The 230,686-nt window shown below is 58.1% G+C and carries 200 protein-coding genes, 3 tRNA genes and 1 pseudogene (2 of these 204 only partly in view); 81 read left to right on the plus strand and 123 right to left on the minus strand.

What is annotated here, in order from left to right; translation table 11 throughout:
• From QQF73_RS15155 to QQF73_RS15170, 4 genes are all read right to left on the minus strand, one after another.
• A protein-coding gene (locus tag QQF73_RS15155; RefSeq protein ID WP_219868196.1) for a xanthine dehydrogenase family protein molybdopterin-binding subunit crosses the window boundary here: on the minus strand, positions 1-530 show its beginning. Its footprint begins 1,801 nt before the window's first position; only the first 530 of its 2,331 coding nucleotides appear in the window; it begins with the start codon at positions 528-530; its stop codon lies beyond the left edge, outside the window.
• A complete protein-coding gene (locus QQF73_RS15160; protein ID WP_219868197.1) occupies positions 527-988 on the minus strand; it encodes a (2Fe-2S)-binding protein in 462 nt (153 codons plus the stop codon). The genes QQF73_RS15155 and QQF73_RS15160 overlap by 4 nt, the downstream gene beginning before the upstream one ends.
• 99 nt (positions 989-1,087) lie before the next feature.
• Positions 1,088-2,023, minus strand: coding sequence for an AraC family transcriptional regulator (locus tag QQF73_RS15165; RefSeq protein WP_285368706.1), 936 nt, complete (start codon positions 2,021-2,023; stop codon positions 1,088-1,090).
• A gap of 398 nt (positions 2,024-2,421) precedes the next feature.
• Positions 2,422-3,540, minus strand: a complete 1,119-nt coding sequence (locus tag QQF73_RS15170; protein WP_228743587.1) for an S-(hydroxymethyl)glutathione dehydrogenase/class III alcohol dehydrogenase — start codon at positions 3,538-3,540, stop codon at positions 2,422-2,424.
• Between the two features lie 240 nt (positions 3,541-3,780).
• Here QQF73_RS15170 and QQF73_RS15175 point away from each other — a divergent pair, with 240 nt between their 5' ends.
• From QQF73_RS15175 to QQF73_RS15185, 3 genes are all read left to right on the plus strand, one after another.
• Positions 3,781-4,650: a LysR family transcriptional regulator gene (locus QQF73_RS15175; protein WP_219868198.1), complete on the plus strand. Its 870-nt coding sequence runs from the start codon at positions 3,781-3,783 to the stop codon at positions 4,648-4,650.
• 229 nt (positions 4,651-4,879) lie between these two features.
• A complete protein-coding gene (locus tag QQF73_RS15180) occupies positions 4,880-6,064 on the plus strand; it encodes a YncE family protein (RefSeq protein ID WP_285368707.1) in 1,185 nt (394 codons plus the stop codon).
• 201 nt (positions 6,065-6,265) lie between these two features.
• A complete protein-coding gene (locus QQF73_RS15185; RefSeq protein ID WP_219868200.1) occupies positions 6,266-7,657 on the plus strand; it encodes a hypothetical protein in 1,392 nt (463 codons plus the stop codon).
• 148 nt (positions 7,658-7,805) lie between these two features.
• Here the strand turns inward: QQF73_RS15185 and QQF73_RS15190 are convergent, their stop codons facing one another.
• Positions 7,806-8,735: a hypothetical protein gene (locus QQF73_RS15190; RefSeq protein WP_285368709.1), complete on the minus strand. Its 930-nt coding sequence runs from the start codon at positions 8,733-8,735 to the stop codon at positions 7,806-7,808.
• Positions 8,736-9,024: 289 nt separating this feature from the next.
• Here QQF73_RS15190 and QQF73_RS15195 point away from each other — a divergent pair, with 289 nt between their 5' ends.
• Complete coding sequence (locus QQF73_RS15195; protein ID WP_219868202.1) at positions 9,025-9,666, plus strand: MBL fold metallo-hydrolase; 642 nt, start codon at positions 9,025-9,027, stop codon at positions 9,664-9,666.
• Here the strand turns inward: QQF73_RS15195 and QQF73_RS15200 are convergent.
• Positions 9,663-11,279 carry a methyl-accepting chemotaxis protein gene (locus tag QQF73_RS15200; protein ID WP_285368710.1) on the minus strand — a complete coding sequence of 539 codons (1,617 nt, stop codon included), beginning with the start codon at positions 11,277-11,279 and terminating at the stop codon, positions 9,663-9,665. The genes QQF73_RS15195 and QQF73_RS15200 overlap by 4 nt on opposite strands.
• A 251-nt stretch (positions 11,280-11,530) precedes the next feature.
• On the opposite strand from QQF73_RS15200, the gene QQF73_RS15205 reads away from it, so the two are divergent.
• On the plus strand, positions 11,531-12,196 hold the full coding sequence (locus QQF73_RS15205) for a hypothetical protein (RefSeq protein ID WP_219868204.1): 666 nt from the start codon (positions 11,531-11,533) through the stop codon (positions 12,194-12,196).
• A 19-nt stretch (positions 12,197-12,215) separates the two neighbouring features.
• Here the strand turns inward: QQF73_RS15205 and QQF73_RS15210 are convergent, their stop codons facing one another.
• Together QQF73_RS15210 and QQF73_RS15215 are read right to left on the minus strand one after the other, a co-directional pair.
• Complete coding sequence (locus tag QQF73_RS15210) at positions 12,216-12,839, minus strand: L-threonylcarbamoyladenylate synthase (protein ID WP_219868205.1); 624 nt, start codon at positions 12,837-12,839, stop codon at positions 12,216-12,218.
• A complete protein-coding gene (locus QQF73_RS15215) occupies positions 12,836-13,192 on the minus strand; it encodes a BolA family protein (RefSeq protein WP_219868206.1) in 357 nt (118 codons plus the stop codon). The genes QQF73_RS15210 and QQF73_RS15215 overlap by 4 nt, the downstream gene beginning before the upstream one ends.
• 125 nt (positions 13,193-13,317) lie before the next feature.
• Between QQF73_RS15215 and QQF73_RS15220 the strand changes: the two genes are divergently transcribed.
• The 4 genes from QQF73_RS15220 (at position 13,318) to QQF73_RS15235 (ending at position 20,576) form a co-directional block, all read left to right on the plus strand.
• Positions 13,318-15,492: a DNA topoisomerase III gene (locus tag QQF73_RS15220; protein ID WP_285368712.1), complete on the plus strand. Its 2,175-nt coding sequence runs from the start codon at positions 13,318-13,320 to the stop codon at positions 15,490-15,492.
• Between the two features lie 115 nt (positions 15,493-15,607).
• Positions 15,608-16,345, plus strand: a complete 738-nt coding sequence (locus QQF73_RS15225) for a response regulator transcription factor (protein WP_219868208.1) — start codon at positions 15,608-15,610, stop codon at positions 16,343-16,345.
• A complete protein-coding gene (locus tag QQF73_RS15230; protein WP_285368713.1) occupies positions 16,338-17,975 on the plus strand; it encodes a FecR family protein in 1,638 nt (545 codons plus the stop codon). Before QQF73_RS15225 ends, QQF73_RS15230 begins: the two co-directional genes overlap by 8 nt.
• A gap of 33 nt (positions 17,976-18,008) precedes the next feature.
• The gene (locus QQF73_RS15235) at positions 18,009-20,576 is read left to right on the plus strand and encodes a CHASE2 domain-containing protein (RefSeq protein WP_285368714.1); all 2,568 of its coding nucleotides are present in this window, start codon (positions 18,009-18,011) and stop codon (positions 20,574-20,576) included.
• 37 nt (positions 20,577-20,613) lie between these two features.
• Here QQF73_RS15235 and QQF73_RS15240 read toward each other — a convergent pair whose 3' ends face one another.
• The 4 genes from QQF73_RS15240 to QQF73_RS15255 form a co-directional block, all read right to left on the minus strand.
• A complete protein-coding gene (locus tag QQF73_RS15240) occupies positions 20,614-20,859 on the minus strand; it encodes a fibronectin type III domain-containing protein (protein ID WP_228743561.1) in 246 nt (81 codons plus the stop codon).
• Positions 20,860-21,397: 538 nt separating this feature from the next.
• Complete coding sequence (locus QQF73_RS15245; protein WP_285368715.1) at positions 21,398-22,237, minus strand: DODA-type extradiol aromatic ring-opening family dioxygenase; 840 nt, start codon at positions 22,235-22,237, stop codon at positions 21,398-21,400.
• 49 nt (positions 22,238-22,286) lie between these two features.
• Positions 22,287-23,234 (minus strand): glutathione S-transferase family protein, encoded by a 948-nt coding sequence (locus tag QQF73_RS15250; RefSeq protein WP_285368716.1) that lies wholly within the window; start codon positions 23,232-23,234, stop codon positions 22,287-22,289.
• A 90-nt stretch (positions 23,235-23,324) separates the two neighbouring features.
• On the minus strand, positions 23,325-23,789 hold the full coding sequence (locus QQF73_RS15255; protein WP_285369019.1) for a DoxX family protein: 465 nt from the start codon (positions 23,787-23,789) through the stop codon (positions 23,325-23,327).
• 164 nt (positions 23,790-23,953) lie between these two features.
• Between QQF73_RS15255 and QQF73_RS15260 the strand changes: the two genes are divergently transcribed.
• Entirely contained in the window at positions 23,954-24,850 is an 897-nt protein-coding gene (locus tag QQF73_RS15260; RefSeq protein ID WP_219868213.1) for a LysR family transcriptional regulator, read from the plus strand.
• 62 nt (positions 24,851-24,912) lie between these two features.
• Here QQF73_RS15260 and QQF73_RS15265 read toward each other — a convergent pair whose 3' ends face one another.
• The 19 genes from QQF73_RS15265 to rpsB all read right to left on the minus strand — a co-directional run bounded on the left by QQF73_RS15265 (position 24,913) and on the right by rpsB (position 42,326).
• Positions 24,913-25,464, minus strand: coding sequence for a hypothetical protein (locus QQF73_RS15265; RefSeq protein ID WP_219868214.1), 552 nt, complete (start codon positions 25,462-25,464; stop codon positions 24,913-24,915).
• A gap of 445 nt (positions 25,465-25,909) precedes the next feature.
• Complete coding sequence (locus QQF73_RS15270) at positions 25,910-26,416, minus strand: hypothetical protein (RefSeq protein ID WP_219868215.1); 507 nt, start codon at positions 26,414-26,416, stop codon at positions 25,910-25,912.
• Between the two features lie 79 nt (positions 26,417-26,495).
• A complete protein-coding gene (locus QQF73_RS15275; protein WP_219868216.1) occupies positions 26,496-26,777 on the minus strand; it encodes a hypothetical protein in 282 nt (93 codons plus the stop codon).
• A 748-nt stretch (positions 26,778-27,525) separates the two neighbouring features.
• Positions 27,526-27,602 (minus strand) — tRNA-Met (locus QQF73_RS15280).
• Between the two features lie 71 nt (positions 27,603-27,673).
• Entirely contained in the window at positions 27,674-28,369 is a 696-nt protein-coding gene (gene rnhB / locus QQF73_RS15285) for a ribonuclease HII (protein ID WP_219868217.1), read from the minus strand.
• Positions 28,369-29,556, minus strand: a complete 1,188-nt coding sequence (gene lpxB / locus QQF73_RS15290) for a lipid-A-disaccharide synthase (protein ID WP_285368717.1) — start codon at positions 29,554-29,556, stop codon at positions 28,369-28,371. Before lpxB ends, rnhB begins: the two co-directional genes overlap by 1 nt.
• 18 nt (positions 29,557-29,574) lie before the next feature.
• Entirely contained in the window at positions 29,575-30,366 is a 792-nt protein-coding gene (lpxA, locus tag QQF73_RS15295) for an acyl-ACP--UDP-N-acetylglucosamine O-acyltransferase (protein ID WP_219868219.1), read from the minus strand.
• Entirely contained in the window at positions 30,366-30,803 is a 438-nt protein-coding gene (fabZ, locus tag QQF73_RS15300; protein ID WP_219868220.1) for a 3-hydroxyacyl-ACP dehydratase FabZ, read from the minus strand. The genes lpxA and fabZ overlap by 1 nt, the downstream gene beginning before the upstream one ends.
• 11 nt (positions 30,804-30,814) lie before the next feature.
• Positions 30,815-31,840, minus strand: a complete 1,026-nt coding sequence (gene lpxD, locus QQF73_RS15305; RefSeq protein ID WP_285368719.1) for a UDP-3-O-(3-hydroxymyristoyl)glucosamine N-acyltransferase — start codon at positions 31,838-31,840, stop codon at positions 30,815-30,817.
• A 39-nt stretch (positions 31,841-31,879) separates the two neighbouring features.
• Positions 31,880-32,377 (minus strand): OmpH/Skp family outer membrane protein, encoded by a 498-nt coding sequence (locus QQF73_RS15310; protein WP_219868222.1) that lies wholly within the window; start codon positions 32,375-32,377, stop codon positions 31,880-31,882.
• Between the two features lie 42 nt (positions 32,378-32,419).
• Complete coding sequence (bamA, locus tag QQF73_RS15315; RefSeq protein WP_219868223.1) at positions 32,420-34,738, minus strand: outer membrane protein assembly factor BamA; 2,319 nt, start codon at positions 34,736-34,738, stop codon at positions 32,420-32,422.
• 44 nt (positions 34,739-34,782) lie between these two features.
• Positions 34,783-36,132: an RIP metalloprotease RseP gene (rseP, locus tag QQF73_RS15320; RefSeq protein ID WP_285368720.1), complete on the minus strand. Its 1,350-nt coding sequence runs from the start codon at positions 36,130-36,132 to the stop codon at positions 34,783-34,785.
• A 47-nt stretch (positions 36,133-36,179) separates the two neighbouring features.
• Positions 36,180-37,364, minus strand: a complete 1,185-nt coding sequence (gene ispC, locus QQF73_RS15325; protein ID WP_285368721.1) for a 1-deoxy-D-xylulose-5-phosphate reductoisomerase — start codon at positions 37,362-37,364, stop codon at positions 36,180-36,182.
• A gap of 2 nt (positions 37,365-37,366) precedes the next feature.
• Complete coding sequence (locus tag QQF73_RS15330) at positions 37,367-38,206, minus strand: phosphatidate cytidylyltransferase (RefSeq protein WP_219868226.1); 840 nt, start codon at positions 38,204-38,206, stop codon at positions 37,367-37,369.
• Positions 38,207-38,228: 22 nt separating this feature from the next.
• Complete coding sequence (gene uppS, locus QQF73_RS15335; RefSeq protein WP_219868227.1) at positions 38,229-38,999, minus strand: polyprenyl diphosphate synthase; 771 nt, start codon at positions 38,997-38,999, stop codon at positions 38,229-38,231.
• 66 nt (positions 39,000-39,065) lie between these two features.
• Positions 39,066-39,623 (minus strand): ribosome recycling factor, encoded by a 558-nt coding sequence (gene frr, locus QQF73_RS15340; RefSeq protein WP_285368724.1) that lies wholly within the window; start codon positions 39,621-39,623, stop codon positions 39,066-39,068.
• A 77-nt stretch (positions 39,624-39,700) separates the two neighbouring features.
• Entirely contained in the window at positions 39,701-40,429 is a 729-nt protein-coding gene (pyrH, locus tag QQF73_RS15345; protein WP_008170379.1) for a UMP kinase, read from the minus strand.
• Positions 40,430-40,612: 183 nt separating this feature from the next.
• Entirely contained in the window at positions 40,613-41,482 is an 870-nt protein-coding gene (gene tsf / locus QQF73_RS15350) for a translation elongation factor Ts (protein ID WP_219868229.1), read from the minus strand.
• Positions 41,483-41,573: 91 nt separating this feature from the next.
• Positions 41,574-42,326 carry a 30S ribosomal protein S2 gene (rpsB, locus tag QQF73_RS15355; RefSeq protein WP_219868230.1) on the minus strand — a complete coding sequence of 251 codons (753 nt, stop codon included), beginning with the start codon at positions 42,324-42,326 and terminating at the stop codon, positions 41,574-41,576.
• 252 nt (positions 42,327-42,578) lie between these two features.
• On the opposite strand from rpsB, the gene map reads away from it, so the two are divergent.
• From map to dapE, 6 genes are read left to right on the plus strand one after another with little or no spacing between them, the layout of a single operon-like run.
• On the plus strand, positions 42,579-43,349 hold the full coding sequence (map, locus tag QQF73_RS15360; protein ID WP_219868231.1) for a type I methionyl aminopeptidase: 771 nt from the start codon (positions 42,579-42,581) through the stop codon (positions 43,347-43,349).
• A complete protein-coding gene (locus QQF73_RS15365) occupies positions 43,350-45,995 on the plus strand; it encodes a [protein-PII] uridylyltransferase (protein ID WP_219868232.1) in 2,646 nt (881 codons plus the stop codon).
• The gene (gene dapC, locus QQF73_RS15370) at positions 45,992-47,194 is read left to right on the plus strand and encodes a succinyldiaminopimelate transaminase (RefSeq protein ID WP_285368730.1); all 1,203 of its coding nucleotides are present in this window, start codon (positions 45,992-45,994) and stop codon (positions 47,192-47,194) included. Before QQF73_RS15365 ends, dapC begins: the two co-directional genes overlap by 4 nt.
• Positions 47,191-47,538 (plus strand): ArsC family reductase, encoded by a 348-nt coding sequence (locus QQF73_RS15375; RefSeq protein ID WP_219868234.1) that lies wholly within the window; start codon positions 47,191-47,193, stop codon positions 47,536-47,538. Before dapC ends, QQF73_RS15375 begins: the two co-directional genes overlap by 4 nt.
• Positions 47,539-47,568: 30 nt before the next feature.
• The gene (gene dapD / locus QQF73_RS15380; protein WP_285368733.1) at positions 47,569-48,597 is read left to right on the plus strand and encodes a 2,3,4,5-tetrahydropyridine-2,6-dicarboxylate N-succinyltransferase; all 1,029 of its coding nucleotides are present in this window, start codon (positions 47,569-47,571) and stop codon (positions 48,595-48,597) included.
• Positions 48,584-49,720: a succinyl-diaminopimelate desuccinylase gene (dapE, locus tag QQF73_RS15385; protein ID WP_219868236.1), complete on the plus strand. Its 1,137-nt coding sequence runs from the start codon at positions 48,584-48,586 to the stop codon at positions 49,718-49,720. Before dapD ends, dapE begins: the two co-directional genes overlap by 14 nt.
• Positions 49,721-49,741: 21 nt before the next feature.
• On the opposite strand, the gene QQF73_RS15390 is transcribed toward dapE, so the two are convergent.
• Positions 49,742-49,960 (minus strand): SlyX family protein, encoded by a 219-nt coding sequence (locus QQF73_RS15390; protein WP_219868237.1) that lies wholly within the window; start codon positions 49,958-49,960, stop codon positions 49,742-49,744.
• A gap of 227 nt (positions 49,961-50,187) precedes the next feature.
• Between QQF73_RS15390 and QQF73_RS15395 the strand changes: the two genes are divergently transcribed.
• Positions 50,188-50,721, plus strand: coding sequence for a cold-shock protein (locus QQF73_RS15395; RefSeq protein ID WP_285368734.1), 534 nt, complete (start codon positions 50,188-50,190; stop codon positions 50,719-50,721).
• A gap of 45 nt (positions 50,722-50,766) precedes the next feature.
• Here QQF73_RS15395 and QQF73_RS15400 read toward each other — a convergent pair whose 3' ends face one another.
• The 3 genes from QQF73_RS15400 to gloA form a co-directional block, all read right to left on the minus strand.
• Positions 50,767-51,141, minus strand: coding sequence for a hypothetical protein (locus QQF73_RS15400; RefSeq protein WP_219868238.1), 375 nt, complete (start codon positions 51,139-51,141; stop codon positions 50,767-50,769).
• Entirely contained in the window at positions 51,113-52,516 is a 1,404-nt protein-coding gene (locus QQF73_RS15405) for a hypothetical protein (protein ID WP_285368737.1), read from the minus strand. The genes QQF73_RS15400 and QQF73_RS15405 overlap by 29 nt, the downstream gene beginning before the upstream one ends.
• A 95-nt stretch (positions 52,517-52,611) precedes the next feature.
• Positions 52,612-53,052, minus strand: coding sequence for a lactoylglutathione lyase (gene gloA / locus QQF73_RS15410; protein ID WP_219868240.1), 441 nt, complete (start codon positions 53,050-53,052; stop codon positions 52,612-52,614).
• Between the two features lie 80 nt (positions 53,053-53,132).
• Here gloA and QQF73_RS15415 point away from each other — a divergent pair, with 80 nt between their 5' ends.
• A complete protein-coding gene (locus QQF73_RS15415; RefSeq protein ID WP_219868241.1) occupies positions 53,133-54,032 on the plus strand; it encodes a DUF1853 family protein in 900 nt (299 codons plus the stop codon).
• Between the two features lie 165 nt (positions 54,033-54,197).
• A complete protein-coding gene (locus QQF73_RS15420) occupies positions 54,198-55,223 on the plus strand; it encodes an NADP-dependent oxidoreductase (RefSeq protein ID WP_425607963.1) in 1,026 nt (341 codons plus the stop codon).
• A gap of 30 nt (positions 55,224-55,253) precedes the next feature.
• Here the strand turns inward: QQF73_RS15420 and QQF73_RS15425 are convergent, their stop codons facing one another.
• The 6 genes from QQF73_RS15425 to QQF73_RS15450 are packed head-to-tail and all read right to left on the minus strand — an operon-like array spanning position 55,254 to position 62,110.
• Positions 55,254-56,222 (minus strand): NAD(P)H-quinone oxidoreductase, encoded by a 969-nt coding sequence (locus QQF73_RS15425; protein ID WP_219868243.1) that lies wholly within the window; start codon positions 56,220-56,222, stop codon positions 55,254-55,256.
• Between the two features lie 29 nt (positions 56,223-56,251).
• Positions 56,252-57,373, minus strand: a complete 1,122-nt coding sequence (locus tag QQF73_RS15430; protein ID WP_219868244.1) for a tRNA-queuosine alpha-mannosyltransferase domain-containing protein — start codon at positions 57,371-57,373, stop codon at positions 56,252-56,254.
• Between the two features lie 14 nt (positions 57,374-57,387).
• Positions 57,388-59,118, minus strand: coding sequence for a sugar phosphorylase (locus tag QQF73_RS15435; protein ID WP_285368741.1), 1,731 nt, complete (start codon positions 59,116-59,118; stop codon positions 57,388-57,390).
• Positions 59,115-60,338, minus strand: coding sequence for a glycosyltransferase family protein (locus tag QQF73_RS15440; RefSeq protein WP_285368743.1), 1,224 nt, complete (start codon positions 60,336-60,338; stop codon positions 59,115-59,117). The genes QQF73_RS15435 and QQF73_RS15440 overlap by 4 nt, the downstream gene beginning before the upstream one ends.
• Before the next feature lie 17 nt (positions 60,339-60,355).
• Positions 60,356-61,159: an HAD-IIB family hydrolase gene (locus QQF73_RS15445; protein WP_285368745.1), complete on the minus strand. Its 804-nt coding sequence runs from the start codon at positions 61,157-61,159 to the stop codon at positions 60,356-60,358.
• A gap of 12 nt (positions 61,160-61,171) precedes the next feature.
• Positions 61,172-62,110 (minus strand): hypothetical protein, encoded by a 939-nt coding sequence (locus QQF73_RS15450; protein WP_219868248.1) that lies wholly within the window; start codon positions 62,108-62,110, stop codon positions 61,172-61,174.
• 74 nt (positions 62,111-62,184) lie between these two features.
• On the opposite strand from QQF73_RS15450, the gene QQF73_RS15455 reads away from it, so the two are divergent.
• Complete coding sequence (locus QQF73_RS15455; RefSeq protein WP_285368746.1) at positions 62,185-63,639, plus strand: protein adenylyltransferase SelO; 1,455 nt, start codon at positions 62,185-62,187, stop codon at positions 63,637-63,639.
• Positions 63,640-63,704: 65 nt separating this feature from the next.
• On the opposite strand, the gene QQF73_RS15460 is transcribed toward QQF73_RS15455, so the two are convergent.
• Positions 63,705-65,219: a fumarate hydratase gene (locus tag QQF73_RS15460; RefSeq protein ID WP_285368747.1), complete on the minus strand. Its 1,515-nt coding sequence runs from the start codon at positions 65,217-65,219 to the stop codon at positions 63,705-63,707.
• A gap of 182 nt (positions 65,220-65,401) precedes the next feature.
• On the opposite strand from QQF73_RS15460, the gene QQF73_RS15465 reads away from it, so the two are divergent.
• Entirely contained in the window at positions 65,402-66,175 is a 774-nt protein-coding gene (locus QQF73_RS15465) for an enoyl-CoA hydratase (RefSeq protein WP_285368748.1), read from the plus strand.
• Positions 66,176-66,528: 353 nt separating this feature from the next.
• The gene (locus QQF73_RS15470) at positions 66,529-69,441 is read left to right on the plus strand and encodes an MECDP-synthase (protein ID WP_285368750.1); all 2,913 of its coding nucleotides are present in this window, start codon (positions 66,529-66,531) and stop codon (positions 69,439-69,441) included.
• Between the two features lie 599 nt (positions 69,442-70,040).
• Here the strand turns inward: QQF73_RS15470 and QQF73_RS15475 are convergent.
• Together QQF73_RS15475 and QQF73_RS15480 are read right to left on the minus strand one after the other, a co-directional pair.
• Positions 70,041-72,905, minus strand: a complete 2,865-nt coding sequence (locus tag QQF73_RS15475) for a penicillin acylase family protein (protein WP_285368752.1) — start codon at positions 72,903-72,905, stop codon at positions 70,041-70,043.
• A 6-nt stretch (positions 72,906-72,911) separates the two neighbouring features.
• On the minus strand, positions 72,912-73,982 hold the full coding sequence (locus QQF73_RS15480; RefSeq protein ID WP_285368753.1) for a CaiB/BaiF CoA transferase family protein: 1,071 nt from the start codon (positions 73,980-73,982) through the stop codon (positions 72,912-72,914).
• Between the two features lie 197 nt (positions 73,983-74,179).
• Here QQF73_RS15480 and QQF73_RS15485 point away from each other — a divergent pair, with 197 nt between their 5' ends.
• A complete protein-coding gene (locus tag QQF73_RS15485; RefSeq protein WP_219868254.1) occupies positions 74,180-75,199 on the plus strand; it encodes an AraC family transcriptional regulator in 1,020 nt (339 codons plus the stop codon).
• A 6-nt stretch (positions 75,200-75,205) separates the two neighbouring features.
• Here the strand turns inward: QQF73_RS15485 and QQF73_RS15490 are convergent, their stop codons facing one another.
• On the minus strand, positions 75,206-76,063 hold the full coding sequence (locus QQF73_RS15490; protein ID WP_219868255.1) for a hypothetical protein: 858 nt from the start codon (positions 76,061-76,063) through the stop codon (positions 75,206-75,208).
• 5 nt (positions 76,064-76,068) lie between these two features.
• The gene (locus QQF73_RS15495) at positions 76,069-77,493 is read right to left on the minus strand and encodes a DNA recombination protein RmuC (protein WP_425607965.1); all 1,425 of its coding nucleotides are present in this window, start codon (positions 77,491-77,493) and stop codon (positions 76,069-76,071) included.
• 495 nt (positions 77,494-77,988) lie between these two features.
• Between QQF73_RS15495 and QQF73_RS15500 the strand changes: the two genes are divergently transcribed.
• The 4 genes from QQF73_RS15500 to QQF73_RS15515 all read left to right on the plus strand — a co-directional run bounded on the left by QQF73_RS15500 (position 77,989) and on the right by QQF73_RS15515 (position 81,820).
• A complete protein-coding gene (locus QQF73_RS15500) occupies positions 77,989-78,381 on the plus strand; it encodes a hypothetical protein (RefSeq protein WP_219868256.1) in 393 nt (130 codons plus the stop codon).
• A 217-nt stretch (positions 78,382-78,598) separates the two neighbouring features.
• On the plus strand, positions 78,599-79,357 hold the full coding sequence (locus QQF73_RS15505; protein WP_324125545.1) for an ATP-dependent zinc protease family protein: 759 nt from the start codon (positions 78,599-78,601) through the stop codon (positions 79,355-79,357).
• The gene (locus tag QQF73_RS15510; RefSeq protein ID WP_219868258.1) at positions 79,354-80,871 is read left to right on the plus strand and encodes an inactive transglutaminase family protein; all 1,518 of its coding nucleotides are present in this window, start codon (positions 79,354-79,356) and stop codon (positions 80,869-80,871) included. Before QQF73_RS15505 ends, QQF73_RS15510 begins: the two co-directional genes overlap by 4 nt.
• A 1-nt stretch (position 80,872) precedes the next feature.
• Positions 80,873-81,820 carry an alpha-L-glutamate ligase-like protein gene (locus tag QQF73_RS15515; RefSeq protein ID WP_219868259.1) on the plus strand — a complete coding sequence of 316 codons (948 nt, stop codon included), beginning with the start codon at positions 80,873-80,875 and terminating at the stop codon, positions 81,818-81,820.
• A 66-nt stretch (positions 81,821-81,886) separates the two neighbouring features.
• Here QQF73_RS15515 and QQF73_RS15520 read toward each other — a convergent pair whose 3' ends face one another.
• Positions 81,887-83,476: a BCCT family transporter gene (locus tag QQF73_RS15520; RefSeq protein WP_219868260.1), complete on the minus strand. Its 1,590-nt coding sequence runs from the start codon at positions 83,474-83,476 to the stop codon at positions 81,887-81,889.
• A gap of 257 nt (positions 83,477-83,733) precedes the next feature.
• Here QQF73_RS15520 and QQF73_RS15525 point away from each other — a divergent pair, with 257 nt between their 5' ends.
• The 3 genes from QQF73_RS15525 to QQF73_RS15535 all read left to right on the plus strand — a co-directional run bounded on the left by QQF73_RS15525 (position 83,734) and on the right by QQF73_RS15535 (position 86,207).
• Positions 83,734-85,377 carry an FMN-binding glutamate synthase family protein gene (locus QQF73_RS15525; protein WP_285368755.1) on the plus strand — a complete coding sequence of 548 codons (1,644 nt, stop codon included), beginning with the start codon at positions 83,734-83,736 and terminating at the stop codon, positions 85,375-85,377.
• 115 nt (positions 85,378-85,492) lie between these two features.
• Positions 85,493-85,569, plus strand: a tRNA-Pro gene (locus QQF73_RS15530).
• A 185-nt stretch (positions 85,570-85,754) separates the two neighbouring features.
• Positions 85,755-86,207 carry a tetratricopeptide repeat protein gene (locus tag QQF73_RS15535; protein WP_219868262.1) on the plus strand — a complete coding sequence of 151 codons (453 nt, stop codon included), beginning with the start codon at positions 85,755-85,757 and terminating at the stop codon, positions 86,205-86,207.
• Between the two features lie 99 nt (positions 86,208-86,306).
• Here the strand turns inward: QQF73_RS15535 and QQF73_RS15540 are convergent, their stop codons facing one another.
• From QQF73_RS15540 to QQF73_RS15640, 21 genes are all read right to left on the minus strand, one after another.
• Positions 86,307-86,672 (minus strand): MerR family transcriptional regulator, encoded by a 366-nt coding sequence (locus QQF73_RS15540; RefSeq protein WP_219868263.1) that lies wholly within the window; start codon positions 86,670-86,672, stop codon positions 86,307-86,309.
• Positions 86,653-86,955 (minus strand): integration host factor subunit alpha, encoded by a 303-nt coding sequence (ihfA, locus tag QQF73_RS15545; RefSeq protein ID WP_007151838.1) that lies wholly within the window; start codon positions 86,953-86,955, stop codon positions 86,653-86,655. The genes QQF73_RS15540 and ihfA overlap by 20 nt, the downstream gene beginning before the upstream one ends.
• Positions 86,956-86,958: 3 nt before the next feature.
• Positions 86,959-89,331, minus strand: coding sequence for a phenylalanine--tRNA ligase subunit beta (gene pheT, locus QQF73_RS15550; protein WP_219868264.1), 2,373 nt, complete (start codon positions 89,329-89,331; stop codon positions 86,959-86,961).
• 63 nt (positions 89,332-89,394) lie between these two features.
• On the minus strand, positions 89,395-90,393 hold the full coding sequence (gene pheS / locus QQF73_RS15555; protein WP_219868265.1) for a phenylalanine--tRNA ligase subunit alpha: 999 nt from the start codon (positions 90,391-90,393) through the stop codon (positions 89,395-89,397).
• A gap of 149 nt (positions 90,394-90,542) precedes the next feature.
• Positions 90,543-90,896 (minus strand): 50S ribosomal protein L20, encoded by a 354-nt coding sequence (gene rplT, locus QQF73_RS15560; RefSeq protein ID WP_285368756.1) that lies wholly within the window; start codon positions 90,894-90,896, stop codon positions 90,543-90,545.
• Positions 90,897-90,948: 52 nt separating this feature from the next.
• On the minus strand, positions 90,949-91,140 hold the full coding sequence (gene rpmI / locus QQF73_RS15565; protein WP_088828864.1) for a 50S ribosomal protein L35: 192 nt from the start codon (positions 91,138-91,140) through the stop codon (positions 90,949-90,951).
• 94 nt (positions 91,141-91,234) lie between these two features.
• The gene (gene infC, locus QQF73_RS15570; RefSeq protein ID WP_218637411.1) at positions 91,235-91,774 is read right to left on the minus strand and encodes a translation initiation factor IF-3; all 540 of its coding nucleotides are present in this window, start codon (positions 91,772-91,774) and stop codon (positions 91,235-91,237) included.
• Between the two features lie 2 nt (positions 91,775-91,776).
• Entirely contained in the window at positions 91,777-93,702 is a 1,926-nt protein-coding gene (thrS, locus tag QQF73_RS15575) for a threonine--tRNA ligase (RefSeq protein ID WP_219868266.1), read from the minus strand.
• Positions 93,703-93,864: 162 nt separating this feature from the next.
• Entirely contained in the window at positions 93,865-96,465 is a 2,601-nt protein-coding gene (locus QQF73_RS15580; RefSeq protein ID WP_285368759.1) for a TRAP transporter permease, read from the minus strand.
• 85 nt (positions 96,466-96,550) lie between these two features.
• Positions 96,551-97,534, minus strand: coding sequence for a TAXI family TRAP transporter solute-binding subunit (locus QQF73_RS15585; RefSeq protein WP_219868268.1), 984 nt, complete (start codon positions 97,532-97,534; stop codon positions 96,551-96,553).
• A gap of 185 nt (positions 97,535-97,719) precedes the next feature.
• Entirely contained in the window at positions 97,720-100,104 is a 2,385-nt protein-coding gene (locus tag QQF73_RS15590) for an efflux RND transporter permease subunit (protein WP_219868269.1), read from the minus strand.
• Between the two features lie 47 nt (positions 100,105-100,151).
• Positions 100,152-101,297: a WD40/YVTN/BNR-like repeat-containing protein gene (locus tag QQF73_RS15595; RefSeq protein WP_285368760.1), complete on the minus strand. Its 1,146-nt coding sequence runs from the start codon at positions 101,295-101,297 to the stop codon at positions 100,152-100,154.
• Positions 101,298-101,440: 143 nt separating this feature from the next.
• Positions 101,441-102,829, minus strand: coding sequence for a DUF1329 domain-containing protein (locus QQF73_RS15600; RefSeq protein WP_219868270.1), 1,389 nt, complete (start codon positions 102,827-102,829; stop codon positions 101,441-101,443).
• A 176-nt stretch (positions 102,830-103,005) separates the two neighbouring features.
• Positions 103,006-105,648, minus strand: coding sequence for an aminopeptidase N (gene pepN / locus QQF73_RS15605; RefSeq protein ID WP_285368762.1), 2,643 nt, complete (start codon positions 105,646-105,648; stop codon positions 103,006-103,008).
• An 81-nt stretch (positions 105,649-105,729) separates the two neighbouring features.
• Positions 105,730-106,569, minus strand: coding sequence for a DUF2797 domain-containing protein (locus tag QQF73_RS15610; protein WP_219868272.1), 840 nt, complete (start codon positions 106,567-106,569; stop codon positions 105,730-105,732).
• Positions 106,566-106,859 (minus strand): YeaC family protein, encoded by a 294-nt coding sequence (locus QQF73_RS15615; RefSeq protein WP_219868273.1) that lies wholly within the window; start codon positions 106,857-106,859, stop codon positions 106,566-106,568. Before QQF73_RS15615 ends, QQF73_RS15610 begins: the two co-directional genes overlap by 4 nt.
• Before the next feature lie 173 nt (positions 106,860-107,032).
• Entirely contained in the window at positions 107,033-107,887 is an 855-nt protein-coding gene (locus QQF73_RS15620; RefSeq protein ID WP_285368763.1) for a rhomboid family intramembrane serine protease, read from the minus strand.
• A gap of 48 nt (positions 107,888-107,935) precedes the next feature.
• Positions 107,936-108,949, minus strand: coding sequence for a metallophosphoesterase (locus tag QQF73_RS15625; RefSeq protein ID WP_285368764.1), 1,014 nt, complete (start codon positions 108,947-108,949; stop codon positions 107,936-107,938).
• 2 nt (positions 108,950-108,951) lie between these two features.
• Positions 108,952-109,836, minus strand: a complete 885-nt coding sequence (locus QQF73_RS15630) for an NAD(+) kinase (RefSeq protein WP_219477721.1) — start codon at positions 109,834-109,836, stop codon at positions 108,952-108,954.
• A gap of 113 nt (positions 109,837-109,949) precedes the next feature.
• A complete protein-coding gene (locus QQF73_RS15635; protein ID WP_219868275.1) occupies positions 109,950-111,206 on the minus strand; it encodes a DNA repair protein in 1,257 nt (418 codons plus the stop codon).
• A 194-nt stretch (positions 111,207-111,400) separates the two neighbouring features.
• Positions 111,401-113,470, minus strand: coding sequence for an NADPH-dependent 2,4-dienoyl-CoA reductase (locus QQF73_RS15640; protein ID WP_285368766.1), 2,070 nt, complete (start codon positions 113,468-113,470; stop codon positions 111,401-111,403).
• Positions 113,471-113,616: 146 nt separating this feature from the next.
• On the opposite strand from QQF73_RS15640, the gene QQF73_RS15645 reads away from it, so the two are divergent.
• The gene (locus tag QQF73_RS15645) at positions 113,617-114,669 is read left to right on the plus strand and encodes an AraC family transcriptional regulator (protein ID WP_219868277.1); all 1,053 of its coding nucleotides are present in this window, start codon (positions 113,617-113,619) and stop codon (positions 114,667-114,669) included.
• Between the two features lie 183 nt (positions 114,670-114,852).
• On the opposite strand, the gene QQF73_RS15650 is transcribed toward QQF73_RS15645, so the two are convergent.
• Positions 114,853-114,929 (minus strand) — tRNA-Asp (locus QQF73_RS15650).
• Between the two features lie 138 nt (positions 114,930-115,067).
• Positions 115,068-116,099 carry an AraC family transcriptional regulator gene (locus QQF73_RS15655; protein WP_219868278.1) on the minus strand — a complete coding sequence of 344 codons (1,032 nt, stop codon included), beginning with the start codon at positions 116,097-116,099 and terminating at the stop codon, positions 115,068-115,070.
• Positions 116,100-116,359: 260 nt separating this feature from the next.
• Here QQF73_RS15655 and QQF73_RS15660 point away from each other — a divergent pair, with 260 nt between their 5' ends.
• Positions 116,360-117,235: a MaoC family dehydratase gene (locus tag QQF73_RS15660; RefSeq protein WP_285368768.1), complete on the plus strand. Its 876-nt coding sequence runs from the start codon at positions 116,360-116,362 to the stop codon at positions 117,233-117,235.
• A 19-nt stretch (positions 117,236-117,254) separates the two neighbouring features.
• Here QQF73_RS15660 and QQF73_RS15665 read toward each other — a convergent pair whose 3' ends face one another.
• The 3 genes from QQF73_RS15665 to QQF73_RS15675 are packed head-to-tail and all read right to left on the minus strand — an operon-like array spanning position 117,255 to position 121,964.
• A complete protein-coding gene (locus QQF73_RS15665; protein WP_285368770.1) occupies positions 117,255-118,844 on the minus strand; it encodes an ATP-binding response regulator in 1,590 nt (529 codons plus the stop codon).
• Between the two features lie 45 nt (positions 118,845-118,889).
• Complete coding sequence (gene fixJ, locus QQF73_RS15670; protein ID WP_285368772.1) at positions 118,890-119,516, minus strand: response regulator FixJ; 627 nt, start codon at positions 119,514-119,516, stop codon at positions 118,890-118,892.
• Positions 119,517-119,555: 39 nt separating this feature from the next.
• A complete protein-coding gene (locus QQF73_RS15675) occupies positions 119,556-121,964 on the minus strand; it encodes a Lon protease family protein (RefSeq protein ID WP_219868282.1) in 2,409 nt (802 codons plus the stop codon).
• A gap of 247 nt (positions 121,965-122,211) precedes the next feature.
• On the opposite strand from QQF73_RS15675, the gene QQF73_RS15680 reads away from it, so the two are divergent.
• Positions 122,212-122,589: a PilZ domain-containing protein gene (locus QQF73_RS15680; RefSeq protein ID WP_219868283.1), complete on the plus strand. Its 378-nt coding sequence runs from the start codon at positions 122,212-122,214 to the stop codon at positions 122,587-122,589.
• Between the two features lie 26 nt (positions 122,590-122,615).
• On the opposite strand, the gene QQF73_RS15685 is transcribed toward QQF73_RS15680, so the two are convergent.
• The 5 genes from QQF73_RS15685 to QQF73_RS15705 form a co-directional block, all read right to left on the minus strand.
• Positions 122,616-123,113, minus strand: a complete 498-nt coding sequence (locus QQF73_RS15685; RefSeq protein WP_285368774.1) for a flavodoxin family protein — start codon at positions 123,111-123,113, stop codon at positions 122,616-122,618.
• A 58-nt stretch (positions 123,114-123,171) separates the two neighbouring features.
• A complete protein-coding gene (locus QQF73_RS15690) occupies positions 123,172-124,902 on the minus strand; it encodes an alkaline phosphatase family protein (RefSeq protein WP_219868285.1) in 1,731 nt (576 codons plus the stop codon).
• Positions 124,903-124,967: 65 nt separating this feature from the next.
• Positions 124,968-126,512, minus strand: a complete 1,545-nt coding sequence (locus QQF73_RS15695) for an arylsulfatase (RefSeq protein WP_219868286.1) — start codon at positions 126,510-126,512, stop codon at positions 124,968-124,970.
• Positions 126,513-126,769: 257 nt separating this feature from the next.
• Positions 126,770-127,816, minus strand: coding sequence for a recombinase RecA (gene recA / locus QQF73_RS15700; protein WP_219868287.1), 1,047 nt, complete (start codon positions 127,814-127,816; stop codon positions 126,770-126,772).
• Positions 127,817-128,013: 197 nt separating this feature from the next.
• Positions 128,014-128,514, minus strand: coding sequence for a nicotinamide-nucleotide amidohydrolase family protein (locus QQF73_RS15705; RefSeq protein WP_219868288.1), 501 nt, complete (start codon positions 128,512-128,514; stop codon positions 128,014-128,016).
• Positions 128,515-128,595: 81 nt separating this feature from the next.
• On the opposite strand from QQF73_RS15705, the gene mutS reads away from it, so the two are divergent.
• The gene (gene mutS / locus QQF73_RS15710; protein WP_285368775.1) at positions 128,596-131,229 is read left to right on the plus strand and encodes a DNA mismatch repair protein MutS; all 2,634 of its coding nucleotides are present in this window, start codon (positions 128,596-128,598) and stop codon (positions 131,227-131,229) included.
• 159 nt (positions 131,230-131,388) lie between these two features.
• Positions 131,389-131,712, plus strand: coding sequence for a ferredoxin FdxA (gene fdxA, locus QQF73_RS15715; RefSeq protein WP_219868290.1), 324 nt, complete (start codon positions 131,389-131,391; stop codon positions 131,710-131,712).
• An 83-nt stretch (positions 131,713-131,795) separates the two neighbouring features.
• On the opposite strand, the gene QQF73_RS15720 is transcribed toward fdxA, so the two are convergent.
• From QQF73_RS15720 to QQF73_RS15740, 5 genes are all read right to left on the minus strand, one after another.
• Positions 131,796-132,428: a LysE family translocator gene (locus QQF73_RS15720; protein ID WP_219868291.1), complete on the minus strand. Its 633-nt coding sequence runs from the start codon at positions 132,426-132,428 to the stop codon at positions 131,796-131,798.
• Between the two features lie 36 nt (positions 132,429-132,464).
• Complete coding sequence (locus QQF73_RS15725; RefSeq protein ID WP_285368777.1) at positions 132,465-133,499, minus strand: hypothetical protein; 1,035 nt, start codon at positions 133,497-133,499, stop codon at positions 132,465-132,467.
• Between the two features lie 147 nt (positions 133,500-133,646).
• Positions 133,647-134,597, minus strand: coding sequence for a DegV family protein (locus tag QQF73_RS15730; RefSeq protein ID WP_285368778.1), 951 nt, complete (start codon positions 134,595-134,597; stop codon positions 133,647-133,649).
• A 110-nt stretch (positions 134,598-134,707) separates the two neighbouring features.
• Entirely contained in the window at positions 134,708-135,541 is an 834-nt protein-coding gene (locus QQF73_RS15735) for a metal-dependent hydrolase (protein ID WP_285368779.1), read from the minus strand.
• Between the two features lie 260 nt (positions 135,542-135,801).
• The gene (locus QQF73_RS15740) at positions 135,802-137,430 is read right to left on the minus strand and encodes an acyl-CoA synthetase (protein WP_219868295.1); all 1,629 of its coding nucleotides are present in this window, start codon (positions 137,428-137,430) and stop codon (positions 135,802-135,804) included.
• 152 nt (positions 137,431-137,582) lie between these two features.
• On the opposite strand from QQF73_RS15740, the gene QQF73_RS15745 reads away from it, so the two are divergent.
• Together QQF73_RS15745 and QQF73_RS15750 are read left to right on the plus strand one after the other, a co-directional pair.
• Positions 137,583-139,088 (plus strand): PAS domain-containing sensor histidine kinase, encoded by a 1,506-nt coding sequence (locus QQF73_RS15745; RefSeq protein ID WP_219868296.1) that lies wholly within the window; start codon positions 137,583-137,585, stop codon positions 139,086-139,088.
• Positions 139,081-139,734 carry a response regulator transcription factor gene (locus QQF73_RS15750; protein ID WP_219868297.1) on the plus strand — a complete coding sequence of 218 codons (654 nt, stop codon included), beginning with the start codon at positions 139,081-139,083 and terminating at the stop codon, positions 139,732-139,734. The genes QQF73_RS15745 and QQF73_RS15750 overlap by 8 nt, the downstream gene beginning before the upstream one ends.
• On the opposite strand, the gene QQF73_RS15755 is transcribed toward QQF73_RS15750, so the two are convergent.
• Complete coding sequence (locus QQF73_RS15755; RefSeq protein ID WP_219868298.1) at positions 139,731-141,146, minus strand: aminotransferase-like domain-containing protein; 1,416 nt, start codon at positions 141,144-141,146, stop codon at positions 139,731-139,733. The genes QQF73_RS15750 and QQF73_RS15755 overlap by 4 nt on opposite strands.
• Before the next feature lie 232 nt (positions 141,147-141,378).
• Between QQF73_RS15755 and QQF73_RS15760 the strand changes: the two genes are divergently transcribed.
• The 6 genes from QQF73_RS15760 to QQF73_RS15785 all read left to right on the plus strand — a co-directional run bounded on the left by QQF73_RS15760 (position 141,379) and on the right by QQF73_RS15785 (position 146,534).
• Positions 141,379-142,182, plus strand: coding sequence for a PhzF family phenazine biosynthesis protein (locus QQF73_RS15760; RefSeq protein WP_285368781.1), 804 nt, complete (start codon positions 141,379-141,381; stop codon positions 142,180-142,182).
• 99 nt (positions 142,183-142,281) lie between these two features.
• Positions 142,282-143,337 carry an NAD(P)-dependent alcohol dehydrogenase gene (locus QQF73_RS15765; protein WP_285368782.1) on the plus strand — a complete coding sequence of 352 codons (1,056 nt, stop codon included), beginning with the start codon at positions 142,282-142,284 and terminating at the stop codon, positions 143,335-143,337.
• Positions 143,338-143,383: 46 nt separating this feature from the next.
• A complete protein-coding gene (locus QQF73_RS15770; RefSeq protein ID WP_219868301.1) occupies positions 143,384-144,565 on the plus strand; it encodes a BaiN/RdsA family NAD(P)/FAD-dependent oxidoreductase in 1,182 nt (393 codons plus the stop codon).
• Positions 144,566-144,686: 121 nt separating this feature from the next.
• On the plus strand, positions 144,687-145,061 hold the full coding sequence (locus tag QQF73_RS15775; protein WP_219868302.1) for a hypothetical protein: 375 nt from the start codon (positions 144,687-144,689) through the stop codon (positions 145,059-145,061).
• A gap of 48 nt (positions 145,062-145,109) precedes the next feature.
• Complete coding sequence (locus QQF73_RS15780; RefSeq protein WP_285368783.1) at positions 145,110-145,844, plus strand: HupE/UreJ family protein; 735 nt, start codon at positions 145,110-145,112, stop codon at positions 145,842-145,844.
• A gap of 15 nt (positions 145,845-145,859) precedes the next feature.
• Positions 145,860-146,534: a hypothetical protein gene (locus QQF73_RS15785; protein WP_219868304.1), complete on the plus strand. Its 675-nt coding sequence runs from the start codon at positions 145,860-145,862 to the stop codon at positions 146,532-146,534.
• 127 nt (positions 146,535-146,661) lie between these two features.
• On the opposite strand, the gene QQF73_RS15790 is transcribed toward QQF73_RS15785, so the two are convergent.
• Genes QQF73_RS15790 through QQF73_RS15800 form a run of 3 tightly spaced genes read right to left on the minus strand, consistent with a single transcriptional unit; the run spans position 146,662 to position 150,073 of the window.
• Complete coding sequence (locus tag QQF73_RS15790) at positions 146,662-147,618, minus strand: hypothetical protein (RefSeq protein WP_285368785.1); 957 nt, start codon at positions 147,616-147,618, stop codon at positions 146,662-146,664.
• Between the two features lie 38 nt (positions 147,619-147,656).
• A complete protein-coding gene (locus QQF73_RS15795) occupies positions 147,657-148,583 on the minus strand; it encodes a universal stress protein (protein ID WP_219868306.1) in 927 nt (308 codons plus the stop codon).
• Between the two features lie 2 nt (positions 148,584-148,585).
• A complete protein-coding gene (locus QQF73_RS15800; protein WP_285368786.1) occupies positions 148,586-150,073 on the minus strand; it encodes a SulP family inorganic anion transporter in 1,488 nt (495 codons plus the stop codon).
• Positions 150,074-150,363: 290 nt separating this feature from the next.
• Here QQF73_RS15800 and QQF73_RS15805 point away from each other — a divergent pair, with 290 nt between their 5' ends.
• A complete protein-coding gene (locus tag QQF73_RS15805) occupies positions 150,364-151,644 on the plus strand; it encodes an MgtC/SapB family protein (protein ID WP_285368787.1) in 1,281 nt (426 codons plus the stop codon).
• Here the strand turns inward: QQF73_RS15805 and alkB are convergent, their stop codons facing one another.
• The gene (alkB, locus tag QQF73_RS15810; RefSeq protein ID WP_285368788.1) at positions 151,645-152,295 is read right to left on the minus strand and encodes a DNA oxidative demethylase AlkB; all 651 of its coding nucleotides are present in this window, start codon (positions 152,293-152,295) and stop codon (positions 151,645-151,647) included.
• Positions 152,296-152,512: 217 nt separating this feature from the next.
• On the opposite strand from alkB, the gene djlA reads away from it, so the two are divergent.
• The gene (gene djlA / locus QQF73_RS15815; RefSeq protein ID WP_219868310.1) at positions 152,513-153,298 is read left to right on the plus strand and encodes a co-chaperone DjlA; all 786 of its coding nucleotides are present in this window, start codon (positions 152,513-152,515) and stop codon (positions 153,296-153,298) included.
• Between the two features lie 6 nt (positions 153,299-153,304).
• On the opposite strand, the gene QQF73_RS15820 is transcribed toward djlA, so the two are convergent.
• Complete coding sequence (locus QQF73_RS15820; protein ID WP_219868311.1) at positions 153,305-153,913, minus strand: methyltransferase family protein; 609 nt, start codon at positions 153,911-153,913, stop codon at positions 153,305-153,307.
• Positions 153,914-154,071: 158 nt separating this feature from the next.
• A complete protein-coding gene (cls, locus tag QQF73_RS15825) occupies positions 154,072-155,511 on the minus strand; it encodes a cardiolipin synthase (protein WP_285368789.1) in 1,440 nt (479 codons plus the stop codon).
• A gap of 180 nt (positions 155,512-155,691) precedes the next feature.
• Here cls and QQF73_RS15830 point away from each other — a divergent pair, with 180 nt between their 5' ends.
• The gene (locus QQF73_RS15830) at positions 155,692-157,179 is read left to right on the plus strand and encodes an amidase (protein ID WP_285368790.1); all 1,488 of its coding nucleotides are present in this window, start codon (positions 155,692-155,694) and stop codon (positions 157,177-157,179) included.
• Here QQF73_RS15830 and QQF73_RS15835 read toward each other — a convergent pair.
• Positions 157,146-159,032, minus strand: coding sequence for a sensor domain-containing diguanylate cyclase (locus QQF73_RS15835; RefSeq protein ID WP_285368791.1), 1,887 nt, complete (start codon positions 159,030-159,032; stop codon positions 157,146-157,148). The two genes, QQF73_RS15830 and QQF73_RS15835, sit on opposite strands and share 34 nt — an antisense overlap.
• Positions 159,033-159,316: 284 nt before the next feature.
• Here QQF73_RS15835 and QQF73_RS15840 point away from each other — a divergent pair, with 284 nt between their 5' ends.
• The gene (locus QQF73_RS15840; RefSeq protein ID WP_219868314.1) at positions 159,317-161,197 is read left to right on the plus strand and encodes a sensor domain-containing phosphodiesterase; all 1,881 of its coding nucleotides are present in this window, start codon (positions 159,317-159,319) and stop codon (positions 161,195-161,197) included.
• On the opposite strand, the gene QQF73_RS15845 is transcribed toward QQF73_RS15840, so the two are convergent.
• The 3 genes from QQF73_RS15845 to QQF73_RS15855 are packed head-to-tail and all read right to left on the minus strand — an operon-like array spanning position 161,182 to position 166,087.
• Positions 161,182-161,901 (minus strand): pseudouridine synthase, encoded by a 720-nt coding sequence (locus QQF73_RS15845; RefSeq protein ID WP_219868315.1) that lies wholly within the window; start codon positions 161,899-161,901, stop codon positions 161,182-161,184. The genes QQF73_RS15840 and QQF73_RS15845 overlap by 16 nt on opposite strands.
• A complete protein-coding gene (locus QQF73_RS15850) occupies positions 161,898-164,999 on the minus strand; it encodes an efflux RND transporter permease subunit (protein ID WP_285368792.1) in 3,102 nt (1,033 codons plus the stop codon). Before QQF73_RS15850 ends, QQF73_RS15845 begins: the two co-directional genes overlap by 4 nt.
• A gap of 5 nt (positions 165,000-165,004) precedes the next feature.
• Complete coding sequence (locus QQF73_RS15855) at positions 165,005-166,087, minus strand: efflux RND transporter periplasmic adaptor subunit (protein WP_285368793.1); 1,083 nt, start codon at positions 166,085-166,087, stop codon at positions 165,005-165,007.
• A gap of 330 nt (positions 166,088-166,417) precedes the next feature.
• Here QQF73_RS15855 and ilvG point away from each other — a divergent pair, with 330 nt between their 5' ends.
• Positions 166,418-168,118, plus strand: coding sequence for an acetolactate synthase 2 catalytic subunit (gene ilvG / locus QQF73_RS15860; protein ID WP_285368794.1), 1,701 nt, complete (start codon positions 166,418-166,420; stop codon positions 168,116-168,118).
• Positions 168,115-168,393 carry an ACT domain-containing protein gene (locus tag QQF73_RS15865; protein WP_285368795.1) on the plus strand — a complete coding sequence of 93 codons (279 nt, stop codon included), beginning with the start codon at positions 168,115-168,117 and terminating at the stop codon, positions 168,391-168,393. Before ilvG ends, QQF73_RS15865 begins: the two co-directional genes overlap by 4 nt.
• 120 nt (positions 168,394-168,513) lie before the next feature.
• On the opposite strand, the gene cynS is transcribed toward QQF73_RS15865, so the two are convergent.
• Positions 168,514-168,957 carry a cyanase gene (gene cynS / locus QQF73_RS15870; RefSeq protein ID WP_219868320.1) on the minus strand — a complete coding sequence of 148 codons (444 nt, stop codon included), beginning with the start codon at positions 168,955-168,957 and terminating at the stop codon, positions 168,514-168,516.
• Positions 168,958-169,250: 293 nt separating this feature from the next.
• Between cynS and QQF73_RS15875 the strand changes: the two genes are divergently transcribed.
• Complete coding sequence (locus tag QQF73_RS15875) at positions 169,251-171,203, plus strand: sigma 54-interacting transcriptional regulator (protein ID WP_285368797.1); 1,953 nt, start codon at positions 169,251-169,253, stop codon at positions 171,201-171,203.
• A gap of 163 nt (positions 171,204-171,366) precedes the next feature.
• Here QQF73_RS15875 and QQF73_RS15880 read toward each other — a convergent pair whose 3' ends face one another.
• Genes QQF73_RS15880 through QQF73_RS15890 form a run of 3 tightly spaced genes read right to left on the minus strand, consistent with a single transcriptional unit; the run spans position 171,367 to position 174,507 of the window.
• The gene (locus QQF73_RS15880; protein WP_219868322.1) at positions 171,367-172,548 is read right to left on the minus strand and encodes an acetyl-CoA C-acyltransferase; all 1,182 of its coding nucleotides are present in this window, start codon (positions 172,546-172,548) and stop codon (positions 171,367-171,369) included.
• A gap of 21 nt (positions 172,549-172,569) precedes the next feature.
• Positions 172,570-173,721 (minus strand): acyl-CoA dehydrogenase family protein, encoded by a 1,152-nt coding sequence (locus tag QQF73_RS15885; protein WP_219868323.1) that lies wholly within the window; start codon positions 173,719-173,721, stop codon positions 172,570-172,572.
• A gap of 24 nt (positions 173,722-173,745) precedes the next feature.
• The gene (locus tag QQF73_RS15890) at positions 173,746-174,507 is read right to left on the minus strand and encodes an SDR family NAD(P)-dependent oxidoreductase (protein ID WP_219868324.1); all 762 of its coding nucleotides are present in this window, start codon (positions 174,505-174,507) and stop codon (positions 173,746-173,748) included.
• A 104-nt stretch (positions 174,508-174,611) separates the two neighbouring features.
• On the opposite strand from QQF73_RS15890, the gene QQF73_RS15895 reads away from it, so the two are divergent.
• The 12 genes and pseudogenes from QQF73_RS15895 to QQF73_RS15945 all read left to right on the plus strand — a co-directional run bounded on the left by QQF73_RS15895 (position 174,612) and on the right by QQF73_RS15945 (position 188,770).
• Positions 174,612-175,061, plus strand: coding sequence for a MerR family transcriptional regulator (locus tag QQF73_RS15895; RefSeq protein ID WP_219868325.1), 450 nt, complete (start codon positions 174,612-174,614; stop codon positions 175,059-175,061).
• A gap of 88 nt (positions 175,062-175,149) precedes the next feature.
• Positions 175,150-176,316 (plus strand): isovaleryl-CoA dehydrogenase, encoded by a 1,167-nt coding sequence (locus QQF73_RS15900; protein WP_219868326.1) that lies wholly within the window; start codon positions 175,150-175,152, stop codon positions 176,314-176,316.
• Between the two features lie 167 nt (positions 176,317-176,483).
• Complete coding sequence (locus tag QQF73_RS15905; protein ID WP_219868327.1) at positions 176,484-178,091, plus strand: carboxyl transferase domain-containing protein; 1,608 nt, start codon at positions 176,484-176,486, stop codon at positions 178,089-178,091.
• A gap of 15 nt (positions 178,092-178,106) precedes the next feature.
• Positions 178,107-178,913, plus strand: a complete 807-nt coding sequence (locus tag QQF73_RS15910; RefSeq protein WP_219868328.1) for an enoyl-CoA hydratase-related protein — start codon at positions 178,107-178,109, stop codon at positions 178,911-178,913.
• A 1-nt stretch (position 178,914) separates the two neighbouring features.
• Positions 178,915-180,909 (plus strand): acetyl/propionyl/methylcrotonyl-CoA carboxylase subunit alpha, encoded by a 1,995-nt coding sequence (locus QQF73_RS15915; protein WP_285368802.1) that lies wholly within the window; start codon positions 178,915-178,917, stop codon positions 180,907-180,909.
• The gene (locus QQF73_RS15920) at positions 180,909-181,814 is read left to right on the plus strand and encodes a hydroxymethylglutaryl-CoA lyase (RefSeq protein WP_285368804.1); all 906 of its coding nucleotides are present in this window, start codon (positions 180,909-180,911) and stop codon (positions 181,812-181,814) included. Before QQF73_RS15915 ends, QQF73_RS15920 begins: the two co-directional genes overlap by 1 nt.
• Before the next feature lie 17 nt (positions 181,815-181,831).
• The gene (locus QQF73_RS15925) at positions 181,832-182,410 is read left to right on the plus strand and encodes a peroxidase-related enzyme (protein ID WP_219868331.1); all 579 of its coding nucleotides are present in this window, start codon (positions 181,832-181,834) and stop codon (positions 182,408-182,410) included.
• 57 nt (positions 182,411-182,467) lie between these two features.
• A complete protein-coding gene (locus QQF73_RS15930; RefSeq protein ID WP_285369022.1) occupies positions 182,468-184,150 on the plus strand; it encodes an AMP-binding protein in 1,683 nt (560 codons plus the stop codon).
• Positions 184,151-184,308: 158 nt separating this feature from the next.
• Positions 184,309-184,455: a hypothetical protein gene (locus QQF73_RS15935; RefSeq protein ID WP_285368806.1), complete on the plus strand. Its 147-nt coding sequence runs from the start codon at positions 184,309-184,311 to the stop codon at positions 184,453-184,455.
• Positions 184,456-184,593: 138 nt separating this feature from the next.
• Positions 184,594-186,588 (plus strand): hypothetical protein, encoded by a 1,995-nt coding sequence (locus QQF73_RS15940; RefSeq protein ID WP_219868333.1) that lies wholly within the window; start codon positions 184,594-184,596, stop codon positions 186,586-186,588.
• Between the two features lie 24 nt (positions 186,589-186,612).
• Positions 186,613-186,693: pseudogene (locus QQF73_RS19285) on the plus strand (AMP-binding protein); the annotation flags it as partial.
• 181 nt (positions 186,694-186,874) lie between these two features.
• Complete coding sequence (locus QQF73_RS15945; protein ID WP_285368807.1) at positions 186,875-188,770, plus strand: DUF3604 domain-containing protein; 1,896 nt, start codon at positions 186,875-186,877, stop codon at positions 188,768-188,770.
• 1 nt (position 188,771) lies between these two features.
• On the opposite strand, the gene QQF73_RS15950 is transcribed toward QQF73_RS15945, so the two are convergent.
• The 3 genes from QQF73_RS15950 to QQF73_RS15960 are packed head-to-tail and all read right to left on the minus strand — an operon-like array spanning position 188,772 to position 190,768.
• A complete protein-coding gene (locus QQF73_RS15950) occupies positions 188,772-189,389 on the minus strand; it encodes a TPM domain-containing protein (protein ID WP_285368809.1) in 618 nt (205 codons plus the stop codon).
• Positions 189,390-189,449: 60 nt separating this feature from the next.
• On the minus strand, positions 189,450-190,208 hold the full coding sequence (locus QQF73_RS15955; RefSeq protein ID WP_285368811.1) for a TPM domain-containing protein: 759 nt from the start codon (positions 190,206-190,208) through the stop codon (positions 189,450-189,452).
• Positions 190,208-190,768: a LemA family protein gene (locus QQF73_RS15960; RefSeq protein ID WP_285369024.1), complete on the minus strand. Its 561-nt coding sequence runs from the start codon at positions 190,766-190,768 to the stop codon at positions 190,208-190,210. The genes QQF73_RS15955 and QQF73_RS15960 overlap by 1 nt, the downstream gene beginning before the upstream one ends.
• A 561-nt stretch (positions 190,769-191,329) precedes the next feature.
• On the opposite strand from QQF73_RS15960, the gene QQF73_RS15965 reads away from it, so the two are divergent.
• From QQF73_RS15965 to QQF73_RS16005, 9 genes are all read left to right on the plus strand, one after another.
• Positions 191,330-192,211: a DUF6414 family protein gene (locus QQF73_RS15965; protein WP_285368813.1), complete on the plus strand. Its 882-nt coding sequence runs from the start codon at positions 191,330-191,332 to the stop codon at positions 192,209-192,211.
• A 125-nt stretch (positions 192,212-192,336) separates the two neighbouring features.
• On the plus strand, positions 192,337-192,684 hold the full coding sequence (locus QQF73_RS15970) for a hypothetical protein (protein WP_285368814.1): 348 nt from the start codon (positions 192,337-192,339) through the stop codon (positions 192,682-192,684).
• Positions 192,684-193,208 (plus strand): hypothetical protein, encoded by a 525-nt coding sequence (locus QQF73_RS15975; RefSeq protein ID WP_285368815.1) that lies wholly within the window; start codon positions 192,684-192,686, stop codon positions 193,206-193,208. The genes QQF73_RS15970 and QQF73_RS15975 overlap by 1 nt, the downstream gene beginning before the upstream one ends.
• 97 nt (positions 193,209-193,305) lie before the next feature.
• A complete protein-coding gene (locus tag QQF73_RS15980; RefSeq protein WP_285368817.1) occupies positions 193,306-194,169 on the plus strand; it encodes a CHAT domain-containing protein in 864 nt (287 codons plus the stop codon).
• Between the two features lie 83 nt (positions 194,170-194,252).
• The gene (locus QQF73_RS15985; RefSeq protein WP_285368819.1) at positions 194,253-194,726 is read left to right on the plus strand and encodes a DUF6998 domain-containing protein; all 474 of its coding nucleotides are present in this window, start codon (positions 194,253-194,255) and stop codon (positions 194,724-194,726) included.
• 109 nt (positions 194,727-194,835) lie between these two features.
• Positions 194,836-195,162 carry a hypothetical protein gene (locus QQF73_RS15990; protein ID WP_285368821.1) on the plus strand — a complete coding sequence of 109 codons (327 nt, stop codon included), beginning with the start codon at positions 194,836-194,838 and terminating at the stop codon, positions 195,160-195,162.
• Positions 195,163-195,258: 96 nt separating this feature from the next.
• On the plus strand, positions 195,259-195,591 hold the full coding sequence (locus QQF73_RS15995) for a YnfA family protein (protein WP_285368822.1): 333 nt from the start codon (positions 195,259-195,261) through the stop codon (positions 195,589-195,591).
• A 348-nt stretch (positions 195,592-195,939) separates the two neighbouring features.
• Entirely contained in the window at positions 195,940-196,722 is a 783-nt protein-coding gene (locus QQF73_RS16000; RefSeq protein WP_285368823.1) for a DUF5602 domain-containing protein, read from the plus strand.
• 269 nt (positions 196,723-196,991) lie between these two features.
• Positions 196,992-197,294 (plus strand): hypothetical protein, encoded by a 303-nt coding sequence (locus QQF73_RS16005; protein WP_219868344.1) that lies wholly within the window; start codon positions 196,992-196,994, stop codon positions 197,292-197,294.
• A 170-nt stretch (positions 197,295-197,464) separates the two neighbouring features.
• Here QQF73_RS16005 and QQF73_RS16010 read toward each other — a convergent pair whose 3' ends face one another.
• Complete coding sequence (locus tag QQF73_RS16010; protein ID WP_285368826.1) at positions 197,465-199,735, minus strand: choice-of-anchor Q domain-containing protein; 2,271 nt, start codon at positions 199,733-199,735, stop codon at positions 197,465-197,467.
• Positions 199,736-199,905: 170 nt separating this feature from the next.
• Between QQF73_RS16010 and QQF73_RS16015 the strand changes: the two genes are divergently transcribed.
• Entirely contained in the window at positions 199,906-200,529 is a 624-nt protein-coding gene (locus QQF73_RS16015; RefSeq protein ID WP_285368827.1) for a TIGR02466 family protein, read from the plus strand.
• On the opposite strand, the gene rrtA is transcribed toward QQF73_RS16015, so the two are convergent.
• Both rrtA and QQF73_RS16025 read right to left on the minus strand, forming a co-directional pair.
• Entirely contained in the window at positions 200,486-201,106 is a 621-nt protein-coding gene (gene rrtA, locus QQF73_RS16020; protein ID WP_285368828.1) for a rhombosortase, read from the minus strand. The two genes, QQF73_RS16015 and rrtA, sit on opposite strands and share 44 nt — an antisense overlap.
• A gap of 57 nt (positions 201,107-201,163) precedes the next feature.
• The gene (locus QQF73_RS16025) at positions 201,164-202,120 is read right to left on the minus strand and encodes an adenosine deaminase (protein WP_285368829.1); all 957 of its coding nucleotides are present in this window, start codon (positions 202,118-202,120) and stop codon (positions 201,164-201,166) included.
• A gap of 150 nt (positions 202,121-202,270) precedes the next feature.
• Between QQF73_RS16025 and QQF73_RS16030 the strand changes: the two genes are divergently transcribed.
• Entirely contained in the window at positions 202,271-202,888 is a 618-nt protein-coding gene (locus tag QQF73_RS16030; RefSeq protein WP_285368830.1) for a TetR/AcrR family transcriptional regulator, read from the plus strand.
• Between the two features lie 19 nt (positions 202,889-202,907).
• The gene (locus QQF73_RS16035; protein ID WP_285368831.1) at positions 202,908-204,533 is read left to right on the plus strand and encodes a phytoene desaturase family protein; all 1,626 of its coding nucleotides are present in this window, start codon (positions 202,908-202,910) and stop codon (positions 204,531-204,533) included.
• Here QQF73_RS16035 and QQF73_RS16040 read toward each other — a convergent pair.
• The 3 genes from QQF73_RS16040 to QQF73_RS16050 form a co-directional block, all read right to left on the minus strand.
• Positions 204,530-207,631, minus strand: a complete 3,102-nt coding sequence (locus tag QQF73_RS16040) for an efflux RND transporter permease subunit (protein ID WP_285368832.1) — start codon at positions 207,629-207,631, stop codon at positions 204,530-204,532. The genes QQF73_RS16035 and QQF73_RS16040 overlap by 4 nt on opposite strands.
• Positions 207,628-208,533 carry an efflux RND transporter periplasmic adaptor subunit gene (locus QQF73_RS16045; RefSeq protein ID WP_285368833.1) on the minus strand — a complete coding sequence of 302 codons (906 nt, stop codon included), beginning with the start codon at positions 208,531-208,533 and terminating at the stop codon, positions 207,628-207,630. The genes QQF73_RS16040 and QQF73_RS16045 overlap by 4 nt, the downstream gene beginning before the upstream one ends.
• Before the next feature lie 405 nt (positions 208,534-208,938).
• A complete protein-coding gene (locus QQF73_RS16050) occupies positions 208,939-209,835 on the minus strand; it encodes a hypothetical protein (RefSeq protein ID WP_285368834.1) in 897 nt (298 codons plus the stop codon).
• A 156-nt stretch (positions 209,836-209,991) separates the two neighbouring features.
• Here QQF73_RS16050 and QQF73_RS16055 point away from each other — a divergent pair, with 156 nt between their 5' ends.
• Positions 209,992-210,801: a bestrophin-like domain gene (locus QQF73_RS16055; RefSeq protein ID WP_219868354.1), complete on the plus strand. Its 810-nt coding sequence runs from the start codon at positions 209,992-209,994 to the stop codon at positions 210,799-210,801.
• A gap of 69 nt (positions 210,802-210,870) precedes the next feature.
• On the opposite strand, the gene QQF73_RS16060 is transcribed toward QQF73_RS16055, so the two are convergent.
• The 11 genes from QQF73_RS16060 to QQF73_RS16110 form a co-directional block, all read right to left on the minus strand.
• Entirely contained in the window at positions 210,871-211,866 is a 996-nt protein-coding gene (locus tag QQF73_RS16060; RefSeq protein ID WP_218637394.1) for a branched-chain amino acid ABC transporter permease, read from the minus strand.
• A gap of 2 nt (positions 211,867-211,868) precedes the next feature.
• The gene (locus tag QQF73_RS16065; protein WP_219868355.1) at positions 211,869-212,756 is read right to left on the minus strand and encodes a branched-chain amino acid ABC transporter permease; all 888 of its coding nucleotides are present in this window, start codon (positions 212,754-212,756) and stop codon (positions 211,869-211,871) included.
• 106 nt (positions 212,757-212,862) lie between these two features.
• Positions 212,863-214,077 carry an ABC transporter substrate-binding protein gene (locus QQF73_RS16070; RefSeq protein WP_219868356.1) on the minus strand — a complete coding sequence of 405 codons (1,215 nt, stop codon included), beginning with the start codon at positions 214,075-214,077 and terminating at the stop codon, positions 212,863-212,865.
• Positions 214,078-214,155: 78 nt separating this feature from the next.
• Positions 214,156-214,878, minus strand: coding sequence for an ABC transporter ATP-binding protein (locus QQF73_RS16075; RefSeq protein ID WP_219868357.1), 723 nt, complete (start codon positions 214,876-214,878; stop codon positions 214,156-214,158).
• Entirely contained in the window at positions 214,875-215,678 is an 804-nt protein-coding gene (locus tag QQF73_RS16080) for an ABC transporter ATP-binding protein (protein ID WP_219868358.1), read from the minus strand. The genes QQF73_RS16075 and QQF73_RS16080 overlap by 4 nt, the downstream gene beginning before the upstream one ends.
• A gap of 92 nt (positions 215,679-215,770) precedes the next feature.
• Positions 215,771-216,568: an alpha/beta fold hydrolase gene (locus QQF73_RS16085; RefSeq protein WP_219868359.1), complete on the minus strand. Its 798-nt coding sequence runs from the start codon at positions 216,566-216,568 to the stop codon at positions 215,771-215,773.
• A 4-nt stretch (positions 216,569-216,572) separates the two neighbouring features.
• Positions 216,573-216,989: a PaaI family thioesterase gene (locus tag QQF73_RS16090; RefSeq protein ID WP_219868360.1), complete on the minus strand. Its 417-nt coding sequence runs from the start codon at positions 216,987-216,989 to the stop codon at positions 216,573-216,575.
• On the minus strand, positions 216,986-218,635 hold the full coding sequence (locus QQF73_RS16095; RefSeq protein ID WP_219868361.1) for an AMP-binding protein: 1,650 nt from the start codon (positions 218,633-218,635) through the stop codon (positions 216,986-216,988). Before QQF73_RS16095 ends, QQF73_RS16090 begins: the two co-directional genes overlap by 4 nt.
• Before the next feature lie 192 nt (positions 218,636-218,827).
• Positions 218,828-219,871, minus strand: coding sequence for a proline racemase family protein (locus tag QQF73_RS16100; RefSeq protein WP_285368836.1), 1,044 nt, complete (start codon positions 219,869-219,871; stop codon positions 218,828-218,830).
• Entirely contained in the window at positions 219,871-221,013 is a 1,143-nt protein-coding gene (locus QQF73_RS16105; protein WP_285368837.1) for a zinc-binding dehydrogenase, read from the minus strand. The genes QQF73_RS16100 and QQF73_RS16105 overlap by 1 nt, the downstream gene beginning before the upstream one ends.
• Positions 221,014-221,118: 105 nt before the next feature.
• Positions 221,119-222,258 carry an AI-2E family transporter gene (locus QQF73_RS16110; RefSeq protein ID WP_285368839.1) on the minus strand — a complete coding sequence of 380 codons (1,140 nt, stop codon included), beginning with the start codon at positions 222,256-222,258 and terminating at the stop codon, positions 221,119-221,121.
• 329 nt (positions 222,259-222,587) lie between these two features.
• Here QQF73_RS16110 and QQF73_RS16115 point away from each other — a divergent pair, with 329 nt between their 5' ends.
• Complete coding sequence (locus QQF73_RS16115) at positions 222,588-223,007, plus strand: YybH family protein (protein WP_219868364.1); 420 nt, start codon at positions 222,588-222,590, stop codon at positions 223,005-223,007.
• Between the two features lie 182 nt (positions 223,008-223,189).
• On the opposite strand, the gene QQF73_RS16120 is transcribed toward QQF73_RS16115, so the two are convergent.
• Complete coding sequence (locus tag QQF73_RS16120; protein WP_228743569.1) at positions 223,190-223,411, minus strand: hypothetical protein; 222 nt, start codon at positions 223,409-223,411, stop codon at positions 223,190-223,192.
• On the opposite strand from QQF73_RS16120, the gene QQF73_RS19290 reads away from it, so the two are divergent.
• Complete coding sequence (locus QQF73_RS19290) at positions 223,322-223,516, plus strand: cupin domain-containing protein (protein ID WP_416383218.1); 195 nt, start codon at positions 223,322-223,324, stop codon at positions 223,514-223,516. The genes QQF73_RS16120 and QQF73_RS19290 overlap by 90 nt on opposite strands.
• A 113-nt stretch (positions 223,517-223,629) precedes the next feature.
• Positions 223,630-225,489, plus strand: a complete 1,860-nt coding sequence (locus QQF73_RS16125; protein WP_285368842.1) for an amidohydrolase — start codon at positions 223,630-223,632, stop codon at positions 225,487-225,489.
• A gap of 126 nt (positions 225,490-225,615) precedes the next feature.
• Here QQF73_RS16125 and QQF73_RS16130 read toward each other — a convergent pair whose 3' ends face one another.
• Positions 225,616-226,182, minus strand: coding sequence for an OsmC family protein (locus tag QQF73_RS16130; RefSeq protein WP_219868367.1), 567 nt, complete (start codon positions 226,180-226,182; stop codon positions 225,616-225,618).
• A gap of 156 nt (positions 226,183-226,338) precedes the next feature.
• Here QQF73_RS16130 and QQF73_RS16135 point away from each other — a divergent pair, with 156 nt between their 5' ends.
• From QQF73_RS16135 to QQF73_RS16145, 3 genes are all read left to right on the plus strand, one after another.
• Positions 226,339-227,370, plus strand: coding sequence for a GlxA family transcriptional regulator (locus tag QQF73_RS16135; protein WP_285368844.1), 1,032 nt, complete (start codon positions 226,339-226,341; stop codon positions 227,368-227,370).
• Between the two features lie 119 nt (positions 227,371-227,489).
• A complete protein-coding gene (locus QQF73_RS16140; RefSeq protein WP_285368846.1) occupies positions 227,490-227,819 on the plus strand; it encodes a hypothetical protein in 330 nt (109 codons plus the stop codon).
• Positions 227,819-228,121, plus strand: coding sequence for a DUF3175 domain-containing protein (locus QQF73_RS16145; protein WP_228743570.1), 303 nt, complete (start codon positions 227,819-227,821; stop codon positions 228,119-228,121). Before QQF73_RS16140 ends, QQF73_RS16145 begins: the two co-directional genes overlap by 1 nt.
• Before the next feature lie 198 nt (positions 228,122-228,319).
• Here QQF73_RS16145 and mmsB read toward each other — a convergent pair whose 3' ends face one another.
• The 3 genes in view from mmsB to QQF73_RS16160 are tightly spaced (at most 60 nt apart) and all read right to left on the minus strand, a layout consistent with a single transcriptional unit that may run on beyond the window.
• On the minus strand, positions 228,320-229,207 hold the full coding sequence (gene mmsB / locus QQF73_RS16150; protein ID WP_219868370.1) for a 3-hydroxyisobutyrate dehydrogenase: 888 nt from the start codon (positions 229,205-229,207) through the stop codon (positions 228,320-228,322).
• 60 nt (positions 229,208-229,267) lie between these two features.
• Positions 229,268-230,341: an enoyl-CoA hydratase/isomerase family protein gene (locus QQF73_RS16155; RefSeq protein ID WP_219868371.1), complete on the minus strand. Its 1,074-nt coding sequence runs from the start codon at positions 230,339-230,341 to the stop codon at positions 229,268-229,270.
• 34 nt (positions 230,342-230,375) lie between these two features.
• A protein-coding gene (locus QQF73_RS16160) for an enoyl-CoA hydratase (RefSeq protein ID WP_219868372.1) crosses the window boundary here: on the minus strand, positions 230,376-230,686 show its 3' end. Its footprint extends 469 nt past the window's final position; 311 of the gene's 780 nt are visible here — the last part of the coding sequence; its start codon lies off the right edge, out of view; its stop codon occupies positions 230,376-230,378.

Consider the following 230,686-nt stretch of genomic DNA (forward strand, 5'->3'; position numbering starts at 1 on the left):
TCTCCAAAACCCAGTTCCCGGCCCGTGGCCGAATGAACCACCTTGTGAACATCGGTGCGGACTTCCAACACCGGCACGCCCCACTGATCGGCCGCCGCTCGCTCCAGCATGAGCCTGGCGGCAGCGCCAGAACGTCGAATGGGTTCATACCAGTGGCGCATACTGCGGGAACCATCTGTGTTCTGGTTGCCATACTTGTCTTGATCTGCAGGCGCCTGCTCAACGCGAACATGGCCCCAATCCGCACCCAGTTCGTCGGCAGCTACCATGGCCAGACTAGTGCGAATGCCCTGACCCATTTCAGCGCGGTTGTTGATGAAGGTGACGATGCCGTCGGCGTCGATTTGGATAAACACATTGGGATTGTCGATCCACCCACCGGGCATAGCGCCCGCGCCGAACTGAGCCTGTTCATTGGCAAAGCCGGTATCCCATCGAGCCGCGAGCAGAAGTGCGGAGGCTCCGGCCATACCCCTCAAAAGCCCCCGACGGCTGACATTGGCAAGCATCAATCTATCTGAGCGGCTCATGAGTTCACCTCCGTACCAGCAGCGCGCTCAATGGCGGCAAGAATGCGGTTGTAGGTCCCACAGCGACACAGGTTACCGGCCATGGCGTCTATAATTTCCTGAGTATTCGGCTCCGGATTGTTTTTTAGCAGCCCGGTCGCATTCATGATCTGACCACCCTGACAATAGCCACATTGGGCCACGCCGAGGTCCAACCAGGCTTGCTGTACTTTTTTACCGACCGGATCGTCGGCCATGGCCTCAATGGTTTTGACTTCCCCCGTCACGGCGGACACGGGGGTCACGCATGAACGTGTTGCGACGCCGTCGATGTGGACTGTGCAGGCCCCGCACTGAGCCATACCACAACCGAACTTGGTACCCTTCATCCCGACAACATCGCGAATGACCCAAAGCAGGGGCATGTTGTCAGGAACGTCCAGCTCATGCTGGCGTCCATTGATCGTCAGACTAGCCATTGTTCTCTCCTTAATGATTTTTTGCGGGTTGCCGACCCATGCACGCAATTTGCAAACCCATCAGCGCGCTATTCCTACTAACCTTTTACGTGAATTCGACTAGGCAGATTGCTGCACCAGTCTCCGGATGTCTTGCATCGGTGGGGCACCAAACATTCGACTGTATTCGCGGCTGAACTGTGACGGACTCTCGTAACCGACCTCGAATGCCGCTCTTGAAGCGTCCAGGTGTTCTGTCAGCATCAGTCGCCGAGCCTCACTCAGGCGCATCCGCTTCTGAAACTGCAGGGGCGTCATGGAAGTCATCGCCCGGAAGTGGTGATGAAAGGCGGAGACACTCAACCCCGCCCTGCTTGCCATGTCCTCGATTTTCATAGCTTTACTGTAGTGTTGTTTCAACCACTCTATGGTGCGAACAACCCGATAGCCGTGTTGACCGGAAGCTGCTATCTGGCGAAGCCTGGGGCCCTGTTCACCCATCAGTAAACGGTAGAAAATTTCACGCTGGATCAATGGCGCCAAAGCACCAATATCTTCGGGATGACTGAGCAGATCGAGCAATCGATTAAAGGCGTCAAACAGGTGCCCGGTGACGCCACTGACGGCAATACCGAGAGAATTTGCGCTGGAGCGCCCCACGGGTGCGGGGTGTTCCAACACAAGCTGGGAGAGTGTTCGCAGGTCGATCTCCATTGTCAGCCCCAGGTATGGACTCTCGGGGCTTGCTTCCAGAATTCGCGATACGACCGGAAGGTCAATTGAAGTGATCAGGCAATGGCTGGCGTCATAGACGAACGCATCTTCGCCCACAACCACTTGCTTCCGACCCTGCCCGATCAGACAAATGCTTGGCGCAAGCATGTAACTGGTAGGCTCGGTGGGGTGTTCCCAACGATGGAGGCTCAGCCCCTGCACTTCCGTATCGAGTCGGTTACTGTCGGCCGTTAAAAGGTCAATCTTCCTGGCCAGTCCGATCACCCCCCTGTCCTCTCCGCGAACCATTTTTGAGGCTTCAGACGGTTTTATGCTGCCCATTTGTTTCTGACCTCCAACTCTGACAGTTGCACCCCGGTCGTGCATTAGCTCAACATACTGTGGGGTATCCTGATTCAACCTCATTACCATACCCGCTTTCACCTGTTTTCCGTTTAGCGCGGAGAATCAGGCAAGAATTCAATAGGATCGAGACAGCCCCCGAGAACGGTTTGCCTCAATGAGGATCCGGTTGGCGCAAAACCTCAGCTCATTGCCACCAGCTGCTGAATCGCCCGTAATCTTTATCATCTAACTGAACGATACTGCTCCGGGTTACGCAAGGCGACCCGCAGCGCACCAGCTTTCTGCATGAAGTTTTCATCGGTACAGGTCAGCTCTGAAAGCCATTTCTCACAGCCCCAAATGCTGCCAGCAAGCACGTAGGGCTGTGATGGTGATTATTTATCGAAGTGGATGACGCTGCGGATGCTCTTGCCTTCGTGCATCAGTTCGAACGCCTCATTGATATCGTCCAGGCCCATGGTATGGGTGATGAAGTCGTTGAGCTTGAACTCACCCTGCAGATAACGTTCGACAATACCTGGAAGCTCGGAACGACCCTTGACACCGCCAAAGGCGGAGCCTTTCCAGACCCGACCGGTCACAAGCTGGAACGGGCGTGTAGAGATTTCCTGACCGGCGCCGGCAACACCGATGATGACGGACTCACCCCAGCCCTTATGGCAGCACTCGAGGGCGGAACGCATGACATCCACGTTGCCGATGCACTCGAAGGAATAGTCCACACCACCGTCGGTCAGCTCGACAATCACTTCCTGAATCGGTTTGTCGTAGTCTTTCGGATTGATGCAATCGGTTGCTCCCAACTGGCGGGCGAGCTCGAACTTGCTCTCGTTGATGTCGATGCCGATGATGCGGCTGGCCTTGGCCATGGTCGCACCAATGATGGCAGACAGGCCGATACCGCCCAGGCCAAAGATGGCCACGGTGGCGCCCTTCTCGACCTTGGCGGTGTTCATCACAGCACCCATGCCAGTGGTGACACCACAGCCCAGCAGGCAGACTTCTTCCAGCGGTGCTTCCTTATTGACCTTGGCGAGGGAAATCTCAGGCAGCACGGTGTATTCGGAGAAGGTTGAGCATCCCATGTAGTGATGGATGGGCTTACCGTCTTTGTAAAAGCGGGTGGTGCCGTCCGGCATCAGTCCCTTACCCTGAGTTTCACGTACCGCCTGACACAGGTTGGTCTTACCGGAGGTACAGAACTTACACTCGCCGCACTCGGCGGTGTACAGAGGAATCACATGATCACCCACCTGCACGCTGGTGACACCTTCACCCACCTGCTCGACGATGCCACCGCCTTCATGGCCCAGAATGGCAGGAAAGATGCCTTCGGGATCATCACCGGAAAGAGTGAAGGCGTCAGTGTGACAGACACCGGTAGCCACGATGCGGACCAGCACTTCACCGGCCTTCGGCGGCATCACGTCCACTTCTTCGATGGACAGGGGCTGGCCGGGGCCCCAGGCTACGGCGGCTCTGGATTTGATCATCTCGGTCATGAAGATTTTTCCTACCTTTGTCAGTGAGTTCGTGCAGCGCTCGTGCCGCCATTTGGTCGGAAACCATAGTATCCATGCCCACAGAAATGATAATCCGTTAGAATATAAAATGACTTTTGCCATGTGGTAATAATGCAGCCCCGGCACAGTCGCCTGGCGCACGGCGGGCGTTGCCTATTTTATCGGAAGATATGCCGTGCCTATCTCTAGCTCCGGTGTGTGGTGGTAGAAATGTTCAATTGGGAAGGCGTCAGTGAATTTGTTGCGGTCGCAGAGGCGGAAAGCTTTACTGCAGCAGGCAAACGGCTGGGCATATCAACTGCCCAGGTTAGTAGACAGGTCAGCGCACTGGAGAACCGGCTTTCGGCCAAGTTGTTCTATCGCACCACACGCAGGGTGTCGGTGACGGAGGTGGGCAATATCTACTACCAACACTGCCGGCAGGTATTGGACGGGTTGGAGGAGGCCGAGCGCGCCATCACCAATCTGCAGAGCACGCCGACCGGAAAACTGAAAATTACTGCGCCGGTCACTTACGGTGAGAGCACAATCTCCCCTTTGATAAACAACTTCGCGGCGAAATACCCGGAACTGGATGTCAGGTTGCACCTCACCAACCAGACACTGGATCTCGTCGACGAGGGCTATGATCTGGCCATCCGCCTGGGCAAGCTGAATGACTCGACGATGATGGCGAGGCGACTCGCTTTACGCACCCAGTATGTCTGCGCATCACCCGACTACCTCTCGGCCCACGGAGTGCCCCATTCGCTGTCAGAGCTGACGCAGCATAACTGCCTGCAAGGAACTCTGGGCTATTGGCGTTTTCAGGAACAGGGTAAAGAGCGCAACATCAAGGTTAAGGGCAACCTCGGTTGTAACAGTGGGCGCGCGCTTGTCGATGCTGCACTGAAAGGCATCGGGATCGTCCAACTGCCGGATTACTATGTTTTGCGCTATATCGAAACCGGTCAACTGGTCTCGCTGTTGGACCACCTCCGCGAACCGGATGACGGCATCTGGGCCCTATATCCGCATAACAGACACCTGTCTCCCAAGGTGCGCATGTTGCTTGATTACCTTGGTGAAGAGCTGAGATGACTACCTTTGGTTAGCCGGTAGAAGAGCCTGCGTTTGAATTGACATCGCCGTCAAACCCCTCAGTTTTCCAGTATCTCCGTAAATGACAAAAGACCGGGCCGGCTCTGTTTTTCCGTGATCAAAGAGCGCTTGAAAGCTGTGCGTTCTCGGCCAACGGGTGCTATACCTTTATCTAAGACTGCCTAAGGTTATGCCAAGGCTCGTCGCGCCCCACTGAGGAGGGCATCCCATGAAAAATGCAATTCCCTGGACGTTCGCTGCCGTGGCAGCATTCCTTTCCATCGGCCCGGCCACCGCTGAAATCCTGGCCATAATGAATTACGAGAGCAAGCCGGCCGACCAACTCAAGAATCTCAAGTTATCGGGTGACATTCCTAGGCGCGAAGGCCTGGCGATCATCGATGTTGATCCGGAAAGCCCAAATTTCGGTAACATCCTGTCCGACATCCCGATCGACCCGGCGACGGTAGCGCACCACATTTTCTACGACCGCACCATGACCAAAGCCTACATCACCGGCCTGCAACAGCCGGCGCTTCAGGTTCTCGATCTCACGAAGAACCCCTACCGCCTCTCCACGATCGAAACGCCACCCTGCAACGTTGCGGAGGACGTCATCCTGGACGAAGCGAATGAGCGCTGGTATCTGACCTGCATGGGCTCCGGCAAGGTAATTGTCGGTGAGGTCGCAAGCGACGAAGTAGTGGGCGAGATCGAGTTGACGGACACCTACCCGCACGGCCTCGCCGTCAACAGCGCAATTGACCGCATCCTGGTAACCTCGACCATCACGCCGGACCTGACCGCCCCGGACGAGTTCATCTCAGTGGTGCGTGCCTCCGACCTGGTACCGCTCGGCAAGATCAAGATGTCGAACGCCGAATCGCCCTCCAAGGTCGCGCCTGTCGAGGTGTTCTTCGTGCCCGGTGCCGAGCCGGCGACTGCGATTGTGACCAATATGTTCGGGCATACGCTGGAAGCGCTGGTCTGGAATGCGGACGCACAGAACTTTGATCGCGAGACGATCTTCAACTTCGCGGAGCATGGCGCCAGTGTGCCGCTCGAAATCTACTTCAACGATGGCAGCGATCCGGATCGCATGTACGTTACGACGGCGATGAAGCCCGGTCACCTGCATATCTTCGACATTTCGGAAGGCCCGACGAAGCCTAAGCTCCTGCAGCAGATCGTCACAGCCGACGGCGCGCACCACGTCGGATTCACGTCTGACTTCAGGTACGGGTTCGTCCAGAACTCGTTCATCAATCTGCCGGACATGAGCGACGGCTCGGTCTCGGTGGTGGATCTGGAGAGCGGCAAGGTGGTCGCTTCAATGGACACCCTCAAGAATGCCGGGTTCAACCCGAACTCACTCACGCTCCTGCCTGAGTGGAACCACCTAGCCGGACACTAGGCGGTTGGCGCGGCGCCGGACCGACGGCGCTGCGCCAAACCTCCCGGAGGTGGCGATGCGTTCGAAGAAACTCCAGGTGACGATAACAAGCGCCAAACTGCATTTGCACGGATACGATCTGTCCGGAATGACCAACGACAGGGCACTCGCCTACATTGAAGTTCGGCCTGAATGACGCGATGGCGGCCTGCGGTAGCGGCGGTGACGTTTCTTGCTGCGTCGCGGACCCTGGCCCATGCATTTGGCGCGCGCTACGACCTGCCGCTGCCGCTCGGCCTGTATCTTGCCGCTGCGGGGATGGCGGTGGCAGCTTCGTTTCTCGGCGCACTGTTCTTCCTGCGCGCCGGGCGGGCACGTCCTGTACATCTGGACATCCCGATACCCGCCAGAGTTGGCCATGTGCTTTCGACGGTTCTCGGCATTTTCGGCGTGCTTGGGCTTGCCATCCTCCTAGGTGCAGCCTTCTCCGGCCCACAGGAGGCCGTCCGCAACCTCGCTACCGTCGGGGTGTGGGTGATCTGGTGGGTAGGATTTGTGCTTTTTTCGGCCTTGGTGGTCTGCCTCTGGCCGCAGGTCGACCCATTCCGCAGGCTGGCGGCGCTCCTGGCGAGGGTGGCCGGACGGCCATGGGGAAGCAGTTCGGCCAAACCGCCGTCGGCTGCCGGCTTGCTTGCACCGACAGGACTGCTGGCACTTGCCTGGATTGAGCTGGTATCAGACTGGTCAGAAGAGCCGTATGCGGTGGGCCTGCTGGTGATTGCCTATATCTTGGTCGCGCTCCTCGGCGGACTCGCCTACGGAAAAGAGTGGTTCTGTGTGGTCGACCCACTGAGCCGCATTTTCGCGGTGCTCGCCCGACTTGCACCTATCTGTGTGGCCAGCCGCACAGCCTTGCGCTTGCGTCCGCCGGGCGAGGGCCTCCTGCAGAGGACCGAGCCTGTACGTGGCGAGGTGGCGCTGATCACCGCGCTCATCGGGATTGTACTCTTTGACGGCTTGTCCGAGACGCCCGTCTGGGCCGCAGTGCTGGATTTCGTGAGCGGCTCGCAATCGCTGCGCCCGCAGCTACTCTGGCTGCGTGCCCAGGGCGCCGATTTGATCCAGGTGATACGCACCATCGGCCTCTTCACCACCATAGCCGGTTTCTACGGAGCCTACTGGCTTTTGATTGTGCTGATGCAGGCGTTGGCCGGTGGCGGGCTCACGATCAGTCAACTCGCGCGCGAGTTCGTCGGAACCCTCCTTCCTATCGCGGTCGCCTACCACCTGTCGCACTACATCTCGTACCTCCTGATCGCGGGACAGCTGATCTTTCCCGCCGCGTCCGACCCGTTCGGCCTGGGATGGGACGTATTCGGCACGCGGAACTGGTCCATCGACATCAGCATCATCGGGGCCAAGCAGGTCTGGTGGATAGCCTTCACGGCACTGATCGCGGGGCACGCGCTTTCGGTCCTGGTCGCCCACCGGCGGGCAATCCTGCTGTTCAAAGACAAGCGGCGCGCGGCCCTCTCGCAGATCCCAATGACAATTGCCATGGTCGGCCTGACCGTACTGAGCCTGTGGATTCTCTCGCAGCCGCTCACGGAGTAAGTAGACGCTACCTCGTTTCGCACCCGAGCGAACTGCGCAGGTTTCGCAACTTCAGGATACACACCGAACGACGGGTTCTGAGGATTCGTCACCTTGTGCACCATGATGCCCCTGCCCGTTAACCTTCCCTACTGTGAGCGCTTCCGGTTCAGAGCGGCAGCGCCGTGCCGCAAGTGTCCTGGTAGGAAACTTCACTGCCATTGACCAGCACTTCCAGCCCGAAGCCCCGGGCGGTGCTCTGCCCGTAGCGCGCTTCAACGGTGCCATCCCCTTCCAGAAGAATGTGTCCCCGGGTAGGGCAATCTTCCGTCAACACCACCTCTAAGGGGATCGGTGTGGAGTACGAGACATAGCCCGCAAGGGCAGAGCTCACCAGATCGGCTGTCATGGAAAGTGTGATGACGTCACCGGACTGGACTACCTTGAATTCGGAATCCCGCGTTGCGACGTATTCGCTGCCCAGCCGGTACTCCATCGATGGCGATACCGTGGTTACGGTGTAATCGGACTCATTGGTAACGCTAATTGTCGACGTCTGGCTGCCGAGGATCGCAAGCGCCTCACCGGAATCCAGCTTCTGCCCGGAAATGTCGATCCGCTCCACAACGGTAGCTGAGGAACCGCTGCTGGAAGCCGTCACATCGGTACGGTATTCGCCATTCAGCAGAAGCAAGCCATGGCTGAACGTCTGCACCTGGCAGTTACTGAACGTAAACACATAGCTTTCACTGGTCGAACCCACTGTCTGCTGAACATTCACCACGCCATCCGCGTTTGCGCAGCTGTACTCCGGCTCAGCAGCCGCCGTAGCGACCGCCGTGCCACCGGAAGGTGCCTGGAGGGAAACCTCAACATCCTCGACAAGCGAAACCACGCCATTGATGTCCGAGTAGGCCGCCGTTGCGTCCTGGAAATCACCCTGAACCCGCAACGAAGCCTTTTTATCGCCGTAACCCTGAGTGTCGAGGGACAGTTGGGTTGGCGAACTCGCCGATCCACCACCACCTCCTCCGCCACAGCCCGTGATAAGAACCGTTGCCACTGCCATTGAGAAGTACTTCACGCCTGCCATGTCCATTTTTTACTGCTCCTTTTCGGGATACACCTTGATCGCATCCGGACCATGCGACCACCCGGCATTACCGCCCCGGAAAATATTCCCGGGGCGAATGATTTATGTACCTATAAGCTACCGTCTAATCGAACAATTGCCAGTCCAGGACCTCACTATCTACCCGTGATGGCGTTAAAATTGAGGGCTGTGTCACATCCTGTCTATGCCTCGGATAGCCGTCATCCGGGTTTCAGCTATGACGAATTATCGTAGACTACTGCGCCAAATTGATCTGACAGAGGTAACGCCTGCCATGAAATACCGCATCATCCCGGTTACTCCGTTTCAGCAGAACTGCTCGCTGATCTGGTGCGAAACAACCCGGAAAGCCGCGGTGGTCGATCCCGGCGGGGATCTGGACCGGATTCGCGCTGCCGTGAGCGAGGAAGCCGTTACCGTCGAAAAGATCCTGCTCACCCATGCCCACATTGACCACGCCGGGGGCACTGCGGAACTGGCGCGGGAGCTGGCTGTTCCGATCGAGGGTCCTCAGCGGGAGGACCAGTTCTGGATTGCAGGTCTACCCCAGCAGGCTCAGATGTTCGGTTTCCCGACCCCGGAGACCTTCACCCCTGATCGCTGGCTGAACGATGGTGAGGAGGTAACCGTCGGAGAACAAACCCTGCAAGTACTGCATTGCCCCGGACACACCCCGGGGCATGTGGTGTTTTTCCACCAGTCGTCGAGGTTGGCCCTGGTTGGCGATGTCCTTTTCCATGGCTCCATTGGCCGGACCGATTTCCCGAAGGGCGACCACGCCACTCTGATACGGTCGATTCGGGAAAAGCTGTTCCCTTTGGGCGACGATGTCGCCTTTATCCCCGGGCACGGCCCCATGTCCACGTTTGGAAAGGAGCGGGCCACCAACCCGTTTGTCTCGGACCACCGAGGCTAACCCTGCGCTAACCGGAACTGCGCGATGGTCGCACGGAGGGTCTCCGCCATACCTAGCAGATCCCCGGCGATGCGAGAGGTTTCCTGGGCATCCCGGGAGGTTTGCTCGGCAGAGCGGCTTATCTCAATCACGTTGTGATTGATCGACTCGGAAACGTCGCTCTGCTCGTCGGCTGCGCTCTCCATTTCCTGGTTCAGATCGGTTATCTGGCGCACCGCCAGGGCGATGGTCTGCAGCTCGGACTCCACCCTGAGAATGGCCTGCACCTGATGCTCCGCCATCTCCGAGGCGTGGCTCATGGTGGCCACACAGTCCACCACCTCACTTTTCAGGCCGGTGATGGTGTTGCGGATTTCCTCGGTGGAATCCTGGGTGCGGGATGCCAGTGCCCGAACCTCATCGGCAACTACCGAGAATCCGCGCCCCTGTTCACCTGCACGTGCTGCCTCAATGGCAGCGTTCAGAGCGAGCAGATTGGTCTGGTCGGCAATATTGGAAATCACCTCCAGCATGTCCGACATCTGACTGGTGCGTTGGTCCAGTTGCTCGATTCGCCTGGCCCCTGCCTGAACCTCGTTGTTCAGTACCTCAATGCCCTCAACCGCATTGCGCGCCAGTTGTTCGCCGGCACTGGCGGAAGCAGCGGTGTCGGCCGATTTCCGGGTAGTGTGAATGGCATTTTCACGGACCTGAACCGCGGATGCAGCCATTTCGGTGGTGGCACTGGCAACCTGGTCGGTGTTATCCCGCTGTGCGAGCACTTCCCGTTCTGTGGTTCCGGATTTTTCCGCTATGCCGCGAGCCGCCCGCTCCACCTGCTCGGCATTGTCCATTACCGTGTTCATACTCTCGCGGATTTTCGCCATCATCCGGTTAAAGGCGCGGGACACCGACCCGATCTCATCGTTTCGGCCGACCTCAAGTTCGACGGTCAGGTCAGAATTGCGGGATATCTCGTCCATCCGGTCATGAAGCCGTCGCAAACGTGAAAACACCAATCGGCCGAGGACGAACGCGGTCAGGAAAAACACCGCTGCAAAAATCACGGCCTGGATACCACCGCTGGCCAACAGCTGCTGGTGCAGACGGGCATCGGTTGCCGCCAGTGAATAATCCACCCGGATGGCCCCAAGCACCTGCCCTTCCTCAGCCTGATGGCATCCGAGGCAATTCACGCCCTGGTAATTCTCACTGGCAACCACCGGCTCAACCAGCGTGTAGACACGGCCATCTGCGTTGCTGGAATAGGATTCCACCCGCTCACCAGCCAGCGCCTGCCGGTCCAGCGCATCGCGCTTCTGCTCGGCGGCGGTTCCTTTGCCGAACATCCGGTTTAAATGGTCACTGCGAACAACCCGGATATCCAGGACTTCGTCGGGCGCCATCACCTTCTCGCGCAACAAATCCCGGTTGGCGATAGTGCCCGTTACCATCATGGTATTGAGACCATCGAAATAGGATTTGGCGAGGCCATCCACGTACTGGTGGCTGAATTCCTCCATATGCTCGCGTTGGGCCTGAGCGTTGTAGAGAACCGTCAGCACCAGAACCAGGGAGAAGGCCGCCGCCAACGCGGCGAGTAACAGAAAACGGATGGAGTGTTGTTTTGTCATGGCAGTCCGGCAGAAAGGCACACAAAGATCGAGTTAACTGTCGCGTTTGACGTCGGTCGACGACAGCGAATCGACACCGGACTCTATAGAAACGCGCCATTTTTTTACTGACGCAGATCAGATCTGAGGTAACTCCCGGCACATACCGCCCGGCCTGCTGCCCCTATGGGAATGGCCCGAAACGTGCATAGCACAAGGCAGACGATGATTTTCCGGCAAACGCACCCGTTGCCAAGAGAGGACACAGAGCCATGTCACTACTGACATCCCTGATTCGGGCAAGCAGCCAGTTTCAACAGGCGATGGAAAAACGCCCGACATCCGACAGTGCTGCGCAGGGCGGGCCCGCCAAGGCTGACAGCCCGGCCCCGCAACCTGTCGGCGGGCCGGGTGATGACCGTTTCACACCCTCCGGCGACGACGGGAAAGACCTGGCCAACCTGAAGTCCCGCAAACTTGCGATGGCGGACTACAAGCAGTCAGTGGGGCAGGATCTTGCCTTTGTGCGGGAAACACTGCGGCACAAGCTTGCCGAGTACAGCCTCGCGCCTAACACCGCACTCAACGTGAACCGGGGTGAAAGTGGAAAAATCCAGGTAAGCGGCCAGATCACCGAGGAGTCGAAGACGCTCATCGAGAATGACCTGAACATTAACAGGAACTTCAAGGACGCCTTCAGCCGACTGAGCGTCAATGAGCCGACGCTGCATTTCATGGACAACGCCTTGAAGCTTAATCAGGCCTACGGGGTAAACAATCCGCTACTGGACACACTCATAAGCGAGAACCAGCAGTTCAACGGCCTTCAGGACCTGGTTCATCGATACGACACCCTGCGCCGCTCCGCCAGTGCCGAGAAAATGGAAGCGGCAGGTAATAGCCGGGGCTATGCGTTCAACCTGAACGCCAGGGCCTGAACCTTACCCGCCTTTCCCATCACACATTGAAGGGTGCGGGATCGCCCTTGCCGACCCGTGTCACCACCGGGGCCTCGCCGGTGAAATCCACAACCGTCGTCGCCTCCATTCCACAGAAGCCACCATCGATGATCAGATCCAGTTCGTGTTCCAGGGTTTCCCGGATTTCGTAGGGATCGGTCATCGGTTCGGTTTCACCGGGCAGGATCAGCGTACTGCTCATGATCGGCTCCCCCAGCTCACCCAGCAGCTCCTGAACGATGGCGTTGTCCGGAACACGGACGCCCACCGAGCGCCGCTTGGGGTGCAGCAGCCGGCGTGGCACTTCGCTGGTGGCGTCCAGAATGAACGTGTAAGGCCCGGGGGTGAAGTTCTTCAGCAACCGGTACTGGGTGTTATCCACCTTGGCGTATACGCCGATATCGGAAAGGTCCCGGCATACGAGGGTAAAGTTGTGTTTGTCGTCCAGGCGCCGTATTCGCTTGATGCGATCCGCCGCCTGCTTGTCCCCCAGATGGCAGCCAATGGCATACGCCGAATCCGTGGGATACACAATCACGCCGCCGCGCCGGAGAATATCCACCGCCTGGTTGATCAGTCTCTTCTGCGGCGTTTCCGGGTGAATCTGAAAAAACTGGCTCATGAGCCCTCTCCCCGACTCACAGACCCAGCCATGGCCGGGTCGTTCTTCGAGCCACCCATGCAGTTCGGTGACTCGGGGGCGGCCTGACCCGTTGCCTCCCATTCCTTCGGCGAGTACAGGTGCAGGGCCAGAGCATGGACCTCGCCCGCGAGCTCATCGGCCAGGACACTGTAAATGGCCTGATGCCGCCTGACTTTCATCTGGCCCTCAAAATCCGGGGACACCAGGGTGACCTTGAAGTGCGTCTCCGAATTCGGCGGCACGCTGTGTTTGTGGCTCTCGTTCTCGACCTGCAAAAAACGGACGTCAAAAGCCCCGTTGAGCTTCGTCTCGATGGTGTTCTGGACCTTCATTACTCAATCCTTCTGCGAATGCTTTCTTTCCTGCAGTCTACTACACAAACCGCCAGCCGCCCGAACCTTGACAGCAAAGAACCAAACAGCCACATTCCCATCCCGACCCAATCGCGCCCAGAACCATGCACCTCTATATTGCCGAAAAACCAAGCCTCGGCCGCGCCATTGCCGCCGCCCTGCCCGGCCCCTATCAGAAAGGCCAGGGCTGGATCCGTTGCGGCAAAGGCGACGACGCTGCCACCGTCAGTTGGTGTATTGGCCACTTGCTGGAGCCCGCCGAACCGGCTCGCTACAACCCCGCCTGGAAGAAATGGCGCCAGGAACATTTACCCATGTTCCCGGAGCAATGGCAGGTAATGCCCAAGGACAGCGTGCGCCAGCAACTGAAGGTGCTTGAGTCCCTGATACGTCAGGCCGAAACCATTGTCCACGCAGGGGATCCCGACCGGGAGGGGCAACTGCTGGTGGACGAGGTACTCAGGTACTTCGGCGCAAAAGCGCCGGTTCAGCGAATACTGATCAACGATCTGACACCTGCCGCAGTGGCGAAGGCCGTTCAGACCCCGAAGGACAACCGTGAATTCCGCCGGCTGTCCCACTCGGCTCTCGCTCGCCAACGCGCCGACTGGCTGTACGGCATTAACCTGACACGCTTCTATACCCTGACCTACCAGCAGCAGGGCGAACAGGGCGTCTATTCCGTCGGCCGGGTGCAGACGCCGGTTCTGGGTCTCGTGGTGGAGCGTGACAACACCATCGCGAACTTTGACCCCAGGCCCTTTTTTCGCATTGAGGCGCGCTTCACAGCACAGGAAGAGGAAGCGGACCAAACCCCGTTCACCGCGCGCTGGCTGCCAGACGAACAGTTCCGCGATCACCTTGATGAGGAAAACCGCTTGCTCGACAGGGCAACGGCAGAGCAGATCGCCGCCGACACCAACGGACGCCCCGGAACGATCGTCGAGTCCCGGTTTCGCGACCGCCCGGAACCACCGCCTTTACCTTTGTCACTCTCGGTGCTTCAGATTGAGGCCGGGCGGCTATTTCGCATGGGCGCCAAAGAGGTTCTGGATACGGCGCAGAATCTGTACGAACGGCACCAACTGATCACCTACCCACGTTCAGACTGCCGGTACCTTCCGGAAGGCCACTACGGTCAGCGGGAACAGGTGGTACGGGCGATTGCCCGGGTTGCGCCAAACCTCGCTGACGCCTGCAGCGCGGCAGATCTTGAGCGTCGAACCGCCGCCTGGAACGACAAACGGGTAGACGCCCACCACGCCATCATTCCAACCAGCCGGCCGGCTCCGAATGGCAAGCTGACACCGGCCGAAGAGAAAATCTACGACCTGATCAGCCGTCACTACCTGATGCAGTTCGCGGCCGATGCCGTGCACCGGGAAGGCCGCCTTACGGTGCGAGTGGCGGAACACAAGTTCCGGGCCACCGAGACCGCCATCCTGACGCCTGGCTGGAAGGCCCTGGAACTGAAGCTGCGGGAAGGCAGAAGCGATCCCCAGAAAGCGCCGCTCCCAAGACTGGAACGGGGCGAACCGGTGCTGTGCGACGACTGCTCTATTGCTGAACGGAAAACCCAGCCGCCGCAGCACTTCACCGACGCCACCCTGCTCTCGGCGATGACCAACATTGCCCGCTTCGTCAGCGATCCCGAGTTGCGCAAGACGCTTCGGGAGACCGACGGGCTCGGCACCGAAGCCACCCGCGCCGCGATTATCGACACGCTGTTCAAAAGGGAATACCTGTACCGGGACAGCCGGCACATCCGGGCCACTGACAAGGGAAAGGCGCTGATCAGCGCCCTGCCCGAATCCGTCAGCAAACCGGACCGTACCGCGGTCTGGGAGGCAACACTGGAAAGCATCCGGCGCGGCGAGGGCGACCCCCGCGCCTTCCTGGACACGCTGAAACAGGAAGTCCGGGATTTCATTAATCGCCCTCAGGGCGACCGTGTCGCCGATGAACCGGGAGACGCTCAGCCGGGGCAGGTGCATTGCCCGAAATGCCGGGCGCCCATGACCGAAAGGGACGGCAAGTTCGGACGCTTCCACGCCTGCACCCGGTACCCGGATTGCACAGGCACGAGACCCATCGAGGATACGGCTCCGGCGGATGGCACCGGCCAGAAACCGATCCCCTGCCCCCACTGTTTTTCACCGCTGGTCCGAAGAAAAGGAAAAAAAGGCTGGTTCTGGGGCTGCAGTAATTTCCCTGCCTGCCGACAAACGCTTGATGACGAGGATGGAAAACCCGCCATCCGTTTACGCAAGTCTACATAACGATACTGAATACATTGTCACATTTTGTGATAATCCGGCGATATGGCTGATCAGTCCGTCTGATCATTAGCCTATCGGCAAGATGAAAACAGCGAGCAACCCCGGGAGAGGCTTCATGCGAATCGCTCTGCTTGAAGACGAATACGAACAGGCACAGCACGTACAGTCGATGTTGTCCGAGCACGGGCACCACTGTGACAGCTTCCCCGCTGGCCAGTCGTTCCTCAGTGCTGTCCTGCATCGCAGTTACGATCTCCTTATCCTGGACTGGCAGATACCAGACATGACCGGCATTGAAGTGCTGGAAAATGTCCGGGCCCAGCTCGACTGGTCCATTCCAGTCGTCTTCCTCACCCAGCGAGACAGCGAAGCGGATATCGTCAGGGCCCTGGATGCCGGTGCCGACGACTACCTGGCCAAGCCGGCCCGGGAAGCTGAGCTGGTAGCGCGGATTAACGCCCTCGCCCGCCGAATCAACCCGGACAGCGAGAAGGAATTGCTGAGATACGGTCCGTTTGAGGTCAACACCAAGCGCCGCATCATCACTCTGCACGGGGAAGAGCTGACCCTGACCGATAAAGATTTTGACCTGACCCTGTTCCTGTTCCAGAACCAGGGCCGGCTGCTAACAAGAGAAATGCTCCTGGAGCGGGTATGGGGCCTGGCACGTGACATCAACACCCGTACCGTAGACACCCACATGAGCCGCCTGCGGCGCCGACTCGGCCTGAACCCCGAGAACGGTTTCCGGATCAAGACCATCTACCAGCGCGGCTACCGGCTCGAGTCGATGCAGACGCCGGAAGCAGAGACCACTGACATCGTCGAGACTGATCGGGCCGCGAATGAGTAAAACGGGAGTGCAACGACTTTTCCGGCTGCTGTGGGCGCCGGCCATCCTGTTGACCGCATTCACCACTCAGGCCGAACTGTCCATCACCCAGGGTTCTGCCTCCTCGGTCGCTGATTCTCAAAAAGCGACGACGCCCGAGTGGATATACACGTTGCGGCCCGGTGAGAGTTACGGCCAGGTGGCAGGCGAACTACTGGCGCCAGGCTATTCGGCAGCGCGCCTGCTTCAGTACAACAACATTGAAAAAAGTTCGGCAATAGCCGAAGGCGACAGCATCCGCATTCCCCTGTCCTGGCTGAAGCGCCAACCCGACCCGGCCCGTGTTACGACCGTTTCCGGATCGGTTCAGCTGATCTCCAGCGCAGACGGTCGAAAGCTACCCCTGACGTCCTACACCCTGATTCGCGTGGGCGACGAAATCCTCTCCGGTTCCGGCTCTGCAACCATCGCACTGGCGGACGGATCGGAGGTGCGAATTTCGCCGGACTCCCGACTGATTTTTAACCGCCTGACCCAGTACGGAAAATCCGGGATGGTGGATACACGCCTGCGCCTGCACAAAGGTGAGGTCCATACCCGGGTGAAACCGGTGATAGAGGGTGGTGCACGGTTCGAAATCGAAACCCCATCGGCCGTTGCTGCGGTTCGCGGAACCGTATTTGCCCTGCAGACCTCCGTCAACGGCACCAGCCTCCAGGTCACCGAGGGCGTGGTTGATTTCGGCTCGCCCGGCAAGACTCGCCGAATCCCGGCGGGATACAGTGCCTCGGTTTCGACCACGTCCAATACCGGCCTCAGCATCCGCCGCCTGCCGCCGGCACCGGAGGTCAATCCAATCCCGGCCACTCTGACCAAGCTTCCGGCACCGGTAAGCTGGGCGCCAAGCCAGGCGCCACGACACCGCCTCGATATTTTCGAGTCTGACAGCGGGCGCTGGGTGGAAAGCCGAAAGCTCGACGGCAGCGAGTTCAAACTAAGCATGCTCGACAATGGCGATTACGAAATTCACCTGGCGGCGTTGGACAGTCGCGGAACAGCGGGCATGCCAGCGGTAATCCCCTTCGAGATTGACTTGCAGGCGCAATCCGCAAGCCTGGTTGCCCCTGCTGCCGGTGGCGTAGCCAACGATGATATGCCGGAATTCCGCTGGAGCCTGAACGGCCAGAACGAAGTCGCGCGGGTGGAAATCGCCGAAGACGACAGCTTCCGGGAATTGGTTACCACGAGCGAATGGGCCCCTGAAACATCGGCGCTGCCGTTGCGTCCCCTCGGGCCCGGCCAATACTACTGGCGGGTAGTTACCGAAGCCGGTGGCAACTCGGTGGCGATCAGCGAAACCAGAACACTGGTGGTAAACGGAAGTCTTCCGCCGGTGCGCATCATCAGCGTCAATTACGTGGATAGCCAGGTTCGGGTGTTCTGGGAGAAGGTCAGGACCGCGAGGGAATATCGCCTCCAGCTTTCCGAGGAGCCCGAGTTCCAGAACATTATAAAGGAGGCTAAGCTTGCCGATACCACGGCAGCCTTGCGCCTGATTCCCGGAAGACGGTATTTTGTGCGGCTTAAAGCTCTTTCTGACGGCCCCTTGACCAGTCGCTGGGGACCCGGGAGGGAACTGTACCTGGAATAATCCATTGAACAACCGAACGACACAGCAGGGCTCATGAACCGGGAATGGCTGCCAATAAAAACGACTCCCTGGACAATGGGCCTGATACTGCTGGCACTGCTTATCCTGATCCAGTCATCCGAACTTCCCCAACGGCTGGATTACTGGCTGTTCGATAAAGCCACTACCGCCGCACCAGCCCCACTTTCGAGCCAGGTTGCCATTGTGGCTATTGACGAGTTCAGCCTCGACCGGCTTGGGCGATGGCCCTGGCAACGCACGATCCACGCCGAACTCATCGAGAAACTGACGTCCGCCGGTGCGAAGACCATTGTCTTCGACGTGCTGTTTCCCGAACCGTCTGCAGAGGACACCGTTCTTGCCGGTGCAATGCGCAGGCATGGCAATGTCGTACTGCCCATTCATCTTTCTCCACCGACAGCCCATCAACTGCTGAGCGAAGAACTTCCCGCACCTGAACTCACAGCTGCGGCCTCCAGTCTCGGCCACGCCCATGTTGAACTTGATGAGGACGGGGTCGCCCGGGGGCTCTATCTTTTCAATGGCCTGGGCAACCAACTCTGGCCCAGCCTCTCCCTGGCCGCCTCGAGCTTCCCCGGGAATGGATCCGACACTCATCCGGCTCCGCCATTCATGAATGTCCGGGATGAATATCGGGCGGTGCCGCTTGTAGGCGGAGCCGGCACCCTGCCCACGTACTCGTATATCGAGGTACTTAATCAACCTCCGGCACCGGAAGTTTTCGAGGGCAAAACCGTATTTGTCGGTGCAACGGCAGTGGGTTTCGGCGACATACTGCCCACACCCTTTTCAGGGCTGAGCCGGCCAATGTCGGGCGTGGAGTTCCATGCCAACACCTTTTCGGCCCTCAACCAGGACCTTCTGATTCGTCGGGCTCCGGTCTGGGTTTCACCGACACTTACCCTGGCAATTGTGCTCGCGCTCTCTCTCCTACTGCCGAGAATGCGGCCGACTCGCACCATTGCCGCCTGCCTGATGACCGTGGCAGTGCTGCTTGTCGCCCATTTCTCTGGGCTGTTTGTCGCGAACCTGTGGATTCCCGTCGCGAATGCACTGCTGGTCCCATTGCTGGCACTGCCGATATCCAGCGGCTTTCGCCTCGCCATGACCAATCGCTTCCTGAACCGGCAACTGGACGACCTCGCCCGCAGCCCACACATCTCGGTTCCGGAACCCTCGCGACGGCACCCTGCCCAGCTCCTCGAACATTTCCAGGCACTGCTTCAACCTGAGGGATGGCTGCTCTGTGAAGGGCCGAACACCCTATCACGTCGCGGCCTGACCACCGCCGACATCCCCGGAAACCTCGAAGCCGGCCACTGGGTCCATGACAGCAACCGAAGCTGGATAGAACTGCTGCGCGGAAACACCACCTACACCCTAGGCCTGATCCTGCCGAATGACCTGAGCCGCGAGGCCATCCAGCGCTACCTTCGCCGCCTCCACCTGAAAGCCAGCGAGGGACACCCCAAAAAGGAAAAGCCGCGGGAGAACATCTCCGCGAGAATCGAGCGGGTGCGCCTCGCCACCGAACGGCTCAATCACATGCAGCAGTTTATCCGGCGCAGCTTCGAACGCATGCCCGACGGCATCATCGTGACGGACGAACTGGCCGTGATCCGTTTTGCCAATGGTCACATCGAGGAGTGGTTCCAGGAACCGATGCCAAGCCTTGCCGGCCTCCCCCTGGCCCGGCTTCTGGAGGGGCATGACCCCCGGGAGACGCCCCCCTGGCACGAAACCGTTTCGGAAACCCTGACGCTAAGGCAAAGCCGCACAGTCGACCTGCGCATTCGCAACAAAGACTTCCTGATTCACTTTGCGCCATTCGCCCTGCCGGACAGCGATCAGCACGGCATCATCGCTAACATCTCCGACATTTCCGAACTTCGGGAACAACAGCGCCAGCACCGAGAAGCCATCGACTTCATCTCCCACGATGTCCGGTCGCCCCTGGTGTCACAGTTGGCATTGATCGAGCAGCTCAAACGGGATCCGAGCCACATTGAGAAGGCACAGCTTGACCAGCTTGGCCGACTTGCCAGGCGGAGCTATCACCTTGCGGAAGAGTTTGTTCAGCTGGCACGCGCCGAACAGCTGACGGAAACCCGTTTCTATGAGTGCGAGTTCCTGGCCATCGTCGAAAACGCCCGTGACAGTGTCAGTGAGCAGGCGGCGGAAAAGAATATCCAGCTGCAACTGCAGGGCACCGAGGATCTCTGGCTGAAAGGCAATGCGGAATTGCTCGAGCGAGCGGTCATCAATCTGCTGACCAATGCCGTCCAGTACAGTCCGGCGGATTCGGCCATCGACATCCAGGTATACCGGGCTGGCCATCAGGCCTGCCTCACCGTCGGCGACGAGGGCAGCGGTATTGATGCGGACGAGCTACCCCACCTGTTTGATCGTTACCGTCGCCAGAAGAGAAGCGAGCTGGCCGGTGTGCATGGCACAGGTCTGGGCTTGTCGTTTGTAAAGATTGTGGTGGAGAAACACCGAGGGGAAATTTCGGTGGCTTCGACGCCTGGTGAAGGCTCTACCTTTACCCTGAAGCTCCCGATTGCCGACCCCCTTGCCTGAGACTTCGTTACTTCAGGCATACAAGGGGCATCACGGATCAAGACTGAATAGACTTGCTAACTACATCTGACGGTGCACTCATCACACCACTGGTGTCCTGCACCTGAATTGTAAAGTACCAGGTACCATTTTCCAGCCCGTTGATCGCGTAGGACATTTCAGCTTCGGACTGAGCGTTGCTGATAACCACTTCCTCGCCCAGGTCTTCCGCATCCTTTCCATACCGAATCACGTACTTCTCGAGCTCGCCCATCTGGATGCTGTCGCCATTTTCCCGAGTCATGGGTGCGCTCCAGCTCAGTACCGCAGTGCGCTCATCGACGTACCCGCCAGTGCCTGCAGTAGATCCAGTGCCGGAACCTGACCCGCCTCCGCCACAGCCTGTGAGAAGAGTCCCGATTACAAACGCGGCCATCCCTGCCATTGACATTTTGTTGACGCGTTTCATATCTATATTCACCATTTAATCGTCGTTACAGAGGAGTTGTTCAATTCGTGGGCAATTATGAATGAGGCAAACGTCAATTTACTAATTACAAATTGGTCAATTTTCCGTCAGATATCGGTAATAAAATATTCCATTGCGCTGTTTTTTGGGTAATTTTTAACCTGGAATGGGATTGAGGTAAGGGTTTGTACCTAGAGGAAAGTCATAAAACAGGCAGGAAAAAGTGTCCCCTTAAACAGGAGTTCATGGAGAGCACGCCGATCAGCGCCGTGGATATGACATTTTTTGAACTTGGATGGGCCGAGAATTCGTCAATTTAGTGTTGACGCTGGCAGATGTATACCAACAGCACGAACAGAAGCAGTTCAGATGGCTATGAGAGGGCGTCCTGGAGGGAGTAGAGGGGCGATTCGCTGGACCAGTGAAACATCCCTGATTTCTTGCCGAGGATGGTTGCCGGGATATGGGCGTCGCTGGCCCTGCCCGCCAACCCGTAACACACGTGCAAGGGCAAGAGATGCTCTTCCCGGGGATGGCAGAATCGGGCGTGGGGAGCCTGATCCCAGTGGATCAGGCGCTCGGCGCGCCGTGATTCCGGCATGGTGGAGTCGGAGCAAGTCTCGTCCAGCCAGTCTTCGAAAGCCTGGTTGCGGGCCTGAATCTCCGGCGTATTGGGGGTGAAGAACGCTCGCATGTTGTGAAACGAGAAGCCGGACCCGATCACCAGCAGGTTGTCGTAGTCCAGCGCCTGCAACGCCTTGCCGATCGCCAGATGCACGCCGGCATCCAGACTGCCTACCAGCGACAGCTGAACGCAGGGAATATCGGCCTCTGGGTACATCAGCTTCAGCGGCACGAACAGGCCATGATCGAAGCCGCGCTTATCATCAAGCCTTGCCGGAATTCCCGCCTTATCCAACGCCTGGTAAACCTGGCGGGCAAGCACGGGCTCACCCGGGCAGGGATACTGAATGTCGTAGGCCTCTGGAGGAAAGCCATAATAGTCGTAGATCAACGGCGGGTTGGCACCGGCGGTGATTGTCGGTACCGCCTCCTCCCAATGGGCGCTGATAACCAGTATCGCCGAGGGCTTTTTCAGCGCACCGCCCATTTCGGAGAGCCGTTCCACCAGCTCCCGATGCCCGGGATCGCCCAGCAACGGCATTGGCCCGCCGCCATGTGAGATGAACAGTACATCATTATCTGTGGTCATGGTCGCCCCCTCCAGCAAACGGTCGCATGCGGGTTACCGGCAATACCGTTCAGAGTTCGCCCGGCCCTGCCGGTACAATACCGGTCGGGTTCAGCGCCCTGATGGAGTAATACCCGGCCTTGATGTGATCAAGGTTTACCGTGCTTGCCACCCCGTCCAGCTTCAGAATCCGATGCATGTAGGCATGCAGGCGTGGCATGGCTCGCAGGGTATTACGGTTGCACTTGAACAACCCATGGTAGGCCGCATCGAAGCGCACCAGGGTGACGAACAGACGGACATCGGTTTCCGTCAGGCGATCACCAAACAGATAGGTGCGCCCGTCCGCCAGACGCGCCTCAAGCTCATCCAGGGCCGAAAAGACCTTGGCATAGGCTTCATCATAGGCTTCCTGACTAGAGGCAAAGCCGGCCTGATAGACACCGTTATTCAGATCCGTATAAAGATAAGCATTGAGGCTGTCGATCTCGGCCGCGAGATCTTCCGGGTACAGATCCGGGCCCTGGTCCACAATGCCTGCAAAGGCGCTGTTCAGCATTCGAACCACATCCGCAGACTCATTGTTCACGATTGTCCCGGTCTGTTTGTCCCATAACACCGGCACGGTAGCCCGACCAGAGATCTCCGGATCCGAACGGGTGTACAGCTCGTGCATGTAGCGCGCACCGTTGATCGTGTCCTCGTCCGCTCCGGGATAACCACCAAACTGCCAGCCCTGATCGGTCAACCGGGGATTGACCACCGTAACCCCGATCAGATCCTTCAGCCCTTTCAGTTCCCGAACCATCAACGCTCTCGACGCCCAGGGACAGATGTACGCTACGTAGAGGTGATAACGTCCCTTTTCCGCCCTGAATCCGCCAGCCCCGGTGGGACCGGCCGAGCCATCGGGCGTAATCCAGTTTCGGAACGGGGAAACCTGGCGGATAAAACGCCCCTGCTCGTCCTTTGCCTGCACGGGTTGCCAATTCTCTTGCCAGACACCATTCACCAGCATGATTCAGTCCTCCGGTCAGCAAGGCACTCCCCGCGTCGGAGGAGTGCCCATTTCAGTCTTGAATTCGTACTGTGACAAAAACCCAGCCCATCAAATGGCAGCCCGCTGGCCATGGCCGCGCTCAAGCAGCACGTTGTCCAGAGCAAGGCGTCCGCCACCCTGGATGGCCAGGGCCACGCTCACAACGAACAGAGTCAGGGCGTATTCGTAACCATTGTTGGACATGAACAGGCCATTGCCGATGTGAACCGCGAAGATCGCCACCAGCATGGCAACGGCGTTGACCAGTGCCGCCGGTCGGGTCAGCAGGCCAAGGGCCAGCGCCAGGCCGCCAAAGAATTCGGCACTGCCGGCGAGTAGCGCCATCAGGTAGCCTGGCTCCAGCCCAATGCTCGCCATCCACTGGCCTGTCCCCTCAAGACCGTAACCACCAAACCACCCGAAGAGTTTCTGGGCGCCGTGGGCGGCGAGAACCAGCCCAACCGGAACCCGAAGTACCAGGGCAGCGAAACCAGCGCTGGATTGGAGCAGTGTCTGTGCGAATTGATTGTTCATGATGGTCACCTCGAATCTTGCTTTCATTGATTTGTCCCGAAGCCCCCGCTTCAGGTGATGAACCCACTCTACTATCGCCAAACCAAAAGACTAAGATGACCAATGTTGCTTTATTATCAACCAAACATTGATAATTGTGGGAGCACCAGCGAGGGGATGAGTTTATGGACCGTATCGATGCCATGCGGGCCTTTGTCACGGTAGTGAACGAAGGCACCTTCACACGCGCTGCTGACCGGATGGAGATGTCCCCGCAGCTGGTCAGCAAATACGTTTCCCAGCTGGAGCAACACCTTGGTGTACGCCTGCTGAACCGCACTACCCGCAAGATCCACCTGACGGAGGCGGGCGCAAGCTACCACCAGCGCGCGCAGCAGGTTCTCAACGACATCGACGACATGGAAAACCAGCTGGGCGACCTGCAGACCCAGGCGCGCGGCCTGCTGCGCATCAGTGCCCCGGTCTCCTTTGCCATCCGCCATATGGCGCCAATGTTGACGGCCTTCCAGAAAGCCCACCCCGCCGTCGACATCGACCTGCAGCTGAACGACCGCAAGGTCGATATTGTCGAGGAAGGCTTCGATATCGCGCTGCGTATCGGCCACCTGAAAAGCTCCTCCCTGATCGCCAAGCGCATAGCGCCGGTGCGCCTGGTCATGTGCGCCTCCCCGGACTACCTGGAACAACGGGGCACACCCGAACGACCGGAGGAACTCCGGGACCATCGTTACCTGCGCTACAGCTACATGGATGTGGATGCCAACGAGGCGGTGCACCGCGAGTTGCGGAGTGCGGGAAGCGGCATGGTCAGCAATAACGGCGATGTGCTGGTGGAGGCCGCTGTTGCTGGGGCCGGGATTGCCCTACAGCCCACTTTCATTGCAGGTTCGGCAATCCGGGAGGGGAAACTTCAGGTAATCCTGCCAGAGTGCGAGCCAGAACCCATGGCACTCTACGCCGTGTACGCCCACCGGCAGTTGCTGGCAAGCAAGGTTCGCAGCTTCGTGGACTTCATGGACGGGTATTTCGGGGAACCGCCCTATTGGGATCGGTTTGAATAACCAGATTCGGGGCGCCTGACGCCGCGCTTTGAGACGGTTTCGAAAGCATTAAGCGACGCCCCTCATGCCTTTTTGTGAAGACCCAACCTTTCGTTTTCACGTTGGAAAACTTCACGGATCTTGGCGCCATCAGAAGGCTCTTCCTCAAGTGTCTCCGGGTTCCATTGGCTCCGCCGGGTATCGAAGAAATCACCACCATAGATGTGGATTCCCCCCGTGAAACGCTGCAATGGATTGGTAACCGAATGCACTGCGTCTTCAGGCAGCATTACCGTGTCCTTTACGAACAGCGCATTTGCGCCGGACGCCTTGATTCCCTGAGACGTCCTTTTCCAGAATATGTTGTCCTCGCGACCTGTGTAAATTCCGATATTGGCCCACATCCGGTGATTGTGAGGCATGAGGTTCATCTGGGGCGTCCACGTGGCTGAAAATATCGTCAGCGTGGGAGAACTCAGAAGAACGTTCAATCCTGCCTTGTCAGGCTCGCCTAGAGCCGCCAACACGGCACCGGGTGTTGAAACCGCTCGGGCAAGTACTTCATTGACGGCGGCTTGAGCATCGGTCTCTTCGTTAGCAGCGATGCAGTCAGCAATAAAGCGTTCAATGTCCATGCTCACATTCCCCATTGATACCTGTGGTTTATGACTCCCACAGGCGGCAAGTGGCAAGAGTTCTCTCAGATGCGCCTCCGCAGTGAATCGACTGAGGCGATTAGTCATTCAATTTCATCATAGCTGGAAACCTACTCCGGGCTAAAGAAAGCGTTCACGCACTCAGGTTGGCGGCTGGCTTGGCCCAAAAATTGATGATTGCCTGATGTTTCCGGGAAAACTGTCCGGCGTAGCCTCGCGAGGCCGGAACAAACGGTCTCGCATTGGCATGCATTTCAGCTAAGGCTGGACAGGGTGCCCTTCAAATTGCCTAGCCGAATCGCCTTTCGACAATACCTCTGCTAGTTCTGATCCGCAGACTGAGCAAAAACACCGATCATATTTATAGTTCGCACTCAAGGCGAGGCCATTTCCTGACTCTCTGAATGACGCCCTCGTGAGGGAGTTATCGGGTTAGATTGAGCATCAAGCCCGATACGGTTCTGGCTCGTGCCACAAGCAACACAGCCAATAATAGCTCTACTACAGTGGTAACCATGGCGGCCTTGCTTTCTCCCCCTAAATAAAGAGTGGATTCGGAGTATTTGTCACCACTCATTTGCCAGAGAGTCAGCCAGTACACAGTGTCAGAAATAGCGAAGTAGAGAACGTACAAGCCGATTGCCAGCACTAAAACTGTGAGAATGCTTGGTGCGCTCATCGGTTCAATAGGTTGATCCAGCTCAGGTCGAATGATCGAGGCAGAAACCGTCATGGGAAAAAACCACAGCAATAGGGCCACAACCAAAGGGCACAGAACCGACACCCACGCAAAGCCTGCTGGCACTCCATAGTCTTGAATACCGCCGCTAGTCAGTACCTCGACAAGAACTGAGGACTGCCTGACGGTATAGATAACCAGAGCTATCGCAAATAGCCGAATCAAAATGGCGAAGTAGTGGGTAGGTTTCATCGTTTACCTTTAGCGCCCGGCACATGCGCCGGTTTGGAGCCTTAAAGCGGCGGAAACGCAGTCGCTGTTCTGCCGCTTGTTAATCACTGTACTTTTGGACAAGCGACTCAATTTCGTCGACTTTTTCGACTTTCCCGTTACCCAGGTATTTGAAGAACCGACCTTCACCATCCCTAAAGACTTCTCCGGCATTGATGACAGCCTGCTTCGGAGAAATTACTTTCAGTTCCCCAGTACTCTGGTTGAGTAAATAGACAACACCTGCCGAGGTTTCAAAGAGCGAAAAGTTGGGAGAGGCTGAAAACGTAGTGTTGTCACACCCCGTGAGAACCAGAGCTGCCAGAAGAACCCACAATCTCATGCGAGAGACCCCCACAGGATTAACAGCAATTAGGCAGCGCGCTTCGCGATTGCAAAAACTTGACCGCTTCATTATTACGGCCTTTGAATCCCTATTTGCGCTGCCCATAAATACAGAAAACAAAAGCTTAGCTCACTGTTAATCCCCTTGCCACGGAATCATTTGACGTCTGTGATCGGCGCCAACAATAACGCTGTATGCAAGTAAAGTATCTGGCAAGGAGCCGCAAAAATGCAGGGACAGCTTTTTCACCTGAGCTATCAGGTTCACTCAGTAGTTCGGCCGAACCGTTACAGCAACCGCACTGAGAAAACCTATTGGTATTGGATCCGGCGACCTTTCATTCGCTTTCAGCAAATAAAGCACTCTCATGATCCGGGGGCAAAAGGGGGTGGGGAGATAATTTGGACAAGCAGTTCGAAGATATTGACGAAGTTACTCGCTCGAAAAACCCTCGGAAAGGACCTGCAGTGGTAACCGATGACCAAGCTATGAGCATCATCAATAGGCTCAACGAGCCTGATAGATTGATAGCCTATTTACTCTAGGTCGCAGGATGAAGGGCCGTGCGTCCGCCGGCGAGAGGGACCAGAATGCACAAACCGGCAGACTGCCAGCATTTCGCCATATCTATGTAACGCGACCCCAAGAGAGAGGTAACGACATTCGTACCGGTTCTGGAAGGACTGCCTCTTCCCCAAACGAAAAAAGGCAGGTCAGTGAATCACTGATCTGCCTTTCTCTTATATGGTAGCGGGGGCTGGATTCGAACCAACGACCTTCGGGTTATGAGCCCGACGAGCTACCAGACTGCTCCACCCCGCATCAAAACTGGTTGTTTACCGGGGTGACCCCCGATCAACGTGCGCGTATCTTAAGGACTGAAAACCACCCTGTCAATTGCTATTTTCAAACAAATCGACGGGGAAATGAAGGTCCCCTGCATCAGCGGTTTCTCGCACCTCCGACTGCTTCCAGAAACCAGCCTCCTCGATCGCCTCCTGAACCGGACGGAAGGATCGACGATGCTCGGGCGTGACGCCCAGGCGAAACAGGGCTTCGAGGTGAACCGGTGTCGGGTATCCCTTGTGCTTCGCCAGTCCATAGCCTGGATAGGTCTGTTCCAGCACCTCCATCTCCCGATCACGGGTAACCTTTGCGAGGATGGAGGCAGCACTGATCGCCTCAACCCGGCTGTCGCCCTTTACCACCGGTTCGGATGCCCAGCGCCACTTCGGGCACCGATTGCCGTCGACCAGCACGTACTCAGGCTCAATGCAGAGCCCGGCGATTGCCCGTTCCATCGCGACCATCGTGGCCTGGTAGATGTTCAGTTGATCAATTTCATGGGCCTCACAACGTCCAATGCACCAGGCGGTGGCCTTTTCGACAATCTCGTCATACAGTGCGTTACGCTTTTTTTCCGTCAACTTCTTGGAATCGGCCAGTCCCGCAATCGGCCTCTCCGGATTGAGGATCACCGCGGCGGTCACAACCGCGCCAATGAGTGGCCCTCGCCCCACCTCATCCACACCGGCCAGCAATGGGCCCTGGTAGGAACATTCGAATGGCGGCAACTCAACGCGTGCCATCAGGCTCGCCTCCCTTCTAAAAGGTCGGAAATGGACTGCGCGGCTTTTTCATCGGCGTCCTGCTTCAGCGTCTGATGCAACTCGGTAAAAGCATCTACCAGCCGTTGGCGCTCCTGCTGATTCTCCAACCGCTCCAGTACCGCAGACCCCAGCGCCTCGGCAGTTGCCTCGTCCTGCAACAGTTCAGGAACCAGAGCCTCCCGGGCCAGTAAATTGGGCAGTGCCACATGGGGCACCTTGACCAGACGCGACAACAGCGCGTAGCTGAAATCACTCAACCGGTACCCCACCACCATGGGCTTTTTCAGTAACATGGCTTCCAGCGTCGCTGTGCCGGAGGCGAGAAGCACGACATCCGAGGCGGCCATGACCTCCCGGGACCTCCCACGAACGATGGTAACTGGCAACTTCACTTCCAGGGCATCAACCAGGTCCCGTACCTGTTTTTCCCGCTCCCGATTGACACAGGGAATCACCAACTGCAAATCCGGGCGTTTCTCCTGAATCCAGCGAGCGGCTTCCAGAAACAGGGTTCCCAGGCGCTCTACCTCACCAGCCCGGCTTCCCGGCAGTACCGCCAGCAACGGAGCCTGATCGGCAAGCCCCAGCTCCTGACGCGCCTTGCCTGTTTCAGGGACCATGGGAATACGATCAGCCAGCGGGTGCCCCACAAAGGCCACCGGAACCTGATGATCCTCGTAAAAACGGGCCTCGAAGGGGAACAGCGTGAGCATCAGGTTCACGGACTTGGCAATCTTGAAAATCCGTTTCTGTCGCCAGGCCCAGACCGACGGGCTGACGTAGTGAACCGTCGGAATCCCGGCCTCGCGGCAACGCCGTTCAATGGTCAGGGTGAAATCGGGGGAATCAATGCCGATGACGACATCCGGCGGGGTCGTAAAAAAATACTCAAGAAGGCGGGCTCGAATCTGGAACAACTCTCGGATCCGGCCCAGAACTTCTATCAGCCCCATCACGGAAAGCCGTTCCATGGGGACCAGAGAGTGAAACCCTTCGGCGATCATGTCGTCACCGCCAATACCCACAAATCTGGCATTGGGATACCGGCTACGAAGAGACCGGATAAGGCCGGCACCGAGAATGTCTCCCGATGCCTCACCGGCAATGATTCCGAAGGTAATTCGGCGGTTGCTGACAACCGCACGGTTCAAAGGATGGTCCGTCACCTTCAGGCTCCCGCCAGATTAGCGGATGATGCCGCGGTGGGCTCCACGCAGGGAGTCGATGAGAGGGTTAATTTCGGGGACATCCCGATAAGCACTGGTCAGTTCTTCCACCGCCTGTTCAGTCGTCAGGCCCTGGCGATAGATCACTTTGTACGCTCTGCGTAAGCTGAGCAGGACTTCCTTGCTGAAACCTCGGCGCTTCAGACCCTCGACGTTCATGCCGTGAGGCTGAGCTGACTGGCCGCTCGCCATGACATAGGCGGGAATATCCTTGAGTACAATGCTGCCACCGGCCGCCATGCTGTGGGGACCGATGTTACAGAACTGGTGCACCATGGTGCCGCCACCCAGAATGGCAAAATCACCCACGTTGACGTGGCCGGCCAGGGTCGCACAGTTGGCAAGAATGGTGTTGTCGCCAACGACGCAGTCGTGGGCCACATGCACGTATGCCATCAGGAGATTACCACTGCCGATACGGGTTTCTCCACGGTCCTGGATAGTGCCCCGGTGGATAGTGCAGTTCTCGCGGATAACGTTGTTGTCGCCGATCGTCAGAGTCGTCGGCTCACCAGCGTATTTCTTGTCCTGACATTCCTCTCCAATACTGGAGAACTGGAAAATCCGGTTGTTCCGACCGATTACGGTCGGCCCTTTCACAACCACGTGGGACAGGATCTCGGTGCCATCCCCTATTTCAACGCCAGGGCCAATGTAACTCCAGGGACCAACGGTCACGTTGTCACCGAGTTTGGCTGATGGGTCTACAATCGCTTGAGGATGAATACCCGACCAGTCACTTGTCGCCATCAAACTTCTCTCTCAGCGGTCAGTATCTCTGCCACGCACACGACTTCACCGTCGACCAGTGCCCGACAATCGAATTTCCAGATGCCACGCTTGCCTGAAATCAGTTCCGACTCCATACAGAGCTGATCTCCCGGCAGCACAGGACGCTTGAAGCGGGCCTTACTGGAACCAGCGAGGTATTGTACCACGCCGTCTGCCGGTTTCCGTTCTACGGTCACAAAACCGAGAATGCCAGAAAGCTGCGCCATGGCCTCGATGATCAGCACACCCGGCATGATCGGATTATTCGGGAAATGGCCCTGGAAGAATGACTCGTTGAACGAGATATTCTTGTACCCCTTGATCAATTTTCCCTTTTCAACCTCCGTTACCCGGTCCACCAGCAGGAACGGATAACGATGCGGCAGGTATTCCATGATTTCGTCAATTCGCATCATCTTGATCGGCCTCAGCCCTCTAATTTCTTTTCCAGTTCTTTGATCCGTCGTGCCAGGTCATCCAGCTGCCTGAAGCGCACCGCATTCTTTCGCCATTTGCGGTTGGTATCCGCACTGGTGCCGGAGGAATAGACTCCCGGTTCCCGGATATCGCCGGTTACCAGGGTCATACCGGTCAGATGCACCTGGTCTGCAATTTCGAGATGCCCCGCTACCCCGGACGCTCCCCCGAAGACACAATGTCGCCCTATGCGGGTGCTACCGGCGATACCTACCATGGCCGCCATGGCACTGTGGTCACCAATCTGCACGTTGTGAGCGATCTGTATCAGATTGTCGAGCTTCACCCCGTCGCCGATAATCGTGTCATCGAGTGCGCCCCGATCTATGGTCGTATTGGCGCCGACTTCGACGTCATCACCCAGCACCACTCGGCCCAGTTGGGCAATTCTCTGCCAAACACCTTTCTCGTTGGCAAAACCAAAACCATCAGAACCGACCACGGCGCCACTCAGGATATGGCAGCGCTGCCCCACGACCACATCGTGGGCAAGCGTTACCCGGGGACGAATAACTGTCCCTGCACCCACACGGGTGCGGGCGCCGATCACGGAACCGGCGCCAACCACCACCTTTTCGCCGATTTCCACGTCGGCTTCAATAACGGCATTGGGACCGATTGATGCGCTGCCCGCCACTCGGGCACTGGCGTCCACGACGGCTGACGGATGAATGCCAGCTTCCGATACGGGTTCAGGGTCGAACCAGTGGCTCAGGCGAGCGTAGCCCAGGTAAGGATTGTCCAATAACAGGACATTGGTCGTGGCGTTTCCGGCGGAAGCCGGCGACATGATGACTGCGGAAGCCTGGGTGTCTGCCAGATATTTGGCATAGGAAGGGTTAGCCAGAAAGCTGATCTCGCCCGGCTTCGCGGCCTGCAGGGTTGCGAGCCCAGTCACATGAACATCGGGGTCTCCCCGGAGTTCGGCTCCCAGCGCTGCAGCAATTTCTTCGAGCCGAAAGGACCTCTCTGTCATTACTTGCTCCATTACGTTCCGGGGACTACCCCACCAGGGTTAACGGTTCAGCTTTTCGAGCAGCTGCGGGGTGAGGTTCATTTCCGGCTTCACGTAGACCACGGCTTCGCTGGGTAGAATCAGATCAAGGTCGTGTTCTTCGAGCAATTCTTCGACGGCGGCGTCAACCTCGGGACGGGCCTGCTCCAGGAACGCCTGCTTTCGCTGCGCCACGGTGCTGTCCAGACGCTGTTTCAGGAAATTGAACTCCTTGACCTTTTCCTGGAACTCGCCGGCCAGCTTGTTGCGCTCGCTCTCGTTCATCATCGCGCCGTCTTTTTCCAGACGCTCCTTCAACTGACGAGCTTCCTCCTGCACTTCCCGCACTTTGGCTTCGTCACCGGCGAAATCCTTCTGAAGGGTCTCGCTGAAACTCTTGGCATCGTTTGATGAGAACAGCGCCTGGCGCAGATCAACGACACCGATACGGGTTTCGGCCATTGCCGGGAACGAGAGTGCCATCAAGGCAGCCGCAACCATTATTAGAATTCGAGACATCGGTATTCTCCTTGTTTCATCCATTATTTTTTTCGTCATTCGTCAGAACGTCTGGCCCAGGGAGAACTGGAACACCTGGGTATCATCACCAGTCTTGTCGTTCAGAGGTTGCGCAAGACTGAAGGCCAGCGGACCAACTGCAGTAATCCACTGGAAGCCGACACCGGCGGACAATCTCACCTCATCCAGGGTCGGATCAAAGCCACGGTCGGTGTCGAAGACCTGGCCGGCATCAACGAAGAACGCTGTGCGCATGGAGCGGCTGTCGCCGGCAAACGGCGTCGGGAAAATCAGCTCCAGACTGCCCTCTGTGAGCAGGTTACCACCGAAGGGATCCGGCTCAGACAGATCATTCGGGCTGTTGGTTGCCCTCAGACCCAGTGAGTTCGCCTCATAACCACGAACGGAACCATACCCACCGGCATAGAAATGCTCGTAGAACGGCATCTGAGTGCGATCCTTGTAGCCATCACCATAGCCGATATCGGTTCGGGCGCGCACTATCCAGCGGCCCGAATCGGTCAGCGGCTGATAGAAATCGGTCTTGTGGCTCAATTTATAGAAGGTCAGATCACTGCCGGGCACCGCGACATCCAGCGACACGGAATGACTGTAACCGTCGCTCGGCAACACACCCCGGTTCAGGGTGCTGCGCCGCCAGCTTCCGAACAGGAAGTAGTTGTCGAAGGAATCGCCCTCTTCATCAATAAATTCCAGAACTTCCTGGGAGGTAAACGCCCCTTCCTTGATGTTGGACCGAGTATAACCAAGACCAAAATTCAGACGCGTGATGTTATCCGTTGGATAGCCGAAGGTCACCCGGCCGCCATACTCGTCCAACAGGTATGACGAAATGTCTTCTTCCTCGTAATCGGTCTCGCGCGCAAACAGGCTGAAACCGCGACTCACACCGTCCACCGTGTAGTAAGGGTCCAGGTAGGAAACGTTGGCGCTCTTGACGGAATCACTGACGTTGACCCCAAACGACACGCGCTTGCCGGTTCCGAAGAAGTTGTTCTCCGACACGTTCGCGCCGAGGATCACCCCGGAGTCCTGGGAGAAGCCGACAGAGGCAGACAGGCTGCCGGTGGGCTGCTCTTCAACGCTGTAGTTCACGTCCACCAGATCATCGGTACCCGGCACCGGAACCGTCTCTACGTTCACCGTCTTGAAGAAGCCGAGGCGCTCAAGTCGGGTCTTGGAGAATTCAATGCGGTCAGACGATGCAATGCCGCCTTCCATCTGGGTCATTTCCTGACGCAGGACATCATCACGGGTGGATACGTTGCCGTCGAAATTCACCCGGCGCACATAGGCGCGCTTACCAGGCTCAACAAAGAAGGTGACCTCAGCCGTGTTGTCTTCTCCGGGCTCGGGGACCGCATTCACATTGGCAAACGCGTAACCCTCACGCCCCAACCGGAATGCCAGCGCCTCGGAAATCGCGGTCATGCGCGCCCGGGAGAACACATCCCCCTCTTCCACCGGAATCAGTTTTCGCAGCTCCTCCTCACCGACAATCAGGTCGCCGCGCAGATTGATTTCAGAGATGGTGTACTGCGGCCCCTCATTCAGGGCAATGGCAATAAAGACCTGCTGTTTGTCCGGAGAGATCGATACCTGGCTGGACTCCACGTTGAAATCCAGATAGCCGCGGTCAAGGTAGAAGGATCGCAGGGATTCAAGGTCACCGCTCAGCCGTTCACGGGCATACTTGTCCGCGTTGGTGATGGAATTCCACCAGCTGCTGGTCTGGAGTTCGAACAGGTCAAGCAGTTGTTCGTCCTCAAAATCCTCATTGCCTACTATGTTGATGTGATGAATGGCCGCAACGGTACCTTCGTTGATTTCCAGACGAATCGAGACCCGATTCCTTGGCAATTCTTCAGCTGTTGCCTTGACCCGCGCGTTGTAACGACCCTGAGCAATGTAGGAGCGAAGAATTTCCAGCTCCAGCCGCTCAAGTGTGGCGCGCCGGAACACCTGCCCTTCCTGAAGACCGGCTCCGGACAATGCGTCCATGAGCATTTCGGTCTCGATGTTCTTGTTACCCTCGATCTCGATGTCGCTGATGGAAGGCCGCTCACGGACCGTCAGAATCAGAACGCCGGCATCTCGGCTGGCTTCAATATCGGTAAAGAGACCGGTTCCAAACAGGGATTTGATTGCATCGGCGAGTTCGGCAGGATCAACCTGCTCGCCGATGTTGACGGGAAAGGCAGAAAAAACGGTACCTGCAGATACCCGTTGCAGGCCTTCAACCTCAATGTCCGCAACCGTGAATTCATCTGCAAGAGCTGGCTTCATGCCGGTCGTGGCTAAAGCGAGGCCAATGGCTACACCTAGAAGAGAACGTCTCATTCAAATATTTCGCCTGGTTAATGCGCGTAAGGAGCTCGCAATTCTCACAACCGCATCAGGTCGTTGTAAAGAGCAAACACCATTAATGTGAGAATCAGTGTCATACCAATTCGTAACCCGAGCGCCTGGGCCTCCTCGGAAAGAGGCTTCCCGCGAATGGCTTCAATGGTGTAGTAGACAATATGGCCACCATCGAGAACCGGAATTGGCAACAGGTTAAGGACACCCAGACTGATACTGAGATAGGCCAGGAACCGGACAAAATCCTCGAATCCGGAACTGACGCTGGCCTCGGCAACCCTGGCAATGGTAATGGGCCCGCTGAGGTTCGTCGGTGACAGCAGTCCCGTAACCATCTTCTTGATCGCAACGAGCGTCAGGCGGGTATCCGCCCAGGTTTCGCTGACCGCGTTGGGAATGGCGGCCAGCGGCCCGTAGCTCACATCCCGCAACACCTCGTCGGGCCAGGTAACCGGTTGCACGCCAGCGCCCAGGAAACCAATGGTTTCGCCTTCTTCCGCGACTTTCGCTTCGGGCGTTACCTCGATCGTGCGCTCAGCACCCTCCCGCTCAATCGTCAATGCCAGCGTCTGCTGCGGGGAACTCCGGATAAGGTCCACCAGTTCGAACCAGTTACCGATCGGTTCACCATCAACCGCCAACACCTGATCACCCGGACGCAGACCTGCCTGCTCGGCCCGACCGCCATCGGAAATCTGCCCGAGAACCGGAGGAACGTCCGGGCGCCAGGGCGTAATACCAAACTGCCCCAGCGGGTTTGGCGATTCATTGCTCAGACGCCAGCCCCCGAGCTCACCGGAAATGGTTCCACGGGCTCCGCTATCGGACACCTCGATAGCGATTTCACCGCGCTCACCCGCGCGCTCCAACAAGCGCATGTTAACGTCCCGCCAGGACGTGACCCGGTGCCCGTCGACCGCATGCAGTTCCATGCCTTCCCGAAGCCCCATGCGCTCCGCCACGGTATCCGGGGCGACATCACCAACAATCGGCGCGACCGCCGTTACGCCGACAATGCCCAGCAGCCAATAGGCGAAGAGTGCGAACATGAAATTGGCCACAGGCCCTGCCGCCGCAATGGCAATGCGCTTGGACGGCGGTTTGGACGTGAACGCCTGGTCCTCCAGTTCCTCTGGAACCGGCCCTTCCCGGGCATCCAGCATTTTGACATAGCCACCCAGCGGTATCGCAGCGACGGCAAATTCCGTCCCATGGCGGTCGTACCAGGAGAACAGCGGCTTGCCGAAACCCACTGAGAATCGGAGCACCTTCACGCCACAGCGACGGGCGACCCAGAAATGGCCATACTCATGAAGCGTGACGAGGATCCCGAGCGTCAGCGCAAGTGCCAGAATGGTTTCGATTATCTGCATAGCATTCCCGGTTGATGGCTAGAGCGAGACAGAAACTGCGATGAATTTCAGACAGTTAACAAACCGATCTGTTCCCGCGCCCGCTGCCTGGCCTCGGTGTCCTTGGCGAAAATGGTTTCAAAACTGTCCGCGGGAGCCACCGCGGTGGCGGCCAGCGTCCGCTCTATAATAACGGGGATATCGGCAAAACACAGGTTACCTGCCAGAAAGGCTGACACCGCCTCCTCGTTCGCGGCATTCAGGACAGCGGGCGCAGTACCGCCGGCGTCAAACGCCTCGGCCGCGAGCCTCAGGCACGGAAAGCGAACCAGGTCCGGACGCTCAAAATGAAAACGGCCAATGGAAAACAGATCCAGCGGCGCTACACCGGCGTCAATGCGCTCGGGCCAGGCCAGACCGTTGGCAATCGGCGTTCTCATATCCGGACTGCCCAACTGGGCAAGAACGGAGCCGTCCACATACTCCACCATAGAATGGATAATACTCTCGGGATGGACGTGCACTTCGATTCGTTCCGGCGTGGTATTGAACAGCCAGCAGGCCTCAATCAGCTCCAACCCCTTGTTCATCAGGGTGGCGGAATCCACGGAGATTTTCTGCCCCATTGACCAGTTGGGATGGGCGCAGGCCTGCTCGGGAGAAACCGCCCGCAATGCCTCGGCACTGTGCTCCCGAAAGGGACCGCCCGATGCCGTCAACAGGATTCGCGAAATACCGGCACCCTCGGGATCCCGAATCCGATCGGAGGGCATACACTGGAAAATCGCGTTGTGCTCCGAATCAATTGGCAGCAACTCCGCACCGGATTCAGCCACGGCATCCATGAACAGCTTACCCGACATCACCAGCGCTTCCTTGTTCGCCAGCAACACCCGCTTGCCAGCGCGCGCGGCGGACAGCGTCGGAGGCAGGCCAGCCGCCCCCACAATGGCTGCCATTACGGTGTCAACCTGAGCCGAGGAGGCCACCTCGCACAGCCCCTCGGAACCGGAGAGCACCCGAATTGCAGGAAGGTCGGACAGCAGCTCGGCAAGCTCGTCCGCCGCCTTGGGATCGGCCATCACCGCCACTTCGGGGCGGAATTCACGACACAGGGTAGCCAACTCGCGAGCGCGGGTGCCGGCAGTCAGTGCGTAGACCGAGAAACGGTCGGGATGACGCCGGATAACATCCAGCGTACTCAGACCAATGGAGCCCGTGGCTCCCAGAATTGTCAGGCGGCGCGTGACCATGGTTACCATTGCCCGGCGGTGAGCCAGCCAAGTTGGGTGATGATCAGGGCAAACACCGGTATGGCAACCGTCAGGCTGTCGATTCGATCCATGATCCCCCCGTGACCCGGCAGCAGCTGGCTGCTGTCCTTGATTCCCCGAAAACGCTTCAGCATGCTTTCCAGCAAGTCTCCCAGGACGGAAACAAGGCCTGTCGCCAGACTGGCAAGAACCAGAAACACGGTCTCAGATCCGCCAGCAGAGGCCAACAGACTGACAAGGATGGCGAAGACGCCAACCGCGACCAGACCACCCCAGACCCCAGCCCAGGATTTACCGGGGCTGACCCGGGGCGCCAGTTTGGCCTTTCCGAAGGCTCGCCCGGCGAAATAGGCGCCGATATCGGCGACCCAGACGACACAGAAGACGTAGAGGATGGCCCACAAGCTGTTGGTGACGGCGCCAAAGTCGAGTCCTCCGGTTCGGAGGTGATTGAGTCCCACCCAGGCCGGGACAAGCACCAACAGCCCCATGACCGCCCGCACCGGCACACTACCCCATCGAGAGGACCCGGCAGGATAACTGCGGACCATCAGGAAGCAGGCAGCCCACCACAGCACCGCCAGCCACAGAACAGCCACCGCCGGCACATTAAGCAGGCCAAACAGAACCACCGCCGTCACGGCGGCATAAACCACCCGGCCGACCTGCCCTTCAATGCCGGACATATTGGCCCACTCCCAGGCTCCCAGCGTGATGATTGCACCGGTAAAAAGGGCAAAACCCAGCGGTGGCAGAAAAAAGATGCCGCCGATGGCAATCGGAGCCAGTATCAGCGCTGTAATAATTCGGGTTTTTAACACAGTGATGGTCGCTATGGGTTCATTATTGTTGTGATGCCTTGGCAGCGATCTGGTCGTCGGTCTGGCCGAAACGGCGTTGACGTCCAGCGTATGCCTCAAGTGCCTTACGCATCTCATCAGCTTTGAAGTCCGGCCAGTAAACCGGCGAGAAATACAGTTCGGTGTAGGCAAGATGCCAGAGCATGAAATTACTGATTCGCTGCTCACCGGCCGTCCGGATCATCAAGTCCGGCATGGGCAGGTCGCCAATGCTCAGATGCTGTTGTATGAGGTCATCGGTGATGTCCGAAGGCTCGATCTGCCCTGCCCGCACCTTGGTGGCAACCTGCCGGGTTGCCTGAGCGATATCCCAGTGCCCACCGTAATTTGCCGCGATCACCAGCGTCATGCGGGTATTGTGCTGGGTAAGCTCTTCCGCCTCTTTCATGTGCTGCTGCAACAGGGAACTGAACGCCGTGCGATCCCCGATGATCCGGAGGCGGATATTGTTGCGGTGCAGCTTGCGGACTTCCCGCTCAAGCGCAAAGAGGAACAGCTTCATCAACGCTGACACTTCGTCCTGCGGTCGACGCCAGTTTTCACTGGAGAACGCGAACAGGGTAAGCACCTCAACCCCTTCACGACCGCAGGTTTCCACCACAGCCTTGACCGCATCGACGCCCGCCTTATGTCCGGCCACCCCGGTCAGGCGGTGCTGTTTCGCCCACCGATTGTTACCGTCCATGATAATCGCCACGTGCCGGGGGCTACTGTCCGCCGACACCGGAATCTCTGCGGATACCGTTCCCGTCATGAAATCCTCTGCTTGGCCGGGAGGCATTGCCCCGGCCATCGTTCGCTTACAGATCAACCCAGGCGGTCAAACCGCCATCAGGTCCTCTTCTTTTGTCTTCAGGGCTTTCTCGACTTCCGCGATATATCGGTCAGTCAGCTTCTGGATCTCGTCCTCACCCTTGCGCTCATCGTCTTCGGTGATTTCCTTTTCCTTTAGCAGTTCCTTGATCATGCTGTTGGCATCCCGGCGAGCATTGCGGATGGAAACCCGGCCATGCTCGGCGTCGGCTTTCGCCTGCTTGACCATATCTTTCCGGGTTTCTTCCGTCAGCATCGGCATCGGTATACGAATCAGGTCACCGCTGGTGGCGGGATTCAGCCCCAGGTCAGAACTCATGATCGCTTTCTCGATGGTCGGAACCAGGTTCTTCTCCCAGGGGGACACCGCCAGCGTCCGATTATCCTCAACGTTAATGCTTGCGACCTGCTTCAGCGGCGTTTCCTGGCCGTAGTAATTGACCATTACGCCGTCCAGAATGGAAGGGTGAGCCCGGCCCGTGCGGATCTTGTTGAACGCCGCGTGGAGAGCGTCCAGGCTCTTTGTCATTTTCTTCTCGGCTTCTGCTTTGATGTCATTAATCACTTCAGCATCCTCAATTCGTTCGTCAAATCAATTCGTGCCATATGGTCTCAGCGCTGCTTCAGCCCCGAAACGCCTGCTTATTCGATCAGTGTACCTTCTTTTTCGCCAGTCACGATGCGGGTCAGGGCGCCGGCGCGGTTCATATCGAACACTCGCAGCGGCATGCCGTGATCGCGCGCCAGACAGATGGCGGTCAGATCCATGACACCCAGCTTCTTGTCCAGGACTTCGTCATAGGTCAGGTAGTCGTATTTTTCCGCGGAGCTGTCCAGATGCGGATCAGCGGAGTAGACGCCATCGACTTTGGTCGCCTTGAGCACGGCATCCGCTTCGATTTCAATGCCACGGAGGCAGGCTGCGGAATCAGTTGTGAAAAACGGGTTGCCGGTGCCGGCACAGAAGATCACCACGTCGCCGTCTTTCAGGTCTCGAACCGCACGGCGCCGGTCATAATGCTCGACGATGCCGCTCATGGGAATGGCCGACATGACCCGGGTACGGATGTTCGAGCGCTCCAGGGCATCGCGCATGGCCAGACCGTTCATCACGGTCGCAAGCATTCCCATGTGATCACCGGTCACGCGGTCCATGCCGGCCGCATTCAGGGCGGCGCCGCGAAACAGGTTACCGCCACCGATAACGAGGCCAACCTGAACGCCGATGCCGATCAGGGCGCCAATCTCAAGGGCCATACGATCAAGAACTTTGGGATCAATGCCGAAATCGTGCTCCCCCATCAGGGCCTCGCCACTGAGCTTGAGCAGAACACGCTTGTATCTGGGCTGGGTTTTCGATGATGTCGGCATGGTGATCCCCTTTTCGTCTGTTGGCTGCTGTCCGGCGTAAAACGCGTCGCAGGCTTGTATCTGACATACTCCTCAAAAAAAGGGGTATCTCAGATACAAGCCCGCCACGAAAGCCAGGCATTCCTGACTAACGTGGCAGACTCAGATGACACTGGGGCCGACGCCACAGTGCCGAAAGAAAGATCAGGCCTTGCCTGTGCCAGCTGCAGCAGCAACTTCGGCGGCAAAGTCCACTTCTTCTTTCTCGATGCCTTCACCCACTTCCAGGCGAACAAAACCGACCAGCTCGCCACCGGCAGACTTGATCAGTTCGCCCACGGTCTGGTCCGGGTTCTTGACGAAAGGCTGTTCAACAAGGCTGTTTTCCTTGAGGAACTTCTTGATGCGGCCGCCCATCATCTTCTCGACGATTTCGGCAGGCTTGCCTTCCATATCCGGCTGGGCCTTGATGACGGCTTCCTCTTTCTCCAGCTCTTCAGCAGGCATATCTTCCGGCTTGCCAACGCGCGGGTTAACAGCGGCCACGTGCATGGCGATGTCGCGGGCCACTTCTGAATCACCGGCAGTCAGGGCAACAACAGAAGCGATCTTGTTGGTGCTGTGGACGTATCCACCAACAACCGGACCTTCAACCTTCACGATGCGACGAACTGTGATGTTCTCGCCGATCTTCTGAACCAGCGCCTCGCGCTTGGCTTCCAGATCACCGTCCATCAGCTTGGCAACGTCGGTTTCGCCTTTCTCGAACGCAACGTTCAGAACGTCGTTAGCAAAGTTCAGGAAGTTATCGTCACGCGCGACGAAGTCGGTTTCTGAGTTCACTTCCAGAATGTAGGCAACGGTGTTGTCGTCGGAGATCTTAATCAGAGACACACCTTCAGCGGCGGTACGGCCAGCCTTCTTGGCGGCTTTCAGGCCGGAAGACTTGCGCAGCTCTTCAATCGCGGCGTCTACACTGCCCTCAGCCTCAACCAGAGCTTTCTTGCACTCCATCATGCCAAGGCCGGTACGCTCACGCAGCTCTTTGACCATTGCAGCGGTAATTGCAGCCATGTTCAATCCTCTCAACTGTTCCGAATTCGGTAGGACGTGTGCCCGAAGCACGTTCGGGCACACATTACATCTCAAACGTGAAGCTGACGCGTTACTCGGCGGCCGGAGCAGCGCCTTCCGCGTCTTCGCTGACTTCAACAAACTCGTCAGCGCCCGCGCCGGCAGACTGAGCCGCTTCGACACAGGTATCAGCAACGGCCTTCACGTAGATCTGGATCGCACGGATGGCATCATCGTTGCCCGGAATCACGTAATCAACGCCGTCCGGATCGCTGTTGGTATCAACAACGCCAATGACAGGAATGCCCAGCTTGTTGGCTTCCTTGATGGCGATACGCTCGTGATCAACGTCGATCACGAACAGCGCGTCCGGCAGACCGCCCATGTCCTTGATGCCGCCGATAGAACGCTCGAGCTTATCCATCTCACGGGTACGCTCAAGGGCTTCTTTCTTGGTCAGCTTGTCAAAGGTGCCGTCTTTGCTCTGGGCTTCCAGATCGCGGTAACGACGGATGGACTGACGGATGGTCTTGTAGTTGGTCAGCATGCCACCGAGCCAGCGGTGGTTAACGAACGGCTGGCCAGCGCGCTCTGCTTCTTCCTTGACGATCTTGGCCGCTGCACGCTTGGTGCCAACGAACAGGATCTTGTTCTTGTTCTCTGCCAACTGCTGAATGAAGTTCAGCGCGTCGTTCATGGCAGGAACAGTCTGCTCAAGGTTGATGATATGAATCTTGTTACGGGCGCCGAAGATGAACTTCGACATTTTCGGGTTCCAGTAGCGGGTCTGGTGACCGAAGTGAGCACCTGCCTTCAGCAGGTCACGCATATTTACCTGAGCCATGATATTTACCTTTTAGCTTCGGGTTAGTCCTCCACGCGTCCGATTGACCCAACCCGCCTTCATCTAAGCTGAAGGGAGGCACCCTGGGACAACGTGCCGACACGTGTGCGAATTTGCCGGATTCGTTTCCGGCGGGCGCGTTTATACCATAAATCGCTCCGAAAACGCCATTATTTTTACGCCCACCCTTCCTTGTACCCAGCCACTCAGCCCCTTAAAATGCCGGTTTGATACAAATCAATGGGAAGCCCGATGCAAGTATCGATCAAGACCCCGGAAGAAATCGAAAAAATGCGCGTCGCCGGCCGCCTGGCTGCCGAAGTGCTCGAGATGATTGGCGAACATATCAAGCCCGGTATCAGCACCGAGGAGATCGACCGCATCTGCCACGATTACATCGTGAACGAGCAGAAAGCCATTCCTGCTCCCCTGAATTACAAGGGTTTCCCGAAGTCGGTCTGCACCTCGGTCAACCATGTTATCTGCCATGGCATCCCGTCGGAGAAGAAAATCCTGAAGGACGGAGACATCCTCAACATTGATGTCACTGTCATCAAGGATGAATACCACGGCGACACCAGCAAGATGTGGATCGTGGGCAAACCGAAGCCAGGTACAGAGCGGCTGATCGACATCACTCAGCAGTGTCTATATAAAGGTATTGAGCTGGTCAAGCCGGGCACCCGCCTCGGCGACATTGGCCACGTTATCCAGCAACACGCCGAAAAGCATCGCTATTCGGTGGTCCGAGACTACTGCGGCCATGGTATCGGCAAGGTATTCCACGAAGAGCCTCAGGTGATGCACTACGGAAAACCCGGAACCGGTTTGGAATTGCAGGAAGGCATGACCTTCACCATCGAGCCCATGATCAACCAGGGCAAGTACCAGACCAAACTGTTACCGGACGGCTGGACCGTTGTCACCAAGGACCACAAGTTGTCCGCCCAGTGGGAGCACACCATTCTCGTCACGGCAGACGGGCACGAGGTTCTGACCAAACGAACGGAAGAGTCCTTCTAAGTGGACCTGAGCGAACTGGAATCCCGCATCAGCAACGATACCTCACCGGTTCGGGCGGCAAGAGAGCTTTTGCGGGAGCGGTACAATGCCGACGCAGAGGCTTTTCGCCAGGGCGCCGATGTCCGCGCCCTGGTGCATTCCCGAGCCAACACCGTGGACACGGTTCTCAGGCTCATCTGGAATCGGTACCCCTTCGCCAGTTCGCCCGATATTGCCCTGATTGCCGTCGGGGGCTATGGACGGGGGGAGCTGCACCCCCACTCAGACATTGATCTGCTGATCCTGACCCGATCGGGTATTGACGACAGTTGGCATGAGGACCTGGGCGCCTTCGTCACCCTCCTCTGGGATCTGAAGCTGGACATAGGTCACAGCGTTCGCAGCATTGATGAAAGCCTGGCAGCGGCCCGGGACGACATCACCATTCTCACCAACCTCCTGGAGACCCGCACCATTGCCGGTCCCGACGAACTCCGGGAAGTGCTCAGCGAACAGGTTTATTCCGACAACGTCAGCAGCGACCGGGACTACTTCATCGCCAAGCGGGAAGAGCAAAAGGACCGCCATCACAAGTATGGCGATACCGAGTACAACCTAGAACCGAACGTCAAAGGTTCACCCGGTGCCCTCAGGGACATCCAGACCATTGGCTGGATCACCAAGCGGCATTTCGGCCTGCAGAACATCGCCGACCTGACGCGGTTCAGTATTCTGACCGAAGAAGAGCATCAGATTCTGTTCCAGGGAGAGACATTTCTCTGGCAACTCCGTTACGGACTGCAACTGCTTGCCGATCGCAACGAGAACCGCCTGCTGTTTGACCATCAACGCGCCCTCGCCCAGATGCTGGGCTACAAGGATGAAGGCAAACGCCTCGGCGTGGAACTGATGATGCAGTCCTACTACCGAACTGTACTGGCCCTGGCCGAGCTCACGGACGTGATTCTGCAGTACTACGATGAGGCCATTCTGGGCTCCGGCACCGAAGATGACATTCAGCCACTGAACAAACGGTTCCAGATTCGCAACCGCTATATTGAGGCGGTGAACAATCAGGTGTTTGCCTACGCCCCCTACGCCATTATGGAAATCTTTGTCCTGATGGCGCAGCACCCGGACATCAAAGGCATCCGCGCGACGACGATCCGATCCCTGCGGGCCCACCGGCACCTGGTTGACGATGCGTTTCGGTCTGACCTGGCAGTCACCACCCTGTTCATGGAACTGCTTCGAACCCCCCACGCCCTCGACCAGACCCTGTCGTCGATGAAGAAGTACAACGTGCTGGGTCGCTACCTGCCGGAATTCGGGCAGATCATCGGCCAGATGCAGCACGATCTGTTCCACATTTATACCGTGGACGCCCACACCATGCGGGTGATCCGCAACATGGTCAGGCTCAACAGCACCGAGGCCCGCACCGAATACCCGCTGGCATCGCGACTGATCCATCGGCTGCCCAAGCTGGAAACCCTGTTCATCGCCGGCCTGTATCACGACGTGGCCAAGGGCCGCGGCGGCGACCATTCCGAGCTGGGCGCGATTGATGCCGAAGCCTTCTGCCAACGGCACCATTTGAGCGAACGGGACACCAAACTGGTGTCCTGGCTGGTGGAAAATCACCTGCTGATGTCCATGACGGCACAGCGAAAGGATATTTCAGACCCCGACATCATCCACAATTTCGCCCAGGCCATACCCAGCCAGGCACACCTCGATTATCTGTATGTGCTGACGGTCTGCGACATCAGTGCCACCAACCCCAGGCTCTGGAACACCTGGCGCGCGTCTTTGCTGCGCCAGCTCTACATTGAGGCGAAACGTGCCCTCCGGCGCGGCACAGAAACACCGGTCAACCGCAGTGAGTGGGTAAGCGCCACCCAATCGGAAGCCCGGGAAATCCTGCACGCCCAGAACATGACCGATGAACAGATCGATCGCGTCTGGGATACGGTGGACGAGGATTACTTCCTGCAGGATTCCACGGTCGATATTGCCTGGCAAACCGCTGCCATTATCCGGCACGGGGACAACCCTGACCCCCTGGTGCTGATTCGTGATACCCGTGGCGGTCCGACGGACGGCTACTCCCAGATCATCATCTACATGAGAGACCGGGTAGCGCTGTTCGCTGCCACAACAGCGGTGCTGGAACAACTGAATCTCAACATCGTGGATGCCCGGATCAGTTCCAGCGAAGGCCCCTATTCCGTCAGCTCCTACGTTGTTCTTGATGAAAAGGGACAACCGCTCGGCATTGATCCGGCCCGGAAGGAACGCGTGCGCAAGCGCCTGATCGAGGAACTGGATGACCCGGACGATTACCCGGACATCATCCACCGCCGCACCCCAAGGCAGTTAAAGCACTTTGCCTTCCCGACGGAAGTCACCTTCTCCAACGACACCGTAAACCAACGCACGGTCATGGAGGTCATCACACCTGACCGTCCCGGTCTGCTCGCGAGAATCGGGCAGGTCCTGCTTGACCATCGGGTACGCCTGACCACCGCCAAGATCGCCACCCTCGGCGAACGGGTTGAGGACGTTTTCTTCGTGACCGACGAACACGGCGAACCCCTGCGTGATCCGGCCGTGTGCCAGGAACTGCAGCAAGATCTCTGTAAAATGCTGGACGACATTCAATGAATCCAAACCTGGACAGGCTCCACCCCTACCCCTTTGAAAAACTGGCCAAGCTGAAAGCCGACATCAAGACGCCGGACCATCTGAGGCCTATTTCACTGGGTATCGGGGAGCCCAAACACCCCTCCCCGGAATTCGTGAAGCGGGTCATCGCGGACAACCTGGACAGACTCGCCAACTACCCGACCACCAGGGGCACGGATGAGCTGCGCGAGGCCATCAGCGACTGGGCCACCCGTCGATTCGGACTTGCACCGGGATCGCTCAGCGCCGCTGACAGTGTCGTTCCGGTAAACGGGACCCGGGAGGCCATATTCTCACTGGTCCAGGCGGTCGTAGCCGGCAGCGATTCGGCAACCGTGGTGAGCCCGAATCCGTTCTATCAGGTTTACGAGGGCGCGGCCTTTCTTGCCGGAGCGACACCGGTCTACCTGCCCTGCGACGGGGCCAACGGATTTATTCCTGATTTTGACGCCGTCCCTGACTCGGTCTGGCAGGATTGCCAGATCCTGTTCCTGTGCTCCCCGGGCAATCCAAGTGGCGCGGTCATTCCACGGGAAACGCTGGTCAAGATCATCGAGCTGGCCGACCGGCATGACTTCATCGTCGCATCCGACGAATGTTACTCGGAGCTCTATCCGGATGAGGCCAATCCGCCGGAAGGTTTGCTTCAGACCTGTGCCGCTATCGGGCGCGACGATTTTGCGCGCTGCATCGTCTTCCATAGCCTGTCCAAGCGCAGCAATCTGCCCGGACTGCGTTCCGGCTTCGTCGCCGGGGATGCGAGCGTTCTCCGAGGTTATCTGAAATACCGGACCTATCACGGATGTGCCATGCCGATTCACAACCAGCTGGCCAGCATTGCGGCCTGGCAGGACGAAGATCACGTGAAGGAAAACCGGGCGGCCTATCGCGCCAAATTCGAGACCGTTGTACCCATACTCAGGGAAGTCATGGACGTCGATTACCCGGACGCCGGCTTCTATCTCTGGCCAGTCACGCCAATGGACGACGAAACCTTCGCCCGCGAACTGTCAGCGCAGCAAAATGTACACGTTCTGCCAGGCCGGTATCTGTCCCGCACCGTTGACGGACACAACCCCGGGGAGAATCGGGTTCGCATGGCCCTCGTTGCCCCTCTGGAGGAATGTGTGGAGGCGGCAGAGCGTATCGTTGAATTTGTCAGGGCTAACAAGGCATGAAGATTTACGGCATCAGGAACTGCGACACCGTCAAAAAGGCCCGCAAGTGGCTTGACGAACAGGGCATTGCCTACGAATTTCACGACTTCAAGAAAGACGGTCTGGATGAGGACCGTTTAAGCCGATGGGAACAGGCGGTCGGCTGGGAAACCCTGCTGAACCGCCGTGGCACCACCTGGCGCCAACTTCCCGATGAGGTTCGTGATACCATTAGCGCCCAATCCGCCCGTGACATCATGTTGGAAAATCCGTCGATCATAAAACGACCGGTGGTAGAGCATGACGGCACCGTTTCCGTTGGCTTCAAAGCCGACGACTGGGCCAAACAGTTTTCAAACGCTTAAGTCTGACGAATATAAAGGAGCAACCACCTGATGAGTTTCGCATTCGGTATCGGTATCGGCACCCAGAACAAACAGGGCCAATGGCTGGAAGTGTTTTACCAGCAGCCGGTGATGACACCCGATAACACCCTGATGGAAGTTGTCCAGAACGCGCTCGACTACAAAGGTGGCAACCAGGCCATCGGTGCAACGGCGGAGCAACTGAGCCAGCTCTCCAAGGCACTGCGTCAGGCAGGTCAGACTGAACAGGCAGTACTGGCGGAAAAAGCATCCACCAGCACCCGTCCGGTCGTGGTAACCATTCTGGAGACAGACGACACCGCCTCCAGCACGCCCGAGGTCTACCTCAAACTGCACCTGATCTCCCATCGCATGGCCAAGCCCCATGGCCTGAAACTGGACGGTATCTTCGGCCTGCTGCCGAACCTTGCCTGGACCAGTGAAGGCGCGATCGATCTGGGCGAACTCCCGGACCGTCAGCTGCAGGCGCGAATCGAGGGTCGTACCCTGGAAGTGAAGTCAGTGGACAAGTTCCCGCAAATGACTGACTACGTGGTTCCCAATGGTGTTCGAATTGCCGATACCGCCCGGGTTCGTCTGGGCGCCTATGTCGGCGAAGGTACCACCGTGATGCACGAAGGCTTTATCAACTTCAATGCCGGCACCGAAGGCACCAGCATGATTGAAGGCCGTATTTCCGCCGGAGTAATGGTAGGCAAAGGCTCTGACCTGGGCGGCGGCTGCTCCACCATGGGTACCCTGTCCGGTGGCGGCAACATCATTATCGCTGTGGGCGAGAACTGCCTGATCGGCGCCAACGCCGGCATCGGCATTCCGCTGGGAGACCGCTGCAAGGTTGAGGCGGGCCTGTACATCACCGCCGGAACCAAGGTCGCCCTGCTCGATGACAACAACGAGCTGGTGGAAGTCATCAAGGCCCGTGATCTCGCCAATAAGCCGGACCTGCTGTTCCGTCGCAACAGCCAGACCGGTGCGGTGGAGTGCAAAACCAACAAGTCTGCCATCGAGCTGAACGAAGAGCTGCATGCAAACAACTGAGTCAAAAACCCTTGAACTGGCCGTCGACCTGATTCGCCGGCAATCCGTAACGCCAGAGGATGCCGGCTGCCAGGAACTGATGATGTCCCGGCTGGCCCCCCTGGGGTTTAACGGCGAAAACCTGCGCTTCGGTGATACCGACAACCTCTGGGCCCGCAAGGGATCGGAGGGGCCGGTACTGGCCTTTGCGGGCCACACCGACGTGGTACCGACCGGGCCCGAAAAGAACTGGGCCCACCCCCCGTTCAATCCGGTCATCAAGGACGGCTATCTCTACGGTCGCGGCGCGGCGGACATGAAAGGCAGCCTCGCTGCCTTCGTCACCGCGTGCGAACGATTCGTCCAGGCTTACCCGAACCATCGGGGTTCGATCGCCCTGTTGATCACCAGCGACGAGGAAGGCCCGGCGCAGGACGGCACCGTTAAGGTCGTCGAAACCCTGGAAGCCCGAAACGAGAAAATCGACTGGTGCCTGATCGGCGAACCGTCCAGTACTCATGAGGTCGGCGATGTCATCAAGAATGGTCGGCGGGGTTCCCTGCACGGTTACCTGACGGTCCACGGCATCCAGGGGCATGTGGCCTATCCGCACCTGGCGGAGAACCCGGTTCATGCCGCAGCGCCGGCACTGGATGATCTGGCCAGGGAGTTCTGGGATAGCGGCAATGACTTTTTCCCGCCCACCACGTTCCAGATCACTAAGGTGGAGGCCGGCACCGGCAGCAACATCATTCCCGGGGAGTGCCTGGTGCACTTCAACTTCCGGTACTGCACCGAAAACACTGCAGAAAGTCTCGAGGAAAGGGTCGTCGCCATCCTGGACCGGCACGGTCTGAAATATGACCTGCAATGGCACCTTAGTGGTCGTCCCTTCCTGACCGACCGGGGCGCGCTGGTTTCCGCCAGCCAGGACGCCATCCGGACCGTTACGGGTCGCGAGACAGAACTCTCGACATCCGGTGGCACCTCGGACGGGCGGTTCATCGCACCGACCGGTGCTCAGGTCTTGGAGCTTGGCCCTACCAATGCCACCATCCACAAAGTGGACGAGTGTGTTAAGGCCGAGGATCTGGATACGCTCTCGGAGATCTACGAGCAGATCCTCATTGAGCTGTTGGCCTAGCCCGACCAAGCCCGATCAACGTCAATAGTGCGGAGGCGGTGTTTCGTCTTCCTCACTTTTGATGTTGGAGGGAGACACTTCTTTCAGCTGTTTGTGCAGCAGCTGTTTGGCCTCCCAAAGTTCCCGAAGCTCCAACTCCTGTTTCGCCACCTGCTCACTCAGGGTGTTAATGATGTCATCCTGAAACGCCAGCCGCGTTTCCAGTTCATCGAGTCGTGCTTCCAGATCTTTCTGGCTCATGTCGCTACTGAAACTCCCATGCATGGATCCCTTGAGATTGTGACTGTCGGCAACTCGCTAGTCCCTTCCCTTGGTCAGCGATTGGGATAATCTGATATCATGCCGCTTTTGCCCGCCGACACTCCTAAAATCAGGAAGTTTGGCGGTTTTCATCGACCGGGTGTGCGATTTTACCCGATATCCGGTTTTTTATCGTTAGCGTTACAAGAATGGAGAAACCTTAGTCAATGCGTAATCCAGCCAAAGCGATCCTTGTTGCTATCCTGATCGCCATTCCCGCACCACTGGTACTGGCCCTTCTGCTCTCTTTTACCCCGGAACCACTTCGTCTGATCGCCGCAGGTGAGCTAGTCGAAGCACTCGGAAGCAATCGGGGCATTGCAGCGTACATCATTGCCTTCGTTATTTTCGGTTTTGCGGGCTTCCTGACCATCGCCATCGCTGGCAAACAGCAGGCCACCAATCGCAGTGCGTCTCGCGGTAACCGCGCTCAGCAAAGCCAGGGCTATCAAAATGATGACGATGACAACTACGACGAGAGCAGCCCGGAAGGCGACGAGGAAGGCACCGTAAAGTGGTTTAACGTCAAGAAAGGCTTTGGCTTCATCGTCCGCGACAGCGGCGACGAAGTATTCGTGCATTTCCGCGCCATTCGCGGCCGTGGTCGTCGGGTTCTCCGACAGGGCCAACTGGTACGTTTCAATGTGGTGGAAGCCGACAAGGGACTGCAGGCAGACAACGTGTCTATCCTGAGCGACTGATCCTGACCAGACCCCATGAAGAAGGCAGCCCTCAGGCTGCCTTTTTTAGTTCCAGACGACCTGCTGCTCGCCCCGGTGATCCAGTCGCCACCACTTCTCATCCTCGACCGGCTCGCCTTCTTTCCAGTCACCGGGACTGCACCGAATCTCGGTATCCATGGCCCGCCAGGCGCTTCGGGCACACTCGAGATCGGTATTCCAGGGCAGGTTTTCGCCTTCGATCACCAGACAGGTAAAGCGCTTTCCGAACGCTCCCGGGTAGAGCGATATTTTCAGTCTCTGGCCCTCAAACGTGGCATCACCCTTCAACACCGATGAGACCTGGCTGTCGTCAAGCCTCAAATTATCCAGATGACTTTCCAGCCATCCTGAAACCGCGCCCTCGGCGAGGTCACGAATGTAAATTTCCAGATCCTGCACCCGCTGAATCTCCATCCTGATGATCACAATGCAGCACATATTGGACCGGCCCGCTGCTAGCTGCAACCCAACGTTCGAGTTCGCATCGCAGATCCGCAACCGAAAGCCGCCTTAACGTGCCTGCGGCCCGGCGTTCGTGCCACGAGACTTCAACCGCCGCCTTCTGCAGCTTCAGTTCAGCCAGGGCATCGGCCATGCCATCCTGGGGCTCTGAACGTGCCAGTGCCACGAGTTTTTGACGGTGCAATGTTTCGGTCCGGCCGGAAATCGACACTGCCGCCAACGGACCGCGCCGGGCAAACAGATCCAGCCGGGCCGCTGCACGCTCAACCCATTGGAGCATTTCACCGGGAGTGCTGACGCATTCGCTCCGGCGCGTTGCGGCGAAGTGAATGACCGATAACGGAAGCTCGATGTTCCACCGTTTCTCGATGGCCGCCTGGTGGGCCGTGAGAATTGCTTCGCGCTGCCCCTCACTGGAACCCGGCATATCACATACTTCCAGAACACGGCCGAGCCGCTGGTCGAGGCGCTGGTTCCCGTGGGTTGTGGTCTCGGGCCCGAGCAACACGATTGGGCCATTCCAGGCAGTGACCATTTCAGCAGCAAGACTCTTGGGTTGGCCCATGAGGAGTTCGAGGTCCGACGGCGGCATATTATCCAGCACCAATACAGGCCAGGCATGGCGCTCTCCAGGCTCGACACCCGGCAGCACCCACAGGTCACTTGCCAGAACCTCCGCCTCGCGGCGTAAATCGAGTTCCAGATAGTCCCTTTCAAGGGCCGACAACATCACCTGAAGCCAGCAGGATTTTCCCGCCCCCCGTTTTCCCCGTACCCAGAGGAGAGCGTTTTGGGAAGCGGCAACCGAGATGGCGACGTCCTCGGCCAACGTCATCCAGTCCGGGTCTGTTACCACAAGCGGGGAACTGGTGTGGTTCTCTATGCCACTCGGTAAGCCGTCTGTGGCGACACCGGGCCAATGGGGGACCAGCTCCAGTACCGCAACGTAGGCTTTGTTGCCCAACCGTTCCACACCCGTTGAGAGTACCTTCAACAGCACGCTCCAGCTCAGCCAGGGCGCCTCACTAATCTCTCTGGAACGCGCAAACCACTCAATCAACTGAGACGACAGCAAATCTTCGCCGCCGACCTCCGTAACAATGGGTTGCTCGCACTGGATCGTGCGCACAAGCTCATCGATATCCACCCCACAGCTGCGAAGAAACTGTGGGATATCCGGACAGGCGTCCAGAAGGGCAAGCAGGAAGTCCTCAACCGTGATCACGGTACCCCCGCGATCACTGACACTGTCTTTCGCCTGCACCAACGCAGCTTGGCACTCAGGCGCCAGGCATCCTTGCCAATCGTCCATAACATTCTCCATGTCTGTAAGCGCATCGTCCTGATGCTGGGACCTTCACTACAATCATCTGGCCCCTTGTGAGCACTCGCTAACGCCTCACAGGGTTACCAGGTGCCAGTGTTTTCCATACTCGCCCAGGGTTCCCTGGGAGGAAGCGACTCACCTTTTTGCAGAAGTTCGATAGAAATATTATCCGGCGTTCGGATAAAGGCCATGTGTCCGTCCCTGGGCGGCCGATTAATGGTGACTCCGTTGGCCTGCAGGCGCTCACACAGAGCGTAGATATCGTCCACGCGATAGGCCAGGTGCCCAAAATTACGCCCACCATCGTACTCTTCCGGGTCCCAGTTGTAGGTAAGCTCTATCATGGGTGTTTTGTCTTCACGGGCACGATGCTCGTCCTCTGGAGTGGCCAGAAAGACCAGCGTGAACCGGCCCTTCTCGCTGCTCTTTCTGCTGATTTCTTTCATGCCCAGAAGGTCGCAGAAAAAATGCAGGGTCTCGTCAAGGTTGCTCACTCGAATCATCGTATGCAGGTATTGCATAAAAAATCCTCATTGAAGGCGATTGGTGACGGGTGATGAATCACCCTTACCTTGCGGGTAGTTTACGGTATTCTGGATCTATGGATGTATGTAACCCCAACAATACCCTGCTTGAATTCCGGCACGCTGCCATACGGCACCTTGCGTGGTTGTGCTCAGCGCCCCAGCTAATCAATGCGCCGTCTGTATTCGAGCCCAACCGCTACCTTGCTTCCAACTATTTTGAAAGGCTCAGGGAATGGGATCGGTTACCCGATACGGCACCAGCCCTGTTGGGGCAACCACCCCAGCGGCGCCTTGGGTTCTATTTCGAACGGCTCTACGAAGTACTGCTCTCAGACCTTCTGGGCTGGAAGATCCTTCTAAAAAATGCCCAGATCCAATCCAACGGGCACACCCTCGGGGAGCTCGATTTTATTGTTCACAACACGACGGATGACCGGATCGAACACCACGAAGTTGCCATCAAGTATTACCTTGGCGTTCCCAGCCCTGGCGGCGACGCGCTGTGGTACGGACCTAACGCCCGGGATCGTCTGGATATCAAGAGCGACAGACTGATCAACCATCAAAGCCAACGTACGCATCAACCCGAGACACTCGAATTGCTGTCGAGCCATGGCATCTCCGGGCCGCTCACCGCGAGAATATTCATGCCCGGGTACCTGTTTTATCCCCTGAACCGCCCCCTGGCCGCACCAGACATGGCGCCTGCAAATCACCTTCGCGGTTGGTGGGCCTACACCGATGAGCTGGAGCAAGCCGACACCTCCTCCTGGGTGCAGCTGCGCAAACCCCACTGGGTCGGCCCCTGGTGCCAGGCTCAACGCCCGGCGACGGAAGAGACCGCGCAAACGTTAGCGATGATCAACGAGGACAGAATTCCACGCCTTTTTTCGGAGCTCGGGTATGATCGCAGCACCAAGACCTGGATTGAATGCCGGAGGGTGTTCGTGGTCCCGCCCTCCTGGCCAAGCTAGATTCTGCGGCCGACGCTGACCGCGCCCTGAGCATGAGGGCGAGTATAGCCGCCGTTAAAATGAATGTAACCCCACGGACTTTATAGATACTTCGGGATGAGAGGTTGACCACGGGTAGTTTGTACTGCACCCTAATCTGGTTTCATTACGCAACCGGAGATGACTGTGAGCGAATACAAAAACCGAGCCGTCGTGCTCAAGCAGCGCCCCCAGGGCGAAATCCAGGACGGCGACCTGGTGCTGGAACAACGCCCTGTGCGAGCCCCCAACAATGGTGAAGTCGTCGCGCAAATTCTCTGGCTTTCACTGGATCCATACATGCGCCCGCGCATGAACGATGCCAAGGGCTACATGGATCCCATTGGAATTGATGAGCCCATCGTCGGTGAGAGCGTGGCCCGTATCGTCGAGTCACGCTCGGACAAGCTGAAAGAAGGTGACCTGGTGACCTGTTATTCGGGCTGGCAGGAATACGTCACTTTCCCTGCCGACGCGCCCATGGTCTACAAAATCCATCAGAAAGAGAACGTGCCTCTGCAGACCTACCTCGGTGTCGCGGGCATGCCCGGACGCACTGGATACTGCGGCCTGACGTATGTGGGCAAGCCACAAAAGGGTGAAACCGTGGTTGTCTCTGCGGCGTCGGGCCCGGTGGGTACCGTCGCCGGGCAAACTGCCAAGACCGAGGGCTGCCGGGTCGTCGGCGTGGCCGGTGGACCGGAAAAGTGCAACTTTGTGATCAACGAGCTTGGATTTGATGCCTGTGTGGATTACAAGGCCGGCAATCTTGAAGAAGACCTCAAGGCCGCCTGCCCGAATGGCATCGATATCTACTTCGAAAACGTGGGAGGCGCCGTAACGCGCGCGGTCGCGCCGTTGTTGAACGATGGCGCCAGGGTCCCCATCTGCGGTTATGTCTCAGCCTACAACGCGACCGACATGGCCAGCGTTGAAACCCCCTTTGACGTGCTCAAAGCGTTGGATCCGGTTCCGGAACACCGCTTTTTCCTCGTGACGGAATGGCAGGACAAACACCAGGAAATCACCGATATCCTGACTTCCCGGATTGCAGCCGGTGAACTCAAGTACCGGGAGACCGTAGCAGAAGGACTGGAAAACGCCGTTGATGCGTTCAAGGGCATGCTCAAGGGCAGGAATTTCGGCAAGCAATTGGTCCATATCGCCGACTGACCAAACCCTCAGCACAAGGAACCGGGATGGTTACTCCGCGACTTGAAGCAAAACCTTCCCGGTATTCCTGTTTTCTGCGACGTGTGCCATGGCTTCATCGACCCTGGTGATCGGCCAATCGCTATCAATCAGGGGCTCAATCTGGCCGGCGCCAAGCAACGGCCAGACGTGACGATGCAGCGCCTGCATCACCCGGCCCTTGTCTTCTACCGTCCGTGAACGAAGCGTGGAGCCGATCAGGCGATGACGCTTCACCAGCATGACACCAAGATCTACCTCGGCTGACCGCCCGCCAAGGAGGCCAATGAGTACGATGCGTCCATCAACGTTCAGGACTTTCTGGTCTTCAGCAATGTAGCTGCCTCCGACGGGATCGAGCACCATATCGACGCCGCCCCACGTCTTCACCGCATCGACGAATGAACCGTCCTTGCGATTCCAAACCCCGCTAGCACCCAGTTGCTGACAGATCTCCAGTTTGTGGGCGTCTCCGGCAGTTGCAAATACCGGGTTGCCAAAGGCTGTCGCCAACTGAATGACCGCGGTTCCCAAACCGCTGGCCGCAGCGTGCAATAAAACCCTTTCCCCCGGCTTCAGGTCAGCTTCCTCGTAAAGGTTCAGCCAGGCGGTAGCGAACACTTCCGGAATCGCTGCGGCTTTTCGAAGCGAATATCCCTTCGGAACCGGCAACACTTGCACCGCGGGCACAGCAACCGAGGTGGCGTAACCTCCGCCGGTGAGCAGCGCACACACTTCCTGCCCGATTTCGAAGCCCGTTACCGACTTACCCAGGGCTGCAATCCGGCCGCTGACTTCCAGGCCCAGGATGTCGGAAGCGCCTGGTGGTGGTGGATAAACGCCAGCGCGCTGCATCAGATCGGCACGGTTGATGGCAGTCCAGACAACGTCGATTTCAACATGGTCAGCCGGCAGCTCACTGTTTTTCTCGCACTCTTCCCATACAAGGGCGCCACCGGTTACGTTGATTGCTTTCATCATGTCTGCTATCTCGGCATTAAACGATAAGGTCAGGATAACCGATGTCTTTCCACGGTTGTAATGAGCATATTTTCATAGGCGCCCGCCAGGCTGCCGAGACTCCAGCGTATTGGAGAGTATGGCTCGGTGCCCTGATTCAGTAACGCCAGCAAACAATCTGCTGCACCGTTCGCCTCCTCGGAGGCGTTGTCGATTACACTCGGGTAAAGCTGAATCTGAGGTACGTATTCGGGGTATGCGAGGCGGTCTGGAGCCAGGGCAACGCACCCCGACGCCATCGCCTCCAACATCGAGAGTCCCTGGAAGTCGTGTAGTGCCGTAGAGACGACAACATCAGCCGTTGTCAGGAGCCGGTCATACTCATCCCGGTCGGCCAGGAAGCCCCAATAGACGATTCGCTCACCATGGCGCTCAAGGATGTCGTCGAACACCGCAGGCTGTTGCCGGAACTGCTCCCCCACCACGCTTAACCGGAACTCCTGGCCGCGCTCCACCAACGCATCAAGCAGCAAGAGAAGTCGTTCCGGCCCTTTGTCATACTCCCAGCGGTGATTCCACAACAGGTGCGGGCAGAGCCGGTCCAATGGCTTGGCGCGGTGAACAAACAGCCGGTCCTCGATCGGTACCGGCAACACCCGGGATTTATCCGCCAGCTTTTCCAGTGAGCCCTCGGGAACACCATCCGGCAGCCTCTGATACAGACGATCCACCCCATCCAGAAAACTCCGACGGTTCCACGCACTGTTGAACAGCACAGCCGTCGCCGCTGTCGCACTGAACAGGTTTACCATCTGCGGATCAACACTCGCGTGCTGGCCCTCCGATTCCGGGTAGGCAAACTGGTTTTCATGCATGTAGAGCAACGCCGGCGTATTCGCCAGATGTGGGTGAAACCCCTTGATGGAGGCCAGGTCCACCATGGAGGTGGCCAACAACAGATCCCAGCGTTGCTGCAACAGGGGTTCATTTAACCAGGTGAGCGCGTTACCGCGAATCCGCCAGCGGAAGAACCGCGGCGCCAGAGCCAGGGTCTGCCACTCGAATCCACTCTGGCTGGCAACGAGCTGCTCCCGCCAACGCCGGTGACTGCCGGCGTCGTAGGCAGAGAGCAGGAGGATCCGCGGTTTGCGTGTTTCGGTCGTATCGGGCATGGAGGCATTTTGCCCTACTCCCGATTGGACAACCAGACGCTTTGATAGGGTTTAAGGGTAATGCTGCCGGAGAGATCATCAATGGTCATGCCGGAGATCAGATCCAGCCAGTGATCGGTGCCAATCAGGTTGATGTCGCTCAGTGCAATCTGCTGGACCTCGTCACTGATGTTATGAATACAGAAGATCGACTGGTCACGGCGCATACTCTGGCGCCAGAAACCGAACACCTGCAAGCCAAGGTGCAAGGTGAACTGGGTGGCGTTGGGATGGAATGCCGGCTGTTTTCGACGAATAGCGATCAGTCGTTTCAATTCATGGTAGGCCTTACTGTGATGGCTCAACGGATTCTCAAGCTCCTGTTCAAGCTCATCCAGCTGCCACTGGCTGCGGTTAATGGATCTCAGCCGGCCGGTATTTTCCACCCGCTCCAGGTCGTTTTCGGTGGCCAGAAGGCTGTGGATGTAGAACGCCGGAATCCCCTCCAACGCCAGCATGACCGTATGCGCGCAAAGGAACCTTGGTAACTGCCAGTGGTCCGCGCCGGTCTCTGCCGTACCCTTCAGGGCATCGTAGAGCGCAATGTTGACTTCGTAGGGCTGGTCCCGCCCATCCGCGGTCCGGCGGTAGGAGACCTTGCCGCCGAAAGAATCCAGGGTGTTGATCAGCCGCTGCTTCTCTTCCTCGGTCAGCAGACCATCGGTGGGGCGCATGCCGATGCCATCGTGGGACGCAATGAAATTCAGGTAGGTGGTTCCCATCTGCGCCGGCGGCATGCTCATCAGCCAGGTTTTCAGGTGCTTGCAGTCCCCGGTTACCAGGGTATTGATCAGCAACGGTGGCAACGAGAAATTATAGATAACATGGGCCTCGTTGGCGTTGCCGAAGTAGGTCAGGTTCTCGCGGTTGGGGACATTGGTTTCGGTGATCACCACCGCGTCCGGGCTGTGGTGCTCAATCAGCAACCGCATGATCTTGATGAGCTCATGGGTCTCCTGCAGATGAATACAAGGCGTCCCCGGTTCTTTCCAGAGAAAGGCCACGGCGTCGAGCCGGAACAGGATTACACCGCGCTCCAGGTAATGACGAATAATGCCGGCAAACTCGATCAGAACCTTCGGATTGGCAAAATTCAGGTCCACCTGGTCTTCACTGAAGGTGCACCAGACGTAGCGCTCGCCGTCATCCGTCTGCACCGGATTCAGCAACGGCGAGGTACGGGGACGAACCACAGCACTCAGGTCGTCCCTGGGGTTACCTTCAAAGAAATAGTCCTTGCCCGGGTCCACACGTTTCCGGAAATTCTCGAACCAGCGGCTGCGGGCCGACATGTGATTGACCACGAGATCAGCCATCAGCTTGTAGTCTTCGGAAATCGCCTCGATGTCTTCCCAGTCTCCGTGGGATTCGTTCACCGCGAGATAGTCCATCACCGAAAAGCCATCGTCCGAGCTGTACGGAAAAAACGGCAGGATGTGGACCGCTGACACGGTATCCGCCAGACAGTCATTCAGGAACTGACGCAGCGTAACCAGAGGTTTCTGATCCGCCTTCTGCACGGTATCCGCGTAGGTGATCAGAAGTATGTCGGATTCATCCCAGTTGTTCTGATGGGCAGGAGGTGGTGCCTGATTCGGCGCCAACCCCATGGTCTGTAGCAGTTGCTCGGCCAGAAAATCACAATCCAGTGCCGGATAAACCACTTCCAGCATTGCAACCAGCTTTGCCTTGAGCGGCTGGTTCATGGGCGAAACTCCTGGTTATCCAGTTCAACGGCTTCAAACAACTGCTCCTTGATGTCCGGGATGGCACTGGTAACCCGGTTCCAGCTGGGAATGAAGGGCGTGTCCATGGGGTTATCCAGAAAGTAAGCGCCTGCTCGCATCACGTTCTGGGCGAAGAGCTCAACCGCCTTCTCTTCCTTGTGACGGTCGAACGTCAGACCATTGATGATGGCGTCGTTCTGGTAGGTTTCAACAAAATCGAGCGCAATCCGGAAATACGAGGCCTTGATGGTCCGGAACTTTTCGCTTGAGAAGATCTCGCCGTTGGTCGCCAGCTTACGGAACAGCGCCTTGGAAATATCCATGCTCATTTTCGAGAGGCCTCGACTGGCATCTTCGGGAGAGAGCTCCTGATGCTTGTGGTCGTAGACGTCAGCAATGTCGACCTGGCAAAGACGGTTGGTGGCGTAGTTCCGTTTCATTTCAGACAGCACCCCAATCTCGAGCCCCCAGTCACTGGGTATTCTCAGGTCGTTGATCACGTCTGTCCGGAACGAAAATTCACCGGCCAACGGATAGCGGTAACTGTCGAGATAATCCAGGAAATCGCTGGGGCCACACACCTTCTTGAGGGCGCGAATGAGTGGAGTAACCAGCAGGCGGCTGACACGACCGTTCATCTTGCTGTCGGCCACGCGGGCGTAGTAGCCCTTACAAAACATGTAGTTGAAACCTGGATTGGCAACGGGATAGATCAAGCGGGCCACCAGGTCCCGGGAGTAGGTCAGGATGTCGCAATCGTGCAGCGCCACGGATTTTCCGACACCGGAGGCCAGTACGTAGCCAAAGCAGTACCAGACGTTACGTCCCTTCCCCATCTCCGTTGGCGCCAGATTCTGCTCGCGCAGCTTCAGATCAATACCGCGCATGCGCGGGCCGTCGTTCCAGAGAACCCTGAAGTTCTGCGGCAGGTCGGAAAAGTAATCCAGCGCATGACGATACTGCGCTTCGTTGGCTCGATCGAGACCGATGACGATCTGCTCCAGATACGGCACTTTGGTGAGTTCGTGAACAATATTCTTCAGTGCCGGGCCTTCCAGCTCCGAGTAGAGCGACGGCAGGACCAGGGACATGGGGCGGGCCTTGCGGAACTCCATCAAATCCGCTTCAAGGTCCTCCACTGGCCGGCGAACAAGGTTATGCAGGGTGGTGATAATGCCGTTCTGGTAAAAGTCGCCCATGGCGCCTCTCCTTTTTATTAGTATCCGTACTCAAAAAGGAGATTGAGTACGCACTCATTCCAGCCCTCGGGGCCGGGTTTGATGGAGCGCATGGCGTGTTTGGCCGATGGCAACTGCACCTCGTCGCTGTGAATTCCACGAATGACAACCGGGATATCCGCCGACTCCAGCATTTGCTGATCATTGGGGCTGTCTCCGAGGGCAATGGCAATCACCGGTTCATCGCCATACTGCTCCCGGTATTTATCCAGCAAAAAGCGGGCCCCATCCGCCTTATCAAAGATTCCCATCGCGTGATAAAACCGCCCGCCCTGCACCAGGCGGAGGTTTTCGGCCATTAACGCCGTCTTGAACTCTGCCAGTTCGTCCTCTGAGCCCTCCCATAGAAGAGGCTCGGTACCGAGGCGGTCCTTGGCCATGTCGGCGGACTCCTCATCCAGGCCGGTCACCTCGGCCAACTCCTCCGCCGACATATCCTCGAAGCCCCGAAACCGGGCGCCCGCCTGCCTTTGTGTTGCAAGCACACCGAGAACCTCAGACCGGGATGCCCCAAAATTCACCACTTCCTCCCCGGGATTGCCAAATGTGTGACCCGGAATCACCACCGCTGCACCGTTTTCGACGATAAAGGGAGCACTGTTCCCCAGCTCCTGCCGCAAGCGTCTGACTTCCGGCGCGGTCTTGCTCGAGTTGAGAATGAGGGGTATGCCACCCACTTCGAGCTTTTTGAGCGCGGGAAGCGCCGCCTCCCAGCGATAGTTGTCGTGATTCAGCAACGTGCCATCCAAATCCGAAATAATAAGCAGCCTTGGCTTTGTCATGGGAATTCTCCGTCAGGTTAATCGGAACCGCGGCAAACCAAGGGAATGATCCTCAGCCACCTCAATCAACACGTCGGCCCGGTCCGGCATTTCCTTCAGACAGGAACGGGTAACGCGCTCGTAGTGCATGATGAAGCGACGAACCTCTTCGTCGCTCATTATGCACAGGCCTTGTGCAACACTTATCGCAGCGCTCTTTTTTGGTGCCCCCTGAATTCGGGCAGCAAGCTTGTGTTCCTGAAGGGTGCGCCACTCCTGAACGCTTTCCATTGATGGCGCTTTCAACATCACCAGACTGTCGATCTGCTCAAACAGCTGGCGATAGCTTCCTTTGAGGCAGTCATTTACATAGGTGCGCCACACCCCCTGGGCGTCCTCATCCGCTTCAAGGCGGTTAATGGGCCGCTCAAGGGCCTCCTCCGGCTCGGGGCTGGCTCCAAGGCACCACCCCTCCAGCAGAATGACACTCGCAGGGCCCTGAAAAACCGGCCAGTCGTTGGGTGGAACCCGGTCGTCGATCGACTTGTCAAAAGCCGGGATCGGAGTCCGGTCGTTTACGCCGACAGACCGGAGCGTTTCAATGACCTCTCGCCCCAGCTCTACATCATGAGTGCCGGGCACACCGCGGGTGATAAAAAGGGGGTGAACGGTGTCTGCGAGTTCACGACGCTCTGCTCTGGTAAGGTAGATGTCATCAAGCGAAAAGTTGGCCGTAGGGCAGAGGCGATGGGTACTGAGTATTTCCTTCAAAAACAGGGTCAACGTGGACTTGCCGGTACCCTGGGCGCCGTGGATACCCACGACAACTGTATCCCCCGCCTGGCGACGAAGGTCGACAATGTGGTCGACCAACGGGAGGATGGTCTGTTCGACAGTCCTTGCGTAATCCTTCGGAAGCGCTTCCTGCTTAATCAGTGCATCAACGGTTTTTTTCAGCTCACGTTCAGACACGTTTTGGTTCCTGACATTTATGTATCAATCAAAGGGATCAGCAGAATTCGTACCAATGGGAGTATAGGCATTTTATGAGCAACAACGATTTTCGTGTTGAACATCGCTACTTGGAACTCCCGGACAGTTTCTACACTCGGGTTCGGCCAAGCCCGCTGCGAGCGCCCCGGATGGTCTGTTTCAACGAGGGGCTTGCCGACCAAATGGGATTCCACACCGACAACCCGGAGGAATGGACTCGGGTAGGTGCCGGCGCAGAACTCCTCGAGGGCATGGATCCCGTTGCCATGAAATACACCGGCCACCAATTCGGTATGTACAACCCGGAGCTGGGTGATGGCCGGGGCCTGCTGCTCTGGGAAACCGTGGGGCCGGATGGTCGGCGTTGGGACTGGCATCTCAAGGGCGCGGGCACGACACCTTACTCCCGCTTTGGCGATGGCCGGGCCGTGCTTCGTTCCACCGTGCGCGAGTATTTATGCAGCGAGGCCATGGAAGGCCTCGGGATCCCGACCACCCGCGCGTTGTTTATAATCAGCGCCAAGGACCCGGTGCGTCGCGAATCCATCGAAACTGCGGCCGCCCTGGTCAGGGTCGCCCAGAGCCACATCCGCTTCGGACACTTTGAGTTTGCCGCCCATCATGAGGGCCCGGAGACTGTGAAAACCCTGATGGAACATGTGATCGCACTGCATTTCCCCCAACTGATTGAACTGCCGGAAGAGGAGAGACACCGGCGCTGGTTCGAAGAGGTGGTGGAGCGCACTGCCCGGCTGATTGCCGACTGGCAGGCGGTGGGCTTCTGCCACGGGGTGATGAACAGCGACAACATGTCCATTATCGGCGACACCTTTGATTACGGCCCTTACGCCTTCCTCGACGATTTTGACGCGGGCCACATCTGTAACCACACCGATCAGGGAGGCCGCTACGCCTATAACCGTCAGCCCCAGGTTGGCTTCACCAACTGCCAGTACCTGGCTAACGCGCTGTTACCGGTGATGGATGAAGATGATGTACGGCGGGGCCTTCGCTGTTACGAGGTCGCCTATAATGCCCGTTTCCTGCAAAACATGCGGAACAAACTGGGCCTACTGGCTGAGCAGGAATCGGATCTGGGCCTGATCATGGACACCTTCAGCATGCTCCATGAGCACCGCGTGGACTACACGTTGTTCTTCCGGGCGCTGTCGAATCTTCGCGCCCACGGCAATGCCCCCATCCGCGACCTGTTCGTGGACCGCAGCGTTGCGGATGAGTGGCTGAGGCGTTACGAGGAGCGGCTGGACAATGAGACCCGCCCCGATGACGAGCGCGAAAGCGCCATGCGTTCGGTAAACCCCAAGTACGTTTTGCGCAACTACTTGGCACAGCAGGTTATTCAGGAGGCCCAGAACGCGGACTACGAACCGATGAAGGCATTGCTCAAGGTTCTTGAACGTCCCTTCGACGAACAGCCCGAAAACGAGCAATACGCTGCTCCGCCACCGGACTGGGGCAAGCACCTCAATATCAGCTGTTCCTCCTGACCACGCAGCCACAAAAAAGGGCGAAGCCTAAGCTTCACCCTTTTTTGACTTTCAAAGCCAGAAGATCACACGGCCTTGGCTGCAATGATCTTCTCATGCCATTCAGCGGGGCCGGTCTGGTGAACGGAGGAGCCTCGGGAATCCACCGCAACGGTGACCGGCATATCCTCAACTTCGAACTCGTAAATGGCTTCCATCCCAAGTTCCGGGAAGGCAACCACCTCGGCATTCTTTATGGCCTTGGACACCAGGTAGGCGGACCCACCCACGGCCATGAGGTAAACCGCACCAAACTCGCGAATGGCGTCGATAGCCACCTGGCCACGCTCGGCCTTGCCGATCATGCCTGTCAGGCCGGTCTTCTCCAGCATGGTGTGGGTGAACTTGTCCATGCGCGTCGCGGTGGTAGGACCGGCGGGGCCGACCACTTCTTCGCGCACCGGATCAACCGGGCCCACGTAATAAATGAAGCGACCTTTCAGATCGACCGGCAGTTCCTCGCCCTTCTCGATCATGTCGACCATCTTCTTGTGGGCCGCATCTCGGCCGGTCAGCATCTTGCCGGAGAGCAGGATGGTCTCGCCGGGCTGCCAGTCCTTCACATCCTCCGGAGTGACTGTATCCAGATTCACGCGACGCACGTTTTCACCCACTTCCCAGGTGATTTCCGGCCAGTCTTCGAGGCTCGGTGGCGTCTGCAAGGCCGGCCCAGTGCCATCCAGCGTGAAGTGCGCATGGCGGGTCGCGGCACAGTTCGGGATGATCGCCACCGGCTTGTTGGCCGCGTGGGTCGGGTAATCCTTGACCTTGACGTCCAGAACGGTGGTCAGGCCGCCGAGCCCCTGGGCGCCGATACCCAGGTCGTTGACCTTGTCGAACAGCTCAAGGCGCAGCTCCTCGGCCCGGTTCGATGCGCCGCGCTCTTTCAGATCATGGATGTCGATCGGATCCAGCAGGGATTCCTTGGCCATTTCCATTGCCTTCTCGGCGGTACCGCCGATGCCGATGCCCAGCATGCCCGGCGGACACCAGCCCGCCCCCATCTGCGGAACCATCTTCAGAACCCAATCCACAACCGAATCGGACGGGTTCAGCATGGCGAATTTGGATTTGGCTTCGGAACCACCGCCTTTGGCCGCCACGTGTACTTCAACCGTGTCACCCGGAACCATTTTGTAATGGATAATGGCCGGGGTGTTGTCACCGGTGTTCTTACGCTTGCCGTCCGGATCGTCCAGGATAGAGGCGCGCAGCACGTTATCCGGATGGGTATAGGCGCGGCGCACGCCCTCGTTGATCACGTCATCCAGCGGCATTTGGCAATCCCACTGGACGTTCATGCCGATGTTGACGAATACCGTCACGATGCCAGTGTCCTGACACAGGGGCCGGTGCCCTTCGGCGCACATGCGCGAGTTGATCAGGATCTGGGCCATGGCGTCCTTGGCCGCCTGAGACTCTTCCTTCTGGTAGGCCTCATACACACCCTGAATGAAATCCTTCGGGTGGTAATAGGAAATGAACTGCAGCGCGTCCGCTACGCTTTCAATCAGGTCGTCCTGGCGGATTACGGTGGTCATAGGCGCCTCATCAGCTTGATATCGTTATTTCGTGTCATCGAAAAATGGGGAACAGAGTTTACCAGAAAATCCCGTAAGCGAGGGATTCGACAGACGGCCTAGCCGGTTTGAAAGACTGTAATAGCTGGCCGGAAAAAAGCTATCATGCTAATCAAATCACAACAATGATCCCTGGAGGCGCCGTGACAGACCTCGTACTCATCGAAAAATCCGACCGCATTCTCACCGTTCGCATCAACCGCCTCGATCGAAAGAATGCGCTCACCCACGCAATGTACACCGCTCTGGGGGACGCTCTGGCAGCGGCGGAAAACGACGCAGACATTCGCTGCGTCCTGTTCACGGGTAGCGAGGATTGCTTTACGGCCGGCAATGACCTGGGCGAATTCGCCACCGGCTTGCCTGGCGCGTTCGAGGAAACGCCGGTCGGTCGGTTTCTGCTCTTGCTGGCAACAGCCTCAAAACCCGTGGTCGCCTCGGTCAATGGCCCCGCGGTCGGCATCGGCACAACCATGCTGCTGCACTGTGACCTGGTTTTTGCCGGCACCAACACCCGGTTCCAGATGCCATTCGCGAACCTCGGACTTTGCCCGGAAGGTGGCTCCAGCCTCCTTCTGCCTTCCTGGATTGGCAGGCCCCGAGCCGCGGAACTGCTTATGCTGGGCGGCGCCTTTACCGCAGACGATGCAGCCCGCCTGGGCCTGATCAACCGGGTCTGCGAGCCCGCTGAAACCGAGGCACGGGCCCTCGACGCCTGCAAACAGCTGGCAAACCAGGCGCCAGCAGCCATCCGTGCCACCAAAGAGCTACTGAATCGCCCCACCCTGAACCAGCTGAAGGAAACCATGCTCGCAGAGGGTGAACTCTTTGCTGAGCGACTGAAGTCACCCGAAGCCTCCGAGGCCTTCCGGGCCTTTGTGGAGAAACGACAGCCGGATTTTTCTTCCTTTGAATAGACCCTCACGCCCGCCGGAATTCTGTCTGGCGGGCACAGCGCTCAATCCTTAAAAATCCTCACAAAGCAGACACTGCCCCGGCTCGACAAACCGTTCAGTGCCAACTATTTTGCACAATGACCAATCTCCAACCGTGCGGGGAGGTTTCAAAGAGTCAGAATCACACTTTCGGCTGATCAACACTTGCCACACTGTCGCTATAGTCAAAGCTACAGAAATTGGCTCAAAGCGCTGGCTACAATTTCAGACAACAGTTTCAAGCAGAACAGGCCACTGACAACGGGCTTACCGGATCAGACCGGCCCCGTCAGCTGCCGAACATAACGACACAACAACAGGAAAAGGTTCCACCCATGTTCAAGAAAACTCTAATAAGTGTTGCCGTGGCGTCTTCCCTTGGACTTTCAGGCTGCTTTGATAGCGGCGATTCTGGGGCGAATGCTAATCCGGATTACAGGATCAATGACACAACGATCGACAGATCCATCGTGCGACCTATTTACGATCCGAACCCAATCGCGGAAGAACCAGCATTCCCGATCAACGCGGACCTGCTTTTGTTGCTGGGTGCAACCCAAAGCGCAAACTTTGATTTTACCGGCTTATCCACGGGCACTTCGCCGGCTGACGACGCCCTCAACCGTCTCTCCGGTTTCTCCACTTCCGGTGCTTTCACCCTGAAATTCGACGGTTCACTTAACCCTGCATCGGTTCAGGCGGGCGCTACCGTTTTCCTGTTGCCGCTTAATGTTGCTCCGGCAATTGATTCAGCGCCGGAAGCCTTGCCTAACACCAACCCTAGCGGCATTGATCAGACAAATCCTTTCGACCTGAGTGCATTACCGAAATTCAGAGCTGATGTAGTAAGTGTCGACGGCAGCAGCAACAACGCGATCCGTGTTGTTCCCCTTGAGCCTCTAAAGACAGGCCAGAAATATCTCGTAGTTGCTACCAATGACATCGTTGGTGCGAATGGAAAGCCTATCGCGCGATCTGTTCAGGACGTCGCACTGGCTGATGGAGTTCTGGGCAACTCAGCTCTTGGCAACGTCAAGAGTCTGCTCCAAGCTTCCGATGCACTTGCCAATGGATTCCTGGCCCAGGCCATCCCTTCGAACACACCCGAATCAGCACTGGCCTACACGTTCACCACGAATGCTGACACTGAAGTACTCGAAGCCATGATGGCGCCTGCAGCCTTTGGCTCTGCACTGGGTCAGAAAATAGGCTTTACGGCGCAACTAAAGGCTGTCCGCGACAACTTCCCTACGCTGAACTTCTCTCAGCTGACCGAAAAGCTGGCCGACATTGGAGAAAAAGCAGCACTGCTCGGTGCCGGAGAGCTTGATCCGGCAACGCTGACTGCTCAAGAACTTGCTGCAATTACTGCGCTTGTCAACGTCGAGGAAAAAGTAACGCCTGCAACAATTGGCGCAGCAATTCAAGCCGAAGTTGGCGATACTATCCATGTACCGCAGCCACGCCCGTCCTTCTTCTACGACACTAAATCCGCGACCGAACTGACCACCATCCAAGGACTGCCGGGAGACAACACCATTGCCCTGGCCGCTCAGCAAGTTCTGGTTTCTCAGGGTGCAATCACTCTGCCCTACTTCCAGTCTCTGCCGGGTGAAACCGGTGCGGGCATTGTAAACGGGAGCTGGACGGGCAGCACCAGTCTTGAGGCAGGTCTGAATGAGACGCTGTCGCCGGGTGAGGAGATCTTCCAATTCCTACGTGACATTGATGGCCAACTCAATGTGAATGGTTACTTTCCGTTCCCAGAGCAACAGGCGACCACTACGGTACCGGTTGTGATTTTCCACCCTGTTCTCGGCACTGCTGCCGAACCGACATCGTGTGGAAGTACGGGCGCGGTGCAAGGCGCGACTATATTCCAACATGGCGTCACCGTGGATCGAAGCGTATCAATGCTTCCGGCCATCCTCCTTGCACAAAGCACCTGTCAGGCCGTAATTGCAATTGACCAGCCACTCCACGGCCTCGCGGGTGAAACAATTGGCACCGTTCCAGGTCTTGAGGCACTTGATCCTGCAGCATTGACTGCAACGGTACAGGCAGTCATCAATACTCTGGATCCGACAGCTGATGCCCAGACCATCGGCGCACTGACAGCTCTGATCAACGCTGACTACATTGGTGAACGTCACTTCGGCTATACCGCAAACGAATCGCTGCAACCCGTTGCTGCGGATCTAGCCAACGTCTCCTCGGGCAGCCTGTTTATCAACCCGCTGAACATGTTGAACAGTCGCGACAACGTGCGCCAAGGCGTGGTTGACCTTCTGAATGTTGCTGCCTCTCTCCAGACCTTTAACTTGTCATCCGCGTTCCAATTGTCGGAAGAGGGCAGCACGCCTCCCGTTCTCGCAGGGGCAGATTTTTCTGTGAACTTTGTCGGGCACTCCCTGGGTGGCATCTCTGGCACAACGTTCTCATCACTGGTGAATGGCGAGGACACTTACACAGTAGTAGTGGATCCGGCAACCGGCACGACAGCAGACTTGACACGTAACGCTCTGGCTAACCAGGCGTTGGCAGGCGCTGGCTTCACTTATCCGCAGCTGAATTCAGTGGTTCTCCACAATACCGGTGGGCAGGGCACGCGTCTCATAGAGAACTCGCCCACCATCTCCGGGCGGATTCTCAATGGTCTGGCAGCTGCAGGCGTGACACAGGGCAGCTCGGCCTTCGAGAACTTCTTCTATATCTTCCAGTCCGCGGTGGATGCCACCGATCCGGTCAACTTTGCCGTTGAACTGGGCGCATCAACATCAACCAGCAGCCTGCTCATAACCGAGGTTGTGGGTGACAGCACTGTTCCTAATGAAGCAAACGTCAACCCGCTTGGCAGCGCATTCTCGGCGCCTCTGGCGGGTACAGAGCCTCTGATGGCGCTCTTGGACATTGGCCTCGGCGGAACAAGCTTGGCTGATGGTTCGGAAGGTCTGGGCATTATAGATTCAAGTGCAACAAGCGGCTTGCCCGCCCCGGTTGCTTCCTTCTTTAATGGCGCCAATCCTTGTTCAGATGCCAATCATGGAACCTTCGTTGCCCCGGTTGCACCCAATGAGCAGTGCCCGGGCGGCGTTGCCAACACAAGTGGTGCGTTTGCCGCCATGGTAACGCAAACAGCTGCAGCAATTTCCGGCGCGCCCGGAATCCCAGCTGATGCGACCATCCTACCGTTCCTCGGCGATAGTCCGACGCTCGAAAACGCACTGGATCAGGATCAGGCCCAGTAAGATAGAGAGACGGTGTTAGAAAAAAGCCCCTGAATAATCCGGGGCACAAAGACCAATGAACCCCGGATTTCCGGGGTTCATTGCATTTGGGCATCTGGTAAACACGCAGTGATAGAGGTTGAATCGAGCTCCTAACAGCTGGCTGTAATTTCGACGCTGTCGTTCCTGAGCGAGCATAAATAATGACACGCCTGGACAATAACCCTTCGACGTGCCGAGTCAGAATTTATAGCTGATGTTGGGGACGGCACCTCTGGCCCTGGTATCTTTATTTTTGCTGACCTTTCAGACAGTTAACTTTTCAGGGAAATTTACCTTGTGATTGCCCATCAGCATTGATCACACTTCTCAAGGCGCCATCCCGTAAACAGCGCCGTTAACGTTGCCGCAGAGACTTTTCCATAGTGAAATATCTTCTCCCCTGAGCACAAAATCTCCACATCTAAAGTCAGTACTGGCGACTGAGTGACAGGCCCGGTACTAGTTAGTCAAGTCGGAGCCAGACAAGAATATACCGCTTCAAATCTGGCAGCTCGGCCAAGACAAACAAAAAAGCGCCGCACTCTTATGAGCGCAGCGCTTTCATCGTCACTGGGCATTTAGTCCGACGAGATAACGGTCTCCCCTTGGGGTAACAGATTCGCCTGAATTTCTTCCTCAGTAAATAGCAACTGCCGGTAGTCCTTGTTGGAATACCGCAAGCTCTGATCACTGAAGAACGGCGAATCCGAATCCGTGGACTGAGAGTAACTCACCAGGCCATAGGCCTCGGGACCAGTATCGGTAAACTCGAGACCAAAGTGCCAACTTGTCCCTCTAGCCATCAGCCAGCCGTCAATGCCAGCTTCAGCGCCTTCAATCACGGCAGAACTATCAGAGAGTCCCGCAGTATTTGGGATGGTTGTCGGCGCAATACGTGGAAAGCGGGTATCTTCCGCGAAGGCATCTGTCACGACGCCAATGGCATTGAAGGCACCATCGATGTTTCCATCACCACCATGCCATGGGATCGGATCCGTCTGAAATGACGGTATACCGCCACTGCCGGGCACAACTCCACCCGAGGCACGGTAGTACTGAATGTCGCCTAGAGCATCTGTCGGCAAGATCCCTTCGGCCTGCAGGGCACTAACACCATCGGCGAGGGCCAGCAGCATGGTATCGGAGGCAGTGCCCGCGTTATCTTGGGTCGGATCAGCGGGGGTGCCCACCGGATCGGCGGGACTGAACGGCGTTGTTAAATCGGTGCTCAGATCGTCACGATAGTTCGCCATGAACACCCTGAAGATATGCGCACCAACGCTATCCCGATTGTAGAGCCCGTCCCAGCTATTCAGTGCGGAACACCATGATGAAAGATCGACTCCGTTAACCGCGTTACTGCCAATTGCATCACACCGCTGCTGGAGTTCAGGCAGGAACTGCTCCGCATACCAGGCCCTGTTATTCCAGATCACCCCGATCAACTCCTCTGCACTGAATTTCCCGTCCTGACCCGCTGGTAGCGGTGCACTCGGAAAGCCAGCATCTATTGGGTTCTGAAGCATTTTGATACCCAGGCGGGTACGAGGGTTGATCGGCGCTTTCTCATCACCGAAAAGGGGCGAGAAGCCGGTCAGGAACTCATCCGGATTCGTAGACCAATAACTGCTGTTCGAGTTTTGGACCCAATCTGAGCGCACCAGCATTGGCTTCTGATCATAGGGAACCAGCGGACCACATTCCGTTTCAACCCAGTCTTCCTGAGACAACCTGCCATCAAGGAGTGTTACGCCTTGATCAAAAAGACCAGCATAAGCTGCACTACCCGCCCGTCTGAAATTAACCAGCGCAATTGCCTTTTCTGAGAGGTTAGGCACGGAGCTGCTATCTATATAGAAGGCGTTACCCTGATCATCAGCGTAAGTTGTATTGGTCCAAAGAGTAGAGCCACAGTTCTGGAACACACTCTGGAACTCGTCAAGATTGCTTGCACGACTCATCTTTAGCCAGGTATCGAGAAGACCGCCGGTGTTCGCATTTGCGTCTCGATAGGTGTGCGCGACTAAGGAAGAGTTATTCAAGGCACCGTTGTCGCCCCATCCCGGCAATTGATTGCTAACAGCATTCGCTGCAATCATTGGCCCATACTCTGAGAAGTAGAAGGTCCTTTCCAGAACCAGAGGTTCTGGCATGCCATCCATGCTTACTTCAATTTGGAACGTCTCGGTGGTAATCGGCTTCTCAACTCCATCCTTTACGTAGGTCAGGCTATCCCCTTCTTTGAGAACCAATTCGTACCATGTGAAACGACGACTGGTGGTCACAGTGTGGGACCAGGCCAGATTCTCGTTGAAGTTGATCAATGGGATTGCGGTTCCCAACAGGCCGGCACCGTGAACGTTCAAATAACCCGGCACGGTCATCTGGACCTCATAAAGACGCCGGTGACCGGTGTACGGGAAATGGGGGTTCGCTAAAAGAGCACCACGCCCTTGCTCGGTCATGGTTTTCCCGATTCCCCACGCGTTACTGGCCAGCCCCATGTCAGAGAAGTTCGTATTGGACTTTGCTCCGGTTTGAGCGGTTGCAACGACATTTTTGAGGAGCGCCTCCACTTCTTCCGCATCGGTAACCGAACTTACAGGGCTTGGCGCGGGACTTTCTCCAGGGGGAACCGCCAGGAAAACAGCACCGGTGGCAAATAACGCCCCACTGGCATACTGACCAACGATACGATAATGGGCAAGTAGGTCCACTGGCGTAATAGGTTTAACCCACTCCTGACCCGCACATTCCGCTGGCAGGTCAGCCGGATCGGTTTCATTTACGTACCGGTTATATCCTTCAGTGAAGCCGTCAACCAGAGCGCGACTCTCGTCACTGAGCTCGGCGTATTCGGCTTCAGCCCCACTGTATATTTTCTGAGCTTTGTAGCTGAAATCATTAATAATGTTCAGACCCACACCAATCTGGGTATCGGGTCCGGGCCCGAAGTACTTGGCCCGCTCACTACGAGCCTTAACGATAGCCTCCGCCAGGACACAGATATTGTCCTGCGTTTGCGCGTAGCCATGTCCAAACGCAGCTGACTTCAGGTTGTCAGCGGTGACATGAGGCACCCCACCTGTCGTGCGGCGAATAGTAGCCTCAAGCTTACCATCCGCGGGAAAAAGGTTGGTGTCGAGACTGGCCTCGACCGAAGAAGAATCATCGTCATCATCATGAAAACACCCTGTCAGCACCGCGCTTCCTGCGAGCAAAACAGCGAGACCAACGGTCCGGCGCAAGCCAAACTGGCCGTGCCCTTTGTACCTGAGTTTCATAGTGTCATCCTTATACTTGTTCACTACGGATTCACCGTTTCCGGCGACACTAATAAAACTAGCAGAGCCCACGAGTTCGACCAGAAAATAACGGAACAGGAATTCACATGATGATTTGAAGGAGGCGGCGCCTTCATCCTTTGTCGCCGCCCGATTCAAGTAGATTTAGGAGGATGCTTTCTCAAACTTGATGGGGGACCCAAGTTGCCGTTGTTGCGCACCATCCCCCCGGTCAACCTCAATCACCATACCCCGTGCCTTCAATTGCGGATGCTCAGCCGCCTCCGAAATAGTCAGCACCGGTTCCACACACGCATCCTGGTCCGCGAAAATTTCCTGCCATTCGGCGAGTGTCTTTTCCGAAACCTTTTCCTTTAGCGCCGCTTTTAACGTCTGCTGATCTTCCGGGTTCTGGCTCAGGGCAAGGCTCTTCATCTCGCTCAGGCCAAGGGTCTCACAGAGACGCGCGGAGAACTGGGGTTCGAGGCTGCCGATGGACAGCCAACGGTTGTCCCGGGTTCGGTAATAATCGTAGAACGAACCACCATTAAGAAGGGCGGTTTCAGGCGCCTGTTCCTGCCCACCAGCGAGGCAGGCGGCACCGGACATGGCATTCAGCGCAAAGGCGGCATCGGTCATACTGATGTCGACAAACTGCCCTTCCCCGGTCTGCTGGCGCTCGATGACGGCAGCGAGAATGCCCATGACGGCGTGGTGCGAGCCACCGGCCACATCGGCCACCTGGATACCCATGGGAGGGGGGCCGCTATCGGCGCGGCCACAGTGGCTGCTGACCCCGGCCAGCGACAGGTAGTTGATGTCGTGGCCGGCACGGTTCCGGTAGGGGCCCGTCTGGCCGTATCCGGTGATGGCGCAGTAGATGAGTTGGGGATTGATCGCCTTGAGCGTGTCATACCCGATACCCAGGCGGTCCATAACACCCGGCCGAAACTGCTCGACCACGATGTCGTAGTCCCGAACCAACTCCTTCACTTTCTCAACGGCCTCGGTCTGTTTGAGATTCAGCTGGAGGGTTTCCTTACCCCGTGTCAGATAGGAAAACGCGGTGCTGATTTTCCCGTCAAACGGCGGCATCACCTTGGTCAGGTCCACCCTTTCCGGTGCCTCAATTCGCAGCACCTCCGCGCCCATGTCTGCCAGCATCATGGTCGCATAGGGGCCAGGCAAAAGGGTGCTGAAGTCCAGGACTTTCAGTGAGGTCAAGGGTCCTGCCATGCTGTTCTCCTTACGTGGTCGGTTTCTTTTTGTCAGAGTAATCAGAGTTTCTCATGCTGCACGGTTTTGCCAACCGGGCCAACCGCCGGTTCCGTCATTCCAATTGGCCAATTCTTCCAGCTTACTGATATGCCCTTGGTTGCATTGTTCTACTGGGGTTTTATGATGGGTCTCGTTTACATGGAATGGCGAGTAAAATGTCCAACCTGACGGTTTCAAAGCACTTCGTTCAGGCCGCACTGGCTGGGGCCGAGCGTCTTGGCTTCGATACTAACGAGATGCTGCGGGAAGCCGACATCTCCCCGGACCTGCTGCGCATCGAGATGGCCCGGGTCAGCAGCGATCAATTCAGCCAGCTGATGCAGGTGTTGTGGCACCGGCTTGATGACGAATTCATGGGGCTGGGCCCTCGACGCGCGCGCAGCGGCACCTTCGCGACCATGTGCGCCCTGGTTATCGACTGCCCCAATCTCGAGGCGGTCTACCGGCAGGCCTTCCAGTTCTCAAGGTTGTTCGAGCCCATGGTAACCATGGAACTGGTCACGGAAGGCCCGTCTGCCCAACTGGAAACCCGGATTGAAGGCGACATTCACGATCCCTCCTACTTTCTGCGGGAAAGCCTGCTGGTAATCTGGCACCGGCTCGGAAGCTGGCTCATTGGCCAGCCGGTTGAACTCGAGAAGGCAGAATTTGACTATCCCCGGCCGCCACATGGCGACGAGTACCGGCATATTTTTCACTGCCCGCTGGAATTTGAATCCGATCGTACCGCGCTGACTTTCGACAAACGCTTTCTCACGGCCCCGGTGATCCGGGACCGGTCGGAAATGCGGCAATTTCTGAAAACCTCGCCGGCAGACCTGCTGTCGAGACCCGATGAAAGCAACACGTTTACCGGCCGGATTCGGACGCTGATCGGGCGAGATTTCTCGAAACCGCTGCCAGACTTCGAATGGATCGCCGCAGAATTGCACACCAGCCCTCAGACCCTCCGGCGACGGCTGAAACAGGAGAACACATCGTTTCAGGAGATCAAGGATCTGCTACGCCGGGACATGGCCATCTACTATCTTGGGCGGCAGGAATTGCCAATCAACGACATTGCCGGCAAGGTCGGCTTCACCGAGCCCTCAACCTTCCACCGGGCCTTTAAGAAGTGGACCGGTGTTACTCCGGGGGCTTACCGGGAGGGCGAACGGGGAAATCTGCAGGAATGAGGTCCTTCAGGACCCCGTCGGGTCCTGAAGGTTGCGAATAAGACGCCCCATGGTTTGCGCGATTTCCTGAGTCCGCTGGCGGTTCATGGCCAGTTGCAGCAACCGCGAACCGTCCCTGGGATCATAGACCCAGCACGTGGTGGCGGCCGCCTCGCAGGCCCACTCCACCTGGGGATTAATGCCGTAGACCGACAGGTTCTGGTTTTTCCTCACGACGCGACCGTCGGCATCACGGCGAATTTCCTGAACGTTGATGGAGCTCTCGTCCGCGCTGATCCGATATTCGATGTCAGCCGGCTTATCCACCTGCACTATCGTCTGGTCTTCGCGCCATCCCGCCACTTCCAGCAAACTGTTGAGATGCAAGGTGAGTGCTTCCCTGTCGGTATCCACCAGGTAAAGCTTCCTCAATGACGAGACCTGCTGATCACCGGCGGGCTCAATCACCGCGATTTTACCGCCGTTGCCATTAGAGGACTGTGGCGCCTGCGCCTTTTCACTCCGAGCCTTCTCCACTTCGGTAATCAGCTTGAGTGCTTCCTGGTAATGACTCCCTTCCGTGCCCGCGGACGTTACATAGGCTTCCAGCGCGGATTGAGCCTCATTGAGATGTTTGGCCTGATACATGACCCGGCCGCGGTAGTAAAAATAATCCGCCGGTTTGCTGCCTTCAAGCTGTTGCAGTCGATTCAGGTATTCGCCGGCTTCTCCCCAACTCTCCGCAGCCACAGCTTCCTCTGTTGCCAGCATCAGACGACGCATCTCATGCTCCGGAGCCAATGCCATTGCTTGCCCCGCCAGCAATGTCGACGCCAGAACCAGCCCACGGGCCAGTTGACGACCTTTTTCATACGTTACTGCCATGCCATCTACTCCTGCTGATTATCCGCGCCAATCGCTGACTCTTCCGTCTCTGACTCGTCAAATTCGTCGTCGATGTCCGGAACGTCTCCGGCATCCACTTCCGCCTGATCCATAATGCCCTTGGGAAGCTCTTTTTTAACCCTGACACCAAGCTCAACAAACCGGTTGGCCTGTGAGATCAGGTTCCCCCGCCCACGAGTGAGCGTGTTCATCGCCGAATCGTACGTGCCCTGTGCCGTATGTAATTGGCCCCCGAGACGCTCCATCGCCTCCACAAAAACCCGCAGCTTGTCGTAGACTGCGCCGGCCCGGTCAGCGATACGACGGGCATTCTGGCTTTGTCGTTCATAACGCCAGATGTTTTCAATGGTCCTGAGCGTTGCCAGCAGTGTGGTTGGTGTTACCACGATAATCTTTCGCTCAAACGCTTCCGCGAAGAGGTTCTCGTCCTGCTGAAATGCTGCCACGAACGCAGGCTCAATGGGCATGAACAGCAACACGAAGTCCGGCGAATGCAACCCGTTTAACTGACTGTAGTCCTTTTCGCTCAGTGTGCGAATGTGGTTCCTGACCGCCTCTACATGCTCTTTGAGCGATTTTTCACGGACGGCATCATCCTCCTCGGTTGCCCACTGCTGATACGCCAACAGGGACACCTTGGAGTCGATAATCAGATTCCGGCTGTCCGGGAGGTGAACAACCACGTCAGGACGAAGCAGCTGATTGTCAGCGTCGCGGTAGCTACCTTGAGTGTCGTATTCCACCCCCTTGCGAAGGCCGGACTTTTCCAGAACCCGCTCAAGAATCAGCTCGCCCCAGTTGCCCTGGATTTTTTTGTCCCCTTTCAGCGCGCGAGTCAGGTTCGAAGCTTCTTCCGTGATCTGACGATTCAGGTCCTGAAGGGACTTGATCTCACTCCTCAATGCCTGACGATCACGGGTCTCGGTGGTGTAAACGTCTTCCACCCGCTTGCGGAAGTCCTGCAACTGGTCCCGGAACGGGTTCAGCAAAGTATCAAGGCTGGTACGTGTCTGCTGGCTGAAACGTTCGCTCTTCTGCTCGAAGATCTTGTTGGCGAGGTTTTCGAACTCCTGCTTCAGCGCATCACGGTTCCTTTCCAGGAGTTCAAGCTTCTCTGTCGTGGCACGCCGCTCCTTGTCCAGGGTGACCTCCTGCTCACGCAACGCAACCTGAGCCGCATGCAGTTCTCTGGACAACGCTTCTGACCGCTGTTGCTGGCTCTCACGCTCACCTTCCAGCTGGCCGATTCGCGTTCTGCGCCCCTCCAGATCGGACTCCAGGCCGGCAACACGATTCTCCAGCCCTGTGGCGCGCTGCCGCCAGTGTTCGAGATCCTGTTCATGCTTTGCGAGACGGGCTCCCTGCTCCTCCAGAGCCTTTTCCAGGTATTCCGTTTGCTGTCGATCCATCGCATTCTCGTGCTGAGCCTCCCGAAGCAACCGTTCGACGTCATCACGGGCCGTTGCCAGAGTTTCCAGGTCGACCGCCAGCTTGCGCCCTTCCAAATTTGCGCGAATCGCCACCACGGCCAACACACACACTGCGATCACCATTACACCCATCCAGCCGGCCATGAGATCAGGCCGGGATACCATCAAATCGGTGACAGCCTCTGGCACTGCGCGCACTCCTGTATCTGCTTGTGTTTGGTAACGAAAGCGGAATTATGCCCCAAAGTTACAGTCTACCTCATCAATGGAACCTTTTTCGCACCAAGCCGTGGCAGGCTTTACGGATCACCGTTGTGATATCGACTGCGTAGCAAATCCACAAACCGGCTGAATCTGTTTGTGGACGCGACACGTAATATCGTCTAAAAGGGTAAAAGGTTCCTGTGCCTTGAGGCATTACGTTTTTTTAACGGCTTCACGGGCGCGAACAGGATCGCAAATGGACTACTGATCATGTTGAAAGAACTCTGGCGAAAACTGGGAACAGACTTCATGCAACCGGACTGCACGGCGGGCGATGCGGATTCCGCATTGTTCGGATCCTGTGGCTCTGGCACAAGATCAGGGGGCTTTCGCATTCTCCCGCACATCACCCACACCGGGGAATTCCACCTCGAACGCCTGACCAGCCTCTTGAAAGCCCGCTATAGCAAGAGTTTCGAGCCGTCGGACAACAAATCCGGCAGTGATGAGGCCATCCGCGAGCTGATCAGTTACGCGGCCAGAATTCAGGACCAGGACGTGCAACGGGAGCTCCTGCTGTTCTACCTGAACTGCTCTCCGGTGATTCAGGAATTTCTGCGCTCCGAAACCTCTCTTGGAGACGCTAACTTTCCATTCCGGTAATCACTTACGCCTCAAACGTGAGACTCACTCGAAAAATCTGCCCTCTTAACCAACTGTAAAGCAACTACACACTTTGGTTGTTGTATACTCCTGCGCCTACTAATCTTCAGAAACATCAGACTGTCCGTCATTTCAGCAGCATGAAAGACGTGACCGGCAGTTGGCGCAGGGGTTCTTAATGGGTTCAAAACAGATGCGAGCTGGTTTTTGTCGCTCAATGAGTCTGCTAGCTTCCGGCTTGGTACTGTTGCTCGCCGGATGTTCGGCAGACCGCTACCTTATGGTGCCCAAAGAGAACCTGAATGAGCTGAACAAGTCGGTGCAGACTCAACGCGCCACTCTCGTGACAATCGAGGGCAACGCCAACGCCCGACACGAAAAGTTGCTGGGGGTGGAACGGGAATCCACCCAGTCCATTCTTGAAGCGATCAAGACCCAAGTTGAAAAGCCAAGCTGCCCCCCCGTTCAGCCCCAGACCATCTGCCCCAGTGCCGACCCATCGAGAGGCATTGCTGATCGGCTGAAGGGAAAGCTCATTGTCGGTGAAGTGGAACGAATCTATCTGGCTGATGCCGGCCAGGTCTACACCGCCCGAATCGACAGTGGCGCCGAGACGTCGTCCATTGATGCCCGTAACATCACCCGGTTCGAGCGGGATGGTAGCAATTGGGTTCGCTTTGATGTCCCGGTGTCCGGCAGCGATGAGCTAATCACTCTGGAGAAGGAGGTTTCCCGACGGGTCAAAGTGATCCAGGCCAGTGCCGAAGACCCTGAACGACGGGTTGTTGTGGAACTTCAGTTTGCCATAGGCGATCACCAGCAGGTCGCCGAATTCTCGTTAACGGACAGGGATGACCTGTCCTACGAAGTTCTGATCGGGCGCAATGTCCTGCGAGACGTCATGCTGATTGATGTTGGCCGGGAGTTCGCCACCAAGCTTCCCGACTCAATCCTTCATAGCAGGAACGACTCGTGACCCCCCGCTCCCGTCTGCCCTTTTACATCGCCGTTTTTCTCCTCATCGCAGCCGGCATTTCCCTGGCCATCTGGCGCCACATAGAGCTTGGCATTCCCTGGCTTTCCGGCGAACAGCGCCCCGTCTGGATGATTGAGGCCAGAGTTGATTTCGACGCAAACAGCGGGGCCGTGCTTGCGAGCCTGAATGTGCCAGAAAACCCACCTGGTTTCCGGATCCTCTCGGAGCAGGCCGCTTCACCAGGCTACGGATTCTCGATCATCGAGAAGAACGGAAGTCGTCGGGCTGAATGGACCAAGCGAAACGTGTCCGGGCGCCAGACCCTGTATTTCAAAACCCAGTTTATCCCGGACGATTCGGCAATTGACCGGCAGCCCACCCCAGAACCTAAAGCCCGCAAAATATTCTGGGAGGAGCCCCAGGCTACGGCTGTGCGCGAAGTACTGGCTCAGGCAGAGGAACGGTCCAGCACCCCGGAGAGCATGACCCGGGAACTGATCCGGTTCATGCAGCCGGATACCCGAACCCAGAACACCACACTGCTGGTTTCCGAGGAAAACTACCTCGATTTGCTGGTCGACATGCTGAATCACTCAGGTATCCCGGCACGAACGGCCGACGGGCTGAAACTGGAAGACGCCCGCCGCCGGCAATCCTTGATGCCTTTCCTGCAGATCTTCAACGGCGAGCAATGGCTGACTTTTGACCCGAATACCGCTGAGCAGGGGGTCCCAGAGAGTCTGCTGCTATGGCGACAGGGCTCGGCGTCTCTGCTGGATGTCGTTGGCGGGGACAACTCGGAAGTCAGCTTCTCGATGCTCCGGCAAACGGTTCCGGCCCTACAGCTCGCAACCATGGAGTTCGATTCCAACGGCCTTGGCTTCCTGAGCTTCTACGAGCTCCCCATAGAAGAACAAAGCATGTTCCGCATGTTGCTACTGTTGCCACTGGGGGCGCTGATGGTGGCCTTCATGCGGATTGTCATAGGCATACGCACCTCCGGAACCTTCATGCCGGTTCTGATTGCCGTAGCATTCGTCCAGACAACCCTGGTTCCGGGCCTGATCGCCTTCCTGTCGGTGGTCTCGATTGGCCTGATGATGCGGGGCTATCTCTCCAGCCTGAACCTCCTGCTGGTTTCGAGGATATCCGCCCTGATCATACTGGTCATCTTCATCACGGCGGGTCTCAGCATCATTGGATACCAGATGGGTTTCAACACGGGCATGACGGTGACCTTTTTCCCCATGGTAATCATTGCGTGGACCATCGAACGCATGTCGATACTCTGGGAGGAAGAAGGTGCCCATGAAGTCCTCATCCAGGGTGCCGGCAGCATGTTTGTCGCCATTTGCGCATATCTGCTGATGAGTGCTCCCTTGGCAGGCCACCTGACGTTCAACTTTCCCGAGCTGCATTTAGTGATTCTCGGCCTGATTCTGCTGATGGGCCAGTACACCGGTTACAAACTGAGCGAGCTCAAGCGGTTCACACCCATGAAGGCCTACGACTGATATGGGCTGGATATCACCGAGAACACTCAATCGTCTGGGTATGCTGAACATGAACCGGCGCAATGTGGATTACATTGCCCGGTACAATGAACGCTCCTCCTATCCGCTGGTCGACAACAAGCTCAAGACAAAACTCGCCGTGGCGGAATACGGGGTAAGGACGCCCCGCCTGCTCCAGGTCGTTCGCCAGCAACACGAAATTTCCGGTTTCCGGCAGATGGCAGAGGACCTGGGAGGCTTTGCCATCAAACCTGCCAAGGGTTCTGGGGGAAAAGGCATCACCGTCATTACCGGCCGGGATAACGACGAATACGTCAAGGCCTCAGGCTCCAGGATTCCGGCATCTTCCCTGGAACGACACCTCACCAACATCCTCGCTGGTCTTTACTCGCTGGCAGGCACTCCGGATGTTGCCATTGTCGAGAGCCTGGTTGAGTCCGTTCCCACCCTCGCCCGGTATTCCTTTCAGGGCGTGCCTGACATTCGTATCGTGGTGTTCAGAGGCTACCCGGTCATGGCAATGCTCAGGCTCGCCACAAAGGCCTCTGACGGCAAAGCGAACCTTCACCAGGGCGCGGTAGGTGTGGGCCTCGATATCGGCACTGGACAGAGCCTGAATGCGGTTCAATTCAACAAGCCAATCACGTTGCATCCAGATACCGGTCTGGCCCTGGAGAACATCGAGATCGAAGCTTGGGGTGAAATGCTGGAGATGGCGGCCCGCTGCTACGAATCAACCGGGCTTGGGTACATGGGGGTGGATCTGGTGGTGGATGCCCACGAAGGGCCATTGCTGCTCGAACTGAACGCCCGGCCTGGCCTGGCGATCCAGATGGCCAATGGCCGGGGGCTGCTGCCGCGCTTGCGCACCATTGAGCGCCTCAAGCGCCCCCATTTCACGCCGCAGGAGCGGGCCAATTACGCCATGGAGGTATTCGCCTCGCTCTAGCGGGGGAAGCGTCCACAAAAAAACCGGGGCTTTTGCCCCGGTTTTTTTATGCCTGAATTGACACTGCTACATTTCGCCCCTGGCAATCAGAAGCTTGCGCTCGTGGGACAGGCCTTTCAGAAGCCCCCACGTCATTACCAGCAGTATCGCGGTAAATGGCAGACCGGCACTGATCGCCGTCGCCTGGATCGCCCCGAGGGCGTCTTCACCGCCACCAAAGATCAGCGCAGCTGCGATTGCACCTTCCATAACTACCCAGAAAACACGCTGAGCGGTCGGTGCGTCGGTCTTGCCTCCGGCGGTGATGCTATCGATAACCAGTGACCCGGAATCCGAGGAGGTTACGAAGAACACCAACACCAGAATGATACCCACGAAGGAAATGATGCCAGTCAGCGGCAGGTTGGTGAACATCTGGAACATCGCCAGAGAGACATCGGTCAGGCCATTTTCAGCCAGAGCACCAATACCATTCTGAATCTGCTCCAGTGCAGAGCCACCAAAAGCGCTCATCCAAACCACGGTAATCACGGTAGGAATGATCAGCACCGCAGTCACGAATTCCCTGACAGTCCGGCCGCGCGATACGCGCGCGATGAACATACCAACGAACGGTGACCAGGAAATCCACCACGCCCAATAGAACACAGTCCAACCCTGGAACCACGCTTCGTCTTCACGGCCGAACGGGTTACTCAGAGGAACGATGTTGCCGACATAGCTTGAGGAGGTCACCCAGATGGTTTCCAGCACCGTCATGGTTGGTCCGGCGAAAATGATAAAGAACAGCAGGATTCCGGCCAGAGCCATGTTGATATTACTGAGTACCTTTACACCACCATCGAGGCCACGAAGGACGGATATCAACGCCAGCGCGGTAACACCCACAATGATCGCCATCTGCACGTTGATTCCCCCGCCCGTGTCGAACAGGTAATTCAACCCGGAGGCCGCCTGCTGGGCGCCAAACCCGAGGGAGGTTGCCAAACCAAAGATGGTTGCAACGACGGCCAGAATATCAATGACGTGGCCAGGCCAGCCCCAGACCTTATCGCGCAGCAGGGGGAAGAACGCCGAGCGGATGGTCAGCGGCATGTTCTTGTTGAACGAGAAAAATGCCAGGGACAAAGCAACAATGGCGTAAACCGCCCATGGGTGCAGACCCCAGTGGTACATTGTTGCGCCCATGGCGAGATTAGCCGCTTCGGGCGTATTCGCCTCAACGTTGAACGGCGTCTCATACCAACCGGTGTAGTAGGCGGTGGGCTCCGCAACCGCCCAGAACATCAGGCCAATACCCATGCCCGCCGCGAACAGCATGGCGAACCAGGACATGGTTGAAAACTCAGGTTTGGCGTCCATCCCGCCCAGTCGAATTTTGCCCACTGGCATGAAGATCAAGGCCAGGCACACCACCACAAAGATGTTGGCACTGAGCAAAAAGAACCAGTCAAATGTCGCAATAATGTCCCACTTTGCACCGTCCAGAAGTTCTTTCGAGCCTGCCGGGAAAATGAGGGTTCCTACCACGAAAAGCACGACCAGTATTGCCGTAATCGGGAATACCGGCGCGTGAAGATCCAGGCCAAAAGGATTGATATTATCCTGGCCTGCGACGTAATCCGTCTGATATTCGTCTTTAACTACCTCGCCCACGTTTGGAGCCTCCTGAATTGGAAAGTCTTTTTTTGGGAATCGGTATTCAAACGTTACAAGCGCGTCATACTAATGTTTTGAACTCAAAACATCAAAACCTGGATGCAGTGATTCACTGCCCCAAATCTCAGCATAGACCATGATCTCGGGAACAGTGACCCAACATCAGGCAATCGGCTACAGATTTCGCGGCGTATCGATATACTCTGGTGCAGATATCCGCAAACCCCGGCAAACCGTCCCCACTTGAGGTATCCATGGAGAAAAACACAACCTTTCCGCTCCGCTACACCGTTTACGCACTGAGCATTGCCGGCTTTCTCGCATCTTCGGTCGCAAGTTTCTTCACGGATGCCGCCTACTTTTTCGTCGTTGCCTTCGGCGCGTTGACTGCTCTCGGCACTTACGACCTGCTTCAGAGAAGACACACAGTCAGCCGCAACTACCCTATCCTTGCCAACTTTCGGTACCTGCTTGAATCCGTTGGGCCGGAGATACGTCAGTACTTCATTCAGTCCGATACTGAGGAACGCCCTTTCTCAAGGGAACAAAGAACCATTGTTTATCAGCGCGCCAAGAACGTGCTCGACAAGCGGCCCTTTGGGTCCCAACTAGGTATGTACGACGAGGGATTCGAATGGATGAATCATTCTCTTAATCCCACCAAAATAAGCGACAGCGACTTCAGAATCCTGATTGGGAAACACTGCGCAAGGCCTTACAGTGCAAGCGTTTTTAACATATCAGCCATGAGCTTTGGTTCGCTTTCGGCAAACGCCATCCTGAGCCTCAATACCGGAGCGAGGCTTGGCGGCTTCTACCACGACACCGGCGAGGGCTCAATTTCCCGATATCACCGCCAACCCGGTGGCGACCTGGTCTGGGAAATTGGCTCGGGTTATTTTGGCTGCCGCCACAAGGACGGCACGTTTAACGAGGAAATGTTCCAAGAAAACGCCACCATCGATCAGGTCAAAATGATAGAGATCAAACTATCTCAGGGGGCCAAACCGGGACATGGGGGAATTTTGCCCGGGGCCAAGGTGACACCGGAGATTGCTGAAGCCCGAGGTGTGGCGGTCGGCGAGGACTGCGTGTCGCCTGCCCTCCATTCGGCGTTCTCCACCCCCCTGGAACTCCTTGCTTTCATCGACCGGCTCCGGGAACTGTCAGGCGGCAAGCCGGTAGGCTTCAAGCTGGCCATAGGCCACCCCTGGGAATGGTTTGCCATCGTGAAGGCAATGCTCGAAACCGGTCAAAAACCCGACTTTATCGTCGTTGATGGCGGCGAAGGAGGCACAGGCGCCGCGCCCCTGGAGTTCATTAACCGGCTCGGCATGCCTATGACCGAAGCCCTGTTGCTCGTACACAACACCCTCGTTGGCACGAACCTCAGGGAAGACATCGCGATTGGCGCAGCGGGCAAGATTACGTCGGCATTCAACATTGCCCGTACCCTCTCCCTTGGCGCTGATTGGTGCAATTCAGCCCGTGGGTACATGTTCTCACTGGGCTGCATTCAGGCCCTGAATTGCCATACCGGGCGCTGCCCAAGCGGTGTCGCAACCCAGGATCCCCGACGTGGCAACAAACTGGATGTGGAGCTCAAGAGCCAGCGGGTCTACAACTTTCATAAAAACACCCTTGATGCCTTGCAGAACCTGCTTGAATCATCCGGCCTGCGCCACCCGTCGGAGCTCGGCCCTGAGCACGTGGTGCGCCGTGTCTCCAAGACGGAAGTTCATTCCTACATGGATCTGTTCCCATACCTTGAACCGGGTGCCCTGCTCGAAGGTGAAACCGGCCACACGGTATTCGACAAGTACTGGCCACAGGCTAGCCCGGCAACCTTCGATCCGCCCGACTCTATTCTCAAGCTAAGAGAGACCAAGCTCCGCTGAAAATCAGGGCGCAAAATCTCTAAAGCCTGTTTATTTTTCTTATGGGCTGGTGTAGACTTCGCTCCCGCTAAGCCACTGAGATAGCTCTTAAGTTTTCTCGGGGCCCACAGCGAATCGGGGCGTAGCGCAGCTTGGTAGCGCACCTGCATGGGGTGCAGGGGGTCGTAGGTTCAAATCCTACCGTCCCGACCAGATTCAAAAGAAAGGGCAGGGGCCTGGGCCCCTGCCTTTTTTGTTTCCGCACCACTTTCACCCTCCACCACTACCACTAAAGCCGTGTCAAAACGCTACCCCAGTACCATAGTCTTCAAACCTTCAATGCTGCTAGCGTATGTCACTTGCAATGAGCCGCAATCGAAGACAGACGGAGAGCACCCATGGGCCCGAGGTCCACGATACACAAGGCAATGTGGCTGACCGCGGTGTTAACGCTACTCAGCGGACCAACGCCGACTCAGGCCTTTGAGGACGACCAGAAACGTACCGCCCGAGACATCGTTAAAGTGCTGGAGGCCTACGCTGTCTATAAGATGGGGCAATACGATCTGGCTTTTGAACGGTACCTCACACTGGCAAAAAGGGGTAACCGGCAGGGGATGCTGAACGTCGCCAACATGTACTCGGAGGGAATGGGTGTCGAGCAGAGCGATGCCAAGGCCTTCAGGTGGTACAGGCGACTGGCCGAGTCCGGCGACCGGATAGGAATGGAGGAAACGGCTCGCGCTTATCGAACCGGAGTGGGCGTCACCCGGGATGAGGATCGCGCAATCTACTGGGAGCATCTCGCAAACACCGGGAGAAACCAGAGCAACCGCCCGGACAGGAACTGATAGCACCCTTGCCCGGATCGTTTTCGCTCACTACCGACCTCGCGAACACGAAAAAAGCCGAAGAGGCTCGCCCCTTCGGCTTTCCTTTCGGCGCTGCGGTTATTTCACCGGCGCGTTCAGCACATCCAGCACCTCTTCCAACTCCGTTATCATCTGTCGGATCAGCTGTTTGTACTGGGAAGTATCGTCCTTCACCTCGTGGCTGCTGAGCTTTTGCTTGGCACCACCAATGGTATAGCCCTGATCGTAAAGCAGGCTGCGGATCTGACGAATGGTTATAACGTCTGCCCGCTGATAATAGCGGCGGTTTCCTCGACGCTTTACCGGCGATAGCTGCGGGAATTCCTGCTCCCAATAGCGCAGGACGTGTGCCTTGACCGCGCAAAGGTCTGCGACTTCACCAATGGTGAAATAGCGCTTCCCGGGAATGGTGGGAAGTTCGTTATTATGACTGGGTTCCAGCATACGCTTCTACTTTTTGCTTTAGTTTTTGTCCCGGGCGAAACGTAACAACACGCCGTGCACTGATTGGAATTTCCTCACCAGTTTTCGGGTTCCGTCCCGGTCGCTGTTTCTTGTCACGCAGGTCGAAGTTACCGAAGCCCGATAACTTCACCTGTTCGTTATGGCTGAGTGCGCCTCTGATCTCGTCGAAAAAAGCTTCCACCATTTCCTTGGCTTCGCGTTTGTTCAGGCCCAATTCCTCGTACAACCGCTCTGCCATTTCCGCTTTCGTCAAAGCCGCCATGTCTCAACTCCTCAGTGTTGCCCCCAGCTCTTCTTTCAATGCGTCGATTACACCATTGAAGAGCGAATGAACCTCGTCCTCGGTCAATGTGCGCTCCGGGTGCTGCCAGAAGAGACTAAGCGCCAGGCTCCGGTTCCCCTCGCCCAGGCTCTCACCTTCGTATACATCAAACGCACGCAGCGCTGTCAGTCGTTCGCCGGCATGCTTTCTGGCCACACGCTCGACATCGGCAAACGCCACATCGCTTCCGATAATGATAGCCAAATCCCGACGAACTTCAGGGAATTTTGAAATTTCTTTGAAATTAGGCACATAACCAGTAACGATCGAATCCAAGAATAGCTCAAACATCAGGATCGTGCCATTAAGTTCAAGATTTTTCTGAACTTGTGGATGCAACGTGCCTAGCCATCCTACATGTTCGCCATCCCGGAGCAATTCTGCGGTCTGGCCCGGATGCAGCGCAGGATGCTGGCTGCCAACGAACTGGATCTCGATACCGAGCAGACGGAACAGGCTTTCCAGGTCCCCTTTTACATCAAAGAAATCGGCAGTTCTGCGACCGTTTACCCAGTTTTCAGGATACTGGGAACCTACCACAACGCCGGCCAACATCTGCTGTTGGTCAATTCGCTCGCCCTCCTGCTCGAACCGCAAACCGGTTTCGAACAGGCGAATCCGCCCCTGTTGGCGATTCTGGTTGTGGGCAACGGTTTTGAGAAGGCCACTCCAGAGACTGGTGCGCATGACCGAGAGATCGGAGGAAATGGGATTGGCAAGGGCAATTCCCTCGCGGTCCGGATCAATCAGCTTCTGAACCTTGGGATCCACGAAGCTGTAGGTGATAGCTTCCTGATAACCGTTATCCACGAAGAATTTCCGGATCGCCGATACCGGACGGGTAGCTTCATCTTGCTGACGCAGCCCAAGAGCCCCCGTGGGCTCGGTCACCGGCAGGTTGTTGTAACCGAAGATCCGGCCAACTTCCTCGATCAGGTCTTCCTCAATGGAGATGTCCGGGCGGAAACTGGGCACACTGATCCGCCACCCCGCCTTCAGGAGCTTGTCGATATGCAGGCCGAGCCGACTCAGGATTTCTTCAACGGTCGTCCGGTCAATCTCAAGGCCCAGAACGTCGTAAAGACGATCCGAACGTAAATCCACCACTCGGTCCTCCGGCAGGTGCTGATCACTGACCACTTCAATGATTTCACCGGGCTCACCGCCAACAATATCCATAAGCAACTGCGTCGCCCGCTCCATCGCTTCGCGGGCCAGATTGTAGTCCACGCCCCGTTCGAAACGGTGGGAGGCATCTGTATGCAGGCCGTAATACCGGGCCTTGCCCGCCAGGGTAATGGGATCGAAGTAGGCGGATTCGAGAATCAAGTCATTCGTCTTCTCACTGACCCCGGAATGCTCACCTCCCATTACACCGGCAATCGCAACCGGTTTCTCATGATCGGCAATCACCAGGGTCTGCTCGGTAAGCTCAACTTCCTGGCCGTCGAGCAGGACCAGTTTTTCGCCGGCCTTTGCCATCCGCACCACAATGCCGCCCCGGATCTCTTCTCGATCGAACGCGTGCATCGGCTGACCCAGCTCCAGCATGACGTAGTTGGTGACATCCACCGCCGCGTCAATGGAACGAATTCCTGACCGGCGCAGCTTCTCCTGCATCCACAACGGAGATTCTGCCCTGAGATTCACATTACGCAGAACACGGCCAAGATAGCGCGGGCAGCCGGCTGCCGCTTCGACCCGGATATCAGCAACCTCCGAGTGCACCGCCTCGATGGGTTTAATCTCAGGTCCCTCAACCAGCATGCTATTCAGTACGCCCACCTCACGGGCAATGCCCTTGATCGAGAGACAATCGCTGCGATTGGGCGTCAGGTCCACATCAATCGTTACGTCATTCAGCTTGAGGTAGTCGGCCACGTCCTGCCCTACCGGCGCGTCTGCCGGCAGCTCCATCAAGCCAGCATGGTTTTCCGAAAGTCCGAGCTCGGATTCGGAACAAAGCATGCCCTCAGATGGCTGCCCGCGCAGCTTTGCCTTCTTGATCTTGAAGTCGCCCGGCAGCACCGCACCGACCACGGCAAACGGGACCTTGAGGCCGTCTCTCACGTTGGGAGCGCCACACACTACCTGAACTGTCTGCTTGCCATCGCTTACCTGGCACACCCGCAGTTTGTCGGCATCCGGGTGCGGCTCAACCGACTGCACCTCGCCGACAATGACGCCGCTGAACTGACCTGCGACCGGCTCAAAACCATCCACTTCCAGACCGGCCATGGTGATCTGGTCCATCAATTCCTGGGTTCCGATGGTCGGATTTACCCACTCGCGCAGCCACTGTTCACTGAATTTCATGGTTATAGCCTTGTTGTCCTGATGCGGTTTCGCCTGTTGATTTGAGTGCCGTAGAACGCCGGATTAACGGAACTGGCGCAAGAAGCGCAGGTCGTTTTCGAAGAACATCCGAAGGTCATTGACGCCGTAGCGGAGCATGGCCAGGCGCTCTACGCCAAGACCGAACGCAAAGCCACGATATTCCTCGGCATCGATACCGCAATATTCAAATACTTTGGGATGAACCATGCCGCAACCCATCACTTCCAGCCACTTGATGCTGCCATCGGCCTCCCGGCCCCACTCGATATCCACCTCGGCAGACGGTTCGGTGAACGGGAAATAAGACGGACGGAATCGCACCTTGAGATCGCGCTCGAAGAACACCCGCAAGAACTCTTCCACGGTGCTCTTGAGATCCGCAAAACTGACATCTTTTTCGACCAGCAAACCCTCAACCTGGTGGAACATTGGGGTATGGGTCATATCAGAGTCACAGCGGTACACCCGACCTGGACAAATCATCCGGAACGGCGGCTTTCCAGCCTCCATCGTGCGAATCTGGACCGGGGAGGTATGGGTCCGCAGGAGCGTGCCCGGATTGAAATAGAAGGTGTCGTGCATGGCACGCGCCGGGTGGTGCCCGGGAATGTTGAGCGCTTCGAAGTTATGGTAATCGTCTTCGATTTCGGGGCCCTGCTCGACCGTGTAGCCGGCACGGGCAAAGAACTGCTCGATGCGTTCCAGAGTGCGGGTCACCGGGTGCAGCCCGCCAAGGTCCTGGCCACGGCCTGGCAGGGTAACGTCAATGGATTCGCTCGCGAGCTTCTGCTCAATTGCCGCTCGCTCAAGATCAGCGCGCCGGGCGTTGATGGCCTGTTCAACCTGCCCCTTGGCTTCGTTGATTTTCTGGCCTGCAGCGGGACGCTCTTCGGCAGAAAGCTTACCCAGTGTCTTTGCCTGCTGGGTGATCACACCCTTTTTGCCCAGGTACTCAACACGAATTTGATCAAGCGCCTGCAGACTGTCGGCCTTTTCCACCGCAGCCAACCCGTCCTGAACCAGTTGCTCCAGGTTTTCCATTGACCCTGCTCCAAACCAGAAATGGGAGTACTAATACGAATTCTTAAAATAAAAATAGGGGAAGAGCGTGCCCTTCCCCTATCAGAAGGCGCCTTCATGATGACATGAGACGCCCGTATCGATCAGCAATCGATGAAGAGCTTAAGCGATCACAGGGACGCTTTGGCTTTCTCGACAACAGCGGCAAACACCTGCTGCTCGTTCATGGCCAGGTCAGCCAGAACCTTACGATCGATTTCAACGTTAGCCTTTTTCAGACCAGCGATCAGACGGCTGTAGGACAGGCCGTTAGCGCGGGCACCAGCGTTAATACGAGCAATCCACAGAGCGCGGAAAGCACGCTTACGGTTACGACGGTCACGGTAAGCGTACTGACCGGCCTTGATAACCGCTTGCTTGGCTACACGGAATACACGGCTACGAGCACCGTAGTAACCTTTGGCCTGATTGAGAATCTTTTTGTGACGACGGCGTGCGACCACACCACGTTTTACACGAGCCATATCTTAATCCTTCTACCTTAATAAACCTTTTCAGGAATGATTCGCGCGCTGTTTAGCCCGCGGTCATACGCTTGATGGAAGCCACATCAGACTTGGCAATCAGCTTGGTACCACGGAGCTGACGCTTACGCTTGGGGCTCTTCTTGGTCAAGATATGACTGGTGAAGGACTGCTTGTGCTTGAAGCCAGTGGCGGTTTTCTTGAACCGTTTCGTGGCTCCGCTTTTGGTTTTCATCTTAGGCATTTTTTAAAACTCCGCATTCTATTTTTAAGAACAACAAATGTGCCCCTGAACGACAAATCCCCCGCATGCGCGGGGGATCATCACCCGATCAGGTTCACTTCTTTTTTCGGGGCGCCACTATCATGGTCATCTGACGGCCTTCCATTTTCGGCCGCATTTCCACAGTTGCCAGCTCCTCAATATCCGTCTCGATGCGAGCCATGAGCTTCATACCAATTTCCTGGTGTGCCATCTCACGCCCACGGAAGCGAATAGTGATTTTGCCGCGGTCCCCGTTTTCAAGGAAACGTACCAGGTTGCGTAGTTTGACCTGATAATCCCCTTCTTCAGTTCCTGGTCGGAACTTAAGCTCTTTGACCTGCGTCTGCTTCTGCTTTTTCTTGGCAGCCGCCTTGGCCTTCTTCTCGTCGAAGATTTTCTTGCCGTAGTCCATTATCTTACAGACGATCGGATCGGAATCCGTAACCTGGACCAGGTCAAGCGATGCCTCTTCTGCTTGTTTCAAGGCATCCTCAATTGGTACTACACCGACCTGATTGCCTTCTGCGTCAATCAGTCGGACTTCGGTTGCGTCAATATTCTCATTGATCGGCGCTTTTGGTGTGCGCCCACCCCGATTCGCTCGCTGTTTAATAATTAGATCTCCGTCTTTGTTTTGCCCTTGCGTTCAACATCTTTCTGTAAAAGCTGCTCAAACGCTTCGAGCGATAGTGTTCCCAGATCTTCACCTTTGCGGGTTCTCACCGCAACAGCGTTGTTGTCGATTTCTTTGTCACCGACAACGACAAGATAGGGAACCTTGTTAAGAGTATGCTCGCGGATTTTAAAGCCGATCTTCTCGTTTCTCAAGTCAGCATTAACCCTATAGCCCAAAGAATCCAACTTTTTCGCCAGATTCTGACAATATTCACGCTGATTATCGGTGATATTGAGTATGGCAACCTGGGTCGGTGCCAACCAGGTCGGGAACGCCCCTTCGTATTCTTCGATAAGAATACCGATGAAACGCTCAAACGAACCGAGTACCGCGCGATGCAACATCACCGGTGTTTTGCGCTCTGAATTATCGGCGACATACTGGGCACCGAGGCGGCCCGGCATTGAGAAATCCACCTGAATGGTGCCACATTGCCAGACCCGACCGATGCAGTCCTTGAGCGAGAACTCGATTTTCGGGCCGTAGAACGCGCCCTCCCCCGGCAACAACTCCCAGTCGACACCCTCGCGATTCAGGGCTTCTTCCAGTGCGGCCTCGGACTTGTCCCACACTTCGTCAGAACCAACGCGCTTCTCCGGACGGGTGGAAAGCTTATAGAGGATCTCATCGAAGCCGAAATCCTTGTACACCTCGTGCAGGAGATCGATGAACCGGGACACTTCCTCCTGGATCGCGTCTTCCTCGCAGAAAATGTGGGCATCATCCTGGGTGAAACCACGCACCCGCATCAGACCATGCAACGCACCGGATGCCTCATTACGATGACACGAACCGAACTCTGCCAGTCGCAGAGGCAGATCCTTGTAACTCTTCAGGCCCTGATTAAACACCTGGATATGACACGGACAGTTCATCGGCTTGATGGCGTAGTCATGCTTCTCGGACTCTGTGGTGAACATGTCGTCGTGGAACTTGTCCCAGTGCCCCGACTTCTCCCACAGGGCACGGGAGACCACCTGAGGCGTCTTGATCTCCTGGTAGCCGTGGTTGCGCAGCATATCGCGCATGTACTGCTCGATCTCCTGATACACCGACCAACCGTCCGGGTGCCAGAACACCATGCCCGGCGCCTCTTCCTGCATGTGGAACAGGTTCAGTTTCTTGCCGATCTTGCGGTGGTCACGCTTCTCGGCTTCCTCCAGGCGGTGCAGGTAAGCCTTGAGATCTTTTTTGTTGCCCCACGCAGTGCCATAGACACGCTGCAACTGCTCGTTACTGGTATCACCGCGCCAGTACGCCCCGGCAACCTTGGTCAACTTGAAGGCCTTGAGCTTGCCGGTGCTGGGCACATGCGGGCCGCGGCAAAGGTCAATGAAATCGCCCTGACGGTAAAAAGATAGATCCTCGTTACCCGGGATGTCCTCAATGATACGGACTTTGTACTCTTCGCCCATTTCGTCGAACAGTTTCACCGCTTCATCACGGGACAGCACGGAACGCGACACGGGGATGTCCTGCTTGGACAGTTCTTCCATTCGTTTTTCGATCCGCGCCAGATCTTCATTGGTAAACGGGCGGTCGAACTTGAAGTCGTAATAGAAGCCGTTGTCGATAACCGGACCAATGGTTACCTGAGCTGAGGGAAACAGTTCTTTCACCGCCATTGCCAGAAGGTGGGCCGTTGAGTGGCGGATAATGTCAACACCGTCCTCATCGCGATCAGTGATAATCGCCAGTTCGGTGTCGTCTTCAATACGGTAGCTGGTATCCACGAGCTTACCGTTCACCCGGCCGGCCAGTGCGGCCTTCGCCAGACCAGCGCCAATGTCTGCGGCGACGTCATGAACGGATACGGGTTCTGCAAAACTGCGATGGCTGCCATCCGGCAAAGTTACGACGGGCATGAAAAAACTCCAGTTGGTTACTCAGCGGTGATCTATACCAGAGATCACATGATAACGGCGTTCCACGATACAAACCGCGGGCCGATTCGACCGGGAGTCTAACAGAAAAAAACCCGGCAGGTTAATGCCGGGTTTTCAGGGGCGAGCCTGGCCTCTCCAGAATCAGGCCGCCTGCGGTTCTCCACCCTCACGGGCCCGCCTTCGAAGCTGTCCGAAGGCGAGTAACGCCAGCAGGATCAGAGCCGGAATGAACATCAGCTCTTTCGGCGGGCGTTCGTTCTGGACCTGCACCGCATCGATGCTCCAGCCGAAACTGATGCCCGCCTTCTCAGCAATGCTCCCGAAGCTTACGAAATCGACAACCATCTGATCTCCCTGCGGCGAAACCTCCAGCCCTGCTGCGGCCAGTCTCTGGGCCGGCGTCTCTGCCTCAGGCAGCGGCAGTCTCAGGTATTTCGATACTTCCTCTCCGTCAATCGACATGCCGGAAGCCTGGATGATGATGGCCTCATCGGCAGGTACGTCATCCACGTATTCGAGAACTTCAGCCCCAGGGCGATTCTCGGTCGGTGGATAGACCATGTCCCACCAGAAACCCGGACGGAACAGGGTGAAAGTAATCAGGAGCAGGAATACGGTTTCCCACCAACGGGTTTTGGTAAACCAGAAGCCCTGGGTCGCTGCCGAGAACACCAGCATCGCCGTCACTGCGCTGAAGATGGTCACCAGCAGGTCTATCCAGCCAGTAAGCCCGATCAGCAACAACTGCGTGTTGAAGATGAACATGAATGGCAGGATGGCGGTGCGAATGTCGTACGTGAAACCCTGGACACCCGTTCGTATCGGATCGGCTCCGGATATTGCCGCGGCGGCATAGGCCGCCAGCCCCACGGGCGGCGTGTCGTCCGCGAGGATCCCGAAGTAGAACACAAACAGGTGAACGGCAATCAGCGGAACCAGCAGACCATTCGCCGCCCCCAGGGTGACAATAACAGGCGCCATCAGAGTGGACACAACGATATAGTTGGCCGTTGTAGGCAAGCCCATCCCGAGGATCAGACTGATGATGGCGGTAAAGATCAGCATCAGCAACAGGTTGCCGCCCGAGATAAACTCCACGAACTGGGTCATCACCAGGCCAATGCCGGTCAGGGTAACAGTACCCACAACGATGCCAGCGGTGGCGGTTGCAACCCCGATACCCACCATGTTTCGGGCGCCGGTGACCAGTGAATGAGCCAGGTCGATACCACCCTGTTTCAGTTGGCGGCCATAGTGACCCTGCTTGTAAAAAAATGCTTTTAACGGCCCCTGGGTAACGACAATGAAAATCATGAACACCGTTGCCCAGAAGGCTGACAGTTGCGGCGAGAACCGTTCAACCGTCAGGCACCAGACCAGGACCACCACCGGCAGCAGGAAATAGAGCCCGGTTTTGACCGTGGGTCCGACCGGCGGAAGCTCGTCCATGGCCTCATCAGAATCGTCCTCCTCCAGTACCGGGAAACGAGTTGCGTAACCAACCAACCCCACGTAGACAAGGAGCAGCAACGGCGTGAGCACCCACATGGCCGCTGCCCCCAACCAGTCCTTCATCCAGCCGATGCCGTAGTAGACAACCAGCGTCAGGATGCTGAGCCCCAGCAGTATCACCACCCAGTTGAGCATGCGCTGAGCCAGTGTCGGGCGATCCACGCGCTCGATGCCCTTCATATTGAGCTTGCAGGCCTCCAGGTGGACGATGTAGATGAGCGCCACATAGGAAATCATCGCAGGCAGAATCGCGTGCTTGATGACTTCGAGATAGGAAATGCCCACATACTCCACCATCAGAAACGCGGCCGCGCCCATGATGGGGGGAGTCAACTGACCGTTGGTCGAGGCGGCAACCTCGACCGCTCCGGCCTTCGTTGCCGGAAAGCCAACCCGCTTCATCAGCGGGATGGTAAAGGTACCGGTGGTAACCACATTGGCAATGGATGACCCTGAAATCACCCCGCTCAGGCCACTGGACACCACTGCGGCCTTGGCTGGGCCACCACGCATGTGGCCAAGCAGTGCGTAGGCCACCTGGATGAAATAATGCCCGGCACCGGCACGCTCAAGCAGCGCACCGAAGAGAACAAACAGGAATACAAAGCTGGTTGAAACGCCCAGCGCAACACCAAACACCCCTTCGGTACCAAGCCACTGGTGAGATGCCAGCTTGCTCAGGCTTGCGCCCTTATGGGATATAACGTCCGGCATGTAAGGGCCGGCGAGAGAGTAAACAATGAAAACCCCGGCAACGATTGTGAGGGGCAAACCCAGCGAGCGCCGCGTGGCCTCAAGCAGCAGTACCAGGCCAGACAGGGCGACAACCAGATCCCGGGTTTCCGGAGCACCGGGCCGTGTCGAAAGCTGATCGTAGAAGACATAGAGATACGACGCCGCGAATGCCGCTGCCAGTGCAAGAATCCAATCATAGATCGGAACGTGGTTGACGTGCTTTCCGCGAATCATCGGGAACGCGGCAAAGGCCAGAAAGGCGGCAAAGGCCAGATGAATTGATCGCGACTCTGTGGAGTTAAAGACGCCAATCTCGAAAATGTACGGTAGCGGTGACGCTATCCATAACTGAAAAAGGGACCAGAGCAGAGGGACGACAAAAAGGATGACTGCAGCTGCGCCAGTCGTGGCTCTCCCACCGGATTCGGTCTGGAGAACCTCTTCGACTTTCGGTCGGTCGGCGTCATTCCCGGCTCTCGGGTCGCTATTGCTCATAGCTGAATCCTGTCAGAGGAAAACGGGAGGGTCAGTCATGGCCGCCGGCAGGAAGTGCCGGCGGCCACCTAGAAATGGCGCGTGATCAGTCGATCAGGCCAGCTTCCTTGTAGTACTTCGCCGCACCTGGGTGCAGGGGCGCACTCAGAGCGTCGGATACCATTTCCTCTTTGTTCAGGTTGGCAAAGGCCGGGTGCAGGCGCTTGAAGCTGTCGAAGTTCTCGAACACTGCCTTGACGACCTCATAAACCACCTCGTCCGGAACGTCAGTGGATGACACGAAGGTTGCAGCCACACCAAAGGTTGTTACGTCCTCGTCGCTACCACGGTACATGCCGCCCGGAATGGTGGCTTCGCGGTAATACGGGTTTTCGGAAATGAGCTTGGCGGTCGCGTCATTTTCGACGTTGACCAGGACACTGTCACAGGAGGTCGTTGCCTCTTTGATGGAACCGGACGGATGGCCAACGGTGTAGAAGAACGCATCGATGTTTCCATCGCAAAGCGCCTGCGACTGCTCCGCCGCCTTGAGTTCGGCCGCCAGCGAGAACTTGTCCATGCTCCAGCCCATCTCATCCATCAGCACCTCGGCAGTGGCGCGCTGGCCAGAACCGGGGTTACCCACGGAAACCCGCTTGCCTTCGAGATCCTCGAAAGTGGTGATCCCTGACCCCTTGCTGGCAACCACGGTGAACGGTTCGGGGTGCAGTGAAAAAACCGCTCGCAGGTCCTTGTTTGCGCCATCGTCCTTGAACTGGCTGGTGCCATTGTAGGCGTGGTACTGCCAGTCGGACTGGGCGACCGCCAGATCCAGCTCGCCCTGACGGATCGCATTCAGGTTGTATACTGAGCCGCCGGTGCTCTCAACTGAACAGCGGATACCGTGTTCTTTACGGTCCATATTCACCAGACGACAGATGGCACCACCCGCCGGATAATAAACGCCAGTCACACCACCAGTACCAATCGTCACAAAACGCTGCTCTTGAGCGGAAACAGAAGTTGAGGCCGCGCCAAGACTGACAGCAGCAGCAACGGCGAGAGCGGATGCCTTAAGTTTCAGTGTCATGTGAGTTCTTCCTTCTTCTGATAGTTGTCATAAAAAGCCCGTCGTTTCTTGGGGACAGGCTCGAGATTCATCTTAGAACATAGACCAGTTCGGCCTATAAATAAAGTACGAGTTTCCCGGCTAACCTTTTGACCAGACAACAAAAAAGCCCGCAGAGCGGGCTTTTTTGCGGGTCCTCGGAAGGACTACTTCGAGGCGCGGGCCTTGGCCAGCATGCGGTCCGGGCGCAGCAGGAAGCGCGCCAGGGCCGGCAGCAGCCAGATAGCCCCAACCATGTTCCACAGGAACATGAAGAAGAGCAGGAAGCCCATATCGGCCTGGAACTTGATCGGCGAGAAAATCCAGGTCACTACGCCGAGGCCCAGGGTCACACCAGTGAACATGACCGCTTTACCGGTGGAGCGCAGGGTCTCGAAATAGGCATCCTGCAGGGTCTTGCCTTCCAGCAGGAACTTTTCAAGCTTGCTGTAGATGTAGATACCGTAGTCCACACCAATACCGACACCCAGGGCAATAACCGGCAGGGTCGCGACCTTGATACCGATGCCGGAGACCGCCATGATCGCCTCGCACAGGATTGACGTCAGCCCCAGCGGGATAACGATACAAAGCACGGCGCGAATGGACCGGAATGTCAGCAGGCACAGCAAACTCACCACACCGTAGACCATCATCAGCATCAGGTCCTTGGCATTGGAGATGACCTCGTTGGTGGCCGCTTCGACACCCGCATTACCGGCTGCCAGAAGGAAGGTATGGTTCTCGTTGCTGTTGTTTGCCGCAAATTCCTCAACCCGCTCCACCGCGGTCTGCAGGGTTTCGGCCTTGTGATCCTCAAGGAAAACCAGCACCGGCGTAAGGCTGCAGTCAGTGTTGATCAGCCCGGAAGGTGCATTTCGGATAGACGCGTTAATAATGGTCTGGTTGCGGGAAATCTCGAACCACTTCCAGTTACCTTCGTTCAGCGCCTTGGTCACAATCTTGGAGACATCAGCCAGGGATGCGGTCGACTGAACCCCCGGTGTGTTTTGCAACTCCCACTGCAGACTGTCCATGGCACGCAGCACGTCATACTGGGTGCACTGCTCGACCGGCGTCTTCACCATAACCACGAGCACGTCGGCACTGGTCGAATAGTTATCAATGATGAAGGCGTTATCCTTGTTGTAGCGGGAATCCGCGCGTAACTCCGGCGCACCGCGATCCAGATCGCCCACCTTCAGGTCCTGCTTGTAGTAGAGACCAAGTCCCAGGCCAATAACGGCGATCAGCAGTGAAATCGGCGCCACACCAGGATGGGAGAAGTACGACATAACTCGCCACTTGCGATCCTGTTTCTCGCCATGATTCTGAACATGGCGAACACCGCCCTTGGAAATCCCGACATAGGACATGATCAGGACGTGCAGCACCAGATTGGTGACAATCACGAAGGCGACACCGATACCGGCAGCCACAGCCAGATCCCGGATTACATCGATCTCGATGAAGAACAGTGTCAGGAAGCCGAATGCATCGGAAATCAATGCCAGCATGCCGGGGATGTAGAGGGCACGAAACGCAAGACGCGCAGCCGTGACGGAGTCAAAGCCTTTGGCTGACTCGACCGCCATGGCGTTGACTATCTGAACCCCGTGGCTGATCCCGATCGCAAATACCAGGAACGGCACCAGAACAGAGTACGGATCCAGACCATAGCCAAGCAGGCGCAACGCGCCCAGTTGCCAGAACACCGCGATAATCGAGGTGAATACCGGAACCAGCGTGCCCGCGATGCACCGGGAATACCAGAACAGCAGCAGCGTGGTCAGAATGATGGTGATACCGGCGAACCAGGCGATTGAACCGATCCCCTCGATCAGGTCGCCCACTTTCTTGGCGAAGCCCACGATGTGGATGTCAATATTGGGATTCTGGGCTTCGTACTTCTGACGGATCTTTTCTTCGAGCTGACGGGAGAACTCGCCGTAATCGAGCGGCTGACCGGTCTCGGGGTTCTTCTCGTAAAGCGGCGCGTAGACAATCGTGGACTTGAAATTGTCCGCAATCAGACGCCCAACCTCGTTTGAGCGCAGCGCATTCTGGCGCAGCTGCTCGAGGCTGGTGTCTGAGCCGTCGTAGTTATCGGGAATGACGGTGCCGCCCTGAAAGCCCTGCTCTGTAACTTCAACCCATCGGACGTTGGACGTCCACATGGATTTAAGCCCGGAGCGGTCAACGCCGTTCAGGTAGAAAACCTCATCGGTGATCTGCTTCAGGGTCTCCATGTACTCGGCGCTGAAGATGTCACCTTCTTTAACTTCGACCGCAATTCGGACGAAGTTGCCGAGGTTCTGGAGATCATCCCGGTGATCCAGCATATTGATGATGTAAGGATGTTGCAGCGGGATCATCCGCTCGAAGCTGGCGTCGGGCTGGATTTTCGCAGCGTTGTACCCCAGGAACAGGGTCACCAGTATAAAGCCAATCAGGATGGCCGCGCGGTTGTTGAAAATCACGCGTTCCAGAAATGGCTCCGCCTTTGGCGTCGTCAGGTAATGTTCGCCCTTGTCATGCTTAGGGTTGGACATTCAAAAGCCCCTCTATTTTTCTGTTCGGTTGTTGCCACATCAGGGCGTTATTGAAGGTTTTTGCCTTTGGCATCGGTCATTTTCACGCCACCTTCACCAACCAGCAGCAGGTTGGTACCCGAAACCGGCACTACACTCATGACGCCCTGTCGGTCGTCACGCAGATACTCACGGAAGGTATCACCACCGTTACCGCTGGTGAGGACGGCGCCGCTATTACCAACCAGTACAATTCGGGAATCCTCGGCAAAGCCGTCGTTCAACGTTGCGGTGGAACCGGTACTGACCATAGACCAGGACTTACCAAGGTCCGTTGACAACATCAGCGTCCCACGAAGGCCAAACGCAAGGATTTCATTCACCCGACCGGTACCGATCACGCCAAACAACGAGCCCGGATACGGGCCTTCACGCCGCTCCCAGTTCTGTCCCTGATCAACCGAGACATGAATCTGGCCGGCTTCGCCGACGATGACCATCGCACCGCCACCGACTCTCGAGATGGCGTTCAGGTGGAAGTTCTGGGGATTACTCAGTTTTGGCGACCAGTCCTGCCAGGTCTCGCCCCCATCTTTGGTGTGGAAGAACATACCATAGGCACCAATCACGAACCCCTGATTCTCGTCTGCAAACCAGACGTCGAGGAATGGATTGACCGGACCGATGTCGAGATCCGCCTGCATATTCTCAAGTGCAAAGTAAAGATCATCCAGCGCCCATTCGAGATCGGATTTCTTCTCCTCTGGCGCTGCCTCTACGCGCTCTTCCATGGCAGCAATGGCTTCTTCCTGGCTCTCGATCGCCAGTTCAGCGGCGCGCGTTCCGGTAAGCTGAAGCTCCCAGGTTTCGCCGGCATCATCCGAATGAAGCACCACACCGCTGTGACCCACCGCCCAGCCATGGGTGTCACTGCCGAAATCAATACCGGTCAGGGTGACAGAGACCGGAACCTCTGCCTGGGTCCAGGTGTCACCCTCATCATCGGAAAAGATGATGTGGCCACGCTCGCCAATCGCCAAGATACGGTCGCCGGCACGTTCCACATCATTCAGAAGATTTTCGGGAGCCAGCTCAGTTGGCCTTGCTGGTGTTTCAATAACGTCCGTCAGTGCAAATGCGACAGGGGACGCACAGGCCATGGAAAGCCCAAGGCACGCTGCACCCAGGGTTTTACACATAAAGCTTGTAGCCATTCGGATTGCCTATAGGTTGTTTTTACGTGTGTCTCTGACCGGGTCATCCCGGCTCTAACTGTAAAGATACCGGCAACCTTTCGGATGCCGGTATACCGAGCGCCTACTCCATTGGGCGCGGGAAACTCCTGGTTATCTGAACCTTAGCGGACGCTCCGGCGGCGCAGGGAAGCCGGAGAGAAGTACCGCTTGTTCGGAACGTCATCTGTGAAGACCCTGGTATTCGGTTCTTCGGTGTCCAGGCCCTGAACATGATAGCGACGGGCCTGGAGATCGTGAAACGCTTCAAGCGTAGTCCATACGCCCGGCAATTCGTAATAGTTTTTAAGAACGCCCATGCTCACGCGCCACAACTCGCCACGGCCGTCATACTGGTCAAGCAGGGCGGTATTCCAGCTATCCTCGTCAACATAGAAACGACGCTTGGCGTAGATGTGTCGCTCGCCATCCTTCAGGGTTGCGGTCACGACATGGACCCTGTGCAACTCCCAACGCATCAGATCAGGATTCAGATGCGCCATTCCGAGGATTTCGGTGTAAGGCAGTCCTTCCTGAGCAATCTCATAGTTGTTGTACGGGATATAGATTTCGCGCTTACCCTCATAGGTCCAGTTATACCGATCCATGGCACCGTTAAAGATGTCGGTGTCATCGGCGGTACGCAGGTTATCGGCTGCCGCGATCGGGGAATCGTAACCGAGGTTCGGCGCCCGGCGGACACGGCGTTGACCGGCGTTGTAGCCCCAGCCGTTACGCGGGTTGATGATCTGGTTCATGGTCTCGTGCACGAGAATCGCACCACCAGCCAGACGGGGCGGAGACTGGGTAAACGAGAGGTAGTAGAAAATCACGTTTTCGAGGGTCTTTTCACCGCCTTCAGGATTGTAGAAGTTGAAGAAGGCTTCTTGCTGTGATGTCACCAACGTGTAATCGCCGTTCTGCTGAACCGCCACTTCACTGGCACGTCGGGTCAGCGAGACACCACGCCAACGGGTCAGATGGTTCCAGATGACCTGCCACGCTTTCTGCTCATCATTGCCGCTGAGAATCGGGAACGGATAGCCGCCGAACGCACCATCGATACCGGCGCTTTCACCAACGATTTCGGCACTGGTAGCATTTTCGCGGGTATTGGCTTCAACCCAGTCCGGCAGGGAATGGCTCCTGCGGGTTTTGTACACCGGAATCCGGAACGTGGTCGGGTAGGTTTCCAGCATCGCCTTCAGACCATCCGTGAGGTGCTCGGAATACTGGTCAGCATTGCTGGCATTGATGGTGAACAATACCTCGTCGTCCGGGAACGGATTGGGATGGTGCTGGCCGCTCCCCTCGTAGCTTGCCGGTGGCTTGGTGATGCCACCATCCCAGGCGGGAATGGTTCCAGCCTCGTTGCCCGCCTTCGGAGAACCGAAAGGCGTCAGATCTTTGCCGAGGCGCGCAGCCTCACTTGAGGAAACCGCGGCGTATGCCGGCGCTGCGGCGACAGAGAGGGCCATAAGGCCGCCGAGAATAGCGTTCTTATTGTATCTCATTATGTAACCTTAATCCGTCTGGAAGCCTCTGGAGGGCTTTTTATTATCGTCTGATGGGAGTACAGACTTTCCACCAGATTAGCGGATCGAGCATTATTGTCTATCGACCGAAAGTGCGATTTTGTATCCGGCTGTGACCACCACTTACAATCCCAGCCGGATCATCACGGGCTTGGTCAGCCAGCCAGACTCTTGTGAACGACCTCGTAGACGTCGCGTGACAAGCCTGACTTGTCACGGATACGCTCCAGTGCCGACTTCATCAGTTCGCTGTGCGCGGGGGCAAACTTCTTCCACCGGGTCAGAGGTGTTACCAGGCGCGCGGCAATCTGGGGATTACTGTCGTCCAGGCGACAGACCTGATCCGCCAGGAAGTTGTATCCTGAACCGTCCGGACGGTGGAAGGCTGCGAGGTTCTGGCCGGCGAAGGCCCCAACCACGGAGCGAATCTTGTTCGGATTCTTCCAGTCGAACGCCCTGTGCTCCAGCAGCGCCCGGATCTGGGGCAACTGGCCGGCCCGATCGCTGGCAGCCTGCACCGAGAACCACTGCTCCACCACTTGCGGATCTTCCTGGAAACGCTCGTAAAACTCCTCCAGGACCCGCTCGCGGTCTTCCTCGTAATCGGAGTTCACCAGGGCCCGGAGCGCGCCCAGCCGATCGGTCATGTTGTCCGAATTCCGGAATTGACGCTGAGCCAGTTCCCGACCTTCCTCGTCGTTGATCTGCAGCAACCAGGCCAGCGCCGTGTTACGCAGACTCCTGCGCGCAATCTGCTCCGGCGTGACCGCGTAGTCGCCTTCTTCCAGGTTGCGACGGTAACAGGCGACCAAATCATCGCGAAGCGCGATGGCCAGATGTTTGAGCACACGCTCACGGGCCTCGTGAATTGCCGGTGCATCGGCACTTTCCGCCAGCTCAATCAGGTACGCGGCCGAGGGCAGCTGCAGCATGTTGGCGACCAGTGCCTGATCGAGCGACGAATCCGAGATCAGGTGGCGATAGGCGGCAACCAGACGGGCGTCAATCGACGAATCTTTGGGTGCACCGATCAGTGACTGAATGACATCCACCGCCAGACGCTGACCGGCATCCCAGCGATTGAATCCATCGGGATCGTGACTCATCAGAAACAGCATCTGCTCACGGGTCCACGGATAGCGCACACGGACCGGTGCCGAGAACTGACGCAGCAGTGACGGCACAGGGCACTCGTTCAGACCGTGGAACTCGAACACGTGGGTTTCACCGGTCAGCTCCAGCACACGCTCTGTCGGAGCGTCCTGGGAATCGGATTCGAGACGCAGTGGCAGCGACTCTCCCCTGCTCCCGAGAAGACCGAGCGCAAACGGAATGTGCTGCGGTTTCTTTCCGGTCTGCCCCGGGGTGTCCGGAATGCTTTGCCGGATCGTCAGCCGATAAATGCCCTGCCCCGAATCAAACTCGTCTGACACGTCGAGCACCGGGGTTCCCGCCTGCTCGTACCAGAGCCGGAACTGCGACAGATCACGACCGGAGGCGTCCTCCATCGCCCTGACAAAATCGTCGGTGGTAACGGCCTGGCCATCATGACGCTGGAAATACAGGTCACTGCCCTTTCGGAACATGTCAGGGCCAAGCAGGGTGTGGATCATGCGAACCACTTCGGCACCCTTTTCATAGATGGTCAGGGTGTAGAAGTTGGAGATCTCCATGTAGGAGGCCGGGCGGACGGGGTGCGCCATGGGGCCACCGTCTTCGGCAAACTGCGCGGTGCGCAGGACATTGACGTCTTCAATACGCTTGACCGTGGGCGAACCCACGTCCGCCGAGAACTGGGAGTCCCGGAAGACCGTGAAGCCTTCCTTGAGGCTCAGTTGGAACCAGTCCCGACACGTGACACGGTTACCCGACCAGTTATGGAAATACTCGTGGGCCACAATCGCCTCAATGCGCTGGAATGCCACATCCGTAGCCGTTTCCTGGCTGGCCAGTACGCACGACGAGTTGAAGATGTTCAGGCCCTTGTTCTCCATAGCGCCCATGTTGAAATCATCGACGGCCACGATCATGAAGATCTCGAGGTCGTATTCGCGCCCGTAGGTCTCTTCGTCCCAACGCATGGAACGCTTGAGGGAATCCATCGCGTGATCGCATTTTTCAGCGTTGCGCGGTTCCACGTACATGCGCAGATCGATGTCGCGCCCCGAGCAGGTGGTGAATGTGTCCCGCTTTTCCACCAGGTCGCCGGCCACCAGGGCAAACAGGTAACAGGGCTTGGGAAACGGATCTTCCCAGGTGACAAAGTGACGCCCCTCACCCAGATCGCCCCGTTCAACATCATTTCCGTTCGACAGCAGTACCGGGTAAGCCGATTTATCTGCCTCAACCCGGGTCCGAAACCGGGACATCACATCCGGACGATCAGGGAAGAAGGTAATGCAGCGGAATCCCTCCGCCTCGCACTGGGTGCAGAACATCCCGGACGATTTGTACAGACCCTCGAGGCGGGTGTTGTTCTGGGGCTCGATCCAGGTCACCACCGACAACTCGAACTGCTCGGGTACCGATTCCACAATCAGCTTGTCACCGCGATCCTCATACTCGCCCTCACTCAACGCTTTGCCATCGAGGGCGACGGACTCAAGGACCAGGCTGTCGCCGTCAAGTTCGAGCGGAGCCGCACCGGCGTCGGACTCCGGATTGCGACGGACGGCCAGGGTACTGTGAACGCGGGTGCCGTCCTCGAACAGCTCAAAGCGCAGGTCGACCGTATCAACCAGGTAAGCCGGCACTCGGTACTCGCTCAGGTAAATGGTCTGGGGCTGGTTGGTACGCATGATCTATCTCCAGATTACTCAGCCGCTGCCTGCCGGCGGTCCGGCAAACAGGTAGTGTCAGGTCAGACGGGGATGGCGCAATCAGTCGTCCATCACCCGGAAACGTACTTCGTACCCGGTAAACTTCCGGATATTGATCACTCCGGTATCCAGAATGAGGTACTGGCCCTTGATGCCCTCCAGCACACCTTCCACTTCCGGATTCTTGTCCAGATTGTGAGTTTTGATTTTTTCGGGCCAGACATCAACCGGGTAGCTTAACCCGAGCCCGTCTTCATCCACTTCGCGAATTGCATCCTGGCCGTGAGTCTCCCGCAAGGCAGACAGATCATCGGCAATCAGGGCCAGCATCCGCTGTCGCTCGTCAGCCAGGTTCAGCTCAGGCACATCACCTTTCAGCATGGCGCGCCAGTTGGTCCGGTCCGCCACATGGCTCTTGCAGGCAACTTCCACCAGCCCGGCAATATATCGGGTCGCAACACGAACCATGGGGATCGCATCAACCGCGCCCTGGTCTATCCAGCGGGTGGGCACCTGGGAACCACGGGTAATTCCCACCTTCAAACCGGACGAATTGGCCAGGTAAACGACATGCTCAACCATACAGTGGGTTTCGCCCCACTCCGGCTCGCGACAGGTACCAAGGTGATAATGGCACTTTTCCGGACTCATGATGCAGCTGTCGCAGGCCGCCAGCTTCCGGAAACAGGGGTAACAGTAGCCCTGGTTGAAGCTTTTCTTGGTGGCGCGGTCACAGTTAATGCAGCGAATGACGCCATCGAAGTCGAGGCGGACACGCTTGCCGAGAAATTCGTTCAGCGGAACGCGACTGTCCCCCACCGAGATGGAGTAGGCCACCGGTGCCAGAGCTTCGGCAGGCATTTTGCGCAGCCGGCCGGTTACGTCGATCAGCTCGCTCAAGACTTGACCTCAACGAACTGGTCAGGGTCCACGTCGCCTTTGCCGGCATTGGCCCGCTGCACCGACGGATCGCAGGCGGTGCCAGCTTTGGCGCCGCGGTCAATGTAGCCAGTGCGCTCCTCTTCAGGTATCTGGTGCAGGTTCTCGTAGTAAATGACAGCCTGCAGACTGATTTCCCGCTGCTCCGGTGTGAGCGTCCTGCCGTCCGGCCATTTTCCGAGTTCGATCGACTGACGAAGGCTCCGGTAGACATTGGGATCCAGTCGCTCAATCAGTTCATCGTAGGTCATTCGGTTCTCCCGAAACGTGTTCCAAAAAAGTGCCTCAACCGTTTGACAGATGCAAACGATAACGATTATCATTTCTTCACCAAATGACGACGGTCGTATCATTTGGTCTCTCTCATCAGGAGCTAAATGCTCTTTTTATGCCCCGCCCTCAGGCGGGGCTTTTTTTTGGCTCCTCACTGTCTCTTTACGGGCAGAATCAGCGCCAGGGCCACTCCACTGACAAATCCGCCCAAATGGGCTTCATTGGCCATGCGCCCCAACCCCAGAAATTCCGTAAAGGGCGTGAAACCGATCACCATCCAGACCACGGCAAACGTCACCAGTGCCGGCGGAAAGTGAAATCTCGGAACCTTGCGCTGACTCAGCCAGCAATAGCCCAGAATGCCATATACCACACCGGACAGACCGCCAAACAAGGGTCCGGAAACCAGGTATTGAAGTCCATTCGAAAAAATACTGGTCCCGAGAAAGAGCACAATCAAGCGCCCACGCCCATCAAACCATTCGATCTGGCTTCCAAGAAACCACAACATGACCGCATTGAAGATGATATGGGTCCAGCTGAAGTGCAGGAAGTCAGGGGTCAACAGTCGCCAGACCTGCCCGCCGGCCAGGGTATTGGCCAGCGCATCAACGCGGCCAGCCATGGTACTCCAGTCAAAGTCCCGGGGATCGATGACCATCAGCGCGGCAGCAAACTCGTTCCGGCCCATCGCCGTGACCCAGATCATGATCACTGCAAGTATGATCAGGCCCAACACAACAGGTGCATGCCGGGGCGAGGGTTGCCAGCGCCCACGAACGAAGACCGGAGAATGGTGCTGGCGTTCCACCGCGTCCCGAAGATCCGGTTCGGCCAGGAACCTCTCCAAAGCTATCAGGACCGGTTCGGCATGCTCCGGATTCTCCAACCACAGAACCTGATGATCGTTTTCTTCTGTGATCCGATGCGCAACGCCCTGCCCAGACAGCCATCGACTGAAACCGGCGAGATTCACCGTGGTATCCATCTGCTTCACGCGGTACACAAAAAACCTCGCCTATCAGGGTATATAGGGTAATCGAGCTCCGTTAACTCAACGGGCAATACTGTCTTCCGTGCCGGAATACCCCGGCTGCTCCGGACGATCGACCTCCACCCAGACAAACTTGTCCGGGGAAAGCACCGACTCACCGTCCATACGGTACGCTACCAATCTGCCGTATTTCACCGCACTGTAATCAATGCAGGCAACGTTGGCCTTGAGCGGCGCCGGCTCCCCTTCCATCCAGTAGTGGCCCACAAACACCGGGGGCGCATCCAGCGGGTAGCTGATAAGTTGCTTGCGCTCGTTTTCCGTCAACTCCATGCGCGCCACTTCCGGCGGCAAAGGATCCGGCTGAAATACGACATCGGCATAGGTACGCGGGGCATCGGCCCAGAATTTGGTCCGGAAAAACTCACGGACATAACCGTCCCGGCCGGTGATTGCCGTTCCCTCCGGCAAGCGCAAATCCGTTCCCCGAAGCAAGGTGTCCATGACCTGGCCGGCAAACGACTCGATGGCCGCCGACGCGTGCAGGAAATCCTCGTCAATGCAGGCGCCACCCTGGAGCTGTTTGAACTTGTCGATCAGTTCTCCGTCCCAACAGGCGTGGACCACCCGGAAATCCTCTTCCTCGATAAACAGGGGGATGGTGTAGAACCATTCCAGGAACTCGTTCCATTCATGGGGATGGGCGTCAAACTGCTCAAGGGTTTCGCGAATCAGCCGATCATGGCGGGCATTGTGCTCGCGCAGCCACTTCTTGCCGCTGCCGGAACGGGCACGGGTGCAGTAGCCCAGCGCATTGTACTCGTGATTGCCCATCACAATCCGGGCCGAGCCATGCTCCACCATGTCGCGCACCAGGTGCAGGGCTTCACGGATTCGGGGTCCGCGGTCGATAATATCGCCGATGAAAATCGCCTGGCGCCGGTCGTGCTGATACACACCGTTCACCTTCCGGTAGCCCATCTGTTCCAGCAACCGGATCAGGGTGTTGGCGCAACCGTGGATGTCGCCGATGATGTCGAAGCCGCGGCTTGCGGAGTGTCTGTTTACAGCCATGATCAACTCGCTGAAATTTCACTTGCCCAGCCAAGCTTGTCACGGCAGGTGGCATAGAAATTGTGATCGGTGGGGTGGATCAACCGGATCTTGAAGGGTTTCTTGGTGATACGGATAATGTCGCCCGGCGCACAGGCGATGTTCATCTGACCGTCGAACGAAATCTGCGGGTAGGTTTCGTTGGTTTCCCCGATCACCAGTTTGATCTCGCTTTTGCCATCCACCACGATGGGGCGACTGCTGAGCGTATGCGGAAACATCGGCACCAGCACAACCGCATCAAGCTTCGGATGCATTATCGGGCCACCCGCCGAGAGCGAATACGCCGTCGAACCTGTCGGTGTGGCGACGATAAGTCCGTCGGAACGCTGGCTGTAGACAAAGTGGCCATCAATAAACAGATCAAAGCCGATCATCCGGGTCGACTTGCCCGGGTGCAGCACCACATCGTTGAGCGCGGTTCCAAACCCCAGCGGCTGCCCGTTACGCTCTACGTTACCATCCAGCAGAAAGCGCGTTTCTTCCACGTACTCGCCTTCCAGAACCTTGCCCAGACGCTCTTCCAGATCGGATGGAGAAATATCGGTAAGAAAGCCCAGACGGCCTCGATTCACACCGAGCAGGGGGATCTTTGACTTCGCCAACTCCCGCGCGGCACCCAGCAAGCTGCCGTCACCACCCACAACAATGACCAGATCGCAGATCTCACCCAGCAGCTTTTTGCTGGCAACCTGCAAACCATGGCCCGGCAGCATACCGGCGGTGTCTTCCTCGAGAATGACGTGGTAGTTGTTGGCAATCAGGTATTGTTTGAGCTGACGCAGTGATTCAACCACCTTCACGCTGCCCAATCGGCCAATAACACCAATATTCCTGAACTGATCCATGAGGCTTCCTGTGGTGTCGGGATGCGGTGGGGCCGGCCAGATCCGCCAGCCCCGTGACAATCTGGCTCACAGTTTAACGAAAGTCACCCCGATACTGAAAAAAGATCGAAACTTCAGGATTGATGCTGCTCGCAGCGGTCGTCAATGCCGGACCGAAACTCGCCTGGTTGGCTGATCCGCATGATGGGCTCGCCACAGGTCTTGCCATCCTTACCCTCGTGCTGGCACACCGGGTTCTCGTAATGCTCAAGCCACTGGCGATACGCAGGCTCGTTCATGCCGCAGCGCTCTGCCGCGTATGCCACCGGATTGGTGAAGTAGGTTTCGATGTCGTCGTAGGGCAAGGTGATATGGCCGACACCGGGATGGTAAGCCACGAGAAACACAGCCTGTTTCCTGAGCTGGCCCATGATGGAATTTTCCGCAGGCTCCTGGTGCTGGAGCTCATGGTTCTCCTGCTCAAGTGCCGCTATCCGCTCATCCCGGAGTTCCAGTTCACGGTGCTTCCGGTCAAGCTGTTCCCGGAGGAGCACCAATTCCGCATCGGTGTTGGCGTCGTCCCGCTCCTTTTCCTCGCCACCGGAGGCAATCTGCTCCTGCATGGTGAGGTACTGCTCATTCCGTTCAGACAAGCGCTTCTTAAGCTGCTCGTTACTCAGGCGCTGGCGTTCGTACTTTTGCTCCAGGTCGGAAAATTCACTGCGCAGCGTCTGCAATTCCAGGCGATGCTCCCGCTGGATTTCAGACAATGAATCCCGATGGACACTCTGGAGGGTCTTGATGCGGAGACGCTGCTCCCGAATGAGCTGGGCCAGACGGGCCCGGTCGGCCGCGTTGTCCGCGTCTTCCTGAGACTCTGCGGACGTTGCCGGAGCCGAATTGAGCACCGGAATGTCTTCTTCCTGCGCCGGTTGAGGCTCAATTTTTCGAAACTTCAGAGAGTTGGAATCGACAGCCTTGCGAATGGCCTGGAAATGATTGTTACCGGGCGTCATGTCCGGATCCCAAAGCTCCTCGGCATAGCGAGGCTCCGGGCATTGGCTCCGGCACACCAGCCGGATGGGGCCTCCCCCCATGTCCGGGCCTTTGGCACCGCGCTTGGCCAGCTCTTCAATGGGCACGTTCCAATTGCTATCCGCCCGACCCTCCTCATCGAACCAGATCCGGAAAAACACCAGGGATTGCACGAGGAGATCGCCACTCAGCTCAACCAGAACCGCTTTAACATCGGTCTCGGCGAGGTCCGATAACCCTACGTATCCGTCCAGAAAAGCCCCAAATTCACTGGCACGCATCTGGCGCGCCACATGGCTTCCATCCACGAAAAACACCGCCGCATAACCATCAGTCGCCTGGTCGGCAGATACCATTTGTGACTCTCCTAGCTCTTAAAGATTCGACACCAACACGATGAAGTCACACAGAATGTTCCATCGGGTTCCGGTGTCGGCAAACACCGCCCTCACCGGTTGAGAGAGGGCGGATACGCAAACTGACAGACTCAGGCTTACTAGTCTAGCCAGTCAATCTTCGGTGCACAGAGAAAAACTGCAACGTTTTGTGATCACAGTTGCGCAGCGAGCCGGCTTCCCTGATCAATCGCCCGCTTGGCATCAAGCTCCGCCGCGACATCGGCACCGCCGATCAAATGCACGGCCACACCGGCTGCCTCAAGCCCCCCCTGAAGCTCACGCAGCGGCTCCTGTCCGGCGCAGATGATAATGGTATCAACCGGTAGCACGCGATCCTCGCCCTGCTCCGCACCTTTGGGCGTGACCGTGATATGCAGCCCCTGATCATCAATCTTGCGGTAGCTCACGCCCGGCACCATCTGAACCTGACGGTTCTTCAGGGACGTCCGATGAATCCAGCCAGTGGTTTTGCCAAGATTCTTACCCACCTTGGATGCCTTGCGCTGCAACAGGTAGACCTCCCGGGCAGGTTCCGGCACCTCGGGCGAGACGCCTTGAATTCCACCACGGTGCTCGACACTCAGATCAACGCCCCACTCGCGCATGAAGTGCTCGGTATCAAGCGAGGCTGAAGCCCCCTTGTGCACAATGAATTCTGAGACATCGAAGCCGATTCCTCCGGCCCCGATCACCGCCACTTTCTGCCCAACGGGCTTGCGCTCGAGCAGGGCATCGAGGTATCCGATGACTTTCGGGTGATCAATCCCCTGGATGTCCGGTGTGCGCGGCTCGACGCCGGTCGCCAGAACCACGTCATCGAAACCGCCAGCCTTGAGGTCGTCAACATTCACCCGGGTGTTGAGACGGACATCCACGCCATGCTTGTCCAGCATGACCCGGAAATAACGCAGCGTTTCATGGAACTCCTCTTTCCCGGGAATCCGCTTGGCGACGTTGAACTGGCCGCCAATTTGGCTACCGGCATCAAACAGGGTCACCTTGTGACCACGTTCGGCCGCAACCGACGCAAAGGCAAGGCCCGCCGGCCCGGCACCAACCACCGCAATTGATTTGGGCGCAGCCGTCTTGACCCAGGTCAGCTCGGTTTCATGGCAGGCCCGGGGGTTGACGAGGCAGGAAGTCAGCTTGCCGCTGAAGGTGTGATCCAGGCAGGCCTGATTGCAACCGATGCAGGTGTTGATTTCATCGGCACGATCTTCAGCCGCCTTCAGGACCAGGTCCGAATCCGCCAGGAATGGACGCGCCATAGACACCATGTCGGCATCGCCTTCGGCCAGGATTTTCTCGGCAACGTCCGGCATGTTGATCCGGTTGGTGGTTACCAGCGGGATGCTTACCTCACCCTTGAGGCGGGCGGTCACTTTGGTGAACGCACCGCGGGGCACGGAGGTTGCGATGGTCGGCACCCGGGCTTCATGCCAGCCGATGCCGGTGTTGATGATGGTCGCGCCAGCCTTTTCGATTTCCTTGGCCAGGTGCACCACCTCTTCCCAGGTACTGCCATCCTCAATCAGATCCAGCATCGACAGGCGGTAGATCAGAATGAAGTTCTCGCCCACCCGCTCCCGGACACGACGCACGATTTCGATCGGCAGGCGAATCCGGTTCTCATAACTTCCGCCCCAACCATCGGTACGGTGGTTGGTGTGGGACACAATGAACTGGTTGATGAAGTAACCTTCGGAGCCCATGATCTCGACACCGTCGTAGCCGGCGCTCTGAGCCAGCACTGCACAGTCGGCGTAATCCTGAATCTGTTTCTCGATACCCGCCTCGTCCAACTCTTTGGGCTTGAACGGGTTGATTGGCGCCTGGATGGCAGAGGGCGCCACCAGTTCCGGCGAGTACGCATAACGACCTGCGTGCAGGATCTGCATACAGATTTTGCCGTCAGCCTCATGAACGGCCCGGGTAATGACCTTGTGATTTTCCACTTCGTCTTCGTTGGTCATCTTGGCCGCGTGCTGGAACACACCGCCCTCCACGTTCGGCGCAATACCACCGGTAACAATCAGGCCAGCACCACCACGGGCGCGTTCCGCGTAAAAGGCCGCCAGACGCTCAAAACCGTTTTTCGCTTCCTCGAGACCGGTGTGCATGGAACCCATGAGAGTCCGGTTGCGGAGCTTGGTAAAGCCGAGATCGAGGGGTTCGAGCAGGTTGGGGTATTTGGCGACACCGGGGGTAGCGGGTGCGGTCATGATTGATCTCCTCATTATCAATGGTTGCGGACCTTTGGAGGCCCGACTCGTTTTATGGCCCTAAATTACCCGGCTGACTTGCCATCAACAATATCCCTTAATAACATTCTATTATCTTCAGACAACATGTCGGACAAGCACTGATAATGACCAGACAAACAGCCTCCCCCCAGCGCCCGCGCAATGCCCTGGGCAACATCAGCGTGCTGCACGTGTCGGTTCTGCTGAGGGCGGCCGCGGCGGAAGGCGCAGATACTGAACACCTGACCTCCAACTTCCGGCTGAGCGCAGAAACCCTTGCGTCCGCTGCTGCACGGATCAGCATTCCGCGTTTCATGCGACTGGGCCACGCCGCCATAGCCCAAACAGGGAACCGTGCCCTCGGTCTGCGCATCGGGGCCCTGACACGGCCCGTCGATGCGGGCATCGCCGGATTGGCGGGCCAGTCAGCGGAGACCGCTGGCGAAGCCCTCAGCACGCTCATCCGATACTCCCTGCTCACCAGCCAGAACAGTCGCGGCGCCCCCTCCCTCAACGCAAAAGATCGCCAGGCCCTGTTCTATTCCATACGCCCTTACAACGCGTTCAACTTTTTTGTCGTGGATTCAGTGCTCGCCGCCTGGACCCAGTTTGTTCGAAACGTTACAGGCCAGTATGAGGTGCTGGAGCGGGTCACCATCGAGTATCCGTCCGTTGGTCAGGATGATCTGTTTGAAAGCTGGTTCCGGTGCCCGGTTCATTTTGGCGCCAAGGAGAACGGCATTACCCTCAAACCCGAGATCTGGACTCAGCCGACACGGCAGGCGCAGGCAGCCATGCATGAAAAACTGGTGGATCTGTGTGAGCGGGAGTTGCAGCAAATTCGGAAAGGCTGGACCACCGGCGACCGGGTAAAGCACTTGCTGACACCTCTGTTCAAGGGTGAAAGCCCGAGCCTTGAAACCATTGCCAGCAAACTGGGCGTGGCTCCCTGGACGCTACAGCGGCAGTTAGCTGCGGAGGGAACAGGATTTCGTGAACTGGTGGACGAGACGCGGAAACAACTGGCAAGGGATTATATTCGCGAAACCGAGACGGCTCTTTCGGAGATTGCCTGGCTTCTGGGCTTCGCCAATCCGGCGGCATTTCATAAGGCCTACCGGCGGTGGTTTGATATCAGCCCCGGTGAACACCGGAACCGGCTGAAGGCAGAACGCTAGATTTCGGTAGCGTCGTCGTAGCCTTCGTCGTCGTCAAACTCTTCGAACTGGCTTTCGATCAACTCTTCTTGATAATCCGACATGCATCTATCCTGCGTGGGTTCATTCAGAAGCAGGTTGACGCCAGATCATGACAGTGCAATGACAGAGAACAGAAAAACCGAACTACGAGGGAAGGAAAAATGGCGGAGCGGACGGGACTCGAACCCGCGACCCCCGGCGTGACAGGCCGGTATTCTAACCAGCTGAACTACCGCTCCGCGTTGGTCATCACGTCGTGCCCGAACTGGGCGGTGCAATCAGGGGTGTGACTGCTCGGTGACAACGAGGGCGCATTATAAAGAGGCACCCGGTTATGTCAACGCTTTTCCCGAAAAAAATTCCCGGGGGCGTTGACGCTAGAGGGCATCGACCATGGCGTCCTTGCCCTGAGCCGTTTTCCGGTACTCGATCGGTGTCATGTTCGACCAGCGCTTGAAAGCCCGATAGAAAGTGCTGGGCTCAGAGAACCCGGTCAGGTAAACGATCTCGTCAATCGATTCGTCGGTGGTCGCCAGCAACTGACGGGCCAGACGGTAGCGGAAGTCCGCCAGCACCTGGTTGAAGCTGGTCTCTGCCTCCGTCAGCCGGGTACGCAGGGTCCTGGGCTTGATTCCGAGGCGCTCGGCAACCGCATCGAGGGTGACCTCGCCGCTATCCAGCAACTCCGCCACAATCCTCTCCACCTGCCCCACGATGTCCCGCTTCTCAAGACGAGCCACCTGTTCGCTGGCAAACCGTTCATGCAGGTCAAGCAACTCGGGCTCCGCATGGGGCGAGGCATGGGTGAGCAGCGTCGCCGGGAAATACAACCGGTTCTCCGGCGCGCCAAAGACCACGTCACAGCCAAGCACCTCGGCCGCGTGCTCCTGGCCGGAGTCTCGGTGATGTTCAAACTCGATGCGGGAGGGGTAGAAAGAATCGTCGGTGATGGAACGGAAGAAGGTAATCACACCCTGCACAAAACATTCATTGAAATGTTTCAGGCGACTCACTTCATCAGAGGCCGCATCCAGAACCATGCAGGCGTCGTCGCCCTCAATAAAGAAATCCGTGTTGGCGGCGTCGCTCAACAGACGCTGGTAATTCTGGGCACGCCGCAGGCCCTCGCCAAAGGTCGGACTGCTGAGAAAAAGGTATTCCAGAACCTGCCCTTTGTAGGCGGGCAACAAGGGCCCGAGATGAAGACCGATGTCCGGATCTCCCGATACGTCTTCAACCGCTTGCCAGAAGTAAAGCTGGGCGCTGTGGGGGGTGCGCAACTGCTCGGTATAAACGTAGTTCTCGTCGACGCCCAGGCGACTGAAAATGGCATCGGTATCAATGCCTCTTTTCTTCATCGCCTCGTAAATCAGGCGCAACATTACTCCCGCATCACGAAGTTCCTGCATAAAATCCCGCTTTTTTTTATTCGTTTAATACCACTTTGACCCGGCGGACAATTTCCGGGGCAAGCCAAGTCAATGCCTGATCCAGCCGGATTTGCCAGAGTGAAGGCCTTTGATATGAAGCTTCTAGGACTAAGGTCTGATATTAGAGCATATCAGGCCACAGACGCACAGTTGTACCAGAATGTAAAAATAACCGGTACTTACGTGACCAATTCACGACTACAGTTAATGGCGAATACCTGCGCCGGGAGACAACCCTTATGTCAGATACTTTTATTTACCGCAACGCCCCGCCGGGCCTGCTGCCCCTCTACGCCCGGGCACTGATGCCGAAACCGGTAAAAGCCGGCCGCGACGTCACCATACCGGCATTGTCTGCACGACTGCTGGGCGCCAGCACCGCAGGTGATAAGCTGGCGCGGTATAAAACAATCTGCGGCTTCACGCAGACGACCAGCATTCCCGTGACCTGGCCGCACGTCATGGCGTTTCCGCTCCACCTCAAGCTGCTGACTGCCCCATCCTTTCCGTTGCCTCTTCTGGGACTGGTTCACCTGCGCAATACCATTACCCAGCACCGTGCAATCGGAGTGGGTGAAACCCTCGATCTGACCGTTCGCCTGGGCAAACAGGAGCGCACAAGCCGGGGTATCGAGTTCGATCTGATTACCGAGGCCCACGCCGCAGGCAAACTGATCTGGGAGGAGTCCAGCATTACGCTGTACCGGCGAGCGGCGACAGAATCCGGGACTGGCCGGAAGTCCGCGCCGCCGGGGCTGGAGCGGTACCCCAATACGCTGAGCATCGACGCTCCGGAATCCATCGGCCGACAGTATGCCGGCGTCTCGGGCGACAGCAACCCGATTCACATGCACGCACTCAGCGCCAAAGCCTTCGGGTTCCCGAGGGCAATCGCCCACGGCATGTGGAGCAAGGCCCGCGCACTGGCACTACTGGAACAACAGGAGGACTGGAAGCCCGGCGCCTTCCGGGTGTCCTGCCAGTTCAAGAAGCCGCTGTTCCTGCCCGGAACGGCGCAACTCAACTGGCATTCCGGTGCGTCAGGCTGGGACTATCAACTGTTGAATTCGAGGGGCGATGCCCCGCATCTCAGCGGTCGCATCGACTGGCTGTGAAGGCCCGGAGGCTCGGTGTTCAGGCTTCCCCGGCACCCGAGGCGGCTTCAGGGGCACAGGGCGCTCCGTCCGCTCCAGCCACTGGCAGGGTAAAGTAGAAGCAGGCGCCCCCGCCCTCGGGGCGCTCAAAGCCGATATCCCCACCTTGCGCCTGAATCAGGGACCGGCAGGTGGCAAGGCCGATGCCCATGCCCTCATCCTTGGTGGTGTAGAACGGCAGAAACAGCTTGTCTTCGGCGTCTGCCGGCAGGCCAACGCCATGGTCCCGCACCTGGACACGAACGCAGCTTGAGCCGAGCAATTCGGCACTTACCTCAACCGGCGTTGAGGCATCGGCGCTCCGGGTCGCCTCCAGCGCATTACGGATCAGGTTCAGGGCAACCTGCTGGACCTGGATCGGATCGGCCGCCACATCTGGCAGCGAATCCGGGACCGACAGCTCAATCCCACCCTCGTTGTTACGCATGTCGACTTCTGCGAACTGGCGGGTGTCCTCGAGCAGCGCCGGGACCGATATGACTTCTTTGCCAGTCGCAGGCTTTTTCATGAATCGACGAATTCGGCGAATGATCTCGCTGGCGCGGTGGGATTGGGCCTCGATCTTGTCCAGGGTCTCACCCAGCAAACCGAGGTCGGGGTTTTCCTTGCGCATCATTCGCTTGGACACCCGGGCATAGTTGGTGATTGCCGTGAGCGGCTGGTTCACCTCATGGGCAAAGCCGGCCGCCATCTCGCCCATGGTGGTCAGTCTCGATGTGTGGGCCAGCTGGTCCCGCTGCTCCTGAACCAACGCCCTGGCCTCTTCCAGAGCCGCCTCGCTCTCGAGTTCTGCTGTGATGTCCCGGAATACCACCACGGCGCCATGCAACTGGTCATTATCAAGCTTCGGCGTCGACCGGTATTCCGCAGGAAACCCGCTGCCGTCCGTCCTCTTCATCCGGATGTTGCGCTGGCCCTCGGCCCTGCCCTGGCAGCAGGTGGTCTGAACCGGCAAACCGTCCGGACAATCACCGCAGGTCGCAAAGTGCACTTCAAAAAAGTTTCGGCCAACCAGCTCATCGACCGGGCAGCGCATGATCTCCGCCGCGGCCGGATTGGCAAACTCGATAACCCCGTTCTCATCCAGACCGTAAATGCCTTCACTGATGGAGTTGAGAATCCGGGTCTGGTCGCCCTGGAGTTCCCGGTTCCGTGCCTGAAGCTCCCGCTCAAGACGAATAACCCGGGCGTGGGTCTTCACCCGCGCAATTACCTCAAGGGACTGGAAAGGCTTGGAAATGTAATCGGCACCACCGAGGGAAAATCCCTTCACCTTGGCCTGCAGATCGTCCAGGGCAGACAGAAACACCACGGCGCAGTCTGCCGTCGCCGGATCCGCCTTGAGGCGTTCGCACACCTCGTAGCCATCCATTTCAGGCATCATGATGTCCAGCAGGATTACTTCGGGCTGGTGACGATGGGCAAGGTCCAGGGCCTTTTCACCTTCGTTGGCGATCAACAGGCGATAGCCCTTGTCTTTCAGGGTCTCATAGAGGACTTTGAGGTTCTGTGGATTATCATCCACGAGCAGAACCGTCACCTCCGAGTTCTCACTGACAACTTCAGTCATATAAACGGGGCCGATTGAAAAGGTCTCCGTATGATGCCGACAGGATCACCGGGCGTCGATAAGGTCCTTTACGGACAGGACCATACGAACCAGGTGCGCCAGGGAGTGGGTCCCCATCTTGTGCATAACCCGGGAACGGTGAATTTCCACCGTCCGTTGACTGATTTCCAGCTCGATCGCAATCACCTTGTTGGCCTGTCCCGCAATCATCCGGTCCATGATCTCGTGTTCGCGGGGGGTGAGGCTCTTAACGCGACGAATGATTTCCTGCTTCTCATCGAGGGTCTTGCGCTGCTCGAGATCCTGTTCAAGAGCCGCCTCGATTTTTTCCAGCAGGGCTTCTTCCCGATAGGGCTTCTGGATAAAGTCCACAGCCCCTTCCTTCATGGCGTCCACGGCCATGGGGACATCACCGTGTCCAGTCACAAAAATGATGGGCAGGATGGAGTGCTTTTCGTTCAGCTTTTTCTGAAGCTCCATTCCATCCATACCCGGCATGCGGATATCCAGCACAATGCACCCGGCCATCTTTTCGGAGTAGTCCTTGAGAAAAGCCGTTGCGCTCTCGAAGGTCTTCACCGGCTTGCTGTCTGACTTCAGCAGCAGCTCCAGTGAATCACGAACCGCTTCATCGTCTTCTACTACGTATACGGTCTGCTGGATATCAGTCATGTGTGTGTTCTCTCCTGTCCACTTTCTTATGATGTCCGGTCAGTGAATTGACGGATCCTTATGATCGTCCCGGGCATGTTCCTGACGCTCATGTTCACGCATTTTTTCAAGCCGTTGTTGGATAATGCCAAAAACGCTCTGCTTCGGGTACCTGCCCTTGTCATCCGCCTTGCCGGCAGGTTTGCCGAGCAACAGGGTGACAGCCTCTTCCAATCGGCTGGCGGCATAGACCGCAAACCGACCCTCGCGGGCGGCGTTTACCAATTCACTGTCCAGCATCAGGTTCTGGACGTTGGTACTGGGGACAATTACGCCCTGGGTGCCGGTGAGACCGCCTTTTAACTGACAGGTTGCAAAGAAGCCTTCGACTTTCTCGTTTACCCCGCCAATAGGCTGAACCTCTCCGAACTGGTTGACTGAGCCGGTAATCGCCAGGTCCTGCCTGACCGGGATCTCGGCCAGGGCCGAGATCAGGGCACAGAGTTCCGCCAGGGAGGCGCTGTCGCCGTCAATTTCTCCATAGTTCTGTTCGAAGGTCAGGCTGGCAGACAGATGCATCGGGTCTGTGATTGCAAAGTGAGATGCCAGCCAGGAGCTGAGAATCATGACGCCCTTAGAGTGGATATTGCCTCCCAGCTTCACATCCCGCTCGATATCCATCACCGCACCATCTCCATAGTAGCAGGTTGCAGTGACACGGTTGGAAAGGCCGAATTCGAACCCACCGGTCGACAGCACCGACAACGCGTTTACCTGCCCGACGCAGGTGCCGCTGGTGCTGACCAGGGTCGACCCGTCACGAATGGAATCGTAGAACTGGTCACGGATACGGCTGCTGCGGTATTTGGCGCTTTCCAGTGCTCGCTCTACGTGTGCGTCCTGAATCAGTTTCGCACCCGCCTGGCGAGCCCAGAAATCGGACTCGCGAAGCAGGTTGGCAATATCGGCGGCGTGCAGAGAAAGGCGGTCCTGATGCTCCGCCATTCGCGAACTGTGCTCAATCACCCGAGCCACCGCCTTGTTCGAGCAGTGCAGGAGCTTCTTCTCGCTGACGAGACTGGCAATGAACTTGGCATACAGCAGCTGGCTGTCGTCGGACCGATACATTTCATTCTCAAAGTCCGCCGTCACCCGGAACAATTCGGCGAACTCCGAATCGTATTCCTGCAGCAGCATCCAGGTTTCCCGGTCACCAAACAGGACAATCTTCACATCCAGCGGCACCGCTTCCGGCTCGATGGAAATGGTGCCAGACAGGGTCAGTTCGCGCTCCAGGGAATTGATCTGGATGGACTTGGATCGCAGAGCCCGCTTCAGACCATCCCAGACGAACGGCTGCTCCAGTACCTTGATGGCATCCATCAACAGGTAACCACCGTTGGCCCGGTGCAGGCTGCCCGGCCGGATCAGTGAGAAGTCGGTGAACACCGTGCCTTTATAGGTCACGTTCTCCACGTAACCGAACAGGTTGTGGTAGGTCGGGTTATCCTCAACCACCACCGGTACTTCATTGGTTTTCTGATGTACCAACAGGTTGACCAGATAGCGCCGGGGCATTTTCTTGTCGAGCGAGGCGTAGGCAATAGCCGCCTGTTCGTCGTCATCGTCGAGGAAAATATCCAGGTTCTCGGCCAGGTCGTTCCGCACCGCCTCAAAATAGGAAACCACGTCGGGCAGATCCCGGTATTTTTCCTCCAGCTCGTCAATCTGGTGGCCCGAAATGCCTTCGAGGGTTTCCTTGTTCAGCGCCTGCTGCTTGTCGGCATACTCCTGCTCCCAGTCTGCCAGCTTGCGCAGCGCCTGCCGGAGCTTCTTTTCCAGCTTGTTGATTGAGTCCTCGAACTTGTCCCGCTGCTCTTCGGTCAGTGCCTGGAAGGACTCTGCGGTGTGCGGTTCGTCGCCGTTCATGGCGACAAGCCGGTAACCTCCGGGCGTGGTGACGGTCAGGCTGACCTTCTTGCGCCTGGCCTGGGCCGCCACCTTCTCCAGTTCATCTTCCTGCATCTTGCCGTATTCGTTCTTGAGCTGTTCCGACCGTTCCAGAAAGCTGTCGCTGTCGAACGTCTGAGGGATGACCTTGACCAGCCGGCTCATCAGCTTTTCCATGTCCTGCTTGAGCTGGGTGCCCTTGCCTGCGGGGACTTGCAGCAGCCGAGGAACCCGTGGTTCCTCAAAATTGGCAACATAGCACCAGTCATGACTCTGCTGGTCCGTATCGACGTGGTGCTCGAGGTAACGCAGCATCATGGTGCGCTTGCCCAGCCCGTTTCGTCCTACCGCATAGACGTTATAGCCGCCATGGGGCATGGCCAGTGCGAAGCGAACGGCCTCCTGGGCCCGATTCTGGCCGACGATTTCGGCCAATGGCTCCAGTTGCCGGGTGGTTTTGAATGGCAGGTCTTTCAGAACACAGGCTTTGTAGAGCTGGTGCAGAGACAGTGACTTCAAGGTACGGTCCTGTAACGGTTGAATCATTGGCCGGTCATTGTAGATTCTGCGGCCGCCCCTGTCGCGTGCGAGCACAAGATTTCTGCCGGGCTGGCGGCCCTTTATGGAAGTGTTAGCCAGTTCACACTTTCATGAATGGTTATTTTTCAGACAGATGTTCCAGAACTAAACTTCATCTCCCGGTCGCAATCCGTCTGCTGGATTGCCGGGGGACAACAAAGACAAGACACGCAACGGACGCACCTGTATGACGAGTGATTCAACCGATCGGAGAATCAAGGATCGCTACCCAGCCTCTTGCCTTCAGGTCTGGTTACGGGAACGCGGGTTCCTTGGCCGTGGCAAGCAGGCCACCTCGGTCACCTGCCTGGACCTGAACCGTTACGGCATGGCCGTTCTCTGCCCGCGACCGGTGGAGCCTGGTGTTCGTTTATTCCTGGACTTTGCCGGCAAGTACATCCGGGAATCCCGTGTGGGTGCCCGGGTTGTGGAGTGCCAGCCATACCAGGCCGGCTTTCGGATCAGCGTACAGTTCAGTTACTGCCTGGATAAAAAAGGCTATTCACGCGCCATGGACAACGCATTGTCACGGATCGAAGGTTTCTACAACCGTTTAGCCAGCTAACTCCCCTTCCAGGCCAACTCCGGGGGTTAGAGCAGGCCGGCATCCAGGCTGGCCGCCACATACAGGCCCAACTCCTGGCACTGCTCGGAAAATTCCTCGCGGTATTCGCCGCGACAGATCAGCGGCTCCTGAATCCGCTTCCAGCGCAGGCCTGTTGCGATCGACTCGATGGCGCGATGGGTGCCGGTGCCATCATGGCCCGCCCGGATGTAATAGGCAAAGGGCAGGCCCTGGGTGCGCTCCAGGCACGGATAATAGCTTCGGTCAAAGAAGTCCTTCAGCGCCCCGCTCATGTAACCGAGGTTTTCAGTGGTCCCGAGGATAATGGCGTCGCAGGCGAGTACGTCCTCCGGGCCAGCATCCAGGGGCGCCAGAACGGTCACCTCTACATTCTCGATATCCGCATGCCGTGCGCCCTTCTCCGCCGCCTCCCGCAGTTTGAGGGTATTCGGGGACGGCGCATGAGCCACGATCAATAATTTTTTGCTGTTTTCCACACTTTCTCCCGGATCGGTTCGCAGCATTGATGCCCCTGCGATTACCGAATATGCAGCAGGGAAATCCAGGATCAGTGTAACAAAGTCAATTTTCCAGAACTTCCTGCAAGGGCTGGCCAACCGCGCCTGAAGGCGCTTTGGCACCGATCACAGCAGACAGTGTCGGGGCAATGTCATACGGCGCTACCGGTCGAGTGACGGTCCGGGCCTTCAGGCCGTATCCGGAAAAAATCACCGGCACGTGGGTGTCATAACGCCACGGTGACCCGTGAACCGAAGCCACCTCCAGGCCATCAAAATCGTTAATGAAGACGTTGGGGTTGAATACCACGTAGATGTCGCCCGAACGTTTCGGGTGGAAGTTATTCAGGACGGCATCGATGACCGGAACATTCGGGAATGCGCCCGACCGCAGGGCCGAGCTGGGAATTGCCACGGAGATACCCTCAAACTGCATCAGCGTCTCGGCAAGCGTCTGTTCGACAGCCACTTTATCCAGGCCTTCCTTCTCAATGATGTCATTATTGAGATACAGATAAGGCTGGAAGAACGCCTCGATCAGCTCCTCGCCGATGCCAAATTTCGTCTTCAGGGCCTCAATGGCCGGCGTTTTGTCCAGCGCCTCAACATCGAAATAGCTGGCGGTGGACACGCCGAGCTGGTTGAGATGGCCGGGGACCTCCGGTTGTCCGTGATCCGCCGAGAGCACAATCAATGTGTTCTCAAGCCCCACGTGCTTGTCAACAAAGCCGAGCAGGTCCGCCAGGGTGCGGTCGAGACGAGCCATGTTGTCTTCGGCCTCCAGACTGGAGGCACCAAATATGTGACCAACGTAGTCGGTTGAGGAAAAACTGACCGCCAGGAAATCCGGCACATCGTCCTGCCCCAATTGCTCTTCAGTCAACAGCGCTTTTGCAAAATCGAGGGTCAGTTCATCTCCGGCCGGACTGAGGGTCAGGCGGGTGGTCATGTACTTATCGTCGGCCGCCCCCAAGGCGTGGGGAAACGCACGCCCGAAACCCGGGAAATCGGTCTCGAAGCCTTGATCATCAGCGCCGGCGAACTGGTAGGCATCCGGTTCAAGGAGCAGGTCCCAGGCTTTGCCCGCGTACTTGCCAACGGGCTTGCCCGCATTCCAGTCCGTCACCCACTGCGGGTACTCGTCATAGTAATAGGTGCTGGTAACAAACTCCCCGGTGGCCTTGGAGAACCAAAAAGCTTTCCCGGTCTGCCCCGCCAGCGTAACCGCGCCGCGATCTTTCACGGAAACGCCGAATATCTTCGAACGCCCATTGAAATAAATCGCCAGTTCATCGCTGAAGGTCGACGTCAGGATGGCGGTTGGTGACCGGCCATCCACCTTGGCGGCCTTCTGGGTCGGATCGATTTCAGTCTGTTCATCCACGTCAGCGCCCGCGGTCAGCAACCGATAGCGGGCGTCTTCGATGTTGTAGACCAGGCGCCCCAACTCACGGTCAAACCAGACATTCCCGATCATCCCGTGGCGCGCCGGTACCGTGCCCGTGGCCAACGAGGCGTGGCCGACCACGGTCTCCGTGTTGGCGTGGCGGTAATTGGCGTTGGAATAGGTGATTCCATTGCTCCACAGGCGCTTGAAGCCATCCTCTCCCAGAACGGACGCGTAACGCTCCGGCAGATCGGCCCGTAGTGCATCCACGGTGATTTGCAGAATCAGTTTCGGGTGGCCGCCCCCGGCTTCTGCAGCGCCTGATACGCCGGGTGTCAGCCCGACGATCAGGACGGCAAGTGCAGGCCCGAGCACTACACGCGCCCATCTATTTAGAACGTGCTTCATTCCAGTCCCCCAGTCGACCGGCGAAATAGTGCCCCTCGATTATCCAACGATAAGCGCGATCGGGATTACCCGCCCTGATTTTCCTGCAACATTTCCAGGACCCGTTCCAGATTGAAGCTGCCGGGCTTCTGACGGGGAGGGAAATCTTTATAGGTCTCCAGATGCTGACTCACGTAAGCTGAGCCGGGCAGCAACAGGAATGCACGGTCAAAGCGCCACATCGCATACTTTTCAGAGTCATGGTCTGCCCGTTCAAACGGATCGCCGCGCATATCAAACAGCTTGGGCACGCGCAGGGTAACCATCGGCTCCTGCCACACTTCGAAACCGTGAGCTCGCTGCTCCATGAAGACCAGCTTCCAGCGGTCATAGCGCAGGCACGCCAGGTCGCCATCATCGGTCCAGTAGAAAAATTCCTTGCGAGGGCCCTCTTCCACTTCGCCTTTGAAGTACGGCAACAGGTTGTAGCCATCCAGATGAACCTTGAAATCCCTGCCATTGGCTTCGTGGCCTTCCAACAACTTTTCCTTGATGTCGGGCTCACCAACCGCCGCCAGGAGGGTAGGCAACATGTCTTCGTGGGAAAACACATCGTTGTATACGCTTCCGGGTTCGATCACGCCGGGCCATTTGATCAGTGTCGGCACGCGATAACCGCCGTCCCAGTTCGAGTTTTTCTCGTTGCGAAAAGGCGTCATGCCGCCATCGGGCCAGGCAAAGATTTCGGCACCATTGTCAGTGGAGTACATGATGATGGTGTTGTCTTCGAGCCCCAGTTCACGCACCTTGGCGAGCAACTGGCCGACATGACCATCATGCTCGACCATACCGTCGGCATAGACACCCAGGCCGGTAACGCCTTCCGACGCTGGCTTAAGATGGGTATTCACGTGCATGCGGGTGGAATTCCACCAGACAAAAAAGGGCTTATCGGCTCGGTGAGCACGGTCTATGAAATTCAGGGCGGCGCCTGTGACTTCGTCGTCGATGGTCTCCATCCGCTTTTTGGTCAGCGGACCGGTATCTTCGATGTCACCATCGGCAAAGCTCTTGATGACGCCCCGCGGCCCGAACTTCTTCTTGAACTCCGGGTTCTGCGGGTAATCCGGGTTCTCTGGCTCCTCCTCGGCGTTGAGGTGGTAGAGGTTGCCCAGGAACTCATCAAAACCATGGTTGGTTGGCAGCATTTCATCCAGATCCCCCAGATGATTCTTGCCAAATTGCCCGGTCATGTAACCATGGTTTTTAAGCAATTCTGCGATGGTGGGGTCTTTTTCCGACAGACCTTCCTTTGCGCCCGGAAGCCCGACTTTCAGCAACCCGGTTCGGTACGGACTCTGTCCGGTAATGAAGGCCGCACGTCCGGCGGTGCAACTCTGTTGCCCGTACCAGTCGGTAAACAAGGCGCCTTCTTTGGCAATGCTGTCGATGTTGGGCGTCTGATAGCCCATCATTCCCCGATGGTAGACACTGGGGTTCGACCAGCCGATGTCATCACCCCAGATGATCAATATGTTCGGCTTTTCCGACTGGGCATAAGTGAGGGTGGAGCATAGAGCGAAGAGTGCAAGCAGGCACAGCTTCAGGGGAGCGTAATGCGGCGTTTTCATGGGGATACCCTGGTTTGGTTGAAGATCCTTTTAACCAAACAATCACCACTACGGCCCCGCGTTTCTAGCGGGGCCACTACCCGGATCGTCTTATCCGTGTATAACACACAATCCTTGCTTTTCAAGTCGGCGGCATCCCCGGCAAGACAGGTACGTCGAGACGAAAGGGATCGTAAATCGGAGGGATGGACTGGACTGGAAGGGAGCATGGGCAGCAGGAAATGCGTCCTGCTGCCCATTCTTGGACGGACAGTTAGTTAGAGCAGTTCGCCATTTGCTTCAGCCGGGGCTTCCTCGGCCTTCTCCTTTTTCTCCGGCTTTGGCATCAGCTTGTCACGGACCTTGGCTTCAATTTCCGTGGCCAGATCCAGGTTCTCTTCCAGGAACTTGCAGGCGTTGGCCTTGCCCTGGCCAATCTTGTCGCCGTTGTAGGCATACCAGGCACCGGATTTGTCCACGAAGCCTTCTTTCACACCCATGTCCAGAACCTCGGCCATGTGGTAGATACCCTTGCCGTACATGATCTGGAATTCGGCCTGGCGGAACGGCGGCGCCACCTTGTTCTTGACCACTTTCACGCGGGTTTCGTTACCCACCACTTCGTCGCCATCCTTCACGGAACCGATGCGACGGATATCCAGACGCACAGAAGAGTAGAATTTCAGGGCGTTACCACCGGTCGTGGTTTCCGGGCTGCCGAACATAACACCAATCTTCATTCGAATCTGATTGATAAAGATCATCAGACAGTTGGCGTGCTTGACGTTACCGGTGAGTTTGCGCAAGGCCTGAGACATCAAACGCGCCTGAAGCCCCACGTGACTGTCGCCCATTTCGCCTTCGATCTCCGCTTTCGGCGTCAGAGCTGCGACGGAGTCCACGATGATCACGTCAACGGCGTTGGAGCGAACCAGCATATCAGCGATTTCCAGTGCCTGTTCGCCGGTATCCGGCTGGGACACCAGCAGGTCGTCGACATTCACGCCCAGCTTTTCAGCGTAAATCGGATCAAGTGCGTGCTCCGCATCGACAAAGGCACAGGTTTTTCCCTGCTTCTGGGCTTCAGCGATGACCTGGAGGGTCAGCGTGGTTTTACCGGAACTTTCCGGGCCGTAGATCTCACAGATCCGCCCATAGGGAAGGCCGCCAATACCCAGGGCAACGTCGAGCCCGAGAGAACCGGTGGATACCGCAGGAATGGCTTCACGGGGCTGATCGCCCATTTTCATGACGGCGCCCTTGCCGAACTGGCGCTCAATCTGACCCAGTGCTGCGCTTAGTGCTTTCTTGCGGTTGTCTTCCATCAGTGCAAACCCTCTGTCGCCGTAGCCACCGGTCGTCACTTAACGCCGGTCGCAGAATTTTGGAGCGGGAACTTGTACAGCAGATACAGCAAATTCCCTGTATATTTGAACAGTATTAAAACATAACCCGATGAGGAGACCAACCCCCTCTTTCACGAAACTGACCCGAGGCTTCCGCCAGTCCCATCTGACGCCATTCAGGATGCGCCCAGGAAATCACTGACCCCCTGCAACGCAAAGAGCACCGCCTGGCGCCGAACCTGGTCCCGGTCACCTGGAAAATGGGCCACCACGGCTTCCGTGGATGCCTGGCCTCGGCCCCAGGCAAACCACACCGTGCCCACAGGCTTATCTTCGCTGCCACCGCCCGGACCCGCGACACCACTGATGGCCACAGCCACATCCGCACCGGTCACCGCCAGCGCACCGGCAACCATTTCCCGAACCACCGGTTCACTTACGGCACCGTGGTCAGCCAGTGATTGGCCGCTTACGCCCAGCAACCCTTCCTTGGCACTGTTGCTGTACGTTACCAGGCCTCCCAACACATACGCGGAGGAACCCGCCCTGTCCGTCAACACCTTGGCTACCCAGCCTCCGGTGCAGCTCTCGGCCGTGACAACCATACGTCCCTGCCGCTCCAGCAGTTTGCCAAGGCGGGCCCCCGCCTCAGACAATTCCTGATCACTGGCGGTCATAATGATCTCCTTCGTTTCATCCGGGGCGTTATTTTCTTACAATTCACGCCTTCATCCAAAGCAAGGCAATCCGGACCGTCCATGTCAGCAGCCCAGACCGATCTCTCCAAGCACACCCCCATGATGCAGCAGTACCTGAAGATCAAGGGGCAGCATCCCAACGAGCTGGTGTTCTACCGCATGGGGGACTTCTACGAGCTGTTTTATGAAGACGCCAAGAAAGCCGCCGAGCTGATGGACATCACATTGACCGCTCGCGGGCAATCCGGCGGCAACCCGATCCCCATGGCCGGCATCCCGTTCCATTCATCTGAGGGATACATTGCCCGGCTGGTGCGGGCGGGTCAATCCATCGCCATCTGCGAGCAGATTGGCGATCCGGCCACCAGTAAAGGTCCGGTCGATCGCCAGGTGGTTCGAATTGTCACGCCGGGCACACTCAGTGACGATGCCTATCTGGAGGACCGTCGCGACAATCTGCTGGTAGCCATTTACAGCCATCGCGAACAATTCGGCTTTGCCTCGCTGGATATTTCCAGCGGCCGCTTCGCGGTCTCTGAGCTGGACGACCTGGAAGCCCTGCAGGGCGAACTCCAGCGTGTGCGTCCGGCGGAAATCCTGATCAGCGAGGACTTCCCTTACGAAGAGGTGCTGGAGGGTTACACCGGCGTTCGCCGCCAGGGCCCCTGGCTGTTCGAATCCGATACGGCACGCCGGGTCATCACACACCAGCTGCAGGTGCGGGACCTGACCGGGTTCGGCTGCGAGGACCTGACCCTGGCCATCTGCGCTGCAGGCTGCCTGCTGCAGTACGCCAAGGAAACCCAGCGCACCGCCCTGCCCCACATCCGGAAACTGACCCGGGAACGGCGGGATGAAGCGGTCATCCTGGATGCCGCCAGCCGCCGCAACCTCGAGATCGACACCAACCTGATGGGCGGCCACCTGCATACGCTGGCCTGGGTAATGGATCGCACTGCCACCTCCATGGGCGGCCGGGAGCTGCGGCGCTGGCTCAATCGCCCACTGCGCGACGTGACTGTGGTCTCCCAGCGCCAACAGGCGGTATCGGCGTTGCTGGACGGCTTTCATTATGAGCCGGTGCACGACCTGCTGAAGGCGGTCGGAGACATTGAACGGGTGCTCGCCCGGGTCGCCCTGCGCTCGGCCCGCCCCCGGGACCTGGCCCGGTTGCGGGATGCCTTCCAGGCGTTGCCCAGCCTTCAGGAAACCCTGAAACCGGTCAATTCCCATCACATTGTGAAGCTGGCGACCATCATCGGCGAATACCCGGAGCTGGCTGACCTGCTTGAACGGTCCATCATCGACAATCCGCCCGTGGTTATCCGTGACGGCGGCGTTATCCGTGAGGGCTTTGACGAGGAACTGGACGACCTACGCAACATCAGCGAGAACGCGGGCCAGTACCTGCTGGACGTGGAAACCCGGGAACGGGACCGTACCGGTATCAGCACCCTCAAGGTGGGCTACAACCGGGTGCACGGCTACTACATCGAAATCAGCCGGGCCCAGTCCGACCAGGCTCCGGTGGATTACATTCGGCGCCAGACCCTGAAAAACGCGGAACGGTTTATCACCCCGGAACTGAAAGAGTTCGAGGACAAGGCCCTGAGCGCCAAGAGCCGCGCGCTGGCCCGTGAAAAGGCCCTTTACGATGAGGTCCTGGAAGCGGTCGCCGAGCAGCTGGCGCCACTTCAGGATGCTGCCCAGGCTCTGGCCGAGCTGGACGTCCTGAGCAACTTTGCCGAACGGGCCACCACCCTGCGCCTTGCGGCACCGGAATTCAGTGAATCACCGGGTTTTGATATCGAAGAGGGCCGCCATCCGGTGGTGGAGCAGCTGCTGGATGAACCCTTTGTGCCCAACGACCTGCTGATGGATACCCAGCGTCGTATGCTGGTGATCACCGGCCCGAACATGGGCGGTAAGTCCACCTACATGCGTCAGGCCGCGCTGATTGCCCTGCTGGCCTACACCGGCAGTTTCGTACCGGCCAACCGCGCGGTTCTGGGGCCCGTCGACCGGATTTTCACCCGCATGGGCTCCTCCGATGACATTGCCGGCGGTCGCTCCACGTTTATGGTGGAAATGACTGAAACCGCCAATATCCTCCACAATGCCACGGAGTTCAGCCTGGTGCTGATGGATGAGGTGGGCCGCGGCACCAGCACCTTCGATGGGCTTTCCCTGGCCTGGGCCACGGCCGAACACCTGGCAAAAAACATTCGCTGCTACACCCTGTTCGCCACGCACTACTTTGAACTGACCCAGCTCGCCGATGACCTCGCCCACGCCGTCAACGTGCACCTGACTGCCACCGAGCACGACGACAGCATCGTCTTCCTTCACAACGTCCACGATGGCCCGGCGAGCCAGAGCTATGGCCTGCAGGTGGCCAAGCTCGCTGGTGTACCTCAGGACGTGATACGCAACGCCAAGGGCCAGTTGGCCCACCTCGAAGGCAGCGCAACCCCCGCTGCAGTCCCTACGAACCAGGCCCCGGCGCCAAGCGCTCAGGAGGCCCGCCCGCAGCCTTCAGTGCGCGTCAGCGAGCCGGTCATGCAAGGTGATATGTTCGCAAGTCTGGAGCCCAGTGTGGTCGAACGAACACTCAAGGCGCTTGAGTTGGATGACCTGACCCCGAGAGAGGCCCTGAACCGGCTTTACGAACTGAAGGAATTGCTGGAGAAATGACCGGAATTTTCCGGCTTTTTGATCCAGGTAATAACGATATAGCGGGTCAACTCTTGCGGGTCTGCGGGGCGCTCCCTACAATATCGCGCAATAAAACATAACCATGGAGCCTGACTGCAAGCTCCCGATGAGATTGACCACTGGACCAGGGATCTGACTATGGCGTTTATCGTTACTGATAACTGCATCAAGTGCAAATACACAGACTGCGTGGAAGTCTGCCCGGTAGACTGTTTCTACGAAGGCCCGAACTTTCTGGTAATTGATCCGGACGAGTGCATTGACTGCGCCCTGTGTGAGCCCGAGTGCCCGGCAGAAGCGATCTTCTCCGAGGATGAGCTGCCCGCCGATCAGGTCCAGTTTGTAGAGATCAACGCCGATCTCGCGGGCAAGTGGCCAAACATTACCGAGAAGAAGGACCCGCTGCCGGACGCCGAGGAATGGGACGGCAAACCGGACAAGATCCAGTACCTCGAGAAGTAAGGCGACGCCTGAATGCAAAAAGGGAAGCTCCCAGGGCTTCCCTTTTTGTTTGCCTGTTCAGGCGTCCTTCCAATCCGATCGGTTCAGCTACTGGCCAGCTTCGCCCCCATGGCGACAAAGAACCCGCCGGTGGCAGCATTCAACGCACGTTTCACCCGCGCACTCGCCCCCAGCCCCTTGAACCGGACCACCGCAAAGGCCAGCCCACACTGCCAGACCATGGCGAGCAGGAAATGGACACTCGCCAGGACCAGCGACTGCTGGAAAGCGTTACCGGCTGGGTCCACGAATTGTGGCAAAAGGGCCATATAGAACAGGGCTGTCTTGGGGTTGAGGACATTGGAGAGCAGCCCCTCCCGGAACGAGACCGACGTGCCCACCCGCCGCCTGACCACCTCGCGCGGCTCCGTCTTGGGCCTGCTGTTCCTTGACCAGGCCTGGCGGAGTGAGGCAATGCCCAGCCATACCAGATAACAGGCTCCCGCCCATTTCAGTGCGGAGAAGGCCCACGCGGTTTCAACCAGCAAAATGGAAATCCCCAGCGCCGAGAGCGTCGCGTGGATAAACAGCCCGCTACAGATACCGACACTGGTCACACAGCCATCTCTCAAGCCACCACGACCGGTATTACGCATCACCAGCAGGGTGTCGACACCCGGTGTAATGGTCAGCAGAGTAATAGCTACCAGGTACGCCCAGAACAATTCTGTAAACATGGCAGGCCTCCGGTGAATGGCCGGTGGCTGCGCTGGTCAGGCCTCCGGCTCAAGAATCTTGCGTGCCGCCGCAGAACTGTAAAAGCTGCTCAACCTGCGGCGCACCAGGGCCTCAACATAGCCCTGTTCCCGCAACACGTCCATAACCGGAAGTGCGTAGGCATCGATTTCGGCCATGATCATTTCCCGGGTGACTCCAACATCTTTAAGCAGGTCGCTGATCGGACGGTCGCCATACTTGGCAAACAGGTGTTCCACCACCGCGCGGGCACATCCCTCGAAGTAGGCGGTTTTTCGGAACTCAAGCCAGAACTCGTAGCCCAGCACCACGAATTCCTGAAGTTCGACATCCCCCATTCCTTCGCGCAGTTCGGCAATGGTGCGATTCTCTACCGACACCCAGCCGGCCATAACACTGTCCCGCAGTTCGTCATCGGACAGCGCCTTGTTGAGGAACTCCTCGCTGCGGGCAATCAGCCCCGGCAAGCTATCGGATAACCAGGTTTTTATCCGCCGCTCAAACGTTTCATCCAGTCCCGGCACGGCCCGATTCGCCATTTTCTTGCCGAACTTCATCATGGAACCCACCCCCGGCACCGACTTGGTAATGAGGTTGTCCTCGTAGAGGTAATTCACGAGGCCGGCGTAGACCACGTTGGACACCAGCTCCTGATAGACCGGATGTGCCATGATCTCGCTGATGACCCGCTCCCGCTGCTGGCGCAATTCCAGGGCCTCTTCCACGAAACCGGTTGCCTGGTCCCGGCTGATGATTTCGCCCAGCGTGGTCTGTTCCTGCACCGGCGCGTTCATCACCTCCGTGGCCATTTCCGCCGCCAGTTCAGGGATACCGGCATCCAGCTCCATATTCACGACGATCCGCTGGATCACCCCCATCACCTGCTCCACAGAACTCAGTCGACCAAGGGTAACCACATCAGCCTGCCCCAGGAGTTCCGTCACCTCGCGCTCAAGGAACTTGCGCAACCTGGCCCCTTTAAGCGACGCCATTTCGTGCTTTACGTGCTGTTCCAGCAGCCTGCTGGCGAGATCCGCATTGCTGTTGCTCATGGGTTCAACGGTCCTGTATGCAAAAGGTTTGGAAGAAGGCTGACGAGGCTAACACGGCAGCGCCAGGGAAGAGTTTGCCAAAACTACCGGGTTACGACTGCGGCGGGGCAAATGCCGGCCGCCACGTCGGTTTGTAGCGGCGGCGACTTACTCGAAATCGTTGAAGGTGTGCGGATCAGCAGCCAGGGCGAGACACAAGCTGCCCGGCCCCACATAGATGCTGCTGGTGATCCCCATCTGGGACAGCAACAGCTCGACGCCATTGCGTTCGCAGGCGTCCCGAAGACGGTTCAGCCCCGGCAGGTCCTCGATTTCGGTCCAGGCCAGGCCACAGGACAGACTGACATAGGGCGTGGCCAGGCCCGCCTCCACCCGGGCGGCAGCGTAGTTCATCACTTTTTCCACGGCCACATCAAAACTTCGGGTCTTGGCCACAGGCTGGCCTTCTGCTCCCTTACCGAAGATCACCGGCGTGATATTGAGGGCCTTGCCCAGGAAGGCCACCAGCGCCGAGACGCTCTTGTCGCCGCGTCTACGGGCCCGTTCCCGGATGTAGTGAAGGTCTCGCGGGATAACACAGGTGTAGATCTTGTCCGAGAAGGTCTCAACCTCATGCCGAAGGGCGTTCTTGGAGAGTTTCTGCTCGATCAGTTTCAGGGTATGGGCGGCAAGGAGGCCCTGGCCGGCAAAAATCTGCTTGCTGTCGATGACCCGCATCGAGAACTTGCCCTCACGCCCTGCTGCCTCGCGGGCCTTGTCGTAATTGGCGAGCACACCGTTCATGGCCTCGGTGGCATTTTCGAAGATCAGGCTTCGACTGCGGGTGACGGTTTCACAGAACGCCACATCGAATTGGGTGATGATCTTCTCCATGAACAGGTCGTAGATCTGCTTCGGCGAAAAGGCCTGGGTCTCGGCCTGATGCCCTTTCTGCAGCAACCCGCTCTGGTAGAACTCCTGGGTCCTGACCGGGTCATGCTCGTCGATGTAGGTCTGGCCATCTATGACAGCCGTAACAGGAAGAATAAACAGGTCGTGCTTGCGACTGAATTCGTAGGGTAAATCGCACGCGGAATCGACGATCAAACCAACTCGCATGATGGGGCCTCCAGCGCCGGGCTGATCCTCGATGGGAACGCCCTTTATTGTCATTATTTTTAAAGGAGACCAGTTTTACACAACCCGGTCAGAATTTCAGCACCACACCGTCAATGGGCGGATGGTGCTGCCTCCAGTTCCTTCAGGTTTTTCTCGAGAAGTCGCCGGTTGTCATGTTGCCAGGGATGGAACCCCTTGCGGAAGTATGCAAGAAAGTCGGGCAGGCACTTGCGGATAACTCCGGGTTTTCCCCACAGGAAATTCAGGCCGCCCAGCCACGTTTTCACACTCCAGAGCTTGCCGTCAGTCTTAAGCAGGCTACAGGTGTTCAGGAACGTGTACTTGAAGAAATTCCAGGTAACAAAGAGGAACACGATGCGCCGCAGACGCTCATCGCCGACACACTCGCGATAGACATCAAAGGCCACTGATTTGTGCTCGGTCTCCTCGATCGCGTGCCAGCGCCAGAGACACGCCATGGCCGGGGTCGCGCCCTCCATCCATTCCGGATGGCGGAGTATGGCGTTCGCCAGAACCGCCGTGTAATGCTCAGCGCCACAGGTTCCCGCCAGTTGCCGACTGGGCGGCAGATTGGCCACCCACTTCATGTGCCGGGCGAATCGTTCGTCAATGGCATCGATGTCATAACCCCGGGCTTTCAAGGCTTCGTTGTAGCTTTTATGTTCACGGCTGTGCAGCGCTTCCTGACCAATAAACCCGCGTATTTCAGCCTGGAGCTTGGGGTCTTCAATGCGATCCCGGTATAGCCGAACGGCGTTGATAAACTGCTGCTCACCATCCGGAAACTGAAGGGACAGGGCGTTGAAGAATGCGGTCCTGAAGGCATTGTTGCCGTGCCAGAAGGATTTCAGGTCGTCACTGACATCGAACCGGATATGCCGGGGCTGAACCGACACCCCTTCGGGAGTGGAACTGATGGTCATGGCTGCCTCCTGTTGTTATCACGTTTTGTCGTGTTGTTATCGATTACAAACAGCGGTTAAACATTCACCAGTGGAATCAGTTTAAACCTGAAAACAAGAACGAAGGAAGGCTTTGGAACGAACATTTCGACAAATTGTCACGAAATGACATTCTGTCATCATTCAGAATGTGGAGAAAAAAGGGAGGCATTCCGCCTCCCAAGGACACACGGGGGGGTGGCCCGCCTCCGGTCCGAAATCGGAGGCTGCGGCCCATGGGATCAGTCCAGCTCTTTGGCCTGATCCCTCAGCACGAACTTCTGGATCTTGCCCGTGGAGGTCTTGGGCAGTTCCGAGAACACGACAGTCTTGGGAACCTTGAAGCGAGCCAGGTGCTCACGGCAGAAGCTGATGATGTCGTCCGCACTGACTTCACCCGCTTCGGGCTTGAGGGTCACAAAGGCGCAGGGCGTTTCCCCCCACTTTTCGTCCGGTCGAGCTACCACGGCAGCCTCAAGCACGGCAGGATGACGGTATAGCGTGTCTTCCACTTCGATGGTGGAAATGTTCTCACCACCCGAGATGATAATGTCTTTCAGGCGGTCCTTGATTTCCATGTAGCCGTCCTCGTGCCAGACGGCCAGATCACCGGTATGGAACCATCCGCCCCGGAAGGCCTCCTCGGTGGCCTTCGGATTTTTCAGGTAACCCTTCATCACGGTGTTACCGCGCAGGAAGATCTCACCGATGGTCTTGCCGTCTTTGGGCACCGGTTCCATGGTATTCGGGTCGCCCACCATGGTTCCTGCCAGGGTGTGGTAACGGACGCCCTGGCGGGCCTTCTTCCTGGCCCGATCATGCAACGGCAGCTTGTCCCACTCGGTTTTCCACGCACAGACGGTCACCGGGCCATAGACTTCGGTGAGGCCGTATACGTGGGTAACCTCAATGCCCATCTCCTCAATGGCTCCGATTACCTGGGCAGGTGGCGCCGCACCGGCCGTCATGGACTTCACGTCGTGATCAATACCGGCCTTGGCCGATTCCGGCACGTTCAGCAGGGCGTTCAGCACGATCGGGGCACCACACATGTGGGTGACCTGGTGATCACGAATGAGTTGCAGAATTTTCTCCGGATCTACCCGACGCAGGCACACGTGGGTTCCGGCCATGGCCGTAATGGTCCAGGGGAAACACCAGCCATTGCAGTGGAACATCGGCAACGTCCAGAGGTAGACCGGGTGCATGTCCATCGACCAGACCGCCTGGTTACCCAGGGCGTTGAGGTAGGCACCGCGATGATGGTAGACCACGCCTTTCGGGTTACCGGTCGTGCCGGAGGTGTAATTCAGGGAAATCGCGTCCCACTCATCCGCCGGAAAGCTCCACTGGAACGCGGGATCACCTTCATGCAGAAAGGCCTCATAATCCAGTTCGCTGACCCGAACCCCCTCGCCGTACTCGGGATCGTCCACATCAATAACCAGTGGCTTGTGCTTGAGGCGGCTGACGGCGTCATTGATGACATCGCCAAACTCGCGATCGGCGATCACCACCTTCGCTTCGCCGTGCTCCAGCATGAAGGCAATGGCTTCGGCGTCCAGCCGCACGTTCAGGGTGTTCAAAACCGCGCCGACCATGGGGACACCGAAATGGCTCTCCACCATGGCCGGAATGTTCGGCAGCATCACCGCCACGGTATCACCCCGGCCAATACCGCGCCCTTTCAGGGCCGAGGCGAGTCGCACGCAGCGCTCGTATGTCTGGGCCCAGGTGTACCGGATGGCACCGTGAATGACGGACGGGAATTCCGGGTAAACGCCGGCAGTACGTTCAATAAAATCAACCGGCGATTGAACGGCGTAATTGGCATCGACGGGCGCAAGGCCCTGATCAAAAATCGAGGTCATTGTGGGGTCCTCTGTGAGCACTGTTGTTCTTATGGTGTATTCAGGAGAATCGCTAAAGCCGCTATACTTCGAGCTGGCCGAAATGGTATTTGATAGAACAAATACTAGAAATTACACTAACGTATTATAGTGCAAATACCATATTAACCACGATGACAAATTCTCCCCCCGTAACCGTATTTAGTTTGCCGGACGCAGACCCGCAACCCGGACTGGTACTGAATACCGATTGCGAGTTGCTTCTGCTCAATCGTGCAGCCAGGGAATTGATTGTGCGCAACGGCCTCACCGACGCACTGGACCTGTTACCGGTCAATACCTGTGCACTGGTGATGTCAGCGCTGAACCAGAACCGGGCCATCGAGGGCGTGGAAGCGAGGGTCGGCGAGACCATTCTGCTCTGGGCCTTTATCCCTGATCCGCAAACCGGACAGCTACTGGTTCGGGGCCGGGATGCGACGGAAGACGTGCGCATGCGTGAAGAGGCCACCCGCTCCAACAGGCTGTATCGGCTGATTACCGAAAATACCACCGACCTGATTTCCCGCCATGCACCGGACGGACGCTTCATTGATGCCACACCGGCCTCCTGGCGGCTGCTCGGATACTGGCCCGAGGAACTCCGTGGAAAATCCCTGGCAGGCATCTTCAAGGGAAATTCGGTAACCCGGAAGCTGACCGAGACCCGCAACCGCCTTCGTGACTATGGCTACGCCACAATGACCGTGGACATTATCCACCGTGACGGCACCCGGCGCTGGTTCGAAATCGCCAGCCGGGCTATCCGGGAAACCTATACCGGCGCCGTCATCGAGGTTGTCAGCGTCTCCCGGGACATCACCGGCCGGGTTGAGTCGGAGGAGAGCAATCGGCGTCTTGCCGACGAACTGGCCCATGCCGCGCGTCTGGCGACCCTGGGGGAACTTGCCTCCGGCATTGCCCACGAGATGAACCAGCCTCTGGCCACCATCGTGAATTTTGCCAGCGCCAGTCAGCGCTACCTGAAAAATGCCCGGACCAATCCGGAATGCCTGAACCGCGTGGACGATGGCCTGCAGAAGATCGTCCATCACGCCAACCGGGCGTCAGAAGTGATCAAACGATTACGGGCGTTCCTGCGCAAGGGTCACAAACGTACCGCGCCGGTATCCCTGAACGACGTCGTCGCCAATGTTGCCCGCCTGTGCCAGTGGGAAGCGGACAAGAACGGTGTCCGGATTACCCAGCGTCTCGCCCGTTGTGCCCCGGTGATAACTGCTGATCCGGTGCTTCTGGAACAGGTGCTGATCAACCTGATCCGCAACGGTATCGAGGCGAACGTTGAAGCCCGGGACCGGCACGCCGGCGACACGCCCTCCTCGGTCGTGATCAGCACCTGCGTCAACACCGCCGGGGAAACCCTGATTGAGGTAAGTGATCAGGGCACGGGCCTGGATGACCGGGGCATTCGGCAGATGTTCCAGCCGTTTTACACCAGCAAACCCCAGGGGCTGGGACTGGGGCTCTCCATGAGCCGCTCCATTATCGAGGGTTTTGGCGGCTTTCTGGATGCCACTCCGGCCAGATCCGGCGGTCTGACGCTGATCTGCCGGTTTCCGCCAACAACCTGCACCCAATCCAACGCTGCACCCCGCACGGAGACTCAACCCGATGACTGATACCTCAGCCACCGAATCCACCACCGTTTATGTGGTTGATGACGACGCCGGCATGCTGGAATCCACCCAGTGGCTGCTGGAGTCGGTCGGCCTTCACGTGGCAGCCTACAGCGACGGCCGCAAGTTCCTGGATGCGGTTAGCGGCTCGGATGCAGGCTGCGTGGTGCTGGATGTCCGCATGCCCGGCCTGGGCGGACTGAACGTGCAGGAGGAATTGCAGAAACGAGGGTTGGAGCTGCCCATCATTTTCGTGTCCGGCCACGCCGACGTGCCCATTGTGGTCCGGGCCTTCAAGTCGGGTGCGTTCGATTTCATTGAGAAGCCGTTCAACGAACAGCTATTGCTGGACAGCGTGCAACAGGCGCTGCAGGAGCACCGCCAGACCAGTCACCGGCAGCAGGGTGACGAGTCCACCGAAAGCCTTCTGGCGACCCTCACCCGGCGGGAGCGGGACGTATTCCTGCCGCTGGCCCAGGGCTATACCAGTCGTGAAATCGCCGACCAGCTGGACGTGGGCGTGAAAACCATAGACCTCTACCGCGCCCGGGTGATGAAACGACTGGAGGCCGAGCGTCTGCCGGATGTTACCGGCATCGCCATCGCCGCCGGCCTGATTGACCCGCTGGACTTGCGGGCCGGGGACTAACCGGCCACTTTCCGCTCCGCGTGGGCCAACGCGCCCAAACGGACCACGGCCTGTTCAATACGCTCGGTCCAGGGATTGGCGCTGTTCAGGCGAAGGCAGTTGTCGTATTTGTTCGTGGTTGAAAACATCAGTCCCGGTGACACATTGATATTCTCCGCCCTTGCCTTCTGGTAGATCTCGGTCCCCGAAATGCCGTCCGGTAGCTGGACCCACAGGACAAAGCCGCCTTGGGGCCGGCTGACGGCGGTGCCTTCCGGGAACGATCGGGTAATCGCCGCCCGCATTCGCTCTGACGACTCCCGATAATGCTGCCGGGCTGAACGCAGGTATCGATCGTAACTGCCCTGCTCCAGGAAATGGGCTACCGCCAACTGCGGAATGGAGGACGTGGCCAGGTTAACGAAATACTTGTGCTGTCGGGCCATGGCCATGTAACGACCGGGTACCATCCAGCCCAGCCGAAGCCCCGGCGAAATGGTTTTTGAGAAGGAACTGCAGTAGATCACGTTGTCCGTGCGATCAAAGGCCTTGGCGGGCCGGGGCCGTTCCCCGGAGTGGTATAGATCGCCGTAGATGTCGTCCTCGATCAGCGGCACCGAGGCGGCAGCCAGCATGGAAACCAGCTGTTTCTTGCGCTCGTCCGGCATTCTCGCGCCCATCGGGTTGCTGTGGTTGGTGACGACCACGCAGGCCTTGAGCGGCCATTGGTCAAGCGCCAGTTGCAGTCCCTCCAGGCTCATCCCGTCCGACGGATGGGTCGGGATCTCAATCACCCGCAGTCCCACCACTTCCAGGGCCTGCAGGATTCCGGGAAACGACGGCGTCTCAACGGCAACAATGTCGCCCGGTTGGGTCACAGCCCGCAACGCCAGGATGATCGCTTCCTGGGCACCGTTGGTGGCCAGTACGTCGTCCGGCGTGATGGGTACACCCAGGGCTGCCATGCGCTGGGCAATCTGGCGCCGGAAGGATTCCTTGCCCGGGAACGCATAGTCCAGGGTCTCCAGACCCCGGCGCGCCGCCCACAAGGTACTTTGCTGGATCTGACGCAGGGGTAGGAAATCCGGGTGCGGAATTGCGGTGGCCAATGGCACCATGCGCTTCTGTTCGTCCACGCACAGGTCAAGAGTCATCTCGCGGGCGGTCACCGGTACCGGTTTGGCACGATGCTTCTGCATAACCGGCTCCGGCGCATCCAGCGCCGGCAGTCGCACGAAATAGCCGCTGCGCTCACGGGCATCGAGGTACCCCCGGCCTTCCAGGGTCTGATGGGCCTGCAAGACCGTGGAAATGCTCACCCCGAACTGCCGGCTCAGCACTCGCACGCCGGGCAATCGATCTCCGTCCCGATAGACGCCATCCTGAATCAGCGCCTGTAACTGGTCCGCCACCTGATTGTATAGAACGCCCATGTCAGCCACCTCCCTTTCAAGCTCCAGACTCCCATTGCACCAGATTCAGGACCAAACGGATCGGTACAGTTCGAGGGGAATTCGCCCGGTACAGTTGAAGCCATGATACTCCTGTACCGGTTCAAAACCAGATCATCTGCATCTGTAACGACTGCCGACCGTGCCACACAATAACCCCGTGAACTGACGCCCTTCCGGCGTTATCGTGTTCTCAGCCACAGGGAGAAGAGAAATGACCTATTCCATCTATCAGGTAGACGCCTTTACCGATCGCATTTTCGGCGGAAACCCAGCAGCAGTCATGCCGCTGGAGCATTGGCTCCCGGATGCCACGTTGCTGGCACTGGCCAACGAGAACAATCTGTCGGAAACCGCCTTTCTGGTCCCCTTGCCGGACAACGAGGACGCCGATTTTCATATCCGCTGGTTTACCCCGGGTGTCGAGGTACCGCTCTGTGGCCATGCAACCCTGGCCAGTGCCTGGGTGCTGTTCAACAAACTGGGCTGGACCGGGGAGACTGTTCGCTTTCAGTCCAAGAGCGGCATCCTGGGTGTTCGCCAGGATGATGGGGGCTGGCTGGTTCTGGATTTTCCGAACCTCGCATTTGAGCAGCAGGATACCCCGCAACTGGTGAGAGAAGCCCTCCCCGAAGCGCCGGAAACTGCCTTCTTCGTACCCAACGACACTAACTACATGGTGGTCCTCGACAGCGAAGCTGCGGTGCGGGCGGCGCAACCGGATTTACGCAAGCTCAAGACGCTGGGTAACCAGGGTCTGATCGTGACGGCCAGGGGCGACACGTGCGACTTCGTTAGCCGGTACTTTGCCCCGGGCGCCGGCATTGACGAGGACCCGGTGACCGGCTCCATCCACAGCGTGCTGGTGCCCTACTGGGCCGAGGTTCTGGGCAAGACCCGGTTGAACGCACACCAGGTGTCGAGACGAGGTGGTGTCCTGCGCTGCGAGTTGAAAGGTGAGCGCGTAGCCATTGCCGGGCAGGCGGCCTTTTTCATGGAGGGTTCCATTCAGCTGTAGCCGGGTGCGGCAATTACACGATGGCAATGTCAAACGGTGAGAGATTTGGCGCCAACCGGAGTATAAAGCCCAATACATCCGGTAAAAGGAGCCTGAACCATGACAGCGACCAAAGCATTCGCGGCACAATCTCCCACCTCCGGCATGGCCCCGCACGACATCACGAGGCGGTCGTTGCGCAAGGACGATGTTGCCATTGAGATCGACTACTGTGGCGTCTGCCATACCGACATACATTTCGCCGAGAACGACTGGGGCGTCACCCAGTACCCGGTTGTTCCCGGCCATGAAATCGTCGGACGCGTCACGGCCGTCGGCCCCGGCGTCAAGAACTATCGGGAAGGTGACATCGTCGGCGTAGGCTGCATGGTCGATTCCTGCCGTACCTGCTCTGCCTGTGAAGCCGGCCTGGAACAATACTGCAGCGAAGGCATGACCGGCACGTATAACGGCGAGGACCGTTACGACCACTCCATCACTTTCGGCGGTTACTCCGAACGGGTTGTGGTCAGTGAACGGTTCGTGGTCCGGGTCCCGGACAAACTGGACATCCAGAAGGCAGCGCCGCTGTTGTGCGCCGGCATCACCACCTACTCGCCCTTGCGCCACTATGGCGTCAAAGCGGGACACAAGGTCGGCGTGATCGGCATGGGCGGTCTTGGTCACATGGGCGTGAAGTTTGCCAAGGCGCTGGGCGCCGAAGTCACCATCTTCACCCGCTCTGAAAGCAAGGTCGCCGAGGCCAAGAAACAGGGTGCCGACCATGTGGTGATATCCACCGACGAGGACCAGATGGCGGAAGTCGCGGAGACTTTCGACTTCATGCTCGACACCGTCCCGGTACAACACGACCTGAACCCTTACCTGAACTGCCTGACCTACGATGGCACCCACATCATTGTCGGGTTGCTGGAACCCATCGAGCCGGCACTGGAGGCAGGTGCCCTGGTGTTCAAGCGTCGGGTTCTGGCCGGTTCACTCATCGGCGGCATGCCGGAGACCCAGGAAGTCCTGGATTTCTGCGCCGAGCACGACATCAGTTGCGATGTCGAGATGCTGGACATTCACAACATCAACGACGCCTACGAACGGATGAAAAAGGGCGACGTGAAATACCGGTTCGTGATTGATATGGCAACACTGAAAAACAGCTAGTGGCATCGCGTATAATGCCCGCACACTTCTCTTTGTGCGGGTACTCATGAGTTCGGACTACGACGTAATCATCATTGGCGCGGGGGCCGCTGGTCTGATGTGCGCGGCCACGGCAGGATACCGTGGCCGCAAGGTGCTGGTGATTGACCACGCCAACAAGCCGGGCAAGAAAATTCTGATGTCCGGTGGCGGCCGCTGCAACTTCACCAACCTGAACAGCACGCCCGCCAACTTTCTGTCCGATAATCCTCATTACTGCATTTCGGCGCTCAAACGCTATACCCCCCAGGACTTCCTGGAACTGGTGGAGCGCCACGGCGTAGAGCACGAGGAGAAAGCAGCGGGGCAACTGTTCTGCAAAGACAGCGCCAAAGACATCCTGAACGTCCTGCTTACCGAGTGCGAATGGGCCGGCGCTGAAATCCGGTTAAAAACCTCCGTATCCGGCGTACAGGGCATCGATACCGGTTACAAGCTGGCCACCAGCGCCGGCTCGCTGACCTGCGAGTCCCTGGTCATTGCCAGTGGCGGGCTATCCATTCCCACCATGGGCGCCACCGGCTTCGGCTATGACATCGCCAGACAGTTCGGGCTCACCCTCCTGCCCACACGGGCCGGCCTGGTGCCGTTTACCCTGCACCCGGAACTGAAGGAACAGCTCGCGCCCCTGTCCGGCGTCAGTTGCCCGGTCGACGTCTCGTGCCGTGACCAGCATTTCCGCGAACCCATGCTCGTCACCCACCGCGGTCTGAGTGGCCCCTCAATGCTGCAGATCTCCAGTTACTGGCACCCGGGTGACGAACTGACGGTAGACCTGTTGCCCGCCAACCGGATTCACGAAGACCTCCTTTCCCTGAGGAAAAACAAGCCTCAGTCCACCGTCGGCCACTACCTCGGACAGCATTTGCCCAAACGGTTTGCCCAGGCTTACAACGACATGCACGGCTGGACAGGCCCCCTGCAGGGCTATAAGAACAGCGACCTGGAACAGGTAGCGGAAGCGCTCGGCCAGTGGCACATCAAGCCCGCCGGAACTGAGGGCTACCGAACGGCGGAGGTGACCCTCGGTGGCGTGGATACTCGACAGCTGTCCTCAAAGACCATGGCCGTACTCGAACGCCCCAATCTCTATTTTATCGGTGAAGTGGTGGACGTGACCGGGCACCTTGGCGGCCATAACTTCCAGTGGGCGTGGGCCTCGGGTGTAGCGGCGGGCAACGTTGCCTGAAGGTGTTCGGATGCCTTTGGTGGGTGCGACCCTCTATGATTTTTAATCCCTAACGCCCACGAGGGAATGTTATCCTCAGCGCCTTTAGAGTTCCAACAACCAGACCTGCACACTGAGACCTATGATTACGGCCCTCCACCGTAAAAAGCTGCTTCCGACTCTCGTCATGCTGTTCGCGCTGGCAGGCTTGTCACTCTCGGTAATCGGTGAGGCTTTCTCACACGGTGTGGCTCAGATGGCAGGAAGTCCGGAAGCGGGCCAGGCCGATCATTCACACAGTGATGATCGTCACAGCCACGATGCCGGTCAAGAACCAGATACCTCGCGGCATCACGATGCCGGCAACCATACCCACGACACCGTGGACCAGCTGACGATTCCTCTTATCTCCCAGGGTATGGCCGCGCTCAGGCAACCGGTTCCTTTTGCCGGTGACTCCCCCCGCAGTTTTCGCTACCGGCTTGAACGGCCTCCTAAAGCACTCCCTTCTGCTTGAATCTCGCTGCCCTTGCAGCCTTATGAAACGAAAAATGTTGGAGTCTTTATGCTACCAAGCTTGCTTGACGGTTCCCGGCGTGCACCCGCTGCGCCCCGAGCCAGCCGTCTCTTCTGGATATTCCTGACACTCGGATTGCTTGGCTTAAGCACCGATGTTCTGGCTCATGCTGTTGCCCAGGGCGACAAGGGCTACATTCAGGAAATTTCCGGAGTGAACCTCATCGCGTTCATCTACCTCGGTGCCAAACACATGGTTACCGGCTATGACCACCTGCTGTTCTTGCTGGGTGTGATTTTTTTCCTTTACCGCATGCAGCACATTGCTATCTATGTGAGCCTGTTTGCCCTGGGGCATTCCACCACGATGTTGCTGGGCGTGTACTTCAACGTCGGGATCAATAGCTACATCATTGACGCCATCATTGGCCTCTCCGTGGTCTATAAAGCCCTGGACAACCTCGGAGCCTATCAGCGCTGGTTTGGCTTTCAACCCAACACCAAAGCCGCCACTCTCGTCTTCGGGTTCTTCCACGGCTTTGGACTGTCCACAAAGATCATCGAGTACGACATCTCCCCGGATGGACTCATCCCCAACCTCCTCGCCTTCAACGTGGGCGTTGAGATCGGGCAGCTTATTGCTCTGGCGATGATCCTGATTGTGATGAGCTTCTGGCGAAAAACCGATGGTTTTTTCCGCCACGCCTACACCGCCAACGTAGCCATGATGAGTGCAGGGTTCCTGCTCATTGGCTACCAGCTCACCGGCTATTTTTTCGCTTAATTCTGGAGATGTCTGATGTACAACACCGATATGCCGAGCCGTGAAGAATTGCCCAGCACCGGCAAACTGATTCGCTCAACGATCATAGCTGCCATCGTGGCGCTGGTGCTTCTGGTTACTGTGGTTATGCCTGCGGAGTACGCCCTGGATCCGACCGGCGCCGGCCGACTTCTGGGACTGACTGAGATGGGTGAAATCAAAGAACAGCTTGCCGACGAAGCCGCGGCTGACGAGACCGCTCAGATGGTTGCCGTGAAGTCGTCGCCCGACCAGGAGGCACCCGAAGTTACCGAGCCCGTCGCCGAGACAGCGAGCACTCCTGAGCCTGAACCTGCACCCGTTGAGGAAGCACCTGCCGCAGAACCCGCCCAACCACAATGGCAGGATGAGGTACGCGTGGTTCTCACACCAGGTGAAGGCACCGAATTCAAGCTCACCATGGACCAAGGTGCTGTCGCACGTTTTTCCTGGGTTTCCGAGGGCGGCCCCATCAACTACGACACCCACGGCAATGGCGGTGGCCAGTCCATCTCGTACGAGAAGGGGCGAGGCGTGCCACAAGATGAAGGTGAGCTGGAAGCGGCTTTCACCGGAAAGCATGGCTGGTTCTTCCGAAACCGGAATGACAACGACATCACGCTCGTGCTTCGTACCGGGGGTGATTACGGTCAACTGCAAAAGGTTCTGTAACGGGATTTACGCACTGACCAAAATCCCCACGCACCGAATTCACCGGATGTTGAAACGGTGCGGCTTGAAGCCGCACCTTGTCTGAAAAGGATCCGCTGGCCTAACGGCTGCTCGGGGTAAGGAGAGCCTACGGCCGATACCGAAGTGCCCTGAGCATCCCCTGCCCGTCGATCAGCAGGGTTCGCTGGCGCTCCACCTCGCTCGCGAACTCCACGCTGACCTCGTCACCGTCGTCCAGATTTGTGCGCGCATCTGCCAGAGCCCGATCCAGGTTTGCCAGCGCTTGTGCCCGGTTATCCCCCAGCGAGAGGTTATCCAGCAAGATCAGCCAGAGGGTCGATTGGGCTGGATCGGCCTGTTCGATCCGCTCACGGTAGATGGGAAGCTCTGTCCCTGAAACCAGGGCGTAGTCGTAGAGCATTTCCGCCGCCGAAAACATGAGGTCCGGCTCACACGGGCCTTCCAGGTACCTTTCCATCGCCTGCACCAGATGTTGGTCCATCCGCTTTGCACCGCGGCGGCCGTAACTGTCGGCGATCATCTCGGGCATGGTGCACAGGAAGTAATTGCCCGCGTAATAGGCGCTGGTCTCGCCATCGACGGCGGTGAAAGGCCGTTCTGGCAGGTGGGAGCGTTCGAGAAACAGGGGGTACAGCCGGGCGGCCAACTCGTAGAGCTGTTCAGCTTCCGTCAGGTTGGCATCACCGGCAACCACCGTTTCCACGGTGTCTGACAGCCGGTTGAAAAAGTCGCCCCAAAGCCTGTACTCGGGCGCGGTGGCCGGGCCTGACTGGATCAGCGTCAGAAAATCCTGACCAACGGTGCGCAGTTTTTCGGACCAGCGGACGAAGCCGTCTTCGTCCGCTGGCAAGGCCTGGGAGTTCAGTTCAGACAGCGCCCGATCGATCCGATCCAAATGATTTGAGTAGGCCGAATCAACCGCTTGCTTGTCCGTCTCCGCCCGGCCCGAAGGGACCTGTGGTTGAGGTGGTGAAATGGATTGGCAGCCGGCCAATGCCAGGACCAGAATCAGCATGACAATGGCCGGGCATCGCCGGCTCAGACCATTGAGCAAGGTAGCCAATCCGCGCACTCCTGAACCCGTTCCGTCACAGATCCTGATTAGCGCAGGATCACCAGCGGCTTTTCGGCCGTCTTCAGCATGGTCGTGGTGGTACTACCCACCAGGAACTGGCGAATTCGGGAATGACCATAAGCGCCCATGACCAGAATATCGATGTCGTGCTCTTCCTGATAGGCGTGCAATGCAGGTTCCACATCGCCCGCCCGGATGGCGAGAGTGATGTCGGACTCCAGCCCGGCCAGCATCTTCTCCGCCTTTTTCAGCTGCTCCCAGCGGTCGTTGGTGTCCGCGCCGATCATCACCAGGTGCAGCGGCATGCCCTTCAGAACCGGGCTTCCGGCCAGCAGCTCCACGCCCTTGAAGGCGGTGGCGCTGCCGTCGAACGCCAGCATCGCACTTTGGGGGGCCTTGAATTCGTCCGGCACCAGCAGAATCGGCCGGTGCATGCTGCGAATGACGGTCTCAAGCTGACTGCCGATGTGTATATCCCGATCAGAGCTGCTTTCTCCGTGCAGCCCCATGACCAGAAGGCGGGTCTGGTTCTCAAGCGCCAGCAGTGACTCGGTCAGATCGCCGTGGCGCTGGCGTTTGGCGATGTCTTCCACACCCGACGCTCTCACTCTGCGCTCGGCTTCGTCCAGCATGTGGTGGCCATGCTCCAGAGCAAGCTTGGAGCGTTTGCGGTCCAGCTCGGCCAGCTCGTCCAGCAGCTGCTCGCGGCTTCCCAGGCCAATGCTTCCGGCCAGGTCGGGTTCGGCCGGATACCGTTCTTCGTCCAGAACGTGCAGCAGAGTCACCGGGGTTTGCATGTGCTGGCTCGCCCAGCTGGCATAATCACACACCGCCGGTGCGGCGCGGGAACCATCAATACAGGCCACTACTCGTAACATCTCAACCTCGCCTTGCTGATCGTTGTGGTTGTTATTCTGACGGCGATCGTCACCGGATTCCTTGGTCTGCGTCATGGTCAGTGTCCCATCAGCTGGTCAACGGCTTCCGGCTTGTCGTGAACACCGAACCGGTCAACGATGGTGGCGCTGGCCTCGTTCAGACCGATCACTTCAACATCCGCACCTTCACGGCGGAACTTGATCACCGCCTTGTCCAGTGCGCCAACCGCAGTGATGTCCCAGAAATGGGCCCGGCTCAGATCAATCACTACATTATCGACTGCTTCCTTGAAATCAAAGGCCTGTAGGAGTTTTTCCGAGGAACTGAAGAACACCTGGCCTACAACGGTGTAGGTGCGCGTGTCCGTCTGCTCATCCAGATCCGAGCTGACCATCATGTAGTGGCCGATCTTGTTGGCGAAGAACAGCGCCGCCAGCAACACACCGGCCAGCACGCCAAAGGCCAGATTGTGGGTAGCAACCACAACGATCACCGTCACCAGCATGACGATGTTGGTGGACAGTGGGTGATCCTTGAGGTTGCGAATCGACTCCCAGGAGAAGGTACCGATCGACACCATGATCATCACCGCCACCAGGGCGGCCATGGGAATCTGCACCAGCAGGCTGTCGAGAACCAGCACCATGATCAGCAGGAATACACCGGCGGTCAGTGTCGACAGCCGGGTCCGACCACCGGATTTCACGTTGATGATGGACTGACCAATCATGGCGCAACCGGCCATACCGCCGATCAGGCCGGAGCCGATGTTGGCAATACCCTGGCCCTTGCACTCGCGGTTACGATCGCTTTCGGTATCGGTCAGGTCGTCGACGATGGTTGCCGTCATCATCGATTCCAGCAGGCCAACCACGGCCAGCGGCAGCGAGTACGGCAGGATGATCATCAGGGTTTCGAGATTGAGCGGCACATCCGGCCAGAGGAAAATCGGCAGCGTATCAGGCAGTTCACCCATATCGCCGACCGTCCGGATATCCAGCCCGAGAGCAACAGCGACTGCGGTCAGTACGACAATGCACACCAGCGGCGAGGGCAGGATCCTGCCAACCACTGGAATCAACGGGAACAGGTAGATGATGCCAAGGCCCGCGGCGGTCATGGCGTAGACGTGCCAGGTAACGTTGGTCAGTTCGGGCAACTGGGCCATGAAAATCAGGATCGCCAGCGCGTTCACGAAACCGGTGACCACAGAACGGGACACGAACCGCATCAGGCTGCCCAGTTTCAGGTATCCCGCAATGAGCTGAATCACACCGGTCAGCAGCGTTGCCGCCAGCAGGTACTGCAGCCCGTGCTCTTTAACCAGCGTCACCATAAGCACTGCCATGGCCGCGGTCGCCGCCGAGATCATGCCCGGACGACCGCCCACAAAGGCAATGATGACGGCAATACAGAAGGACGCGTACAGTCCCACCTTGGGGTCTACCCCGGCGATGATCGAGAAGGCGATGGCCTCCGGAATCAATGCCAGCGCCACCACGATACCGGCGAGAAGATCCCCGCGGATGTTGGATAACCATTGGTTTTTCAGGGTATTAACCATGTTCAGTTCCGTTATTGGTAAAACAGGGACAAAGCTATTGGACCGTCACCCGGGGTGATCGCGAAAAATCCCGACTGTAAGAGAGAAAAACGGGGGCTGGCGCTACGGTGGACTGGTCTTCACAGGGTTCCGGCGAGCTTTCATCAAAAGGGTTGCAAACAAGGGCCGCGAAGCTTACCAGATTCGCCCCCCACAAGTAAGGTAAGGGATGCCCGCTGAATTTCCTGCGGCGCCTTTGCCGAGCTACAATTTACCGAGACTTACACAGACTTAGGGAACCCCCGTCACCCATGGATGATGTCGCCGCCCAGTTCATCTCGAGCAATCAGACCACACTCCATCTTGCCGTTGCGCTTTTACTCGGGGCCATCATAGGCCTGGAACGGGGCTGGGACGCCCGCGACCAGAAATCCGGCGAGCGCATCGCGGGCATCCGGACCTTTGCACTGGTGGGGCTTCTGGGCGGGCTTTCAGCCGTGCTTGCCGGTGCCATTACGCCCTGGGCCTTCCCGGTGCTGCTGATCAGCGTGGTTGCCATGGGTCTGGTGGGGTACAGCGAACGCCTGGCCCACATCCGTAATTTCAGCATCACCGGGATGGTGGGCATGGTGCTGACCTTCTGCTTCGGTGCGGTGGCCGTAGCAGTGGATCCGGTTATGGCGACGGCTGCGGCCGTTGTTACGGCCATCATCCTGGATAACAAGGAAGACATTCACGGCTGGGTCTACAAGCTCAAGGACCACGAACTTGACGCGGCTCTCAAGCTCCTGCTGATCTCGGTGGTGATGCTGCCGTTGCTGCCCAATCAGGAAATGGGGCCGGGCGGAGTCCTCAATCCGCGGGAAATCTGGTGGATGGTGGTGATGATCGCGTCCATCTCCTTTGTCGGCTACTTTGCCATCCGGGTGGCGGGCACCCGACGAGGCATCCTGTTTACCGGGGTGTTTGCGGGGTTGAGCTCCTCTACCGCCCTGACACTCCACTTTGCCCGGCAATCCGCGCAATTGCCGCAGCTCAGCGCCCAGTTTGCAACCGGAATTCTCATCGCCTGCGGCACCATGTTTCCGCGAATCCTCGTGTACTGTTTTGTCATCAACCGGGAATTGCTCCCCACCCTGATCTGGCCGGTCGTCACTATGACTGCCCTGCTCTATGGCCCGGCGTTGCTGATCTGGCGGCGAAACTCGGATCGACCGGAAGTTAACCAGCCGCCCCTGAACCAGAACCCCCTGGACCTGACCTCAGCCCTTCTGTTCGGCCTGCTGCTCATGGCCATCCTGCTGCTGGGTGAATTTCTGACCGGTTGGCTGGGCAATGCTGGTATTTACATGCTCGCCGCCAGCTCGGGCATTGCTGACGTTGATGCGATCACGCTTTCCCTTACGCGGATGTCGACGACCAACCTGGACATGAACGTCGCCGTCGTCGGCATCGTCATCGCCGCAGCCACCAACAACCTGGTCAAAGCGGGCATGGCTCTGGCCATTGGTACTCGGCAGGCGGGCATGTTGGTGGGCGTTCCGATGGTACTGTCGCTGGTCGCGGGGCTTGCCGTTGCCTGGTTCCAGTAGTCAGCAGGCGCGACGGAAGGTGAGATTGTAACGGCAGGCACCGGTCAATGGGTGGCTGCCGGTTTTCAGGCGCAGGACACCGTGATAGCGCAATCGCGACGGGCCACCCCAGACCACCACATCGCCATGGGCCAGTGGGATATTGACCGGGCGCTCGTTTCGTTTCAGCCCGCCAAACTGGAATACCTGGGGCAGCCCCAGGGACACTGACACGATCGGCTGCTCAAAATCGGTCTCGTCCTTGTCCTGATGCAGCCCCATTTTAGCCCCCGGCTCATAGCGGTTGATCAGGCAGGCATCGGGGCAGAAATCCCTGTAGCCGGCGGCCTCCGCAGCGTCCCGGGCCAGCCGTTCAAAGACCCCGGGCATCGACGGCCACGGCGCGCCAGTAAGGGGATCGGTGGGCTGATAGCGATACCCCCGGGTATCCGTCACCCAGCCCTGGTCGCCACAGCAGCTCATGGCCACCGACATGGTGTGGCCACCGGGCGTCTGCATGTGCCTCAGGGGGGCAGACGCCGTGACCCGATCGATTGCCGCCAGCAAAGCCTCCGCTTTTTCTCTCGCGAACTGGCGCAGCACCACTGCGCCATCAACAATGGCCTCAGACCTGGGCTCGCCAGGCAGATCGTCAAAAAGGTCCGCAGTCATCGGTGGCTACTCCATTCAGTCGAAAACAGCGCCGCTGTACCGGTCATGGTTGCAAGGAATTCGCAGGCTTCCTCCGGGCATACGCCACTCTACACCGGTGAGGATCACCCGTGCAGTGACATCGAATGAGCGCGACGAATGAAAGCCTGTTCATGAACCCGAATTAAAAAACCCGTATATTCTATGGACTGTTCCCTTTCGGATTAAGGACCTATTGATGCTCTTGGCTCTGATTTTTGGTGGTTTGATTGGCTATGCGTTTGGCAAGTTTCCCGGATTCCTGGTGGGTGCTGCCATCGGTGCCTTTATCTTTAACCGCCTCAAAAGCCGTCTGATTGGCAAGCTCCACAACATTCAATCCGGCTTTGTTGAGTCGGTTTTTGCCGTTATGGGCGCACTGTGCAAGGCCGATGGCGTGGTGTCTCAGGATGAAATCCAGGTCGCAGAAGCCATGTTTGTGCGTTTTCGTCTGAACGAAACCCAGAAGGCCAAAGCCAAGGCTGCCTTCAACCGTGGCAAGGCACCGGACTTTGATCTCGACGCAGAGCTTGCCCGTTTCCTGCAGATGACCGGACGCCAGCCCGCGTTTCTCCAGATGTTCCTGCAGGTACAGGTTTCGGCCGTAGCAGCAGATGGTGTCATCCATCCCGCAGAACACGCCATGCTCGTGCGTATAGCCCGTGGCCTGGGTCTGCCAGAAAGTCAGGTGGATCAACTGGAGGCCATGCTGCGCGGGGCTCACAGCGGACAGGCTGGTGCCGGTGCCGGCCAGCGTTCTTCCAGCCAACAGATTGACGATGCCTACAAGGTTCTTGGGGTTTCACCCTCCGCGAGCGACGACGAACTGAAAAAGACCTATCGCAAGCTGATGAGCGAGAACCATCCCGACAAGCTCGCCGGCAAGGGCTTACCCGAAAGCATGCGGGAAATGGCAGAGGAGCGGACGCGGGAAATCAGCCACGCATACGACGTGATCAAGGACGCCCGCAAAAAGGCAGGATAATCCCGGCTAGAACCATCGTGGCACGCGCGCCCGATACTCATCGTAGGGCGCGCCGTATGTGCTCGACAGGGCCTTCTCCTCTTCTCGCGCCTGGCGGGTGATCACCAGCACGCCGGCAATCAGGCAGACCAGCGAAAAGACACTCGGCAGTGCCAGGAAAAATCCGAACTGGCCGGTCATTACGCTGATGAACAGCGGGTTTCGGGACCGGGCAAACGGGCCGCTGGTCAGCAGCTTGGGATGATCCTCGCGGTGATCAATGCCGGAACGCCAGTCCTCATGCATGTACGCCTGGAGATAGTTCACAGAGGTGAAGGAAACCAGCAGAAGCAGCATTCCCAGCAACAGTACCGGCCACTGATACAACGCGCCGAACACCCCCAGCCAACCGTCGATGTCCGCAAACACCCGAACCACGCACACCGAAAGAATCAGCGCACGGAACACGTTGAAAATTTGCCGGTGCCACCAGGGAGCGGATCCGCGCTCTCCGTAATTAATGTGGGAAAAACGCATGCGCTGATAAAGGCCCAGAGCCCGACTCGCAAACTGCAGGCCGATCATCAGGAAAAAGATGCCGAGAAAATGGCGCACAAGAGGTTCAATGAATTCCATCGGGCTCGCTTAGTAAAGATTCACACCGCAAGCTTATTACCTGAAAAGGTCTGTGAAAAGCGTGTTAATCGGAAGCCGCTGCAATAACCAACTGACCAATCACATGGAATAACACAAAAAAGTGCCCCTGGGGTCTAACCTCCTCTCAGGAAAACCGGTCATAACAGCGGCCCCACCATTGCAACGGCGTTATTCCAGAGGCGTCGACGCCACCCCCAATTATTCACATCGTCGAAAGAAACAGGATTGGAGCTGGCAACGTATTCCATTTGGCGGGCAAACATGTCTGCAGTCAGCTCAGGATCAATACACAGTATATTGTTCTCGAAATTAAGCTCGAAACTCCTGCGGTCAATGTTGGAGGAGCCGATCAGCGTTATGTTGTCGTCCACGGTCACGGACTTGGAATGCAAGAGTCCGCCGACAAACTCATGGATCTTTACCCCGGCCTTGAGCAATTCCCGGTAGTAACTTCGACTCGCGGCGGCCACAACAAATGAATCATTCCGGGCGGGGAAGATAATCGTAGTATCAACCCCCCGGTTGGCCGCTGCACACAGCGCTGCTTGAAGGGATTCATTGGGCACATAGTACGGCGTCGTGATGGTGAGCCTGTCTCGGGCTGAATACATCAGCGCCTCGAACATTTCAGGGGCTGCAGAGGGGCGCACCGTGGGCCCTGTCGCAATAACCTGGGCAAAGAACCCCGGCATGAACGACTCCACTTCCTTCTCCACCACATCACTGATGTCTTCATCCACGCAAGCCATCCAGTCACTGGCAAAAACATGCTGGTTCTGCAGGGCAACAGGGCCCTCGAACCGTATTACGGCGTCGACCCACGGCGCGTACTTGCGCTTTACGAGGAACTCAGGATCTGCACAGTTCTGGCTGCCGCAATAGGTAATCCAGTTATCGATTACGACGATTTTCCGGTGGTTTCGCAGATCAATACGCCCTCGCAAGGGCTGCAATAACAGATTGCCGACCGGAAAAGAGACGCCCAGCTTAACGCCGCTTTCCCGCATTGCTCGCCAGTGTTTCGAGTTGATTAGTTGGCGGGAACCCAACCCATCGACCATTGCCCTGCAGTCGATACCGCGCGAAGCGGCCCGTCTGAGGGCCTCTACGACTCTGAGGCCATTATTGTCACAGAGCCAGATATAGAAGCTCAGGTGGACATGAGCCCTGGCAGCATCTATGTCCTCGACGATTGAAGAGATCGTGGCGTTGGAATTTCGCAGCAGGTAGGCACGGTTGCCTGCAAGAGGCTTGAAGCCGTTAATGGTTTCACCGAGTCGAAATAGCGACGTGTAACGATCCGGTATCGCCGGCGTCGCTTCCACGGTCCCTGTTGACGCTATCGAGCCCGGCGCAGGCAAATACTCCGTAACCCTTCGAACACGATTACGGCGACCCCGTCCGATACTGGTTTCACCGATCAACACATACATCGCCATACCGGCGATTGGTACGGCCGCAATCACAACGATCCAGGCAATCCGGGAAGCCGGTTGCCGGTGCGGCCTCAGGAGCACCCGGGCGATAAACAGCAGTTGGACAAGCACAAATGCGACAAAACCCAGGATCGCCGACATGTTTCCGCTCCCGATGGAAATTGAACAATCCAGATCTCTTTCCCTGCGGATTGGAGGACCCAATCCATGGCGCTGTTGTCCGACTGAACCGTCGTCCTCACACTTTCCTCAAATGACATGTCGCCACGTATTTGAATGCAGTACAGTCAGTAAACGTATAAAACTAGGAAGTTTCCAGCCATGCCATCGAATTCAGGCCCCCGATCCGTTCACGCCTATACCAACGACGCCCTCGGCGTGGCCGACGCGACGGAACTGGCCCAGCGGGTGAAGCGAGGTGACGTGTCGGCCGAGGAACTGGCGGACGCTGCCATCGCGCGGGCCCGAAGTGTGGAGCCCCTCATCGGAGGGCTGGTCGCGGACAACTTTGAGGGGGCGATGGAAACCGCGCGGCGTCTGGACCGGCGGCAAGCGGGCACGGAATCCGGTTTTTTCTCCGGCGTGCCAACGGTGATCAAGGACAATACTGATATCGAGGGACTGGCCACACGGCACGGCTCCAAAGCGGTGCCTGAATCAGCCGCAGCAACGACCAGCCTATTCGCCCTGCAACTGCTCGACCAGGGCTTCGTCTGCCTGGGCAAGAGCGCCCTGCCCGAGTTCGGATTTAATGCGACCACCGAACCTGCGCACCAGCCACCGTCACGGAATCCCTGGAATCTGGATTACTCCACTGGCGCATCGTCCGGCGGCTCCGCAGCGCTGGTGGCGGCCGGTGTGGTGCCCGTAGCCCACGCCAATGATGGCGGAGGATCGATTCGAATTCCAGCGGCCTGCTGTGGGCTGGTTGGCCTGAAGCCAAGCCGGGGGCGCCTGATCGACAATGACGCCGCGCGAACGCTACCGGTCAACATCCTCGTGGACGGTATTGTCAGTCGCTCGGTCCGGGATACCGCCCATTTCATGGAACAGGCCGAGCGGTATTTCCACCGGTCCTCCCTCCCGGCCCTCGGCAGCAATGAGGGACCATCCGGCAAGGCCCTGACCATCGGTCTGGTTCTGGATTCCATTAACGGGCATGCAACCGACGATGACACCCGCCGCACCGTGGAAAACACGGCCCGAAAACTGGAAAAACTCGGGCACCGGATTGTGCCGATGGAAGTACCGGTTGCGGCCTCTTTTCCGGAGGATTTTGCCCTCTACTGGGCATTCCTCGCGTTTGGCGTGAAGGCAAACGGCCGAAAGCTTATGAATCCCGGCTTTGATAAACAGCAGGTTGATGGGCTGACCAACGGTCTGGCGAGTAAATTCCGGCAGCAGTTCTACCGGTTGCCGGCGGCACTCTGGCGCCTGCATCGCTCCCACCAACACTACGCCCGGGCAATGACCAGGTTCGATGCAGTCCTGACACCGGTCCTGGGCCACACAACGCCACCGATTGGGCATCTCAGCCCGAATGTGCCCTTTGCCACCCTGTTCGAGCGCCTGACCCGTTACGTCGGTTTTACGCCGCTGGCCAACGCAACGGGCGCACCCGCCATATCCCTGCCCATGGGGATGAGCCGGGGCAATCTGCCCATTTCCGTCCAGTTCATGGGCCGGCATGGAGGCGAGCGAACCCTGCTCGACATCGCCTATACACTGGAAGCGGAGGCGCCGTGGCCGGCGCTCCATCAGGCGGGTGCGGGCACTCAGGCCCCGGTGACTGCCGAAACCATCCTCTGACCGTCGGCTTTCCGAGCCACGACCCGATTCCGGCCCAGGCCCTTGGCCTCATAGAGAGCTTCGTCTGCCCAATTGAAAATATCTTTGGTTGCATCGGCTTTCAGGGGCGAGACGCTGCAGACTCCGGCACTGACCGTAAGGTGCAACACCTCACCAGAGACCCGGAACGCCGAGCCCTCGATTTCGGCACGGATACGCTCCGCCACCCGGATGGCACCGTCGACGGGGGTGTCCGGCAGCAGAACAACAAATTCCTCGCCACCATAGCGCGCGGCGAGATCCTGGGGACGCGTCACATGCTGACGAACGCATTGGGCCACCATCTTCAGGCAATCATCCCCGACCAGATGGCCGTAGGTGTCGTTGAATTTCTTGAAGTGATCGATATCCAGAACCAGTAGCGACAACTGTTCCTGATAACGAAAAGCCCGCACGACGGCGGACTGAAAGGTCCGGTCAAAATAGCCACGATTTTTCAGACCGGTCAATGCGTCGGTGGCACTGAGCTCCAGCAACTGCTCGTTGAGGCTCTCAAGATCCCGGGTTCGCGCATGCACCCGCTCCTCCAGGAGTGTATTGGCTTCGCGCTGCACCTGGAGCGACTTCTCCTGCGCCAACCGCGCCTTGCGCTCCTCCCTGAGCAGCCGTTGCTGGGCCTGGAAGGCGCGTTTCTTTTCCCTGTCCAGGCGGTCCGCCAGGGCAATGGACAACAGAATCACGCCCAGTGCCGAGCCAACCTGAGTGGCATTCTCAGTCAGCAGGTTGCGGGGCAACACCGTGAATTTGCTCAGGGCCAGTACGATGCCGCCAAAGAGCATGGATACCCAGGCAAGGGTGTAATAACGGGCAGCCGGGTCTCGTCGATACCATCGGATAATGCTGAGTATCAGCATGGTCGTGCAGCCCACGAAGGCAACCAGAATGGTGGGAAGAATCAGGAGCCTGTACGGCAGCAGCAAACCACACACGGCCAGAGCACCTGCAGCCGTAATCACCGCAACGGTCCATCGGTTGAAACGCGGATGGTTTTCGCGGGTAACGTTGATAAAACGAATGCTGAACGTACCACCGAACAGCACGGCCAGGTTCAGAAACACAATGATGGACTGGTCATTCCACCACGTTGATTCGGGCCACAGGTACTGGAAGGCAACACCATGAAGACTGGCCAGAAACAGGGGCATCGCAGTGATGTAGCCCACGTAGTGCAGGAAGCTCCGTTCGCCAACCGCCATGAACACGAACAGGTTGTACAGGACCATCACCAGCACAATGCCGTAGTAGATCCCTTCAAACATGGTCCGGGACTGCTCCGCCGAGTAAAAACTGTCCCGATCCCACCAGATCAGGGGGACCTGCATGGAGCTGGTGGTTTTCACCCTCAGGAATACCCGGGTCTGCTCACCGGCGGCCAGGTCCAGGGGCACGACGAAGTTGCGGTGGTCAATTGGCCGATCGGAAAAGGGTTGTTTGTCGCCAAGAACCAGAGGTTCAACGCCGGAGGTCATGGGATCGATGTAGATCTCGATCCGGTCAAGCACGGGGTATCCGATCTCCAGAAAGGTCTGGATCTGCTGGCGCGCCGCGTTATTGAGCGTCACCCGGAACCAGTAGATGTCCTTCGCGTAACCAAGACTGATGCTGTCACTGCCATTTCGGGTCCAGTCTGCCTCGTCAAGCGCCGTCACTGTCTCAATGCCCACAGGCGTGGCCGGCTCTTGCCAGTAATCGACGAACCTTGACAGTTCAACGCGAGTGGAGCCCGTTTCCCACGTAGCTGTATCCTGAGCGGAAACTCCGACAGATGGCCAGGCAAGCAGAAAAAAACACAGCAAGCCGATGAATCTTTGCACAATGGGCCTCAATGAACCACAGATTACATTTTGTTATTGTCGCCCGAGCGATTATGGGCTAAACGGGCAGAGTTAGCCCCTTCTCGCTACCAATCGACGCAAATCGACATAAAACGGATACAAAACCCCGCTCGAACCTTGTTCAACCCACCGCCCGTCGCAAGTAGACAGTCCCTGACTAGCCTGTCATATTTCAGTTACTGATTAGGGCTTCGTGACGCGCCAAGGCGCCTACCTGTGGTTGTTGATTCAATCGCGCAACACCAGAAGAACTTAACTCCACCATGCGTGACAGTGAGATACTGGTTACCCACCACAAGGCATTAATGGAACTCAGCCACGATGCCGACTTTATCGAGCAGCCAAGACATCAAAAACTGGCAGCCCTGACCGAGCTCTGCGCCCGGCGCCTCAATGTGGAACGCGTGAGTGTGTGGTCATTCCCGCCCAAGGGCGATCGCATCAACTGCGAATGGCTCTATGATGCTTCCGCCGCGCCATGCGACAGAAGCAATTCCGGCGGGCCTCTCAGCCTGTATCAGTCCGAACATCCTGCCTACTTTACGACCATCGGTTCCGAGCGGGTGGTTGCCGTGGAAAATGCCCAGGAGGATCCGAGAACCCGTTCATTTGCACGCAACTACCTTAGCATTCACAACATCAACGCCATGCTCGATGCCCCCGTTTTCGACGGCGCACGGATGAGCGGTGTGATCTGCCTGGAATCCCGGCAAAACAGGCTCTGGAGCCCTCCCGACATCTCATTGGCGGTGGCCGTGGCGGACACAGTGAGCCTGATGAATACCCACGAAGCCTGGATCCGGTCCAAGCAGGCACTGGACTATGTCACCCGATTTGACTCCCTGACAGGGCTCGCCAACATGGACTCGCTCAAAGCCCGGATCAACCACCTGATCAAGAAGGTCAAAAAACGGGGTCGCGGCGCGCTGGCACTGATCTGGATTGATATCGATCGGCTCAAAATCATCAATGATGGCCTCGGGCCCCAGGCAGGCGACCAGGTGATCGCAGAAATCGGTCGCCGGCTCAACGACCTGCAGCTCACGGGCAAGGATTACCTGGCCCGGATAGGCGGGGATGAGTTTGCCGTGGTTATTCGGAACAAGACCCTGCCCGCGCTGTTGGACAGCGCAGCCGAGCTCATCCAGCAACGAATCCGGTCGCCCATTCGTGTCGATGGGCAGGACCTGACCATCACCGCGAGCCTCGGGATCAGTCACTACCCCGGCGACTGTGAAGGCGGGGAAGAACTGCTGCGCAGTGCCGAAGCGGCGATGTATCACACCAAGTACCGGGGCCGGGGCCAGTCCACCCAGTACGATTCGGAAATTCAGATGACAGCCCGTTCCCGGTTCGCTGTCGAAAGTGAATTGAAGCTGGCGATGGAAAATGGTGGCCTCGACGTTTTCTATCAACCGATTATGGACAGCACGGGAACCCGGATCGAGAGCGCAGAAGCGCTGGTCCGATGGAACCACCCTGACCGGGGCTGGCTTTCTCCCATCGAGTTTCTTGATGTGGCCCGAAGTGCCGGCCTGATGTTTCGCCTCGGTGAATGCGTCATAGAGAGGGTCTGTGACGACTGGCGCGCATGCCGGGCCAAAGGTATCAATCTGGCCACGATCTCGGTCAACCTTGCTCCGGAACAGGTCATGGTGACCAACTTACCGAGTCTCATACGCGACGTATGCGGCAGTCACTCGATGCCCGTCAGCGCGCTGCAGTTCGAAGTGACCGAGGACGCCCTTCAGGGTGAACTGCGGGTATTGAGCAGGGTCCTGGAGGATCTTGTTGATTCCGGTGCCATGCTGGCGATTGATGACTTCGGTACCGGTTACTCTTCCCTGGCCCGGCTCAAGAGCCTTCCGTTTTCACGAATTAAAATTGATCGTTCTTTTATCAAGCACTTACCGGACGATGACAACGACCGGGCCATCACCCTCTCGACGATAGGCCTGGCCCGGGGACTGGGGCTCTCCATCGTTGCCGAGGGGGTGGAGACACAGGCCCACGAACGCTGGCTGTTCGAAAACCATTGCGATTACCTCCAGGGGTTTCGCTACAGCATGCCACTTCCCATCGGAGAGCTTACCCGCCGCTTCTATGGGACCGACCGACTCGTCGCGAGTCAATTGCGGCACTGAAAAACTGACAAAACCTGCTGGAAGCTGGACTCTGGTTCGGCCTGAATAGCAATGGCCGCTCCAGTGTCCGGGTGCGCAAACTCGATTCGCGTGGCCGCCAGCATCAACCGCCCCTCCCCGAATCGCTCTGCAAAATACCGGTTGTGCCGGCCACGACCGTGGTTCGCGTCACCGATGATGGGATGACTGATGTGTTTCATATGGCGGCGCAGCTGGTGCTTTCGGCCGGTTTCCGGATATAGCTCGACAAGGGCATAGCGGCTGGTGGCATACCTCTCGATTGCCACCGGAATTTCCGTCCTCGCCAACGTCCGGAAGCGGGTGCGGGCCTCCCTGACCGGCTGTTCCACCCCTTTCAGGCGCCGGTCCTCGGGCTCTTCCCGGAGCGGGTGATCAATCACGCCATTGTCGGCGGGCCACCCACGGACCATGGCCCGGTAGGTTTTGCTCACCTCCCCCGACATCATCGCCTGCCCCAGCTTACGGGCGGCTTCCCGATCTCTGGCGAACACCAGCACCCCAGAGGTGGGGCGATCCAGCCTGTGCACCGGGTAAACATGGTCGCCGTCATTAAGTGCCCGGGCATACTGCAGGGCAAACTCGGTTTCGTGCCGGTCGATGGGACTGCGATGTACCAGAAGGCCGGCAGGTTTGTGCACCACAAGCAACGCCTCGTCCCGGTACAGCAACGCCAGAGGATTCATGAACCGTCCCGAAGCGCCCGTTGACGGATCCAAACCCTCGCGCTCCTGACACGGGCGCCTGCATTCTCACCAAGCACCAATAGAGCCGGGGTCAGCAACAGGGTCAGAATCGTTGCGAAGGCCAGCCCCCCCGCGATGGCACTGGACAACTGAGTCCACCACTGGGTAGAGGGAGCGCCCAGCCCCAGTGACGGCGTCAGCAGATCCACGTTGACACCGAGCACCATGGGCATCAGCCCCAGAATGGTTGTGATGGCGGTCAGCAGCACTGGCCGCAGGCGCAGGCAGCCGGTCTCAAGGGCAGCCTCGAAGGCCTCAAGCCCCTCTCTGCGCATCTGGTTATAAGTGTCGATGAGGATGATGTTGTTGTTCACCACGATACCGGCCAGCGCAATGATCCCCATCCCCACCATGACGATGCCAAAAGACTGACCATTCAGCAGCAGGCCAAGCAGTACGCCGGCGGTGGACAGGAGTATCGCGGACAGAATCAGGAAGGTCTGGTACAGGGAATTGAACTGGGTCACCAGAATCAGCAGCATCATGGCCAGCGCGACGAGGAAGGCGCTGGCCAGGAAATTCGAGGCCTGCTGCTGGTCTTCGTTCTCGCCGGCGAATTTTACCGATACCCCTTCCGGCGGCTCCGGCATGTCGGCCTGCAGGCTATTAAGCAGTTCATCCACCCGACGGCCCGGGGCCAGCTCGGACTTGATGGTTACCGTGCGCTGGCCATCAACGCGAACAATGCTGTTGGTTTTATCGCCGGGTTCCAGATCGACAAACTGCGACAGCGGCACCTGACCACGGGAGGTGTTAATGGTCTGCCGCTGGAGGTGATCCAGTTCGCGCCAGTTATTGGGCACACGCACGGCGATGTCCACTTCATCCCGCACATCTTCCGGACGGTAAGTGGCCAGAACCAGTCCATTGGTCACCAGGCGGACCGCACTGCCCACACTCAGCACGTCGGTCGAGAACCGGGCCGCCGCCTCGCGATCGACCTCCAGCCGCCATTCGATGCCGGGCAGGCTCCGGTCGTCCTCGATATCGACAAAACCGCCCATGGCGCCCATGCGGTCCTCAATCTGGTCCACGTACGCATTCAACTCGCTGCTGTCGCGGCTGCTGACCTGAAGTTCGATGGGCTTGCCTTCAGCCGGCCCACCTTCCTGCTCGCGGAATTCCAGCTGCACCCCCGGGATATCCTCCGTCCGTTTCCGGAAATCCTCGAGGATGGCGCTTGCCGGTCGACGGCTGTACCAGTCGGTAAACTGGAACTGCAGCACCCCGATGACATCAGGCGCCATCCGGTTGCCGGCACTGATCATGGACCGTGCATAGAGTGCATTGACCTCGGGCATCCCCCGAAGCCGCTGCTCCACCTCACGGACGATCGAGTCCCGCTCCCGGATGGACAGGTCGCCCCGGGCCCGTACCTGGACCTGGGCCGAATCGGGCTCCACGCTCGGGAAGAACTCCACCCCGAAATTGAACCTGGCGTACGCCGCGTAGATCACCACGATGATGCCGAGCACACCCAGCAACGTCGTCCCCGGCCTTTTCAGTAGCGCGGACAACAGGCGCCGATAGTGCTTCATCATCGCCCCCGCCCCATGGTGCTCACGGGCGCGGCGACCGCCGCTGACTCCACCCAGTACCGGCAAAAATACCAGCGCCATGGCCAGGGATGCCGCCAGACAGATGATCACCGTCAGCGGCAGGAACTTCATGAACTCCCCGACCACGCCGGGCCAGAACAGCAACGGCACGAAAACCGCCAGGGTGGTGGCGGTCGATGCGATAATTGGCCACGCCATCCGGCTGGCCGCCTCGGCCCAGGCGGAGCGCACGGTCTGTCCTTCCGAGAGATTACGGTCCGCCAGTTCCGAGACCACGATCGCGCCATCCACCAGCATGCCGGCCACCAGGATCAGACTGAACAGGACCACAATATTGAGCGTCAGTCCCAGCCCCCAGATCACCAGGATGCCGGTCAGGAAGGCACCCGGGATCGTCAGCCCGACGAGCAGCGCAGAGCGGGGACCCATGGCCGCGATCACCACAATGATCACCAGCACGATGGCCGTCAGGACGTTGTTCAGGAGGTCGCTGAGGATGTCCCGAACCTCGTCCGACTGATCCATGATGTAACGCACTTCCAGTGTGTCCGGAAGCTGGGGCCGCGCCTGCTCGACCAGCTCCCGGACCTGGGCCACGGTTTCAATGATGTTGGCGCCGGTCCGCTTTGAGACTTCCAGAACCAGCGCGGGCTCGCCGTTGATTCGGGCAAAGCCGGTGGGATCCTTGAAGGTGCGCTGCAACATGGCCACATCGCCAAAGGTCACGACGGTGTCGCCGTCGACCTTGACCGGCATGGACATGACATCCTCGATGGTTTCAATCACGCCCGGCACTTTCAATGCCATGCGGCCATTGCCGGTATCCAGTGAGCCTGCCGCCACCAGCTGGTTATTACGGGTTACCAGGGCGGCCAACTGGTCAAAGTCGATGCCATAGCTTTCCAGCACCTGGGGATCGACCACCACCTCGAGAAGATCCTCCCGGTCGCCGCCGATTTCCACTTCCAGCACTTCCGGGATCGCCTCGATCGCATCCTGCAGCGCCCGTGCGACGGTAATCAGTTCCCGCTCGGACAAAGGGCCTGAAAGCCCAACCGACAGGACCGGAAACAGGGACACATTGATTTCATTGACCCGGGGTTCATCCGCCTCTTCCGGCAGCTTGCTGCGCGCAGTGTCCACTTTCTCACGGACATCCTGCAGGGCCTTGTCGGAATCGAAGCCGGCATCGAATTCCAGCATCACCGACGCGGAACCCTCCGAGGCCCTGCCACGCATTTCCTTCACCCCCTCAAGGGACCGGAGTTCCTGCTCCATGGGACGCACCAACAGGCGTTCGGCATCCTCCGGACTGATGCCGTCCAGGGTCATGGACACATAGATGATGGGGATGGTGATGTCCGGATTGGCTTCCTTGGGGATCGTCTGGAACGCGGCGATGCCGCCCAGAATCAGAAACAGCAGCGTCAGCAGCGTGGTGCGGCTGCGGTCCATGGCGGCAAAGATCAGCGTTCGCATTCGGCTCAGCCCCGGTCTTCGGCGGCGTCGACAGGTCGGACCTGTTCGCCCACGCTCACGAAACCACCACCCCGGGTTATCAGGCGGATTTCATCCGGCAACCCGGTTACCCACGCGCCATTAGTGGCAACGCTGAGCAGTTCAACGGTACTGAATACCACGCGGTTGTCCTCGTTCACGTACTTCACGCCGGGGCGCCCGTCGTCCCCAAGGGACAGGTAGGCCGGTGAGATGAACATGGCTTTCACCTCAGGCAGAGCAATCCGGAAACTCGCACTACCGCCGGCCACCCGGCGAAGATCGGGATTCTCGACGGCAATTTCCACCGCGAAGCTCCGGGTCTCGGGGTTGGCCGCGCTCGCCACGAAAGTGACTATGCCATCCAGCTTTTTGCCATTCAGCAGGTCCACCCGCACCCGCTGCCCCGGCGACACCTTGCCCGCGGACTGCTGGGGAATTTGTCCCGTCGCCTTGAGGCGATCAATGCGGACCAGTTCAAACATGGGAGAACCGACCTGAACCAGCCCGCCCTGCTCCACATCGCGGGCATTTATGATGCCGTCAAAGGGGGCTTTCGGGGTCAGGTGGGCAACATCCAGTCTGGCGGCGGCCAGCTCAGCGTTTGCAGCCGCCAACTCACTCTCGAGCTTCAGCATTTCGGACTGGGAGGCGAGATTATTCGAACGTAGCTTGCGAGCAGCCGCAAGATCTGCCTCCAGGCTGCGCACCCTGGCCCGCCAACGGTCGACGACGGCCCGGCGGCCATCATCGGATAGGGTCACCAGGGTATCCCCCGACTTCACATGCTGGCCCAGATCGACCTCAATCTTCTCAACTGTGCCTGCCACCCGGGCACTGATCATCACCGCGTGCCAGGGTTCCAGTTGCCCCTGAAGCAGAAGCCCCGGTTCGTGAAGACGAGCAATAAGCGACTCAACCTGCACACTGGTCAATTCCCGCTCGCCAATCTCCTGTTTCTCCGGTGCAGCTTCGCTCGCCATCTTGATGTCGCCGGTCGCCAACCACACCGCCAGCGCAATAATGACCAGGAGCGACAGCCCCAGGGAACCCCACTTTCCTTTGCTCATGAAACGTTCGCCGTGCCTGAAAACCGTGATCGGGCCCAGAGAATTCAGGCCCCAAGAAAAAAACCGGCAAGAAACGGTTGCAACCGGTTAAACGCGTGGGGTAGATTCTACACAGAAATTTTTCACGAATTCAGAGCAGATTGTTCATTTTATGAATCTCAACGCAGTAATCGTCCTTGTGAAGCTTGTCCTGGTGGTCGTGGTACCGTCCGGGGGCTTTTGCGTGGACAAGCGGGTGAGATAGCAACAACCTGACAAGACACCAAAAAGCCCCCGGCACCGAAAGGTCCCGGGGGCTTTTTTTTGCAGCAATAAAAAGGGAAAACGACCATGAACGGCGCACAACACATTCTCGACGCGTTCCATCGCCACGACATCCGTACCGTATTCGGCTACCCCGGCGGCTGCATCATGCCGCTATACGATGCCCTGGTGGACGATGTCGGAACCGAGCACGTGTTGTGCCGCCATGAGCAGGGCTGCGCCCTGGCCGCCGATGGCTACGCCCGGGCCAGCGGCAAGCTCGGCGTGTGCATTGCCACGTCGGGCCCCGGCGCCACCAACCTGATTACAGGGGTTGCCAATGCCCACCGGGACTCCATCCCCATGCTGGTGATCACCGGCCAGGTTCCCTCCGGCCTGATCGGAACCGATGCGTTCCAGGAAACCGATGTTCTGGGGATGACCCTGGGCATCGTCAAACACAGTTACCTGGTGGACAGCGCCGACGACCTGCCCGCGATCATGGAAGAAGCCATCCACCTGGCCCAGAGTGGCCGACCGGGGCCGGTCTGGATCGACATTCCCAAGGACATCCTGCTCACAGAAGCCCGCGCGCAGGCACCAACCCGCACAGGATCCGGCCCGACAGGCTGCCCCAACCTGTCCGAGGCGCTGACCATGCTGCGGGCCGCCCGCAAGCCCCTGCTCTACAGCGGCGGCGGTGTCAGCCTGGCCCACGCCGAGACCCGCTTCCGGGCCTTTGCCGACACCTCCGCGTTGCCGGGCGTTGTCACACTCAAAGGTATCGGCAACGCAGGCAAACACAGCGATCAGAACCTCGGGATGCTGGGCATGCACGGCTCGAGAGTCGCCAACCGTGCCGTGGACGAGTGCGACCTGCTGCTCGTTGTCGGAGCGCGTCTGGATGACCGGGCCACCGGCAAACTGGACACCTTCGCCCCCAACGCCCGGATGATCCACATCGATGCCGATGCCTCCGAAATCAACAAATTACGCCCGGCAGACCTGGCCATCCGGGGCGACCTCAATACCATCCTGGCGGCCCTGACCCGGGAGCTGGAAACCGAACCGTTGGCGATTGCCGACTGGCAAAAACAGTGCCGCACCTGGAACACCACCGGCGGCTTCAACGCGGCCGACAACGAAGAGCCCCTGGCCCCGATCACCGGCCCCGCGTTCGTGCGACAGCTCTCCCGAATCGCGCCGGACGATACCGTAATCGCCTGCGACGTTGGCCAGCACCAGATGTGGGTCGCCCAGCATTACCAGTTCAACCACCCACGCCACCACCTCTCCAGTGGCGGACTGGGCACCATGGGCTTCGGCCTGCCGGCGGCCATAGGCGCCCAGTTCGCCAACCGCGGCAGCACCGTGATCAACGTTGCGGGCGACGGCTCCTTTATGATGAACGCCCAGGAACTGGCCACCATACGGCGCTACAGACTGCCCCTGAAGATGATTATCCTCGACAACCAGTGCCTGGGCATGGTCCGCCAGCAGCAGGAACTGTTCTACAACAACCGTGAAAGCCAGATCGACCTGGACGACAACCCCGACTTCGTCGCCATGGCCCGGGCCTTCGACATCCCGGCCCTGCACATCGAACGCACCGACCAGATCCGCCGCGGTATTGAAACCATCCTCGCCTACGACGGCCCCATGCTGCTGCACGTTGCCATCGCCCGAGAAGACAACGTCTGGCCCATCGTCAAACCCGGCGCCAGCAACCGCGACATGATCGACGAATCCCAACGCACCGCAAAATCCAGCAAGGAGCACGTTGCATGAACCTCCAGCGCCAAACGGATACACCCAGCTACACCCTCACCTGCCAGATGAGTCATGAAGCGGCCGCGTTGGAGCGATTGTGCCAGGTGGTACGGATTCGCGGATTCCGGATAGCCAGGATGGCGGTGGAATCAGCAGGCGACGAGCTTGCCATCGCCCTCACGCTGGAGGGCACAAGGCCCATCAACATGCTCAAATCGCAGCTGGAAAAGCTGCACACAGTAGGGGACGTGGTTCTCGGAGTTCATGAAATGAAACAAACAAAGACAGCTTAATGTCTTTAAAGGCGAGTCTATCTGAGCAGTCTGATCGAGCGTGGGGAGGGATCTCTTTTCCCAGAAGAAAAGAGATCCCTCACCGCGCCCAGACTCCATCAATCCAGCACGTTGCAACAATTACCAGGACTTGTAGGGCAGGAACTTCCCGTTCATGGTAATCACCACCCGATCCCCCTTCGGATTCTCTTCCTTGTCCACATGCATCGAGAAATCGATGGCACTCATGATACCGTCACCGAACTTCTCGTGGATCAGCTCCTTCAGGGTATCTCCGTAAACACCCACCACCTCGTACAGGCGATAGATCAGCGGATCCTGCGGCACCGAATCACCCCAGGCCTTCTTCGGGCACACCTGAAGGGTTTCCGCGACGACCTTGTCCAGCCCGAGTGTCTCGCAGAGAGCAAGCGCCTTTTCCTCAGTCAGACTGTTCATGCCCAGGCAAGCCGACGTTGTAAACACCGGCGACATGCCAATGGCCTCGGAAAGCGCCTCCCAGGAAACACCTTTCGTCGCCTTGGCTTCCAGAATCTTCGCGGTCATCAGTTCTTTGTTCATCATAAGGCACTCACCCTTTGCTTCAGTTGGTTTTGCACTGTTCCAGTGCAGCTTCCGGGCGCGAACGATTGTTCACTTCCCGACGCTGCATGAGCCTGTCAGGGCTATCGCAGACTTCGTGCCAACCAACAGAAATATTCCAGGACTTTGTTTTTGATGGCATTTAATGAATGGCCGAAATCAGGCCGCACTACGATATTTCGTAGACCACGAAAATTCGTGCTCCCGACTACGAGTTATCGTAATTGGCACGGGACTTGACTCATCTTCCCGGAGACACCGACAGGATGAGAGCGATGAACACCACGACTGCCGTCAGCGAAACGGCAACTGCACGCCCCCGGCCTTCCCAGCACCAGGCACCCCAGGACAGCTGGATCGACCTCCTGCCTGAAGCCGCCCTGCTCGTGGATTGCACCGGGGACCGGATTCTCGCCGCCAACACCCTGGCGGCCCGGATGACCGGTTCCGAGCGGGCGTCGCTGATCGGCGGCCGCTGCACCGCGCTGTTTCCGGACCAACGTCCCACCCTGATCGTCTTCACGGAGGAAACCCTGTTACGGGGACGCGGATGGAGCGGGGATTTCACGCTCCGGCATCAGGACGGTCACACGGTCGAGCTGGAGATTTCCTCGGCGCGCGCCGGAGGAGCCGATTCCCGCGACATCCTGTTCCTGCTTCGGGACCGAAGGCAGCTACGCTCCCTGCGCGAGCGCCACGAGGTCAATCATTACCATCGCGGCGGACTCCTGGAGTGGCGAAGAGTCGAGGCACTGTTCAAGGATATGGAGCGGGAGAATCAGCTGATCCTCCATGCCGTGGGCGAGGGAATCTACGGCGTCGACGCAGAGGGCCGCACCACGTTTGTTAACCCGGCCGGCGAAAAGATGCTGGGCTGGCGAACGGACGAACTGATGGGGCGCGTGATGCACCGGGTCGTCCACCATTCCCATGAGGACGGCTCCCTGTTCCCGCTCAAGGACTGCCCCATCTACGCTGCGTTCCGCGACGCCAGCGTCCGGCGGGTGGGCGAGGACTGGTTCTGGCGCAAGGACGGAACCGGCTTTCCCGTGGAATACACCAGCACCCCGATCATGGACAACGGTCACCCCATCGGCGCGGTCGTCGTATTCAAGGATATTTCCGCCCGCCAGCACGCCCAACAGGAACTGCAACACGCGCTGGAGGAAGTTGAAAGCCTGAAACAGCGGCTCGAGATGGAGAATGCCTACCTGCAGGAGGAACTCAGCGGCGAATACCATTTTCACGACCTGGTCGGCCAGAGTGAGGCCATCAAGGGCATTGCCCGCCGCATTGGGCTGGTGGCGCCCACTGATGCAAACGTGCTGATTACCGGCGAATCCGGTACCGGCAAGGAACTGATTGCGCGTGCCATCCACCAGGCCAGCGACCGACGGGACCGGCCCATGATCCGGGTCAACTGCGCGGCCATCCCCAAGGATCTGTTCGAGAGCGAGTTCTTCGGTCACATCAAGGGTGCGTTCACCGGGGCCGTGAGCGATCGGATTGGCCGCTTCGAACTGGCCGATGGCGGTACCCTGTTCCTGGACGAGGTGGGCGAAATCCCGCTGGAGCTTCAGGGCAAGCTCCTCAGAGTCCTGCAGGATCAACAGTTCGAGCGGGTGGGCGAAAACCGCACCCGGGCGGTCAACGTCCGGGTGATTGCCGCCACGAACAGGGAGCTGAAATCGGAAATCCAGGCCAAGACATTTCGGGAGGACCTATACTTCCGCCTGAATGTCTTCCCCATCGAATCGGTGCCTCTACGCCGGCGTCTGGAGGATATCCCCATCCTCGCCCGGGAATTTCTCAACCGGGCCTGCCAGAAGTTCAACCGCCCCACCCTTATATTGCGAGAACGGGACGTGGAAACCCTACAGGCCTACCACTGGCCGGGCAATGTGCGGGAGCTGGAAAACGTGATCGAGCGACAGGTGATCACCGCAAACGGCGGCCTTGATCTGGACCTGCCGGGACAGGATTCCCCGGCCAGAGCATCAGCGGCATCCACACCACCGCCCAGGCACTTCAATGGCGAGCTGATGACCGAGCAGGATTTGAGGGACCTAGAGAAAAAGAACCTGACGCAGGCCCTGACCATGAGCAATGGCAGGGTATTCGGCGATGACGGCGCGGCGACCTTGCTGGGCGTCAAACCGACCACCCTGGCCTCAAGACTGAAAAAGCTAAAGATCGAACCGCTTCGATTCCGGTCAAAGAATAATTAACTCTGTAAACCCGACAAGTTAAATCGGCGCGGGGTGGCCGGTGGATTTTTCGCCGGAAAAAGGTGTCTGAGCGAAGCGAGTTCTTTTTCCAAGAAAAATCCACCGGCCACCCCGCAAGCCCGCCCCAAAATAGGCAGGCTACATCACGGAGCGATCACCAAAATCAGATCAACTCAATGGCCACCGCCGTACCCTCGCCCCCACCGATGCAGAGCGAAGCGACACCACGCTTGAGGCCACGCTGTTTCAGTGCGTTGATCAAGGTAACGATGATGCGTGAACCGGAAGAGCCGATCGGGTGACCAAGAGCGCAGGCGCCGCCGTGCACATTGACCTTCTCTGCGGGCAGGCCAAGCTCGTTGATCGCCGCCAGGGTTACCACCGCAAAGGCCTCGTTGATCTCGAACAGATCAACGTCGCTCACGGACCAGTCGGCCTTTTTCAGGACCTTCTCGATGGCTCCGATAGGCGCAAGGGTGAACTCCGAGGGCAGTCGCGCGTGGGTGGCGTGGGCCACGATCCGCGCCTGCGGAACCAGACCACGCTTGTCGGCCTCGGCAGCCGAGGCCAGCACCAGGGCCGAAGCGCCGTCGCTGATCGAGCTCGAATTGGCCGCCGTCACCGAGCCGTCTTTGGCGAAGGCTGGCTTCAGGTGAGGAATTTTTTCCGGCTTGGCGTTACCCGGCTGTTCATCGATTTCCACCAGGGTGTCCCCGCCACGGCCAGCGACACTCACCGGGACAATCTCGTCCCTGAACCAGCCATTCTCGATAGCCGCCAGGGACTTCTGCAGGGAACCGATGGCGAACTCGTCCATGGCCTGCCGGCTGATGTCGTACTTGTCCGCCGTGCGCTGGGCAAATACGCCCATCAGGCCGCCTTCGTACGCATCCTCAAGACCATCCAGGAACATGCTGTCCAGAACCTGGCCATGACCCATGCGCATGCCGGCGCGGGCCTTGGGCAGCAGGTACGGCGCCTGGCTCATGTTCTCCATACCGCCGGCGATCATGATGTTGTTGGTCCCGGCCTTGATCTGGTCGTGGGCCATGATCACAGACTGCATGCCGGAGCCACACATCTTGTTGATGGTGGTGCAGCCGGAGCTGTCCGGAATGCCCGAGGCGCGCGAGGCTTGTCGGGCCGGGGCCTGACCCAGGCCTGCGGGCAGCACGCAGCCCATGATCACTTCCTGGATATCGGCCGGCTGCAGGCCTGACCGCTCAATGGCGGCCTTGATGGATGCCGCGCCAAGCTGGGGGGAGCGAACGGAGCTCAGCGAGCCCATCATGCCGCCCATGGGAGTCCGCGCCGAACCGGCAATTACTACGCTGTTGTCACTCATGATCTATCCTCTCTCAAACCTTCAGCCCTTGCCCAGAACGGACCGGGCAATAATCTCTTTCATCACTTCCGAAGTACCGCCGTAAATGCGCTGAACCCGCGCATCCATGAAGGCCCGGGAAATGGGGTATTCGGTGGTGTAACCGTAGCCGCCGAACAGCTGCAGGCAACCGTCCGCCACCCGACACTGCATCTCCGTGGCGCTGTACTTGGCCATGGACGCCGTCGGCGCATCCAGCTCGCCCTGCTCGTACTTGGCAATACACTCGTTCACGAACGCCTGATTGACCCGGTAGTCGGTTTCCATGCGGGCAATCTCGAAACGGGTATTCTGCAGCTGCGCCAGCTTCTGACCGAACAGCTCACGTTCCTGGGCGTAGGCAATGGTCAGGTCCAGGGCACCCCGGGCCGCCGCCACACCGAGCGCTCCGATCACCAGGCGCTCTCGGGGCAGTTCCCGCATCAGGTACATGAAGCCCTGCCCCTCTTCACCCAGCAGCGCCGAGGCGGGGACGCGCATGTCGGAGAAGAACAGCTCGGAGGTGTCACCGGAATGCTGGCCGATCTTGTCCAGGTTCCGGCCCTTGCTGTAACCCGGCAGTGACGTATCCACCAGGAACAGGCTGATGCCGCGGGCACCAGCTTTCGGGTCGGTCTTGGCGGCGACAATCACCATATCGGCGTGCTGGCCGTTGGTGATGAAGGTCTTGGACCCGTTAAGGATGTAGTCGTCGCCATCTTTCACCGCACTGGTGCGGATCGCCTGCAAGTCACTGCCGGCGCCCGGCTCGGTCATGGCGATGGCGCCAACCGCTTCACCGGAAACCAGCTTCGGCAGCCATTGTTGCCGCTGTTCCTCGTTGCCCATGTGGCTGAGATAGGGTGCAACAATGTCCGAGTGCACCATCACGTTGGTGGACAGCGCGCCGAATCCCATCCGGGCCAGTTCTTCCCCAACCACCACAGAGAACTGGAAAGGCGCACCGATTCCACCCCACTCCTCGGGCACATCCACACACAGCATTCCGGCGTTGCCCAGGGTGTTCCACAGCTCTCGGGGCACCAGCCCGGACTTTTCCCAGGTCTCGTAATGCGGCGTTACTTCCTTTTCCAGGACCTTGACTACCGAATCCCGGAACATCGCCAGTTCTTCTTTATCAACAGACACGGTCATGTATGTCTCCTGCAATTGAATGCTTCACTTGGGCGCCATGCGAAGCGCGCAGTCCAGACGAATCACTTCGCCATTCAGAATCGGATTACGCACCATCTGGTCCACCATCATGCCGAATTCCTCCGGCTTGCCGAGGCGTTTCGGAAACGGCAGGGTGGCAGCCAGGCTTTCCTGAACTTCTTCAGGCATACCTGCCATCATGGGGGTCATGAACAGGCCCGGTGCAATCGTATTTACACGGATGCCCTCTCGAGCCAGCTCGCGCGCCGACTGCAGGGTCAGCGAAACCACCCCGCCCTTGGATGCACTGTAGGCCGCCTGGCCGATCTGGCCTTCGTAGGCCGCCACTGACGCGGTATTGATGATCACGCCCCGCTCGCCGTCGGCGTTGGGTTCACGCTGGGCCATATCGGCCGCCACCAGTCTCAGGATGTTGAAGGTACCAATCAGATTGACCTGGATAACCTTGCTGAAGTTCTCCAGCGGCATAACGCCCTCACGACCCAGGATCTTGGAAGCCGGGGCGATGCCGGCGCAACTTACCGCCACACCGCAGCGGCCATGGGCTTCCCGCGCGGCATTAACCGCAGCTTCGGCACTGTCTGCGGAGGTTACGTCACAATGCAGGAAGATACCGCCAATCTCTGCGGCCACTTTTTCACCCTGCTCCTTCTGTACGTCAAGGATCGCCACTTTGCAGCCTGCTGCTGCCAGTGCACGGGCCGCACCTTCGCCCAGCCCCGATGCACCACCTGTTACTATGGCCGCCACATTTTTGAATTCCATCGTTTACTCCTGCTCTAAAGACACTTTTTGTTCGAAATCTGACCGTAAAAGCACTTTACGTTTACGTAAACTTTATCTAACCTAAGTCTAAAAAGGAAATCGCCATGGTGAAAAAAGAAACATACAGCATCAGCGAACTCGCCAAGGAGTTCGACGTGACGACCCGGAGCATCCGATTCTACGAGGATCAGGAGCTGCTCAAGCCGACACGGCGTGGGCAAACACGCATATTCAGTTCCAAGGATCGCGTTCGGCTGAAGCTGATCCTTCGGGGCAAACGCATGGGGTTCTCACTGGCAGAAACCAAAGAACTCTTCGACCTGTGGGACGAAACCCTCAGTGGCAACGAAAAACAGTTGCTGCTGATGCTGGAAACCCTGAGCCGGAAACGGGCCCAGCTGGAACAGCAGAAGAACGACATCGCACAGGCAGAGATGGAAATGGACACCGCCGAAGCGCGGTGCCGTGAAGCACTGGCAGACCTGCAGAAGAAAAAACGAGAACAGCAGATGCGGGCGAACAAAGAACCAACGACAACCGCCGAACAGCGCTAAGCCACAAGGGCACTCAACGTCGCCCTGCGCCATGGCTGTCCGGTTATGAATCCTCGTAAGTCAGAGAGCAAAATAAAAGGTAACCGACATGAAATCACAGTACTCAGAGCTCAACTTCGGCCTTGGTGAAACCCTCGATATGCTGCGTGAGCAAATCAACGGCTTCGCCGCGGCCGAAATCGCTCCGCGCGCCGAAGAGATTGATCGCAACAACGAGTTCCCCATGGATCTCTGGCGCAAAATGGGCGACATGGGCCTGCTGGGCATCACCGTTGCCGAGGAATACGGTGGCTCCGATATGGGTTACCTCGCCCACGTGATTGCCATGGAAGAAATCAGCCGCGCCTCGGCCTCCGTCGGTCTGTCCTACGGGGCCCACTCCAACCTGTGCGTGAACCAGATCCACCGCAACGGTACCGAAGAGCAGAAGCAGAAGTACCTGCCCAAGCTGGTAAGCGGTGAACACGTTGGCGCCCTGGCCATGTCCGAGCCCAACGCCGGCTCCGACGTCATCTCCATGAAGCTCTCTGCCCGGGACGAAGGCGACCACTTCGTTCTCAACGGCAGCAAGATGTGGATCACCAACGGCCCCGACGCCCACACCTACGTGATCTACGCCAAGACTGACACCCAGGCCGGCTCCAGAGGCGTAACCGCGTTCATCGTTGAGCGCGACTACCCGGGCTTCAGCCGTCACCAGAAGCTCGACAAACTCGGCATGCGCGGCTCCAACACCTGTGAGCTGGTGTTCGAGGACTGCAAAGTGCCCCGCGAAAACATCCTGGGCGGTGAAGGCAACGGCGCCAAGGTGCTGATGAGCGGCCTGGACTACGAGCGTCTGGTTCTGTCCGGTGGTCCTCTGGGCATCATGCAGGCGGCCCTCGACGTCACCGTGCCCTACATCCGTGAACGCAAGCAGTTCGGCCAGGCCATCGGCGAGTTCGAACTGGTCCAGGGCAAAGTGGCCGACATGTACACCTGGATGAACTCCGCCAAATCCTACGTCTACATGGTGGCCATGTCCGCCGACCGTGGCGAGACCACCCGTAAAGACGCCGCCGGCGCCATCCTCTACTCCGCGGAAATGGCCACCAAACTGGCCCTGGATGCCATCCAACTGCTGGGCGGTAACGGCTACATCAACGAATACCCGACAGGTCGCCTGCTGCGCGACGCCAAGCTGTATGAGATCGGCGCGGGTACGTCAGAGATTCGCCGGATGCTGATCGGTCGCGAGCTGTTCCTGAACAAGTAAGAACAAAGTACCAGGAAGCCAGCCCCCAAGTATGACGAGGGTCTGGCGGGGCGGCACTTCGGGAATGCTGGAGGCCATGGATGGCCGGAAACAAGCGCACACGGACGTGCTCGTAGCGGTTCCCGAAGTGCTGCCCTGCCAGGCCTGACACACGGACTAGATGCCCTATGACCATACTCCAGAGCAAAATCAATCCAAGGTCTGATGAATTCCAGGCCAACCAGGAATCCATGGCGCAAGCCGTCGCGGACCTGCGGGACAAAGTTTCCACCATCCAGCAAGGCGGCGGCCCCTCCTACCAGGAACGCCACATCGCCCGTGGCAAGCTGCTGCCCAGAGAGCGGATCAACCGCCTGCTGGACGACGGCTCCCCCTTCCTGGAAATCGGCCAGTTTGCCGCCTACAACGTCTACGGCGAAGAAGTCCCGGCCGCGGGCCTGATCGCCGGCGTGGGCCGGGTCTCCGGCACCGAGTGCATGATCATCGCCAACGACGCTACCGTTAAAGGCGGCAGTTACTACCCGCTGACCGTGAAAAAGCACCTGCGGGCCCAGGAAATTGCCCTGGAAAACCGTCTCCCGTGCATCTACCTGGTGGACTCCGGCGGCGCGAACCTGCCCCGCCAGGACGAAGTCTTCCCGGACCGCGACCACTTCGGCCGCATCTTTTACAACCAGGCGCGCATGTCCGCCGACGACATCCCGCAGATTGCGGTGGTGATGGGCCTGTGTACCGCCGGTGGCGCCTACGTGCCGGCCATGGCCGACGAATCCATCATCGTCCGAAACCAGGGCACCATCTTCCTGGCCGGCCCGCCGCTGGTTAAAGCCGCCACCGGTGAAGTGGTCAGCGCCGAAGACCTGGGCGGTGCCGACGTGCACTGCAAAATCTCCGGTGTTGCCGACCACTACGCGGAAAACGACGCCCACGCCCTGGAAATCGCCCGGCGCAGCATCTCCAACCTTAACCGCCGCAAACCGGCCGATGTGGAGATCCGCAAGCCCAGGGCACCGCTGTACGACGCCGAAGAGATCTACGGCATCGTCGGCACCGACCTGCGCAAACAGTTCGATGTGCGTGACGTGATCGCCCGCATCGTCGACGGTTCCGAGTTCGACGAATTCAAACGCTATTACGGCCAGACCCTGGTAACCGGCTTTGCCCACATCCACGGCTACCCGGTCGGGATCATCGCCAACAACGGCATCCTGTTCAGTGAAGCCGCCCAGAAAGGCGCGCACTTCATCGAACTGTGCTGCCAGCGCAACATCCCGCTGCTGTTCCTGCAGAACATCACCGGCTTCATGGTCGGCCAGAAGTACGAGGCCGAGGGCATCGCCAAACACGGCGCCAAGATGGTCATGGCCGTGGCCTGCGCCAACGTGCCCAAGATTACCGTACTGATCGGCGGCAGCTTCGGCGCCGGCAACTACGGCATGTGTGGCCGAGCCTACAGCCCGGACTTCCTGTGGATGTGGCCGAACGCGCGCATCTCGGTGATGGGCGGTGAACAGGCCGCCGGCGTGCTGGCCCAGGTCAAACGCGAGGGCATGGAGCGCAAAGGCGAGGAGTGGAGTGCCGAGGAAGAGGCCGAGTTCAAGCAACCGGTGATCGACAAATACGAGGAACAGGGCCACCCCTACTACGCCAGCGCCCGGCTCTGGGACGACGGCGTAATCGACCCGGCCCAGACCCGGGAAGTGGTTGCCCTGAGCCTGTCCGCCACGCTCAACCGACCCGCGAAGCCCACGCGCTTCGGCGTGTTCCGCATGTAATCGGGAGACTATGCCATGACAGAACAAGAAAATGCGGTTCTGCTCAAGCGCCGCGCCGAGGGCATAACCGAAGTGGTGCTGAACCGCCCGGACAAACGCAACGCCTTTGACGACGTGATCATCCAGCAGCTGATCAACGCGCTGACCGAAGTCAACGACGACGCGAACACCAAGGTGGTGATCCTTCGCTCCGAAGGCAAGCACTTCTCCGCCGGCGCGGACCTTGGCTGGATGCGCCGCATGGCGGACAACACCCGCCAGGAAAATCTCGATGACTCCCGGGAACTGGCGCGGCTGATGAACGTGCTGAATCACCTCTCCAAGCCGGTCATCGGCCTGGTGCAGGGCGCGGCCTTCGGCGGTGCGGTGGGCCTTGCCGCCTGCTGCGACATTGTTATCGCCACCGAGAAATCCAGCTTCTGCCTGAGCGAAGTGAAGCTCGGGCTGATCCCGGCTGTAATCAGCCCCTATGTCGTGCGCGCCATTGGCGAACGCCAGGCCCGCCGGTACTTCATCTCCGCCGAGGTGTTCACTGCCCGGCAGGCCGAAGAATACGGCCTGGTGCACATCGTTTGCGACGATGTCGAGGCCATGGAGGCCCGTTGCAACGAGATGCTTGAGCAGCTCGCCCTGAACGGTCCGGAAGCCATGAAAGCTGCCAAGGATCTGGTGTTCGCGGTCAGCCACAAACCCATTGAAGACGCCGTGATTGACGACACCGCACACCGCATCGCCGACATTCGCGTGGGCGAAGAAGGGCAGGAAGGTTTGAGTGCCTTCCTGAACAAGCGCCGCGCCAACTGGATTCCGGAGAACAAGTGACATGTTCAGCAAAATACTGATCGCCAACCGGGGCGAAATCGCCTGCCGGATCATACAGACCGCCCACCGCATGGGCATCCGTTGCGTTGCGGTGTATTCCGACGCCGACGCCAACGCCCGCCATGTCGCCATGGCCGACGAGGCGTTTCACATTGGCCCCGCCCCCAGCTCCGAGAGCTACCTGCGGGCCGAGAAAATCATCGAGATCGCCAAGGAGAGCGGCGCCCAGGCCATCCACCCGGGCTACGGTTTCCTGTCCGAGAACACCGGATTTGCCGAGGCCTGCGAGGCCAACGACCTGGTCTTTATCGGACCGCCCTCCTCCGCCATCGCGGCCATGGGTTCCAAGTCCGCCGCCAAAGCGATCATGGAGAAGGCCGGCGTGCCGCTGGTGCCCGGCTATCACGGCGACGACCAGTCGCCGGAAACCCTGCGCGCCGAAGCGGAGAAATGCGGCTTCCCACTACTGCTGAAAGCCGTGGCCGGTGGCGGCGGCAAAGGCATGCGCGTAGTCGAGAACATGGGCGAATTTGACGACGCCCTGGCCGCGGCCAAGCGCGAAGCCAAGAATGCCTTTGGCAACCCGGACATGCTCATCGAGCGCTACCTGACCCAGCCACGCCATGTGGAAATCCAGGTCTTCTGCGATCAGGACGGCAAAGGCGTGTATCTGGCCGAGCGCGACTGTTCCGTGCAACGCCGCCACCAGAAGGTGCTGGAAGAGGCACCAGCCCCCGGCCTGAGCGAGGATACCCGAAAGGCCATGGGTGAGGCCGCGGTGCGGGCTGCCCAGGCCATCGACTACGTGGGAGCCGGCACCGTCGAGTTCCTGTACGACGTGGACGGCTCGTTCTTCTTCATGGAGATGAACACCCGCCTGCAGGTGGAGCACCCGGTCACCGAAATGGTCACCGGCCAGGACCTGGTGGAATGGCAGCTGAAAATTGCCTGGGGCGAGCCACTGCCGCTGGCCCAGTCCGAGGTAAAAACCCGGGGCCACGCCCTGGAAGCCCGTATCTATGCGGAAGATCCGGATCACGATTTTCTGCCGGCCACCGGCCACCTGCGTTACCTGAGCACCCCCGATGAGAGCGCCCATGTGCGCGTCGACACCGGCGTGACCGAGGGTGACGATATCAGCATCCATTACGACCCCATGATCGCCAAGCTGATCGTGTGGGACGAGACCCGGGACCAGGCCATCAACCGCATGGTGCAGGCGCTGGAGAACTACCGCATTGCCGGGGTGAAGACCAACATCCGTTTCCTGCACGCGCTGGCCGATGCCCAGCCGTTCCGGGAGGAGGACCTGACCACCGGCTTTATCGACACCCATCGGGACCTGCTGTTCCCGAAATCCAAGCTGGATACCCACAAGGCCTTGGTTCTGGCCGCCGGCTTTGTGCTGGAAGAGCGCAAATCCAGCGAGCCGGCCTCCACCGATCCCTGGTCCCCGTTCGGCCGCCGCAACAGCTGGCGCATGAACTCGGAATACGCCCAGCCGCTGCAACTGCAGGTGGGCGAGGAGATTCACGACCTCAAGATTCTCGAGCGGGATGACCGGTATCAGGTGTTCGTCGGCGACAGTGTCTACAACCTGACCGCCCGGCTGGACGACGATTACCTCCAGGCCGTGATCAACGGCCACCGGATCAGCGTGCACGGCAACCTGTACAAAGACCAGCTGGTGCTGTTCTACGAAGGCGACACCTTCCAGTGCAGCGTCTACCGCGAGACCTACGGTTTCGAGGACATGTCCGGCGAAGGCAGCCTGGAAGCGCCAATGAACGGCGCCATCGTCGCGGTGCAGGCCAAGGTGGGTGACAAGGTCATCGCCGGCCAGACCCTGGTGATCATGGAAGCCATGAAGATGGAACACGCCATCAAGGCCCCGGCCGACGGCGTGGTGAGCGAGATCTTCTTCGGCGAAGGTGACCAGGTCTCCGAAGGTGCCGAGCTGATCGCCATCGAGGTGAGCGAAGAGGAGGCAGAGTAATGGCCTTTCCCAAGCAGGTTCGCCTGGTCGAGATGAGCCCGCGGGACGGGCTGCAGAACGAGCCGGGCCCGGTCATCGCGACCCGCATCAAGACCGGACTGATCGACCGGCTGGCCGACTGCGGCCTGCCCCACATCGAGTCCGCCAGCTTCGTGTCACCCAAGTGGGTGCCCCAGATGGGCGACGCCGCCAAGGTCATGGCCGGCATCAACCGCAAGGCCGGCGTACGCTATTCGGTGCTGACGCCGAACCTCCGGGGCTTTGAGAATGCCCTGGAAGCCGGGGTGGACGAAGTCGCGGTGTTCGGCGCCGCCTCCGAGTCGTTCAGCCAGAAGAACATCAACTGCTCCATCGCCGAAAGCCTTGAGCGCTTCCTGCCGGTGATGGAAGCGGCGAACAAGCACAACATTCCCGTGCGGGGGTATGTCTCGACGGTTCTGGGCTGCCCCTACGAGGGCGACATCGCCCCGGAACAGGTGGCCAAAGTCGCCAAAGACCTGGCCGACATGGGCTGCTACGAGATCTCCCTGGGCGACACCATCGGCGTGGGTACGCCGCTGAAAGCCAAGCGCATGCTGGAGGCGGTCGCCAAGCACGTTCCGGTTGAACGCCTGGCCGCCCACTTCCACGACACCTACGGCCAGGCCCTGGCCAACCTCTACGCGGTACTGGAGGAAGGTGTCGCGGTGATCGACGCCTCGGTCGCCGGCCTCGGGGGTTGCCCGTACGCCAAAGGCGCCTCCGGCAACGTTGCCACGGAAGACGTGCTATACCTGCTTAACGGCCTCGGCATCGACACCGGCGTGGACCTGAACCGGCTCGTCGCCACCGGCGACTGGATCAGCGGCCAGCTCAAACGTCACAACGGCTCCAAAGTGGGCCAGGCCCTCGGCGGCAACTGCTGAAACGAAAAGGATTCGACATGAACCAGAACAAGAACGTCGTTGCCCTGGATCTTCCGATCCCCGGGATTTCCGACATGCCGGAAGATACCAAGAAGTACTTCCAGATCTGTCAGGAAAAGCTGGGCATGATCCCGAACGTGCTCACGGCTTACAGCCAGAACCTGAAACAACTCGAAGGCTTCACCCGCCTGTACAACGAGCTGATGCTGGGCGAAGGCGAGCTCAGCAAGCTGGAGCGGGAAATGGTCGCCGTGGTGGTCTCGTCCGAGAACAAGTGCTTCTACTGCCTGGTGGCGCACGGTGCCGCCGTGCGGGTACTCAGCGGCGATCCAACGCTGGGCGAGCACATGGTGATGAACTACCGCAGCGCCAAACTGGACAAGCGCCAGCGCGCGATGCTGGATTTCGCATCCCACCTCACCCGCTCACCGGCAACGGTCACGGAAGAGGACATCCAGGCCCTGCGCGACGCCGGTCTCAGTGACCGCGCGATCTGGGACCTGAGCAACCTGGTCGGGTTCTACAACATGTCCAATCGCGTCGCGATTGCCAGCGATATGCAACCAAACCCTGAATATCACAGCCAGAGTCGCTAGCGGGGTTAGCCCTGCTTGCCCTCGACTACAAAAACAATGGAGGCAGAGACAATGAGCATGACTCTTCCAAGCTACACCAGCGGCACTTCAGAGACACCGCTGCTGGGCATGACCATCGGCGAGATGCTGGACCGCACCGCCGAGAAGTACCCGGACACCGAAGCCCTGGTGTGTCTGCACCAGGACATTCGCTGGACGTACAAGGAATTCGTCGAGAAAGTGAACGAAGCTGCCCGTGCCTTCATGGCCATTGGCGTGAAGCGTGGCGACCGGGTCGGCATCTGGTCCCCGAACCGCTATGAGTGGACGGTGACCCAGTTCGCCACCGCCAAAGTCGGCGCCATCCTGGTGAACATCAACCCGGCCTACGGCATGCACGAACTCGAATACGCCATGAATCTGGCGGGCATCAGCGTGCTGGTGACCGCGGACAGCTTCAAGGCGTCTGATTACCGCAAGACCCTCTACGACCTGGCGCCGGAACTGAAAGCCAGCCAGCCCGGCGAGCTCAAGGCCCGGCGTCTGCAGGACCTGCGTGCGGTGATCAACCTGGATACCGAAAAACACGACGGCATGTGGACCTGGAACGAGTTCGTCAAATTCGGCAGCGACGTCAGCCAGGACGAACTGGACAAGATTCAGGCCAAACTGCAGTTCGATGACCCAATCAACATCCAGTTCACCTCAGGCACTACCGGCAACCCCAAGGGCGCCACCCTCACCCACCACAACATCCTGAACAACGGGTATTTTGTGGCCGAGAGCCAGCTTTTCACCGAGAAAGATCGCCTGGTGATTCCGGTGCCGCTGTACCACTGCTTCGGCATGGTGATGGGCAACCTGGGCTGCATCACCCACGGCTCCACCATGATCTATCCGGATGAAGGGTTTGAGCCCAAGTCTGTGCTGAAGGCGGTTCACCAGGAGAAGGCGACGGCGCTGTATGGCGTACCCACCATGTTCATTGCCGAACTGTCGGACCCGGAATTCGAAACCTACGACCTCTCGACCCTGCGCACCGGCATCATGGCCGGCTCCATCTGCCCGGCCGAGGTGATGAAGCAGGTTAACGGCAAGATGAACATGAAAGAGGTCCAGATCGCCTACGGCATGACCGAGACCAGCCCGGTGTCCACCCAGACCAGCTCCCTCGACCCGTTCGAGAAACAGGTCACCACCGTGGGCCGCACCCAGCCGCACCTGGAAACCAAGATCGTCGAGCCGGGTTCCGGAAATGTAGTGCCACGCGGCGAGATCGGCGAACTCTGCACCCGGGGCTACAGCGTGATGCTGAAGTACTGGAACAACGAAGAGAAAACCCGTGAGGCCATCGACGACGCCGGCTGGATGCACACCGGCGACCTGGCCACCATGGACGAGGACGGCTACATCCAGATCGTTGGCCGCATCAAGGACATGGTGATCCGGGGCGGTGAGAACATCTACCCGAAAGAGATCGAAGAGTTCCTGTACACCCACCCCTCCATCGAAGAAGTCCAGGTCACCGGCATTCCCGATGAGAAGTACGGCGAGGAACTGATCGCCTGGGTGAAACTGCGTCCGGACGCCGATCCGGTCGATGCCGACGATCTTATCGCCTTCTGCCAAGGCCAGATCGCCCACTTCAAGATCCCGAAGAACTACAAGTTCGTGGATGAATTCCCGATGACCGTCACCGGGAAAATCCAGAAGTTCAAGATGCGGGAGATCTCGATTGAGGAGATGGGGCTGAAGAAGTAAGCCCTGCCCTTTCCTCGTGAAACCCTCAAACCCCGGCAACTTGCCGGGGTTTGTTCTTTGTGTACGCGACGCACTCGACAAACATTATCGTACAAGACGAGGCATCACCCAGGACAATACCCCGGAATCAAACGACAGCCTGTCAGCACCCCGTCGCCATGCTTCACTCTCGGGAACCGCACCCACCGCTACCGGAGTCTACTTCATGCCCAACCCTGTCCGCCCAGGCGATCGGCTCGCTGGAGAACGAGCTGGTGGGTATCCGCCAGGACATGGATGAGCTGATCCGCAATATGGAGCAGTAAATCGCGGAGTCCGAAGCCTTTATTCGGCGCTTTCGTGAAGGCGGGTAACGTCTGGCCACACAGGGCCAAGAGGGCTACAGTCAAATCGAAGGTCGAATCAGTAGCCGGACCATCCGGGGCAAACAGGGAGTAAAAGCTATGGAGCACCAATACGCCGACCCTGAACTTGGGCCAGCCGTGATGCAGTTTGATGCGGCGCTGGCCGATTTCGCCCGCGCCCGTCGCTCAGATCCCCAGTCATCCAGCCTCGCCCTGCTTGAGCGGGCCCGGATGCTGATGACACTGCCGGATGGATTTGACGCCTTGTACAGACGAGTTCGCGGGCTGGAATCCGCCGGTATATTCGGCACCAGTGATTGGTCAAAGCCGGCGATTCTGCAGCCGGCACTGGCGAAGCGCTCGCTGCGCGAAGCCGGCGCCGTGACAACGGTGGTTGAAGCCATCAGCGAGCTCCGGATGCTTGCGGTCACTCGCGGGGATTACTTCCATCCGGGCATTTCCGCGGAACAGGCCAGGCACTTCCTGACCCAGGTGATGGCGCTGAACCTGGACTTGCTGTCCGGTCAACTGACGGAAGCAGACCGGGAACGCCCCAAGCAACTCGGTGTCATCGTACACCAGCTGTACCAGTACCTGATTTCTCATCTGGGTTACGAAAGCCTGCTCGACAGCCTGGTTGCAGAAGTCTGGCGATTACTGGATCAGGGGCCGGTCCAGGTAGACAGCATCTGCGAGATGATTGGCCAGATTGCAAAGTGCCTCTATGACCCGGAAACGGTAACCATAGACAACGCCGACGCCGCCCGCCTTGTGCACTCGTTGTTCGCGCCCACCCCAGGCAGCATCGAAGACCCGGGCTTGGAGCTGTATGGCCAACGGCTGGCTCAGATGGACGATGCCGGCCTCAAATCCGAGGCGACTCATTTCGCCCGGAGCATGCATGACACCGGTCTTGCCTCGCCCTACCACGCGGTTATGCTGAGGTTCCTGCGCAAAACTGGCAAGGACGACCTGATCCCAACCACGCTTGGGCTCACCATGACGGGATTGGACGACCTTTACTGCTATACCGAGCTGGTCCACGCCCTGATCGACGAGGCCATCTACCCGGAAAGCTGCCAGGCCGTTTTCGGGCTTACCATGATGCTGGAGCGGGGTTCGCTGTTCACTCCGTCGGTTGCACAGGCACTGTGGCGTCATATCAAACTTGAGCTGTCGGAAGAGACGACATCGGCGCTCGAAGGCACGTTTGGAAATGCCCAGCCAGCCAAGGTGTTCCTGCTGGCCGGCGTTCTCAACCTCCTGGGCCAGCCGCTGGGTGTCGGCCAGGGCAATAACCCCAGCTGTCAGTCGGCCATTGGTCTGTCGATGTGGGCTGCGAACGAGGCCGACTACTTGCTTCAGGTTCTGGCCTGGGCCGCCCGGGATAACGAGGTTCTGGGGCGCTTCGAGGGTGCAGAAGTCTCGTCCAGGAATCTGGAACCGGGATTGGTCAAGGAGGCACCGGTGGATGTGGATCCGGTATCACTGATTCTGATTCCGCACCTGGACCGGATCTATGGTGAGATGTGGCGGCGCTGCCAGGGCCGGGATGATGACGCCCACCGCTGGATAAATCCGGAATTTTACGGGTGGTGGGTCAGCCACGGCTTTCGGGTGGTGGCCGACATTCATACCGGAGAGGTACACGACTACGACGGCTTCGTTCGCCATTTTTACGCCAGCTACCACCCGTTCTACAATGGCCAGATGCCCGTCATACATGCGCAGCCCGCTGGCATCGCCGTCACCGACAGCGCCGCCCGTTTTGTCGGCCGCCACGCCATCAACATCCTCAGGGTCGGGCTCAGCCCCGAAAACGAGACTCGGGTCTACTTTTTTAATCCCAACAATGACAGTGGCCAGGACTGGGGGCAGGGCATTACCTGTTCCACCCGCGACCACGGCGAATTCCGGGGGGAAGCCTCCTTACCCATTGCCGAGTTTGCCTCGCGACTGTACGCGTTCCATTACGACACGCTGGAACTCGGTGACGTGAATGAAGTACCGGATGAGGAAGTCGCCCGGGTCATGGAACTCGGCCACACTAGCTGGGCGGCACCCCCAGACACGTCAACCCGCTCAGGAAATTAACCGAGGCCACTTTCCCGGCCTTAATTCCCGATGACCGTCACCGGGAAGATCCAGAAGTTCAAGATGCGGGAGATTTCGATTGAGGAGATGGGGCTGAAGAAATAAGCCCTGCCCTTTCCTCGAGGAAACCAACAAACCCCGGCAACTTGCCGGGGTTTTTCGTTTCTGGAAAGTGCGTCAACTCTCCACCTGCCAAAGAACTCTTGAAGGCTGGACAAATACTTTGACCGTAGCGGTTCCGAGTGCAAGACTCAAAGCAATCTCTGCTACCGGAAAGGAATCCGAAATGCGCTTGTTCACGCTCGCCGCTGCCCTCGTAACACTCCTCTCGATACCGGCCTTCGCTCAGGATATCGCCGTCAATGAAGAAGACATCGACATCGGCGGGCAGAAGTACTCGCCCTATCTCTATCAGCGCTACCCCAACCGGGTGTTCTTCGGCGACACGCATCTCCACACCAGCTATTCGACCGATGCGGGGATGGTTGGCAACCGGCTCGGGCCCAACGAGGCCCTTCGTTTTGCCAAGGGCGAACAGGTTATCTCGTCAACGGGTCTTCCGGCTCGGCTGATCCGGCCACTCGATTTCCTTGTCGTCGCCGACCACGCCGAAAACCTCGGCCTCGCGCCGATGATCGAGGAGTCGAATCCCGAGCTACTGCGCGATCCGCAAGGCAGGGAATATCATGACCTGGTGAAGGCCGGAAAGGGCTGGGAGGCATACCAGATCTGGAAGCAATCCGGGGCAACCCTGAAGGACTCGATGCCAAACCCGAAGCTTCAGGCAAATATGTGGAACCGGATCATCGACGCGGTCGACCAGCACAACCAGCCAGGTGTCTTCACGGCGTTTCACGGGTTTGAATGGACTTCCACGCCCGACCTTCGAAACCTCCACAGGGTGGTGATTTTCCGTGACGATGCTGAGGCAGCGCGTCAGGTCGTGCCGCTCAGCATCTTCGACACAACGGACCCCGAGGATCTCTGGAATTACCTCGCAATGTACGAGCAAGAGACGGGAGGCAGCGCACTCGCCATCCCACATAACGGCAACCTGAGTCAGGGACTCATGTTTGCCGTCGAACGAATTAACGGTGAACCTGTGGATGCGGAGTACGCTGAGCGCCGGATGCGGTGGGAACCGATCTACGAGGTCACGCAGATGAAGGGCGACGGCGAGGCTCATCCCTTGCTCTCGCCCAACGACGAGTTCGCAGACTATTACCAATGGGACAAGGGGGATTTCGGGTTAAATCCGAAGGAGCCCGAGATGCTGCCACACGAATACGCCCGAAGCGCGCTCAAGCTGGGACTGGAACAGGAAGAGGCAATCGGAGCCAATCCATTCAAGTTCGGCATGATCGGCTCGACGGACAGCCACACCTCGCTTTCAACAACCCGGGAAGAGAATTTCTTTGGCAAGTTCTCCGGTGCCGAACCGGCGACCGAGGCGCGCTACACAGACCTCGTCACCCAGGACCTGCGCGAGAGCGGAGACGGCAGCCTCGACGTCTATCACTGGGAGTCGCTCGCCTCCGGTCTCGCCGCCGTCTGGGCACGGGAAAATACGCGCGAGGCGATCTGGGACGCGATGGCACGCAAGGAAGTCTACGCAACAACAGGTGGGCGGATGCTGGTTCGCGTATTCGCCGGCTGGGACTTCAAACCGGATGAGGTGCACCGCCCCGACTTTGCCCGCCAGGGCTATGAGCGCGGCGTGCCGATGGGCGGCGACCTTGCGACAGTGCCGGATGGCGCCGGCGGCCCACGCTTCATGGTGCGTGCGCTGCGGGATCCCGATGGCGCGAACCTCGACCGGGTTCAGATCGTCAAAGGCTGGCTCGATGCCGACGGCGAGCTGCAGGAACGCATCTATGACATAGCAGTGTCTGACGGCCGCGAGATCGGCCCGGAAGGCCGGGCGACGACGCCGGTCGGCAGCACGGTCAAAGGCGCTGGCTATACCAACACGATCGGGGATGCAGTACTCGGCGCCTTCTGGGAGGATCCTGACTTCGACCCGGCTGAGCGAGCCTTCTACTACGTTCGGGTGCTGGAAATTCCTACGCCCACATGGATCGCCTATGACGAGGCTGTCTTCGGCAAGCGCGATGCGCCCGACGAGGCTCTGCGCGAGTCCCAGGAGCGCGCCTATACTTCGCCGATCTGGTACACGCCGTAGATCAGGACAGAATCACCAGGTGATCGGGCAGTTCATTGCGCTCGTGGGTGGCGGGCACATGCTCTTTCAGCAATTTGCCACAGGCGGCAATGCAGTCAAGAAACCCCTGCCGGGTCTGGCCCTGATGCACCTTTGCGGTGAAGTCCGCGACGATGCCTTCCCACACCGAGTTGTCCAGCACATCGGCAATGCCCTGATCCACCAGAATCTCCACATAGCGTTCCGCTTCCGAGACGAAGATCAGCATGCCGGTGGAGCCTTCGGTATGGTGCAGGTTCCGCTCCAGGAACTGCCGCCGCGCGAGGTTGGAGGCCCGCCAGTAACGCACCTGCTGGGGAATCAGGCGGGTGTTGATGCCTTGCACCCGGAACAGCAGGCTGAGCAGGATGAACGTACCCCACTGCACCAGCATCAGCATGTCGGCACCGAACCAGTTGCCGAAGTAATTGGCAATGCCCGGCACCAGCAACGCCAGGATGCCGGCCCAGAGCAGTGGAATATAGCTGTAGTTATCGGACTGGGCCGTCAGTACGGTGACCAGTTCGGCGTCGGTTTCCCGTTCCACGTCGTTGATGGCGGCGGTAACGGCTTCCTGATCGCTTTTGCTTAATAGTGTCATGATTCTTTCATTCTCATTGTCGGGTGAAGGGGTTCAGCGCGCTCGGCTATCGGTGCGGAGCTACCAGCCACCGGAGGCACCGCCACCGCCGAAGCCGCCTCCACCGCCGCCAAAGCCACCACCGCCGAAGCCGCCGCCCCGGCCACCCATGGCGCCACCCAGCAGAGCCGCGCCTAACAGGGCTGCGCCACCGCGCCCACCACGGCCACCGCGACTGCCGATAAAGAACACCACGGCCATCATGATGAAGAAGACCAGCGCCACCATGCCGGCTTTGGGCTTTTCCTGGACGGCACCGGTCTGCTGGCCCTGGGCAACTGCCATGGGCTCGCCACCGAGCACCTGGATCATGGCCGCGGCGCCGTTAACAATACCGGCCTGAAAATCCCCCTGACGGAACGCCGGGGTAATAATGCGATTGATGATCACGGAGGAGTCAGCATCCGTGAGCCGGCCTTCAAGGCCATAGCCCACCTCAATGCGGATTTTGCGTTCTTCCTTCGCCACGATCAGCAGGGCGCCGTTATCCTCGCCCTCCTGACCGATACCCCAGTGCCTGCCCAGCTGGTAGCCGAAATCCTCAATCGGAAACCCCTGAAGGTCCGGCAAGGTAACCACCACAACCTGTTCGGTGCTGGCCTGCTCGTGGGCCTGGAGCATCTGGCTCAGGCGCGTTTCCACCTCAGGAGACAGCATCTCCGCGCGGTCCACCACCCGGCCAGTCAGCTCGGGAAATTCCGGCGTGGACTGGGCCCAGACGGTGGCCGGCAGCAAGACCAGTAACACCAACAGCATGCTTTTGTGGAACTGAGCAACCATCAGAATTCCACCGCGGGCGCTTCATCCGCATTTTCCGTAGTGGCTTCAAAGTTGGCGCGAGGCTTCAGATCGCTGTACAGGATGCTATGCCAGATCTTGCCCGGGAAGGTGCGCAGTTCGGTGTTGTAGCGCTCCACCGCCTGAATGAAATCCCGGCGCGCGACGGCAATACGGTTCTCCGTGCCTTCAAGCTGAGACTGCAAGGCCAGGAAGTTCTGGTTCGACTTCAGGTCCGGATACCGTTCCGACACCGCCATCAGCCGGCTCAGGGCGCTGCTAAGCTCACCCTGGGCCTGCTGGAACTGCTGAAGCTTCTTGGGGTTGTCGAGAATGCTTTCGTCCACCTGAATGGAGGTGGCCTTGGAGCGCGCCTCAATCACCGCGGTCAGGGTTTCCTGCTCCTGGGCCGCGAAGCCCTTGACGGTTTCCACCAGGTTGGGAATCAGATCGGCCCGGCGCTGGTACTGGTTTTCCACCTGGGACCAGGCAGCGGTGACTTTCTCATCGTAAGTGGGAATGTTGTTGATCCCACAGCCACTCAGTAACAGAACCAGTGCCATCAGCGGTGCCAGCTTCCAGACAGCCCGCTGTTGAAAGGGTTTATAAACGATTCCCATAGTGCTTTTCCCGGTGGTGAATGCATGAAAAAGGATGATGCCTGACCCTCAGGCCGAGGCATCGAACTACCCTCTAAGTGGGGACAAAGCCAGTGTTTTCAAGGTGGCCAGGGTATTCCGGCCCCACATCCTTTATGGAACAGGGCAACTCCTGACCGAAAAATTCGAAGGCCCGGTGCCGGGCCACACCCCCGCAGCCTGTTGGTAAGCCCGGAGTTATACGAACGCGTTCGCAAAACTCCCAAAAAACGCATGAGAAATGAAGGTAACTATCTGATAGGGTTGGAAAGTTGGAGTTCGAGGATTGGACTTATACGCCCATGGCTGGGAGCAGGAGTGGCTCAGGAGCGGGCGTATAACTCCGGCGGTAGCCATGGAATCTGGTGCTCAAGGTACTATTTTTAAAGAAGAGTCAGGCTCCAACTTGGGAAAACTGGGCGGAGTTTTAAGAGCGGGTGATATACGAACGCGTTCGCATAATGAGCTGTTATATGGAAATTGAGCATGAGTGATCTAATAGTACCGGTTTACCTTAATCAAAGAATGGTTTTTGACCTCCTTGCAATGTTACAGGGCGGTATATCCACAGTGACTGCTGTATCAAAGCAAGAGGCCGGAGAGTCCGGCTCAAGGGGCAGTGCCTCGGCTTCCCTGGGATTGAGTGAAGCCCTTTCATCGCTATTCAAAATCGGCCTGAAGGCGGAAATGGAAGCATCAGACAAGGCATCTACTCATAACTCTGTACAAGAGGAACGGGTACATACACCGGCGTCGCTGTTTTATCAGTTGAGAACGACCCTTGTTGAGAAGAAGCTGCTGCAGCAGGTCGATGAAGGGGGCCAAGTAAAAGCCGGCCAGATTGTAGAGTTCACGGTAAAGCTCAAACGAAACCCGATCATCGAAATCATGGACACCATGACTGAAATGATGTCAATGGCGGTGCTTTTTGAAGGTGAAAAATCAAACGGTAGCAAAGGAGGAAAAGGAAAAGCCAATGAAAATGCGCAACTTAAGAAGCAAATGGAAGAGTTTTCTAAAGCGCTGAAATCAGGGAATACAGTAGATTTAACGGCGAGCGATTTACCGTCTGGTCACAGGGCAGTTATTACTGTTGAATCACTTTATTTGAACGATCCCGTGATGTCTGACCTTGTGGATGGCGAATTTAAAGTAGTTGGAAAAGTTGTCAGGAGCATCGAAGACGACTCAGAATCTATTAATTTGATTAGAAAAACAGCGCTGAGTCGAATGCCGAGCCATATTTTGGGTCAGGTATTTCAGCAATTCGCCACGCTGGGAAGCACACAGGGATTCGATCTCCCGGAACTTAAAATGGAGGTCGAAGGCCCGGCAATTCAAGTTCTGCCTATCGCCATCTATGCCTAGTCGTGGCCCATATAACCAAGCCAGGCACGGCGACGCCTTTTCGTTGCGGCTTCGCCTCCACTACAAAGGCGCGCATGCTGGCAGCGTTAGAGCAACATCAGAATAATCAAAGAAAGGAGTTTTAAATGGCAACATTTCAAGAACTAGCAAGAGACTATGCCAAACGGATTAGGGAAGCTCTTGCTTCTGATGGCTTCACCAGTCGTTCGAGAATATCTCCTCAAGACCTCCGGCACTCAAGAACCCTGCAAGAAGCAAAAAGTATTAAGCGTGAAATTGATGACTTGATCTACACGCAGAGCAAGAATCCGCTGAGCGATGATGATAAGCGGAAGATAATCGAGCAAATCGATGAAGAGCTCGGTTTACCGAGAAAAATCCAGAAAGGCTATAACATTGTCGAGTCTGCCAGCAACGACGATTTGTCTGACCTTGCCGATGAAATAGAAAATGTCTTGGGCGGCAAGAAATAATGGATGCGGGTGACTACATAGCGCTCGGTAGTGCTGGCATTGCATTAGTTAGTATGGCTGTCACGATCTATTTTTCGTCAAAAGCTTCTAGTGCAAGTCAAGAATCTCTGCGCAATGCGAATAAAGCTAACAATATTGCGATCGGTCAAACTGAAACATCTTTGCGGGAGCAGATTATGAACGCTCGAAATCGCATGGAAGACTGTGGATTCAAGATTCAGGATTTTCTTAAGGGGCGAAAGAAAGATGATTTGAGTGAGGAGGAGCTTCCTCATTTGGAGTTTCTTGAAAGCACTTGGAGATCATCTACTGAAAGCTATTTAAACAGCTACGAGGATGCTTGCGGAAAGTATCTCGACAACAAAACAGATAAAGAAAGGTTTAAGAAAGCCTATATTAATGAAGTGAAGAATATTTGCGACCCCAAGAGAACTTCTTTTGAGCGATTGATGCACCCTGAAGCCACTTCTAATTTTGAAGCTATCTGGAAAGTGTATAGAGAATGGCATCGACACGAGAAATAGCTCTAACAATAAAAGTCACAGCGACAGCTTTTTCGTTGCGGCTATCGCCTCCACTACAAAGCTGCGCGTGCTTTAGGCGTTAAACATAGGTGAAGTTATGAAGGCTGAGGCCCAATATAACAAGATCGTTGTAATCGAATCTCTTCCTGAAGGAGAGATGAAAACAGGCAAGAGCTTGTTCGATGATCAGTTAATGCATATCAATGCAAGGTTTCCTCAGCTTTCAGCCGAACTAGTTCAAGTAGATAATTCTGAGCAATTTCTGAACTGTTTAAGAAAACTCACGGAAGAGGTTATTCGGGACGCAATCATTCCGGTACTCCACATCGAATGTCACGGGAGTACCGATGGTCTGGTCATGGCAGACGGGGTTGTTCTCTCTTGGGCCGAACTCAAGTCTGAACTTATCAAGCTCAATCTTGCAACACGACTTAATCTTCTTGTGGTCGTAGGTGCATGCAACGGTGCCTATCTGATAGACACTGCCACACAAGTTGATGCCGCTCCGTTTTTTGCTGTGGTCGGATCAGAGACCGAGTTGGATGCAGGAACTATTAAAGATGCTTTTGGCAATTTTTACTCGGAACTTTTTGCTAGCCAAGATGGCGACAAAGCCATAGATGCTATGAATAGCAAAATAAGCAATGATGATCAGAAGTTTAGATTTTTAGGTGCTCGGGCATTTTTTTCAGAAGCTTTCAAGAAATATTATCAAGATTATTGTCGTGGGAAGGGAAAAAGGAAAAGAATCGAATATCTTACGAGCAGAGTTCTTCAAAACCCCAATGTTGCAAGGCATGGGATAAAGTGGGCAAGAACCCAAGTCAAAAAAGTTCTATCTAATCCAGAAGACGACTTTGAGTTCTTCCGAAATCGATATTTCTTTGTAGATCAACTCCCCGAAATTCTTGACCGGCTCCCGATCAGCTATGAAGAGGCCATTGGGCAAGAGAATGCTTAACCAGCGAATTAAGCCGACCAATTCACTCGCTGCCGCTCCCAAATTGGCGGTTTATTCGAAGCGTTAGAAGAATAGGAGTGCGAGTGCAGCTCACTGATCTATCAGTCAAAGAGCTTTTGCAGTTGCAGGTATCTGCGACCAATGAGCTGAAAGCCAGAGGGGTAGTCAGAACTCAGAACAACCCACTTGGCGATTATACGGAGTGGCTAGTGGCGAGGGCTTTAAACCTTGAACTTCAAGCAAACTCCAAAGCGGGATATGACGGTGTAGGTAAAGATGGTCTGCGCGTTCAGATAAAAGGCCGTCGTGTTACACCCACAAATAATTCACGCCAGCTTAGTGCAATCAGAAAATACGCCGAGAAAGATTTCGACGTGCTTGCAGCAGTGATTTACGACGAGCGTTTTAACATCATTGAGGCATTGTTGATCCCACACGAGGTTGTGGGAGAGTATGCTTCATACCGTAAACATGTGAATGCTCACATTTTGATCCTTAAAGGGCCCATTTTAATTGACCCAAGGGTTCAATCTATCAAGGAAGCCGTGTGCAGCTAACCAGACCATTCAAGGCGACGCCTACTTCATTGCGGCTTTGCCTACATTCCGCAGCCGCGCATGCCGGCTGGCGTTATGTTTCTGTTTCACACTGCATGGAAATTTCCGAATGAAGAAAGAAACGCCTATTGTCAGGCTATTTTTCGCCAAGATGAAGCCTGCGTTTTTCCAGCTTTCTGAGGAAGAACAAAGACAATTCATGGTTCGTGATCGGGCTAATCTTGATGCTCTGGGAATGAAGGCGATCTCGATGATCGACTGTACAATAAGTGATAGTGAATGGGACTACATTGGAGTTGAACGGTGGCCATCCGTGAAGGCGTTGGAAGAGCGAGAAAAATTTGAGACTGATGAGCTCCACATTTCTCAGTATGTGGACTACAAGGTCGAATTTGGCGCTGAGCAGTCCTTCGAAGAATATGGCAAACCGCAGTGAACATAACCAGGGGTGCAGCCGACCGAGTTTCTGCTGCCGTCCCAAACCGGCGGCTGAGCCCAGGCGTTATGTGTTACTTCCAAGGAGTAAGTTCTTTTGCCTGAATTGAAAACCGTTGGCCTTTTCCTCGTTACCGCGTTGGCAGAAATTGTCGGCTGTTATTTACCTTACCTTTGGCTTCGCGAGGGCAAAACGATCTGGCTTCTGGTGCCAGGTGCGCTGAGTCTCGCGGCGTTTGCGTGGTTGCTGTCACTGCACCCTACCGCTGCCGGCAGGGTCTATGCGGCGTATGGTGGCGTGTATATCTTCATGGCAATACTCTGGCTATGGGCCGTCGACGGTATTCGTCCAACCGCCTGGGACTTGATTGGTTCGGCCGTCGCCCTGATGGGCATGGCAATCATCATGTTTGCACCGCGCACCACATAACCAGGGCTTTTCCTCCGCATAAACATGTAAAAGTCGCCGTTTATGCGGGCGTTATGTGTACCTGCAGGATGTCTGGCGGTAATGGCTTACTGGTGGCTGAACGCCTGGCAGGTCAAGAGCTATAAAAATGCTCTCCCCGCCTCAGAATCTGGTGATATATTAATCAAATCCAGCCAAATCCCATTCTGGTGGTAGTGAGACCAAGCGTGCCGACAGGATGCGTGTTTCCTGCTGTCAGCCCCGCCTGCCACTTGTGATCTCCTTTGCGTTAGCCCGATGGGCGATGGTTCCCGAACCATGCCGGCCGTCGATGTGTGCGAACGGCGACCGTTATTGAGGAGAGATGCCATGAAACCTGCTCTTGTTCCGTTCCGCCCTGCCCGGTCCATCGGCTTGTCGGCACTGCTGGTTCTTTCGGGCGCTGCGATCGCCGCCGAACCCCAGGTTTTTACGGGGGAACCCGTAGTGGTCGGAAACGGCTCCGCGCGCGTGGTTTTGGCGCTAAACGCCGAGAACGAGCCTGAATCCGTAACGGTACTAATGACCAGGGACGCCCTGGAAGGGCTGCCGGAAGCCAGCGCCGAGCAACAAGTTTGGGAGTTCTCATTACCCATGCCGGATGGCGCCCCGATGACGGGATACGACCATGTCGTTCTTGACTGGAATCCAGCCGGGCACCCTCCCGAGGGCGTTTACGACCTGCCCCATTTTGATGTGCATTTCTACCTGATCGGAACGGACGAGCAGGAGGCGATCACGTTCCACGGCGAGGGCCGTGAACTGGCGATGGCGGCACCGGATCCTCAACTCGTGCCCGAGGGCTATGTGATCCCGCCTGATGCCGCTGTCGAGAGAATGGGGATGCACGGCCTGGATCCGGCCGGTGCCGAATTCCAGGGGGAAGCGTTCAGCCACAACTTCATTTACGGTTACTACAAGGGTGAGTTGATGTTTGTGGAACCGATGGTGTCCCTGGCTTACCTCCAGTCACTGCCGGAGATGTCGTCACCGGTTAAAAAGCCACAGCGATACAGCTATCCGGGCTGGTATCCGGGGACTTACCAGATCGGTTACGACGCCGGCAAAGGCGAGTACCGGATCGCGATCCGGGATTTGCAGAGGTTTGAGTGAAGCAAAGCGCCTTAACGAAGGAGGAGATGGGGCTGAAGAAGAAAGCCCGGCACTTTGCGAGTGGAATCCAACAAACCCCGGCCTAATGCAGGGGTTTGTTGGTTATGTACCGCGCCTCTGCGCACCGTGCGGTGACACATCCTCGATACCGGGTGGAACTTAACGTGCTTTTGAGATGTCTGAATATCGTAAGCCCACGGCGCGTGGGCGTCGGTTAGTAGTCCGACTTTGCTTGATTGATCAGAGAGGGCTACAAGATGAAAAGAATAATGAATGTACTGCTTCTGGCTGCCGTCGTTAATGGGCTGGCAGCCTGCGCGGCGTTTCGCGAACCGACCTACGGTGAGCAGATTGAGGACGAAGGCATGGCGTTGAGGGAAGTCGGAGCTCAGTGGTCAAAGGGCGAGTCGTTGGTGGAAAAGGGCGAGGAGCGGATCAGGAGTGGTCAGGAACGGATTCGTGAGGGCGAACGCATGGTCGAGGAAGGACGCGAGATGACCCGCGAGGGTACCGAGCTCATGCGCGCTTCCAAACTTCGCTACGAAGAGGGCGGTGGCGATTCCGCGTACTGATTCTTGTTTCCTGAACCAGGGTGATGTCGTCACCGGTTAAAAAGCCACAGCAGTACAGCTATCCGGGATTTGCAGAGGTTTGATTGAAGCAAAGCGCATTAACGACGATCGAAAGCAAAAACCCCGGTCTTGGCCGGGGTTTTTGCTTCGCGTTATGAGTCGGGCGCCAATCAGGCCTTCCGACGCAACCGCCGCCAGATGGCCAACGGGGCCAGCAATCCCAGGACAACCCCGAAGGAGCCACCGCCGCCGGAGGAGGTACTATCCGCAATGACGGTATCATCTCCGGCTGGAGAGGAGTCGCTCCCGTCGTTTGAGGAGTTGCTTTCTCCACCAGAAGAACTGTCCCCTTCAGCGGACACCACTGTAAGCACGAAGCTTGTATCTGCCGAAAGGCCATAGAAATCCGTCACTTTGACGGTGACCGCGTAGTCACCCACAACCTCTACCGAACCGGAAATCACGCCACTGGTCTCATCAATAACGACACCCTCCGGCTCGCCGTCGATCGCGTAACTTAGCTGGTAGCCCTCCGGATCGCTGAATGCTGAGCTTGCATCAACAGAGAAAGGCACTCCCTCGGTTACTTCAAGAGCGTCTATAGCGGAGGCAACCGGCGACAGATTACCCGATTCCACAGCACCAATATCTACCACCCCATTGATGATACGGGCACTGCCTCGCTGGTCCGCTACTGGCCCATCGACAATATTGGGATCTCCGGCATCTCGAAGCGGCGAATCCGTCGCGGGGTAACGAGTGAGTGTATAGCCTCCGTTATCCGCCAGTTCCCCTAAACCGGGATCCGCTTCGTTCAGGATGTTGGAGGCATCTGCTGATGGCGGGTTACAGCTGGTATCGTTGTTCGTTGTGTCGTCCCAGAAGCTGTAATAAAGGTTTGGCTGTACTGACACCGAGGTTTCGCTAACACAGATATTGCCCGTACCAACTCCAGCCTGAGTGTTGCCCGCAATCACCGTGTGAGAAATTTCAATACCAGCAGAATTGTCAGCATACAAAGCGGCCGCGTTATAGGTCTGATCACCCGTCACCTGATTGTTGGTAATGGTGCTGTGGCGCACGGAAACCGGAGTTCCATTGATGTTGAAAAAGTGCATGGCACCGCCACCGTATGCCGAGATATTGCCGTCCATGGTGGAAGATACAACTTCAGCTATCAGGTCCGTCCCTGCGCCATAAAATCCGGCGCCGGCTCCCGCTGCCGTATTACCCGACAGAGTAGATCGCACAAGAGAAACACTAACAGGATCGCCAGTAGGCGAGTCAGCATACACCGCGCCCCCCAGCCCCAAAGTACTTTCCGAAGAGCTGATAACAGCCTGGTTTCCATCAAATGTGGAATCCTCGACCGTTACCGTACCACCACGACCACTGCGACCAATGTACAGGGCACCACCGTAATTGTTGGCCGTGTTATTCACGAAGCTGGAGCGCCGAATCAATACCCCGGTTGAGCGATCCACGGCGACGGCACCACCATGGGCCTCAGCATTAAAGCCGGTGCCAAACTCGTTCGACGCCGCAACCACATGATTGTCCTCAAAAACCGTGTCTTCTATCAGCAGGGTTTCACCAGTGCTTTGATAAATAGCGCCGCCGTAGTTTCGGGCCTGGTTGCCGCGAAACTCTGACCGACGGATGGTTGTGGTGCCCACACCGAACTCACCGGCTGTGCTGATGGCACCGCCAGCGATGCCACTATTGCTGTCGGTTAAGGTCTGGTTATTTTCGAAAACAGAGTCTTCGATGGTTAAGTCCGCATCCCAGGATTCGATCGCGCCGCCACGGGCGCCAGCTCGATTACCCGAGAAAAGACTGTTGCGAATTTCAGCCACGCCACGATTGTGTATTGCACCGCCATTTCCGGTGACGCTATTGTCAGAGAACTTACTATCGCTGATCATTAACTGGCCGGCGTTTTTGATTACGCCACCACCACCACGCCAATCACTGGAATCAATTCCTTCGAACTCGGTATTCTCGAGATTCAGCGAGCCACTACCCGTACCCACCTGAATCAAAGAGACTTCACGGGTAAGGTCTGGGCTGGGAACGAAACGGAGGTTACGCAAACTAAGCGATGCGTTTTCCTGAACATTCGCATACTGGTACTGCCCAGCAGCGATGGTTGCCAAGCCAGTGGAGGGGCCAGTAATCGTCAGAGACTTGGTCGCCAGTACAATATTGGTGGTGTCCCAGCTCAGCGTTTCGCTCGCCAGCGACTCATCAATGGTGATAGAACCACACAAATTGGTTTCAACGAGCGCTTCTTCAAAGGTGGTCAGATCCGGCGAGTTTCCGGGATCAGAAACCGCATTCACCACCACATCCGCACACCCAAACGCCATCTGCGCATTCGCCAATGCAATCATTGCGACCAGCGGCTTCAGTACCGGCTTGGCCTTGCTGAGGTCAGTCATTGCTTGTCCCTAATGCTATTGGTTTATCGTCCTGATTCCTGACCAGCCGCTTCAGTAAATCGCCTGTTCCACTGGCAATCGTAAGAAAGGTAGGCTTAGAATCCTTTATTCGCAGGGCAAATATTACCCCGCTTTTTTATTCCTATTTTGTGAAACAATGTGAAATTGTCATGAAAGCTGAGAACCGTCACCATTTCGGTGTCCCCATTCTTGAAGTCCAGCTTCCAGAAGTGCGAGCCCGGTCCGAAGAGATTCGACAGTATTTGGAGAAAATGCGGGACGAAGATACCGATGGTATCCAGCGCTCTAACCAGCGCGGATGGCATTCCGGTGACTCCCTGCATCAATCGAAAGAGCCGGTCATGCAGTGGCTGACGGAGCAAATCTTTCAGGTGGGCAGCCGGCTGGCACTGCACGCCGAGCGCAAGCCACCGGAAACGGAGATTTTCCTGTCGTCACTCTGGGCAAACATCAACGATTTCGGTGCCTGGAACGCGCCCCACGCCCACCTGCCCTGCGAGTGGAGCGGCTGCCTGTATATTGATGTCGATGAGAACCCGACCGAAGAAAATGCGGGCATATGCCCGGGCGATATCATGTTCTTTGACCCGATCCCGGTGGGTGCGCCCTACCGCCCGGCACCCACGGTTAGCTATACCCCGAAGATCGGCACCATGTATGTGTTTCCGGGTTACCTGCTGCACATGGTCGCGCCCCACTACAACGAACGCTCCCGCATCAGCATGGCGTTCAACTTTCGGTTCGGAGAAAACCTGACCCAAATTGCCCGCTGACCCGGGACCAGAGAACAGCCACCAGTGCCCCCATAATGAAGCCAAGATGGTGGGCCTGGTGGACCACCCGGAAGTCATGCATCGGCTCGCTGCCCACAACGGGCCACCCCGACGCATCGCCCACCAGTTTGATCACCACGAGCGCCAGCCCAGCGAGAGCGAGCCAACGGTGAGTGCTGATCATAAACACCGAGCCGGCCGCAAAGAGGCCATACAAAACGCCGGAAAAGCCTCTGTACCAGAGGGGATCGGGGTAAAAGAGAAACAGCCCGCCGGTCACGGCCAGGCCACAAGCCAGCGTCACCACCAGCCACTTGAGTTGAGACAGCGCACTGCCGAACCACCAGGCCATCAGCCACAGCCCGGCCAGATTAAATAGCAGGTGGGAGCCGTCAATGTGAGCCAGGTTGGCAGTCAGTAGCCGCCACAACTGCCCCTGCCCGATAAGCGCCCGGTGGTATTCAAGCCACTGATCAACAGGCAACAGCCAGACCAGCACGATCAAGGCACTGATTGAGATGGGAACCAGAGGCAGGTTTCGAAACATGGACAGCAAGAACAGCACCCTTGAATTCATTCAGGTGCCATCATATATCGATCACCCGCCGCCGGTCAGGCTTACCGTGAGTGCAATTCAAGAAGTGTGTACCAGCGCCGCATCAAAACCATTTTGAGCAAGCCGTTGAGCCTGATTGTCCGTCATGCCCAAATCCTTCCGCAATGCCTCGAAGTTTTCCGTCATGTAGCCCCCGAAGTAGGCAGGGTCGTCGGAATTGACGGTCACCTTCAGCCCGTCCTCCAGCAGGTCCAGGATCGGGTGCTGCTTGAGGCTGTCGTATACCTTCAGGCGGATGTTGGACAGCGGACAAACCGTGAGCGGAATCTGGTCCTTGCGCAGGCGTTCGATCAGGGCCGGGTCTTCGGTTGCGCGAACACCATGATCGACCCGCACGACACCGAGTTCGTCCAGCGCCTGCCAGATGTACTCGGGCGGGCCTTCCTCACCGGCGTGGGCCACGGGAAGCAGGCCCAGTTCACGAGCCCGGGCGAACACGTGCTTGAACTTGGAGGGCGGGTGGCCCATTTCACTGCTGTCGAGCCCCACCCCGATAAAGTGGTCCCTAAATGGCAGCGCCGCATCCAGGGTTCGCTCGGCCTCATCCTCGCTGAGGTGCCGCAGAAAGCACAGGATCAGTCCATAACTCAGCCCCCACTCGGCATTCGCCTCTTTCAGGGCCCGGGTGATTCCGTTTACCACCGTCGCCATATCAACGCCCCTGTCCGTGTGGGTCTGGGGATCGAAGAATGGCTCAACATGGGTCACGTTCTGCGCGCGGCACTTCTCAAGGTAGGCACGGGTCAGGTCGTAGAAGTCCTCTTCCTGCAAAAGGACCTGCGCGCCACTGTAATACAGGTCCAGGAAGTCCTGAAGGTTGCCAAAATCATAGGCCTTGCGCAGGGCCTCGACACTGCCATAGCGAAGCTTGATGCCATTGCGTTCAGCAAGACGGAACATCAGCTCCGGCTCGAGGCTGCCTTCCAGATGAATATGCAGTTCGGCTTTTTTCAGGGCGTTAAGGTCAAGAAACATAGCGGTCACTGTCACTTTCGGAGGGTGTGATTTCACCTTAGCTGATTATCCTTCTCGCAGCCTCGAACGGAACGAAGAAAATATGGGTATTGACACCCAACGTCCCTTCGTGATGTTATCGCCGTTAACATTGTTATCAGCGTTAACTCTATGAGCCAGACAACCACAACCCGGCCAGCGCCTTACCACCACGGCGACCTTCGGCAAGAGGCCCATCAACAGGCCTTGGAGATCGTTCGTGAGCATGGCGATACCGCCATCAGTCTCCGCGCCCTCGCCAAGCAGCTGGGGGTCAGCGCACCGGCCCTCTACCGGCATTTCATTGATCGCGAAAGTCTGCTCGCCGAGCTCGCGGTCACCGGTTTCGAGGCGCTGCGCGAGCGACTGCTGGCGATAGACTCATCCAACCCGCGGCAGGCATTGATTGATATCGGCCTGGTGTACGTATCCTTTGCCCAGGACGAACCCAACCTGTATCGGCTGATGTTTGGCGGGCGGGTGTTGCCCCGGGGCATTCATCCGCGCCTGGACGCAGCCGGAAAGGGCGCTTTCCAGGTACTGGAAGACACCATCGCCCGGGCTCAGCACGTCGGTTACCTGAAGCCTATGCCGCTGACACTGATGACGGCCGCGGCCTGGTCGCTGGTGCATGGGCTGTCCCAACTCACGATCGATGGCCATTTACCGGTGGCCGAGGCGGAACCGCAATTGGCTGAGGGGGTCCTCACCCTCCTGCTGGACGGTTCCAGAAACAGCGCCCAACAATAAACACGCAAGGACCCGCACTATGAGCAGCCCCAAACCCAGCACCATCCGAGTCGGTCGCCGTTATCGCGCCAATCGCCTCGATGGCCCCTACGACGCCATTGTCATCGGCTCAGGCATTGGCGGCCTCACCGCCGCAGCCTGCATGAGCAAGCTCGGCAAGAAAGTGGTGGTGTTCGAGCAGCACTACACGGCCGGCGGATTCACCCACAGTTACGATCGCAATGGCTACGAATGGGATGTGGGCGTGCACTACATCGGCGACATGGGCGCGGACCACACCCTGAGCAAGCGGCTGTTCGACCACATCACCGATGGCCAGCTGAAGTGGGCCCCGATGGACGACCATTACGACCGGATCTTTCTCGGCGACCGCCACGTCGATCTGGTGGCCGGGCCGGACGCCTTCAAGGCGGAACTGAAGCAGGCGTTCCCCGGCGAGGAACAGGCCATCGACACCTACCTGGGTTACCTGCGCCAGGTTGCCAAGGCCATGCCCGGCTTGGTGGTGGGCAAGGTGTTACCGGACCTTGCTGCCGGCCCCTTACGGAAACTGGTCGGCAAGGCCGCACCGGACTTCCTCAACAAGCCGACCCGGGAAGTGCTGGAAAGCCTGACCAGCAACCAGGAGCTGATTGCCGTGCTGGCGGGACAGTGGGGCGACAACGGCCTGCCACCGGCTGAATCCAGCTTCATCATCCACGCCCTGATCGCCCGGCACTACCTGTATGGCGGTTACTACCCCATTGGTGGGGCGTCGGAGATGGCGAAGACCATCATTCCGGTCATCCAGCACGGTGGCGGGGAAGTGTTCACCTACGCGGATGTCACGGAAATCCTGATCGACAAGGGCAAGGCCGTGGGCGTTCGCATGGCGGATGGCGAAGAGGTGCGGGCGCCACTGGTGATCAGCAACGCCGGCGTGTTCAATACCTTCGGAAAGCTGCTGCCGGACTCGGCGCCGGAGAAAGACTACTACCAGCAGAAGCTGCAAACGGTCGAGCGCTCCATGGCCAGCAATTGCCTGTACATCGGCCTGAAGGATACGGCGGAGAACCTGAAACTGCCCAGGACCAACTACTGGATTTACCCCGGCCCGGACTACGAGAAAAACCTCAGCGATTTCATGGCCTCACCCGAGACCGCCGACATTCCGCTGACCTACATCTCCTTCCCCTCGGCCAAGGACCCGAGCTTTGAAGAGCGCTATCCCGGACGCGCGACCATCGAAATCGTCGCTCCCGGACCCTACGAGTGGTACGCGCAGTGGGCCGACAAACCCTGGGGCAAGCGGGGTGAGGATTACGAGGCCGAGAAAGAGGCCTATGCCCAGCGTCTGCTGAAGAAACTGTACGAGAAATTCCCGCACCTGGAAGGCAAGGTGGATTACTACGAGTTGTCGACGCCCCTGTCCACCGACTACTTCTGCCGCTACAGCGCGGGCGAGATCTATGGTCTCAACCACACTCCGGACCGTTTCGAGCAGGACTGGCTGAAGCCGAAGACCCGCATTCCCGGCCTCTACCTGACTGGTCAGGATGTGATGACCTGCGGCGTGGTAGGCGCCATGATCGGCGGCCTGCTGACCACCATTGCCGTCAGTGGCCTGAAAGGACTGCCACTGGCCAAGAGGATGTTTGTCGGCTAGGAGGCTCGTGACCGCCGGTCCCGCAACGACTGGATCCATTTGTAGAAAACCGGGACAAGGAGTGTACCGAGGATGGTCGCCATCACCATGCCGCTCAGCACGGTAATACCGAGGCTGATGCGGCTGGCCGCCCCTGCCCCGCTGGCCAGCACCAGCGGCAGCACGCCGAGCACGAAAGACAACGCCGTCATCAGCACCGCCCGGAAACGCAGGACGGCGGCCTTGTTGGCGGCTTCTTCGGCACTCAGCCCCGACTGCCTGAGCTGCATGGCGAATTCCACGATCAGGATCGCGGTCTTGGTCGACAGCCCCACCAGCAGGACCAGCCCGACCTGGGCGTAGATGTTGTTGGCAAGGCCCACCAGCCAGAGCCCCGCCAGGGCACCAAAGATGGCCATGGGCACGGCGCCGATGACCGCAATCGGAAGACTCCAGCTTTCATACTGGGCCACCAGGAACAGGTAGACGAAGACGATGGCCAGCAGGAAGATGACCACGGCCAGGTTCCCGGCCTGGATTTCCTGCAGACTCTGCCCCGCCCAGCTGAATTCGTACCCCTGTGGCAGGCTCGACGCGAGCGCCTCCATTGTGCCGATGGCATCGCCACTGGCAAAGCCGGCGGCGGCCTCGCCGGATATCGTCACCGACCGTTTCAGGTTGAAATGCTGGATGCTGGAGGGCCCGAGTACCGGCCGCAATGAAGCCAGCGTGGTCAGGGGCACCATGTCCCCGTCACGGTTGCGAACGTAATAGAAGGACAGGTCCTCAGGCCGCTGCCGGAACTCCCCCTCCGCCTGCAACAGCACCCGGTAGTTCTTGCCGAAGCGGGTAAAGTCGTTCACATACAGCGACCCCAATTGGGTCTGCAGGGTCGAGAAAATATCCGACAACTGGATGCCCAGCGCCTTGGCCTTGTTGCGGTCCACTTCCAACAGGTACTGGGGAATATTCGCGCGATAGGTGCTGTAAACCCGCGAAAGCTCATTGCGCTGGTTGGCCTCGAAGATGAGGCCGTTCATCACCTGCGCCAGTTCAGACACATCCCGCCCAAGGTTATCCTGCAGCCGGAAATCGAAGCCCGATGAGGTTCCCAGACCTGGGATCGGGGGCGGGTTGAACACCATGACCTGGGCCTCGGAGACCGCCCAGAGCCCCGAATACAGACGGGGCACGATCGCCCGGAGCCCGAGCTCCGGGGCCTCACGTTCTTCCCAGTCCTTGAGCATCGCGATGCCGAGACCGTTGTTGGAGCCGCTGCCACCCAGCAGAGAAAACCCGGAGACCGAAATGAAATCGGTTACGGCGGGATCCTCCAGCACCATGTCGGTTACCTTGGCCAGCACCGCATCGGTCCGCTCCAGGGACGATGCATCCGGCAGCTGCACGTCGACAAACAGGAAGCCCTGATCCTCCGGCGGCACGAACGCCGATGGTACCGACTTGAACAGGCCCACCGTGCCCGCAAGAACCACAACCAGCGCGACACCCACCAGGGCACTCTTGCGCAGCAGGCGGCCGACCACCTTCGAATAGCCCCGCGTGCCCAGCGTAATCGCCTTTTCAAAAGGCCGGAGCCAGCGAATGGACTGATTGCCCCCGCCCAGCAGCGAGACACAGAGCGCGGGGCTCAGCGTCAGGGCATTCACGGACGAGATGATCACAGCCACGGAAATGGTCACCGAGAACTGCTGATATAGCTTGCCGGTAATGCCAGGCATAAAGCCCACGGGCACGAACACCGCCAGCAGCACCAGAGTGGTTGCGATCACCGGCCCGGTTACTTCCTCCATGGCCTTGGTGACCGCGTCCCGTATCGGCAACTGCTCTTCCTGCAGAATGCGCTCGACATTCTCAATGACCACGATGGCGTCGTCGACCACGATCCCGATCGCCAGCACCAGGCCGAACAGAGTGATGGTGTTGATGGAGTAGCCGAACACCGCCATCACGGCGAAGGTACCAATCAGGGAGACGGGAATCGCGATGGATGGGATGAGCGTGGCCCGCCAGTTCTGCAGAAACAGGAAGACCACCAGGATCACCAGGCCGACTGCCTGAAAGAGCGTGACGATGACTTCGTCAATGGACCGGGTAATGAATTCCGTGGTGTCGTACAGGATGGCGTGGGAGACACCGTCCGGGAAGGTGGTGGCCGCCTCATTCACCACCTGCTTCACCTGCTCCGCGACATCCAGGGCATTAGCGTCCGGTAGCTGGTAGATCACCACGAAGGCGGTATCCTGATTGTTCAGTTTCGCAGTGGATGTGTAGGAGCGGGACCCCAGCTCTATTCGCCCGACATCCCGCAGCCGCAGGAAACCGCCACCCGGCCTCGCCCGGATAATCATCTGGCCGAATTCCTCGGGGTCCGACAGCCGCTCCTTGCTCTGGATGGTGTAGACAAACTGCTGCCCCTCGGGCACCGGGGCCTGCCCCAGCTTGCCCGCCGCCACGATCTGGTTCTGCTCCTGGATCGCAGCGGCCACCTCGGTCACCGTGACATCCAGTGAGGCCATGCGCCGGGGATCAAGCCAGATCCGCATGCTGTAGTCCTTGGCGCCCATGACCTCCGCTGACGCCACGCCGGGGACCCGTCCCAGGGTTTCCACCAGGTTATTGGAGGCGTAGTTGCTGAGGAAAATGCCGTCCAGGTCCGGCCGCTCGGACGTCAGGTTGATCCCCAGCAACATGTTGCCGGACTGCTTGCTGACTACCACGCCCTGTCGCCGGACCTCATCGGGCAGAAAGGGTTCCGCCAGCGCAACCCGGTTCTGAACGTTGACCTGGGCGATATCCGTGTCGGTGCCGCTCTCGAAGGTCAGCGTGATGGTCGCCGTGCCTTCGCTCGAGGCCGTGGACTCGATGTAGATCATGTCCTCCACGCCGTTGAGCTGCTGCTCGATGGGGCGGGTCACGGCCTCTTCCACCACTTGGGCACTGGCGCCCGGCAACGTGGCGGTCACCTGGATCTGCGGCGGCGCCATGTCCGGGTACATATTGACGGGGAGTAGCCGCAGCGCCAGCAAGCCTGCCAGGGTAATGAGAATCGAGATGACAAACGCGAATTTCGGACGCTGGATGAAGACGCTGCTGATCATTGTTCAGCCTCTTCGGTCTCCCTGAGCGCGCCGGTTTGCGGATCGATCCATTTCTGGACCGGATTCACGGTGATTCCCGACCGGACCTTCTGCAGTCCCTCCACGATCACCCGGTCTCCGGCCTCCAGGCCACTTTCCACCACCATCATCGCGCCCCGCCGGGGGCCGGTTGTCACAAAGCGCTGGGCAACCTGCTGCTCGTCGCTCACCAACAGCACGAACTTGCCCTCAATGGTCTCCTGGATCGCCATCTGGGGGACGAGAGCCTGAACTTCACCAGACTGGCCTTCAATCAACAGGGTCACATACAAACCGGGGAGCAGGATCGCGCCCGGATTCGGGAAAACGGCGCGCATGGCTACCGTGCCGGTGCTGTTGTCGGTCCGGACATCGGCAAAATCCAGAACCCCGTTCTGGCCATAGCTTTCACCATCAGGCAGTGTGAGTGACAACGACAACTGACTGGCAATGTCCCGCGTCGAGCCGGAGTTGGCCCGGCGGTACGAGACATAATCCGCCTCATTAACCTCGAACTGAACGTAGATGGGATCGGTGACCAACACTTCGGTGATCGGCCCGCTCGAGGGATTCACCACCGCACCCACGTCAAAGTTGAGCTTGCCGATCCAGCCATCAAAAGGCGCGCGGATTTCTGCGTAATCGAGATTGGTTCTGGCTTTGTCTACCGCAGCTTCCGCCGACTGAAGCTGGCTCTGGGCGGCATTGAACCGATCCTTCAGCTTATCCAGGTCCGCATCGGACAGAAATCCCTTGCCGGCCACCTCCTCGCCGCGCCGGAGGTTCTTGGTGGCCGATTCCACCTCTGCCCTGGCGGCAGCCAACTCCGCCTCCGCCTGTTTGAGACTGGCGCTGGCCGTGGTGTCCTCGAGACGGAACAGCACCTGGCCCCGGCGCCCTCCTCAAACAGAATCTCGCGGATTTCGGCTTCAATACGAGCGGTGATGTCGGCTTTCGCGGAGGCGGCGGTTCTCGCCACGAATTCACGGGAAGGCCGCACTTCCGAATCCTCGACCACCACCACGGATACTGACGGCGGCTCGGCCTGCGGTGGCTCGGAGGGCTCAGAGCATCCCACAATCAGGCTCAAGGCCAGGACAAAAACCGGAAGATGCTGAACGCGTTCCTTTCGAGCAAAAGAGCTGGACATCGATTCCCTTCCCTCTTTGATGCAGTCACATGCCGCGAGAACTCACAGAATTACCCCTAGATTAGTCGATAGACCCGAAAAAGCGTGGATGTTGGGATAAGACGCCAGTTTTATCTGGCCTGAGGAAACATCGTCCAGTTCACTTCCGGCTTTCATCCATGTTTTTCAGGTACCACCTGCCCTCGTCATTCCGGCAAATCTGCAGATCCTGGTGCCTTAGCAGTTGACCTTTCCTGAAACTATTGAGCGCGACCATCCGGCAGGATTCGCCGCCCTCGAACGAATCCGAAACCAATTCAAATCGACCAGTGATCGAACCATCGGAGGTCACAAACTCCTCCGAATTGCCAACCTCTGCCGTATTCAGAAAGGTCTGCAGCCGACTCTCAAGCCTGGCGCGATCTTCGTCCGACAGCCTGACGTCCGAAGGTACCAACATCTGGGCCGCATTTCCGAGCAGGTTGATTGGTGCCTTGATTATGCCGGTAATGACGTTGGTAAACGTTTTTTCGCCGGCACTGGAGGCAATCTCGTTCGCATCCGCCACTATCTTTTCGACCCGGTCGAGGGTCGGGGGAATGGTCCGGCGGATATTCTGGCTTTCCTCCAGCACGGACGGAATGATGGCCCTGTAGGCTTCGAGTTCCGCGAGGACTTGGGGCATGAGGGACCTAACTGCGGCCACCTCAGAGCGAATATTTATCGATTCCTGCCTCAACAGGTCTGCCTGTTGGATAACCTGGGGCAGAGTGTTCCGGATCGCCTCGGATTCCTTCAACACGGAGGGCACCAGCAATCGAACCGCCTCCGTTTCTTTGAGGGCATCCCGGGCCAGGAATCTCAATTGTTCCGACTCGTTGAGAAATTCCGGCGCCAGCTCAACCGCGGGCTTAAGCGACTCGGCAATCCCGGATGCCTTTTGAAGGCCCTCGGATATCCGGTCGGCGCTTCGGAGCACGGCGTAGCCAAAATAGAAAATAGACGCCGCCAGCACCAGTATGCTCAGCGTTCGAAAGGATTCGGATAACGTCTTCACGGAGCGGCCTCCCCGACCCTGGGGCCCCACAAGAGGTATGAAAAGATTAGACCAGCCGTTGCCGGGCGTCCACGACCTGAAAACGCCCCCAAACTTGGCCTGCCGGCTGATCAAAGATGACTATACTCATTGGAATCGGCAGGGAGCGGACAAAAAATGAGCTACCAGGCATGGTTGGACTCACTTTCAATCGGGGAAATCTTTATCGTTTTCGTGCTGGGTGGCGCCGTGATTGCCGAGTGCGGCTACCGGATCGGTCGCTGGTGGCAGTTTCGTACTCCCGGAAACAAGGAGGGCCCCACCCAAATGCTCGTCGGTTCGCTCCTTGGCCTGCTTGCCTTCCTGCTTGCGGTCACCATGGGCATGGCCTCGGATCGTTTCGACACCCGCCGGGGCATGATTGTTACCGAAGCGAACATGATCGGAACCGCCTATCTGCGGGCCGGCTTCCTGCCTGACGCGGAGGCTGCGAAAAGCCGGAGCCTGCTTCGTGAATACGCCCCACTCCGGGTCCTTGCGGACCACCCGCAGGATGTTCCGCAAAGGATCGCGCGGTCACTGGAACTGCACGAGGAACTCTGGACCATTGCCGAGACACTTGCCCATTCAATGCCCGAATCCGTGGTTCTGTCACTCTATATTGATGCGCTGAACGAGATGATAGACATACATGAATCACGGGTGACAGCCGGTATCTACGGGCGGCTCCCCGCGACTATCTTTATACTCCTGCTGATCAGTTCGGTGCTGACCCTCAGCATGGTCGGTTACAGTGCCGGCCTGACCGGTCGCCGCAGCCCACCCACCGCTGTCGTGATGATTGTTGTGCTGGGCGCCGTTATTACCCTGCTCCTCGATCTAGACCGCGGCCGTGGCGGTTTGATCACCATAAACCAGCAACCACTGATTGATCTGCAGCAGAGCATGGATGCCGATTTCGAGAGGAATACACTCCAGGACGACTGACAGGCACCGGAATTCCCATAAAAAAAGCCGCTACGAATAGCGGCTTTCCCGGTGGTCGGAGCCCAGCTCCTAGCCCAGATTCTTCTTCACAAACTTCTGGATCTCGCCAACGATACCACTGCGGAACGCGAGCACCGTAAGAATGAAGATTCCGCCGAGGATCGGATCAACCCAATCCCTCAACGCGCCCTGGGACAGCTGGTACTCGACGTTCACCACAAAGGTGGCGCCAACCACAGGCCCGAGCAATGTTCCCATACCACCGACCAGGGTCATCAGGATCACTTCACCCGACATGTGCCAATGGGCATCGTTCAGCGACGCCAACTGGAACACCACCGATTTCATTGACCCGGCCAGGCCCGCCAGGGCGGCAGAGATCACAAAGGCCAGCACCTTGTAACGGTTCACGTTGTAGCCCAGAGATATGGCGCGGGGCTCGTTCTGCTTGATCGACTTGAGTACCTGACCGTAAGGACTGCTGACAATGCGTTGAACCAGCAGGTAACACCCGAGGAAAACCGCCAGCACGAAGTAGTACATGTTCAGGTTGTTCTCGAGGTTGATCAGGCCGAACAGGTGGCCACGGGGGATGCCGTGCATGCCATCCTCGCCGCCGGTGAACTCCGACTGCACGAAGAAGAAGAACACCAGTTGGGCCAGCGCCAGGGTGACCATGGCGAAGTAGATGCCCTGACGACGGATCGACAGCAGGGCAAACGCCAGGCCCAGCAAGGTGGCAAGGGCCGTACCCGCGAGAATCCCCATTTCTGTGGTCAGACCGGAAAAGTTACTCAGCAGGTACCCGGTGGTGTACCCCCCGGTTGCCAGGAACGCCGCGTGGCCGAAGGACAGCAGGCCAGTGAAGCCGAATAGAAGGTTGAAGGCCACCGCGAACAGCGCGAAGCACAGGATCTTCATCAGGAAGACCGGGTACATGACAAACGGCGCCGCCACCAGAAGCAGGACCAGTACGCCATTGAGCATCATTTTCTTGCGATCTTCGATCTTCTGCTGTTCCAGAATAGCTTTTTGAATGTCGGCCGGATTGAATGACTGGCTCATGGTTACGCCTCCTTACCAAACAGGCCTGCAGGCCGGAACATCAGAACCACCACCATGACCAGGAAGATCACCGCGGACGAGGCAGGCGGATAGAAGGTTTTCGTGAGCCCTTCGATAACCCCCATCAGGATACCGGTAATGATCGCGCCCCCGATGGAGCCCATGCCGCCGATGACGACAACCGCAAACACGGTAATCAGGATGTGGGAGCCCATTACTGGCGTGACCGAGTAGATCGGTGCCGCCAGAACCCCGGCGAACGCAGCCAGCATGACGCCAAAACCGTATGTGAGGCTCACCAGCAGCGGCACGTTGATCCCGAAGCCCTGCATGAGCTGGGCGTCTTCGGTGCCCGCACGCAGGTAGGCACCAAGCTTGGTCTTTTCAATCATGAACCAGGTGCCAAAGCAGACCAGCAGGGCAATCACGATGACCCAGGCCCGATAATACGGCAGGAACATGAAGCCGAGGTTCATCCCGCCCTTGAACAGGTCCGGCATGGAGTAGCGCATGCCGGACACACCGTAGATGTTGGTCAGCACGCCCTGAATCAGCAGGGCAATACCGAAGGTCAGCAACAGACTGTAGATATGATCCTGGCCCGCTATGCGGCGGAGCAGGAAATACTCGATGATCACCCCGACCACACCAACCAGTAGTGGCGCCAGGAGCAGCGCGACCCAGTAGTTGACCCCCAGAACGTCGAACAGGATGACGGTGGCCATTGCACCGAGCATGTACATCGCCCCGTGGGCAAAGTTAATAATCTTGAGCAGACCGAAAATAACCGCCAACCCGAGACTCAACAGCGCGTAGAAAGCGCCGTTAATGACCCCGATCAGAAGCTGACCAGACAGCACCGCAAGGGGGACATCGAAAATCATGGACATGTTGCTAACTCCAAAAGCAGCGCGGACGGTTTACCTGACACCGTCGTTGCAGATTCCTGGGGCTAGCCCGGCCAAAACGGCCGGGTAGCTCCCTGGGGTTACGCTCTTACTTGCTGGTTACCAGCGGGCACTTGCTCTCGGAGAGCGGACGGTAGGCTTCATCTGCGGGAATGGTGCGCAGAATCTTGTACAGGTCCCACTCGTTCTCGGACTCGTCCGGAGTTTTCACCTCGGCCAGGTACATGTCATGCACCATCCGGCCGTCTTCGCGGATCTGGCCGTTGGTCGCGAACATGTCGTTGATCGGCGTATCCATCATCTGCTTGCGCACGGTCTGTGCATCGTCAGAACCGGTTGCTTCAACAGCTTTCAGGTACTGCATGGTGCTGGAGTAGACGCCGGCGTGAACCATGGTCGGACGCACGCCGGTCTCTTCCATGAAGCGGTCGGACCATTCACGGGTGTCGTCGTTCATGTCCCAGTACCAGCCGGTGGTGAGCTGGATACCCTGTGCGGCCTCAACACCCAGTGCATTTACATCGGTCAGGAACAGCAGCAGTGCGGCAAGGGTCTGGCCGGACTGGGTCACACCAAACTCACTGGCGGTGTTGATCGCGTTGGTGGTGTCGGCACCGGCGTTTGCCAGGGCGACCACGTCAGCACCAGACGCCTGGGCCTGCAGGATGAATGAAGAGAAATCAGGTGTCGGGAACGGGTGACGCAGTGTGCCGATCACTTCCCCACCGTTTTCCTCGACCACGCGGGAGACATCGCCCTCAAGGGCATGGCCGAAGGCGTAGTCGGCAGTCAGGATGTACCAGGTCTTGCCACCCTCTTTTACCACGGCGCTCGCCGTACCGTTGGCCAGCGGATAGGTGTCATACACGTAGTGGATATGGTTCGGCGTGCAGTGTTCGTTGGTGATGCTGGAGGCGGCGGAACCGGAAATGATACCCAGCTTGTCGTTCTCTTCGAGAATGTCACTGACGGCAATCGAAACCGACGAGGCCACAAGCCCGGCTACCAGATCAACGTCTTCGTTCTCGACCCAGCGACGCACGGTGGAAGAGGCTACGTCTGCACTGTTGCGGTCGTCGGCGCTGACGACTTCGATCTTGGCGCCATTCACTTTGCCGCCGAAGTCGGCGATCGCCATTTCCATCGCTTTCAGGCCGTTTGGACCTGCCAGATCCCGGTAGGTACCAGACATATCCGCCAGATAGCCGATCTTGACGGTATCGTTTGAAATGGCGGCCTGGGCACCGCTGGCCATCATGGCTGAGGCAACGGCTGTGGTCAGAAGCTTTTTCATCATTGTCATTGTTGTATCTCCGCTACTGTGTTGCGTTGGTTCGGGTTTATTTTTGCTTTTGTTGCTTTCGCTCTTACCTATCCGGGATCACACACCCAAATAGCGATCCAGCACCGACTGTTTGGCACTCAACTCATCGGCACCGATTTCTTCCACAATCTGCCCATGCTCAACCACGTAATGGCGATCGGCCAGGGGCGCTGCGAAGTGGAAATTCTGTTCGACCAATACAATGGTCAGACCCTTGTCCTTGAGCTTGATCAGCACTTCGCCCAACTTCTCGACGATGACCGGCGCAAGACCTTCGGTAATCTCGTCCAGCAACAGCATGTTGGCTCCGGTGCGCAGGATGCGGGCCATGGCCAGCATCTGCTGCTCACCGCCCGAGAGCTTGGTGCCCTGGCTGAAGCGACGTTCGTAGAGGTTGGGGAACATGGTGTAAATCTCTTCAAGGCCCATGCCACCGCTGCGCACCACCGGTGGCAGGGTGAGGTTTTCCTGGACGCTGAGTGCCGAAAAAATGCCCCGATGCTCGGGGCAATACCCGACACCCAACCTGGCAATATGGTGCGGGGCGCAGGACATCGTCTCTTCCCCGTTGATCATGATCGAGCCCGTGCGGCGACCGACCATGTTCATGATCGCCTTCAGGGTGGTGCTGCGCCCGGCACCGTTGCGGCCCAGCAACGTCACCAGTTCACCGCGGTTAACCACCAGATCAATGCCATGCAGAATGTGGGACTCGCCATAAAAGGCGTGCAGCCCCGAAACGCGCAGCTGTTCGTATTCCCGGTCCAGACGCTGACTCATTGGGCCGCCTCCGCCTTGTTTTCCGGATTCTGGGAACCACGTTCACCGGTTTCGCTGCTGCCCATGTAGACCTCCCGAACACGCGGATCGGCCGACACGGTCTCGTAGTCGCCTTCAGTGAGCACCGCGCCCTGAGCCAGCACGGTAATCCGGTCACACAGCTTGCTGACGACACTGAGGTTGTGCTCAACCATCAGCACCGTGCGGCCCTGGGCAGCTTTGCGCACCAGCTCCACCACCCGGTCAACGTCTTCCGCACCCATGCCCTGGGTGGGCTCATCAAGCAGCAACAGTTGCGGCTCCATCGCCAGGGTTGTGGCGAGTTCCAGGGCCCGCTTGCGACCGTAGGCCAGCTCAACAGTGGTGGTGTTGGCGTATTCGGCAAGACCCACGGAGTCCAGCAGCTCCATGCAGCGTTCGTTCAGCTTGTTGAGGGAGAGCCCGGATTTCCAGAAACTGAACGACGAGCCTTCAAAGGATTGCAGCGCTACGCGGATATTCTCCAACGCCGTCATGTGCGGGAACACGGCCGAAATCTGGAAGGAACGCACCACCCCTTTGCGGGCGATGGCTGCGGACTTCATGGCGGTGATGTCTTGGCCGTTGAACAGGATCTGGCCACGGGTCGGAATCAGGAATTTGGTAAGCAGGTTAAAAACAGTGGTCTTACCTGCACCGTTGGGACCGATCAGGGCGTGGATGTGGCCTTTCTGAACCTTCAGATTCACGTCGTCGACCGCGACAAAGCCCTTGAACTCTTTGACAAGGTTGCGGGTCTCCAGAACGTACTGTTCACTCATGAGCCAGTCTACCTTTGTTATTGTTGTACATTTGAACTACTCTACAGATTAAATTGACGTATACGTAAACGTCAACAGGTATTTTGGGTTTTTCAAGCCAACGTCCTTAGCAAAAAGTCGCAGACCAGGTCGTGAACCTTGTCCGGCTTCTCGAGATGGGGAGAATGCCCGACCTCCGGTAAAAACACGGCTTCGGCGCTCGCCCCAATGCCTGCGACGATATCGGTTACCTGCTCAGGCACACCGTATTCGTCGTCCTGCCCCTGAATGATGATAGACGGACATTGGATTGCCGCCAGCCAGCGGTCGAAATCCATGTGATTCTGGAAGCCTTCATCCAGCCAGACCGTCTGCCACGCGTTGAACAGATCATCGGTGCGATCACCATGATAGCGCTGCAGCTTGTCGCGAATGTCGGTTTCCCGGTAGCGCGAGGCCATTTCCCGGATTCCGGCAATGGTCAGGTGGTCGGCGTAGATGTGCGCTGCCATGGTGACCAGCGCCCTCACCCGCGCGCCCAGTGCGCCCGCAGCAATAAGGGCTATAGAACCGCCATCGCTGTGACCGATGAGAACCACATCGTCGAGGCCGAGCGCGTCCAGCAGGGCCGGCAAAAGGACCTCACCTTCCTTCTCCTGGTAATCGTAGGGGCGCGGCAGGGGTTCGTCAGAGGAATGCCCGTACCCGAGACGGTTGTAGATCAGGGCATCGTATCCGGTGGCCTTTGCCAGGCGTTCGGGAAATCGCCGCCACAGGGCAATACTGCCCAGGGATTCGTGCAGGAAGACCAGTGTCGGCCTCCCCTCCTGGCCTTGCCCCTCGTGGCGGATTCGGCGAACTTCCACGGAAGCCCCCTCCCCCAACGACACCATCATATCCCGGACCTGCATGGCGCTAACGCTCAGGAGGAATGGAGTAGGTCATGGTGGAATGGGCAACCGGGTCCTCAGCGCCCTCGGAGTAGACAAATACCTCGCCGACTCCCATGGTGCGCCCGACTTTCAGCATCGTTGCCCTCGCCCAGATGGGCTGATGGGCCACGGGCTTGCGCAGAAAGTTGATATTGAGGTTGGTGGTCACCGCCAGCGGGACCAGGCCGATCTTGCTAAGCAACGCGGCGTAGAGGGTGACGTCCGCCAACCCCATCATCGCCGGTCCTGAGACCGTGCCACCCGGCCGCAGGTGCTCTTCGTCCACCTCCAGCTTCATTTCCGCCCAGCCGTCACCGAGTTTCTGCAGGGTGCCGAACGCGGCGCCCTGCGGAAACTGTTCGTCGAGAAACGCCTGCAGCTCTTCGAACGTGATGATCATGCGCCCTTTTCTTCCTGAGCCCGGTTGCGCAGGACAAAGCGCTGAATCTTGCCGCTCGGCGTCTTCGGCAGCTCGTCCACAAACTCGATCTCCCGCGGGAAGGCGTGGGTGGACAGACGGCGGCGCACCAGATCCTGGAGCTCGTCCTTCAGGGCCTGGTCGTCTCCCGGCGCCTGGTCACTCTTGATCACAACGTAGGCCTTGATGATGGAGCCCCGCTTTTCATCCGGCTTACCGACGACGCCCGATTCGGCCACGGCAGCATGCTCCAGCAGTGTGCTCTCCACGTCGGCCGGTCCGACCCGGTAGCCTGCGGTGGTGATGATGTCGTCATCCCGACCACTGAAGGAGAAGCAACCGTCACCGTGGCAGACCACCATGTCACCGGTAAGGTAGTAGCCTTTCACAAACGGGTCCTTCTCACCCCAGGTGTAGCCATCGAAATGGAACAGTGGCGATGCCGCGACGTCCACCGCGAGCTGCCCTACTTCCCCGGCGCCCACCTCTTCGTTCTTCTCGTTCAGGGCGACCACCTTGTGGCCCGGCGAAGCGTAGCCCATGGAGCCTTCACGCACCGGGTGTTCCAGGCCGTGGAAGTTACAGCAGGTCATGCCGGTTTCCGTCTGGCCGTAGTGATCCTTGACCGGGCAGAAATGCCGATTCCTGATCCAGTTCACCACTTCCGGGTTCAGTGGCTCGCCAGCACTGCTGGCCACCCGGAGCCCCAGGTTCTCGCCTTCGGGCAACACATGATCGTTGGCCTTGAGCAGACGGTATGCCGTCGGCGCCGCCGCCAGGTTGGTGATCTTGTACTTGCGGATCATGTCGTAGGTGGATTCCGGCGTGAAGCCGCCGGGATTGAAATGTGTGGCGTGGCCCATCAGCAGCGGCCCGACCACGGCATAGTACAGCCCATAGGCCCAGCCCGGATCGGCCACGTTCCAGAATTTGTCGTCTTCGCGCAGGTCGATGGCGTACTTCATATACACATAGAACGCCAGCAGGGCCCGGGCCGGAACGGCGACGCCCTTGGACTTGCCCACCGTGCCTGAGGTGAACATCTGCAGGAACGGATCGTCTCCGGTCACCATCACCGGTTCGAATTCGCTGGACTGACTGGCGAGGGTGGCCCCGAAATCGGGGATGTCGGCCTCGATCGAACCGGCGTCCACGCCCATAACCGGCGGGCAGTCTTTGACCTCAGTCAGCTTGTGGTAGTTTTCCGGGTTGGTGACGACCAGTTTGGTGCTCGCCCGCTCAAAGCGGTACTCAATGGCACCGGACCCAAACGCCGTAAAGAGTGGCTGGTAAACGGCACCGGCGCGCAGCGTTCCGGCAATCACAATCAGCAGTTCGGGGGTACGCGGCAACAGGGCCGCCACCCGGTCACCTTTACCAATGCCCTGGGATTTCAGGTAGTTGGCAAAGCGGGCCGAGGCTTCCTTCAGTTCGGCAAAGGTCAGTGTGCCCTCACCTCCACCGTCCTTCTCGTAGTAGAGAGCGACTTTCTGCGGGTCACTCGCCCACTTGTCACAGATCTCGTGGCATACGTTCAGACCGCTGTCCAGGCGGCCATCCAGGACCTCGGCCTCCAGTGCGATCGGATCGAAATTGTTGTACACGGCGGTATATTCCGGAAGGCTCATTTTCGACTCCTGTTGTTGTTGTCGTTGAATCCACGACGTCAAGGTTTATCACAGGGTTCACCTTACGTAAAGGTAAACTTTAGACCAAAAAGGCAGAAAGCCGGACACTCTTATTAGGGAGGGGAAACGGCACGACCGGGGCGCCGTGCCACAGGGCAAGCAGGAGAACGGACCTCAGGAATCCGGTTCGTTTCAGGTGACGTGCCGGCTCGACAGGATATGGTGCAAGCTGTCGCATTCCACCATGGGATCGTCACAGTTCACGACGATATCCGAGCGGGCAATGACATAGCCTTTGCCGGTGATGTGATTTTTCACCACCTGGTACTCCCCTTCCTGTTCGACCGCACTGAACTGTCCGATGAAGCCGGTTTCCCGCAGCGAGATGGTTTCCAGCCGGTCGCCGGGCTTGATGATGCCCTGGTAGTTCATCAGGGCCAGCCGGGCCGAGGTGCCTGTTCCGGTGGTGCTGCGGCAAATCACGCCGGGATGCACGTAGGTGGCTGACCGGGAGCGATAGTAGCCTTCCGCCACATGCTCCACCGGCCCCATGAAATGGAGGAACGGCAAGGGCCCGACGTCTCCCAGGGTGTAGTGGGAAAACCCTCGCTCGGCCTGGATTGCCTCGACTATGGCATGGGCGGTTTCCGCCAGCCGGCGCTCTTCGTCCAGGGTAAGGTCGAAGCCCAGCTCCTTCGCATCCACCAGGGCGTAGAAACCACCACTGTAGGCAACGCTGTAGGTCACCGTGCCGAGGGACGGCACGTCGATGGCGGCCTGGAATGTGTGAATGTAACTGGGCAGCCCCTCACAGGTGATCGCTTCGACCACACCGTCGCGGACCTGCGCCTCGATCTGGACCAGCCCGGCCGGGGACTCCAGCATAAAGTGCTGCCGGCCTTCCCGCTTGGGCACAATCCCTGCCTCAAGCACAGCGGTGGCGGTGCAGATGGTATTGGAGCCGGAATAGATCGGGTAACCCATCACCTCCATGATGATGTACCCGGCCGCCGCCCGGGGATCTGTCGGCGGCACCAACAGGTCCACAGACATCTCCGGTATGCCATAGGGCTCTTCCAGCAACAGCCTGCGCAGACCGTCGGCATCATCCCGCAGGTATTCCATCTGGGCCCGAACGGTGTCACCGGGGAGGGGATCAATCCCGCCAGTAACAATACGGCTGACGTCACCGCCGGCGTGGGTGTCCATCAACTGGATGGTCAGTTCCGGTTTCATCAAACGTTCTCCAGTGACCAGGGTTTGCCGTGATCATCCCACTGGGCGTCGGGAACGATCACGATCTTGCCGAGATAATTGCTACCCCGGTTCACAAAATACTCCTCGGCGTGGTGCAGGTCCGAGAGCCGGAACGCGCCGTGCAGAACCGGCTTGAGCTGGCCTCCCCGGATCCAGGCCATCAGCTGGTCGGCTTCCTCGCGAGTGCCATGGGAAACCCCGAAGATCTGCACCTGGTACAGGTAGATCCGGGTCCACAGTATCTCGCTGATGTTACCGCCGCTGGCCCCGGCAATGCTCAGGCGCGGGTAGGTGGCACGGGCATTCATGTCGAAGATCATGGTGTCGATGAAGATGTCGGTCATTTCCCCGCCAACCAGATCCATCACCGCATCAATGGGCCGGCCTCCGGTTTCGGCCTTCACCCGGTCCACGAAGCTGTCCATATCCGAGCGATCCAGCACCGCCTCGGCGCCGAGCTTGATCAGGCCATCCGCCTTGTCCTGCTTGCTCAGGGCATAAGGCACGGCACCGATAATACGGCACAGCTGGATCAGCGCGGTACCGACACCGCCGCTGGCCCCCGTTACCAGCACGCGCTCGCCGGCCCGGATATTGGCGGAAGTCACCATGTGGTAAGCGGTCTGGTAGGAACACATGCCCATGGACGCCACTTCAGCGTCCGACAGCTCCGGGTTCGGGATGTGATGAAACTGATCGGAGGGCAGCGCGACGTACTCGGCATAACCGCCATCGGCTCCGTGGCCGTAGTAATCCGGGGTCAGGTTGATGTCAGGACGATCGTTGGCGTAAATGTTGAAATCCAGCAGGCCGCGCTCGCCAATGCGCCCCTCATCCACGCCATCGCCGACGGCGACAACCCGGCCGGCAATATCGGCGCCCTGAATGCGGGGAAACAGCAGCGTCGGCTTGCCCCCCATCTGGAAGGATTTCATTTCCCCTTTTTTGGTGGGGTACAGCCCTTCCCTCGCCTTGCGATCGGTGTTGTTCTTGGCCGTCGCCGTCACCTGCACCAGCACCTGCCCGGGCCCGGGTGTCGGCGTCGGCACATCCTGATACTCAAGTTTGTCGACACCACCGTGTCCGGTCAGAACCATGGCTTTCATGGTAGTGGGTATCATGGGCGAGCGATCCTCCCTGTATCCTGAATGGTGGGTATCGATTCAGGATAGGTTAGATCGGCAGAGGTGTCAGTGGGTGTTGCGGGTATCCGTTATTCACCTCACCTACCTCGCAATCACCCGATACACCGGCCGGAGCTTTGGAATCTGCTTGAGCACCGCCTGGATGACCGTCATCAGCGGCACCGCGAGTAACACGCCAACCGGCCCCCATAGCCAGCCCCAGAAAAAGATCGAAACAAAGATGATGACCGGGTTAAGGGCCATTCGAAACCCATGTACCCAGGGCTCAATGAAGAAGCCGAGGAGCGTAGTAAGCGCCAGAAAGCCCAACGGAGCGATTGCCATCATCCACAGCACGTCCAGGCTGATGGCCGACACCACCGCCAACAGGGAAATGGTCAGTATCACGCCAAGATAGGGGATGAACCGGGCCAGACCGGCAATCAGTCCCCAGACGGCCGGGTCCGGCAGCCCTGCCGCCCAGCACATCAGGCCCGTTGCCAGGCCCACCGCAGTGTTACTCAGCGCCAGAACGCCGAGGTACTGCGCAATCTCGTGCTGGGAGTCGTGGGTAATGCGGAGCACGGTCTTTCGCTGTTCTTTCGGCAACTGGCGCACGAAATTCCTGACGATCCGATCACCGCCCACCAGCAGGAAATAGGTCAGCGCCATCGCCAGCAACAGGCCCGCGATACCGTTGCGGGCCCTGCTCATCAGCTGGCTTCGCCAGGACTCGGTTTGCAGCACAACCGAAGTAGGCTTGGCCTGGCTGCTCTCGGACAGTTCCTCCATGGATTTTTCGACCTTCTCGGCCGACTCCGTCACCTTGCTGATTTGCCGCTTGATCTCACTCTGGCCCACCAGCAACCGGGAAATCCCCTGGGGCGCTTCCTCCGCCCATTTAAGCACCGGGGTTGCGACCGCGTAGGTAACCCCGGCGATCCCCGCCAGCACCAGCAGCACCAGGAACAGGGCACTGACCATCCGAGGAATGCGCAGGGTCACGTAAAGCTTTTTCACGATGGGAGACAGCAGCAGGCTGGTCAGAATGGCCAGGATGATGGGCAGGACAATCTGGTGCGCAACGTACAGCGTGTACAGAATGCCAAGGGTAAACAGTCCGTAGATCGGCGTGGAAAGATCGGAGGAGATGAGGGGCCTTTTGCCACCCTCGGCTGGCTCGTTATTCGTTTGCTGGTCGTCCACGATGCGCGCGCTGTCCCTGTTCTGAACCTGATCCACTGGACTGCCGACACTGTGACATCGGCACCCCGGCACCTGAATAGCGCTACTCTAACCCGTTCAGGCACCGGACCGCATCCGCAAGACGTTACTGTCGGGTCACGTGTCGATACCCCGTGCCCTTTCCGGCGGCTGTGCAGACTGCCCGGTGCCACGGCCCGGCAAGTCGCAATATTGATCTGGGTCCAACTTTGTTCGATGGCGACGCTATAATCTAATCGTAGGCACTACCCATGATCTGGCTGCGCCTTCATGCGAGCAAACAACCCTGACGGTGCAAGGCGCGCGCAGTACACCGTCGCATACCGCCACATAAAGGAGGTCCTCTCATGTCCACTGAAGAGGAAGTCCGTAAGGCATCAACGCAGTTCTACGCGGCACTGAACACCATGCTCAATGGTGATGCTGCCCCACTGTCTCAAATCTGGTCACACAGCTCGGATGTCACCACAATGCATCCGGTCGGTGGTCGGCAAGTCGGATGGAGCGAGGTTCAGAAAGCATGGGAGCAGGTAGCCAAGGCGACAACAGACGGGAAAGTTGAACTGAAGGATCAGCTTATCCGCATCGCTGGAGACGTCGCTTACGAACTCGGCACAGAGAGCGCCGAGTTTACTCTGGGCGGACAAAAGGTGTCGGGCGAAATTCGCGTGACCAACATCTATCAGCGAGAAGCCGGTGGGTGGAAGATTACACACCACCACACGGATGTGGTTCCGGCAATGGTGGAAGCCCTCAATCGCTTGTAGCCACCATCGGGAAATGCCTGACGACGGCATTAAGGCCGACGTTTAAACTTCCTCCTGGTTCGCGGGTCAAATCTGGAGATCGGGCGCTTGCGCCCGAGATCCGGAGATTTCCTGGGGAGGGAGTGAGAATGGTCTATTTTAAGAACCTGAATCAGATCGTTGAATCGCTCGAAACGGACGAATCAACCAAAAACGACCCGATCAAACGCGTATTTGTTTTCGATGGTAAGCATCTGACTGCGAATGTCGGAATTGTTCGTGACAGTGGAAATGCCCTCCACACGCAACCCGACCACGAGGAGATACTCGTAATCATTGAAGGCAACGTCGACTTCAAAGTGGGTAACGAAACAAAGAGAGTAAGCCCGGGCGATCTGGTATTCATTCCCCGGAACACACTCCACGGCCCTGTCCTCGAGCCCGGACAACGATTTGCCGCGCTTTCGGTATTCGCCCCATATTTTGACAGGTCGAGGAATAATCTCGTTTGGGATCGGGATTCCGCTTAGCAGACAGGTAGTATTAATGCTAAAGATAAATTCAAGTTGGTGAACCTTGAAATCATCGGGCCCGCCCGTCCAAAAACTGGCAAATGGAATCCCCCCCTGCAAGGAGCAGCGCCGTGAGATACTTCCTGTCTTCACTACTAAGCCTGGGTTTACTTGTCGCGTCTCACTCCGGGCTGGCAGCCGAAACCGCCGACACGGTCTTCCTTAACGGCAACATTTTAACCCTGGATGACAATCAACCCACGGCAGAAGCCGTTGCGGTTAGGAACGGAAAAATTCTCTCCGTGGGCACCCGGGGCGACATCATGGCCTTGGTCGGCAACAACACCAACCAGATCGACCTGGAAGGAAAAACACTGCTCCCAGGTTTTGTCGATTCCCACGGCCATGCCTGGATGATTGGCTTCCAGGCTCTCACCGCCAACCTCCTGCCGCCCCCCGATGGCGAAGGCAAGGACATCGATTCGTTGATCTCGTTACTTGAAGGCTGGGCGAAATCCAACGAACAGGCGGTGAAGGATGTTGGCTGGATTATTGGCTTTGGGTACGACAACTCGCAACTTGCGGAACAGCGCCACCCGACCCGCCACGATCTGGATCGGGTGTCAGAGGATATTCCCGTACTGATCATTCACCAGTCGGGGCACCTTGGCGTTGCCAATTCGAAGGCTCTGGAGATCGCGGGCATCGATGCTGAGACCCGGGATCCCGAAGGCGGCGTCTTCCAGCGCGAGGAGGGTGGAAACCAGCCCAATGGAGTCGCGGAAGAGTACGCCTTTTTCCAGCTGGCCTTTGCCTTTGGCAAGTCACTCGATCCGAAGACCATGGACACCTTTGCCCGTGAGGGCAGCAAGCTTCTCGCGTCGTTCGGGTACACAACCGCTCAGGAAGGCCGCGCCACGGGAGCCAGTCTGAACGCAATACGGCGGGTAGCGGAGGCGGGCGCGCTGAAAATCGACGTGGTCGTGTATCCGGATATTCTGGAAGTCGATGCGATTGAGCCGAGTTCTGAGTACACCAACCGCTTTCGGGTCGGCGGCGCCAAGCTGACGATTGACGGATCGCCCCAGGGCAAGACCGCGTGGCTGACCGAGCCCTATTACGTGGCTCCCCCAGGCAAGGATGAGGATTATGCAGGTTACCCCGCCATCACCGAAAAGCAGGCGATGGATGCCGTTGAAAAAGCCTACGCGAATAACTGGCAGATACTGACCCACACGAACGGTGACGCTGCGATTGACCTGCTGATCAAGGCCGTTTCCGCTGCAAAACAGAAGTATCCGGACGTCGAAAACCGGCCCGTAATGATTCACGGTCAGACCCTGCGCAAAGATCAGGTCGGCCCGCTGAAAGAACTCGGCATCTTTCCGTCCCTCTTCCCAATGCATACCTTCTACTGGGGGGACTACCACCGCGATTCGGTGCTGGGCCCTGAACGGGCCATGAACATCTCCCCCACCGGCTGGCTCATGCAACAAGACATGATGTTCGGATCCCATCACGATGCGCCGGTGGCCTTACCCGATTCCATGCGGGTTCTCTCGGCGACCGTCACCCGCCGCTCACGCAGCGGGGCGGTGATTGGAGAGAATCACCGGGTACCGATAGAGACTGCCCTCAAGGCAATGACCATCTGGCCGGCGTGGCAGCACTTTGAGGAGGACCGCAAGGGAACCATAACCGCGGGCAAGCTCGCAGATCTTGTGGTTCTCTCCGACGATCCGAAAAACGTTCCTGAAGATCAGTTGGACGACCTGCTGGTGCTGGAAACCTACAAGGAGGGCGTCTCTGTCTATAAACGATCCGAGACGACCGCAAACCGAGCCTCGCCAGCCCTCTTTGGCCTGGCACCCATCAAATCCCACGATGGGGATCACGAGTTCCTTGGCGAAAACCACCTGCATGGTGATGGCTGCTTCAATCCGGGTTTGAGCCTTCTTATCAATGCGGTAGTTAGCGGCAGAGCGGACTAGACGGTTTTTCATTGTGTCTGGGGGCCTAACATCAACCGCATAGCAAACGCTGTTGTTCGTGCTTGCTATGCGGTTGGATCTCTATTGCTCCGTGATCTTTAGCCGTCCTGGTGAACGGGATTTCTCTCAAATCCGCTCAAGCGTAACTGAAACAGGTCGGCACACCGTGTTGCATACAGGAGAGTGGTTCTTGGCGAACGACAGCAGATCATCCAGCTCTTCCTCACTGCAGTCAGCTTCGATGTCCATCAGGATGCGGATGCTCTCGTAACCAACCGTGGCGTCGTCGTTCAGCGCCAGCAATCCTTCCAGGTTGATATTGCCTGACAGTCTGGTCGACAAATTCCTGATCGTAATACCCCGCGCGGCTGCATGCAGAACGGTAGTGGTGGTGACGCAGCCAGCCAGCGCATGCAGCAGGAATTCCACCGGATTCGCTCCTTCGTTGTTGCCCAGCAGGACCGGTGGCTCACCGTTTGTGAAGACGAAGTCTTCAGCGCGGGAGTCGTCTTCGGCGCCAGCGCCGTAGAAGCCGCGAATCGTGGAGCGGTTTTCACCGCCGTTCACCCATTGGTTGCTTGCCCGAAACTCGAACTGCGCGAGGCTCGGATTGTTCTTGAGGGCTTCAACTGTCTGCCCCATCTGAACCAGGTCGAGGCCATTTCGGCTTTGGATATCTACTTGTGCGTTCATCATTCTCACCTTGCTTCATCGTCTACAGGGACCCGGGAACCGGGAGACGCTTTGTGTGGCGTCTGGGTATAAAGTAAGGCAAGACGGCGGACACTCTCAGATGGATATCTGACAAAAAGGGGGCATTCGTGCCACCAATTTAAGGGGGAATGAAATATGTCATGCCGGCAGAAAAAAGTTCTCATTCTGGCGCTGCCAGAAACGGCGGGGTCGGCGCTGTATGGAATGGTCGATGTGCTAATGTCGACAGGCAATATATGGCAAACGCTGGTGGGCGATGCGGGTCCATCCCAACCCTTTGATGTTCAGATTGTTTCCATCGAGACCAAGCCATTTTATTGCGGCCACGGGATACCGGTTCAGCCGGCTTATGCCATCACTGACGAGCCCGATGCGGATATCCTGATCCTCCCGGAGATCTGGCTCGGTCCCCATGAAGAGATTCGTGGTCGCTATGACGCGCTCATGGAGTGGGTCAACGTCAGGTTCCGCTCGGGTACCACGATCTATTCCGCCTGCTCCGGGTCGGTGTTATTGGCCGAGAGCGGATTACTGGATAACTGCGAGGCCACTTCTCACTGGGGATATCAAGAGCTGTTTCGCACTCACTATCCGAAGGTGCATTTCAGGCCGGAGACGAACCTGGTTTACGCCCATCCCGGTGGCCGGCTGGTGACGGCAGGCGGAACCACGTCGTGGCATGACCTGGCACTGCATATCATTGCCCGCCACGTGGGCATCGGCGAAGCACTGCGGATTGCCAAGGTCTACCTGCTCAAATGGCATGACGAGGGCCAGCTTCCATTCACGGGCCTGGTCCGACAGACGCATCATGCCGACTCGGCGGTGCGCAGGTGCGAGGAGTGGCTGAAGGAGCATTGCCGGGATCCCGCGGCCATTCCCCGGCTGATAGAGAGCTCCCCCCTGCCCGAGCGAACGCTCAAGCGGCGCTTCAAGGCTGCCACTGGCTCCTCGATGATCGAGTACCTGCAGAACCTTCGCATCGAAGCGGCCAAGCGGCTATTGGAGGAGGGAAAGCTGTCTGTAGAAGAAGTGAGCCTGGAGTCCGGCTATGAGGATGTGTCCTTCTTTCGCCGCTTGTTCAAGCGCCTGACGGGCCTGACGCCGGGCGAGTACCGACGCCTGTTTCGACCTCTGATCGAAGAGGCGGTTGGCCGCCTGATTTGACTGGCGCCCGGCACGGCGGACTTATCGTCGTGCTTCGAGTAACACCGTTTCCATTTCACAGACCCCAATGGGAATGAGTATGCTGTGTGGTCAGACACATAGGCACAGGAAAGCTATCCATGAAAAAAGCAGCAGGTCTGGCCGCTTGTCTCGCCCTCGTCAGCCTCAATGGCTGGTCCGGGGAGGTCGATTATGACAAGCGCAATATGCATATTTTCTGCGCATCCCACTTGTCGTTGATCAGCGAATCACTTGACGACAACGGCGATCAGCAGCAGGCGCTGATGATGTTGTCCAACCGGCACCGAAAGGAAGCGAGAAAACTGGGAGCCACCCGACAGCACTTTGACGATGTAGGCGGGTACCTGAACAAGGTGCGCCGCAACCACGAGCAGAAATGGAGCCGGCTTACCGCCCAGAGCAAGCGGGTTTGCCTGCCGAATTCCTGATGACGAAACCGATGAAGGACACGGAACACTGGTCGCAGAAGGTGACTCAATCCAGCGACGCGCTGGATCTTGAGCACGGGGTGTTTTCCCTGGAGGATCCCCGGGACATTGCCCGTTCGCTGAAACAGTCGGCGGAAAACAGCACCCGTCGCAAGTCTGATCCCTACCGCTCAGCGATGTCGATGCTGACGTTCTACATCAACCGTGCCGGCAAACAGCTCGCGCCCGAACAGCGCGAGCGTCTGGAAGCCGCCAAGGACGAGTTGCGGGCGCTGTTCGGGAAACCACGGAAACGTCAGTGACAATGGCCACTGGCGACAACCAGCCCCAACCAGATACTTAGTCCGGTCCAGGAATTGATGGTTGTCTGCACCTGATCAAGTGACATCCCTGACCTCCCGTTGAGTTCAGATTTGCCACCACAGCGTAGGAGGTAACAGCGCTATCTGCCAACCCTCGGAGCTGAATCGAGGGCACGAACGGGCCGTGCCCTCTTGGTCTTACTCCGGCTTGTACAGCCGCTGGATGCTTGAGAAATCCAGGCCGCCGTTGCCCTGCCCCGCGTGAATCTCGAAGAGGTTGCGGGCCAGGGAGCCCATAGGAATCGAGGCGTGGTTTTTCACCGCGTTGTCAAAGGCTAGGCCGAGGTCCTTGTTCATCAGGTTCACCAGGAAGCCGCCCTCATAATTGCGGGATGCAGGCGCCGCTTCCATCACACCCGGCCACGGGTTGTAGACGTTCAGGGCCCAGTTGCCGCCAGAGCTCTGCTTCATGATTTCCGAAAGCACGGCCGGATCCAGGCCATTCTTCACGCCGAGGGCCAGGGCTTCACTCGTGCCCGCCATCAGGATCGCCAGCAGCATGTTGTTGCAGATCTTCGCGACCTGGCCGGAACCGTGGGGGCCAGCGTGGAAGATATTCTTACCCATAGCATCCAGGATCGGCTTGGCCTTGTTGAAGGTTTCCTCCGCACCGCCGCAGATGAAGGTCAGGGTACCGGCCTTGGCGCCACCGACACCGCCGGAGACCGGCGCATCCAGGAATGGAATGTTCCGGGCGGTGGCTTCCTCAGCGACACCGCGGGCCGTTTCCGGCGCGATGGTGGAGGAATCAATCACCAGAGTGCCCTCGGGCAGCTTGGCCAGCAGGCCGTCTTCGCCGAGATAGACCGCTTCCACGTGTTGCCCCGCGGGCAGCATGGTGATCACACATTCCGCGCCCTTCGCGGCCTCATGGGCGGTCTCTGCCGTCTTCGCGCCTTCGGCTACCAGCGCCTGCACGGCGTCTTTAGACAGGTCGAACACGGTCACGTCGTGACCGGCCTTCACCAGGTTGCTGGCCATGGGACCGCCCATGTTGCCAAGGCCAATAAATGTAATCGTTGCCATATCTCTTCCCCTTATTGTTCTAATCGATTGAGTGGGCCACCGGTGCCGGTGGCCGTTTGGCTATGGTTTGAAAAAATCGTCGATCCAGGCACTGTCCATTTCCGCCAGGGAGGCGTAGCGCCACCGTGGCTGCTGGTCCTTATCGATCAGCAGCGCCCGGATACCCTCGGCGAACTCGCCCTTACTCAGGCACTTCTGTGACAACACCAGCTCCTTGTCGAGAACCTCCTTGAGGCCATCGTGCTTGCAGTTGTGCAGATGGTGCCAGACCAGGGTCAGAGAGGTTGGTGAAGCGGACGCCAGGGACTTTGTCGCCTTGGCCACCCAACCGTCACCACCGGATAGTTCCTTCAGCTGGCTGACCACGGCCACCAGCGAATCGGCGTCGGTTACCCGGTTGATCTCGTCAAAATGGGTACGAACCGGCGATTCCGGCATGGCCTCGGCGCTCTGCTGTTCAAACTGTCTCAGTACGCTTCCAACCACGGCGTGGGCATCCTCGCCCTGCCATTTGCGTTGCCGGAGTTCGGTGACCACACCAGCCTTGAGTTCATGCTTGATAAAGCGGTCCGCAAGCCCCGTGAACAGCGCATCGGCACCGTTCATCCGGGCGCCAGTCAAGCCCAGGAACAGGCCTGTTCGACCGGGGGTCCGGTTGAGGAACCAGCCCGCCGCCACATCCGGATACAGACCAATGGTGATCTCAGGCATGGCCAGCTTCGAGCTTTCGGTCACAACGCGGTGGGACGCGCCCTCGAGAATACCCATGCCGCCACCCATCACGATGCCATGTCCCCAGCACACAACAGGCTTTGGAAAGGTATGGATGAGGTAATCCAGCTCGTATTCCTCGGTGAAGAACGCTTCCCCCTCACTCGCGCCCTGAGGCTCGGTCATGCTGCGGTACAGGGCCACGATGTCGCCACCGGCACAGAACGCCTTGTCGCCTTCGGCTTCCAGCCAGACCGCGCGGATACGGTCATCCTCCGCCCAGCGTTTGAGCTGCGGCGTCAGCAGTCGGATCATTTCCAGCGAGAGGGAATTCAGGGCCTTGGGCGTATTCAATCGCGCCACGGCAATCAGCGCATCGTCGCCGGTTGTCCACTCTTCAAAAACGATGGGTTGGTCACTCATAACATTTCCTTCAACCGTTGCACTGCCTCGGGTTTCAGCGGTTTTTCCATTCCGGTGCGCGTTTGTCGAGGAACGCGTTGACGCCTTCCTTCTGATCTTCGGTGGAGAACAGTTCCACGAAGAGCTCACGCTCCATGCGCCAGCCATCTTCGTGGCTGCGGCCATCCCGCGCGCTCATCACCAGGGTCTTGCAGCGGGCGGTGGAAGACGGGCTCTGCTTGCAGGCCATTTCCGCCAGCTCCAGCGCTTTCTCAAGGCTCTTGCCGGAAGGCACAACCTCTTCCACCAGGCCAATCTGCAGGGCCTTGTCCGCCTTGACGCGCTCGCCACACAGGATCATGCGCT

The organism is Marinobacter albus, assembly GCF_030238305.1.
GTDB classification, from domain to species: Bacteria; Pseudomonadota; Gammaproteobacteria; order Pseudomonadales; family Oleiphilaceae; genus Marinobacter; species Marinobacter albus.

Excerpts from the sequence above, each read along its gene's own strand:
- QQF73_RS15160 (WP_219868197.1), bottom strand. The coding sequence starts at position 988 with ATGGCTAGTCTGACGATCAATGGACGCCAGCATGAGCTGGACGTTCCT.
- QQF73_RS15165 (WP_285368706.1), bottom strand. The coding sequence starts at position 2,023 with ATGGGCAGCATAAAACCGTCTGAAGCCTCAAAAATGGTTCGCGGAGAG.
- QQF73_RS15170 (WP_228743587.1), bottom strand. The coding sequence starts at position 3,540 with ATGATCAAATCCAGAGCCGCCGTAGCCTGGGGCCCCGGCCAGCCCCTG.
- QQF73_RS15175 (WP_219868198.1), top strand. The coding sequence starts at position 3,781 with ATGTTCAATTGGGAAGGCGTCAGTGAATTTGTTGCGGTCGCAGAGGCG.
- QQF73_RS15180 (WP_285368707.1), top strand. The coding sequence starts at position 4,880 with ATGAAAAATGCAATTCCCTGGACGTTCGCTGCCGTGGCAGCATTCCTT.
- QQF73_RS15190 (WP_285368709.1), bottom strand. The coding sequence starts at position 8,735 with ATGGACATGGCAGGCGTGAAGTACTTCTCAATGGCAGTGGCAACGGTT.
- QQF73_RS15195 (WP_219868202.1), top strand. The coding sequence starts at position 9,025 with ATGAAATACCGCATCATCCCGGTTACTCCGTTTCAGCAGAACTGCTCG.
- QQF73_RS15200 (WP_285368710.1), bottom strand. The coding sequence starts at position 11,279 with ATGACAAAACAACACTCCATCCGTTTTCTGTTACTCGCCGCGTTGGCG.
- QQF73_RS15205 (WP_219868204.1), top strand. The coding sequence starts at position 11,531 with ATGTCACTACTGACATCCCTGATTCGGGCAAGCAGCCAGTTTCAACAG.
- QQF73_RS15210 (WP_219868205.1), bottom strand. The coding sequence starts at position 12,839 with ATGAGCCAGTTTTTTCAGATTCACCCGGAAACGCCGCAGAAGAGACTG.
- QQF73_RS15215 (WP_219868206.1), bottom strand. The coding sequence starts at position 13,192 with ATGAAGGTCCAGAACACCATCGAGACGAAGCTCAACGGGGCTTTTGAC.
- QQF73_RS15220 (WP_285368712.1), top strand. The coding sequence starts at position 13,318 with ATGCACCTCTATATTGCCGAAAAACCAAGCCTCGGCCGCGCCATTGCC.
- QQF73_RS15225 (WP_219868208.1), top strand. The coding sequence starts at position 15,608 with ATGCGAATCGCTCTGCTTGAAGACGAATACGAACAGGCACAGCACGTA.
- QQF73_RS15230 (WP_285368713.1), top strand. The coding sequence starts at position 16,338 with ATGAGTAAAACGGGAGTGCAACGACTTTTCCGGCTGCTGTGGGCGCCG.
- QQF73_RS15235 (WP_285368714.1), top strand. The coding sequence starts at position 18,009 with ATGAACCGGGAATGGCTGCCAATAAAAACGACTCCCTGGACAATGGGC.
- QQF73_RS15240 (WP_228743561.1), bottom strand. The coding sequence starts at position 20,859 with ATGACTCGGGAAAATGGCGACAGCATCCAGATGGGCGAGCTCGAGAAG.
- QQF73_RS15245 (WP_285368715.1), bottom strand. The coding sequence starts at position 22,237 with ATGACCACAGATAATGATGTACTGTTCATCTCACATGGCGGCGGGCCA.
- QQF73_RS15250 (WP_285368716.1), bottom strand. The coding sequence starts at position 23,234 with ATGCTGGTGAATGGTGTCTGGCAAGAGAATTGGCAACCCGTGCAGGCA.
- QQF73_RS15255 (WP_285369019.1), bottom strand. The coding sequence starts at position 23,789 with ATGAACAATCAATTCGCACAGACACTGCTCCAATCCAGCGCTGGTTTC.
- QQF73_RS15260 (WP_219868213.1), top strand. The coding sequence starts at position 23,954 with ATGGACCGTATCGATGCCATGCGGGCCTTTGTCACGGTAGTGAACGAA.
- QQF73_RS15265 (WP_219868214.1), bottom strand. The coding sequence starts at position 25,464 with ATGGACATTGAACGCTTTATTGCTGACTGCATCGCTGCTAACGAAGAG.
- QQF73_RS15270 (WP_219868215.1), bottom strand. The coding sequence starts at position 26,416 with ATGAAACCTACCCACTACTTCGCCATTTTGATTCGGCTATTTGCGATA.
- QQF73_RS15275 (WP_219868216.1), bottom strand. The coding sequence starts at position 26,777 with ATGAGATTGTGGGTTCTTCTGGCAGCTCTGGTTCTCACGGGGTGTGAC.
- rnhB (WP_219868217.1), bottom strand. The coding sequence starts at position 28,369 with ATGGCACGCGTTGAGTTGCCGCCATTCGAATGTTCCTACCAGGGCCCA.
- lpxA (WP_219868219.1), bottom strand. The coding sequence starts at position 30,366 with ATGGCGACAAGTGACTGGTCGGGTATTCATCCTCAAGCGATTGTAGAC.
- fabZ (WP_219868220.1), bottom strand. The coding sequence starts at position 30,803 with ATGATGCGAATTGACGAAATCATGGAATACCTGCCGCATCGTTATCCG.
- lpxD (WP_285368719.1), bottom strand. The coding sequence starts at position 31,840 with ATGACAGAGAGGTCCTTTCGGCTCGAAGAAATTGCTGCAGCGCTGGGA.
- QQF73_RS15310 (WP_219868222.1), bottom strand. The coding sequence starts at position 32,377 with ATGTCTCGAATTCTAATAATGGTTGCGGCTGCCTTGATGGCACTCTCG.
- bamA (WP_219868223.1), bottom strand. The coding sequence starts at position 34,738 with ATGAGACGTTCTCTTCTAGGTGTAGCCATTGGCCTCGCTTTAGCCACG.
- rseP (WP_285368720.1), bottom strand. The coding sequence starts at position 36,132 with ATGCAGATAATCGAAACCATTCTGGCACTTGCGCTGACGCTCGGGATC.
- ispC (WP_285368721.1), bottom strand. The coding sequence starts at position 37,364 with ATGGTCACGCGCCGCCTGACAATTCTGGGAGCCACGGGCTCCATTGGT.
- uppS (WP_219868227.1), bottom strand. The coding sequence starts at position 38,999 with ATGACGGGAACGGTATCCGCAGAGATTCCGGTGTCGGCGGACAGTAGC.
- pyrH (WP_008170379.1), bottom strand. The coding sequence starts at position 40,429 with ATGCCGACATCATCGAAAACCCAGCCCAGATACAAGCGTGTTCTGCTC.
- tsf (WP_219868229.1), bottom strand. The coding sequence starts at position 41,482 with ATGGCTGCAATTACCGCTGCAATGGTCAAAGAGCTGCGTGAGCGTACC.
- rpsB (WP_219868230.1), bottom strand. The coding sequence starts at position 42,326 with ATGGCTCAGGTAAATATGCGTGACCTGCTGAAGGCAGGTGCTCACTTC.
- map (WP_219868231.1), top strand. The coding sequence starts at position 42,579 with ATGCAAGTATCGATCAAGACCCCGGAAGAAATCGAAAAAATGCGCGTC.
- dapC (WP_285368730.1), top strand. The coding sequence starts at position 45,992 with ATGAATCCAAACCTGGACAGGCTCCACCCCTACCCCTTTGAAAAACTG.
- QQF73_RS15375 (WP_219868234.1), top strand. The coding sequence starts at position 47,191 with ATGAAGATTTACGGCATCAGGAACTGCGACACCGTCAAAAAGGCCCGC.
- dapD (WP_285368733.1), top strand. The coding sequence starts at position 47,569 with ATGAGTTTCGCATTCGGTATCGGTATCGGCACCCAGAACAAACAGGGC.
- dapE (WP_219868236.1), top strand. The coding sequence starts at position 48,584 with ATGCAAACAACTGAGTCAAAAACCCTTGAACTGGCCGTCGACCTGATT.
- QQF73_RS15390 (WP_219868237.1), bottom strand. The coding sequence starts at position 49,960 with ATGAGCCAGAAAGATCTGGAAGCACGACTCGATGAACTGGAAACGCGG.
- QQF73_RS15395 (WP_285368734.1), top strand. The coding sequence starts at position 50,188 with ATGCGTAATCCAGCCAAAGCGATCCTTGTTGCTATCCTGATCGCCATT.
- QQF73_RS15405 (WP_285368737.1), bottom strand. The coding sequence starts at position 52,516 with ATGGACGATTGGCAAGGATGCCTGGCGCCTGAGTGCCAAGCTGCGTTG.
- gloA (WP_219868240.1), bottom strand. The coding sequence starts at position 53,052 with ATGCAATACCTGCATACGATGATTCGAGTGAGCAACCTTGACGAGACC.
- QQF73_RS15415 (WP_219868241.1), top strand. The coding sequence starts at position 53,133 with ATGGATGTATGTAACCCCAACAATACCCTGCTTGAATTCCGGCACGCT.
- QQF73_RS15425 (WP_219868243.1), bottom strand. The coding sequence starts at position 56,222 with ATGATGAAAGCAATCAACGTAACCGGTGGCGCCCTTGTATGGGAAGAG.
- QQF73_RS15430 (WP_219868244.1), bottom strand. The coding sequence starts at position 57,373 with ATGCCCGATACGACCGAAACACGCAAACCGCGGATCCTCCTGCTCTCT.
- QQF73_RS15435 (WP_285368741.1), bottom strand. The coding sequence starts at position 59,118 with ATGAACCAGCCGCTCAAGGCAAAGCTGGTTGCAATGCTGGAAGTGGTT.
- QQF73_RS15440 (WP_285368743.1), bottom strand. The coding sequence starts at position 60,338 with ATGGGCGACTTTTACCAGAACGGCATTATCACCACCCTGCATAACCTT.
- QQF73_RS15445 (WP_285368745.1), bottom strand. The coding sequence starts at position 61,159 with ATGACAAAGCCAAGGCTGCTTATTATTTCGGATTTGGATGGCACGTTG.
- QQF73_RS15455 (WP_285368746.1), top strand. The coding sequence starts at position 62,185 with ATGAGCAACAACGATTTTCGTGTTGAACATCGCTACTTGGAACTCCCG.
- QQF73_RS15460 (WP_285368747.1), bottom strand. The coding sequence starts at position 65,219 with ATGACCACCGTAATCCGCCAGGACGACCTGATTGAAAGCGTAGCGGAC.
- QQF73_RS15470 (WP_285368750.1), top strand. The coding sequence starts at position 66,529 with ATGTTCAAGAAAACTCTAATAAGTGTTGCCGTGGCGTCTTCCCTTGGA.
- QQF73_RS15480 (WP_285368753.1), bottom strand. The coding sequence starts at position 73,982 with ATGGCAGGACCCTTGACCTCACTGAAAGTCCTGGACTTCAGCACCCTT.
- QQF73_RS15485 (WP_219868254.1), top strand. The coding sequence starts at position 74,180 with ATGTCCAACCTGACGGTTTCAAAGCACTTCGTTCAGGCCGCACTGGCT.
- QQF73_RS15490 (WP_219868255.1), bottom strand. The coding sequence starts at position 76,063 with ATGGCAGTAACGTATGAAAAAGGTCGTCAACTGGCCCGTGGGCTGGTT.
- QQF73_RS15495 (WP_425607965.1), bottom strand. The coding sequence starts at position 77,493 with ATGGATCGACAGCAAACGGAATACCTGGAAAAGGCTCTGGAGGAGCAG.
- QQF73_RS15500 (WP_219868256.1), top strand. The coding sequence starts at position 77,989 with ATGTTGAAAGAACTCTGGCGAAAACTGGGAACAGACTTCATGCAACCG.
- QQF73_RS15505 (WP_324125545.1), top strand. The coding sequence starts at position 78,599 with ATGAGTCTGCTAGCTTCCGGCTTGGTACTGTTGCTCGCCGGATGTTCG.
- QQF73_RS15515 (WP_219868259.1), top strand. The coding sequence starts at position 80,873 with ATGGGCTGGATATCACCGAGAACACTCAATCGTCTGGGTATGCTGAAC.
- QQF73_RS15525 (WP_285368755.1), top strand. The coding sequence starts at position 83,734 with ATGGAGAAAAACACAACCTTTCCGCTCCGCTACACCGTTTACGCACTG.
- QQF73_RS15535 (WP_219868262.1), top strand. The coding sequence starts at position 85,755 with ATGGGCCCGAGGTCCACGATACACAAGGCAATGTGGCTGACCGCGGTG.
- QQF73_RS15540 (WP_219868263.1), bottom strand. The coding sequence starts at position 86,672 with ATGCTGGAACCCAGTCATAATAACGAACTTCCCACCATTCCCGGGAAG.
- ihfA (WP_007151838.1), bottom strand. The coding sequence starts at position 86,955 with ATGGCGGCTTTGACGAAAGCGGAAATGGCAGAGCGGTTGTACGAGGAA.
- pheT (WP_219868264.1), bottom strand. The coding sequence starts at position 89,331 with ATGAAATTCAGTGAACAGTGGCTGCGCGAGTGGGTAAATCCGACCATC.
- pheS (WP_219868265.1), bottom strand. The coding sequence starts at position 90,393 with ATGGAAAACCTGGAGCAACTGGTTCAGGACGGGTTGGCTGCGGTGGAA.
- rplT (WP_285368756.1), bottom strand. The coding sequence starts at position 90,896 with ATGGCTCGTGTAAAACGTGGTGTGGTCGCACGCCGTCGTCACAAAAAG.
- rpmI (WP_088828864.1), bottom strand. The coding sequence starts at position 91,140 with ATGCCTAAGATGAAAACCAAAAGCGGAGCCACGAAACGGTTCAAGAAA.
- thrS (WP_219868266.1), bottom strand. The coding sequence starts at position 93,702 with ATGCCCGTCGTAACTTTGCCGGATGGCAGCCATCGCAGTTTTGCAGAA.
- QQF73_RS15580 (WP_285368759.1), bottom strand. The coding sequence starts at position 96,465 with ATGAGCAATAGCGACCCGAGAGCCGGGAATGACGCCGACCGACCGAAA.
- QQF73_RS15585 (WP_219868268.1), bottom strand. The coding sequence starts at position 97,534 with ATGACACTGAAACTTAAGGCATCCGCTCTCGCCGTTGCTGCTGCTGTC.
- QQF73_RS15590 (WP_219868269.1), bottom strand. The coding sequence starts at position 100,104 with ATGTCCAACCCTAAGCATGACAAGGGCGAACATTACCTGACGACGCCA.
- QQF73_RS15595 (WP_285368760.1), bottom strand. The coding sequence starts at position 101,297 with ATGGCTACAAGCTTTATGTGTAAAACCCTGGGTGCAGCGTGCCTTGGG.
- QQF73_RS15600 (WP_219868270.1), bottom strand. The coding sequence starts at position 102,829 with ATGAGATACAATAAGAACGCTATTCTCGGCGGCCTTATGGCCCTCTCT.
- pepN (WP_285368762.1), bottom strand. The coding sequence starts at position 105,648 with ATGCGTACCAACCAGCCCCAGACCATTTACCTGAGCGAGTACCGAGTG.
- QQF73_RS15615 (WP_219868273.1), bottom strand. The coding sequence starts at position 106,859 with ATGACCTACGATGAACTGATTGAGCGACTGGATCCCAATGTCTACCGG.
- QQF73_RS15625 (WP_285368764.1), bottom strand. The coding sequence starts at position 108,949 with ATGGCTGTAAACAGACACTCCGCAAGCCGCGGCTTCGACATCATCGGC.
- QQF73_RS15630 (WP_219477721.1), bottom strand. The coding sequence starts at position 109,836 with ATGGATCAGTTCAGGAATATTGGTGTTATTGGCCGATTGGGCAGCGTG.
- QQF73_RS15635 (WP_219868275.1), bottom strand. The coding sequence starts at position 111,206 with ATGGTATCTGCCGACCAGGCGACTGATGGTTATGCGGCGGTGTTTTTC.
- QQF73_RS15640 (WP_285368766.1), bottom strand. The coding sequence starts at position 113,470 with ATGACCGCACCCGCTACCCCCGGTGTCGCCAAATACCCCAACCTGCTC.
- QQF73_RS15645 (WP_219868277.1), top strand. The coding sequence starts at position 113,617 with ATGACCAGACAAACAGCCTCCCCCCAGCGCCCGCGCAATGCCCTGGGC.
- QQF73_RS15655 (WP_219868278.1), bottom strand. The coding sequence starts at position 116,099 with ATGCAGGAACTTCGTGATGCGGGAGTAATGTTGCGCCTGATTTACGAG.
- QQF73_RS15660 (WP_285368768.1), top strand. The coding sequence starts at position 116,360 with ATGTCAGATACTTTTATTTACCGCAACGCCCCGCCGGGCCTGCTGCCC.
- QQF73_RS15665 (WP_285368770.1), bottom strand. The coding sequence starts at position 118,844 with ATGACTGAAGTTGTCAGTGAGAACTCGGAGGTGACGGTTCTGCTCGTG.
- fixJ (WP_285368772.1), bottom strand. The coding sequence starts at position 119,516 with ATGACTGATATCCAGCAGACCGTATACGTAGTAGAAGACGATGAAGCG.
- QQF73_RS15680 (WP_219868283.1), top strand. The coding sequence starts at position 122,212 with ATGACGAGTGATTCAACCGATCGGAGAATCAAGGATCGCTACCCAGCC.
- QQF73_RS15685 (WP_285368774.1), bottom strand. The coding sequence starts at position 123,113 with ATGCTGCGAACCGATCCGGGAGAAAGTGTGGAAAACAGCAAAAAATTA.
- QQF73_RS15690 (WP_219868285.1), bottom strand. The coding sequence starts at position 124,902 with ATGAAGCACGTTCTAAATAGATGGGCGCGTGTAGTGCTCGGGCCTGCA.
- QQF73_RS15695 (WP_219868286.1), bottom strand. The coding sequence starts at position 126,512 with ATGAAAACGCCGCATTACGCTCCCCTGAAGCTGTGCCTGCTTGCACTC.
- recA (WP_219868287.1), bottom strand. The coding sequence starts at position 127,816 with ATGGAAGACAACCGCAAGAAAGCACTAAGCGCAGCACTGGGTCAGATT.
- QQF73_RS15705 (WP_219868288.1), bottom strand. The coding sequence starts at position 128,514 with ATGACCGCCAGTGATCAGGAATTGTCTGAGGCGGGGGCCCGCCTTGGC.
- mutS (WP_285368775.1), top strand. The coding sequence starts at position 128,596 with ATGTCAGCAGCCCAGACCGATCTCTCCAAGCACACCCCCATGATGCAG.
- fdxA (WP_219868290.1), top strand. The coding sequence starts at position 131,389 with ATGGCGTTTATCGTTACTGATAACTGCATCAAGTGCAAATACACAGAC.
- QQF73_RS15720 (WP_219868291.1), bottom strand. The coding sequence starts at position 132,428 with ATGTTTACAGAATTGTTCTGGGCGTACCTGGTAGCTATTACTCTGCTG.
- QQF73_RS15725 (WP_285368777.1), bottom strand. The coding sequence starts at position 133,499 with ATGAGCAACAGCAATGCGGATCTCGCCAGCAGGCTGCTGGAACAGCAC.
- QQF73_RS15730 (WP_285368778.1), bottom strand. The coding sequence starts at position 134,597 with ATGCGAGTTGGTTTGATCGTCGATTCCGCGTGCGATTTACCCTACGAA.
- QQF73_RS15735 (WP_285368779.1), bottom strand. The coding sequence starts at position 135,541 with ATGACCATCAGTTCCACTCCCGAAGGGGTGTCGGTTCAGCCCCGGCAT.
- QQF73_RS15740 (WP_219868295.1), bottom strand. The coding sequence starts at position 137,430 with ATGACCTCGATTTTTGATCAGGGCCTTGCGCCCGTCGATGCCAATTAC.
- QQF73_RS15745 (WP_219868296.1), top strand. The coding sequence starts at position 137,583 with ATGACAAATTCTCCCCCCGTAACCGTATTTAGTTTGCCGGACGCAGAC.
- QQF73_RS15750 (WP_219868297.1), top strand. The coding sequence starts at position 139,081 with ATGACTGATACCTCAGCCACCGAATCCACCACCGTTTATGTGGTTGAT.
- QQF73_RS15755 (WP_219868298.1), bottom strand. The coding sequence starts at position 141,146 with ATGGGCGTTCTATACAATCAGGTGGCGGACCAGTTACAGGCGCTGATT.
- QQF73_RS15760 (WP_285368781.1), top strand. The coding sequence starts at position 141,379 with ATGACCTATTCCATCTATCAGGTAGACGCCTTTACCGATCGCATTTTC.
- QQF73_RS15765 (WP_285368782.1), top strand. The coding sequence starts at position 142,282 with ATGACAGCGACCAAAGCATTCGCGGCACAATCTCCCACCTCCGGCATG.
- QQF73_RS15770 (WP_219868301.1), top strand. The coding sequence starts at position 143,384 with ATGAGTTCGGACTACGACGTAATCATCATTGGCGCGGGGGCCGCTGGT.
- QQF73_RS15775 (WP_219868302.1), top strand. The coding sequence starts at position 144,687 with ATGATTACGGCCCTCCACCGTAAAAAGCTGCTTCCGACTCTCGTCATG.
- QQF73_RS15780 (WP_285368783.1), top strand. The coding sequence starts at position 145,110 with ATGCTACCAAGCTTGCTTGACGGTTCCCGGCGTGCACCCGCTGCGCCC.
- QQF73_RS15785 (WP_219868304.1), top strand. The coding sequence starts at position 145,860 with ATGTACAACACCGATATGCCGAGCCGTGAAGAATTGCCCAGCACCGGC.
- QQF73_RS15795 (WP_219868306.1), bottom strand. The coding sequence starts at position 148,583 with ATGACGCAGACCAAGGAATCCGGTGACGATCGCCGTCAGAATAACAAC.
- QQF73_RS15800 (WP_285368786.1), bottom strand. The coding sequence starts at position 150,073 with ATGGTTAATACCCTGAAAAACCAATGGTTATCCAACATCCGCGGGGAT.
- QQF73_RS15805 (WP_285368787.1), top strand. The coding sequence starts at position 150,364 with ATGGATGATGTCGCCGCCCAGTTCATCTCGAGCAATCAGACCACACTC.
- alkB (WP_285368788.1), bottom strand. The coding sequence starts at position 152,295 with ATGACTGCGGACCTTTTTGACGATCTGCCTGGCGAGCCCAGGTCTGAG.
- djlA (WP_219868310.1), top strand. The coding sequence starts at position 152,513 with ATGCTCTTGGCTCTGATTTTTGGTGGTTTGATTGGCTATGCGTTTGGC.
- QQF73_RS15820 (WP_219868311.1), bottom strand. The coding sequence starts at position 153,913 with ATGGAATTCATTGAACCTCTTGTGCGCCATTTTCTCGGCATCTTTTTC.
- cls (WP_285368789.1), bottom strand. The coding sequence starts at position 155,511 with ATGTCGGCGATCCTGGGTTTTGTCGCATTTGTGCTTGTCCAACTGCTG.
- QQF73_RS15830 (WP_285368790.1), top strand. The coding sequence starts at position 155,692 with ATGCCATCGAATTCAGGCCCCCGATCCGTTCACGCCTATACCAACGAC.
- QQF73_RS15840 (WP_219868314.1), top strand. The coding sequence starts at position 159,317 with ATGCGTGACAGTGAGATACTGGTTACCCACCACAAGGCATTAATGGAA.
- QQF73_RS15845 (WP_219868315.1), bottom strand. The coding sequence starts at position 161,901 with ATGAATCCTCTGGCGTTGCTGTACCGGGACGAGGCGTTGCTTGTGGTG.
- QQF73_RS15850 (WP_285368792.1), bottom strand. The coding sequence starts at position 164,999 with ATGCGAACGCTGATCTTTGCCGCCATGGACCGCAGCCGCACCACGCTG.
- QQF73_RS15855 (WP_285368793.1), bottom strand. The coding sequence starts at position 166,087 with ATGAGCAAAGGAAAGTGGGGTTCCCTGGGGCTGTCGCTCCTGGTCATT.
- ilvG (WP_285368794.1), top strand. The coding sequence starts at position 166,418 with ATGAACGGCGCACAACACATTCTCGACGCGTTCCATCGCCACGACATC.
- QQF73_RS15865 (WP_285368795.1), top strand. The coding sequence starts at position 168,115 with ATGAACCTCCAGCGCCAAACGGATACACCCAGCTACACCCTCACCTGC.
- cynS (WP_219868320.1), bottom strand. The coding sequence starts at position 168,957 with ATGATGAACAAAGAACTGATGACCGCGAAGATTCTGGAAGCCAAGGCG.
- QQF73_RS15875 (WP_285368797.1), top strand. The coding sequence starts at position 169,251 with ATGAACACCACGACTGCCGTCAGCGAAACGGCAACTGCACGCCCCCGG.
- QQF73_RS15880 (WP_219868322.1), bottom strand. The coding sequence starts at position 172,548 with ATGAGTGACAACAGCGTAGTAATTGCCGGTTCGGCGCGGACTCCCATG.
- QQF73_RS15885 (WP_219868323.1), bottom strand. The coding sequence starts at position 173,721 with ATGACCGTGTCTGTTGATAAAGAAGAACTGGCGATGTTCCGGGATTCG.
- QQF73_RS15890 (WP_219868324.1), bottom strand. The coding sequence starts at position 174,507 with ATGGAATTCAAAAATGTGGCGGCCATAGTAACAGGTGGTGCATCGGGG.
- QQF73_RS15895 (WP_219868325.1), top strand. The coding sequence starts at position 174,612 with ATGGTGAAAAAAGAAACATACAGCATCAGCGAACTCGCCAAGGAGTTC.
- QQF73_RS15900 (WP_219868326.1), top strand. The coding sequence starts at position 175,150 with ATGAAATCACAGTACTCAGAGCTCAACTTCGGCCTTGGTGAAACCCTC.
- QQF73_RS15905 (WP_219868327.1), top strand. The coding sequence starts at position 176,484 with ATGACCATACTCCAGAGCAAAATCAATCCAAGGTCTGATGAATTCCAG.
- QQF73_RS15910 (WP_219868328.1), top strand. The coding sequence starts at position 178,107 with ATGACAGAACAAGAAAATGCGGTTCTGCTCAAGCGCCGCGCCGAGGGC.
- QQF73_RS15915 (WP_285368802.1), top strand. The coding sequence starts at position 178,915 with ATGTTCAGCAAAATACTGATCGCCAACCGGGGCGAAATCGCCTGCCGG.
- QQF73_RS15920 (WP_285368804.1), top strand. The coding sequence starts at position 180,909 with ATGGCCTTTCCCAAGCAGGTTCGCCTGGTCGAGATGAGCCCGCGGGAC.
- QQF73_RS15925 (WP_219868331.1), top strand. The coding sequence starts at position 181,832 with ATGAACCAGAACAAGAACGTCGTTGCCCTGGATCTTCCGATCCCCGGG.
- QQF73_RS15930 (WP_285369022.1), top strand. The coding sequence starts at position 182,468 with ATGACTCTTCCAAGCTACACCAGCGGCACTTCAGAGACACCGCTGCTG.
- QQF73_RS15935 (WP_285368806.1), top strand. The coding sequence starts at position 184,309 with ATGCTTCACTCTCGGGAACCGCACCCACCGCTACCGGAGTCTACTTCA.
- QQF73_RS15940 (WP_219868333.1), top strand. The coding sequence starts at position 184,594 with ATGGAGCACCAATACGCCGACCCTGAACTTGGGCCAGCCGTGATGCAG.
- QQF73_RS15945 (WP_285368807.1), top strand. The coding sequence starts at position 186,875 with ATGCGCTTGTTCACGCTCGCCGCTGCCCTCGTAACACTCCTCTCGATA.
- QQF73_RS15950 (WP_285368809.1), bottom strand. The coding sequence starts at position 189,389 with ATGACACTATTAAGCAAAAGCGATCAGGAAGCCGTTACCGCCGCCATC.
- QQF73_RS15955 (WP_285368811.1), bottom strand. The coding sequence starts at position 190,208 with ATGGTTGCTCAGTTCCACAAAAGCATGCTGTTGGTGTTACTGGTCTTG.
- QQF73_RS15960 (WP_285369024.1), bottom strand. The coding sequence starts at position 190,768 with ATGGCACTGGTTCTGTTACTGAGTGGCTGTGGGATCAACAACATTCCC.
- QQF73_RS15965 (WP_285368813.1), top strand. The coding sequence starts at position 191,330 with ATGAGTGATCTAATAGTACCGGTTTACCTTAATCAAAGAATGGTTTTT.
- QQF73_RS15970 (WP_285368814.1), top strand. The coding sequence starts at position 192,337 with ATGGCAACATTTCAAGAACTAGCAAGAGACTATGCCAAACGGATTAGG.
- QQF73_RS15975 (WP_285368815.1), top strand. The coding sequence starts at position 192,684 with ATGGATGCGGGTGACTACATAGCGCTCGGTAGTGCTGGCATTGCATTA.
- QQF73_RS15980 (WP_285368817.1), top strand. The coding sequence starts at position 193,306 with ATGAAGGCTGAGGCCCAATATAACAAGATCGTTGTAATCGAATCTCTT.
- QQF73_RS15990 (WP_285368821.1), top strand. The coding sequence starts at position 194,836 with ATGAAGAAAGAAACGCCTATTGTCAGGCTATTTTTCGCCAAGATGAAG.
- QQF73_RS16000 (WP_285368823.1), top strand. The coding sequence starts at position 195,940 with ATGAAACCTGCTCTTGTTCCGTTCCGCCCTGCCCGGTCCATCGGCTTG.
- QQF73_RS16005 (WP_219868344.1), top strand. The coding sequence starts at position 196,992 with ATGAATGTACTGCTTCTGGCTGCCGTCGTTAATGGGCTGGCAGCCTGC.
- QQF73_RS16010 (WP_285368826.1), bottom strand. The coding sequence starts at position 199,735 with ATGACTGACCTCAGCAAGGCCAAGCCGGTACTGAAGCCGCTGGTCGCA.
- QQF73_RS16015 (WP_285368827.1), top strand. The coding sequence starts at position 199,906 with ATGAAAGCTGAGAACCGTCACCATTTCGGTGTCCCCATTCTTGAAGTC.
- rrtA (WP_285368828.1), bottom strand. The coding sequence starts at position 201,106 with ATGAATTCAAGGGTGCTGTTCTTGCTGTCCATGTTTCGAAACCTGCCT.
- QQF73_RS16025 (WP_285368829.1), bottom strand. The coding sequence starts at position 202,120 with ATGTTTCTTGACCTTAACGCCCTGAAAAAAGCCGAACTGCATATTCAT.
- QQF73_RS16030 (WP_285368830.1), top strand. The coding sequence starts at position 202,271 with ATGAGCCAGACAACCACAACCCGGCCAGCGCCTTACCACCACGGCGAC.
- QQF73_RS16035 (WP_285368831.1), top strand. The coding sequence starts at position 202,908 with ATGAGCAGCCCCAAACCCAGCACCATCCGAGTCGGTCGCCGTTATCGC.
- QQF73_RS16040 (WP_285368832.1), bottom strand. The coding sequence starts at position 207,631 with ATGATCAGCAGCGTCTTCATCCAGCGTCCGAAATTCGCGTTTGTCATC.
- QQF73_RS16055 (WP_219868354.1), top strand. The coding sequence starts at position 209,992 with ATGAGCTACCAGGCATGGTTGGACTCACTTTCAATCGGGGAAATCTTT.
- QQF73_RS16060 (WP_218637394.1), bottom strand. The coding sequence starts at position 211,866 with ATGAGCCAGTCATTCAATCCGGCCGACATTCAAAAAGCTATTCTGGAA.
- QQF73_RS16065 (WP_219868355.1), bottom strand. The coding sequence starts at position 212,756 with ATGTCCATGATTTTCGATGTCCCCCTTGCGGTGCTGTCTGGTCAGCTT.
- QQF73_RS16070 (WP_219868356.1), bottom strand. The coding sequence starts at position 214,077 with ATGACAATGATGAAAAAGCTTCTGACCACAGCCGTTGCCTCAGCCATG.
- QQF73_RS16075 (WP_219868357.1), bottom strand. The coding sequence starts at position 214,878 with ATGAGTCAGCGTCTGGACCGGGAATACGAACAGCTGCGCGTTTCGGGG.
- QQF73_RS16080 (WP_219868358.1), bottom strand. The coding sequence starts at position 215,678 with ATGAGTGAACAGTACGTTCTGGAGACCCGCAACCTTGTCAAAGAGTTC.
- QQF73_RS16085 (WP_219868359.1), bottom strand. The coding sequence starts at position 216,568 with ATGCAGGTCCGGGATATGATGGTGTCGTTGGGGGAGGGGGCTTCCGTG.
- QQF73_RS16090 (WP_219868360.1), bottom strand. The coding sequence starts at position 216,989 with ATGATCATCACGTTCGAAGAGCTGCAGGCGTTTCTCGACGAACAGTTT.
- QQF73_RS16095 (WP_219868361.1), bottom strand. The coding sequence starts at position 218,635 with ATGAGCCTTCCGGAATATACCGCCGTGTACAACAATTTCGATCCGATC.
- QQF73_RS16100 (WP_285368836.1), bottom strand. The coding sequence starts at position 219,871 with ATGAAACCGGAACTGACCATCCAGTTGATGGACACCCACGCCGGCGGT.
- QQF73_RS16105 (WP_285368837.1), bottom strand. The coding sequence starts at position 221,013 with ATGATACCCACTACCATGAAAGCCATGGTTCTGACCGGACACGGTGGT.
- QQF73_RS16115 (WP_219868364.1), top strand. The coding sequence starts at position 222,588 with ATGTCCACTGAAGAGGAAGTCCGTAAGGCATCAACGCAGTTCTACGCG.
- QQF73_RS16130 (WP_219868367.1), bottom strand. The coding sequence starts at position 226,182 with ATGAACGCACAAGTAGATATCCAAAGCCGAAATGGCCTCGACCTGGTT.
- QQF73_RS16135 (WP_285368844.1), top strand. The coding sequence starts at position 226,339 with ATGTCATGCCGGCAGAAAAAAGTTCTCATTCTGGCGCTGCCAGAAACG.
- QQF73_RS16140 (WP_285368846.1), top strand. The coding sequence starts at position 227,490 with ATGAAAAAAGCAGCAGGTCTGGCCGCTTGTCTCGCCCTCGTCAGCCTC.
- QQF73_RS16145 (WP_228743570.1), top strand. The coding sequence starts at position 227,819 with ATGACGAAACCGATGAAGGACACGGAACACTGGTCGCAGAAGGTGACT.
- mmsB (WP_219868370.1), bottom strand. The coding sequence starts at position 229,207 with ATGGCAACGATTACATTTATTGGCCTTGGCAACATGGGCGGTCCCATG.
- QQF73_RS16155 (WP_219868371.1), bottom strand. The coding sequence starts at position 230,341 with ATGAGTGACCAACCCATCGTTTTTGAAGAGTGGACAACCGGCGACGAT.